The following is a 230686-nucleotide window of genomic DNA, read 5'->3' as shown; positions in this document are numbered from 1 at the left end:
GCCGCTGACCCGGCTCCGGCAATGGCGCCGGAACCGGCTCCGGAGCCCGGCGATATGCATTTCGCGCCAACCGCCGCTCCGGCACCCTTTGTCAGACGCCCCGTAGAAGGCGGCCGAATCTCCAGCCGCTTTGGCCCCCGTCCTTCGCAGCCTGCCGGTGCGCCGCCCATGCATTCCGGTACCGATATTGCCGCTCCGCAGGGCACGCCAATTGTCGCGCCGGCGTCCGGCCGGATCGTGCATGCCGATTTCGGATTTGCCGATAGCGAAGCCTGGGGCAATACCATCGCGATCGATCACGGCAATGGATGGCAGACGGTCTATGCTCACATGGAGGGGTTCGACGTGTCGCTTGGCGATCTTGTGAGCCCTGGTCAGCAAATCGGTCGCGTGGGATCGACTGGCAATTCCACCGGACCCCATGTCCATGTGGAAGTACGTCACAATGGTGAGCGCATTGACCCCGCTCAACATGTTCCGGGGCTGGACTGACCGATCAAAATCAACCGCAAACCAGAACGGCCGGGCAATCGCCCGGCCGTTTCAGTTTGAATCCGGTAACAACTAGATCCAGTCGACCTTCAAAATCTCGTAGGATTTCAGGCCGCCCGGCGCATTTACCTCGATCACGTCACCGACTTCCTTGTTGATCAGGGCGCGGGCAATGGGAGAGGTGATGGAAATCTTGCCATCCTTGACGCTGGCCTCGTCCTCACCGACGATTTTATAGACGGCTTCGGCGTCAGTGTCCTCGTCGACGACGGTGACGGTCGCGCCGAACATGATGGTATCTCCGCTCAGCTTGGTGACATCAATCACCTGAGAGCGGGCCAGCTTGTCCTCGATCTCGGCCAGACGGCCTTCAATCCAGCCCTGACGTTCCTTCGCCGCATGGTATTCGGCGTTCTCGGAGAGATCGCCGTGCTCGCGCGCCTCCGCAATCGCCTGAATCACCGCAGGGCGCTCAGTCGTTTTCAGGTGCTTCATTTCTTCGTCGAGGGCTTTGAAACCGTCGGCGGTCATAGGAATTTTTGACATGTTTGATTTTTGGCTGTTCTTGTCTGCATTGAGGAGAGATCAATTAGAGTAGGATTGCAAGGCGTGCGGTTCAAGCGCTCCTTCATCAATCTTCTCAAGTGAGCGCACAGCAGCGATCGCCGCCGAAGCCGTTGTATAGCACGGGACCTTCAATTCCAGAGCGGTTCGACGGATGGAATAGCTGTCTTTATGGGACAGTCGGCCTTCAGTTGTATTGACGATCAATTGCACACGGCCGTTCTTTATGTCGTCCACAATATGCGGACGGCCTTCATAGACTTTGTTCACGATGCGCACGTTTATCCCGGCATCTGTGAAGGTTTTGGCCGTGCCCTTGGTCGCCAGAATTTCAAATCCCAGGGCGGACAGAGCGCGGGTCGCTTCCACCATCAGGGGCTTGTCGCCTTCTTTCAGCGAAATGAAGACCGCCCCCTTTCGCGGCAGGTTGACGCCGGCTGCGATCTGCGATTTGGCAAACGCACTCTCGAAAGAGGAATCAATACCCATCACTTCGCCGGTGGACCGCATTTCCGGGCCAAGCACCGGATCCACACCCGGGAAGCGCGCGAACGGCATGACCGCTTCCTTTACGGCAACGTGCTTCGGGTTAGGGCGCTTCAGACCGAAGCTTGAAAGCTTGGCGCCCGCCATGACTTTCGCGGCAATCTTGGCGACCGGAATGCCAATCGCCTTGGCCACAAAGGGAACGGTGCGCGACGCCCGTGGATTGACCTCCAGCACGTATATCGTGCCGTCTTTTACGGCGAACTGGACATTCATCAGCCCGCGAACACCAATGGCCTTGGCCATGGCGGTTGCTTCCGCTTCCAGCTCGGCAATCATGTCTTTCGACAGGGAGAAGGGCGGCAGCGAGCAAGCGGAATCTCCAGAGTGCACACCCGCTTCTTCAATGTGTTCCATGACGCCAGCCACGAAAACATCGTCGCCATCACAGATCACATCGACGTCCACCTCGTCGGCATTTTCGAGATACCGATCAACGAGCAGCGGCGTTTTACCGGAAACGACGACCGCTTCGCGCAGATAACGCTCAAGACCTTCGCGATCGCGGACGATTTCCATCGCGCGCCCGCCCAGGACATAGGAGGGGCGCAACACCAGCGGGAAGCCGAGGATTTCAAGCGCCGCCATCGCCTCTTCTTCCGAATGCGCGATTTCATTGGGCGGCTGCTTCAGATCGAGCTTGTTGAGAAGCGCCTTGAAGCGCTCGCGGTCTTCAGCGAGGTCAATCGCATCCGGCGACGTGCCGAGAATGGGAATGCCTGCCGCCTGAAGATCGCTGGCCAGTTTCAGCGGTGTCTGTCCGCCATACTGCACCACAACGCCCAGAAGCTCGCCCGCCTGCATCTCCGTTTCGATCAGTTCTAGTACGTCCTCGGCGGTCAACGGCTCGAAATAGAGCCGGTCTGCCGTGTCATAGTCCGTTGAAACGGTCTCGGGGTTACAATTGACCATGATCGATTCGATGCCTTCTTCCTTGAAGGCAAACGCTGCATGGCAGCAGCAATAATCGAATTCTATGCCCTGACCAATCCTGTTGGGTCCGCCGCCCAGAATGATCGCTTTCTTCCGGCCGGTCGGCTGCGCTTCATCATCGGCCACACCGCCCATCGGTGCGGTTTCGTACGTCGAATACATATAGGGCGTCACGGCCTCGAATTCTGCCGCACACGTATCCACGCGCTTGTAGACGGGACGCACGCCCAGGGCCTTGCGGGCAGCTCTGACGTCGATTTCTTCTTTGCCGACCAGCTTGGCCAGCCGGGCATCCGAGAAGCCATCAGCTTTCAGCGCGGTGAAAGCCGCCGCATCGTCTGGCAGGCCGTTGGCTCGAATTTCGGCTTCGGTGGCAACGATTTCTTCGATCTGCCGCAGAAACCAGGGCTCGAACGCGCACGCAGCGTTGATTTCATCGACGGTGAAGCCCTCGCGAAAGGCCTGGGCAATGACACGCAGCCGATCCGGCGTTGGACGTGACAGCGCTGCAGAGACGGCTTCGCGCCGCGCCTGTGCGTCGGGCGCTTCGGCCAGACCGGCAATACCGATTTCGTCAAAACCGCTTAGGTCGGTCTCGAGTGAACGCAGCGCTTTCTGGACAGATTCCTTGAATGTCCGCCCCATGGCCATGGCTTCGCCAACGGACTTCATCGAGGTCGTCAGGATGTTTTCGGCACCGGGATATTTCTCGAACGCGAAACGCGGGATTTTGGTGACGACATAGTCAATCGTCGGTTCAAAACTCGCAGGGGTAGCACCACCGGTAATGTCATTCTCGATTTCATCGAGCGTATAGCCGACTGCCAGTTTCGCCGCGACGCGCGCAATCGGAAATCCGGTTGCCTTGGACGCGAGCGCCGAAGAACGCGAGACGCGCGGATTCATTTCAATGACCACCATACGGCCATCGGCCGGGTTCACCGCCCATTGCACATTCGATCCGCCGGTCTCGACACCGATTTCGCGCAGGACGGCGATGGAGGCCGTCCGCATACGCTGGTATTCCTTATCCGTCAGGGTAAGGGCAGGGGCGACGGTCACACTGTCGCCGGTATGCACGCCCATAGGATCGATATTCTCGATCGAGCAGACAATGATGCAATTGTCCGCATGATCGCGAACGACCTCCATCTCGTATTCTTTCCAGCCGAGGAGGCTTTCATCGATCAGAACCTGGCCGGTCGGTGAAGCCTCGATGCCGGCGCGGACAATCGTTTCGTATTCATCGAGATTATAAGCGACGCCGCCGCCTGTGCCGCCCATCGTGAAGGCCGGACGGATAATGGCGGGCAGGCCGATTTCTTCGATAGCCTGCATGGCCTTGATGGCACCTGCGGCCCGATCATAGCCAATGATGCGGCCATCTTCGTCCTTGATTTTGGGAGATGACACCACGATCGCGCGCGGATTCTCGAGCCCGATCTTGTCCATCGCCTCGCGAAAACGTTCCCGGTCCTCGGCCTTGTCGATGACGTCCGCTTTCGCACCGATCATCTCGACACCGAATTTCTCCAGAATGCCGCGCTCATCCAGTTGCAGGGCACAGTTCAATGCAGTCTGTCCGCCCATGGTGGGCAGCAAAGCATCGGGGCGCTCTTTTTCGATAATTTTTGCAACGATTTCCGGCGTGATGGGCTCGATATAGGTCGCATCCGCCAATTCGGGATCGGTCATGATCGTTGCGGGATTGGAATTTACCAGGATGACCCGGTAGCCCTCTTCCTTCAGCGCTTTCACCGCCTGAACGCCCGAATAATCGAACTCGCAAGCCTGGCCGATAATGATCGGTCCCGCGCCAATGATCAGAATGCTGTTGATGTCAGTCCGTTTTGGCATCCCGGCCCCGTAAAAATCTGCGCGCTTTTCGCCACCGCAATGCGCGCAAATCGCGCGCGGCGGTGCCAGAAGCGTTCGGTTGTCGTGCTAGGAGGCGGTCTTAGACCGGATTCGCAGGATTGGCGAGAGGCTTTACGCGCCGCTGACTGACAAGTTCCGCCAGATTTGTGGCTGAACATCAGGCGTAAGGCCGGACACTCGCTCGGAAATCAACCAGTGCGCCTGTTCATGAAGAAGCGGGATGATGACTTGCTGATCCAGCAGGATGGCTTCCGCCTGTTGGTAAAATCGCGTTCGTTCGGCGTCCCCTACCGCCTGCCGCGCCAGAGCAATGGCGGCATTGAAAGTGTCGGTTTCTGGTCCGCCGATTTCAAACCAGCCGGAATCATCTGCGAAACCGCCTTCCGTGAAGGGTTCCATCATGAAATTGGGATTGGCTTTCAGACCCCGATCAAAATGCGAGAGGGCAATATCGAAGTCGCCCCCATCAACTGCTGAATAGAGATCGACCGGAGCCGTTGCCAATATTTCGGTCTGGACACCCGCGCGGTTCCAGTCGTCCGCAATGGCAATGGCCAAACGCTCGCGATCACCTGACGTCGTGCGCAAGGTAATACGAATTGAATCGTCGATTCCCTCCAACTCGGGAGGTGTCCTCGAATGTGATGTCTCCGTGCTGCCGGGAATGATGCTATCCGTAGCGGAGGCGGTTTCATCCATGATCTGTGTTGCCAGAAAGGCCCGGTCCGTCATAGCGGATACAAAACGGCGCAGACCAACATTCTGCAGCGCTGGCCGCCTCAGATTGATCTTGAGATAGGTGAATTTGGGAGCCGGAAAGCTACGCACCTGATCTCCAACCTGTTGCCTCAGCAACTGAAGTTGCGTGGGCGGTGGCGCTTCGGCGAGATCAAAATCACCCGCTCTGAACATGCGTGTTCGCGTGGAAGCATCATCGACAATATCGACACGCGCGGCGGCCACTGATGCGGGTGCGTAGCTGAATTCATTTCGCACCAGATCAAAGGACAGCGCCCCTATACCGGCCAGTGTAAACGGCCCGGACCCGACAAAATTCTCAGGGCGCACCCAGTCATTGCCGTGAGCTTCGATGATGTGGCGAGGAAAGGGATAGAATTCCCGCATCAGCGTCGGGAATATCCCCAGCGGCTGCTCCAGGCGAAATTCCACAAGGCGCGGCCCGCGGGCCAGAACGCCCAATGCATCCACCGGCATGTCACCGGTCAGCACGGCACGCGCATTTTCGACGGCATAGAAATCACCGAGCACCCCGCCGGCTGTGGCGGGGTCGAGAATGCGTTTGACGGACCAGACTATATCTTCGGCCGTCAACGGCGCGCCATCGGACCAGCGGCGGTCATCCGGAATTGCAAACAGCCAGGTGTGGCCGCCATCGGGCGTCGTCCATTCTTCCGCCAGCCCCGGCCCGACGCCAAGATTAACGGAATAGTCCGTCAAAGGCGCAAAGAGTTGCTTGTAGAGCAGGGCCGAGGCCGCGAACTGTCCGATGGCCGGATCCAGCGAGTCCGGCATATTGCTGATGGCCACGCGCAAAAGACCGGGCGGCGCTTCTCGGCGTCCGCTGCACGCCGCAACGCCGAGCCCAGCCAGACTGGTCAGCATGGCGCCGCGTCGTGTCAGGCCGGATGATTGTGTCATACGGCCTGTCCCCGATTAAAGCGTTTCGACGACACGTGCCGGATCGGCGTCGCGTTTCTTGCTCTCGACGAAATAAAGCCCGCCCGTATCCCAGCGTTCGACGGCACCATAATGCTTCATCGCATCGAGCGCGGTGTAGTGAGAAATGATGGCCTTGCGCAGGCGATCCGGGTTCTTCGCCACTGTGCCGCGATGCAAAAGGCGCGCATGCCAGATCAGGACATCGCCTTTTTCGGCCGTAAACTCGACCTTCTCCAGGTTTTCGGCCGCAATCTTCTCTTCGAAGAAGGGCGTCAGGACACGCTCGGAATGGATCGGCCAGGCTCGCGTCTGGCGGACTTCTTCAGGCACGAAATTCAGGATCTTGCTTTTCTTGATATGCGGCCATTGGTGCGAGCCGGGCACAAACTGGAAGGGGCCCGAATCCGGCGTGATCGTGTCCAGAGCAAACCAGCAAGCGACATAACGCCCGCGCACTTCATCCGGATTGAGATAATCGTCCTGATGCCAGTCGCGTTGCGTCGTCTTCCAGCCGGTGAGGTTCAGATTCATCACCATTTCCTCGCCGATCAGCGAGTGCAGCGTATCGACCAGAGGCTTGTGGAGGCAGAGATCGCGGATCTCCTTGATCTCCATATAGGGGGTTTCATCATCCCAGCCACCGTCGGACGAGACGCGCTCGCGCACGCGGCAATAGGCATCCACGACGTCTTCCGGGATGAAGTTGCGCAGGATCAGATAGCCGTTTTCGCGCCAGTGCTTCTGCTGATCGTTGAGCAGGCTGGCATCGACTTGCCGCCGATCGAGTGGCGGTAACATGTTGTCGGACGGTGTTTCTTCGGAAATGTCCGACCAGCTGATCGAGGCCTTGTGCGGGTTTTGCGTATAAAACAGCAATTCCTCATCGCCGCCTTCACCGCCGGCGAGCTGAACCCGGCAAGCACCAAACCCGGCGGCGCGGGCGGCGCGCTCGAGGCTTTCCGGCGTGAAAAACCAGCGCCGCACATTGGCGGCGAGGCTGGGCCATTCCGGGCCCTTCTCCTTGCGGATTTCCGATCCATAGTTGGGCGTGGACACCATCAACAGGCCGCCCGGCTTCAATTTGGCGCGGCAGGCTTTCAGGAATGCGACCGGATCGTCGGTGAAGCTGATCACGTCCAGCGCCGTGACGACCTCATATGCGTTGCCCGGTAACTCACTGTCTTCGATACGGACGGGTTCAACCGGAATATTCAGGTGCTTTGTGCCCCATGCGGCGATCTCCTGCCAGGGGTCAACACCCTGCACTTTCCAGCCATGAGCGCGAGCATGAAAGAGGAAATATCCCGGGCCAGATCCGACATCCAGGACGTGCTTGTCCCACGGACCGGTCTTCACCACCCACGGTGTCAGGTCGCGGGCCGCATCCATCATGCGGTCGAACTTGAATGACAGGCCTGAAAGCTCCAGCGCTTTCCAGTCATCCAGATAATGTTCGGCGCCCAGATTCGTAAAATCGAAGGCAACGCCCGGATCCCGTTGGGCGAGGCCGCATGTGCCGCAGGCATTGATCGCCGCCTTCTGCCCCAGCGGTATGTCGAATGCCGGATAAGCGGTCTCGAATGTGCCCCCGCAAGCCGGACATTGTTGCGCCAGATCCATCAAGCGGTCTCTTTTTTCAAGGATGCGACGAAGCCGTCGAAGACAGCAAAACTGTCCTGCGGACCCGGGCTGGCCTCCGGATGGTGTTGCACGGACATGACAGGGCGCGAGGTCAGGCGAAAGCCGCAATTGGTGCCATCAAACAGGGACACATGGGTCTCCACCGCATCGTCCGGCAGGGAGGATGCATCCACGGCAAACCCGTGATTCATCGATACGATTTCAACCTGCCCGGTTTCATGATTTTTCACCGGATGGTTTGCCCCGTGATGACCCTGCGCCATTTTGACGGTCTTGCCGCCGAGCGCCAGCGCCAGCATCTGATGTCCGAGACAAATGCCCAGGACCGGTATGCCGGCATCAATGACACCGCGAATGGCGTCGAGAGCGTATTGCCCGGTCGCTGCCGGATCGCCAGGGCCGTTCGAGACCACGACACCATCGGGCTTCAGGGCCAGTATGTCGTCGGCTGATGACTTACCCGGCACGACAGTCACGCGCGCGCCAGCCGATACCAGCCGGCGGAGGATATTGGCTTTCACGCCATAATCGAGTGCGACCACAAGCGGGCCGTCGGCAGGCCCGACGCCATTGCCGGCTTCCCAGTCCCAGTCGCCTTCTGTCCAGTCGGCGGGATCGCCGGACATGACGTCGGCTGCGAGTTCGCGGCCTTCCATCGTCTTCGCGCTGCGCGCGGTTTCGCGCAAGGCATCGAGATCAAAGCTGTCGGTATCCGAGTGAGCGATCACGGCCATCGGCATGCCGCTCTCCCGGATCCGGCGGGTAATGGCGCGCGTATCGACGCCGGATATACCGATAATCCCGCGCTGAGCCATCCAGTCGGCGAAATGCGCCATGGAGCGATAATTGGCCGGCGAGGTCATGTCCGCTCGCATCACCATGCCCGTGGCGGCGCGCTTTGCGGCGTCGCAGCTGGCCTCTTCATCCGCATCATTCGTGCCCACATTTCCGACATGGGGGAAGGTGAAACAGACGATTTGTCCCGCATAGGACGGGTCAGCGAGGATTTCCTGTTGGCCGGTCATGGCCGTGTTGAAGCACAACTCGCCGACTGATTCGCCTGTCGCGCCAAGGCCTTCGCCCGTGAATACGGTGCCGTCAGCGAGGACCAGACGGGCATAACCTGTTGGCTTTTGGGCTTGATTTTTTTGCGTCGTCGTCATACGAGCGCGCTCCTTGCAAAAAGAGGGCGGGGATCGCTATCTTTTATATCTTGGTGGCGCGCGAAGCTAGGAGACGCGCCGCAAAGCGTCAAGAAACGACCTGAGCAGGAAAACGGTTTAAAAACAAAAGGCTTACGGATTGTCCGTCAGGCATTGAGGTTATCGGTGGCATGTCCATACGTGAAAGAATTACATCCGATCTGAAAACGGCGATGAAAAACAAGGATGCCGTGCGTCTCTCCACGCTCCGCCTTGTGTTCACCGCGATAAAGGATCGCGACATTGCAGCCCGCGCGGAAGATCGCTGCCAGGGCTGTGAGTCCGGCGAGATCATGGCCATCCTGCAGAAGCTGGCCAAGCAGCGGGACGAAAGCGCGGAAACTTATGAGAGCGCTGGCCGTCTGGATCTGGCGGAAAAGGAGCGCGCCGAGGCTGAAATCGTGCGCGAATACCTGCCCAAGCCCATGGATGAAGATGAAATCGAGGATGCGGCACGCGGCGTCGTCGATGAACTCGGTGCCACGGGCTTGAAAGACATGGGCAAGTGCATGGGCGCTCTGAAAGAGCGTTACACGGGCCGCATGGATTTCTCCCAGGCCGGCGCAAAGATCAAAAACCTTCTGACCAACGCAGCGTGAGCCGTCGCCATTTGGCGCGGCATGACGTAGTCTGCCGGTCTCCTCAGCGGCCGGATACACCATGCGTCTGACAGACGATTTCAAGGATGAAATTCGTGCCCGGGTCCGGATGTCCGACCTGGTCGGGCGAAAGATTCAATTGAAACGTCAGGGCCGCGAGTTTGCCGGCCTGTCGCCGTTCAAAAAGGAAAAGACCCCCTCCTTCTTCGTCAATGACGAGAAGAAGTTTTACCATTGCTTTGCCTCCGGCGAACATGGCGACGCGTTTGACTGGCTGATGAAGATGGAAGGCCTGTCTTTCATGGAGGCGGCCGAGCAACTCGCTTCGATCGCGGGCATTCCCTTGCCTAAAGCGGATCCCGAGGCGGCGAAAAAAGCCGAGGCTTCCAAATCCCTGATCGAATGGATGGAGCTGGCTCAGCGCTTTTATTCGCGGCAATTGCGCTCGAACGCCGGTGCTGATGCGCGCCATTATCTGGAACGGCGCGGCTATGGGCCGGCGGAATGGGAAACATACGAAATCGGGTATGCGCCCGATTCCCGCTCGGCTTTGAAAGACGAACTCATCGCCGCAGGCGCCAAGCCGGGAGAGTTGATCGATTGCGGCCTGCTGATCGCACCGGACGATGGCGGCACGCCCTATGACCGCTTCCGTGGACGCATCATGTTTGCCATCCGCGATCCGCGCGACCGGCTGGTGGCTTTCGGCGGACGGGCCATGTCGGCGAATGCCCGGGCGAAATATCTGAATTCGCCGGAAACCCCGATTTTTCACAAAGGGCATAACCTCTATCGCTATCCGCAAGCCCGCAAAGCCGCTGCCAATCCGAAATCCGGCGCGCGCGGACTGATTGTCGCCGAGGGCTATTTTGACGCGATTGCGCTCGCTCGTGCCGGTATCGAACATGCCGTGGCACCGTTGGGGACTGCGCTGGGCGAAGACCAGATGCAATTGCTCTGGCGCGCCGGAGGCGAGCCGACATTGTGCTTTGACGGCGATAACGCCGGCCGGATGGCGGCTAATCGCGCCGCAGAGCGCGCACTGCCTTTGCTGGAGCCGGAGCGGACCTTGCGCTTTGTCTTTCTTCCCGAGGGCAAGGATCCCGACGACATGCTGAGAGATGATGGAGCAAGCGCCCTGAAGGAGGCCCTGGCAAATTCGCGGCCTCTGGCATCCATCCTGTGGGATATCGAGGCAGAAAAAGAGCCGCTGGATGATCCGGACCGGCGAGCCGGTTTTCGAAAGCGGCTCCGCGCCTTGCTTTACCGAATCGAAAATGCAGATGTGCGCGCAGAATATCAGCGAGAATTCGATCAGAAGCTGGAACAGATTTTCGGATCGGCGCGACGCTCGGGCGGACGATACTTCAAGAAAGGCGCGGCGCTTGGCGCGACCGCCGAAACAAAACGCCTGGTCGAAACGGGGCCGGTGCCAACCCGCTTGCGGCATTTGCTTCTGGCTGCGGTCGAATATCCCGAAATTGCTGAAAACCAGGCTGAGATGCTATCTCTACTCAACTGTGTGCAGTTGAACGCACTTCGGGATGCTATTCTGGATGCGCTGGCGGGAGGGCATGTCGAGCATTCGGGTGGCTTGCGAAATCACCTTGCAGGACAGGGGTTTGCGAGTGCATTGAAGCGCCTCGATCTCGAGAGGCAGCCCATGCGGGCGGCTCTGGGTGGAGAGACCGCAACTGTTATCCAGCGAGAAGAGGCTTGGACACGCATCGCAAGCGATTATATGGAACAGACGGGGTATAATAAGCAACGGCAGGAAATGCGGTCTCGGCTTGCCGAGGAAATCGAGAATGATGATGCCGATACGTTGCGCGGCTTGATGGAAATTCATCGCCGCGGCAAGGCGCGTCGGCAGACTGACCAATAGGTCGGGCACAGTCAGGAATTACGAGCGGCGTCATGCCGCCGGACGGGAAAAACGGATAATGGCAACAAAAACGAAATCGACAGCACCAGCCAATTCCGGCGAAGCGCCACAGGATGGACCGCTGCTCGATCTCACGGATCAGTCCGTAAAGGCAATGATCAAGGCCGCGAAAAAACGCGGCTTCGTCACGCACGATGAAATCATCAAGGTTCTGCCCGAAGAAGAGTTCACTTCGGAACAGATCGAGGATGTGCTCGCGCAATTGTCGGAAGTTGGCGTCAATGTCATCGACAACGAGGATTCCCCCGACGACGAGGATGATAGCAAGACGAAGTCCGAAGACGGCGACGACGACAAGGACGATGACGACGACGAGGGCGGCAAGGCTGTTACCGCCAAGGGGTCTACGGCGGTTACGGGCCAGAACACTCCGTCTTCGGCGGATCGCACGGACGATCCGGTCCGCATGTATTTGCGGGAAATGGGCACCGTTGAGCTCCTGTCTCGCGAAGGCGAAATTGCCATCGCCAAGCGCATCGAGGCCGGCCGCAATGCGATGATCCGCGGCCTGTGCGAAAGTCCGCTGACGTTTGAAGCCATCATGGTCTGGCGCGAGGAAGTCGCGGAAGGCCGCGTGCTGTTGCGCGACGTCATCGATCTTGATGCGACCTATGGCGGCAAGAACCCGCAGCCGGACTATTCCGAGACCGGACGGCCGGACCAGCAGCCTGGCGGTAAGCCGGAAGACAAGCCCAAGCCGAAGATGCCGGAAGGGCATGAAGAGAAGAACAAGGACGACCAGACCGAAGACGAAGGCGGCGAAGACGATGATGATGACGAAGAGGAAGGCGTAAACCTTTCCCTCTCCGCCATGGAAGCCGAGCTGCGTGAAGAAGTGATGGTGACGCTCGATGCGATCGCCGCAGACTTCGCGGCCTTCCGAAAGCTTCAGGACAAGCTCGTCACCGCGCGCGCCGAAGGCAAGGACCTCACCAAGCAGAGCCGCGAAAAATACGAAGAGCTCGAAAACCGGATTGTCACGGAGCTTAACAGTCTCCACCTCAACAATGCCCGGATCGAAGCGCTGGTCGAACAGCTCTATGCGATCAACAAGGAATTGATGGCGCTGGAAGGCAAGCTTCTGCGTATGGCGGACGCCCATGGCGTTTCGCGCATCCAGTTCATGGAAGCTTATTTCGGAAACGAAACAAATCCGAACTGGCTTGACGAATATCAGGACAAGACCAAGGCGTGGAAGCGGTTTGTCGAGCGCGAGGCGGTTGAGGTCGAGAAAGTTCGCGAGGAAATCGCCGAGATCGCAACCCGGTCCGGCGTGCCGGTGGATGATTTCCGTCGCATCGTGAAGGCTGTCCAGAAAGGCGAACGCGAAGCACGCATTGCCAAGAAGGAAATGGTTGAAGCCAATCTCCGCCTCGTTATTTCGATTGCGAAGAAATACACCAATCGTGGGCTTCAATTCCTGGATCTGATCCAGGAAGGCAATATCGGCCTCATGAAAGCGGTCGATAAATTCGAGTATCGACGCGGTTATAAATTCTCGACCTATGCCACTTGGTGGATCCGTCAGGCGATCACGCGATCCATCGCGGATCAGGCCCGCACCATCCGGATTCCGGTGCATATGATCGAGACCATCAACAAGATCGTTCGCACGTCGCGGCAATTCCTGCACGAATGGGGCCGCGAGCCGACGCCGGAAGAGCTGGCCGAGAAACTCGCCATGCCGCTCGAAAAAGTGCGCAAGGTGATGAAGATCGCCAAGGAGCCGATCTCGCTCGAAACGCCGATCGGTGACGAGGAAGATTCGCATCTGGGCGATTTCATCGAGGACAAGAATGCGGTTCTGCCGATTGACGCTGCCATCCATGCGAATTTGCGCGAAACCACGACGCGCGTGCTCGCCTCGCTCACCCCGCGTGAGGAACGCGTTCTGCGGATGCGCTTTGGCATTGGCATGAATACCGACCACACGCTGGAAGAGGTCGGCCAGCAATTCTCGGTGACCCGCGAGCGCATTCGTCAGATTGAAGCCAAGGCGCTGCGCAAGCTCAAACACCCGAGCCGCTCTCGCAAGCTCCGCAGCTTCCTCGATAACTAGACGTTTCAATTTCCGGCGATCAGGTTTGGCCCATCGGTATCACCGGTGGGCCAATCCATTTGCAACTGGAGAAAGATATGACCGAACTCACTATTCGCGCCGCCCGCCCGAAAGATGCGCCGGCGATTGCGCGCCTGTCGCGCGAACTCAATGAAGTGGTCGGCGATTCAACCGAGCACTGCACGCCGGAAAACATCAAGACCACCCTGTTCGGTCATGACGCCAGCTTTCACGTGCTGGTTGCGGAAAAGGATGGGGCTGCCGTCGGATATGCGGTCTGGCATGCCTATTATGATAGCGGCCATGGCGGGGCCGGGGCCTGGCTGGCCGAAGTTTGCGTCGGCCGGGATGGCCGCGGCGAGGGCGTGGGACGGGCCCTGTTCGAGGCAGTTATTGAGGATGTCCGGGAAAGCCCGGCCACCTTCATGATGTGGACCTCATCAGAAACCGATGCCGCCGAAGGTCTCTATGAAAGCTCTGGCGGCAAGGCCAAGGCCGTTCGCCGCTGGGAGCTCAACGACCTTTAGCTTATGGCCCAGACGACGCTTCGCCTCTCCACGACGGGTCCCGGCCTCTATGATTTTACATCTGAGGCGGCCCGGTTTGTCAGCAGGAATTGCGCGGGCGAGGGGCTTTTGACCTGTTTTGTCCGCCATACCTCCTGTTCGCTGGTGATTCAGGAAAATGCCGACCCGGATGTGCGGCGGGATCTGGACGAATTCTTTCGCCGCCTTGTGCCGCATGGCGATGCCTCGTCCATGGCCTGGCTGCGGCATACAACAGAAGGCCCGGACGATATGCCGGCCCATATCAAGTCGGCACTCACGGCGACCTCGCTCTCCATTCCCGTCACGGATGGGCGGCTCGCGCTGGGCACCTGGCAAGGACTCTACCTGTTCGAGCACCGCGACCATCCGCACGAACGGCAGGTCGTTTTGCATCTGTCACGATAGCAGCTGGCGCCAGCGGACCATCTCAATCTTCGAAGAAAGCGTCTGTTCGCTTGGTGTCTATGCAATGGCGAATGGTCTGATGCGGATGTTTTTCCAGAATTCCATGGCGCGCGGAACTCTGCTCGGTGCGGCAGGCACGGGCTGAATAATCACGCCCGCCGCGCTACACTGACAAAACTGATTCGTATTCAAGAGGGCTTTTGCCATGTCGACTGACCGCACGCTGGGTTCCAAGTCCAACAAATCCAAATTCGATTGCTATGACGATCTCGCAGATGACGAGCCCTACTTCGTGATCCGCGCGGATGATCCCCTCTCCAATGCGCTGGTGGAGCTGCATGCCTATATCGGCGCCGGACAGTCCGGGGCGGCCCACAACAAGCTGGCGGAGATCATGGAGTTGACGCGCGATCGTGCCCCGCGTCCGTCCGACAGTCCCAAATACCGGGAGACCTTCGCTATTTCCTCCGCGATGGAGAAATGGCGGGAGGGTTAGGCTATTCCCGCAATCCCGGCTTGAGCCAGGGCTTGAGCTCTCCCAGCCAGCCATAGGCTTCTGCGATCTCCGCGCGCCGTGTGAGGTCATACTCCGCCGTTAAAACAGTCTCTGCGTTGCCAGCCTGTGCGAGGAGCGTGCCGTCCGGTCCCGCGATCACAGAGTGCCCGCCATAGCTGGTCTCGCCTTCTACGCCGCATCGATTGGCCAGAATGGAATAAACCGAATTCTGGAATGCCAGAGTCCGCATTTCCCAGGCAAAAAGGTCCAGAGGTTCTCCCGCCAGATTACAGGTCGGCGTCGCGATAATCTCCGCCCCCTGCAAGGCACAGGCGCGATAGCTTTCGGGAAAGTGTCGATCATAGCAGATGACAATACCCAGACGGCCCGCTGCGGTGTCATAGACATCAAAGCCGGACCCCGAGGCGTAATAATTTTTCTCCCAGAAATTCTCGAACTGGGCGATATGCACCATTTTCGAAATGCCCAGCAGCGACCCGTCGGCATCAAAAACGGGCGAGGCATCAAAACGCGTGCTGTCATGATCCTGAAAATAGATATTCGCGACGGTCACAATGCCATTGGCTTTTACCATTTCGCTTAACGCATTCATGGCGGGATGATCGACGGTCATGGCGTAGCGGCCGGCATCATTTCCGCGGCGCGCCGGGAAAAAGGGCGATAATTGCACTTCAGGAAAAACCGCCAGCTTCACACCTGCTTTCGCCGCCGCCTCCAGCATTCGCCGTGCGGTTTCAAGATTGCTTTCGATGTCGGGCGACATTGCATGTTGAAGGGCGGCAAGTCGGGCCATGGGCTTTCCCCGTTGCGGAAATGAACACAAACACTATATCCACGCGCGCCGATGCGTTATACGCGCCGCAACATTTGAACAGGTAGAGCCTGCCATGCGCCTTAAAATGATGAAATCCAAGCTGCACCGAGCTGCCGTGACCGAAGCTGATCTTCACTATGAAGGTTCGATCTCGGTGGATCTGGATTTTCTCGATGCGTCGGGAATCCTGCCCTATGAGCAGGTCGATGTGCTGAACATCAATAATGGCGCGCGGTTCACCACCTATACCATTCCGGCCCCGCGCGGCTCCCGTAAATTCGGTATCAATGGCGCTGCGGCGCGTCTCGCACAGGTGGGTGACCGTATTATCGTTGTCGCCTATGCCGAGATGGAAGCCGCAGAGGCCGAGCGCCACCAGCCGGGTGTGATCGTTTTTGACGAACACAACCGGCCGGTTGAAACGCCCGAGGCCGCCTAGTCCTCGATGGCGTAGACGCCGTTAATCGTCACAGAAATCGTTAGCTGACCGGCTGCGACCGGTGTGGCTGAATCAAGGCTTTCCATGCGGGCAAAGCTCGACACGGGCTGCGGACGGAAACCGCCGCTTTCGGAAAATTCCAGAAGACCGCCGAGTTCGACGCCCAGTGCGTCGGCATAGAGGTTCGCCGTTTCACGCAATTCTGCGACCGCATTGAGGCGAGCCTGACGGCGGGCCGCACTGTCATCCTCAACACCAAAGGTCACACCCTGGATCTGGTTGGCACCCGAACTCACCAGCGCATCGATTGTCGCGCCGAGCGAGTCGAGTTCGTCGACCCGGGCGGTCACCGTATTGGTGGCGCGATAACCGGTAATCCGGCGCTCCTCGCCATTGGAATAGTTCGACCAGACCGGGTTGATCTGGAGGTTGGATGTCTGGATGTCCTGACGGTCAATGCCGGCCCGGGAAAGAGCGGAAAACACGCCATTCATGGCTTGCGAATTGGCATTCAACGCCTCAGATGCACTCCGGGCCTCCGTTACGACGCCGGATTGTACGGTCGCCATGTCCGGGGTCACATTGACCTCGCCCGTGGCCGACAGGGACAACCGGCCCGGCTCGTCATCCTGTGCAAAGGCCGTAGCGGCCGGCAGGGTCAGCGCAGAGGCAAGAATAAGGGCACGAAACATGAAAGCTCTCCTGTTCAAACTGTGATGACGCCGTCCCTAGCGGCCCGATTTGGCATCAATAGGGCGGCCGCATTCATTTCGCAGTCATGGCGCTTGGCGGATCGGTTCGGGGGCAGTATGCCTTTTGCCGCTCCGCATATCGGGGGCCTGTAGCTCAACTGGTTAGAGCTGGCGGCTCATAACCGCTAGGTTGGGGGTTCGAGTCCCTCCGGGCCCACCATTCAGTGAACAAGCGTGTTGCGCAATTGAAACCCATAGTTCGCAATGGTGCCGATTGCCAACACTGCGGCACCCATTACCACCAGCCCACCGGCATCATGGCTTGTCCATTCGGGGAGCATTGCGAAGGCAGGTGCAATCAAAAATCCTAGCCCGAGAAACGATAGGACTATTTTGGGCAATTCCAGTTTTGATGGCCGAAATTCGGCGCCGGCGGGCAAGGCGCCGGACAACGTCGCAAACGCGAGGTCGCGCGCGACAAGAAGAATCAGGGCGCCACTTACCAAGATTGACTCAAGCCCGGAAATAACCAGTGCGGATACAGCGGCCAGTGTCAGAAATCGATCGCCCAGCAGGTCCAGCATGGCACCCAATCGGCTCGACTCGCCCAGATGTCTCGCCACCTTACCGTCGACAATGTCCAGAGCGCCTATCAGGAGAAATAGCGCCAGCGGCGTCCAGCCGGTCCCCTGACCGACCAACAGGACAAAAAAGGGCAGGATGAGCAGGGTTCTGAACAGAGTAATCAGGTTTGAAATCATCCGAAGCTCCGGATCATAACCAGCGAAGCGGCGGCGCATCCGCTCGCAAGATTTCTATGGTGGATTTTAGTCGGTCCATGAAGGTTTGCCGAGACCCGGTCCATGTGAAGGCTTCGCCAACAATCGCACTGCAAGTGTAGGGCACGGGTATCTTCGTTCCGCGAGGAAGGACGCGGCCGGCTCCTTGCAGGTAAACCGGAATGATCGGCGCGTTCGGAAATTCCTCGGCAAGCCGGGAAATTCCGGATTTGAAATCGCCAATTTCTTCGGCTGTGCCGCGCGTGCCCTCGGGAAACAATATCAGGATATCCCCTCGTGACAGGGCTGTGCGGCAGCCATCAAGTGCCTGCCGCGCATTCTTTCGGCCTCTGTCTATCGGAAGGATTCCAATAATATTCAGAAAAAACCAGCGCGAGAACGTCGACTTCAAGAAGTGGTCCGCGGCGGCGACCGGACGAATTTTGTCAAGTTGACGAACGGGAAACAGGCACGTCAGGAGCAATGTATCAACATGACTGTTGTGATTGGCAGCGATGATGGCCGGGCCGTCCAGCGGTAGATGATTTTTGCCCCTTGCGTCTATCCCGATGATGAGCACCGCAATCGGCCGGATAATTAGCAAGAACAGGAGCTGACGCAGCAAACGCAACATCAGAAACGCTCCAACGCGAAAATGGCCAGCATGTGGAAATACCAGGGAGCTGTGAACATAAGGCTGTCGAGACGGTCCAGCATGCCACCGTGACCGGGAAGGAGCTGGCTGGTGTCCTTTACCCCCAGATCGCGCTTGATGGCAGACATCGTGACATCGCCGAAAAAGCCGAGCACAGGCAGAACCGAGCCGATCAGAACGCTGGGCCAGAAGTCCAGTGGTGTAAAATACGGAGCTAGTAGGACAAAAAGCACCAGTGTCGACAGCACGCCGCCGATGGCACCTTCCCACGTCTTGTTCGGGCTGATTTTTGGACTGATCGGGTGTTGGCTGAATAGCTTGCCCCAGACATACTGCGCGATGTCGTTCAACTGGGTCATGAAAATCAGAAAGAAGACCAATCCGGCCGCGCCTGCTTGCGGCACTTCCGCGACCGGCGTTTGCATCAGGAAGGCGACGTGGCCCAGATTGAAGACGCACACGATCACGCCCCATTGCATGATCCCCGCTGTGGCCAGAAAGCCGTCGGTGCGGCCCGTCCAGACCATCATGATAGCGGTTGCCACAAAAATATATATCGGGGCGATGACCAGAAAGTAGGGATAATTCCCGATCCAGATCGACCAATAGCTGATCAAGACCGACACATAGACGAACAGGACGACCAGCCTGTCTTCACGTCGGGTGGGGGCGAGTGTCAGAAACTCTCGCAGTGCCACAAAGCTGATGAAAGCAAAGAGCAACGTGAAGACCTGCCAGCCGGCCACGAGCGCCAAGCCGAGCGAAAGGCAAATGATCCACCAGCTGAACATTCGCGCCGGTAAATCATCCCACTTGCCAGATTGAATGCGTGGCAGGACCACCGCAGCAATACTTCCAATCACGAGGAGGCAAAGCACACCGGAAAAGCCGGCAAGCAGTGGCATAGGTAGATTGATGACAGAAATGATCACGTTTCACCGCCAGACTTGTCCAATCTTAGAATGATCGCCAGTCATCTGGCTACGAAAACCGGATTCACAATGATGGCAACTTGCGGCGAGCAGGTAGAAGATGGCCGGAAATTGGAAACCGTTCACGACAGCTTCCCTGCGGCAATTCCAGATGTTCAAACCGCAATTTCGTGTTGATCTGGCTGCAATCACCGGTATCGTTTTCGAAAATTACTGGGGGATTTCATGAGACTGCTTGTTTTGCTTTTTGGCGCTTTGTCGCTTGCTGCCTGTGCGTCGCCATACGTTGCCACGCCATATGAAGCCGATTTGTATCCGGTTCGGACCATCGGCCTTGTCGAGGATGTCGGCGATTCCCAGGTGATCGCATACGAAGTTGCCTCAATGGGCTCGAATTTCGGGATTGTGGGCGCGCTGGTGGATGCCGGCGTTCAAAGCAGCCGCCGCGCGCGGGTCGAGGAAATTCTGGAAGGTGAAGGCTTCGATGCCCAGGCCTATTTCCGGGAGCGCATCATCATGGAGCTCGAAGCGCTCGGATATAATGTTGAAACCGTCAGCGTGGGTGAGCGGGACGGTGTTGCCCTGTTCGATAGCTATGAAGGTTTTGACCACGATGTCGATGCGCATCTGGATGTGGTCCTGCAGCAATATGGATTGTTGTCGTCCGGCACCGGCAAGCCGTTTCGCCCGCATGCGGCGGTGGAAGGCCGGATGGTGAACCGGGCAGACCAGGCCGTCATCATGGAAAATTCCATAATCTACGCCCCATTGGGATCGCCGGAAGGACGAATATTGTTGTCGCCGCCGCCCGACGCTTCTTTCCGCAATCGTGAGGAAATACTGGAGGACCCGGTGAGTCTGGTGGAGTCGATTCAGATGGCGCTGGATGAAACAGCGGCGACCTTTGCGCGGCTACTGGCTCAATGATGCGGGTTCGGTTCTCGATCGCATTGGGTCTTCCACTGGTGATTGCCGCGTGCGCGTCTACGCCGCCACCCGCAAATCTGTTGCCTCCGGCAGGGCCGTGCACCGCAGAGCTGGATCTGTCGACGGCTGTGATGCTCGCAGCCCCGCAGGGTAATCGGCAAAGGATAGAGGCTTACAATTTTGACGTGGAATCGCCTTGTTATGAAGCGCCCGGCAGCGGGGTCGCCACGCCGTTTTATCTGGCGCGGCTACCGGCCAATGACCAGCGGCGTTTGATGACAGTCGGCGCGGCATTCGAGGCCTATCGTGTTTTCGCACTGCATGTCAGCCTGCTCGACGAGGCCGGCGAAGTCGTCCGGTCCTTCGGAACGGAAGACTTCAACCATGTCGGCCCGCGTTATGCGATTCAGGTCACGCCGCGTGATGAATATCATTATGTTCTGATCACTGCGGACCCTGAATTGGTTGGCAAATCCGTTGACCGCCTGACGCTGGGTATAAATTCGTCCTATGTCAGCACCGGGGCCGGATATGGCACCACGGTCCAATCCGGAGCGGACAGCGCCGGCAGTCATCAGTTTTCCTATGACGGCAGCGTGATGATCGGTCTGCTCAACTCGGGCGATACGGAGTAAATCCGGAACAGCCGCGTCTAATGGCCAGCGTCAGACTGGCCAAGGCGAGCAAACGCGCTAATCTCCCCGAAGCAATTCCGGGGAGATTTTCGTATGCGCCACTGGCTCGTGACTGCCGCCGTCCTGACCACATCATCCATGGCGATGGCGCAAACTGCCCCGCCATCGGAAGTGCTCGCCATTCACGACATCGTTGCGGATGTGTCGGCCGAGCGAATTGGGTCAGATATCCAGACACTCGTTGATTTTGGAACCCGCCACACGCTTTCCGAAACGGAAAGTGACACTCGCGGTATCGGCGCAGCCCGGCGCTGGATATTCGAAGAGTTCGAACGCATTTCGGCCGAGTGCGGCGGTTGCCTGGAAGTGATCTATGTCTCCGACACGATCTCCGGTGAGACGCGTATTCCCGAACCGACCGAAGTTGTCTCCGTTCTTGCCATTCAACGCGGCACGCTGGATCCCGACCGCTATGTCATGATGGCGGGCGATATCGACAGCCGTGTCACCGATCCGCTCGACGGCACATCCGACAGTCCGGGCGCAAACGATAATGCCTCGGGTGTTGCGGGCGTCATGGAGGCGGCCCGCGTCCTCTCGCAGCGCGAATTTGCAGGCTCGATTATCTATGCGGCGCTGTCAGGCGAGGAGCAGGGCCTGTTCGGCGGACAGATCGTGGCCGCTCATGCGCTCGAACAGGGCTGGCGGATCAAGGCGGTCCTCAACAATGACATGATCGGCAATATCACCGGCATTGACGGCGTCACGGACAATTCAACGGCGCGTATCTTTTCCGAAGGCACGCGGGCCAACGAGACGCCGGAAGAAGCCCGTACGCGCCGCTTTCAGGGCGGTGAAGTTGACAGCCCGTCCCGCAATCTCGCGCGACTGATCGACCGTGTGGCTGATCAATATATTCCCAATCTCGATACAATGCTGGTCTACCGGCTCGACCGCTTTCGCCGGGGTGGACATCACCGGCCGTTCAACGAAGTTGGCATTCCCGGCGTCCGGATCATGGAAGTGCATGAGCACTATGACCGGCAACATCAGGACCTGCGCAATGAAGACGGTCGCCATTATGGCGATACGATCGAGTTCGTGGACTTCGACTATGCCGCAAAGCTGACCTCGCTGAATGCCGCCGCTCTGGCAATGATGGCGGGCGCCCCGCCATTCCCGGCCAATGTGGCGATTGAGGGCGCGGTGTCGCCGGACACAATATTGCGCTGGTCAGCTCCGGACCCGGCCGCCGCCGCCAATCTCGCCGGCTATCGGGTCTGGTGGCGCTACACCGACCAACCCCAATGGCAGTATTCCCGTTTTGTCGGCAATGTTACCGAATACACGCTCGAAAATGTCGTGATCGACAATTACTATTTCGGGGTGTCATCCGTTGCGGCGGACGGGTCCGAAAGCCCGGTCGTCTTCCCTGGTGTTATGGGTAGCTTCGGCGACTAGTCCGGAGCAGTGACCGCTGCACTTGTCACGCTGCGGATGACGCCATTGGCATCGCGAAAGCGCAGATAGACGCGCGCGCTGGCCGGGCTGAAGCCGATGCCGCTGCCGGCTTGCGCCCGGGCAAAAACGGCAAAGAATTTCGCCTCGTTGCCGAATACGGTGGTGACGGCGTCCGACCGGGGTGCGAGACAGCCCCCCTGCGGACCGGTTTCGCAGACCTGCAAGGTCAGCGGCAGACCGGCCCCGCCATCATCGGCAAACACGGTGATCGTGGCTTCGCCTTCACCTGCCGACCCGTCTCCGGCACCGATATTGATCGCGGATGCGCTCATGAAGCTGATCCCGCCACTGGTGCCGATCCGGATCACACCATCAGCAGAGGGTGTGGCCGAGATGGATAGAATGTCCGGCACTGGCACATTATCAATCGACAGGGACAGTGTGTTCACGCCCGGCACCGTGGCGAGCGTGGCATTCTCACACGTGATGACGGGGGCAAAACTGGTGCCGCTGGCCGCGGTCTCCGCGATCGGCTGCAGGGTCAGCACGAAGGACGCGCTGCCACCATTACCCAAGTCGAAGACCGGATCGGGTGGGCCTTCGGGCAGGTTCGAGGTATCGACCCGGCGATAGCTCAGATTGGCAGGTGCACCATCAGGCGCTGTGATGCGGCAGCCCTGGGCCGGGGTCGAGGCCCGGCTCAGAACCGTTGCGAAGACCGTGAGGTCGGGACCGCCGAGATAACCTGAACGCGCGCCGGGCAGGAGGGCGGCCACAATGCGTCCGTCCGGCACGGCATCCAGCGTGAAGCGCGCTACGGCTTCGGTGGCGTCGCTGATATTGAAGGCGCATTCGCCGCTCTGCCCGAAGCAGGGCCCATCGACCCATCCCGCGAACGTCGACCCGGAATCTGCATTGCCCGACAGCGTGACTGGCGCCTCCAGCGGGAAGGGCGCGCTGCACATGGCGGGCGGGTTGGCGCAATTGATACCGGTCGGCTGGCTGCTGACCTCGCCGGAACCGAGCCCGGCAAAGCTCACCGATGCGCTAAAAGTATTGATAGCCCGGAAATAGGACGCGTTGAACCAGGTACTCCAGCTGCCATTGTTCTGCTCCTCCATGAACTGGACCATCCAGCTCGGGGATTGCGGCGTCCAGGATGCCCGGAAAGGTGCGGTCCGGCCGTTGTGATAAAAGATCTGGCCCTGCATCCGCATGGCGGAACCGGGCGGTGAAACACCGCCGACCATGTCGATGAATATGCTCGGGCTGATCCAGACCTGCCGCCACTGGTTCGCGAACGGATCGAAGAAATTGTAGGACACGCCGGTATTGTTGCCTCCGGCCGCCCAGCGCTCGCGGATCAGGCAGCCCGACTGTAAGCTGGCGAGATAATTGTTTGCGGCGCCAACATTCCAGAGCCCGGCCGCGAAGGCGAAGTCCGCGCGTTGCGGCAGGCCCCAGCAATCCGGTTGGCCCGGAACGTAGTCCGACGTCACCGGCAGGTCGTGGCTTTCGGTGTCGGTGGTCACGTCCCGCGCCGTGAATGTCCGGTCGGCCATCCACGGATCGCCAGCGCCGGCCCGATTGTCGAGCTGATAGGTCAGCGTGCCATCGCCATTGGCGGTGATGGTCAGCCGTCTTTGCGTGGTGGCCTGCGTTTCCAGCGTGAAGAGATTGCCCGACAGAGTCATGGCTCCGCCGGAGAACGAGCCGCGCAGATCCGCGATTTCAAGGGGGCTCACCAAGAGCTGCCGCCAACTGCCCAGCAACGGGTCGAACACATTCATCGATTGTTGCGTGCTGCCGTCCGCGCCGGTCCAGACGGCTTCAATCAAACAGCCGGTTTCCCATTCTGTGACCACGTGACGTCCGGCAAACGCGCCGTCGCTGTCATAGACATTCCAGCTGCCGGTCCAGAAATCGAGCTGCTGGCGATTGGGTTGATTGGCACAGTTACCTGGTGATTGGGCGACCGCCGTCGATGACATTGGCCCAATGATGACGATCAGGATAATGAGAAACAGGAGTTTGCGAATTGAAAAACGAGCAGAATAAATCACGCCACCCTCCAGTGGTTGCGCCGATTTAAATGCCCCCGTCTATCAAGCACCGCAAAATGACAGACTCAATTCACGAGTTTGTCATTGCAGGTTTTTCGTCAGCGGCCTCCCACGACATAATCCCGGGTTGCTCCGTCCAGCACTTCATCCTGCGTCCAGGGGAAGTCTCGCAACTCCATGGCGACAAATTCATCTGCCTGATCGGCATAGTGAGGTGAATTTTCGTCAAGCGTGGCAGAACCAAACTGGTGAATGGCCTGGCTGTCCAGATTGCCGTCGGCATCCCATTCCACGGCCATGATATAGGTGTCCCCCGCCATGCCGACGAACTGCCCATTCTCGTTCAATTCCTCGCAGCCGCAATAAATGGCGCGCAGAATATCCGGCCCGCCATCCACCGGCGCATCGAAGTCGCCACGTACATGGCGATGGACCTCACCCCATGTCGGATCGAGCCGACCATGATGGGCCATGAGATCCTCTGCAGACTGACGCAAGGCCGCTTCAGGGTCACAGGTGAAGGGGCGCGAATCGTGACGATTGACGATGCATTTGATCGCGGTCAGCACACCCAGTGCAGCGGAACGGTTTTCGACATCCGTTGAGAAATCCCACTCGCCGAGAACGCCTTGCGCTTCAATCAGCAGGCTTTCATCGTCCAGATCCATGGCCAATAACTGACTGACCAGTCTCACGACGGGAGAATCCGGCGCGTAGATAAGGTCGAATTTGTATTCCAGCGTGTCTGCCGCGCTGATTGACGGATCATTGATCAGGAGAGGAAGCAGGCGCTGTCCGCGATTGGTCATTTCCGTCTCGATCCCGAACGTCGCAGAGAAATCTGAAGGATCAAGATCGTCGGCGGGGTCGGTTGCGCGGAACGGCGTGTTGTTCGCATTCGCGACAAAACCTGACTCCGGGTTCAACAGCAGGGGCAGGGCATCAAAGGGCTGATACTCGGTCCAGATCAGGTCCGAGCGATCCCCTGGCAGGTATTCCCGCCAGTCATACCCCTCCACCCGAACCGGCATGCGGGCATTGTAGAGATAGGCGATATTGCCCTCGCGGTCGGCATAGATCGTATTGAGGCTGGTGATCGCCCGCATTTCCATGGCGGAACGCCACTCTTCCCAGTTCTCGGCGCGGTTCATCCGGTACCATTGCTCGACGCCGCGTACCTCGTCATGACCGGAAAAGCGGATCGCATAGGTCCCGTGCGGCTGACGCAGAACGGGGCCATGCACAGACCACAATAATTCCCGATTGAAGACCCATGAAAACGGGCCGAACAAGCGTACGCGGAGCGCAGCATTTCCGGTTTCAAAGTCCACCCATTCGCCGTCGAGGCGGTATTGGTTCTCATTATCCGGATTGACCTCCAGCACATAGATGTCGGCGAGATCGGGATGATTGACGGTATGGGCCCAGCCAAGATTCGCATTATGGCCATGCAGCACCAGCGGCGCGCCGGGGAATGTCGCGCCCCCGGCATTCCAGCCTTCTTCGCTATGCAGGCCGATTTCATACCATGCGACAGGCCCGGTGAAGGGCTGGTGCGAATTGACGATCAGCCGTGTCGCGCCGTCATCGGAACGGCCGGGAGCGACGGCAAAGGCATTGGACCCCAATTCGGGATTGGGTCCGTCGATCAGATGAAAGGCGGTGTCGGTTTCGCCGATGGAAATTGTGCGCTGGCGTTCGTCTTCGAAGAGTTCGCCGATATCGGCATCCAGACCGTACATGAAGGGCGTCCGCAAGACGAAACCGGCCACAACATCCTGCCCGGTCATCGGAAGCACGCCGGATCTCACGCGGTCGCCGTTTTCCAGCGCCCAGGCATTCATCCCGTCGGCATAGGCTTCGACAATGGCGCGCGCTTGCGGTGACAGATCGCTTTCATAGCGGTCGGCGACGGTCTCCCGGATCCGGAGAAGCTGCACAATATAATCCGTAGGTGCAGCCGACTGTCCGTCATAGCGGGCCAGAGTCCCACGCGCGGCCAGCAATGTCGGTTCAATGGTTTCCCAGTCGTCCTCTGCATGGGCCCAGGCAAGCCCAAAGGCGACATCGGCATCCCGTTCGCCGTAAATGTGTGGCACACCATAAGAGTCGCGAATGATGCGCGCCGAGTATTGGGCAGAAGCGGCGCGAATGGCGTCTTCATCGGCAGGCGGCGGTGTGGGCGTCCAGGCCATGACGGCCAGAACCAGAAGGGCCAGCGCAAGAACGCCGCCCGCAATTGAAAACCATAATTTCATGCCATCCCCCAATGATCAGACCGAACCTGCCAGCCACATGATATAGCCCGCATAAAGCGCAAGAAGCAGGGCACCTTCGCGTCGGTCGACACGCTGCCCGGTAAAGGCAAAGACGAGCAATATTGCTGTTGCCGCCAGCATCACCCAGATATCTTCGCCGAGAATTCGCGCCGGCACATCCAGCGGGCGCACCAGTGCCGCCGCGCCCAGAATGCCGGCTGCATTGAATATGTTCGAGCCGATCACATTGCCGAAGGCAACATCGCCCTGCCGGCGCAATGCGGCAGCAATGGTGGCGGCTAATTCCGGCAAGGACGTTCCGACGGCGACAATCGTCAGGCCGATCACCGCTTCGGGAATTCCGAATGCGGTCGCGACATCGATGGCACCGTCCACTAACAGTCGTGCGCCAACAAGAACGCCAATCAGTCCGCCGAAAAAGAAAGCCGAAGAGATCCAGATGTTTTCCGGTGCGCCGGCGCTGACGGCTTCAGCCTCATGCAGGGCGCCCGCCTTGTTTCCGCGCTTGCGATCCAGAAAATAACTCAAGCCAATATAGGCGAGCAGCACGGCGATAAGGCCCGCACCCCATAGTGGCGGGGCCGGTGAGTACAAAAGCAAGGCTATGGCTGCAGCGGTTGCTATGGAAAGTGCCAGACCGTCTCTCAAAAGCGCCTCGCGTACAGCGAGAATGGGGCGTATGACCGCGCCGACGCCCAGGATCAGCAGAATGTTTGCCGTGTTGGAGCCCACCACATTCCCGACGGCGACATCAGGAGATCCCGCAAACTGGGCATGCAGACTGGTCGCAAGTTCAGGCGCGGACGTGCCAAAACCAACCAGGACAAGGCCGACAAACATCGGCGACAGTTTCAGCCGGTTTGCGATACCTACCGCGCCGCGGACCAGCCCGTCCCCGCCAAAGGCGAGCAATATCAGGCCGCCGAGGATCAGGAGGATAGATATCATCCGGACTTGGCCTTGGGAGGGTCCGGCTTCTTGTAGAATTCGCTGGATTTCCAGAATTCAACGGCATGCTTGGCAATCACACTGCCCACGGCCACCATGGGCAGAGCGAGGAGGGCGCCGAGAAATCCGAACAATGCCCCGCCAATCAGCAGGCCCGCCATCACCCAGAGCGGGTGGAGCTTGAGCTGACTGCCAACCAGATTGGGCGCGAGCCAGACGGTTTCCAGAATCTGCGCCGTTCCATACACGGCCATAACTCCGAGGATCGGCCAGATTGAATCGAATTGGCTGATCGCCACCAGCATGGCGAGCGAGAACATGACGAGATTGCCGACCACCGGAATGATCGCCGAAAGCCCGGTCAGAATTCCGATCGCCACGGAATAATTGAGGCCCAGCACCGCCAGCGCAGCGGCGTGATAGATAGCCTGTATGAGAATGACCAGTGATTGGCCGCGAACATATCGGGAGAGCTGGAGATTGATTTCCCGGACGAGGCGGCGCAATTCGTCGGAATAACGGCGGGGTGGCAGGTCGCTGACGGCCTTTGAAATTCCGGGCCAGTCTTTCAGGAAAAAGAAAAGCGCCACCGGTGTCAGGAAAGTCAGCAAAAGGGCGGAAAGTGCGCCCGAGACCGATCCCGCGATGCGGCTGCCGATGGCTTGGGCAGGGTTGCTTTCACCTGTCAGCTCCTCAAGCGTCAAATCGGGCAGTTCCAGCCCCATGGAGATGGCAATCTGGCCGGCCGCCGTGAGAGCATTGTCAACGAGACTCGGCAATCGTGAGACAAGATCGCGGCCTTCGATGATGACGATCGGCGTGATGGCTACGATGGGCCCCGCGATCACCAGAACCGCCAGCAGGGTGGACAGGAGCGCCGCCACATAGCGTGGCACGCCCCATTTGCAAAAACGAAGTGTCAGCGGCTCCAGTATGACAGCGAGAAAGCCGGCAATCAGGAAGGGCAAAACGACATCGCCCGCCGCCCGCAATGCCCATGCGAGTGCCAGCACAAGGAGTGCGAGCACCAAAAATCGCGCATCCAGCGTAAGTTTCATGCCCTATGGGCTACCGCTCAACAGCTTCTTCCGCAAGCCGGGCTTGTCGATTTTCTCGGTTCCGCCGCGGGGCAGTGGCTCGTTGTAATGCCAGAGGTGCTCGGGACGCTTGAACGCCGCCAGATCGCCCTCCAGGAAATCATTGAGTTCATCCAGCGTGATGTCGATACCCGGCTTGGTATAGATCGCTGCGCCAACCGCTTCACCCAGCCTTTCGTCCGGAACCGCAAAGACGGCCGCTTCCAGAATGCGCGGGTGTTTGACAAGCGCGGCCTCGACTTCGAGACAGGCAACGTTTTCGCCGCCCCGGACAATCATGTCTTTCAAGCGATCGACAATCGTCACCATTCCGTCTTCCGTCATGGTGCCAACATCGCCGGTTTTGAACCAGCCATCCGGCGTCAGGGCCTTGGCCGTTTCCTCTGGCAGATTGAGATATCCTGCGAAGATTCCCGGCGTCTTGATCCAGACTTCACCGGCTTCGTTCGGCGGCATGTCGGTACCATCCGGCCCGACAATACGGACATCGGTGACCGGCGGCACGGCGCGGCCACAGGATCCGGGGTGAGCCTGATAATCCGAAAGTCCATTGTAGGTGCCGAGCGCGCTCGTCTCCGACAGGCCATAACCGGTGGACGAATAGGCGCGCTTGAAGCTGTCCGCGAGCCGTTTCACGTGGGCAGCAGGACGCTTGGCACCGCCGGCTGACAAATCCGTCAGCGTATCGAGGCTCTCGCCCATGTTTTCCGCTGCCAGCATCAACTCGTGCGACATGGTCGGAACGCCGACAAAATTGGTGATTTTTTCCTGCTTGATCAGGCGGACGGCCTCTTCGGGTTTCCAAGCCCGCATCAGGACCATTTTCCGTCCCAGAATAAGCGACAGCATGAAGACCGGGTGAGACCCCGTCACATGGAAAAGCGGCACCGATACGAGAATGGCGAGGTCACCAGCCGCTTCTGCCATGGCCGCGCCCTTTGCGGTTTCCTTGGCGGCAGACATGACAAAGCCGAACGAAAGCAAGACCGACCAGGCACCGCGATGGGTCAGCATCACGCCCTTGGGATCGCCTGTGGATCCGGACGTATACATGATCGACATCAGATCATCGGCTTCGACCACTTCGGTCGGCGGTGTTTCGCCCGCGCCCGCATCGCGGATCGATGCCCAGGTGTGATCCTGACCCTCAAACTCGCCATGACCGGAAATCAGCGTCAGGCCCAGTTTGTCTTTCAGCGGCAGGAATTTGGGTGATTGCTCTCCATCCACCAGCAGGATTTTCGCACCGCAATCCTTCAGAGCGAATTCCATTTCGTGGGCCGTCCACCAGCCATTGAGTGGAACGATGACCGCGCCGATCTGGGTCACGCCGAGATAGGTCGCCATCCATTCCGGTGTATTGCGCGTCGCCGTGGCGACAAAGTCGCCTTTCTTGACGCCCATCTTTGTCAGGCCGGCCGCCACGGCGCGGCTTTCACGCGCCAGATCGGCAAAGGACCAGCGCACATCGCCCGACACAACGGCGGTCTTGTCGCCGTGCATGTCGCACATGAAGAGCAAGCCATCCGTATTGTTGGGCGCATTGGCAAAAACACGATAGGTCGCGCCGCGAATTTCCGCTTCGCCCACCGCGAAGAACGGGTTTTCCGCCATTATTTTAAGGCCGGCTTCTGTGATCTCTTCACGGGTAGGAGCAGGGAGGCGTTGGGTCATAATTTATTCCTCGACCGCAAAAATGGCACAAACAAAAGACGTCAGAGATTGCATGGTGGGGTCGGACGCCATTGAAAAGTCATCGGATGCGGCAACAACGGCATCGATCAGGTCCTGGGAGAACCCTTCATTTTCGATCTGCTCGCTACTAATGACGCTTATCGGAGAAATGCTGTCGAGCTCGCTCCGACCTACTCTGCTTCCCGTCACAACGATCCGGTCTTCACTGAAATCCTGTGCGAGTCCCGTCCCTGTGAGATCGCCAACGCATGGTTGATTTCCCTCGCGCAAACTCACGATGCCATCCAGTGTCGAATCGGATGCTCGAGCGACGATCTGCGCGCGCTCTGCTGCATCCTCCATCGCGGCAGCAAAAGCCTGCCGGTGATGGTCGGCGGTCGGCTGCAAGTGATAGTCGATTCTGCTACCGCTGCTTGGCCCAGCTGCTTGGGCTGCGCCGCGAATCTGCGGCGCCAGTTCAAGATCATTGGTTTCAACCGATAAGGTCACAGTGGCGATATAACCCAGAAGGGCATCGGGGTGCCGGTTCTGTCGAAGCGTCTGAGTAAATTCACCCGTCTGAACGGATATCTGCTCGTAGTATGGTTGGACGCTGAGGTCGGAGGAGATGAAAACGGCATCGCCGCCAATCTGTCGAATAGCGTCTGTTGCTATATTCGCACGGATGGTCGCGAGACCCGATGCCGTTTCGCTGCTATCGGCCCGCCCTTCATAGCTGATTTCAAAACTCGCCTGATTTGGAACAAATTCGACGATGGCTCGTCCGCGGGCCTCAATATACCGGTCGCGCGGCAATTCAGCGTCATCTTGCTGGGCCATTTCGCACCCGGCCATCATGCCCGTAATTCCAATCAATAAAATTGAACGCCACATCGACGATCTCCCCAGGCTGTTTTTATGTCACTTCAAACAAGCCCGCAGCGCCCATGCCGCCGCCGACGCACATGGTGCAGACCACGTATTTGGCAGGTGACCGATGGAAATCGCTCCGCCGTTGACGTTCAGAATGTCGTTGGGGATGCCCAGCACATCACGCGAATGCAGAACCTGCACGGCAAAGGCCTCGTTCAGCTCCCACAGGCCGATGTCGTCCATGGTCAGGCCATGGGCCTTCAGCAGCGGTGGCACGGCATAGATCGGACCAATGCCCATCTCATCGGGATCGAGACCAGCCACGGCAATACCGCGATAGATGCCGAGCGGTTCCAGGCCGCGTTTCTCGGCCTCCTTGGCTTCCATCAGCACCGAAGCGGAGGCACCATCGGACAGCTGCGAGGCATTGCCGGCGGTAATGTACTTGCCTTCCGCAATCTGCTGGCCATTGGCATGAACCGGTTTCAGCGATTGCAGGCCTTCCAGCGTGGTGGACGGCCGATTGCCTTCGTCTTTCTCCAGCATCACGTCCTGGATGGTGATTTCCTTGGTCTCCTTGTTGAAGACTCCCATCTTGGAGGCCATCGGCACGATTTCGTCGTCAAACTTGCCGGCTTCCTGTGCGGCCGCTGTGCGTTGCTGGCTTTGCAGAGAATATTCGTCCTGAACATCGCGCGAAACGCCATAGCGCTCGGCGACGATCTCGGCGGTTTCCAGCATCGACATGTAAAGCGAGGGCACATGCTCATTGATCCACGGATCAAAGGCGCGGTGCAAATTCATGTGCTCGTTCTGGACCAGCGAAATCGACTCCAGCCCACCCCCCACGGTGATCTGCATGCCGTCTGAAATGATCTGCTTGGCGGCTGTCGCAATCGCCATCATGCCGGACGCGCACTGTCGGTCCATCGTCTGGCCCGCAACCGAATTGGGCAGGCCCGCGCGGATCAGGCACTGGCGCGCCGTATTCTGGAAGGTCGAGCCTTGCTGCATGGCAGCGCCCATGACGACGTCATCAATTTCCGCAGGATCAATGCCGGAACGCTCAACGGCATGCTTGATGGCGTGGCCACCCAATTCCTGGGCCTGTGTGTTGTTGAACGCACCGCGATAGGCTTTGCCGATGGGCGTGCGGGCGGTGGATACGATGACAGCTTCGCGCATGATGAACTCCCCGGATTATCGTTGTCCGACATGCTGATTGAATTACCGGGTTTGTCCAGTCTGACGCTTACGTCAACTTACCGTTCCGCCACAGGCGGCGCGGCCGCCTGTGGCTTGTTTCGGCACTGCAAATCTCGCAAATATCAGGTGCGTTTACGGTGCGCCCAACGTTGCGACTGCACCTGCTTCACCATCTTGGCAAAGCCTCGCTGTTTGTTGCGCTGCTCATGAATGGAGGCTTCATTGCGCTCGATTTCGCGCTCCAGCTTGCGGTAACGGGCAAGGCGGGCCTCATCCAGATCACCACTCTCTATTGCCGCCCGGACAGCACAGCCCGGCTCCCGGTCGTGTTGGCAATCGGAAAACCGGCATTGATGCGTCAGCTCCAGCAGGTCGCCGAAAGTGGTTTCCAGGCCCTCCTGCGTTCCCGCAAGCGCCAGCTCTCGCATGCCCGGAAGGTCAATCGCCCAACCGCCAGCATTCAGCTTGTGCATGGACCGGCCGCGGGTCGTGTGCCGGCCCTTGGCGTCATCTTCGCGAATGCCGGAGACCGCTTCATCCTTGCCGGCAAGGGCGTTCAGAATGGTCGTCTTGCCGACACCCGACGACCCCAGAAGCGCCAATGTCTGGTTCTTGCCGACCCAGACCATCAGCTTTTCAAGTTCTGCCGGATCGCGTGCATTGACCGCTTCGACCGGGCAATCCCCGGCGATTTTCCGGGCGCGCGCTACATAGTCGGCCGCATCCTCCGCGAGATCGGCTTTGGTCAGAACAATAACGGGAAAGGCGCCAGCATCCCGCACGAGTGAGAGATAGCGCTCCAGCCGCGGCAGGTTGAAGTCGTCATTGCAGGACGACACGATGAAACCGGCATCGACATTGGCTGCGATCAGCTGAACGCTGTGATCATGGCCCGCGGCCTTGCGCGCGAACAGCGTTTGCCGATCCAGCACGCGAGCAGGCCGCTCCAGAGCGCGGTCCATCAACACCCAGTCGCCGACGGTGGGGCGGTCTTCGACCGGTGTCTCGATCGGCATCATATGCAGGCGCAACTCTCCGTCCGGCCCGATCGCCTCATAGGCATCACGATGAACCGCAGAGATTCTCACCACATCGCTGATGGCTTCGTGGTCGAGGTCAAGAGATTGAAGAAAAGCCGGACGCCAGCCCAGCTCATCAAGTGTGTAATTCGTCATTTCAGAAATTCCGTTCTGGCCGAAAGGCCAAGCGCACATGCGCTCCCGCGTGAGCGGCAGCGTGGACAAACATGAATGTGCGGAACGAAATGCGGGCGCAGCCCAAACGGTCTGCCCTGACGTAACACGTCAGCTCGCGCCGCCATTCAGGCGGGACATCACAATGGTCATAAACAGTCCTCCTGAGCCAATTCCTGATCTACTTATCAGTCGATGCCGCCAGAAACACAAGAGGGACAAGCGATCAGGCCTTTTCCGCCTTGAACCAGACCATCTGCTGCGTCGTCGCCAGGAGTTTTCCCGAACGCGACCAGATACGCGCATGTTGATCATAGAACCCGCCCCCGCCGCGCGCGGCGTTGACGTCAAGCAGAACAAAATCGTCCCCGGCTTCGGCATAGTCGTCAGCGCTGGCATGCAGATAAACCGTCAGGGAAATGGTCGAGAGCGGAACGAAAGATTTGGCGACAAAGAAAATGCGCGGGGTAGGGGTGTCCGCAAGGCAGACCAGTCCCGCCGGGTCGAGCGCTCTGGGCTCTGCAAACTTCGCCCAGAGCGTATTGGCCGTCGAATCTGTATTGAAAATGTCGGTATTGGTGGCGGGCCGGATATCGATCCGCTCACCCCATCCGCGCGGCGGTACAAAGCGCGTGCAATCATCCGGTGCCGGAACGACAGGCATCTCACCTTCGGTCCATTCCAGCGTCTCGCGCCGTTGACTGAAAACGCCCGTCGCGCGCAGGGCCGGGCTCGCGCTATCAGCCTGCTTGATAGAGGCGGCCCAGAATTCGGTCGACTTTCCGGCGCGATGACAAATCGCAGAAAGATCGAACGGCCCTTCCGTCATGCCGGTCATGAAATCGGTGGTAATCGACACCAGCTCCAGACCATCGCGTGACGCTTTTGCCATCCCTTCGGCCAACATGGCAGCGCTGACGCCGCCAAAAGGGCCAATCATATTCTGATAGGCATCCGTCACTGTACCAGAGAAACGCCCGCGCTGCCCGGTACGTTCCAGCTCGGTCAGGGCAATGGCGTCGTCAAAACTGTGCGCCATGACTAGCCCAGCGAAATGCCGAAATGCTTCGCGGCGGCGGCAACAAATTTCAGTGTCTGGCCCGATCCATCCGTCAGCATATCCTGGCCTGCCGGATCAAGGATGCGGTCAAAATTCTCGGCGATGGCTTCCGGCGTTTGCTGCTCTGGCGGCAGGTATATTCCCGGTGTTTCGTAAATTCGTGTCGCGGCATACCCGCCGGCCCCCGCACAAAGCACTGTGCGTTCAGGTCCGTCTTCCGAGACCAGATAGGCCAGACCCGCCGACACGCTTTCGACGGTCATCAGATCCAGAGCGGCTTGGGGCAGAAGGCCTTCCGTCATCCGCGTTGCCGCAGTGGGCGAGAGCGTATTGACCCGGATATTGTTCTTCTTGCCCTCGATGCTGAGGACATTCATCAGGCCGACGAGGCCCATCTTGGCCGCGCCGTAATTGGACTGGCCGAAATTGCCGTAGATTCCGGAAGAGGAACTGGTCATGGCAATGCGGCCATAATTGCGTTCCTTCATGTGATCCCAGACCGCCTTGGTGCAGGTCACAGACCCCATTAGATGGACCTTCAGGACCAGCTCGAAATCGGCCAGCTCCATCTTGGCGAAAGATTTGTCGCGCAAGATACCGGCATTGTTGACGAGGATATCCACGGCCCCGAAAGTTTTGATCGCCTGATCGACCATATCGGCGACCTGATCCGGGTTGGTAACGTCCGCTCCGTGGGCGATCGCTTTGCCACCCTTGTCGGTAATTTCTTTCACCACGGAATCAGCGGCGGACAGCGAGGCACCAGAGCCATCGACCGCGCCACCCAGATCGTTGACAACAACATTTGTGCCACGCTCGGCCAGTAACAAGGCATGGCTACGGCCAAGGCCGTTTCCGGCACCCGTGATAATCGCTGTGCGCCCATCAAAACGGATCATACCCGACTCCTATTCATGAATCCCGGATGCGGAAACTAGCGGGCCAGCGCCAGCGCGCCAGCCCTCGATTCCAGATGCCGCGGAAATAACAGGTGTTATCGATTGCTCCCGCGGGCCTCTTCCACGGAAAAGACGGCGCAGACATTGGCAGTGACGCGCTGCGGTTCCTGATCTGCCGCCAAAGCATAACGATCCAGATCGACCAGCAATTGCTCGGCTGTCATCTCGCTGCCCGGAGCCGACGGAGGCGGTGGTGGAGGAGGGGGCGGGGGAGGTGGCGCTGCGCCACGATACTGTTCGTAATCGTCGAACCCGGCTGCGGTCGATGGCGCCCCCAAACACGGCCCGCTGCCTTCCTGGAGTGTGGCAATCTCGCCGAGCGCAGAGCCGGCGGCCTCGGCGACAATCCGGGCGCGTTCGGTGGCGTCGTTCACCGCGGCAGCGAAGGCGGCCCGCTGATCTTCCGCGGTCGGCTCCAGAAAGAACTGAACCGTGCCCGAATTTACCGGGCCGGCAGCCAGCGCGGCACCCCGTGCCTGACTGGTCCGGCTGGGCTCGAGCACGGTGACATTCATGGATACGGTGGCGACATAGCCCAGAAGCGCATCCGGATGCCGGTTTTCGACCAAGCGCTCATTATTTTCGCCATAGCGCTGCACCACCTGCTCGTAATAGGGCTGAACGGACAGGTTGGAGGTAATGCGGACTTCACCATCTGTGGCCAGACGAACAGCCTGAGCGGCGAGATTGGCGCGGGTGACAGCTTGCTGGGACGCATCCGGGCTATTGTCCGCCCGGCCTTCAAATGACACCTGGAACCGTGCGCGGTTTGCGGGGACCTCGATAAAGGCGCGGCCCTGCGCTTCGATCACCGGCCCGCGCGCCCAGACCGGAACCGGGTCGCCTGCAAATTGATCACAGCCGGTCAGCGCGACAGCGCTGGCCCCGATCAGCAATAGGCCCAACTTATTCATGATATCCCCCTTGTATTCCTGTACCGGGATCACGATACACCATCCGGGTGATCTGGATAGAAGGCCAAGCGATGACCGGAGAAGAAAAACGCGCCCGCTATGCGGAGTTGCGCACGGAAATTGCCGCAGTTGTGGCAGGCGAGACCAGCCGGACGGCCCGGTTTGCCACCGCATCCTGCCTGTTGTCGGAGGCGTTCAAGCCGCGGTTTTTCTGGACCGGCTTCTATGAAGTCGATCCGCACAAGCCAAGCGAGCTCGTCGTCGGTCCTTATCAGGGCACGATGGGCTGTTTGCGCATTCCTTTCGGACGCGGTGTCTGCGGCGCCGCAGCGGCGTGGCTGGAGACCCAGCTTGTGGCGGATGTTCACGCCTTTGCCGATCATATTGCCTGCGATGCGCGGACCAATTCGGAAATTGTTGTCCCTGTGCTGGACGCCAGCGGAGCGCTGGCCGCAGTCCTCGACGTGGACAGCGAACAACACGATGCTTTCGACGAGATTGACCGTGAAGGACTGGAAGCGATTTGCCGGGACATTCTGACCGTCTGACAATCGAAATCGATGGCCGTTGCATCGACTGCGCCATTGTGCGCAGTCCGAGGCGACGAACCATTGCGCTTCAGATTGATCATGAGGGTTTGAGCATTCGCGCACCACAACGCGCCAGTGACCGGCGACTGCGCGCCGCGGTCAAGAGCCGAGCCGACTGGATATCCCTCAAGCTGGCCGAATGGTCGACGCGCCCCAAACCTGCGCAACGCCGCCTTGAATCCGGAGCAACCCTTCCGTTTCTTGGGGACGAGCTGCGTCTGGATATTATCGCGCATCCGACGCGGGCCCGGACACGGGTCGAGCGACAGGATGATCGCCTTATTGTCGAAATCGACCGTCACCTGACCGGCGAGATGCGCGCCAGCACGATCCGCAAGGGCATTGAGCGCTGGTATCGACGTGAAGCCGATACGCTTTTTCCCGGGCGCGTCCGGCACTATGCCGAACAACTCGGTCGGCCGGTCAAGGCTGTCCAGATCCGCGATCAGAAACGGCGCTGGGGCAGTTGTGATTCAAAAGGCATTATTCGACTGAACTGGCGCCTTGTGGGCGCAGACCCGGACCTGATCGATTATGTCTGCGCCCATGAGGTCGCGCATCTGATAGAGCCCAATCACTCGGCCGCTTTCTGGGCTGTCGTGGCCGGATTGATGCCCGACTGGAAAGCCCGGCGGCAGCGCCTGAATGCCACCGCCGGAGTTTTTGTGCCGTTCTGACTAGTCCGCTGGCTGCAAGTGGCGGTCGAAAAAGTCCAGAATCGTGCGGGTCCGATGCCGGCCGCGCATCTCACCGCGAATGCCGTGGCGTTGTCCCGGATATGTCATCATTTCAAACGGCAGGTCGTTTTCCTGAAGTAAGCTGAACAGGCGGGTCGAATTCTCGAAGACGACATTGTCATCGGCCATGCCATGCATGATCAGAATGGGTGTCTCCCACCCGTCAAGATGCCCAAAAACCGAGGATTGCATGTAACCGTCGGGATTATTCTGCGGCGTGCCCATATAGCGCTCGGTGTAATGCGTATCGTACAGCGCCCAGTCGGTAACCGGCGCGCCGGAGACTGCCGCCGCAAACTCGCCGGGTGCCTGCAGCGTGGTCATCAGGGACATGTACCCGCCATAGGACCATCCCCAGATACCGATCCGGTCATCAGCGACATAATCAAGGGACCGCAGGAATGCGAGGCCAGCCAGTTGATCCTCGACTTCAACGCCGCCCATGGCGCGGTGCAGCGCCGTTTCAAAGGCATGTCCCCGATCCGGCGTGCCGCGATTGTCCAGCTTGAAATAGATATAGCCATTCTGGGCAAAGAGCTGGTCTTCGAGCGAACCCCAGCTCATCCGGGTCCGGCGGCCGACGCCCGGCCCGCCATAGACGTTGATAATGGCAGGGTATTGCCGATCCGGATCGAAACCGGCGGGCAGATACATGATGTAGTGCAGTTCCGTTCCATCGGCGGCCGTAATCGTTCCGCGCTCGGGCACGATATGGTTGTCCAGATAAGGGAAATAGGGATGCTCGGCATCCAGAGCATTTTCCTCAATCCAGCGCAGGCGTTGGCCGGACGCATCATAGAGCGCCGTATTCGTCGGCGTTTGCGGATCCGAATAGCTGCCCAGGAAGGTTTGGGCGCCGGCGCTCATGGAAATGCCGGACCACCATCCCGCGCCGGATGTGATCCGGGTCGGAGCTTCACCGGACTGCACGTACGAAACAGAATAGAGCTGGCGCTGGCGCGGATCGGTCATCCAGCCGGAAAAATACACGCGCCCGGCATCCTGATCGACGCCTTCAATCGCATTGATCTGCCATTCACCCGATGTGACCTGGTCGATCAGGCCGCCGTCGGCCGCATAGTGATAGATGTGCCGGAAACCGGTGCGCTCGGACGTCCAGAGAAAGCTCCCATCGTCCAGAAAAGTGAGGTCGTTTGTGAGATTGACCCAGGCCGGATCGCGTTCGGTCAGAATGTCGACCGCGTCGCCGGTTTCGGGATCCACAGCGATCAGATCAAGCACGCTCTGCGCCCGGTTTTGCCGCTGAATATAAAGACGCCCGTCAACGCCCCAATTTGCCCGCGCGAGATAGATATCGCTGTCCTCGCCGAGATCGGCTTCAACGCGCTGGCCCGTCTCGATATGCTCGATGAAAAGCCGGATACCGACATTGGCTTCGCCCGCATAGGGGTAACGTTGCTCGGTGACAGTGGCCCCGTCGCCGGCAATGTCGACGCGATAGGATGCCGGAACCGGACTTTCATCCACGGCCGTAAAGGCGACATAGCGGTCATCGGACGAAAACCAGTAACCGGTCGAGCGATCCATCTCCTCCTGAGCCACGAATTCTGCGGTCGCATAGGTGAGGGTGCCGCCGCCATCTGAGGTGATCGCACGCGTTTCACCGCTTTCGAGATCCTGAACGAACAGGTTCTGCTCTCGGACGAAGCCGACATAGCGGCCCGACGGAGAGATCCGGCTGTCGGTTTCTGCGGCCTCGGTTTCCATCAGGCGGCGCGCTTCACCCGTTTCCAGCTCGTAATAGAAAACATCGCCATCCAGCGGAAAGAGGAGTGCCTCGCCGCGCGCATCCCAGTCATATGTCACAATCCCGGAGCCGCTGATACGCGCGCGTTCGCGCAACTGGATTTCGGCCTCGGACAGCGCGCGCTCTTCGGGTGCCAGCACACGGCTATCAACCAGAAGAAATGGCTCGCCGCCATCGACGTCGATCGCCCAAAGGTCCTGCACGCTGGCATCCTCTTCCTTGCCTTGCAGGAAAGTGATCAGGCCTCCGTCGGGAGAAAACCGTGTCGCCGTCGCGACCGGGCCATTAAGGCCGGGGCTGGCGTAAAGGCGCTCGATCGTCAGTTCGGCAGGCTGGGCGTCCTGAATCAGTGTCAGGCTCGCCAGCAACATCAGGGCAGGGCTCATCATCAATCCTCGTAGTGGTGGACCACATCCTTAAAACGGACGCAGCCCGCTGGAAAGCGGGCTGCGGTTTGGGACGGGCAGATGCCCGCTATGGTGAGCGGCCTAGAGCGGCGGTAGCATGCGCGTGGGCGTCCAGGGTGCCCCCGCTTCATCCAGTGCCGCTTCGAAGGCCGGGATACGTTCATGCATGAGCGCATCCAGACGCTGACGGATGTCATTGTACTCGGTTTCTGCCATGCCCAGTTGGCGTTCATGCGCCGGGTTCGGGCCATAGGTCGCATAGGCCGTACCGGTCTGAGCAAAGCCGATCCGGGACGTCACGGTCGAGGGTTCGGCGCCGTATTGACCATTGCTCGACTGATTGCCGGTCAGCTCTTCTTCAATTGCGAAAAGCTCCTGACGCAAGGCTTCGTACTGGGCATCCAATTCGCCCGGTGCGGTGCGCGACCGGTAGAGAGCCGATTCCAGCCGGTTCAGGCGCTCTCGCGTCACGCCAATCGCCGATGTCGAGGCATTGACGCTGCGCTGGAGCGTGGCGAGGCGTTCCCAGAAGGCCGCCACCTCGTCATCCGGCGACCCGGGCAGGGCGCCGTCATACATACGCTCTACCTCGAAGGACTGGGCTTCGCCAATCACTTCGGTTTCGCCCTGATATTGACGGACCAGAGTCACTGAATACGTCCCCGGTGCCACGAGGTAGCCTGATGGCGCATTTTCAGCATCTTCCTGCCGCATCACGGGAGAATAGCCCGGGAAGGACAGGTCCCAGTTGACCCTGTGGAAGCCGGCTGTAACCGGTCCCTGAAGGCGGCGGACGACACGGCCGTCACTGTCGCGAACCACCAGCCACATGCGGGGCGGAGCCTCACGGCGCTCGCCCTCGATAACGTCAAAGCCCGGGAAGGGTGTGTCTTCGCCTTCTTCCACGAGTGGCCGTTCGGCCTCCTGACGGATTTGCTCGGACGTCTGCAGCGCCTCACTCATATAATAGGTGAAGACGGCCCCGAAAGGCGGGTTCTCGGCTGTGAAATAGCCATGCCCCTGCCAGTGACCGCTATCAAAGCCCAGCGGGTGCTGTTCCTGATACCACCAGGCGCGGCGAACCGGGAAGAGTGCGGTGCCATCCTCCATCATTTCTGGCGTCACGTCGCGCAGCGGCGAGTAATCGTCGAGGATGTAGATGCCCCGACCGAAAGTCGCGACCACAAGGTCGTTCTCGCGACGCTGGATTTGCAGGTCGCGGGCCGAGATGGTCGGGATGCCGGCTTCCAGCTGTGTCCAGTTCTCGCCGCCATCAATGGTGAAATAGACGCCGAACTCCGTTCCCACGAAAACGAGATTCGGGTTCACGTGATCCTGTGCGATGCGCCAGACCTGTTCGTTATCAGGCAGGCCATTTGTGATGGACCGCCAGCTGCGACCATAATTGTCGGACCTCAGAAGGTAAGGCGCAAAGTCACCGTATTTGTGATTGTCCAGCGCCAGGAAGACGGTCCCGGCTTCGTGCAGGGAGGGCTCGAAATCATTCACATAGGCCCGGTCCGGCACGCCCGGCAGGCTGCCGACTTCCGTCCGCTGCCAGGTTTCGCCGCCATCTGTCGTGATCTGGATCAGACCATCATCAGTGCCGGCATAGATGACATTCTCGTCTACCGGGGATTCCGCCAGCGCGCTGATCGTATTGTAGTTGGACATCGCATAGATGTCCCAGGCGGCATCCCAGGACCATTGCCGGCCCATGATCGGCAATTGCATGCGGTCCTCATCCCGGGTCAGGTCCCCGGAAATCGCTGTCCAGGTGTCGCCGCGATTGTCCGAGCGCCAGACACGCTGGGAGGCATGGTAAAGCCGTGTGGGTTCATGGGAGGACACCACAATGGGCGCATCCCAGTTATAGCGTTCCGCCGGCTCACCGGGCTCAGGCTGGGCCCGGATATAGACGATCTCGCCAGTCGTCCGGTCAAAGCGGACCAGATTGCCCTGCTGCCAGCTGGAATAGGCGATATCGGGATTGCCCGGTTCGATATCCGGTTCGTGGCCGTCGCCGAATAGCGTGACTTCCCAGTCCGAATTTCGGATGCCATGGCGGTTATCGGTGCGGGACGGACCCACTTGGGTCGAATTGTCCTGTGTGCCGCCATAGATATTGTAGAATGGCTCGGCATCATCCACGGCAATGTCATAGAATTGCGTGATGGGCAGGTTGGAGATGAAGCGCCAGGTCCGCTCATCATCCACCGTCTCATAGAGACCGCCATCGGATCCGACCAGCATGTAGTCGGAATCGGTCGGGTGGAAGGCGATGGCATGGTCATCCACATGTTTGAATTCATTGTTGATATCGCGAAACGTCGCGCCGCCATCGTCGGAAATCTGTGTCGTATTGCTGACCAGAATGATCCGGTCGAAATGGTGCGGATGCGCGTAAAGCTCCATGTAGTAATGCGGCCCGGTGCCGCCGGAGACCGTGTCCGACATGCGGGTCCAGCTCTCGCCGCGATTGGATGAGCGATAGACGCCGCCTGATCGCCGGTTTTGCTCGATGGCGGCGTAGATGACGTCCGGGTCTTGCGGTGAGATGGCAAGGCCGATCTTCCCGAGATTGCCCGTGGGCAGGCCGGTTGTGACCTGACGCCAGGTCCGGCCACCATCGTCGGAGACATGAATGCCGGATTCCGGCCCGCCCCCCATATAGGCGGCAACCGTGCGGTGACGCTGCCAGGTGGCGGCATACAGCCGGTCCGGATTGCGTGGATCGATAAGCAGATCGGTCACGCCGGTCCATTCGCCCGCCGACAGCACATTCTCCCAGGTTTCGCCGCCATCGGTCGACATGAACAGGCCGCGATCGCCGCCGGATGACCAGAGAGGGCCTTGCGAGGCGACCCAGATCGTATCCGGATCGTCCGGGTGAACGATGATTTCGGAAATGTGCTCGGAATTCTCGAGCCCCAGATGCGTCCAGGTCTGACCGCCATCGCGCGACCGGTAAATGCCGTTGCCATAACCATTATGCCGGCCACCATGGTTTTCGCCGGTTCCGACCCAGATCGTGTGCGGGTTGGAGGGATCAATCGTCACCGTTCCGATCGAGAAGACGTCTTGATCGTCAAATATCGGCGTCCAGGTCGTGCCGGCGTTCTCCGTGCGCCAGACACCGCCCGAACCGACGCCGACGATCCATGTGGACGGATCGTCCTGCAGGATTTCGATATCGCCGATCCGGCCCGACATGAAAGCCGGTCCGATATTGCGGAATTCAAGCCCGTTGAAATTGGCAGAGGCCATCGGATCGGTGGCCGTCTCCTCTTCTGATTGGGCACAAGCAGTTTGCGGCAAAGCGCCGAGCAATACGGCACAGAGAATGGCGCGCATATAGTCCTCCCCAGGAAATGTCATACCGGAGACTATCATCCGAAAAGCGGATGGGAAGCGGCCCGGCGATTTTCCGGGGGATTATGATGTATTCGTAATCTTGACGCCCGGCCGAAGCTCAAGAGGATGCGCGCCATGACCGTGAACAAGCTCTTCCGCGACATCCACCACTGGGGCTCACTGGCCGTCATGATCCCCCTGGGTGTCATGATCGTCGCGGGCATTTTCCTGATGCTGAAAAAGGAATTCGACTGGATTCAACCGCCCAGTCAGCGCAGCGCTGTTGAAATCACGGGAGCGCCCGCGACGACATTGCTGGAACTATACGAGGTCGCAGCGTCAATTCCGGAACTCGACACCACGGACTGGACGCAGTTTGACCGGATCGATGTGCAACCCGACCGCGGCATCGTCAAGTTCATCTCGACCAATCGCTGGGAGGCCCAGATCGATCTGGTGACGCTGGAAGTCCTGCAACTGGAATACCGGCGCTCGGACCTGTTCGAGCAGATCCATGATGGCTCATTCTTTGCCGATTGGGTGAAGCTCTACGTTTTCCTGCCTGCCGGCGTCGTTCTGTTTGCGCTCTGGCTGACCGGCATCTGGCTCTTCTTCCTGCCGCATGTGAAGCGCTGGCAGCGGGACCGGAAGCGTGCGGCAAAGGCCGCTGCGCGCCAGGGCAGAACGTAAAGCCTGATTGCTCCTTTCGCGCGGCTCCGCTATACGCCGCGCAACAGATCAAATCCCCTACGCTTCAAGGATGACCCGCCCCATGGCCGCCTATCAATACGTCTATCATATGGACAAGCTCTCGAAGACCTATCCGGGGGCTGCCAAGCCGGTTTTTCAGGGAATTTCCCTGCACTTCCTGCCCGACGCCAAGATCGGTGTTGTTGGCTCCAACGGTGCCGGTAAATCTACCCTCCTGAAAATCATGGCGGGCATGGACACAGACTTCACCGGCGAAGCGTGGGCAGAAAAAGGCGTCCGCGTCGGCTATCTGCCGCAGGAGCCTCAGCTCGATCCGACCAAGACCGTCTGGGAGAATGTCATCGAAGGATCGGCCCACAAGAAGCTGGTCGACGATTTCAATGCCATCTCCATGAAGCTGGCGGAAGATTATTCCGACGAGCTGATGGAGGAAATGACCGAGCTTCAGGAAAAGATCGACGCCGCCGATGCATGGGATATCGATAGCAAGATCGAGATGGCCATGGACGCCTTGCGCTGCCCGCCGGCCGATTGGGATGTGACCAAATTGTCGGGCGGTGAAATCCGCCGCGTGGCTCTGTGCCGCCTTCTGCTCTCAGAGCCGCACATGTTGCTGCTCGATGAGCCGACCAACCACCTCGATGCCGAATCGGTCGACTGGCTCCAGCACCATCTGGAGAATTTCCCCGGCGCCATTCTGGTTGTGACCCACGACCGCTATTTCCTCGACTCCATCACCACATGGACGCTGGAGCTCGATCGCGGCCGCGGCGTGCCATATGAGGGCAATTATTCTGCCTGGCTGGAACAGAAGCAAAAACGCCTGGCCCAGGAAAGCCGCGAACAGGGCGCAAAGGAGCGCGCACTCGCCCGCGAGCTGGACTGGATTCGGTCGTCGCCCAAGGCGCGCCAGGCCAAGTCCAAGGCGCGGATCAAGTCCTATGAAGAATTGCGCGATCAGGCCGACCGCCAGGAAATCAATCACGCCCAGATCAATATTCCGCCGGGCCCGCGCCTCGGCGGTGTGGTGCTGGAGGTGGAGAATCTGAAAAAGGGCTTCGAAGACAAGCTGCTGATCGATGGTCTGTCTTTCAAACTGCCGCCAGGCGGCGTGGTCGGTGTGATCGGCCCGAATGGTGCCGGTAAATCGACCCTCTTCAAGATGATCACCGGACAGGAAAAGCCGGATGAAGGCACCTTCCGTGTCGGTGAGACCGTGAAACTGTCCTATGTCGATCAGTCCCGCGATACGCTGGATCCAAACAAGAATGTCTGGGAAGAAATCTCGGGCGGCAATGACATGATCAATCTTGGTGGCAAGGAAGTGCCGTCCCGGGCCTATGTCGGCGCCTTCAACTTCAAGGGCGGAGACCAGCAGAAAAAGGTCGGCCTGCTCTCGGGCGGTGAACGCAATCGCGTGCACCTTGCCAAGACGCTTCAGACCGGCGGCAATCTGCTCCTCCTCGATGAGCCGACCAACGATCTCGACGTGGAAACGCTCGCCGCGCTGGAGCAGGCGCTGGAAAACTATCCCGGTTGCGCAGTGGTCATCTCGCACGATCGTTTCTTCCTCGACCGTCTGGCCACCCACATTCTTGCCTTTGAAGGCGATAGCCATGTGGAATGGTTTGAAGGCAACTTCCACGACTATATCGAGGACAAGAAGCGTCGTCTGGGCGAGGATTCGGTTGTCCCGTCCCGGGTCCGGTTCAAGAAGTTCAGCCGCTAGGCGGAGCAGGGTGGCCTAGCGGTCACCCATTTCCGTCAGGCGGGCGTCCGCTTCGCTGCGTAATTCGCTCGCGCTCTGGAAGATATGGGCGGCCTCTTCGCGTTCGGACGCGTCCATATCCCTGCCATTGCGCATTCGGCCAGCGTTCTGGGCCACCAGATTGGCGTTCGCCCGCAGGTTCGAGAAGCATTGCTGTCCTTGTTGGGCTGCGGCACGGTCTGCCGTGTCCATGCCCCGGATCAGGCTGTCGCAGAAATCACGTTGCTCGAAGGCCCGGTCCCGAAATGTGCCGAGCTCCGACAGACTGGCAGAACCGACAGTCTCATAGCCAAAGCGTTCGTTTGCCAGGCTCATGTCTTCCGGCATCTGGACACCAGCGCCAGATCCGCCTCCGCCACCACCATCGCCGCCGCCCGGTCCGCCGCCGGGGGAGCCCGGTGCGCCCGGAGGAGAGGGCGGGATTTCGGTCGTTTCGTGGCGAGTGCACATGGCGGTGCGGGAATCGCCTTGCGGCGCAAAGTCTTCACCGCGCGCCCGGCATTCTGCCGGTGTGTAGGTGCCATCGAGCCAGACGCCCTCACTCACATGACAGCAGCGGCGATCATCCTGTGCGGATGCCTGAGGCATGAAAGCCAGAGCCAAACCGGCAACCCATAGTGATTTCCACATTCTTTCCTCCCCGATTTCCGCTTGAGCCTATCACAGGCGGCATGAGAAGCAGAAATCGGGAGGCAAGGGGGTATCAGTTTTCGTGGCCTGTCAGATGCTCGATCAATTGATTGATCTGCTCGTCCCGTGTGCCGGAAAGCGGAATATCCGGGATAACCGGGGCCGATGAGCGATCACCCGACGGGCGGATGAAAATATAGATCGGCGCGGCAACTTCGAGGTCGGAATGGATCAGTCGATGCAGCTGAACCTGCCCGGTTGAATTGGCCCGCCCTTCCGTGCCCGGCCCCGCAACAGGCGCAATATCGAAATCCTGCGCTGTCGCAGCCATGACAATGGCTTGTGAATAGGTTCCGGCCCCGACGAGTATGGCGACATTTCCGCCAAACCGGTTGGCAAGCTCTGCCGGCGGTTCGACCCATTGGGCAAAAGGCACTGAGACCACCTGGCCAATTTCCGAGCCGGGAATGAGGGCCTGGTTCTCGGCGACGATGCGCGCGGTCACAGCCGAAAGCGGCGTGTAGCGCTGGTCTGTAGTATAGGCGAACAGGCGGTCCGAAAGCTGATGCGCACCGCCGCCATTCCGGCTGACATCAATGATCAGGTTTTCCGCACCCTGCTCGGCAATCGCCGCGAAACTCGTCTCCAGAAACTCTGCGAACTCGCTTTCCAGATCGGGCATGAATGTATTGACGGTCAAGACCGCCGTTGTGCCCTGAAAATCCAGTGACCATTGGTCATGCGGCTCTACGGATGTATCGCGATCCGGATCCAGTCTTACGGTTCTTTGGCTTCCGCCGGGCGATGCCACAACGACGGTCCAGCTGTCAGCCCCGCCTGTCAGGGCCCAGAGATAGAGGGGGAAACGGGATTCGAGCACATAGGCGCGCAATCCGTCTGAATCGCCATTCATGCGGGCCATCAGGTGATTGGCCAGATCGGCCGCAGGATGACCGTTAATGGTCAGGATTTCTTCCCCGGCCTCGAAAACACTTTCCGGAGCAACGGTGTGCGCTATCTTCAAGCGCCCCGCGTCAAGCGAAACCGGCAAGGTGAATTCCGCCCCGCCGGCCGCAAGATAGGCATCATAGTCGTCTTGCGGCGCACGGATCGTGATGTGTCCGTCGTTGAAAACCGGATTGAGAACAGCCAGAGACAGCCACGCTTCGCGGCGTGAATACTCGCCCTCGAGCGCGTTCGAGACGGCATCAAACCGCGACTGAAGGTCATCGACATCAGCCGAAAATGACGGGTCGGGGTGGGTGGCAAAAAACCAGTCGCGCCACTCTTCGACATCCGCGCGCAGCGCATCAGCAGGGATTGTTTCGGTGGGGTCCTGTGCGCAAGCCTGCGTAAACACAAGGCTCGCGGCAAGAGAGAACAGGATGGCGGCGCTTCTGGGGAGGAGCTTGATCATGGTGTGTATTCCATATAATATGTAACAAGTAACGTAACCGGTAACATATAATTTCCCGGAGAACAAGATGTCGATGAATTCGCGGTCTGAAACGGCGCTTGATGATTATGCGCCGGCCTTTCTCGGCATGATTATGAGCCGGCTGGTCGACGAGATCGTAGCTGCGGGCAGCGAAACGGCCCGCGCGCTATCCATTGATCTGCCGCCGCGATCCATGTCGATCATCACGCTTCTGGCCGAGCGCGAACGGAGCGTCACCGAAATCGCGTTGGCGGTGGGCCAGACCCATGCCGGGGTCATCAAGAATATGAAACCACTCGCCGAAAGTGGCCTGGTGACGCGGTTTGATGACAACAGTGACGGACGACGAAAGCCCTATGGCCTTACCCCAAAAGGGCGAAACATCGCCGGCGAGCTGGATCATCTCCTGAAAGCCGGTGCAGCGGCCTATCGGGAGTTGTTCGAGGAAATCGGAATTGACCTCTATGATGCTGTTCTGCGAGCCGATGCGGCGCTAAAGCGGCAGTCCATGTCGCAGCGCATGCTCGCCAAGGCGATGCCAGCCAAAAGATAATCCTGCGAATTCTCATTCTTTCCATTGAAACTGCCGCAGAATGATATAAAGATATCTTTATACCTTTTTCAGGTGAGATATCGGCATGGAACATTTGATTGGTCAATTGAAAGCCCTCGCGGAGCCAACGCGACTGCGCGTTGCGACACTTCTGGCGCTGGGCGAGCTGACGGTTTCGGAACTGGTTCAGGTCCTCGGGCAAAGCCAGCCCCGCGTGAGCCGTCATCTGAAATTGCTGACCGATGCCGGATTGGTCGAGCGTCAACCGGAAGGTGCCTTCGTTTTCTATCGTTTGGTGTCGGCTGGTCCCGGTCAGCGCATCGCGAATGTTATTGGCGATCTGACCCCGCCGGATGATCCTGTTCTGAAGCGCGACCTGGATCGCCTGGCCTCTGTGAAAGCCGCCCGGGCCGCTGCTGCGGAATCATATTTCCAGCGTGCCAATGAAGACTGGGACCGGATCCGTGCGCTTCATCTGTCCGAGGACGAAGTCGAGGCCGCCATGCGCGATGCGGCGGGCAGCGGGCCCTTTCAGCTGATGATCGATGTCGGCGTCGGCACTGGCCGGATTCTGGAAGTCTTTGCCGACCGCGTTTCCGAGAGCGTCGGTATCGACGTCAATCATGCGATGTTGAATGTCGCACGGCTCAATCTCGAACGTGCCGGCCTGACGGGCGCATCCGTCCGCAAGGCCGATGTGTCTGCCCTTCCATTTGATGACGGCGTCGCCGACCTGGTGACGGTCCATCAGGTGCTCCATTATCTGGATGATCCCGCCGTCGCGATCACGGAATGCGCCCGCGTTCTGAAGCCGGGCGGCGTTCTGCTGATTGCGGATTTTGCACCGCACCAGCTGGAATTCCTGAAGACCGACCATGCTCATAGAAAACTCGGCTTCTCGGACGAAGAAATGACCGAGTGGGTCGAAAGTGCGGGGCTCGAAATGCGCCGCCGGTCCGCGCTTCACCCTGAAGAACCGGAAAACCGTCTGACCGTGAAGATTTGGTCGGCGCGGCGAACGCCTGTCCGGACGAGCCAGCCCTCGATTGCCGCCAAGGACGTGTCCGCATGACCCATCAACCCACACCATTCGCTTTTGGCCGCACTTCCGCGCCAACGGTCTCGTTTGAATTCTTCCCGCCGAAGACCGACGCGATGGAAGCCCGTCTTTGGGAGACCGTCGAGAAGCTGGAGCCTTACCAGCCCGACTTCGTCTCGGTCACCTATGGTGCGGGTGGCTCCACGCGGGAGCGCACCCGGAACACGGTCAAACGGATATTGAAGGAAACCCGTCTGAAAGCGGCCGCGCATCTGACCTGCGTTGGTGCGACCCGTAGCGAAACGATCGATATCATTCGCGATTACAAGGACGCCGGCGTGGATCACATTGTCGCCTTGCGCGGGGATGCGCCGGAAGGCGTGGGTGAAGCCTATACGACCCACCCCGGTGGATTTGAATGCACATCCGAACTGGTTCGGGCGGCCCGCGACGCCGGCGTCAGCGAGGTGTCGGTCGGCTGTTATCCGGAACGCCATCCGGACAGCCCTTCGGTCGAGCATGATCTCGATGTTCTGAAGCGCAAGATTGACGCCGGCGCCACCCGCGCGGTCACTCAGTTTTTCTTTGATCCGGATGTATTCTTCCGCTTTCGCGACCGTGCGGTCGCAGCGGGCGTGACCATTCCGATTATTCCCGGTCTGATGCTGCAGTCCAATTTCAAGGGCTTACAGCGCATGTCCGCGCTCTGCGGGGCATCGGTCCCCGACAGTCTGCCGCCGCTTTATGAAGGCCTGGACGAGGATCCCGAGACCCGGGATCTGGTGACGGCCAATGTTGTCGCCAAGCTGGCACGCAAGCTCGAAAAGGGCGGGGCCGAACATTTTCATTTCTACACGCTGAACCGGGCCAGCCTGGCCATCTGCCTGGTGCGTCTGCTGGGTGTTCGCGCTTTGGCGGAGGCCGCCTGAGCCATGTCGGATCCAAGTCAGCGTATGGAGGCGCTCAAAGACGCAGCCAGATCCCGTATCCTTATTCTGGATGGCCCGAAGGGAACGGAAATCCAGAATAAAGGTCTGACGGAAGCGGATTTCCGCGGTTCGAAATTTACCGCTCACAATCGCGACCTGAAAGGCAATAATGATATTCTCAATCTGACCCGCCCGGATGTCATCGAAGCGATCCATCGCGATTATGCCGAGGCGGGCGCGGAAATCATTTCCACGAACTCGTTCAATGCCAATGCGATCAGCCAGGGCGAATATGGCCTGGAAGGCGAGGCCTATGCGATCAATGTCGCGGCAGCACAGGCGGCCCGAAAGATCGCTGATGAATTCTCGACAGACGATCACGTGCGCTGGGTGGCCGGGGCGGTGGGCCCGACCAATGCCACCCTGTCGCTCTCACCGGACGTCAACAAACCGGAATTTCGGGCGACGGATTTCGACTCCATGGTTGCCGTCTATTCCGAGGCCGCTGCGGGTCTGATTGATGGCGGGGCCGATTATCTCCTGATTGAAACCGTCTTTGATACGCTGAACGCCAAGGCAGCGATTGCGGCCGTGCGGGATCTCGAGCAGGCCCGCGGTCAATCCATTTCGATGGCGCTCTCCATGACGGTGGTGGATCGTTCCGGGCGCAATTTGTCTGGCCAGACCGTCGAGGCGTTCTGGGAATCGATCCGTCATGCGAAGCCGATCAGCGTGGGGCTGAACTGTTCGCTCGGCGCCGATCAGATGCGGGCATATGCGGCCGCGCTGTCGCGTGTGGCCGACACCCTGATCCATGCTTATCCCAATGCCGGCTTGCCCAATGATCTCGGTGGCTATGACGAACCCCCGGAAACCACCTCTGCCCATCTGGGGGAATGGGCGCAAAGCGGACTGTTGAACATTGTCGGTGGCTGTTGTGGCACCACGCCCGCCCATACACGGGCGATCGCTGCTGCGGTGACGGGGGCCGCGCCGCGCAACCTTCCCGAACGCCCGGCCGCCATGCGCCTGTCCGGGCTCGAGCCATTCGCTCTGGCCGGATAAGGCATTGCAAGCAAGAGGAGCATCACCATGAAACTCGCAATCCGTTTGATTTTCGCCCTGCTGTTCGGGGCCATAGCCTATGTGATTTCCAGCATCGTCATCGGCACGCTGATGGGGGCTGGGCTTGTCAGTCAGATCATTGCTGGCGTGATCGGGCTTGGCTTCTTTCTGATCGCGTTATTCGGCAAACCCGGCGCGGGCCGCAGCAGCCAATTCCACGACAATAATTTCGGCGGTCCGGGCGGTCCCGGGCCGTCAGCTTTCAATTGATACGGCGGCGCTGAATGACCGGACAATCCCGAGCCAGTTTTGTTAATATCGGCGAGCGCACCAACGTCACGGGTTCGGCGCGGTTTCGCAAGCTGATCACCAACGGTGATTATGCCGAAGCGCTCTCTGTGGCGCGTCAGCAGGTCGAAAACGGCGCCCAGATCATCGACATCAACATGGATGAAGGCTTGCTGGATTCGCAGGCCGCCATGCGCACCTTCCTGCGGCTCATCGCCGGTGAACCGGATATCGCCCGCGTGCCGGTCATGATTGATAGCTCCAAGTGGGAGGTGATCGAGGAGGGACTGAAAAACGTCCAGGGCAAGGCGATTGTCAATTCGATCAGCCTCAAGGAAGGCGAGGACGCCTTCCTCGAGCAAGCGCGGCTGGTCCAGCGTTATGGCGCGGCCGTTGTGGTCATGGCCTTTGACGAGGACGGCCAGGCCGAAACCGCGGACCGGAAGTTCGAGATTTGCCAGCGCGCCTATCGTCTGCTGGTGGACACCGTCGGATTTGACCCCTGCGATATCATTTTTGACCCCAATATTTTCGCGGTCGCTACCGGTATCGCCGAACACGACAATTATGGCGTGGGCTTTATCGAGGCGACCCGCCGCATCCGGGCCGAACTGCCCCACGCTCATGTGTCAGGCGGCGTTTCAAATCTGTCCTTTTCTTTCCGGGGTAATGAGGCGGTGCGCCGCGCCATGCACTCCGTCTTCCTCTATCACGCCATTCAGGCGGGCCTCGATATGGCCATCGTCAATGCCGGTCAGCTCGACATTTATGATGATATCGAGCCCGAGCTTCGCGACGTGGTCGAGGACGTCATCCTCAACCGCGCCAAGGGCGCAGCGGACCGTCTTCTCGAAATCGCCGAACGATTCCGGGACACGGGCGAGGCTGAAAAAAAGGCCGCTGCCGAATGGCGCGGCTGGCCGGTCGCAAAGCGCCTCGAGCACGCCCTGGTGCATGGCATCACGGATTATATTGACGATGATACGGAGGAAGCCCGGCAAGCCTTCGACAAGCCGCTGGAGGTGATTGAAGGCCCGCTGATGGACGGCATGAATGTCGTTGGCGATCTGTTTGGCGCGGGGAAAATGTTCCTGCCGCAAGTGGTCAAATCCGCGCGCGTCATGAAGAAGGCCGTGGCCTGGCTTCTGCCCTATCTGGAAGAAGAAAAGCGCCGCTCCGGAAACGCCGGGAAATCCAATGGCAAAATCGTCCTCGCGACGGTGAAGGGAGATGTCCACGATATTGGCAAGAATATTGTCGGCGTCGTTCTGCAATGTAATGGCTATGAGATCGTCGATCTGGGCGTGATGGTGCCAGGCTCGGATATCCTCGAAGCGGCGAAACGCGAAGGCGCAGACATTGTCGGCCTTTCGGGGCTCATTACGCCTTCACTGGATGAAATGGTCGATGTCGCGAGTGAAATGCAGCGTCTGGGCTTTGATTTGCCGCTGCTGATTGGCGGGGCGACAACCAGCCCGGCACATACCGCCTTGCGGATTGAGCCCGCCTATTCGCGTGGCCCCGTCGTGCACGTCAATGATGCCAGCCGCGCGGTTGGTGTGGTCTCCAAGCTCCTGTCAGCGGATCGCGAAGCCTATGCGCAGGGCGTCAAGGACGAACTCGCGCGCATTCGGGACGTGCGGGCGCGCACCCAGTCAGCCCGTGACCGGCTGAGCCTCGATGCCGCCCGCGCCAATGCGCATTCTGTCGAATGCGTGGTGCCGAGACCGCGCCAGCCTGGCGTCACCGCAATTGATGACGTTACGGTCGCTGACCTGATACCGTATATCGACTGGACGCCTTTTTTCATGAGCTGGGACATGAAGGGCGTTTATCCGCAAATTCTGGACGATCCGAACCGCGGCGATGCGGCGCGTTCCCTTCTGGCCGATGGCCAGAAAATGCTGGCGCAGATGGCGGATGAAAACTGGATCAAGCCTCGCGGCGTGGTCGGGCTCTGGCCGGCCAACCGCAAGGGCGACGATATCACAATCTGGCAGGATGACCGCCGGGCGGACACGCGTGAAACCTTCTATGGATTGCGCCAGCAATCGGCCAAGTCCAATGATCGTCCGCATCTCTCGCAATCGGATTTCGTGGCAGAAACAGGCGACGACTGGGTCGGCGGATTTTGCGTCACAGCCGGAGACAACCCCGCCATTGCGCAAGCCTTCAGGGACGCCAATGACGACTATTCGGCCATCATGTTTGCGGCTCTGTCGGACCGGATTGCCGAGGCATTCGCCGAATATCTCCATCGCCGTGTCCGAACGGACATATGGGGCTATGCACCAGACGAAAATCTCACAAACGAGCAGCTGATCAAGGAAGCCTATCAGGGCATTCGCCCGGCGCCGGGCTACCCCTCACAGCCGGATCACACGGAGAAACTGACGCTATTCAAGTTGTTGGATGCGCCCGCCAATTGCGGCGTCGAACTGACCGAGACATTGGCGATGACACCGGCGTCCTCGGTGTCCGGCCTCTATATCGCCCACCCGGACAGCGAATATTTTGTGGTCGGGCGGATCGGTGAGGACCAGGTCGCCGACTATGCCCGCCGCAAGGGCTGGACGCCCGGACAGGCGGAAAAAGCGCTGGCCCCCATCCTCGGGTATGATCCGAAGACGGAGGCCGAACGCAACGCCGCCTAGAAACGGCCCATCTGGTAATCCAGCATGGCCTGACGGACTTCGCCTTCCGTATTCATGACGAAGGGACCACCCCGCGCGACCGGTTCACGCAGGGGCTTGGCGGCAATCAGAAGCAGGCGGGCGCCTTCCGGGCCGGCTTCCAGCCGGGTGATGTCTCCTTCGCCCAGCACGCCCAGCTCGCCGCGATTGACGCTCATTGATGCTTCGCTACCGGTCCGGGACAGCAGGACTGATCCGTCATGGACGGCGACAATGGCCGAGTGGTGAGACGGCAGGGCTTCTTCGAACACAGCCCCGGCTTCAAGCAAAACCTCGGCAAAGAAGGGCTGAACGGTGATATTCTTCACCGGACCTTCAATGCCGGCTGATGTCTTTCCCGCCACGATGCGGGCCGTCGCACCCGGACGCGTGTCCACAGGAATATCGGCCGCCTTGTACTCCTGATAGCTGGCCGGCTTCATCTTTTCGGCGCGCGGCAGATTGATCCACAGCTGGAAGCCGGACATCAGCCCGTCTTCCTGTTCGGGCATTTCGGAATGCTCGATACCGCCGGCCGCTGTCATCCATTGTACGCCGCCCGGCTCGATCACGCCTTCATGGCCCTTATTGTCCTTGTGCCGCATTCGGCCCGCAAACATGTAGGTGACGGTTTCAAAGCCGCGGTGGGGATGTGGTGGAAAGCCGGCCAGATAATCATCCGGGTTGTCCGAGTGGAAATTGTCCAGCATCAGGAAGGGATCAATCTGCGGCAGGCGCGGCGTGCCCAGAAGGCGGTTCAGCTTTACGCCGGCGCCGTCACTGGCAGCCATGCCGGGCTCGAGATGTACGAGAGGTCTGATAGAGGTCATGATGGGTCTCCTTTGGCCCGATATATGGGACAAAATGTCGTCGGCAGTAGGCGATCCGTCGAAAATCCCGTTTTTCCAGAATGTCAGTAATGGACGTTATTGGATTGTCTGGCCTAGAGTGTCGCGAAAGTCAGGGGGAATCACATGCACAGAACATTCGGCCTTTGCACACTGGCGGTATTGACGCTTTCGGCGTGCGACACAGCGGCAACGGAAGCACAACCCGCCCCCGGGTCCATGCAGACCGATATTTCCGTAGACCATGAGCCACCCGCTGTTTCAGGGCAGAGCTTTACGGCCACGCAGGTTGTGGCGGGCTACTACCTGCCGCAGGACGAGGTCGCGATTGGCAGTATCAGCCTCGATCACATTTCCGTCGGGCTCGATTGGGAATTCGAAGAATACCAGTCCGGATCGCCGGACGCCTTCACCCCGCTGGCCGTCATATTCGAGGATACATCCAGTCCGACGGGCGTTGGCGAGCTTGGCAATACCTATTATGAGGTCAACCACGTCCTTGTGCCGGATGAGTATGCCGTGAGTGATGACGGGCTGGCTTTTTCCGGAACCCACGATGTGATGGGAGATTTCCATTTCGATGGGCGCTGGAATATGGCCGATGTTGAGCAGATGCAGGCGGGTTATCCGGAGCAAGCGCAATCGGCCCTGACCGGCACGCTGACGCTCGGCGATGTGGTTTTCGAAGATATTGTTTTCCAGGGTTGGTTGGGGGATTAGACAATTTCCACGCCTCGAAAGTCCCAATTCACCATTGGCTGGCGCGAATGGATCATTCTTCCGGATTTTGCAGAAACGCGGATCAAGGCGAAGATCGACACCGGCGCGCGGACGTCCGCCATCCATGCCTGGGATATCAAGCCCTTCGAAAAGGACGGTGCGAAATGGGTGCGGTTCGAGCTGCACCCGCTTCAGAAAAACAATACCCAACGTATTGCCTGTGAAGCGCCCGTCGTGGACGAGCGCCTGATCCGGTCCTCCAATGGCCAGATTAGCAAACGATTCCTCATTCGGACGCGCCTGAAACTCGGCAATCGGATCTGGCCGATTGATCTGACATTGTCGCGGCGTGACGAGATGGGCTTTCGTATGCTACTGGGGCGAACAGCGCTCAGCGGGCGGACATTGATCGATCCTCTGGCGTCCTATCTTTGCGGGCGTTAGCCAGACAACATCCGCCTGAAATAACCAGAAGCCATTATTGGAAACCAAATGCGTCTTGCCCTTCTTTGCCGAAATCCGGACCTCTACTCGCACAAGCGTCTTGTCGAGGCGGCAGAGGCACGCGGCCATCAGATCGATGTCCTGGATACGCTGCGCATCTATATGAACATCACGTCGCACCGGCCGGAATTGCATTATCGCGGCGAAAAACTGCCCAAATATGATGCGGTGATCCCGCGTATCGGGACCTCTATCACGGCTTACGGCACGGCGGTTGTCCGCCAGTTTGAAATGACGGGGGCATGGACGCTGGCAGAGTCGGTCGCCATCACGCGCTCGCGGGACAAGCTGCGCTCGCTGCAATTGCTGTCACGCGAAGGCATCGGCCTGCCGGTCACGGCCTTTGCGCATGATACGCGCCAGCTGGACCACCTTCTGGAAATGGTCGGCGGTGCGCCGGTCGTGATCAAGCTTCTGGAAGGGACACAGGGCGTCGGCGTGGTTCTGGCGGAGACGCCGCGTTCGGCGAAATCGGTGATTGAGGCCTTCCGCGGTGCCAAGGTGAATATTCTGGTCCAGGAATTCATCAAGGAGGCCGGTGGCGCCGATATCCGGACGATCGTTGTCGGCGGCAAGGTCGTGGCGGCCATGAAACGTCAGGGCGGCGAAGGCGAGTTCCGCTCCAACCTTCACCGCGGCGGCGGCGCCTCCAAAATCAAGATCACGCCGGAAGAACGCGCGACTGCCGTTCGCGCGGCCAAAATCATGGGCCTCCATGTTTGCGGGGTCGATTTGCTCCGGTCCAATCACGGTCCCGTCGTGATGGAGGTAAACTCCTCGCCGGGTCTTGAAGGTATCGAGGGCGCAACCGGACTGGACGTGGCGGGGCAGATTATCGAGTTGATCGAGAAGACGGCCAAACCCGGCAAAACCAGAACGAAGGGAACAGGGTGAGCCAGCAACCACTCGAGTTTGCGGGGCACACGATTGCCCCGGGAACCCGCGCCAAAATAGAATTGCCGGTCGCTTTACTGTCGGATCACACACCGGTCTCGATGACAGTCATGATCATACACGGCAAGAAGCCGGGGCCGACCGTCTTCGTATCCGGTGCGATCCATGGTGATGAGATTATCGGCGTCGAGATCATCCGCCGGCTGGTGCGCGCCAAGCAGTTGAGCACCCTGGCCGGCGCGTTGATTTGCGTGCCAATCGTCAATGCCTTCGGCTTCATCAACCATACGCGCTACCTGCCCGACAGACGTGACCTCAACCGTTCCTTTCCGGGCGCCGCCAAAGGCTCGCTGGCGGCGCGGCTGGCAAAACTCTTCATGACGGAGATTGTCGCCCGCTGTGAGGTCGGCATCGATCTGCACTCGGCGGCCGAACACCGCGTGAACCTGCCCCAGATCCGGATCGATGGCGGATCGAAGAAAGCCATGGAATTGGCGAAAGTGTTCGCGCCCCCGGTCATCATGGTCTCAAAGCTGCGCGACGGATCTCTTCGCCACGCGGCGCGAGAGCAGGGCAAGGATGTGCTCGTATATGAATGTGGAGAAGCGCTACGCTTTGATGAAACGGCCCTTCGCATTGGCGTAACAGGTATACTGCGCGTGCTCCGGGAGATCGGAATGATCCGTCAGGCAAAAGGCATACGGTCGCCTCTGACCCCGGATATCAGCCAGTCGTCCGAATGGGTGCGCGCGCCGATGGGGGGCGTGTTGCGGGCCTACAAGACTATCGGCGCCTGGGTGGAAGAGGGCGAGGTCATCGCCGCCTTGTCGGATCCGTTGGGGGATGGCGAAGTCGAGGTGCAATCATCCGCCACAGGCATCATTATCGGGCGGACCATGTTGCCGATCGTGAATGAGGGCGATGCGCTTTTCCATATTGCCGAAATCATCAAGCCAAAAACCGAAGACGGCCATACCGAGCTGGAACAGGCTTTCGAGGGCCACCCGCTCTTTGACGAAGATGAAATTCTCTAACGCCGGATAAAAAAACGCCGCCCGCAGACGGGGCACGTCTGCGGGCGGTATCGAGAGCGGGCCTAAGGGACAGGGAAGGGGCGGCCGCGCTCTGTCTTTCTGCGATCAGCCTCTAGTGCATATCGGGCATGATCACTTCATTGATGACGTGAATGACGCCATTGGATGCATCGACGTCTGCAGAAATCACAGTCGCGCCATCAATCATGACCGAGCTGCCGGTTGCGTCGATGTCGATCGAGTCACCCTGGACGGATGCGACGGACAGTGATTGGCCGGCCAGATCGCCCGCAAAATACTCACCCGGTACGACGTGATAGGTCAGGATGGCGACCAGTTGGTCGCGGTTTTCCGGCTGCAGAAGCGAATTGATCGTGTCTTCGCCCAGGGCCGCAAAGGCCTCATCGGTCGGGGCAAAAACCGTGAACGGTCCTTCGCCTTGCAGCGTCTCTACGAGGCCAGCGGCCTGTACGGCGGCAACCAGAGTCGTGAAGGAACCGGCATTGATCGCGGTTTCAACGATATCGCCCTGCATTTCGGCATGATGATCCATTTTGACCGTGCCGGCGCTATCGCCTGCAAATGCGGGTGCGGCCAGAGCAGCGGTGGCGGCGAATGTGAGAAGGATATTACGCATAGTGTGTCACTCCTGAGTCGTGGGGGAACGGGGCGAAGGATGCCGCCCCTGTCTTGCGTCTATCGCGCAAGTCATCAGGGTTTACGGCGACCGGGTCGCACCGGTTCACCGCATTAAACATCTTTTATTTTATATATTTAGGCTGGAAATATGAGGCGTGCGCCCTAAGAGGCGCTTCCGTACCCGCCGCCGCCGGGCGTCTGTATCTCTATGCGGTCACCCGGCTGAACGGTAATCGCAAACAGGCCTTCAAGTGTTTCAACATCACCATTGGCCCGGATGACACGCTGGGCTCCGCAAAGAGCATCGCGCCCTCCGGCAAGGCCCATAGGCGCTTCGGTCCGGTGGGATGATAAAAGCGCGACGTCCATCGCCTCCAGGAATTCAAGACAGCGAACCGAGCCATTTCCTCCGCACAGAGCCCCGGTCCCACCCGATCCTTTGCGAATACGATGATGGATCACGCGCACAGGGAAACGGCGTTCCAGAACTTCCGGATCGGTCATGCGTGAGTTGGTCATATGGGTATGGATCGCGTCGGTGCCGGCAAAGGCCTCCCCGTCCGGTCCGATACCCGCGCCCGATCCGCCGCAGATCGTTTCATAGTATTGATGCCGCTCATTGCCGAAGGTCAGATTATTCATTGTCCCCTGCGCGGCCGCCATACGGCCGGTCGCGGCAAACAAAGCATCGACGACCATCTGGCTGGTCTCGACATTACCCGCCACAACAGCTGCCGGATAAGCCGGATTGAGCAGGCAGCCATCCGGGATGATCAATTCCAGCGGCTTCAGGCAGCCCTCATTCAAGGGAATCTGATCACCCACCAGACAACGGAAGACGTAGAGCACCGCGGCGCGTGCCACACTGGATGGCGCATTGAAATTATTGGCGAGCTGCGCACTCGTGCCAGTGAAATCAATCACGGCGGATCGACGGGACTTGTCCACGCGGATGGCGACGCAGATTTCCGCGCCATCATCCATTCGGATTGTGGCTTCGCCATCCTCGAGCGCATCGATCACGCGCCGAACAGCGCGTTCTGCATTGTCCTGCACATGGCCCATATACGCGGCGACAACACGTTCACCATGGTCGCTGATCATCCGCATCAATTCGGCAGCCCCCTTGGCACAGGCCGCGAGTTGCGCCTTGAGGTCAGCGATATTCTGATCCGGATTGCGGGCGGGCCAGCGGCCGCCGGATAAAATCGCGCGGACCTTGTCGGATTGGAATTGTCCGCCTCGCATAATAAATTCGTTTGCGAAAGAAATGCCTTCTTCCTCGATCGAGGTTGAGAAGGGCGGCATGGAACCCGGTGCGATGCCGCCGACATCGGCATGATGTCCGCGGGCCGCAACATAGAAAATCCGCTTGCCGCTTTCCGTATCATACACCGGCACGACGACCGTGATATCGGGCAGATGCGTGCCGCCTCCATAGGGCGCATTGACGGCCACCGCGTCGCCGGGGCCGAGGTCCGGGTTTGCCACTGCAGCGGCCTTCACACTTGCCGACATCGAGCCGAGATGCACCGGCATGTGCGGGGCGTTGGCAACCAGGCCGCCATCGGCATCAAAAACGGCACAGGAAAAATCCAGGCGCTCTTTCATGTTCACGGAGTGCGCAGTGCGTTCCAGCGCAACACCCATCTGTTCGGCGACCGACATGAAGCGTTTGTTGAACAGTTCGAGCCGGATCGGATCAAGCTCGGTGATTTCCGCTTCGGCATGGGCTCTACCGGTGTGGTCGAGAACGAGCATGCCATCGGCGAGCCGTTTGATATGCCAACCCGGATCCACAACAATCGTGGAATTCGGCTCGACGATCAAAGCCGGACCGGCAAGGTCAGTCCCGGGGTCCATCTCCGCCAGTCGGTATACCGGCCAATCCGTCCAGGCTCCGTTCTGGAAAACCGGCCGTGTTTCCGTTGCTTCAACCGGTCTATCGCGGTCCGGCAGATCCACCGTCCATCCGCGAGCCCCCGGAGGTTCGGCCTCGGCTTCAGCTGCGACCGATTCAATGACCAGATCGCCGTCCGGCACAAATCCGAACAACCGTTCATGCGCCGTCCGGAAATCATTCTGAACCGATTTGATGTCGGTCAACCGCACGGGAATGGCCGTATCAGAACCGGAAACCCGAAGGCGGATAAAGTGGTCGACCGCTATAGTGGCAATCTCCGCTCCTTGTGACGCAAGAACAGATTGGGCGTCTTCGCCCAGCTCGCGGGCCTTGTCAGCGGCCGCCGAGAATGCGGTTCTGAAGTCATCCTCGATCGCCGCCTCGCGCGTTTCGCGCAGTTCGGCCAGTCCGATTCCCAGAGCGGATAACAAACCGGCATAGGGATGGATCAGAACCGTTTTCATGCCGATGGCTTCCGCCACCTTGCAAGCATGCTGACCGCCAGCCCCCCCGAAAGCCGAGAGGGCATAGCGCGCCGGATCCACGCCTTCGCCGATGGAAATCTGTTTGATGGCCTGTGCCATATTCTCGACCGCGACCGCCAGAAAGCCTTCCGCGGCTTCTTCTGCAGAGCCCAGACCCATTTCTTCTGCCAGCTTGCCAAACGCGTCACGGCTGGCATTGGCATCAAGTGGAGCCGAGCTGTCCGCGCCGAAGGTCTGGGGGAAGTGATCGGGCTGGATACGCCCCAGAACGATGTTGGCATCGGTCACGGCTGGCGGGCCGTGGCGGCCATAGCCGGCAGGCCCAGGCATCGCGCCGGCGCTGTCGGGGCCGACCCGGGCGCGTTCCCCGTCAAAGCTCAGGACAGAACCGCCGCCGGCCGCAACCGTATGCACCGCCATCATGGGCGCGCGCAGGCGCTGCCCGGCGATCACCGCCTCGCCGACGCGGGCATACTGATCACCGTCATAACGCGACACATCCGTTGATGTGCCGCCCATATCAAAGCCGATAACACGTGGATATCCGGCGGCCTTCGCCGTTTTCGCCATGCCGACGACCCCGCCCGCCGGTCCGGACAGAACCGCATCTCGCGCAGCAAATTGTGCTGCGGACGTCAGACCGCCCGATGACTGCATGAAATAGAGCGGCGCGCTCTCCAGCCTGTCCGCAACGCGGCCGGCGTAATCACGCAAGACCGGTGTCAGATAGGCGTCCAGTACCGCCGTCGAGGACCGCGGGACGATCTTGACCAGCGGGCTGGCATCGCTTGAACAGATAATGGTTTCAAAGCCGCAATCTGCCGCCAGCTGCGCGATATATTTCTCATGTGAACTATTTGCATAGGCGTGCATCAGCGCGATGGCGCAAGTTTGGGCGCCTGTTGCTCTGGCTTCTGATAAAGCGGCCGCCAGTGTCGGAATATCGAGGGCCGCAATCTCTGTGCCGTCAGGATCCATTCGTGCGCTGACGGAGACGATTTGATTGTGCAGCGGAGCAGGCCGTTCAATCTTCATGGCGAAGATATCCGGCCGCGTCTGGTCGCCTATCACCAGCAGGTCTTCAAAGCCTTCCGTGACGACAAAACAGGTGTTTGCGCCCTTGCGTTCAAGCAGGGCATTGGTGGCCACAGTCGTCCCCATCTTGACCGCGTTGATCTGCCCGGCGGGAAGCGGATCGCTGGCGGACAAGCCCAGCATTCGGCGCACGCCTTCCGAGGCTGCATCGTCATAGTCCGGGCTTTCCGAGAGCAGCTTCATCGCCCGCAAACGGCCGTCCGGCTGGCGCGCAATCACATCCGTGAACGTGCCGCCGCGATCAATCCAGAATTCCCAGGTGCCGGACACGCCTTCTAATCCCCCGCCAGCGGCGTTACATGAAGGGTTGGAGACTAGACTCATGGGTTTTTGGCGCAAGCTGACAGACTTCATTTCCGGCCAGCCCGACCCTTATGATTGCGAGGGCGAGGATTGCGGCCCCGGCCATCGCGTTGATGACGCGGATTTCGCCATTGCTCTGATTGGTCTCGGGGCCAAGATGGCGAAAGCCGATGGCGTGGTAACCCGAAATGAGATCGCCGCTTTCCGGCAGGTGTTCAAGGCGCCGCCGGACGGCGAAGACATTCTGATCCGGGTGTTCAACCTCGCCAAGGAAACCACTTTGGGCTTTGACGGATATGCCAGCCGTCTCGCCCGCCGTTTCCGTCATCATCCGGCTGTGCTGGAAGATGTCATCGACGGGCTCTTTCATATTGCCAAGGCCGATGGGGTCGTGACTGGCGACGAGCTGGATTATCTTCAGGCGGTGTCCGATATTTTCGGTTTTTCGCCGCGAGAGTTCCGGCGCATGCGCATGTCGCACGGCCTGGTGGATGCCAGCGACCCCTATGTTATCCTGGATGTTGATCCGGATGCAGATGACGATGAATTGAAACGTGCCTATCGAAAAATGGCGGCGCGCAATCACCCGGATGCACTTATTGCGCGCGGCGTTCCGGTCGAATTGCAACGCCTTGCCGTGGAGAAAATGGCGGCGATCAATGCCGCCTATGCCGAGGTGAGGGACGAACGCGCCGCAGAATCCCCCTGACTAAATCGTCGCGGGTTATTGACGTGGGGGGCGATGGCACCGAAATTGTAATCAAGACGTTAACGCGTCGATCTGTGAGCTAAGCGTGCCGAAAGGGGCATTGATGACCCAGACCCACACATTCCGGTTCCCGCACACCGCCGGTAATTGGCTGCGGACGCTGGTGGCTGCCGTACTGGCGGTGGCATTTGCCGGGCTCATCCTGATGTTTGCGGCCATCTTTGCCGCAGCGGCGCTGGTGGTCATCGGTGCGGCCATGCTGGCCGGCGGAGCCTGGTGGCTCTGGCGCAAGGTTCGGGGCCGTGATCAGCAAACCGCTGATGATGATATCACGGTGCTGGTCGCCAAGCGCGGTCCCTCCGGCTGGACGGTCGACGGCGAAGCGGACAACCGCCGCTGATTTCGAAACATTCCGTCACTTGGTGAATTCATGAATGCGGTCTAATCCGCAACTCATGAATTTACGGGACTTCTCAGCCTTCTTCGCCGTTTGCCTCTTCTGGGGGCTGAACTTCGTTGTAGCCAAGTTTGCCATAACTGGCTTGCCCGGCTGGTCGCCGGGCTTTGGTGGTGTACCGCCGATCGCCTTTGCCTTCCTGCGCTTTCTCGCCCTCGCGCTGATCTTGATTCCGTTCCTGCGCCCGATCCCCAAACAATGGGGCACATTGGTTCTGGTCGCGATGGGGATGGGCTGCTTGCAATACGTTCTGATCTTCATCGGCCTTGAAACGGCGACACCCTCTGGCATGGCGCTGGTCCTGCAAAGCGGCGTGCCCTTTGTTACCCTGCTGTCCGTCGTCTGGCTGAAGGAAAAGATCGGCTGGGCGCGCGGCCTGGGAACGGCACTGGCGATCGCCGGCGTTGTGCTGGTCGTGGCCAATCCCGCAGAGCTGACGCTGGCTATCGGTCTCTTATACGGCCTTGGCGCAGCCTTCGTGGCGTCGGTGGCCATGATCCTCATCCGCCGGATCGATATGAAGCCCATGCGATTGCAGGCCTGGATCGGATTGATTTCTGCGCCGATCCTGTTTGTTGGCACCGCCGCTTTCGAGACCGGACAGGCCGAAGCCGTCCTGTCGGGCGGCTGGATGTTTGCTGCCGCACTGGCGTTCACCGTTATTCTGGTCAACGTTTATGGTCACGGCGTATTTTACTATGTGCTACAGAAGTACGAGACGACTCTGGTGGCGCCGCTGACGCTGCTCGCGCCGTTGATTGGCGTGGCGTCCGGCGTCCTGTTGACGGGCGACCCGTTCGGCTGGAGGCTGGCGGTCGGAGGTTTGTTGACCCTGATCGGTGCCGGCATTGTGGCCTCTCGCCCGAATAAGACCCTGCCGGATGCAGCTTTGGTTCGCGAGGAATCGCTTTGACTTTCATTGATGCGCCATCGCCGAATTTCAATGATCGGAAAAAGCCGATCAGCCTGATTGTGCTCCATTATACCGGCATGGAATCGGGACAGGCGGCTCTGGACCGTATGCGCGATACGGCCGCGCAAGTCAGTGCTCATTACATGGTCGAGGAGGATGGCCGCATTTTCCGGCTGGTCGACGAGGAAAAGCGCGCCTGGCATGCGGGCGTATCCGAATGGGCCGGCGAAACCGATATCAACTCCGTTTCCATTGGCATCGAGATCGTCAATGGCGGGCATGATTTCGGCCTGCCGGACTATCCCCAGGCACAAATGGATGCAGTCATTTCGCTTACGAAACAAATAATGGTCAGGCGCAATATTCCGGCGCACCGGATTGTCGGTCATTCGGATATTGCGCCGGGCCGCAAGCAGGATCCGGGCGAGAAATTTCCCTGGATCCAGATGTCAGAAGCGGGCTGTGCGATTCATCCCAAAGTCATGGTCGAGGCGGGCGACGCGCAGTCAGGGCTGGCGGCAATCGGTTATGGATTTTCGGCCGGTGAAACAGCTGTCATCGAGGCGTTCCAGCGCCGCTTTCGTCCTGCCAGAGTGGACGGCACTCTGGACGACGAAACGGCCAGCCTGATTTCGGCAGTGGCGGCACTTACGCCGAAATCTTGACCTTCCGCCCTAAAACAACGACATAGACCGCGATCAGGCGGCCGGGCGACCGCGCTTGCAGGCTCGAAAGGGCGCAAGGGAGGAAAGTCCGGGCTCCGGAAAGGCAAGGTGCCAGGTAACGCCTGGCGGGGGTGACCCCAGGGATAGCGCCACAGAGAACAGACCGCCTGCCATTGCGGCAGGTAAGGGTGAAACGGTGCGGTAAGAGCGCACCGCCCCGACCGTAAGGAAGGGGGCACGGCAAGCCCCACCTGGAGCAAGACCGAATAGAGATGGATGCGGGTCAAACCGCACGCACGCCTTGCTGCGCCATCCGGGTAGGTCGCGTCAGGCCCGTCGTGAGGCGGGTCGCAGAGGAATGGTCGTCGCGTTCTTTCCGTCATGGAAAGAATGGAACAGAACCCGGCTTACAGGCCGCCTGATCACACTTTTCCACACATTATCCACAAATATGTTCTTAATCTGTTCTTTTGCTGCGCCGCAGCAATGGCTGCGATTACTTGCCGGGCAACAGAAAAAATGGCGAAAAAGCGCCTTTCTCCATTGTTTCCCATGAAATCCCATGTTATCCCATTGTTAACCGCTAGGGGTCTGCGGGCAGGGGAGATCGTCGTGTTTGTGTCCACCGCCACCAATGGAATTGATGCTAAGGGCCGTGTTTCGGTCCCGGCCGGATTCCGGTCCAATGTGGCAGGCGGACCTTTCGATGGGATTTACGTCTGGCCGAGCTTTGACGGTCCGTGGCTGGAAGGCGGCGGGCAGGCCCTGATGGATGACTATCTCGACATGATCGAGGCCATGGACCCCTATGACGAGGCGCGTCAGGCACTGGAGCAATCGATCTTCGGTGAGGCCCGTACGCTGTCATTTGATGCCAATGGCCGGATCACCTTGCCAAAGGATCTGGCAGAGCATGCCGGCCTCGACGGGAAAGTGACCTTTGTGGGGCTGGGGCGCCGGTTTGAAATCTGGAATCCGGAAAGTCATGCCCGGCGCGCGACGACAGCGCGAGCCTTTGCCAAGGAAAACAAGTTGAAACTCCGCCGCCCGGCCCGGCTGAAGGCGGTGGATCAATGAGCCATATCCCCGTTCTTCTCGACGAAGTCCTGACTGCGCTCGCAGCCCGCGACGGGGCCATCTATATAGACGGCACTTTCGGCGCAGGCGGATATACGCGCGCCATTCTGTCTGCCGCAGATTGCCGGGTCATCGGTATTGATCGCGACCCTTCGGTTCGCCCGGTCGGTGAAGATTTGAAGCGGGCCTCTGGTGGCCGCTTTGTGCTGGTCGAAGCGCCATTCTCGGCCATGCGGGATGTCGTTGCGGATGCGGGCGGAAATCAGGTCGACGGCATTGTCCTTGATCTCGGCGTTTCTTCCATGCAGCTGGATCAGGCAGAGCGCGGCTTTTCCTTTTCCAAGCCCGGACCGCTGGATATGCGGATGAGCGACAAGGGCCCGAGCGCGGCGGATGCCATTGCGCAGCTGTCTGAAAAAGAACTGGCCGATATCTTCTATATCTATGGCGAAGAGAAAAAGTCCCGCCGGGTTGCGGCGGCCATCGTGCGTGAGCGCGCCGAAACGCCCTTTACCACGACGGATCATCTGGCGGCTGTTGTCGCCAAGGCGGTCGGCGGCAAGCACACCAAGACCCATCCCGCCACGCGCTCCTTCCAGGGGTTGCGGATTTTCGTGAATGACGAACTGGGTGAGCTCATTCGCGCGCTCAGCGCGGCGGAACAGCTTCTCTCTCCGCTCGGCCGCCTGGTGGTGGTCACCTTTCATTCTCTGGAAGACCGGATTGTCAAAACTTTCCTGCGCGCCCGGGCCGGCATGAATGCCGGCGGCTCCCGGCATATGCCGGAAGTGGAGCAGGGACCGGAACCTTCTTTCCGCCTTCTCACCCGAAAAGCCATCGAGCCTTCGGACGAGGAGGTTAACGTTAATCCCCGTGCCCGGTCCGCGAAACTGCGCGCCGCCATCCGCACCGAAGCGCCGTCCTGGCCGATCGATATCTCGCTTTTCCCCAATGCGCCGTCCCTGTCACGGCTGGAGGCTTCCTCATGATACGTGCTCTCAACGTGCTCGCATTCATCGTCGCGTCCGTTCTGGCCATTGCACTCTATATTGCGAAGACCGAAGCTCAGGAGGCGCGGCAGCGACTGGTGGAAATCCGGACGGATCTCGCCGAAGAGCGCCGCCAGATCAATGTGCTGAATGTGGATGTCGCGCATCTGGAAGACCCGGATCGTCTGCGCGCACTGGCGCGCCAGTATCTCGGCTTCGAGCCGCTCGACCCGCGCCGTGAAGTGGCGATGTCGGATTTGCCTCTGCTGATCGAGCAGCCGGCCCAACCCTATGCCGTCGCTGCAAATGAAGGCTCGTCCGAATCCGCCGTTCGCGAGGTCGGAGGCCAGCAATGATCGGCCGCTTCTGGCAGCGGAAGAAGGAAACGCCGCGCTTCAGTTCCTATTCGGACAGCGCGCCTTTGCCCGAAGCTGCGCCCGAGAACCTCACGCGCGTTTTGCGTATTGAAAACGAAGAAGCCTCCATCATCGAGGATGCCCGCCATCGCATGATGGTGATCGGTTTTACGCTGGTGATCGCGTTTGGGGCTCTGGGTATTCGTGCCGTCTCACTGGCCCTCAGCGGGGATGAGGCTGTTGCGGCCACGCCAGTTCTGGCCGAGACGCGACGCGGCGATCTTGTCGACCGGAATGGTCAGGTGCTGGCGACGACGTTGGAAACCTGGTCGCTCTTTGCCGATCCGCAACTCGTCTGGGATGCGCGCGAGGCCGCCGAAGCGCTGGTCACCGTGCTGCCGGATCTGAACGTGGACGAGCTGACGGCGGACCTGTCATCGCGGCGGCGGTTTGTCTGGATCCAGCGCAATCTGACACCCCGCCAGAGACAGGCGGTATTTTCACTGGGACAGCCGGGGCTCGAATTCCGGACGGAACCGCGCCGGGTCTATCCGCGCGGACGTCTGGCGGCCCATGCGATTGGTCATGCGGGACGGGATATGACCGGTCTGGCCGGCGCTGAGCAGGCGTTCAATTCCGCGCTCTCAAATGACGGGGGGCGTCCGGTCGCGCTCTCCATTGATATGGGCGTGCAATTCCACGTCGATGAGATCCTGCGCCGCTATATGGCTGAATTCCAGGCCATTGCGGCGACGGGCATCGTCATGGACGTCAATACGGGCGAGGTGCTGAGCCTGGTCTCCCTGCCGGACTTTGACCCCAACCAGGCCAGCACCGCCAGCGCCAATGATCTACTCGATCGGGCCCTGCAAGCCCGCTATGAAATGGGCTCCACCTTCAAAGCGTTCACGGTCGCGCTGGCGCTGGAAACCGGCATCGCGTCGCCGGGAGAAACCTTTGATGCAACCGCGCCCTTGCAGATTGGCGGCTATACCATTGAGGACTTCCACGCCGAAAACCGTGCTTTGACGCTCGAAGAAGTTTTCACCCATTCCTCGAATATCGGCTCCTCCCGGATCGCGCTGGAAGCGGGCGCGGACCGCCAGCGTGATCTTCTCCGGCGACTTCGTCTGCTGGAGCGTGCGCCGATCGAACTCGCCGAGAGCGCCACACCGCTCTTGCCACAGCGCTGGGGGCCAACCGAGACAGCAACGATATCCTATGGCCACGGCATTGCCGTCAGCCCCCTGGCTGTCGCGTCGGCCTTTGCGGCCATCGCCAATGGCGGCACCTATGTGCGTCCGACTCTGCGTCCTGTACGGCCCGATGAAACCGTCGCTGGCGAGCGGGTTCTGGCGCCAGAGGTGGCACAGAGCGTCCTCGATATGATGCGCCAGGTCGTCGAGAACGGCACAGGCGGCCGCGCGGATGCGCCGGGTTTCCGTGTGGCCGGCAAAACCGGCACAGCCGAAAAGCCCGGGCGCGGCGGATATGACGAAGACCGTCTGATCTCGTCTTTCTCCGCCGTCTTCCCGTATGACGATCCGCAATACGTGGTGCTGGTCATCCTCGACGAGCCGCAAGGCAATGCCTCGACATACGGGTATGCAACCGGCGGGTGGACGGCAGCCCCCGCAGCAGGCGAAATCATATCGCGCATCGCATCGATTCTGGGCGTCGAACAGGAAGACGATCCTTTGACCCGCTCTGCCATGGTGCGCGCTGCCCTGACGCCCGATCCCGAACCCGTAGTGAGACCCGATCAGTGAAACTTTCCGAACTGATATCACCGGACAGCCTTCAAGGGCCGGATGCCGAAATTACCGGGCTGACGCTGGATAGCCGGGCGGTCCAGCCCGGTTTTCTGTTTGCGGCTCTGCCGGGTCTGCATGTCAACGGCCGCGATTTTATCCCGCAGGCCATCAAGGCGGGCGCTTCGGCGATCCTGACCGAGCCGGGAGTCGATACAGGCGGCCTGCCGGCGATTTTTGACGAGGACCCCGCTGGCCGTTTTGCCGCCATCGCCGCGCGCTTCTATCCTCGGCAGCCGGAAGTGATCGCGGCGGTCACGGGCACGAACGGAAAAAGCTCGACCGTCGATTTCCTGCGCCAGATCTGGCGGGAGGCCGGTATTGATGGGGCCAGCCTCGGCACGTTGGGTGTCGCGCGAGGCGAAGGCTGGGTCGAGACCGGCTACACCACGCCCGATGCCGCCGCAGTCCACAAGGCGCTGGATGCGCTGACCGCTGACGAATGTACGCATCTGGCGATGGAGGCCTCCAGCCACGGGCTGAAGCAAAAACGTATGGATGGCGTGCGGGTGACGCTAACGGGATTTACCAATCTCACGCAGGACCATCTGGATTATCATCCGGACTTTGCCGATTATTTTTCAAGCAAGCTGAAACTCTTTCTCGAACTGGCACCAGCCGGGTCGCCGGCGATTATCAACGTCGATTCCGAGTGGGGCGGGCAGGTCGCGGAAAAATGCAGCGCGCGCGGACTGAACGTTATTCAGGTCGGTTGGCGCGGCCGCGATTGGCGTATCCGCGAGATTACGCCGAAGGCGGCGAGCCAGCTTGTTACCCTGGAAGTTGATGGAAAAACAAAGCGGATCGAGCTTCCGCTGGTGGGCGAATTCCAGGTGGCCAATGCGGTCGGTGCTGCAGCGATGGCGGTGCATTCCGGGGTATCGCAGGATGCCGCTCTGGCATCGATGGGCAAGCTGAAAGGCGTTCCGGGCCGGCTGGAGCTCGCCGCGCGGACATCTGACGGTTGTCCTGTGCTCGTCGATTTTGCGCACACGCCCGACGGACTCGACAAGCTGATCCGGGCTGTTCGCCCGCACACGCGAGGGCGTGTCGTGATTGTTTTCGGCTGCGGCGGGGACCGTGACCCGACCAAGCGCAAGCCGATGGGCGAGATTGCCGTGAAACTCGCCGACCTTGTCATCGTGACCGATGACAATCCCCGGTCGGAAGATGCCGCCACCATTCGCGCCAAAATCATGGAAGGCGCCATCGGGGCCAAGGAAGTCGGCGACCGGGCACAGGCCATCCGCATCGCACTTCACCAGTTGCAGCCGGGCGATACTTTGCTTCTCGCTGGCAAGGGGCATGAAACCGGCCAGAAGATCGGCGATGTGACGCATCCCTTCGATGACCGCGAGGAAGCCCGGAAGGCGGCCGCCGCGATGGAGGGCGGGCATGGCTGATAAGCTCTGGACCGCGCGAGAGGCAGCCGCCGCAACGTCCGGCCAGTTGGTGGATTCTCTGGACTGGTCCGCCGCCGGAATTTCCATTGATAGCCGCTCGATCAAGCCCGACGATCTGTTTGTCGCCCTGCAGGATCAGCGCGATGGCCATGATTTCGTGCCGGATGCCATGGCGCGCGGCGCTGCCGCAGCCCTCGTTGCCCGGCCTGATTGTGGTCCCGGTGCCAAGCTGGTTGTCGGTGACACGTTGGACGGGTTGCGCAGCCTGGCCCGCGCGGCAAGAGATCGGTCGGCCGCAATTCGCGTTGCGGTGACGGGAAGTGTCGGAAAGACCAGTGTAAAAGAGGCGCTGGCCGCCGTTTTCAGAAGCGTGGGTACAGCGCACGCTTCACAGAAATCCTATAATAATCATTGGGGTGTGCCGCTGACCCTGGCGATGACGCCTCAGGATTCCGAGCGCGCCGTCTATGAAATGGGCATGAACCATGCCGGTGAAATCCGCGAGCTCTCGACGCTGGTGCGTCCGCATGTTGCGCTGATCACCAAAATCGCCCCGGCTCATCTTGAAAATCTTGGTTCCATGGAGGCCATTGCCGATGCAAAGGCCGAGATATTCGAAGGCCTGAACCCTGACGGGGTGGCGGTCTTCCCGGCTGATGATGAATTTTCGCCGCGCCTTGCCAAGCATGCCGCAAAGAGCGCTGCAGCCTTCATGCTGGAATTCGGGCGCGAAAAATCGGCGGCCATCCGCATCCTCGATTTCGAAACCGGTCCGTCTGGTGGTAAGGGCCGGATCAGCGTGCTGGGCAAAGAGGTCAGTTTTTCGATCGCCGCACCGGGGGATCACTGGGCATGGAATGCCGCCGCGATTTTCGCCACCGCAATAGCCTCCGGCGTGGATGCCGAAGCGACGGCGGATGCGCTGGCCGGGCTTACCGCCGGGGCTGGACGCGGTGCGATGCGCCAGATTCCGGTCAAGGGCGGTCATTTCACGCTGATTGATGACAGCTATAATGCCAATCCGGCCTCCATGCGGTCGGGGCTTTCCATTCTGGGCGCGACGGAACCGGCAAGTGGCCGCCGGATCGCCATTCTCGGCGAAATGCTCGAACTGGGGCCGGATTCACCTGCGCTTCATGCTTCGCTGGCAGACCCGATTCAGGAGGCGCATGCCAATGCCGTTTTTCTGGCGGGCAAGGGGAATGTCCCGCTGCGGGATGCGCTGCAGATCGGCCGGCTGGCCGCTTACGCCGAAACCGCAGACGAGCTTTGCGACCTGGTTGCGGCGTATATCGGTCCGGGGGATGTGGTGTTCGTGAAGGGATCAAACGCATCGGGGGTTCACAAAATCGCCCGAATGCTCGCCGAAGACGATCTTGGCGCTCGGGGACAGGGATAGAAATTCACCATGCTGGAATGGTTGCTACTGCCGTATGCTGAAGACGTCGCGATCTTCAACCTCCTGAATTACATCACTTTCCGCACCGGCGGCGCACTGATGACAGCGCTGGTCATCGCCATTTTTGGCGGCGCGCCCTTTATTCGCTGGCTGAAGAAGAAACAGCGCGAAGGCCAGCCTATCCGTGATGACGGCCCGGAACGCCATGTCATTGAAAAGGCAGGCACGCCGACTATGGGCGGCTTTCTCATCCTTGTCGGAATCATTGTGGGAACCCTGCTCTGGGGCGATCTGACCAACCAGTATCTATGGGTGGTCCTGTTCGTCACCGTCGGATTTGGCGGCATTGGCTTCATCGACGACTATCGCAAGGTCACACAGCGTTCGACGGCAGGCCTTTCGGGCTGGATCAAGCTGGCGCTTCAGTTTGCCATAGGCGGCATTGCGGTCTGGTGGATGACGAATTTACTGGGCGAAGCGCCCGACGTGCCTGACGGCTTTGCGACCTCTGTCGCGCTTCCCTTCTTCAAGGATGTACTGATCCCGCTCGGCCCCTTTTTCCTGCTATTTGGAATGTTCGTCATTGCCGGATCGTCCAATGCGGTGAACCTGACCGATGGTCTCGATGGCCTTGCCATCGTGCCGGTCATGATTGCGGCGGCCAGCTTCGGTTTCATCGCCTACATCGTCGGGAACGCCATTTTTGCGGATTATCTACAGCTCAATTTCACGCCCGGAACCGGCGAGCTGGCCGTGTTCTGCGGCGCATTGCTGGGCGCGTCTCTGGGCTTTCTCTGGTATAATGCACCTCCCGCTATGGTGTTCATGGGCGATACCGGCTCGTTGTCCTTGGGCGGTGCGCTCGGCACGATCGCGATTGCTGTGAAGCACGAAATTGTGCTCGCCATTATTGGCGGCCTCTTCGTGCTCGAAATGGTGTCGGTGATGGTGCAGGTCACCAGTTTCAAACTCTTTGGCAAACGCGTCTTCAAGATGGCCCCGATCCACCACCACTTCGAGAAGATGGGCTGGCAGGAACCCACCATCGTTGTGCGGTTCTGGATCATTGCGGTCATCCTGGCGCTGATCGGTCTTTCGACCCTGAAACTGCGCTAGGCCGAGATGATTCCGGTTCCCGGATATGAAGACCAGCTCGTCGCCGTCTTCGGGCTGGGCCGAACCGGGATAACCGCTGCGCGGGCTCTGACCGCGGGCGGGGCCAGAATTCTCGCCTGGGACGATAATCCGGAAACCCGCCAGAAGGCGCAGGCCGCCGGAATTGAACTGACGGATCTGGACCGGGCTGACTGGACCGAGGTGAAGGCGCTGGTCCTGTCGCCGGGCGTGCCGCTGACCCACCCGCAACCGCATCGCTTGGTGAAAAAGGCGGCAGAGCACGATGTGCCCGTCATGGGCGATATGGAATTGTTTGCTTCGGCGATGACGGCCTTGCCAATTGATCGCCGCCCGGAAATCATCGGCATCACCGGCACGAACGGCAAATCCACCACGACGTCGCTCATCGGTCACATTCTGAAGAAGGCGGGCCGCGATGTCCGCGTTGGGGGAAATATCGGCAATGCTGTGCTGGGGCTGGAGCCGCCCCGGGCGCACACGATCTATGTGCTGGAGCTATCCTCCTATCAGCTGGATCTCGTGCAGTCGCTTCACTGCGATGTCGCCATCTGGCTGAATCTGACCGAAGATCATATCGACCGTCATGGCGATATGGCGGGATATAAAGCTGCCAAATTCCGGATTTTCGCGAACCAGACTGAAAGCGACCTGGCGGTCGTTGGTATCGACGACGATCATTCGGCCGGGGTTCTGAGCCGCTTGAAAGCGGGCGGAATCCAGCAGGTCACCGCCATCTCGTCAGGCCATGCACTTGGCCGCGGCGTCTATGCCATTGGCGGCAAGCTCTTCGATGCGACCGGCACTGCCAGTCATGAAGTGCTTGATCTGGCGTCTGCTCCCTCGCTTCCGGGGCGGCACAATGCGCAGAATATTGCAGCTGCCTATGCCGCATTGCGCCATATCGGACTGAGCGCGGATCAGATCGCCTCGGCGATCAGGAGCTTTCCCGGTCTGGCCCACCGTCTTGAATTCATCGGTACTCAGAAAAACGTGCGCTTCTTCAACGATTCCAAGGCCACCAATGCGGATGCGGCAGCCAAAGCGCTCGCCAGCTTCGACAACATCTACTGGATTGCCGGTGGCCGCAAAAAGGAAGGCGGGATAGGGTCTCTGGCAGAATATTTCCCGCGCATCGCCAAGGCTTATCTTATTGGTGAGGCTGCTGAGGAATTTGCGGCCACTCTGGCATCAGCTGTGCCCTTTGAAATGGCCGGAACGCTGGATAATGCCATCGACCTTGCGGCACGGGACGCCAGTTCCAGCGGACGGGCAGCGCCGGTCATTCTTCTTTCACCTGCATGCGCGAGTTTTGACCAATTCAGGGATTTTGAGCATCGCGGAGACGTTTTCCGCACGCTGGTGCAATCCGGGATCGGAAAACCGTAAGGGGCAAACATGGTCGCGATAGAGGCACGGCATTTCGGGGATTGGTGGAAGTCGATCGACCGGACGCTTCTGTTCGTTGTACTGGCCCTGATCAGCGTGGGTCTGATCCTGTCTCTGGCCGCCAGTCCGGCAGCTGCCGTCCGCGAACATTTCTCCGATCCGTTTCACTTCCTTTATCGCCACAGTTTTTTCGCGGCCTTGAGCCTCATCGTGCTGCTGGCCGTTTCGTCTCTGTCCCGGCGCAATATCAGGCGCCTGTGTGCACTCACGCTCGTCGGGTCGCTCGCCTTGATCGTTGTCACCGTGCTGATGGGTCATGAAGTAGGCGGCGCGTCCCGTTGGCTGCGCATCGCGGGCTTCTCGCTGCAACCGTCCGAATTCCTAAAACCGTCCCTGATCGTAATGTCCGCCTGGCTGTTTGCCGAAACCCGCAATGGCGCGCCCATTCCCGGCCGCGTGATCGCCTTCGGGCTCTATCTGTCCAGCGTTGTCCTGTTGATGATGCAGCCGGATTTCGGTCAGTCCATCCTGATCACGCTCTGCTTTGGCGGTGTTTTCTTTGTCTCCGGTCTCAACTGGCGCTGGATGGCCGGACTGGCCACCACAGCGACCGCAGGCGTGATTTCCGCCTGGATGTTCCTGCCCTATGTCGCCACGCGGGTGGAGCGCTTCCTCAATCCGGATTCCGGAGATCGCTATCAGACCGAGACCGCCATTGCCGCCATATCGCGCGGCGGACTGATGGGCGTGGGGCCAGGCGAGGGGATTATCAAGCGTTCCCTGCCGGATTCCCATTCCGACTTCATTTTCTCGGTTGCCGCAGAAGAATTCGGCCTCATGGCGTCGCTCGCCATTATCGGCCTGTTTGCCATTCTGGTCGCCCGGGCCTGGATGAATGCACTCAAGCTGACCGATCATTTCGCCCAGCTGGCGGTCACCGGACTGGCGCTTCAATTCGGCTTGCAGGCCGTCATAAATATCGGCGTCAATCTGGATATGATTCCGCCCAAGGGCATGACGCTGCCTTTCATCTCCTATGGCGGGTCTTCCATGCTGGCACTGGCGCTGGGCGCCGGGCTGATGCTGGCATTGACCCGGCGGCGTCCCGGCGCGTATCTGCGGGCATGACAACACCAAAACGGGCATTGATCGCGGCAGGCGGTACGGGCGGGCACATGTTTCCGGCGCGCGCCGCTGCGCAGGAACTGGTCGCGCGGGGCTGGGAAGTGCGGCTGGTCACAGACGCCCGCGGCATGAAACATACGGACGGCTTTCCGGCTGTCAGTGTCGATCAGATCCGCGCCGCCAGCCCCGTCACCAAAAACCCGGTCAAACTGGTCAAGGCGTGGATGGAATTGCTGGCCGGACTGATGACCTGCCGGAAAATCATCAAGGCCTGGAAGCCGGACGTGGTTGCCGGGTTTGGCGGCTATCCGGCGTTTCCGGCGCTGATGGCGGCGCAGCAAAAAAAAACTGCCCTTTGCCATTCACGAGCAGAATGCCGTTCTGGGCCGTGTCAATCGTGTCTTCGCCAAGGGCGCGGGCTTTATCGCCTCGGGCTTCGAGCGTTTGGACCGAGCGCCCAAAACGGCAAAGCGGCTCATCACCGGCAATCCGGTCCGATCCGAATTTGTTGCGGCGCGCGACAAGCCGTTCCCGGACGAGGCCGGACCGATCCGGATTTTTGTCCTCGGCGGCAGTCTGGGCGCCCGGATACTCTCCGAGACAGTGCCGCAGGCGATGGCAGAACTCCCGGAAAGGCTCAAATCCCGCCTTGAAGTCGCCCAACAAACCCGCGAGGAATCTCTCGCAATGGCTCAGGACATCTACCAACACGCCGGCATCCAGGCCGATTGCGCGCCCTTCTTCGGCGATGTCGCAGATCGTCTGGCCGCCTCGCATCTGGTGATCGCGCGGGCCGGGGCGTCCAGCGTGTCCGAAATCGCCTGTGTCGGCCGTTCCGCCATTTTTGTGCCGCTGGCGATTGCCGCCGATGATCACCAGACGGCGAATGCTGAAGGCCTGGTTGAAGCGGGGGCGGCCGATTCCATTCCCGAACATGAATTCAATGCCGAAGCCCTGACGGCCTTGCTGGATGTCCGGCTCTCCAATCATGCCGAACTCGCCGACCGCGCTGCAAAATCGGCGTCTCTGGGACGTCCGTCTGCAGCCGCATTGTTTGCAGATGCGCTGATCTCGCTCGAACAAGGAAACTGACCGCATGCCTCACAGAAGCCTGCCCGTTCGCGTTGGCCCCATCCACTTTGTCGGCATTGGCGGCATCGGGATGAGCGGCATTGCCGAGGTGATGCTCAATCTGGGCTATTCGGTGCAGGGCTCGGATATCAAGGAAAACCCGAATGTCGCGCGTTTACGCGATAAGGGCGCGGTCATCCATATCGGCCATGCGGCGGAGAATGTGAAAGGCGCGGGCGCGCTGGTCGTATCCACCGCCATCAAGCCCGGCAATCCGGAACTCATCGCCGCCCGGGAGAAGAAAATCCCGGTCGTTCGCCGCGCAGAAATGCTCGCCGAGCTGATGCGATTGAAATACTCGGTCGCGGTCGCGGGCACCCATGGCAAGACGACCACGACATCGCTGGTCTCAGCCCTGATGGACGCGGCGGGCCTGGACCCGACCGTCATCAATGGCGGCATCATTTCCGCCTATGGCTCCAATGCCAAGATGGGTGCGGGCGACTGGATGGCGGTCGAGGCCGATGAGAGCGATGGCTCCTTCCTGAAGCTGCGCGCCACGATCGGCATTGTCACCAATATCGACCCCGAGCATATGGAGCATTATGGCAGCGTCGAAAAACTCCACGATGCCTTCTACCGCTTTGTCGAGGGGCTGCCATTCTATGGTTTCGCCGTTTTGTGCACCGACCATCCCGACGTTCAGAGCCTTGCCTCCAAAGTCACGGATCGCCGCCTGATCACTTACGGGTTCAATCCGCAAGCCGATGTGCGGGCAGAAAACCTGGAAATGACGCCGGCCGGTTCGACCTTCGATGTGGTCTTCCGCGACAATGGCCATTCCGAGCGCTGGGGCGGTGTTTTCCTGCCGATGATGGGCGAGCACAACGTGCTCAACACCTTGTCGGCCATCGCGGTCGCGCGCGAACTCGGCGCGACAGAAGCCAACGCCAAGTCTGCGCTCAAAGCTTTCGGCGGCGTGAAGCGGCGCTTTACGAAAACCGGCGAATGGAAGGGCGCCGATATTATCGATGATTACGGCCACCATCCGGTCGAAATCTCTGCCGTTCTGAAAGCGGCACGTCAGGCCAGCAAGGGCAAGGTGATCGCCATCGCCCAGCCGCACCGCTATACGCGCCTGCACGATCTCTTCGATGACTTCTGTACCTGCTTTAACGACGCCGATACCGTCCTTATCGCACCGGTCTATGAGGCGGGCGAAACCCCCATTGAGGGGGCCAGCTCGGAGCATCTGGTGGAAGGCTTGCGCGCGCATGGCCATCGCGACGCCCACACCATTACACGCGAAACTGTGGCGGCTGCGGTCGCCGAACGAGCTAACGAGGGAGATGTGATCATCTGCCTCGGCGCCGGCGATATCACCGCCTGGGCTTATGCCATGCCGGATGAGTTGAAGGCGCTGGGGTGAGAGAATGGCTACAAGAAAGTCCGGTTTCCTCGCTCACGATTGGCAATTAATCGAAAACCGCATGAATGAGTTGGCAGGGGATACGACGCACAATGTGGTTGCACAATACCGCCAAGCGACCGCCGAACTGGTTCGGCACCTAAGAAAAAGTGGGGTCGCCGATTCTCTTTTCGGGCAAACCAGTTTGGATAGCCTCCGGCTATCAACAACCGATCCAGTTGCTATGGGCGGCGGAACTTTACTGATAGAGCGCGCGGAAACTGAGGGCATGATCCGGCTGGTTTTTGAAGAATATAGCTGGCCAAATCCCGCTTTAGGAAAAAAGAACTGGTCCCATGAGTACCGCTTAGGCGAAATAAAGCCAGCTTTGGCTAGGTTTTTTCTGCGAGCGGGATGGTTCGGTAAAAACCACCCTGCCGTGATCGCGCTGGTGGGTACGATGGATACATCGGTAGAGCGATATTGATGAGCCTGCCTGAAAAACTCCCGCCCGTTCGTGGCAAATACCTGCCCGCCGCGCCGCTGGCCGACATGACATGGCTGCGCGTCGGTGGTCCGGCAGAAGTGTTATTCCTGCCGGCCGATGAGGCCGATCTCGCCCGCTTTCTGGCGGAGACACCCGACGACATTCCGGTCCACATCCTCGGCGCGGGATCGAATACGCTGGTGCGCGATGGTGGCGTTCCCGGTGTGGTCATCCGCCTGACAGCGCCCTTTGGCAAAGTCGAAGCCATCAGCGAGACGCAGTTGAAGGCCGGAGCTGCGGCGCTGGACAAGAAAGTGGCACAAGTCGCGGCCAAAGCCGGCATTGCGGGAATGGAATTTTTCACCGGCGTGCCCGGTGCGATCGGCGGCGCGATCCGGATGAATGCCGGCTGCTATGGCACAGAGACAAAAGACATTCTGGTTGAGGCCGTGGCGCTGGACCGGGCCGGGCGCCGCCTGATCGTGACGCCGGACGAGCTGGGCTATGCCTATCGTCACTCAGACGCGCCAGAAGACTGGATTTTCGTGGAGGCGACCTTTGAAGGCACGCCCGATGATCCAGCGGCCATCACCGCCCGCATGGACGAGATCACGGCACGCCGGAAAACCACTCAGCCGATCCGCGAGAAAACCTCCGGTTCGACCTTCAAGAATCCCGATCCGCCCGGAACGCCGGATCAGCGCAAGGCCTGGCAATTGATTGACCAGACCGGCTGGCGCGGCAGGAAAATCGGCGGCGCCTGCTTTTCTGAACATCACGCCAATTTCCTGATCAATGACGGCACGGCCAGCGCCGCCGATCTGGAAGCAGTCGGTGAGGGGGCGCGCGCCGACATCAAAGCCGCCACCGGCATCGATCTGCACTGGGAAGTGCGCCGCATCGGCGTGGAGACAGCCAAATGACCAAACGCATCGCAGTTCTTCTGGGCGGCATGTCCGCCGAACGCCCTGTCTCGCTGGTTTCGGGCAAGGCTTGTGCCGATGCGCTGCGCCGCAAGGGCTGGGATGTGGTCGAGATCGATCCGACCCGCGAACTGGCGAAGCAATTGGCCGATGCCAAACCGGACGTCGTTTTCAATGCCTTGCATGGTGAATGGGGCGAGGACGGCAAGGTCCAGGGCATTCTCGAACATTACGGCAAACCCTATACGCATTCCGGCGTGCTCGCCTCGGCGCTCGCCATGGACAAGCAGCGGGCCAAGGCGGTTCTGGAAGTCTTCGGCGCGAAATGCCCGGAAGGCAAGCTGGTGGATCGCTATAAAGCGGCCAAGGACCACGCCATGGAACCGCCCTATGTCGCCAAGCCGAATGCGCAAGGCTCGTCTGTGGGTGTGTTTATCGTACTCGAAGGCACAAATCGCCCACCTGCGGAGCTGGCGGACCCAAGATGGGAGCTCGGTAGCGAAATCCTGATCGAGAAATTCATTCCCGGCCGCGAGCTGACCGTCGCTGTGCTCGGAGACAAGGCTCTCGCTGTCACGGAAATCATTCCGAAGACCCGCTTCTACGATTACGAGGCGAAATATGCGGCGGGCGGTTCGGTGCACGAGATTCCCGCAAGGATTCCAAAGGCAATCGAGGATGAAGCCAAGCGTCTCGCCCTGATCGCGCATCAGGCGATGGGCTGTCGCGGCCTGACTCGCTCTGATTTCCGCTACGATGAATCAGCGTCAGAGCCGCTATGGTTACTCGAAATTAACACCCAACCGGGCATGACTCCGACTTCCCTCGCCCCTGAACAGGCGGCGTGGAGCGGGATCGAATTTGACGATCTCGTTCAGTGGATGGCGGAGGATGCGTCATGTCCAAGGTGAAACGCGCTCCGGCTCGGCGAAAACCGACCCGGCGCAAATCACCCCGGAAGCAAACCGCCGCAGCGTCCGCGCCGCGGCGTTTTCGTAACTGGGTGGAAGCCCGGCTTCGTGGTGCGCGTTACAGCGCAGCCAATGCCGCACGCCTTGTTGCGGGGCTCGCCGCTGCATTGATCCTCCTCATTCTCGGCGGTTTTTTCATTTTTGGTGGTCTGGATGATCTGGGCGCCTCGGCAGAGCGCATGGCGGCCAATCGCACGGCCGCAATGGGGCTCGCCGTCGATGTCATTGAAGTCTCGGGCGTTGAACCCGAACAGGCTGCAGAAGTCGCGACAACAATCTCCGTTTTCCGGGGACAGCCCATGCTGAGTTTCAATCCGGACGCGGCCCGCGCCGAGGTCGAGGCCTTGCCCTGGGTAAGGGAGGCCAGCATTGTCCGGCTCTGGCCGGACCGGATCGCTGTTGTGATCGAGCCGCGCGCCGAATTCGCTCTGTGGCAGATCGAAGGCGATATCCACGTCATCGATCGCGACGGTGCCGTGCTGGGCGAGGCCGATGCCAATGACTGGCCCGACCTGCCGCTGGTCGTCGGTTTTGGTGCCAATGAAGAAGCCGAACTCCTGATCGAGACACTCGAGCACCACGAAGAGATTGCGAGCCGGGTTTCCGCCATGGTCCGTGTCGGCGATCGGCGCTGGAATCTGCGCCTGGTAAACGGGCTCGATATCAAATTGCCGGAAAGCGAAGTCGGCGCGGCGCTTGCCGTGCTGGCCGCCATGCATGCCGAACGCGGTGTCCTGCGTCTGGATGCTGAAAGCATTGATCTGCGCCAACCCGGCGAAATGATTGTCCGGGCGCGGCCTGAACGGGCGCGTGCGGCCGGTATGGAGGAACGGGAAGCGTGAGCCTTTTGTCCTTCCTCTCCGGCGAAAAGAACAAAACGACGGGTCAGGCCAAGCCGGGCATTTGCGCGGCGCTGGATCTCGGTTCATCAAAGACGGTCTGTTTCATCTCACGCACAGAACAGACCGCAGAAGGCGCGCGGCCGCGCATCATCGGGGTCGGGCACCAATCCTCTCGCGGGATGAAGGGCGGCGTGATTTCCGATCTCGAACTCGCCCGTGCCAATATTCGTGAAACTGTACAGCGCGCCGAGCGCATGGCCGGCGTCGCCATCAGCCAGGTCAGCGTCGCGCTAACCGCTGCGCGGGCAAGGGGCGAGGGTATTACACTGGAATCCGCCATCGCCCGGGGCGAGATCACCGAACGGGATATGCGCCGCCTGCAGGATGCCGCGATCGCCGAATTCCAGCGCCCTGACGAAGTCATTCTTCACGCCATCGCGGTCTCCTGGGTCGTCGACGGGCAGGACGAAGTCAGCGATCCGCGCGGCATGTATGGACGCAATCTGGCCGTCAACATGCACATTGTAACCGCGCCGGTCGGACCCTTGCGCAATCTGCTCAATTGTATCGAGGGCTGTCATCTCGACCTCAAGGCCGTCATCGCCTCGCCCTATGCGGCCGGGCTGGCAGCGCTGACCGATGACGAGATCGAACTGGGCGCAACGCTGATCGATATGGGCGCCGAGACCACATCTGCAGCCGTGTTCGCATCCGGCAGTCTGGCCCGCCTGACGGCCGTGCCCGTGGGTGGACGTCATGTTACCAGCGATCTCGCGCGCGGCCTGCAAACGCCGCTATCCTCTGCCGAGCGCATCAAGATCCTCTATGGATCGGCGCTGGAAAGCCCGAGCGATGATCGTCAGATGATCGAAGTGCCGCCGGTGGCCGGCGATGGCGATCGGATGAATGCCGCTCCGCGCTCCATGCTGAACTCCATCATTCGCCCGCGGCTGGATGAAACCTTCGAAATGCTACGCGACAAGCTCGATCTGAGCGGCCGCCTGGATCAGAACCACCGCGTCGTGCTGACAGGGGCTGCCGCTCAGCTTCCGGGCGCAAAGGAAATCGCGTCGCGCGTTTTCGGTCGGCCGGCGCATCTGGCGCAACCTCATAGCGTGTCGGGGCTCGGCGATGCCGTCAGCGGACCGGGCTTCTCGGTCGTCTCCGGCATCATTCTGCGTGAAACCCGCGGCGCGGCGGAAGCGATTTCCGGCCCGCCCAAGCTCAATGCGTCGCGCGCCAAACGGGGCGCAAATCGCGTTCAACCGCAACGAGAAACCGTCTGGCGGTGGCTGGCGGAAAGCTTTTAGACGAAATCCACAGAGAATCTTGTGGATTTAACCCGCAATTAATCGCTGCAGGACGACATTGTCCGCGAATCCTGCGTTAACCTTTAGGCTTCGTATACGGAGCGGCCATGGCCCTGAATATATCTGTTCCCGAGACTACCGAACTTCGCCCCCGCATCCTCGTATTCGGGGTCGGTGGAGCCGGTGGTAACGCCGTCAACAACATGATCGAATCCCAGCTTGAAGGGGTCGACTTCGCAGTTGCAAATACCGACGCGCAGGCGCTGGCCCGGTCCAAGACCGAGCGACGCGTCCAGATGGGGGCGGCGATCACCGAAGGTCTGGGCGCAGGCGCGCGGCCGGAAATCGGTGAGCAATCCGCTGAGGATTCACTGGCCGAGATCATGGAGCACCTGGCGGGTGCCCATATGGTGTTCATCGCCGCTGGCATGGGCGGCGGCACCGGCACCGGGGCGGCGCCTGTGATCGCCCGCGCTGCGCGCGAGCAAGGCATTCTGACCGTGGGCGTGGTCACCAAGCCGTTCCAGTTCGAAGGTTCGCGCCGTATGCGCATCGCCGATGCAGGCATCGAACAGCTTCAGGATCATGTCGACACGCTGATCGTCATTCCGAACCAGAACCTGTTCCGCATTGCGACCGAAAAAACCACGTTTGCCGAGGCCTTCCAGATGGCGGACGACGTCCTCCATTCAGGCGTTCGCGGTATCACCGACCTTATGGTCATGCCGGGTCTGATCAATCTCGACTTTGCCGATGTTCGTGCAGTGATGAACGAGATGGGCAAGGCCATGATGGGCACCGGTGAAGCTTCTGGCGAGAAGCGCGCGACCGAAGCGGCGCATGCTGCTATTGCCAATCCGCTGCTGGATGATGTCTCGCTGGAAGGCGCAACAGGCGTTCTGATCAATATCACCGGCGGCTATGATATGACCCTCTATGAGGTCGATGAAGCGGCCAATGAAATCCGCAATCAGGTCGACCCTGATGCCAATATCATCGTCGGCTCGACCTTCGATGAAGCGCTGGATGGCACAATCCGTGTGTCCGTTGTGGCGACCGGAATTGATGCTGAACAGCAAGTGGCCGTTGATCCGCGCCGCGCCCAGCCGCGCGCCAATGCAGCACCGGCGGTTGATCCGCATGCAGGCATTTTGCCCTGGAAACGGGAAGGCGTGGGCGAGCGCCCCGGCAAGGCGGCAACCGCCGCAACGGGCGAACGCCAGGGGCCGCTCGTGCGCCGTTTGCACGAGGAAAAAGCCGAATACCGCCCCGCGCCGCAGGCCGAAAAGCGCGAGCCGGAAATCGCACCTTATGCCGATCCGGTGGCCGAGGAGATCGAGGCCGATCCCTATATGGATCAGGATCCGCGTCCTCAAGTCATTCGCGATCAGGAGCGTGTGGCCGCCGAGGCTGAGCGTTTCCGTCCGGAAGCCGAGCCGCGCCGTGAACCGCGCCTTGAAGCCCGTGAGGACGAGATCGAGGAACCGGCAGAAGAGCGCAAATCGGCCTTCTCCCTCTTCGGACGCCGCAAGCGCCCCATGGCACCGCTGCCCAAGACGCCGCCGCGTCAATCCGAGGACGAGACCGTCCGCCCGCGCAGCGCGCGTCAGGCAACAGGTGACCTCTTCGGTGAGGACGGGGAAGATACGGATCTGGAGATTCCGGCCTTCCTGCGCCGTCAGGCCAACTGATCTGACGGTTTCAGGCGCGTAACAAACTGCAACAATGCTTTAATTGCGGCTGTTAGCTTCCGCCTCTAGGACAACCCTTGAAGAAATCTGCGCAGATTGCGCCGGGCCTTAATGGTCTGATTTACGGTTCGAAGGGTGTTGAGTGTGAGTAACCGGAAGACATTGGCAGCCGTATCGGTGTGTGCGGGGATTGGTCTGCACTCCGGCGAGCGTGTGCGCATGGTCTTGAAGCCGGCGGCTCCGGGATCCGGCATTCATTTCGTTCGCTCGGACCTGACGGGCGATAACCGTATCGCCGCGCACGTGGACAATGTCTCCACCGTACGTCTTGGCACGACCATCGCGAACGAGGCCGGGGCCAGTGTTGCGACGGTTGAGCATCTGATGTCGGCCTTCGCCGGTCTTGGCGTTGATGATGCGATTATCGAGATTGATGGTCCGGAAACGCCGGCCATGGACGGATCCGCCGCACCTTTCGTCGAGCTTATCCGGCAGGCGGGTTTGAAAGAAACGGCCGCGCCCTTGCGCGTTATCCGCATTCTGAAGCCGGTTTCGATTGAAATGCAGGGACGTACGGCAACCTTCCTGCCGTCCATCAAGCCCGCAATTGATGTCGAGATTTCATTCCCGCATCCGACCGTGGGCCGTCAGCGCTATGCGTTTGATGTGTCCGACCGGATTTTTGCCGACGATGTCGCCGCGGCGCGCACATTTGGCTTCCGCAAGGATGTCGAGGCGATGCATGCCGCCGGCCTCGCCCTGGGCGGGTCGATGGACAATGCCGTCGTGATTGATGATTCCGGTATCGCGAATCCGGAAGGCCTGCGCTTTGCCGACGAGTTTGCCCGCCACAAGGCACTGGACGCGCTCGGTGATCTGTCGCTGGCCGGGGCGCCGATCTTCGGGCGTTACTTTGCGCATCAGCCGGGGCATGCCCTTAATGTGGCGTCCGTGCGGGCGCTTCTGGCCGACAAGTCAGCCTGGAAAATGGTTTCCTATGCGGATGTAGATGCCCGTCCTGAGGTCGCCTCACTGGAAGGCTGAACCAGCGCTTTCAACGCCGCTTCGCTTGCGCTACAACACACATCGAATTGAGTGACCCTGCCGGGTCTGTTGGCCTTGCGCGGAGTAATTATGACCTTTCTGACGCGTTCCCTGATTGTAGTGATGGCAGCCGCGACCCTGACAGCCTGTCAGTCCCGCCGGATTTCAGAATCAAATGTCTATGTCGAACGCGAGGTCGAGGCGATTTATGCTGCGGCTGTCGAGCGGCTGGAAGCCCGGCGCTGGTCCGATGCCGCCGATCAGTTCGACGAGGTCGAGCGTCAGCACCCTTATTCGGAATGGGCGCGGCGCGCCATGCTGATGGCCGCTTATGCCAACTATCAGGCCGGGAATTACGAAGAGGCAATTTCCGATGCCGAACGCTTTATCGCACTCCACCCGGGTAATCGCAGCGCGCCTTACGCCTATTACCTCGTCGCCATCAGCCATTATGAGCAAATCATTGATGTCGGCCGTGACCAGCAGGCAACGGTGAGCGCGCTGAATGCGCTTCAGCAAGTGGTCCGCCGCTATCCGGAATCCCGCTATGCACAGGATGCGCGTCTGAAAATCGACATGACGCGGGACCACCTCGCCGGCAAGGAAATGGACATTGGCCGCTGGTATCTGCGCCGCGGATTCTATCTGGCGGCCATCAACCGTTTCCGGAATGTCCTCGAGAATTTCGAGACCACCACTCACACACCCGAAGCCCTGCACCGGATCGTGGAATCCTATGTCGCGCTCGGCGTTGATGAAGAAGCCACGCAAGTGGCCGCGGTTCTCGGACACAACTTCCCGGGCAGTGACTGGTATGAAGATACCTATCGCCTGCTGACCGAGGAAGGTATTGCCATCCCGAACCCCGATCTGCAGCCGGAAAACCCTTCCTATTGGCAGCGGGCCATGGACCGGCTGTTCGGCTAGGGCGTTTGCCGGATGCTGACAGCTCTTTCGGTCAGAAATATTGTTCTCATCGATGCGCTGGACGCAGAGTTTGACGCCGGTCTATGCGCACTGACGGGGGAAACCGGCGCAGGGAAATCCATTCTTCTGGGAGCGCTCGGGCTCGCTGCCGGCGAACGGGCCGACCGGGCGCAGGTCAGCGCAGGCCATGATGATGGCAGCGCATCGGCCACATTTGAGATTCAGGAAGGGCATGCCGTAGCCGATCTCCTCGCCGAAGCGGGCCTCGATATGGAAGCCGGAGAAGGTCTGGTATTGCGCCGGCGTGTGACCGCGGATGGACGCAGTCAGGCCTGGATCAATGATCAGCCCGCCAGCGTCAGCCTGCTAAGGCGGATCGGCGAAACACTGGTCGAGGTACATGGACAACATGACGGTCGTGGCCTGCTTGATCCGAAAACCCATCGCGGCCTGCTGGATGATTATGCTGGCAATGGAAGAGAACGCGCGGCGGTTTCCGATGCCTGGAAACAACTGAGTGAAGCCCGCGATCGGCTTCAAACGCTGGAGGAAAGCCGCAAGACAGCGGCCGATCAGGAAACCTTCCTCCGCCATGCTCTCGAAGAACTGGATGCTTTGGAACCGCAACGCGGCGAAGAAGCGGTGCTCGCCGAGGAACGAAAGTTTCTGCAGAACGCCGAACAGGCCCTTACCGAACTGGATGAAGCCCGAAGCGCGCTGGAGTCCGATGGCGGATTGTCATCGCGTTTGAACTCGGCTCTGCGGGGCATGGAAAAAGTCCGGTCGTCACTCGGTGAAGGCGATGCGGGTAGTGCCGGTGCGGCTCGGGCTGCGCTGGATCGCGCCACCGGTGCGCTGGACCGGGCATTGATCGAATTTACCGAGGCCGAAGATGCGCTCTCGGATGCTGCCGAGACGTTCGAAATTGAGCCCGGACGTCTGAACGAAGTCGAAGAACGCCTGTTCGGCCTTCGCGCTGCGGCGCGCAAGCATGACGTGGCCGTTGATGATCTGAGCGATGTCCGGACCGAGCTCGGCGAAAAACTTGACGCGATTGAAAATGCCGATGACCGGGTCAAGGAAGCCGAAAAGGCATTGAAAGCCGCGGAAGCCAGCTATGACACGGCCGCTGGAAAGCTCACCGCTGCGCGCGAAAAAGCGGGCAAGGCCTTGGCCAGGGCGGTCATTGCCGAGCTGCCACCGCTCAAGCTCGACAAGGCGCAATTCCGCGTCGGCATTGACACCGATCCGGACCGGGCCGGAGCCTCGGGCCGGGACCGTGTCGCGTTTGAAGTGATGACCAATCCCGGCACGCCTTTTGGGCCGCTGGACAAGATTGCCTCCGGAGGCGAGCTCGCGCGCTTTGCACTGGCGATCAAGGTCAGCCTTTCAGGCGGCGAGGAGGGGCTCACCCTGATCTTTGATGAAGTCGATCAGGGCGTCGGCGGCGCGGTCGCGGCTGCTGTCGGCAAGCGTTTGAAGCGGCTGGCCGAAACCGGCCAGACACTGGTGGTGACGCACTCGCCCCAGGTTGCTGCGATGGCGGATCATCACTGGAAGATCGAGAAAGCCGAAGATGGCAAGGGCCGCGTCCGCACGACCTTGCGGCCACTCTCTGGCGACGAACGCCGCGAGGAAATCGCCCGCATGCTGTCAGGCGAGAATGTCACCGATGCCGCCCGCGCGCAGGCCGATGAGTTGATGGGGGCGTCATGAGCGCGCTCAAGGATGTGGCGGATCTGACGACTGATGAGGCCGACGCCGAAGTCACCCGCCTGAGTTCTGAAATCCGCAAGCATGACCGCGCCTATTATCAGAATGATGCGCCGAAGATTTCCGACGCCGCCTATGATGCGCTGCGTTTGCGGCTGATCGCGATTGAAGATCGCTTCCCGTTGTTGGTGAGGCCGGACAGCCCGACGCAGAAAGTGGGTGCCACACCGTCGGGCAAGTTCGGCGAAGTGCGCCATGCCCGGCCCATGCTGTCGCTCGGCAATGCCTTCAATGACGAGGATGTCGCCGATTTTATCGGCCGTGTCCGCCGCTTTCTGGGACTCACCGAAGCCGATGATGTTCAATTCACCGCCGAGCCCAAGATTGATGGCCTGTCGGCCAGCCTGCGCTATGAGAAAGGCGAGCTGGTGCTCGGCGCGACGCGCGGCGATGGCGGGACCGGCGAGAATATCACGGCCAACCTGAAAACCCTGAATGATATCCCGCATCGTCTGGACGGCGATGCGCCAGACCTTCTGGAAGTGCGCGGCGAGGTCTATATGAGCCACGCTGATTTCGCGGCGCTGAACGCGCGCCAGCGCGAGATCGGCAAGCCGGAATACAAGAACCCGCGCAATGCGGCAGCGGGATCGCTGCGCCAGATTGATCCGTCGATCACAGCCTCGCGGTCCCTTCAATTCTTCGCCTATGCCTGGGGCGAGCTCAGTGGACCTCTGGCCGAAACCCAGTATGAATCGGTGCAGCGCCTTGGTGCGTTGGGCTTCACGATCAATCCGGAAATGATCGTCACCGGAAAACTGGAAACGCTGCTAGAGGCCTATCGCGGCATCGAGAAACGCCGCGCCACGCTGGATTATGATATCGACGGTGTCGTCTACAAGGTGGATCGGCTGGATTATCAGGCGCGCCTGGGACAGGTTGCGCGCGCGCCGCGTTGGGCCATTGCGCATAAATTCCCGGCCGAACGCGCGACGACCATTCTCAACGACATCGAGATCCAGGTGGGGCGCACGGGCGCGCTGACGCCCGTCGCCAAGCTCGAACCCGTCACGGTGGGCGGGGTCGTTGTCTCCAACGCCACCCTGCACAATGAAGACGAGATCGCCCGCAAGGACATTCGCATCGGCGATACAGTCGTCTTGCAGCGGGCCGGGGATGTCATCCCCCAAATCGTGGAAGTCATCACATCAGAACGCCCGGAAGGCGCACAGCCCTTCGAACCTTTGAAAACCTGTCCCTGCCCGCTGGAAACCCCGACGGCGCGGGAATTCAATGAGCGCACCGGCAAGATGGATGCGGTGCGCCGTTGCACGGGCGAGCTCGCCTGTCCCTTCCAGAAGAAGGAGCATTTGAAGCACTTCTCCTCCCGCAAGGCGTTCGACATTGAGGGGCTGGGCGAAAAGCAGATCGAGGCCTTCTTCGAGGAAGGTCTCGTTCGCGAGCCGGCCGATATCTTCACCCTCGCCATGCGCAACCGGGAAGGGGAGGTTCAACCACCCTTGCAGGAGCGCGAGGGCTGGGGCGAAACTTCGGTCGGCAATCTCTTTGCGGCCATTGAGGGCCGCCGGACCATCGGTCTCGCCCGCCTGCTCAACGCACTCGGCATACGCCATGTCGGCGAGGGGACGGCGCGACTGCTTGCCCGCGCCTATACCAGCTGGACCGCCTTCAAGACTGCCGCGACGGCGGCTGCTGAAGATGGCGAGGCGCGCGAGGGCTTGCTGGGCATTGATGGTGTAGGAGAGACGGCCACCGACGCGATTGGCCGCTATTTCGCCGAGCCGCATAACCTCGAACTGGTCCAGCGCCTCGAAGACCAGATCACGATCGAGGATGCCGAAGCGGTGGCTGCCGACAGTCCCGTTGCTGGCAAGACGATCGTCTTTACCGGCACGCTGGAGCGCGTGACACGTGATGAAGCCAAGGCCAAGGCCCAGTCCCTCGGTGCGAAAGTCTCCGGCTCGGTCTCGGCAAAAACCGACATTCTCGTCGCCGGCCCGGGGGCGGGCTCAAAGCTGAAGAAAGCTACAGAGCTGGGTGTCCAGACCCTCACCGAGGATGAATGGTTTGAGTTGATTGGGGGGTGAAGAGAAGCCGTTCCCTGTCCCCGCTTGCAGCGAGAAAGTAATTCATCCCGTCATCACCCGGTTTATCCGGGTGATCCCGATTGTCCTGAGATACCCCGGACAAGCCGGGGCATGACGTGGAAATCCGGGGCCTATTCCCCGACCCGACGATAGATCCCGTCAATGCGCATGTCCTCGCCTTCAAACTGGACAAGATAGGCGCTCATCGTCTGTTCGAGCACGCCCAGATCATCGACCTTGCACAGGCCTTCCTCGTCGGGCGCGAGGCCGATCTCCTCGCGTGTGGCTTCGGCCAGCTCTGAACAATCAGGGATGTGATAGGCAATCACGCCGTCTTCATAGACCCACATCAGCCCATAGGAAAAGGCGCGCGGGCCATCGCGCGCGGGAATCTGGGCCAGCCAGACATTGCCGCCCATGGAGCGGAAGCGCGCATTATTGTGCGGGAAATTGTCGGCGCGGGAATAATAGCGCATGCCGCGCCCGCGCCGGATTTCACCTTCCCAGGTCGCGCCCGCCCATTCCACGCCGTTTTCCGGATCGACCGGCGCATGCACGAAATAGCCCGCCTCCAGCGGTTCGCCCGCCAGACGCCGCGTGATCAGCTCGTCCTCGGAATAGAAGCATCCGGCCGCCAGCAGGGCGAGGCCGATGACGGCCAGAATACGCATCAGGGTGTCGCGCCGGACAAGGGTTCGCACGCCCGGATCAACCAGCTGGCGGCATCGCCATCCAGCAGGGGCAGGACGCGATCGCGCACACCAGCATGATAGGCATCCACCCACGCCACTTCCTGCGGAGTGAGCAAATGCGTATCGATCAGGGCCTTGTGCAGCGGCGCCCAGGTCAGGTTCTCAAATCCCATCATGTCGATCTCGCCGCCCTCGATCGGCGCGGGGTCGGTGACATAGATCAGGTTTTCGATCCGGATGCCGTATTCGCCTTCCTTGTAGTAGCCCGGCTCGTTCGAGCAGATCATGCCCGGCTGTAGCGGCTCGTCAGAGCCCGCCTTGGCGATCCGTTGCGGGCCCTCATGCACGCCGAGGAAACTGCCGACGCCGTGGCCGGTACCATGGCCATAATCCAGTCCCGCCATGTAAAGCGGCAGGCGCGCGAGGATATCCAGCTGGCCGCCGGTGGTGCCCTTCGGGAAGCGCACCATGGCCAGACCGATATGGCCCTTGAGGACTTGTGTAAAACGCGTGCGCATTTCTGCGGTCGGCTCGCCAATCGGGACGGTTCGGGTCACATCCGTGGTGCCGTCCGGATACTGACCGCCACTATCGACCAGATAGAGCGAGCCCGGGGCCAGCTTCAGATTGGAGGCTTCCGAGACGCGGTAATGCGGCAGCGCGCCATTCGCACCGTAGCCGGAAATCGTATCAAAGGAGAGATCACGCAGCTCGATCAGATCGCCGCGCAGGCTGGCCAGCTTCTGGGCCGCCGTGATCTCGTCGACCTCGCCGGATTGCGCTTCGGTATCGAGCCAGTGGAGAAAGCGGGTCAGGGCCGCGCCATCGCGCACATGCGCTGCGGCGGCGCCCTTCAGCTCCACCTCATTCTTCATGGCCTTGGGAAGAGCCACAGGTTCACGGCGGCGCACCGGCGTGGCACCGGCATCGCTCAGCGTGTCAAACACCCAGGCGGAGCAGGACGCCGGGTCGACGCTCACTTTTGATCCGGCCAGCTCTTTCAGCCCGGCTTCAAATTCACTTTCCGGGCGCAAGGCGACTTCATTGCCCAGATGCGAGCGCACTTCGTCCGTCACTTTTTCCGGCGCGACATAAAACGTGGCCGTACCATCCTTGCGGATGATCGCGGCGCCGAGTGGCAAGGGCGAGCGCATGACGTCGCCGCCGCGCAGATTGAACAGCCAGGCGATCGACGCCGGCGCCGTAATCGCCGCGGCATCGGCACCATCTTCGGCAATCGCTTCGCCAATGCGGGTGCGCTTGTCGGCATGGTCCTCGCCGGTGAATTCCGTCGGGTGCGCGACCAGCTTTGCCATCGGTGCGGCGGGACGATCTTCCCAGGCCGCATCAATCGGATTGGTCTCGACCGCCACCAGTTCGGCCCCGGCCTTGCGTGCTGCTGCCAGCAGGCGACCCAGCGCATCCGGGCTGTGCAGCTTCGCATCATAGCCGATCTTCGATCCGGAAACGGCATTCTTCGCCAGCCATGCGGCAACACCGCCGCCGGTCAGATCTTCCAGGCTGAACAGGTCCTGATCGACCTGCTCGCGCGATTGCACCGTATAGCGGCCATCCACGAAAACGGCGGCCTTGTCCGTCAGCACGACGGCGGCACCGGCAGAACCGGTAAATCCCGTCGCCCAGGCCAAACGCTCGGCGCAATCGGGCAGGTATTCGTTATTATACTCGTCCTCGTGCGGGATGATGAACCCGTCGAGCCCGGCCTCGGCCAGTTGCGAGCGGAGTAGCGGCAGGTGGTCCCGGCCCAGTTGAGGGCCGCCCTTCACCTCGAAAGATTGTGCGCGATAATGTGTCATGGCGCGGAAACTACGCCGCCGAGGGGCGGCTTTCAATGGAAGTCCTCGGCTATGCAAAACTAAATGGCAGGTTTGAATTTTTCGCACTTCTCCTGACCGGCGGCCGGGCGCATGTGGAGGCCAACAAAGGAGCCCCATCATGTCTTCCACAAACTGGCTTGCCGCGCTGAATGGCGGCGACGCAATGACCCACCACTTCGATCGCACCCGCAGCCGGTCCGGCATCCGCCGCCGCGCGGCCACAACCGACGTCAATGCTTTCCTCGACGCCGCCGGCATCAAGGGCCGCAAGCGCTAGCCGCAGCAGGCGGCCGAAGGCTTGGGGTTTTCCTCCAGCCGGGCGCGCTCGGGTGCCGTATCGTCACCATAATTCGTGGTCTGACCGGCGGTGTGGAAAGTTTCCCAGGCAACCCCGTCCGGATCGCGGATCCAGGCCTTTTTCGAGTCCGCATAGCAGCAATTAACGTCTTCCTGATCGAAGATCGGGCTGTCGGCCTTGGTCAGCCTTTCGCGGATATCGGCAAGTTCTTCGACGTCATTCGCCTGGATGCCGATGTGATCGATGCCGGCGTTTTCACCCTTGGTGGAAATCGAGAAATTGACGTAAGGATCGTCCAGCATCCACTTGGCATAATCGTCCTTCTGGACCGTGGGCTCGGTCGCAAATAGTTCATTGTAGAAGGCCACCGACTTTTCGATGTCCTTCACGGTCAGGTTGACGTGAAAGCGTTTCATATCGGCCTCCTTCAGGCACAGGATTTAGCGAGCGGTTGCACCACTTCCGGCGCGCCACGACAGCAATCCATCATCAGAAAATTGATCAATCCCCGCATGCCCTCGTAATTCGCGGCATAGCGCACTATGCGGCCATCGCGTTGCCGCGTGATCAGGCCTGCCCGGTTCAGAATAGCGAGATTTGTCGACATTGTATTTTGCCGCGCCTCCAGCCGTTCGGCGATGTCGCCAGCTGGCAGACCTTGCGGACCCGCCGTCACCAGCAGGCGAAACACATCCAGCCGGGTTTCCTGCGACAGGGCGGCGAGAGCGGTGAGGGAATCTTGCTTATCCATATATCGAGAAATATAGAAATAATGGAAAAGAGTCAAGGCGGGGGAAGGCCAGGGGTGTTCATGAGGGGGGATGGCCGAACCGCCTTTTCGGAACCCAATCGACTTCCCCTCTCCCCCCATGAGGGGAGAGGGTAGGGTGAGGAGTGAACAATCAATACCGCGGAAGGCGCGGGGAATGGGATATCTAATTTCGTCACTCCGGGGCGGGCGTCAGCCTGAACCCGGGACCCATTCCGAGACATTGAGGGCCCGGAATGGATCCCGGATCGCCACTGCGTGCCGTCCGGGATGACGGATACTGATCTTTCTCAATATGGCAGGTCTTTTCCCCTCCCCCTGTGTGGGGAGGGGTAGGGGTGGGGGCATTCAGACATCACCCCACCCTGACGGCTGCGCCGTCGTCCCTCCCCATCGAGGGGAGGGAAAGTGCCCGCGCTCTAACAGTCTATGCCTTCCGCACCACCAGCGTGGACCAGCCTTCCAGCGGATCCTTGCGCTCTATGTGCAGGCCGAGCGCCCGATAGGCGGCGCTGACCTCATCGGCCTGGCTTTCCAGCAGGCCGGAGAGGATGGCGATACTGCCCTCATGCATGGCACGGCCGATGGCCGGGGCGAGGTCGATCAACGGGCCGGCTAGGATGTTGGCAAAGACCAGATCAAAGTCGCGCTCGACCAGCTTGATATGTTCAAACCCGTCCGCGGCGAAAAAATCGATATCTGCCGCATTATTCTTCTCCGCATTGCGGATGCTCTCCTCGACCGCATCGGGGTCGATGTCCGTGGCAAGAATCTCCGCGTCCGGCAGCGCCAGCCGGGCGGCAATGGCCAGCGCGCCCGTCCCGGTGCCAACGTCCAGCACACTCGCGGGCGTGAAGCCCTCCTCCAGCAGCGCATCAAAGGCCAGCAGGCAGCCGCGCGTCGTGCCGTGATGGCCGGTTCCAAAGGCGGGGCCGGCCTCGATCAGAATGGCCAGCTTGCCCTCGGGCGCCGCATCATGACTGCCATGCAGGGCAAAGCGCCCGGCAATCACGGGCGGCAGGCCCGATTGCGACAGCTTCACCCAGTCTTCCTCGGGCAGAGGCGCGCATGTGGCGGGATAATCATCGGGCAGTCCGGCGGTCTGGCGCACAGCTTCGGCGTCGGGTTCGGCCTCGTAGAGCAATTCGATCCAGCCTTTGGTCTCATCCTCCTCGCGCTCGAACAGCGAGACGGACACAGGCCCATCCTCCAGCGCCATCATGGCTTCCGACGCGGCATAAAGCGGACCCATCGGCCCGGCGAAGACAAGTTTCCATAGGGTCATGGCTCGCCCCTCACAAAGCTATCAACCACTTTCTTCTCGCCGGCTTTGTCGAAGGAGACGGTGAGTTTGGCGCCATCGGCGCGCGAGACTGTGCCATAGCCGAATTTGTCATGGAAAACGCGGTCGCCGGCCTTCCATTTGCCCGAGCCGGCAGAGCTGGTCTCGACGAAATTGGCGCGGCCTTCGATCACGGCCGGGCCGCCTTTGCGGCCCGCGCCTGTGGCGGCCTGATAGCGCTTCCAACCGGGTGAGGAATAGGTCGAGATGAAAGGGTCGGCCTGTTCCTTCACGCCTTCAAAGCCCGGCCCTGAATCATAATAGCCGGTGTCGGAAACGGCCTCGACATAATCCGTCGGCATTTCATCAACGAAGCGCGACGGGATGACGGCCTGCCAGCGGCCAAAGATCATCCGGTTGGCGGTGAAGGAAATGACGGCGCGTTCGCGTGCCCGCGTAATGCCGACATAGGCGAGGCGGCGTTCTTCCTCCAGCGCGCTGGTGCCGCCCTCATCCAGGGAGCGTTGCGAAGGGAAGACCGTCTCTTCCCAGCCGGGCAGGAAAACGAGCGGGAATTCGAGCCCCTTGGCGGCGTGCAGCGTCATCAGGGAGACCTCGTCTCCACCCGATGTCGTATCCAGCTCGGCCACCAGAGAGACGTGTTCGAGATAGGCTTCCAGCGTATCAAATTCGCCCATCGAGCGGACGAGTTCCTTCAGATTGTCGAGCTTCCCGGCGGCTTGCGGGGATTTGTCCTCGCGCCACATGGCGGTGTAGCCGCTTTCATCGAGAATGATCTCGGCCAGCTCGTCATGGCGCATCGTGTCGGCCAGTTGCGCCCAGCGATCAATATCGCGCAGGAAGGTTTTCAGGCCCGTCTTCGCCCCGCCGCGAATTTCATCCGTCTCGGTCATCATGCGGGCGGCGGCCGCCATCGACAGGCCCGCCGACCGGGCCGCATGGGCGACTTTCTGCACCGAGGTCGCGCCAATGCCGCGCTTGGGCGTATTTACGATCCGCTCAAAGGCGAGATCGTCATCAATCGAGCGCACCAGCCGGAAATAGGCATGGGCATCGCGGATTTCGGCGCGCTCGAAGAAGCGTGGCCCGCCGATCACCTTGTAGGGAAGCCCCAGCATGATGAAGCGGTCTTCAAACGCCCGCATCTGCCACGACGCGCGCACCAGAACGGCACACTCTCCATGCTGCCGGCCATTGGAAACCCAGTTCTCGATCTCGTCGGCGACAAAGCGGGCTTCCGCCTCGCCATCCCAGATGCCGCGCACCTGAACCTTTTCGCCGGGTTCATCTTCGGTCCACAACGTCTTGCCGAGGCGCGACTTGTTCGCCGTGATCAGGCCGGCAGCAGCGCCCAGAATATGACCGGTCGAGCGGTAATTGCGCTCCAGTCGAATGACCTTGGCACCCGGAAAATCTTTCTCAAAACGCAGAATATTATCCACTTCAGCACCGCGCCAGCCATAAATGGACTGATCATCATCGCCCACACAGCACAGATTATGTGAGCCTTGGGCCAGCAGGCGCAGCCACAGATACTGGCAGACATTCGTGTCCTGATACTCGTCCACCAGAAGATAGCGGAATTTGCGGTGATACTCCTTCAGCACGTCCGGGTGCTGCATGAAGATCGTCAGATTGTGCAGCAGGAGATCGCCGAAATCGCAGGCATTCAGGATTCGCAGGCGAGCCTGATAGGCCTCGTACAGCTTCTGACCCGCCCCGTCGGCAAATTTGTATTTCGCATCTTCCGGCAGCTTGTCGGGCGTCAGTCCGCGATTTTTCCAACCATCAATCAGCGCACCCAGATAGCGCGGCGTCCAGCGCTTCTCATCAATGCCTTCGGCCTGGATGAGCTGTTTCATCAGGCGCAACTGGTCGTCCGTATCGAGAATGGTGAAGCTGGATTTCAGATCCACCAGCTCGGCATGCCGGCGCAATATCTGCGCAGCGATGGAGTGAAACGTGCCCAGCCAGGGCAGGCCTTCCACCGCTTCGCCAATCAGCTTGCCGACGCGTTCTTTCATTTCCCGGGCGGCCTTGTTGGTGAAGGTCACCGACAGGATTTCCCAGGGCTTCGCATGTCCGGTCGCCAGAATATGCGCCAGCCGCGTCGTCAGAACGCGCGTCTTGCCCGTGCCCGCACCGGCCAGCACCAGAACCGGCCCGTCAATGGCTTCTACGGCCTCACGCTGTTCGGGGTTCAGCCCGTCCATATAATCGGCATCGCGCCGGGGTGGTTGCGGACGGGCCTGCTGGGAAATGGGAAGTGAGCTCATGAAACCCATCTATCACGACGATTCGGGAAATGAGAACAAATATAGCACGCATGGCTCTTGGGATAGCCGTCCGGGCCCTGTAAGTCGCGCGTGATTTGACATCAATTAGATAGTTAGCTAAACGTCAACTTATGAACACCGTATTCAAGGCTCTTTCCGACCCGACACGCCGCGAGGTCCTCACCCTGTTGCGGGACGGCCCGAAGTCGGCCGGTGAAATATCGGCAGAATTTTCTGTGTCGAAGCCCACCATGTCGGCCCATTTCGCGGTTCTCCGCGAGGCCGGACTTGTGCGATCGGAAAAGCAGGGAAAGACCGTGATTTACCAACTCCAGATGTCGGTCCTTGAAGACGCGGTATTTGGTTTCACCAACATGTTAGGCTTATCGCCTGCCGAGGCGCAGCCCCATCCCGAAACACCTGGTCGAAAGGGCAGCTCAAATGACTGACTTCTCCCCCAATAAACCCGCGGCCCGAGCGCTCACGATTGCTGTTGTGCTCCTCATGGCTGCTTTTGCGGTCATTGTAATCGGCAAGGAAGGCAACTGGCTCGATCCGGAGTTCGCCAGACGAGGCGTTAGCGCCCTGTTGGGCGGGTTGTTGATGGTGTGTGGCAATTATCTACCCAAGCTGACGCGCAAGCCGGATTCCGATACCGCCCTTCTGGGTAAAGCCGATCGCGCAGCCGGCAGGATGCTGATTCTCACCGGTCTTGGCTTCAGTGGATTCTGGATATTCGCGCCCTTGGCAACAGCTACGGCGATCGCATCCATTGCGGGTCTCGTTGGGGCGGTCGCATCTTCCGGTATCTGGGCATGGACAGCGCGCCACGCTGTTGGAGGCTCCGCGCGTCTGGCCATTTCCGCGACAGATACGGCAGTACGCGCCAGCGTGGCGATGATTGTGATCTGCATCTTTTTCACATTCGGCATTTTCGAAATAGACAGGATCTGGGGCGATCAGGCGGCGCAATGGTCGGCGATCATATTTTCCCTGATGATCGTTTTCGCAGGCGGATCACCGGTATTGATGCGGCTCTTCCGGCGCGGTTAGAGGCTGAGGGCGAAATGTGCTAATCTGCGCGGAGATCGGCGGAGGCCAGCTGGAGCGGCATGACAAATCTGTTTGATGAACTGACCCGGTTGATCACGAAACAGGGCCTCAATGTTTACGCCGAGGGCGAAGCGACGATCATTCACCGTGCTGCGACCAAGGCGGTCATCCCCACCGGCAGCACGCCACCGGATGAGGCAACGCCGGAGCAATTGCTGGTGCGCGCCCTGATCGTCATGACCACCTATGAAGACAGCGAGGACTTCCTCGATTGGTGTGACGAGTTTGGTTATTCGGCCAGCGATCCGGGCCATCTGGCCGACTTCAAATCCATCGGTGAGGGGATTGCCAATTTTCAGGCCCTGATCGGCGCAGAGCGATTGTCCGAGTTGGGCATGCTGCTGCGGATCGGACAGGCGATCAGTCTGGCGCGCCCGCGCTAGCGAGGTCCAACCAGTCGCAGCAGGACGGCGGCACCTTACTCCACGCAGCTGTCCGCATCCGTTCATGTTGTGACGTGCATCGTATGTGGAAATGCGATCACGGGAGCAAGAATTGATGTCGAGTCGCCGCTATAAGCCAGCTACAGCCTTGCTTGATTTCGCCATCGTGCTGGTCACCATCATTTTAGTGAAATACGTCGCTGGGCTGCATGTCTGGAAATTTGCCGGCCCGATCTCGCTTCTGACGGGCGTTGTGCTCGCCACCATTCTTCTTGCCATACGCGGCCAAAGCTGGGCCGAACTCGGTTTGCGCTTGCCCAAAGGCGTGAAAGGGTGGGGCTGGTTGCCGCTGCAGGTAATCCTGGCGCTCGGCGCTTTTGTTTTTGCCAGCTTGGTGATCAGCCAGCTGATCGAGCCTTATTGGCCGCGGCTGGCATCCAACGAAGATCGCTTCGAGGGCATCTATCAAAACTTGCCCTATTTCCTTCTCTGGCTGGCTATTGCCGTGTTCCATGGTGGCGTATTCGAAGAGCTGATCTTCCGCGGCTTCTTCATTTCGAGGTTGGAAGCGGTGTTCGACTCGGTGGTTGGGCGAACGGCTATTGCCATTGTGATGGCTGGCGTCATTTTCGGCTTGCGGCATATGGACAATCAGGGTCTGCACGGCGTTATGGTGACCGGCGGCGGAGCGATTGTGCTCGGCGTGCTCTATGTCATGTTCAGGCGAAATCTCTTGCCCCTGATCATCGCCCATGCCCTGATCGGCATTCTGAACATGACTGTCCGCTATGCGGTCGAGCCTACGACCTAGCGGTGCTCTTCCTCATGCGCATCGGCCAGCGCCTTGGCGTAGGCGGCATGGGCATCGACGCGGGACAGATAGCCGACCACGACCTGATCGCCGGAGCGGGACCGGACGATGGTGCCGTCAATGGCTTCCGCCGACAGGAAGCCAATGGCGCGGCCCAGATAGTCATCTTCATAGAGACACGCCGCTTCGCTGTCTGAATCCGCTCCGGCCTCTTTTTCCTGCATGGGCGTCATGATATCCCGCACCCGGATGGTTTGCAGAAGCACGCGGGCCTGTCCGCGTGAAAGGTCGAAACCGCGGCGCAGGATTTGAAGGTGAAAAATGCTGCCCCCCGCCAGAGACTGGCTGAGCACCGTCGCCAGTGAAACCGCGATCAGAACGGCAACAGACGCCTCATAGCTGGCGGTCAGTTCAAAGACGATCAGCGTGGTCGAAAGCGGCGCGCCCAGAGCCGCACCGGCCACCGCGCCCATACCGACGACCGCATAGAAGGGAATGCCCGCCGTTTCTGCGCCGGTCATGGCCAAAAGCCCGCCAAAGGCCGCGCCGAGCATGGCCCCCAGATAGAGCGAGGGCGAGAACACTCCTCCACCGAAGCGGAAGCCAAGCGTGATCCCGACCGCCAGCAGCTTGAGGACAACGAGCATCAGCAGGGTAAGAATACCGTAAGAGCCGCCAAGCGCTGCTGCCGTGGCTTCATAGCCAACGCCCAGGATTTCCGGCGCAATTAGCGCCAGTGCGCCGATGCAAAGCCCCCCGATTGGTGGCAGGGCCCAGAGGGGCCAGCCGATCCGTTCGGACTGCTGCGCGATCAGGCGCGGCAAGTGAATACTGGTCAGGATAAAGGCGCTGGCGAGCACAGCGGCCGCGAGGCCCAGACCAATGACGCCCGGAAGGTCCCAGATACTGGCCGGAGAAAGTGCCGGCATCGCAAACGCCGGCGAGGCGCCGAGATGCAGGCGGGATATCAGCGCGCCGGTGACGCTGGCAATCGCCACGGGCGCAATCGAGCGCAGGGCGTAATGGCCCAGCACGATCTCGAATGCGAAGAGCGCGCCCGCAACCGGTGCATTGAAACTGGCGGCCACGGCGGCAGCAGCGCCGCACGCCAACAGGATTCGGGCTGAACGGGCCGGCAGGCCCAGCCGCCGGGCGATGAAGGAGGCGATGGCCGCACCGAGATGCACAACCGGGCCTTCGCGTCCCGCAGAGCCACCGGTTCCCAGCGAGATGGCCGCTATGCTTGCCGACAGCAAACCGTTGGGCAGTTCGATCCGGCCCTGGCGGGCGGCGCGTGCTTCCATGACGTCGGCGACCGCGCTGGCCTGACCGCGAGGCAGCCAGTTGCGCGTCTGGCCCAGCCACAACAGTCCGGCGACGAGCAGCCCCCCGGCGGTCGGGACCAGCAAGACCTGCCAGAAGGGAATATTCGCTGCTCCGGAAACCAGCGCGTCGTGATTTGCGCCGAACATCAGCAGGGAGATACCGTGAAGACTGAGGATGAAAGCAATGGCGGCATAGGCCGAGATTGCGCCCGTCATGACGCCCAGCAGCCAGAGCGCGGGCGAACGGCCTTCACGCCATTGGCGGGCCAGCCATGTCAGGGGTTGGAAGGAGGCAGCGCTTTCGGTCACGTTTTGGGTAAACGCCGCCCAGCGCTCCCCGTCAAGGCCGCCCGTCGAGATGGCGCGCTTTTCGAAGCTCCGGGAAGAGCTTGGCCCAGATCGCCGCGACGGCCAGCGTGCCGGCCCCGCCAATCATAACGGTCGCTTTTGCGCCGATGGCGGCGGCCACGACGCCGGCCCGGAATTCTCCCAATTCGTTGGAGGCGCCGATGAAGATCATGTTCACGGCATTGACACGGCCCCGCAGCCGGTCGGGCGTCCACAGCTGGATCAGCGTTTCGCGGATATAGACGCTGATCATGTCAGCCCCGCCCGCAAACATGAGCACAACGATGGAAAGCCAGGCCAGTTCGGAAACGCCGAACACGATGATCATCGCGCCGAACACGCCAACAAAAATGAAAAGGTAAAGCCCCGCATGATCCTTGATTGACCGCGTGGCGAGATAGATCGCGACGGCAATCGCGCCGATGCCGGGCGCGGCGCGCAAGAGGCCCAGGCCGACCGGGCCCACCTCCAGAATATCGCGCGCGAAGATTGGCAGCAGCGCGACCGCCCCGCCCAGCAGGACCGCAAAAAGGTCCAGCGAAATCGCGCCGAGCACGATTTTCTCGTTCCAGATATATTTGAAGCCGGCGAGAATGGTGTCCCAGCTGCGTGGTTCGGTTTCCTTGTGCTGCTCCGGCTTCGGGATGAAAAGCGTCAGTAAGGCGGCAGTCCCCATGAGGATCGTTGCTGCCGAATAGGCGGCGATGGGCGAAATACCATACAGCAAACCACCCGCGACGGGCCCGACAATCGTTGCCAATTGCCAGGCCGAGGAATTGAGCGCGATCGCATTCGAGAGCATGTGCGGCGGGACGATATTGGGAAGCAGGGCCTGCACGGCCGGACCCATGAAGGCGCGGGCCGTGCCGAACACAACGAGAAGCCCGAACAAAATCCAGACAATCTGGCTGCCCGAGACCGTGTAGATAAGGAAGCTGCCGGCCACGCCGGCCATCGACATCATGCAGACCGTCATGATCAGTCGGCGTGGCGCGCGGTCGGCGACTGCCCCCGTCACCAGAACCAGCAGCAAGGCCGGCAGAAACTGTGAGAGCCCGATCAGGCCCAAGAGAAATGCGCTCTCGGTGGCATCATAGACCTGCCAACCCAGAGCCGTGATCTGGATCTGGGCCGCAAAAACGGCGACCGACCGTGACAGCCAGTAGATCAGATAGGGCGTGTGGCGGAAGGCCGACAATTGCGGGGCGGGCGATATGTCAGAAGTCATAGGCGCTTAGAGCGCGGCGCATGAGTCCCGTCAAGCGGGGATTGACTTAAATGTAAGCATTAACTAACGTAAGTTATGGCTTACGAAAATAGTCTCGCAACCCTAGCGAATCCGACCCGTCGCGCCGTGTTTGAACGATTGCGTGACGGTCCGGCTGCGGCCGGCGATCTAGCGCGGCATTTTCCTGTAAGCCGTCCGGCGATCTCGCAGCACCTCAACGCACTGCTGGACGCCGGTCTGGTGGAAGTGGAGCGGCGAGGGACGAAGCGGATCTACTCGATCCGGCTGTTGGCACTGGAAGAGTTGCGCAGCTGGATCGAGGGTTTCTGGGGAACGGCCCTTGTCCGATACAAGGAGGCGCTGGAGCGCGATGAACACGACGACTGATGACAAGACCGCCCCGATAGAGAAATCGATTACGGTCGACCGGAATGCTGAAACGGCATTTCGCTTTTTCACGGAACAATTCGACGCCTGGTGGCCCAAGGAAACCCATTCAATGGGCGCCGACCGCGACGGGATCACGCCCGCACGCGTCGTCATGGAGAGCGGCGTCGGTGGTCGGCTATTCGAAGTTTCGGCAGACGGAACGGAACGCTTCTGGGGCCGCATCGGCATCTGGGAGCCGGGAAAACGCCTGGTCTTTTCCTGGGGCTTCGACAAGCCGGAAGAACAACGCACCGAGGTCGAGGTGAAATTTACCGATCTGGGCGATGGCCGCACACGCATTGATCTCACCCACCGCAATTGGGAAAATGACCCCAAGGGCGCTGAGCTTCGCGAGGGTTATAACAAGGGCTGGGAGCCTGTATTGGAGAGATTGCTGGAGCGTTGCAACGAAAGCTAGTGTGGCGACGGTGTTTGCGCTTCAGCGAGCGCAAACACCCGGCACGCTGACGATAGTGGTTGGTCTGGGTCAGCGGCGGCGCGCGCCTCGTCTATCCCGCGTATCAGCGCCGCAAAGGCCATGCCCCGTTGTTCGGCGGCGGCATCCAGCACCGCCCAGAACTCCGGCTCCAGCGCCAGGCTGGTCCGGTGGCCGGAAATCGAGATTGAGCGCTTCACGAGCATGGCGTTGGCCTTTTCTGCACACAGCCGGATCCGCAAACAGGAGAGCCGGACTGATCCTGTTTGAAGCCTGTATCGCCCGATCCGGTCAAGACCGGCCAATAAGCGCTTGGATTGCCCGGCAATCCGGTTCATCTTTTCCATGGCTTGGGACAAGGGGGAACCAATGAGCAGAATTCTTTTCGCCGTGGCCGTGGCTTGTTTCATGGCCGCGCCAGTGGCCGCACAAGAGTCGTTCAGTGCTTACACGCGCACGGATGGGGAAGACTGCCGCACGCTCGAAGAAATCGAGGAGCAGGGATATTATTTCTATGCGGTCTGTCCGGGCTATGACGGATGGGTGCTACACCTTGATGGCGGCGAACACGGCCAGCGTTCGACCTTCCGGACAAACGCCGCCCCGATTCCCGATGATCAGCGTTCGACCGTTTTCAACTATCCCTACACACGCGGGAATTTTGGCGAATTCCATACTGTTATCGAGTGGCGCGCCGAAGGCGAGGGTGGACAGGCCTATGCCGCCATTCATCGCTATTATGCCAACCTGCCCAGCGACAACGGCGTAAATTGGCGCCGGATCAGCACGTTGACAGTCTCCGCGCTGCGCGATGAACAGGCTGGCGGCACCTGCATGATCGCACACATCGAGGCGGATCAGGTGAGCCATGCCAACCGGATCGCGCAGGACGCCGCAGACCGGCTTGCGCGAACATTCGAATGCGGGGTGGAATCCGCCCTCCTGATCAATGCGGCCTATCCGGATGTGGGGGCGGCAATCCGGGGTGCGAGCTTTGTCCAATAGCGACCTGCGAATGTTTGAAGGCATCGAAGGCTCGGCGATCGACCATCACAGCAGCCACAAGGCTGGCGAGAAAGAGCTTGGCCGCCCGAGGTCCGCTGCAGAGCTGGCGCTGAGTGTGGGATAGAATGATGACGGATTACGAACTGGCCAGCCTGTTTTTCACGATTATGGAGGCCGCACAGGCCACATTCGCCAATTTCCTCGCCATAATCTCCGGCATGATCGCGGTCAGCTATTTCTTCGCCCACAAGCTGGACCGGACACTGTCAGCATTGTTGTTGATCATTTTCTCTCTGTTTTCGCTGGGCTTCATCAACGAGCTGTTTGCCGTCTATTCCGATTTTGCCCGACTGGGCGCCCAAATCAGCGCTCAGGGGCAATTGCCGGACACCGGTCTGGGATGGATGGGGCCGGTCATTGCAGGTGCCGGAGGGCTGGCCCCCGTGCCCTGGATCATCCTGACCATGACCGGTGCTTCCTATCTCGCGACGATCTGGTTCTTTTTCCATGCGCGCGGCATGAAGCGGGAATAATTCAGCCGCCTGCATCCATATCCGCAAAAGATGGCATCTTCATACCAACATGAAATAATAGGTTGGTTGATATGATTGCTGTCTGGCGCACGCTTACATTTCCATTTCGTTTGATCCCCTGGTGGGGGTATCTGTTGATCCTGGGTATTCTGGCCTGGCTCGGCCGGAACATTCTCCTGATTATCGTGACGATCATCGCCTTCCATCCGATACCAGTTCCGCCTCTGTTTCTGAGCGAGCCGGAGACGGTGCTGGAGGCGCGGCTTCAGGATCTCGATCACTTCGATCACGTCCGCCGAAATGAGCGGTCATTCACGCCCGAGCAGCGGCAAGCCTTTGGCGAAGCGATAGATGCGTTGGGCGAACGCGCAGGCCAACTCACCGAGGCCGGCTTCCAGCTGGAACTCGCGCGCCTGCAGGCCACGATCGACAATGGCCATTCCAATGCATCGGCGACCCGCATGGTGCAAACCTTCCCGCGCCTGCCCGTCCGCTCGGCCTGGATGGATGGCGAATTGCGTATCCTGCGCGCACTGCCGGGCCATGAGAACCTGCTCGGCGCGGAGATCACAGCCGTAAACGGCATTCCTGCGAGAGAGGCGCTCCGGCGTTTTCGCGATGCATTTGGCGGGAATGATCAGAATTTCCTGTCTTTTGCGCCGCTCCTGCTGGAAACCCCTGACTATCTCGCCGTGGCCGGGATGGGCTCAGGTGAAACAACAATGGAGGTCGTCCTTGCGGATGGCACGCCGCAGATTGTGCAGCTTTCAGCGGTCTCGCCAGAAGAGGACGCCGAGCGCGTCTATTCGGGCGAGCTGCCCATGCATTGGGTCCGGGAGACTGACGAATGGATTGCGTTCGAACCCGCACGCGATCCGCTTTTCCTGCAAAACCCGGGCAATGACTACTGGTTCGAAGCCCTGCCGGATGGCGAGACGGTCTACATATCGATCCGGTCCAATCTCGACGATGATAGCGGCGAACCGCTCAGCGCCTGGGTGGCGCGCGCCGAAGCGGAAATCCGCGCCCTGTCCCCGCGCCAGGTGATCGCCGATCAGCGCTTCAATGGCGGGGGCGACCTTACCCAGACGGAACCGCTGATGAGCGCGCTGGGCGACATTGTCGGCCCGGATGGCCATGTCTACCTGCTGGCCTCCGGCAATACTTTCTCGGCGGGGATCGTCAACATGGCGATGGCAAAAGAGGCCGCTCCGGACCGCACCATCATCATGGGCGAAGCCATCGGCGACCGGTTGCAATTCTGGGCCGAGGGCTGGTGGTATTCCCTGCCGAACTCCGGTTTCCGCGCGCGCTATTCAACCGGTTTTTATGATCTTCAGAATGGCTGCGAAGGGATATTCATCTGCCATTGGGGCAGTTTGCACATCTTCCCGGTCATCGTCGATGATCTCGATATCAACATCGCCGCGCCATTGACCTTCGAGGCCTATGCAGCAGGGCGCGACCCGGCGATGGAGGCTGTGCTGACGGCTATTCGGGAATAGTTTTTCTCCCTCGCGAGCGGGGGATATGGCCGCTCGCAGTCCCAAAAACGTCAGCATGCTGGCGCTGAGTTTGGGTTGATCTCATCCGGGGTGCCCGGGCTTGACCCGGGTATCCATCAAGCAAGAGAGGATGGTCCCTCGGGTCGAGCCCGAGGGACCCGGGAAATCAGGAGCCTATTTCGGCTTGAGCTTGCGAAGGTTTTCGCCCGCTTGGAAGCGAGACGTCATAAAATAAGTGCCCATTCCAGCGATGCGGGCAATTCGTCAGGGCTGAACTCGACATGCAATACGCGTCTGCGCGCCGGGCGGGTGGCGGACGGCGATGCGTGAATGATCGAGGTCCGAAGCACGAGGATGTCGCCTTCCAGAGCCGTGTGTTGCTTACCCTCACCATCGGCAACCGCCGCTTTCGTTCCAGCATCGTTCAACTTGCCCAGACGATGCGAGCCGGAGATCGTCTGCAGCGGACCGTTGTCTCGCTGACAATCGTCTAGATGTAGCCGCAAGGTAATCATTCGTTCAATGATTTCGAATGGCGGCTCAACGTGTTGTGTGCCGCGCTTCATTGTCCAGTTTTGAAAGCCGGCCACTTTTGCGCGTCCTGCAACCGCGATGGTCCGGTCCTGATGCCAGGGCACGGACCAGTTCGAACGCTCCGACTTGTCGAACACCAACACACGCACGGGCCGCGCAGCGTTAGCCAGAATGCTCGACGCCAGACGCCCCAGCGCGCCGCTCGGGCCAACAAGATTTGTAACCGCGTCGCCCGGACGGTTCAGGCGCGCGCCGGGCTGTCCTTCATACGGCGCAAGCTCCTCGCGGAGCACCGCAAGATCTACTACAGGTAAGCCGGACGGGACGCATACAGCGCCCGTGTCTTCAAGAAGTTTCCGGTGTTCAACCGTCCACACTATTTCGGCTTGATCATATCCGCCGGGATGACGGCCTTGTCGAACTCTTCCGCCGTCACAAAGCCCAGCTTCACCGCCTCTTCCTTTAGCGTCGTGCCGTTCTTGTGCGCGGTCTTGGCGACGGTGGTGGCATTGTCATAGCCGATCGTCGGGGCCAGCGCGGTCACCAGCATCAGGGATTTCTCCATCAGGTCCGTGATCCGGTCCTCATTGGCGACAATGCCGGTCACGCATTTATCGGTGAAGGAGACGCAGGCATCCGACATGATGCGGATGGATTGCAGCATATTGTAGGCCATCATCGGCTTGAAAACGTTGAGCTCGAAATGCCCCTGCGCGCCGCCGACCGTGATGGCGACATGATTGCCCATCACCTGGGCGCAGACCATGGTCATGGCTTCGCACTGGGTGGGATTCACCTTGCCGGGCATGATCGAGGAGCCCGGCTCGTTCTCCGGCAGGGAGATCTCGCCGATGCCGCAGCGCGGGCCCGAGCCCAGCAGGCGGATGTCATTGGCGATCTTGTTGAGCGAAGCGGCCAGCGTGTTCAGCGCGCCGTGCGCGGAGACATAGGCATCATGCGCGGCCAAAGCTTCGAACTTGTTCGGGGCCGTCTTGAAGGGCAGGCCGGTATAATTGGCCACATCCTCGGCAAACGCCTTGTCGAAGCCCGGCTTGGCATTGATGCCGGTGCCGACGGCGGTACCGCCTTGAGCAAGATAATAGAGATAGGCGAGGCCTTCATTGACCCGCTGCATGCCGAGATCGAGCTGCGCGACATAGGCGGAGAATTCCTGGCCCAGGGTCAGCGGCGTCGCGTCCATCAGGTGCGTGCGGCCGATCTTGATGATGTCCTTGAAGGCTTCGGACTTGTCATTCAACGCATTGCGCAGCGTTTGCAAAGCGGGCAGCAGGCGGTGATGCATCTCCTCGGCGGCAGCAATGTGCATGGCCGTCGGGAATGTGTCGTTGGACGATTGCGAGCGATTGACGTGGTCATTCGGGTGAACCGGGTCTTTTGATCCCACCACGCCGCCCAGAATCTGGATGGCCCGGTTGGCGACCACTTCATTCGTGTTCATGTTCGATTGCGTGCCCGAACCCGTCTGCCAGACCGACAGGGGGAAATGGTCATTCCACTTGCCTTCGGCGACCTCGCCCGCGGCCTGTTCGATGGCATCGGCCAGCTCCGGCTCCAGATTGCCGAGCGACTTGTTCACCCGCGCAGCCGAGCGCTTGATAATGCCAAGCGCGCGGATCATGGGCGCGGGCATTGTCTCCTCGCCAATGGCGAAATTGATCAGGGAGCGGGCCGATTGCGCGCCATAAAGCTTGTTATTGGGAACTTCCAGAGGACCAAAGCTGTCTGTTTCGGTGCGGGTTTCGCTCATGGCGCGAGGCTCCTTGCGCAACTGCCGGGAAGGGCAGAAGGTTAATATCGATTCGGATTAGCGTTTATCACCGGGGCGGCATGGATCAAGACGACGCACTGGTTTGGATTGGAAAAGGACGGGTACAGGCCGCGATGTCAGCCGATAGTCTACACTTGCGCGTCGACGCGCTCACCTCGCAATCAAAGCGGTTCAAAACCCTGATTGGCGAGTTTTTCCGTACGGAATTCAAACGGGTGCGTCCGAAATACGGCCCCTATGAAGTCGAGATCCGGATCGAGCGCACCGAAAACAGCCCCGTTCACGATGTCGATAATGTCGCAAAGGCCGTGCTGGACGCGCTGACCGGTTGTGTCTTTCATGATGACAGTCAGGTTGAAAAACTGATGGTCGAAAAAGTCCTGTCCGATCGCGCCCGGGTGAAGGTGAGGGCACGTCCGCTTAACCGGGACGCAGCCTAGCGCCGTCCGCCGGCCAGTTTCGCGGCCTCTGGTCTTCGCCTTAACCGCCCCATGGCCCAGACGCCAACGGCCGGACCGATCGCCAGCGGGATGAAGGCATAGGTCCACCCTGCATACGTGATCCAAAGCGGCAAAAGCTGCACGATGATGGCCGTCAGGGCAAATCCGGTGGCCGTCTGGATTGTCAGAAGCGTCCCGATCTTGTCGGGTGGGCCAAGCTCGGTGATGGCGGCTGAAAACTGGGCACTGTCGGCGATGACGCTCATCCCCCAGGCCAGCAGGACGGGCACCAGCAACCAGACCGGTGCCCCGAACAGAAATCCGGATATGAGGGCGCAGAAACCGCTGACGCTCATGGCTGCCATGGTAATGGTGGTGCGTCCGAACCGATCTGCAGCCCATCCGGCAAACAGACATCCGCCAGCACCAATCGCCACGACGCTGAATGCCGTCAGATCGGCCGCTGCGGCGTTCGAACCGAAATAGGCGTGCAGAAAGACGGGCACCCAGGCCCACATGGCATAGAGTTCCCACATATGGCCGAGATAGCCGAAATTGGCGAGCCTCAGGGCCGGGTCACGAAAGGCCAGGAAGGCCGCGCCGGGGTCAAAGTGCGCGCCGGTTTTGAAGGCCGGACCGGCCGTCGCAAAGCCAATCAAAAGCGCCGCGAGACCCGCAGCAATTGCGCTGAACAGGAAAGGCGTTTGCCAGCCCATGCCGGTATCAAACAGGTTGAAGGCGAAGGGCGTCGCAGAGCCCAGTGTTAGCGCCCCGACCAACAGCCCAACCAGCAGCCCGGCATCGCCCTTCGCCCAGCTGGCCGCCAGCTTCATGCCAACCGGATAGACCAGGGCAAGTGATGCGCCGACCACTGCGCGCGTTACGATCATGGCCACACTGCCGGGTTCGGTCAGCATTGCTATGGCATTGGCTGCGCCCGCAAGCAGCGCGCCGCCCATGAAGACCCGCCGGGGGTCAAACCGATCGGCAAGGCCGAGAATGGCGCTGGTCAGCGCCCCGATTACAAAGCCGATCTGGACCGAAGATGTGAGAGCGGCCTGAGCCGCGCTGTTGATATCTGCCGCAGCCTTCAGTGCGGGCAGGGCCGCCGTTCCCGCAAACCAGACCGACAGCGCCAGCACTTGCGCCAGTGTGATCAGGGCAATCGAGAGCGGTTTAGAGTCCACGCTCTTTCCGGATGCGTTTCACTTCCTCATGCGATTTGTGAAAGCAGGTCGCGCTGGACTTGGTGAGAAGCTTGCCGTCGGCATCCCACAGCCAGCCTTCGGTGAAGAAGAATTGCTTGCCCTTCTTGATGACCTGACCGCGGCACCGCAGCTTTCCCGGCCAGACCGGCGAAATGAAGCTGGTTTTCATTTCCAGCGTCGGCACGACGCCGTCAAATCCCGCCACGGTAACAGCGGCCAGCGACATGGTGTCGTCCAGCATGGCCGTAACCATGCCGCCCTGCACCGCGCCCGTCGGGCTGCAGACGCGCAAATCGGGCTCCCATTGGGCGTCGAACCACATTTCCTCGGAATTCAGATCTATGAATTTGAAGCCAAGAAGCTTGGAATACTCCAGCTGTGTAGGAACTTCGGTAAAGAAATGCCGGATGGTGGCCTCATCCCAGGGCGGTTTGGGATATTTCATTACTTCTTGCGGAAGCTGTCGAGGCTGACAACCTGGGCGCCATCGCCGTTGGCATCAGTGGCTTCTGCAGGAGGGGCGGTCTCGGCTTTTTTGGCTGGCGGCTTTTTCTTCGTCGCCGGTTTGAGCTTGGCAGGTTCCTTGGCCGGCTGGGCTTCCGCCGCATCTTCGGCCTCTCGCATCAGCGGCTCAAACTGCAGATGGAAGCCGACAGATGGATCGTGGAAACGGTTGACCGCCGAATAGGGTACTTTCATGTATTTCGGGACACCGCCGAATTTCAGCGTGACTTCGAAATAATCTTCCTCGGGATGAAGGTCCCAGAACTGGTGTTCCAGAACGATGGTCATCTCTTCCGGATAACGCTCGCGAAGGCTTTCATCGATATCGACGCCGGCACCTTCGGTTTTGAAACTGATGTAAAAGTGGTGAGCTCCCGGCAGACCTTTCGGTCCGGCGGCGCGAATTAAAGCTTCGCGGATGACGCCTCTCAATGCTTCTTGCGCCATCAGATCGTAGCGCATTAGATCAGTCGCCACGATGAACTCCCCCCTTGATCAACTGCGCCAAAAGTAGCCAAGCCGGGCGGGCCGTCAACGATGTCTGGATTGTCGCACTGCTATTTTTTCGCGATGCGCTAGATTGGGTCACACCGTAAAAAAGGCGCGATTTCCCGTGACAGCCGAAACCGATTTCATTCCGCCCATGCCCGAACGGCAACGACAACCTCTGGGTTTGCTTGGTACAGCAAGGGTTCTGCGCCATTCGCCTGTCGAGATTCTCCCCCAGGAGGCGTTTCAGTTCACGCGCATTTCCGCGCCTTTTCTGGGCCGAACGGTCCACACCCTTTCCGGGCCGGAAGAGATGAAGGCGGTTTTGCACGATGACCCGGATGCCTGGCGCAAGTCGCCCCTGATCCAGCGCATGCTGCGCCCCATTCTGGGCGAGGCGATTCTGACCGCGCATGGCGATTGGTGGAAAATGCAGCGCAAGGCCATGCAGCCGGGCTTTGTGCGCCAGCGCATCATGAATCTGGTGCCGGCCATGTCGGAGTCGGCAGCCTTTGCGGCCAAATCCATTGCTGATCAGCCGAAAGGGGAGGATATCACCCCGGCGCTGAACCGCGCGGCGCTGAGCGTGATCGAGCGGGCCCTGTTTACCGAGGCCAATGATTTTGATCGCGGTCAGATACGCTCTGCCATCGAACTGGTCTTTTCCGAAACCGGACGGACGCGGTTTTCCGATCTCCTGCCTTTGCCGGAGACCACGCCGCGCATTCTCGGGCCAAAGGCGCTCAAGGCGCGCAAGATTTTGCGAGAGGCTGTGGGCGCGGAAATCGCGGCCCGCCGCAAATCGGGCCAGACGCGCGAAGATTTGCTTCAGCTGATGCTTGATGCCCGGACCGAGGCCGGCGAGGCCGCCCTGACTGACACCGATATCCGCGACAATGTGCTCAGCCTTGTCATTGCCGGGCATGAAACCACGGCCATCGCCATCGGCTGGGCGCTGTACATTCTGGCCTGCCGCCCGGATTGGCAGGACAGGGTGCGCGCCGAAGCAAAAGCGGTGTCCAGCGGCAGCTTTGCCGCCGACGATGTCGCCAGCCTTGTCTTCACCCGGCAGATCATCGACGAGACCTTGCGGCTCTACCCGCCGGCACCACTGGTCGGCCGTCAGGCCATCCGCGACACACAGATTTGCGAGCGCTCGGTGAAGAAAGGCGATGTCGCCATCATCGCCTTTTATGCCCTGCACCGGCATCATCGCTATTGGGACAATGCCGATGCATTTGATCCCGAGCGGTTCAATCGTGACAACCGGCCTTCCGATCCCTGGCTCTTCAAACCCTTCGGCGGCGGGCCGCGCGCCTGTGTTGGCTCGGTCTTTGCCCTGACCGAGGCGGTCGTCATTCTCGCGACTCTGGTCCGCGATCTGAAATTCAGCGTTCCGGACGGATTTGTGCCGCGCCCCGTCATGACCGTGACTTTACGCCCGGAAGACGGCCTGCCTTTGCGGGTTGAAGCGGCGTAGCGGCAGGCGTCTGACGCCAGTCGGCTCTATCCTACTTCTTTCCGAGGCTTTCCGGATCGATCCCGATGGCCTGCATGCGATCACGCCACCGATTGCGGGCCAGCGCCTGCATGTCGTCGACGCGGTCCAGCTCGTCCGTGATCTCGAAGCCGATCAGGGTTTCAACCACATCTTCCAGTGTGACGAGGCCCTGCAGCGTCCCGAATTCGTCGATCACCAGGGCAATATGGCTCTTCTCATGCATCAAGCGGTCGAAGGTCGTCGACGCGCTGGTCGTGTCGGCCAGAACAACAAAGTCGCGCCGGAAATCGTTCAGTGTCGTGGCGAACTCGTCCCGCGCCTGCGCCACCAGCAGATCGGTTTTCAGCACATAGCCGGTTATATCGTCGAAATTCTTGTCAAAGACGGGAATGCGCGAAAACGGGTTGTCCGAATGCTTCGCGAAAAACTCCTGTACGGTCATATTCGCGCCGGCAGCGAAAACCACCGGACGCGGCGTCATGATGTCCCGCACCGACAGCTTGCGCAGATGCAGGAGGTTGGTGACGATGTTGAACTCCTTGCTTTCCAGCGCGCCTTCTTCGGCCCCGATTGCGGCCATTGCCGAGAGCTCGTCGCGGCTGAAGGTCTGGGCGTGTTTCCCCGACGACGACAACAGCCGGGTCAGCCGCTCCGACAGCCAGACAAAGGGGAAGAGCAGGCCGGTTAGCGCCCGGATGAGGATCGCCATCGTAGGCGCCAGTGCCTTCCAGTGGGTCGCGCCGAGCGTTTTGGGAATGATTTCGGACACCACGAGGATGAGCAGGGTCAGCACGGCGGACGTCACCCCCAGCGAATTGCTGCCGAAGACAACAGCCGCCTGCGCGCCGACACCGGCGGCGCCGACCGTGTGGGCAATCGTGTTGGCCGTCAGAATGGCGGCCAGCGGACGATCCAGATTCTCCCGGATTTGTGAGAGGGCCCGCGAACCCGTGCCGCCTTTTTTGGCCAGAGCGGCCACATAGGAAGGACGGACGGACAACAGCACGGCTTCGGCCATGGAACAGAAAAAGGAAACAACCAGTGCCAACAGAAGATAGAAAATCAGGAGTGTCATGGGCCTCGCCGGATCTACGGAAAAGATCCGGCGCTTTGCCGGACCGTTGAATGGAAGACAGATATAGCGGCGCTCCGGCCACATGTCTGCCCGGCCCGTTGGGGGTGCGCCATAAGGGGAAGGAAAGTGGGGGCTTCTGTTGCCAGGCGCCCCCGGACCCCGCCTGAGCTTGCTATGGGCTCAGGACTTTAAAGCGAGATACTCGCACCGCATTACGCGGCGAGAGCGACCTCTTCAGCATAGTTGTCGTTTGCAACTACTAAAACGGGCATTTAACGGTACCCATGCGAACGAAAGTTACGTCTTTAGCTGCCTGTCGATCCTGATCAGCCCCATAAATCCAGCACGTTAGCGAAGCGCCGGGGGAAATTGGTGGAGCTGCCGGGAATCGCACCCGGGTCCAGTTCAGTTATTACACGCACCATTTATCGTCATAGTCGGCGAACCGACAAAGCCAATATAGGCATGATTGGCGTGAATTTGAAGTGAAGAGGGCGGTGACGGGCTAGATTGTGGTAAAAAGGATCAGCCCGATGGCCACCAAGATGGCGCCGGAGGCATAGCCGAGCAATAGGGGAATGAGCCGCAAGACCCCGCCGAGCCAGCTGGAGCCGTAAAACCCGCGATCAAAAAGCAGGATCATGGCCGCCATCAGCAAAAGGGTTGCAATCGCCAGCCCTAAACTGGCCCAAAGCGGCAGCGGCAGGTAGATCGCGGAAATGATGATTGCCGCAAAGGGCAATAAAAGCGCCGCGTGGAAATAGAGGGCATGGACGGCGTGTTCTATCACGCGTCGCCGGGGATGAAGAATGGCGCTCAACAAAGCGAAGACGACAACCATCAGGATCATGGCCTGACTGGAGGCGGCGGCCGCTCTTTCCTCCACGACATCCGGATTGTTCATGGCCAACAGCACCAGTTCCTGAATTTGGCTGGAGACGTTGTTTGCTTCGGCCTGAGCCAGAACCTGCGCCTGCATGTCCTCGCTGAGCAAGACGGGAGCCTCCTCCCGAGGCGGCTGGAACATGGTGATGAACAGGCCGGCCTCGCCCGCCTCATCCGCTGTAATGTTAACCGCAACAATCCGTATTTGCGACACGGCCATCGCGGCGAAGAATAGAAGACTGACTATCAGATAGAGCCGTATGGGCGGCGTATAGCTGCGCCGGCGGCCGTCGACGAATTCCCGGGCCACCCGGCCGGGCCGGAAAAACAACTGCCGGAAGGTGGTGAGCAACCGGCCATCCCAGGTGAAAATGCCGTCCAGCGCCTCGGTAAAAAGGCCGATGATCGGACGCTTGAGCTCATCGCGAGATTGCCCGCAGTTCGCGCAAAAGTCGCCATTGAGCGCCGCGCCGCAATTGGCGCAGGCTTGATCCGCCGCGGGCATATCTGAATTGGTTTCCGTCATCCCGGCGGGCAGGATAGCCCGCCCGCCGGTCAATGACGAGAGACTTGTTCGACAGGCCTAGGACGGCGCGCCGGTCATGCAGAAAACATTCAATAGGCTAATCTTTTTCCCCCGGCGCAGAATTTGCCTTGTGGCGGAACAGCACGTCATTAATTCAGTGCAACAAGAAGGCGTGGGCAGGAAATTATATGAGAAACGTTTAGAGCTCGGCCTGAGCAAGAAGGCGCTCGCCAAGGCGCTTGAAGTTAGCAGTGAAGTCATAGGCTTATGGGAACGCGGAATACATCGACCGCGGGTAAGCCAAATGCCCGCCATAATTTCTTTCGTGGGTACGTCAGAGTGGTTGCCTAAAGGAGACCTTGCCAACCGCCTATATCGGGTACGGTGTGTATTGGGATGGCCACAAGAAAAACTGGCTTCGTATCTAGGAGTCTCAGCAAAGACCGTTGCTCTAATGGAAAAAGGTCAAAAATCAGCACCGCAACTTGTTCGCACGGTATCCGAAGGGCTCAAATTACTGGAAATGCGGGGCGTTGTCGGCTCCCAATAGCGTCCGATGACGCCAAGCCCATATTCCCCATTGGGCGGCGGAATTCAAAACGAGCTGCAGCAATCGACCCTGAAATATGGTATTTCAAGTTGAATAAGGCGTTCGCTTTCTCTGTGATTGACGTGATCGATAAGTACATTGTTTTCGTTTAAATAATAGTTCGCAACCGCCCACCTTGGCGATTGGTTTTCCACAAGACACGTAACCCTGACGCGAATATTTATCTTGAATTCCCCACCGAGTTGCACTGATCTGATTGCAATCTCTGTGGGAGGAGCGTTATGCGCTTATTGGTCATTTTGGCGATGGCTTTGGCTTGGCTTGCGAGCTCGTCATCGTCGGTAGTTGCCCAGGAATTGGTGTGTTACGATTATGATGGCACTGGGCGACTGGAACGCGCCACACGCGATGATGGATCGCGCCTTGATTATACAAACGACGATAATGACAACCGCACGCAGCTAGCGCGCACAACGGGTGCGTCCACAAGCTGTGCAACGCCCACGGGGGCCGGACAGGCTGAGTCGGGTGGCGGTGGGCAGAGCAATCAGGCGCCGACAGCCAACGATGATACCGGCTATTCAGTGTCCACGTGGGGAACGATTTTTATCGCGGTTCTTGGCAATGATAGCGATCCGGAAAGCGATCCTCTAACGATTACTGGCGTGACGCAGCCGGCCGGCGGATCAGCGTCAACTAATGGCTCGACCGTGACGTATTTTGCGCCGGGCACATCGGGCTTTTTCAATTTCACTTACACGATTTCTGACGGCAATGGCGGCACGGATACAGCGACCGTCTACGTCACTGTGATTGGCGGGGGAGGACCACCTCTATGATCATCTCGACACTGGCTGCCATGGCGCTGAGCTTTTCTGCGCATCAAGACGCCTCCGGGGCAGCGGAAATGCAAATGGAGTTACCGCCACCGCCTGAACCGCCCGTCATTCTGGATCGAAGCGAGCGCCGTGCCCGGCCTCTGCGCGACCATGTCATTGACCGGGCAACGAACCTGGAACGCGTGGTTGATCAGGATGGCAATCCGGTTGGCCGCTGGCGCCGGGAGGAAGGGTGTGTTGCGGAGCGATGCGCCAATGTCGTCCGGGATAGCGAGACTGGCGAGATTGCAGGGTTTGATGGTGAGCTACAGGGCGGTTTTGTGAGGACCGGCCGGGGTGACGAGATCGTCCGGTTTCGACTGACGCCTCAGGCGCGTGAGGCGCTTCTCCAGCAGCGCCGCGAAGCCCGAGAAAATCAAAGTGATGACAATCGCGGCCGGAATGGGCAAGGCGGGGAATGAAGATGATACATACTTTTTTGAAAGCCGCCGTCTTGACAGCCGTTCTCGCCGCAGGCGCCGCGAGTGCTCAAACGCCTGCATTGCCAAGTGGAACGCCTGTTTGGACAGGCTCGAATGGTGTTGCGCCGGCATTTTACTATGACGCGCCTCAACTAACACCGCTTACAGGGGCTTCATCAGCGCCAACATCATTTTCCTCTGGAACGGTTCTGACGCGCGATGCCGAACTGGATCGGCTCGCCGAGGCGCTCGATAATGATATCGACCGTATTTTTGAATATGTCCGCAATCATATCGAGACGACGCCAACCTTCGGCCTGTCAAAAGGGGCATATGGTGCCATGCTCGATGAAGCGGGAAATCCCTTTGATCAGGCACATTTATTCGTCGAACTGGCGCGGTCGGCAGGCTATACAGCAAACTATGTTATCGGCGACATCTCCCTGACGCCTGCAGAGTTTACAAGCTATTTTGGACCATCATCCATTCGAGGCGCATGCGAGCTTCTGGCTTCTGGCGGTATTCCGGCAACCGTGCCTGGCGTGTCAGGAAATAATTGTGCAACCGCTTCGACCGGAGCTTTGTCTGGCAATGTTGTCATGCGTCATATTTGGGCGCGCGTGAATGTTGGCGGAACAAACTACGATTTTGATCCCAGCCTTAAACCGCGAGCCTTTCACGCCCGCAATGATACGGTTTTGGCCTCGCTACCGTCGGGCAGCACGCTGCGCTCCAACTTTGGCGGAACTCGCTCTGTTACATCGACGGGGTCGAGCGTTTACGAGATTGATGGATATAGCTCTAGCGCTTCATCCAATATTCGCTCCAGCCTGACCGGGGCAGCCGCCAGCCTTAGAAGCGCGATTGAAACGGCCGAAGCTTCAAATGAAACCGCTTATGCGGGGACAGCTCATGCGATGAGTGTATCAACGCACACCCCGCTTTCGATTGAAGAGGTTGTCGGCGGGTTTGGCGATATCGAACCTGAAATTATCACTCATACCAATCAGGGCATTCGCAATACGGCCCATCCGGATCTATCAACAACTTACGGATCACCGTTGGCTGAAATTCCCGATGCTTTTCGAAGCTGGGTGCATATTCGCGTGTATATGTCGATGGGTGGATCTTCGCCTGAGATGACCGTCTCGCGTCAGGCCGCAGAGTTAGCAAGCCGCCGGATCATGTTATTTGCCGAAAACATGATCTGGGATGATCATGATGCCAACACAGTCACCTTGACGCTCGACGAACAGGTCATGACAAAAAATGGCGGCGGGAATGCTGCCATCACATTAAACCTTGCCTCCGGACAGATTGGCTTGGAAGTCCAGGCTTTTGTAAATGTCGCCGTCCACCACCCCTATTATGGTGGATCGTCTGGCGCGCAGCGATATTCGCGTCCGATCTATGATTTTATGGTCGATTCCATGGCGCCGAATTTTATCATGTTGGGCCTCGGGGATCGCGGAAATGGCGCTCAACTTCGCAATACCAGCGCGCTAGTGGGGGGTGGGCGGTTGACCTGGGCAGCAGCCAATTATTGCCCGCCAATAGGTGACTGTTCTCCGCCGCCAGAAGATATCATCAGCATTAGTGGCCGGGCTAATTCAGCCCTTGAAGCTGGCGAGGGATTCTTAACTGCCGCCTCACAAGCTACCGATATTTATGAAGGCCTTGCTGAGGGCCGAGCCATTGAACATCACCGTGTCGGGATTGCCGGTGTTTCGGTTGATGTGTCTTCTAATTCCACCGGAACTGTCAGCGTGTTGGCCGGTAGCCAGGCCTTTTTGAGTTTTGCCGGCCAGACGGGTTTTGCTCAGCGAGACGCAAATTCTAGAGGCCGAAGCACATTTGCGATTTCGAACGCTTCTGCGCTGGCGGCTCTTGAACAGACCCAGATCCGCTCTGTAACAGATGCGCCATCGGTCAATGGCACCGCTTCCATGTTTGACTGGTTTGTCAGCCGTTCATCGACAAGCGAGGTATATGGTGGGGCAACGGGCGATCTTCAGCTTCGTTTCATCGAGGCTCTGCCATCCAATCTTACGACGGCAGATAATTTTCTTTGGAATGGAAGCCTGGGCGTAGACCTCTCGACGTCCGAATATGCGGACTTCACCGTCGTTTATCCGCAATCCTTACGCATCGGTCCGGCGCGCGATTCTGTCCGGACGGGGCTCGAATATACGCCGACGGGAAATATTTATGGCACGATGTCTTGCGTGCCCAATTGCACAATCGAGGACTTTGATACCAGCCAAGCCTATGCGACGCGCGCACAGGGCTATATTGGTTATCGTATAGCGAGCGATGGATCTGTCGCTGTTGCGCCTATTGCGGACGGCCGCTTGAAAGGCTCTGGGGCTGCCAATTTTTCCGAGACGATTGCAACTCCGACCGCCGACCGTGAAGCGCTGGATGAAGCATATGAAAGCTGGGCATCCAGCTTTAGCGTGGATAATCGCACTGGCGGTGTGACGGTGACGCCGCCGCCGGACATTACAACGGGTGCGGGTGGTTATCCATATTCCCTTAATTTTCAACGCACTTATTCCTCAGACGGCGGCGGCTCGCCTTTAGGCACTGGTTGGACGCATAATTATGATGTCGAGCTGCGGACCGGTACAAATATGGACACGGCGCTTGGCGGCGACAGTCCACATCAAGCACTGGCCATGATCATTGCCGCTGAATCAACGATGCGGTTGATCGAGACTTCTTCAAATTACAGCGTCGATACGGTTGTTGCTCAGCTGGTTCAGCACTGGTTTTCAGATGAAACGTTCGACAATGAAGCCCGCATCCGCCGTGGCCATTCTCAGGAACGTTTTTTCCTTCAACCCGACGGGGTCTGGCAGGCCGAAGCCGGGTCAAACGCTGCTCTGACGCGCACGGGATCGATATTCACCGAAGCCAACCAGACAAACTGGCCTATTGGCATAGACGCTCAATGGGCAACGCTCGTGGCGGGTGGTGGGTATGGGCTTGAGGTTCAAGACCCTGGTTTTAGAGTTGTCCAGGAAGTTTATGACCGGCGAAACTGGGAATTTACTTACGTTTCTGCTAATGGGGTGATTGAAGAGTTTGAGGTTGTTTTCGGCGGCAACTTGCCCGCTGATCCATCGGTCACTCAGCCACTTGAGGCGACGCCCGGTGTGGCCCGCCGTTCTTCAACAACATTCCCTACCGGTATGGTGGTTTCCTATACCTATGGGGCCAGCGGCGATATGACGGTGTCATCCAATGCGCCGTTCAGCCGGCAATTGGATATCGATTACTCTGTCGGCGGCCTGGACGTTTGCGACGAGAACAACCGATGCGTTGATTTCACAATCGGGTCTGCCGGCTCCCTGGCATCTGGAAATCAAAATCAACCAATCCTGCTGACCGCGACGAACTTGATGGGCAATACAACCAGTTATGCCTATGACGTTATTTCTGCGAGCCCCAACAATAACGCCCCCTTTTACCTGGTAGGGGAATATATTCGTCTCACCGATATTTTCCTCCCGCATGCACCGAGCGCCGCTTTCGTGTCTTTTGACTATGATGAGGATGGCCGCATTCTCACCGCCACCAATGGCGAAAGTCAGACGACAGAGTATCATATCGGAGCCGGTGCCCGCGCCCTGACCCGAGATCCATTAAGCTGGGAAACATTTAACTTCTACAATCGCGATGGCCGTAATTTCATCACAACTGATCAGGCCCATGTGATGAACTACACCGAGTTTGACGCGGCAGGCCGTCCGGTCATGCAAGGTCGAAGCTATGACCTCTACGACCCGGATATTCATTACACCTATACGCGCACCTTTTATGATGAGTATGGCAATTCGGTACTCAGTCGTCAGCTCACACAGACAAATTCCAGCGGCAATCACATCGTTGATTATTCGCTTGTCGGGGCGGGTTATATCGACGCTGTCGCCGAATATGGATATTCAGCAACGATTGGCGGGCATTCGGTTTTCAACTCCTTGCCAACACGCGCCTATGACGGTGCGGGCAATATGTCCGAGACCTGTTACCACACCAGTCAGGGCGGCAATTGTAGCGGTTTCTCTGCGAGCCATGATGGTTTGCCGCGGTTGACGCTTGGGCCATCCGGCGAGCGCACCGACATAACCTACACAAGTTATGGCCGGGTCAACACGACGGTTACACGGGTCGATGGCTCGCATAACCGTCAGACTACACGCACCTATCATTCCGGTGATGGCCTTCCGCAATACATGATGGTGCAGGATGTGAGCTATGGCTCGGGCCAAACGCTTACCACGACATTTACCTGGGACAATGTCGGCAACCTTCTCACTGTCACTGACCCCACCAGCCGCCGGGCCCGCGGAACGTATCGCGCCGACCGGCGTTTAACCCAACTCACTGGCGCCGATCATGATGCGGCCACTGCTTCGGTCTCTCGCTTTCGCTATGACGCCTCTAGTCGTCTTCAGTATGCAGATATTGCCCGCACCGTTACTGGCTCGGCTGGTAATTTGAGCGGCTCTGACTGGAATACAACCGAGGTTCGATACCGCGCATCAGGGCGGATTGATCAGATCATCGACCCCGACGGCGATATCAGAAGCTTCCTTTATTATGCGAATGGTCTGCTCAACTCCGATTATGACGGCACCACGCATAACGGGACTGCGCGGCGCGATGTCTTCACCTATTATGGAAATGGGCAGCCTTTCTGCACGGTTGCCGGATATGGCACGGCAGACGAGCGCGAGCCTCGCGCGACCTGGCGAAATGAACTGGGCGAGACCTATCGCTGGTTTGGCGGAAACTATATCCGAGACCCCGCCCAGCCCAATGATGATATCGGCGATATCAATTGCCGCACAAACTATCTCGATCCTAACACCGTCATGTACACCGACGAATACCGGCGTCCCTACCGGATGGATTTTCCAATTCCCGATGGCTCAGGTGGGTGGATAGGTGACCCGTTAGAGTGGGATTATGATGCAGCCGGAAACCGCGCCTTTACCATCACGCGCGCCGGTCAGATGCATAATTTTGAATACGATGCGTCCAACCGCAATACACGCTCCGTCTATCCAGAAGGCGATATGAACTTTGCCTATGATGATACCGGCGCCCGGACCCGCGCAGAATGGGATGAAGGTAATGATGATCCTGGCAATGGTATCACCAACACCGAAAGCGCCACAGATTATGAGTATGATTTCGCTGGTCGTCTGACGCAGGAAACCCAGTCGCGGCCCGAGTTCAATCAGCATCTGAATGTTGGCTATGAATATGACAGTGCGGGCAATCGCACCGCCATCATCTGGCCTGATGGCTGGGTGGCGCGCTATGCCTATGATGGGGCGGGTCGCTTAACGTCCGTCTGTGAAGACGCGGACGCAAACGGCACCTGCGAGCTCACGCTGGCGGTCTATTCCTACGATACGCTTGGCCGGCGCACCCGCGTTGATTTCTTCGGCGGTGTCGGCACGGGTACGTCCTCGATTGATTATGCGTTTGAGGCCGATGGTGATCTGGTGCGTCTCGATCACGGTATGTCTATTGGCGGGACGGCGACCACCGTGACCTTCGCGCATGATTATGACGAGGCCGGGCGATTGACGGCCACCGGCGTCAACCAAAACGGATGGTTGTGGAGTGCCGGCGGATCTGCTTGGTCACGTAACTTCACCGTTGAGCCTATCAACGATCGAGTGCTGGGTTGGGCGGGTCATGATGGTCAGGGCGGCTTCCTTTATGATGGAAACGGCAATCTTTCCAATACGCCATACCGGGCCATGTTCCACGACTCGATGAACCGTATGACGGCCATCGCTGGAGCCGGATCACAGGGCAGCGGCACAGATGGTGGCTGGCGGCAGGCTATGGGCCCCGCAGCCTCTTCCGCCTTCCTCTATGACCCGGATGGGCGGCAGATCGTTCGCACCTCCAGCGTAAGAACCAATCTTCGCTATGCTTATGCGGGCGACATGGTGATTGCAGATATCGTCGATGAAGGCGCAAATGCGGGCCGGATCATCCGGCGCTATGTTCCGGGCGTCTCGGTGGATGAACGCGTGGTGATGATCACCACAAATATGACGACCTGCACCACGTTGAACGGATCAGCGACTTATGGAGGCTCGGTCTGCGCCAGTCTGATCTATGAGGCCTATCACGCTGATCGTCAGGGCAATGTTATCGCCATGGTCAACTCATCGGGCGCAATGGCGGCGCAATATGTCTACACGCCTTATGGTGTGGAGGAGCCGTTCAACGCCTCCGGTAATCCATACCGCTATACCGGGCGGCGTCTGGAGGCCGAATGGGGCATCTTCAACTATCGCGCTCGCTACTACGATCCGGCTCTCGGGCGCTTCTATCAGACCGATCCGGTGCTCTATGCGGATCAGTTCAACCTCTACGCCTATGTCGGGAATGATCCGTTGAATGCGACGGATCCGAGTGGGAAGTGTAGTACTGATGCGGATGGAAATCGTGTTGGCGTGTGTGGCACCGGTCCTATTGCAACAGTTATTCTAGAAATTACCAAACTATTATCACCAGAAACGGCTGCTGCGGACGCGTTGGCAGAATCTCAACGGGTACATGTCCCCTTTTCTTTTGATGCAACTCAAGTTGGAAGTGTTGTCCGCCCGATAGTGGATGGCGAAGGCAACACCGTTTATCAGAGTGTGCAAATTGGCGGCTCAAGCCCCCCGGTTGAAGCGGTAAACACCGAGACCGGCGAGACGATATCGTACTCGCTTGGACCGATTGAATCGACGGCCCATGAGGTAGGCGGTCATGTTCTTGACAATCTTTCGGGACCGCGCCAATCAGGTTATAGAGATCCAGATACACCTAACACTGAGGTGAACCCGCTGGACGCAGAAAATAATTTGCGAAATTTTCTCGGAGTTCCTGTAGAACGTCAAGTTTATGATGGTTCCCCACCCATGTCCGTGACCCCATCTGGCCCAGCGCCACCCAAAACCATCAATGATTTTCTGGGAGATTGACGATGAAATATGCACTTATTTCCGCATTTCTGTGGGTTCCTGTTTTTGGTTTGCCGACTTCTTCCGAACAGTCGATGAGAACATATGAGTTGGTTTCGCATTGCGATTTCTATCAATATCGAAGGTCTCTTTCTGACATGCTGAGGGCAGGTGATGACGCCTTTCTTGTTCGACAATCTTCGCGCGAAGTTTCGGCAGCTTTGGGAAGTGTAGGCTTTGATGTCATCGAAACCTATTTTGGGGAAACGCGCGGTGAAATTGACATCTTGCGGGCCAACCCAAGCGATCCAGCTGCAGCAATTGAATTCACATATTCGCGATATGATGCGCATGTTAGTCCCTCTTTTTTTTGGAATTATGCCAGCCGACCAAACACATACGGGTATTCCGGACGCAGCAGTTCAGATTGCAATTTGATCCCAGTAACTTTGCCGGATCAAGATTACATTGTAATAATGGAAGATGGGAAATTCACGGTTTTCGAGCCGGTTCCAGAGGGAGAGAGCCCACTGAAACGTTGGCTGGAATATTATTCCGAAGAAATTAGGGGCACCGTCAGAGGAGCATGGTCAGATTAAACGGCCTTGTCAGATAAAAGCCCGGTTGAGCAAGGAGTCGGGCTTTTGTAGCTTATTTGGATGAAAAACCCATTTCGCTACCTCAAGACATCGCCCGAGGTTATCCGCCTTGCAGTGATAGGTTTGTTCAGTTTCCTTTGTTGCTCACTGATACTCCGCGCTCATCCCCCACAATCACCTGTGCACAACGCCGCAGCCTGCAATTGAATAAATTTGGCGGTCGCGATTAGCTCTTACCTGGATGGGTTGCGCGTTTAGTGACGCAGTTTCGCAGGGTGGATGTGTATGCAAATTCGTGAACGAGCAGGTGTAAAGTATGCGGTAGCTAAGCGCCTCACCTCAGTTTCGATTGGCCTGGCATCGCTCAGCCTGCTGGCGGCTTGTTCCACGCCGTCAACGCGGACATCGCCCATGAGATCGCTTGGCTATGAGGCGACCGATACGAGCACCGAAACCACCACCCAAAGCCAGAACAATATCGATACTCGCCCCTCCCAATCCGATCTGTTCCGCGCTACCGGCAATGGCCGCTTTCTCGACACTCAGCGCGCGAGCCAAGCCTATACTGCGACTGGTCCGGATGGCATTACGCTGGCGTTTGAGAATGCGCCAATTGCCGAGATCGCATCGGCGGTCTTGGGCGATATTCTCGGTGCACAATATGTGATCGATCCACAGGTTTCCGGCAATGTCACTTTGCGTTCCGCGCGTCCGGTTGCACCGTCTGATATTCCCGCAGCTCTGGACCGCGCTCTACAGCTGTCCAATTTTCGCCTCGTTGAAACATCCGATGGCACATACTTCATCACGCAACGTAATCGCGCGCGAGAATTTACCAGCGGTCCACGACTTGTGGGTGAAGGCCTGCCGCCCGGCTTTGGTCATGTCATCGTTCCTCTGGAATATGTGCCGGTTGAGGAAATGCGCCGCTTGCTGCAACCCTTCACATCCAACGGCGGAACAGTTTCGCTCGCCGATGCGCAACGCCAAATCCTGATCCTGTCGGGCGATCCCTCCCAGCTGGAAGTGATGCTGGAAACCATCGCGCTCTTTGACGTTGATTGGTTGTCGGAGATGTCTTTTGCGCTGTTCCAGCTCGATCATACCGACCCGGTGGATCTGATTGACGAGCTGACCACGCTTTTTGGCGGGCCGGATGGCCCGATTGGCTCGCAGCTGGAATTTGTGCCTTTGCCGCGCCTTAACGCCGTGGTGGCCATCGCGCAGCGATCCTTCCGCATAGAACAGGCGGGGGCTTGGATTGAGCGTCTGGACGTGCGCGTTGATCGCGGTCGCCGGGTGCGGGTTTTGCAGCTGATGAATGCAGATGCAGAGCGCCTGGCCGAGCGTCTGTCCAGCCTGTTTTCCGATGGCGATGGCGCGAGCAACATCACCATTGATGCCGACCCCGATGCCAATGCACTTTTGATTATTGCCGATGAGGAGACGTTCAGCGCCATTGCCGAGGCGGCGGCCTCTCTCGATGAAGCGCCCGATCAAGTCTTGATCGAGGCGATGATTGCCGAGGTCGTGCTCAATGATGATCTTCGCTACGGGGTGCAATGGTTTCTGGATACGCGCGATGGGGGCCGCGCGACCAGTACGGATAATTCTGGCGGCGGGGTTGGCGCGCGCTTTCCCGGTTTTGCCTACACGTATAACTCCGATTATGTCCGGGTCGCGCTGAGTGCGATTGCTTCAGTCACCGATGTCGAGATCATCTCCTCTCCCCAAATCATGACGCTGGATAATCAGTCCGCCAGCCTGCAAGTGGGTGATCAGGTGCCCGTCGTCACCCAGAGTGCAGTGTCGATATCTGATCCAAATGCACCCATCGTCAATTCGGTCCAGTTTCGCGATACCGGCGTTGTCCTGAACGTCACACCCCGGATCAGCGCCAATGGCATGGTGCAGTTGCAGGTCTCCCAGGAAGTGTCTTCGGTCGCCGAAACCACAACATCGGGTATTGATTCCCCGACCATCCAGCAGCGCCAGTTTGAAAGCACGGTCTCGGTGCGCGATGGTCAGACGGTCGCGCTCGGCGGATTGATCTCTTCTACCCGGACGCTTTCTCAATCGGGCGTGCCGTATTTGCAGGACATGCCCGTGCTGGGAAATCTGTTCCGGGACAGAACCGACACGGTTCGGCGAACCGAATTGATTATCTTCCTCACCCCGCGCGTTATCCGCTCGAATGAAGATGCGGCAGAAGCCACGCGGGCCATGCGGGCGCGTCTGGAGCGCTTGCAGCTTTCCGGCTTTGGTGATGACGAAGCCAATTGATCCGATGGGCGACCCTCGGCGGGGTGCAGCGCTGATTTCTGCGCTCGGTATATCGCTGACCATTGCCGGCATTGCGATCATGATGATCCGCCTGTCCAGCGATACCGCTTATGAAGAACGACAAGCGACCGAGCGCCTATTGGCGCGAGCAGCGCTTGATACAGCCTTTGCTCAAACCGTGTTCGAGCTGGGCGGCGATCAGCCCCGGTCACAGCCGCGGATTCTGAGTGAACCTTTTATGGTCGAAACAGACCGGGGACCGGTGCAAATCATCCTGACATCGCCCATGGCGCGTATTGATCTCAATACTGCCTCACCTTTTGTGCTGGCGACCCTGCTGGAGGCTGCGGGGGCCGAGGGTGATGACGCCAATGCCATTGCAGATGCCATAGCCGACTGGCGCGATGCCGACGATCTGGTTCGCCTGAACGGGGCGGAGGAAAACGAGTATCGCAGCGCGGGTCTGGAAGGACCGGCCAATGCGGTTTTTCGCAATGTTGAAGAGATGCGCGATGTTCTGGGTGTTACGCCCGAGCTTGCCGATTGCCTGATCCAGCATTTGACCATCGCGTCCGGACAATCTGCGCCGCAATTGGACAGCGCCTCGCCCTGGCTCCAGGCCGCCTTCGGGTATACCGACCAGTCAGCCGAAAATTCAGCACCGCTCCAACTTTCCACCGGCGGCGTCTATGAAATGACCCTGATCGAACAGCGCGATACAGGTTGGGCATTCGAGATGTTTGTGATTTTCCGTTTGTCGGGCGACAACTCCGATCCAATCTGGATACATGAGCACGAATTTCGAGCCCATGCTGCCCCGATCGACGCCTGCCCTGCCATTGAAACCGATGAGCGTTCATATGGTTGAGGCCAGCAGCCATAATCTGGACAGCCTGTTGCTCGATAGCGGATTGTCGCCCGAGGCGTTGCGGCGCGCAAAAGACGCGGCCCGGCAATCAAAAAACAGCCTGCCCATCGTGATCAGCCGGTTGGGTCTCTGGCCGGACAGCAAGGTGGTTGCGGCGCTGGAAACGCTGTCTGGACTGTCAGCGGTGAAGGCCGATGATTTGCCGGCCGCACCCATTGGCGACGTGATCAATCCCGCATTCCTGAAATCTCGGCGAATATTGCCGCTGGCCGAAGATGATAACTCCATCGAGGTCGCGCTGGTTGATCCTGCAATCTCGGACGCGATACCAGGCATCGCATTCGCGAGGGGTAAGGCTGTCATCGCCCGTCTGATCGGTTTTGATGACTGGCGGCGCGCGTTTGAACGTCTCTATGGAGAAAAGGTCGAGATTGATGGCGGGGCAGGCCGAAAAGGCGCGCGCTGGACCGATGATCAGGCGGGCTTGAAGGATCTCAACACCGATGCACCAGCCGTTCGTCTGGTTGAAAGCCTTGCCGCAGAAGCGGTCGATGCCCGGGCGTCCGACATTCATATTGAGAAGAAAAGCAATGGCGGCCTTATCCGCTTTCGTGTGGATGGACGATTGCACGATCATGACCGTCTGTCGGGTGACCTCACGGATCGGGTTATTGCCCGTTTGAAGGTATTGAGTGATCTTGATGTATCAGACCATCGCCGCGCTCAGGATGGGCGGCTGACGATCTCGGCACGCGGACATCCGGTTGATGTGCGGCTCTCTATTATCCCGTCAGCCTGGGGTGAAGGGGCCGTCATCCGCCTGCTTCATCGCTCGGACATAGCGCTTGATTTTGCAGCATTGGGATTTGCACCCGAAGAGATTTCTCGCGTTCGGGCGGCTATCGACAGGCCCCAAGGGTTTTTCCTTGTTTCAGGCCCGACAGGCGGCGGTAAAACCACCACGCTGTATGCGGCATTGAACACGTTACGGTCGCCGGAAAAGAAAATCGTCACGGTTGAAGATCCGATCGAGTATTTCTTTGAGGATATTCATCAGACGACAATTGATGAAAAAGCCGGGCTGGGCTTTGCCCAATCGCTACGCGCTTTCCTGCGTCATGATCCCGATGTGATCCTGGTAGGAGAAGTTCGCGACGCGGACACCGCCAAAACGGCTGTGCAGGCTGCTCTTACCGGGCATCTGGTCTTATCCACCCTTCACGCCAATGACGCAGCCTCTGTGCCTGCGCGCCTGATCGAAATGGGCGTAGAACCCTATCTGATCGCCTCCACTCTGACAGCCGCGACCGCGCAAAGACTGGTTCGAAAACTATGTGCGGCCTGCAAAGAACCGGTCTCATCGGCTTCGTCCGAATTTAAACCCGTCGGGTGTGCAGCGTGTGGCGGAGCCGGATTTACGGGGCGCTTGGTGATTTCTGAAACGCTGGAGATATCTGAGGCGGTGCAGGCCCTGATCCGGGACCGTGCGCCTATCCCCGATTTTAGAAAACACATCATATCCGACATGAGGGCCGATGGGTTTGCCAAGGTCGCGCTTGGAAAGACGACACGTGAAGAAGTCTTGCGCGCGTTGGAGGCAAATTGATGGCGTGGCGCTACACGGCGCGTAGTCCGGAAGGGCGGCGCTTGTCCGGGCTTCTGGATTTGTCCGATCGTCAGCACGTGCTCGATGAATTGCTGGCGCGGGGTTTGACGCCCTTGTCGGTCAAGCCGGTCAAGAACGCGACGGCAGCCTTATCCTATGAACGGTCCGCGCGGCTGGCAGGAGAGTTGGCGCGGCTATCAGCCTCGGGTCTGCCGTTGGAAACGGCGCTCTCACTGGCTGCAGATATTGAACAGCACGGTCCGACCCGGGCGGCGCTCGATCAGGCCGCCCGAAAGCTGGGCGATGGTGCAGGTCCGGGTGCGGCTTTTGATGCGCTGGAGGGATCGGCAGGCAAAGTGCTGGCGGCAGCGATTCGAGCCGGCGAGCGCAGCGGTGACTTGTCAGAGGCGCTTCGCTCTGTGGCACCGGTGCTCGCTTCGACGGCCCAGTTCAGATCCCGGTTCGCCACGCTGATGCTTTATCCGGCGGCTGTGTCCGTCACATCCTTTGGCGTTCTGGCCATCTTTTTTCTGTATGTGCTGCCAACGCTTCGGCCTGTATTAGAGCAAGCAGGTGAATTCACCGGGAGTGCGCGTGTCCTGTTTGCGATTTCGGACGCCCTGCCGCTTATGATCACAATACTGACTATTTTAATGGCCGGCGGACTTGTTCTGTCGCGCTTTCCCGACGTGAAGGCTTTCTTGAGACATCTCCGGGACCGGATATCGCTATCGCCGATAGGCCTTGGACTTTCAAAGACCAGCGAGACGGCACTCTTTGCACGCCTTTATGGTGCGCTGATTGCCTCCGGGGCTCCCGCAGCGGAGGCGATATCAGAAGCGGCTGATGCGCTGTCAAACACCATTTTGAAAGCCCGCCTGAATGCAGCGGCCGAAGAAGTGCGTGCGGGTGGCACACAAGCTGATGCGCTGGCTGAAGCGCTAGGTGAAGACGATCTGATCGCCCGCGCCACCCGGATTGGTGATAAAGCCAGTCTTGCCGCCCCGCTGATACTCGAAGCTGGAAATGTACTCGTCGATCGCGCAGGCCAGAAGCTGGAGCGTGCCGCAGCGTTGGCTGCGCCATTGATCATCATCATTCTGGGCGGCGTCATAGGCGCTATTGTTGCGACCGTCTTTTCGACGTTGGCCTCATTGCCAAACACGTTGACTCAATGAGCGCAGCTAACTGCCAGCAGAGGGATACCAGGTCGGGCGTTACTCTCATTGAAGTGCTGGTGGCGCTGATGTTGTTATCGATTGCCATTGCGGGTGCATCGCCTGTGGTTTCATCCTCTTTGATCCGGATGGAAAACGCAAAGAATGAAAGTCTGGCTCGTCGCCTTCTCAATGAGCTTTTGATTGCCGGTGAGGCAGGAGAGGGACGTATTGACGCCGCAGAGGGGCTTGTCGGAGAGTGGCGGGTAGTACGTCAGGTATTAGATTCCGGGCGGGTGGCGTCAGCGCCTGTTCGTCTTGAAGAAGTCAGGGTTGAAATCCAATGGCAACGGGGAAATCGGACAAGACTGCTCAGCGCGAGGCGGCAGATCATCGTGCCGGATTCTCGCTAATGGAGGTACTGATTGCTTTGAGTTTGACCGGGCTCGTTTTCCTGCTGGCGACAGATCATATCGGCACGCTTGTCCGAGGATGGTTTCAGATGCGCGAGCTTCGCAGTGATCTGACTGCGATACGCGAAATCGAGGCTGTGCTGGCCGGTTTTGCCGATGAGGTTGATGGGCGCCTGCTTGAGCAGACGAATGGTACACAAACGTTGCTGACGACGTCTGATCAAGGTCTTCTCCTTGATCCGGATGCCCGGTCGCTCGTCTGGAACCGGCAAATTCCTGTGACGATCTCGCTGCCGGAACCAGCGTCCGGTTGGCGGCTGGACTATGATGAAGCGGCCGCGAGCATATTCCTGAAGGATGGTGATCATTCCATCGCGTCAGCCAGGCTGCAGGGGCGTATACCCTTGCCATGTTCCTATGATGCAATCTCTCGACGTTGTCTCGGGGCCGCCAATTGATGGACCAGTGGAACCCCATGACCGGAGGAGCAATCAGGGCGATTGATGCAGCGTTTGGTGTTCTTGAAGATGCTCTTGAATGGGCGCTGTCAATGGTCGGCCGGGCGCCGCTCCGCCGACATGTGCTAGACCTTGATCAAGGTGCAGCCTTCTTTGCAGATGTAAGCTTGCCTACAGATGATCCCGTTGAAGCAAAGGCCGCGATTGCATATCAGATCGACCGCCACGCTCCCGTCACTCCTGAACAATTGATACATGGATTGGTGACCGCCGAGGGCGACGGAAATTGGCATGTCGCGATGGCGCGAAAAAGCGAACTGGAAGCGCTTGTCTCAGGCAGGAAAGCCGAGGGCTTTCGCATTTCTTCGCCAAGTGGAAAGCACGTTTTGCTTCGCTTGCCGGAGCAGAGCGCCCGTTGGCGGCGCAACTGGGTTGCCCGTATCGGTATGTTGCTCATTCTGGCATCTTCGATCTTGCTGTTTCTTTTCAGCGTCGAGAACTGGCTCGACCGTCGGAATCAGGCGCTGCGAGCACAGGAAACAGCCTATATGTCTCAGGCTGTGACATTGAGAGAGCAACTGGATGCGGCTCAAAGCGCGGAGCCAGCTACTACGTCTATCTCAATTCCAGAGATTATTGACCTTCTTGGCAGGGTGCATAACGCCAAACCCGACAACTGGCACTTGCGTCAATATCAATGGTCATCGGACCGGTTGACGGTCGTTTTCGATGAGAACACACCTGTCTCTGGTGCCCCGGCAGAGTTTGCTTCTGCCTTTCGCTCTGCACTGGGCACGAACGAGCTTGCATTAACCCGCCAGACTGCTGGTGCAGGCCGGTCACAGATCCGGTTAGTGGCAATGCTGGATGGAGGTGCGCCATGACGCTCGCAACACTGCGCCGCGCGACTGTTATATTGGTGCTTGGCCTTCTTGTTTTGGCAGCGCTGTCGGCGGCGATCACAAGCATCGCCAGCAGCGTCTCCAGCTATTCCTCTTCATCTAGCGATGCTCAACGATTGGATGGCCTCACCACAATCGTTGCAACGCTGGAGCATCAGCGTCAGGAAATAAGCAACCAGCAAATTCGCCAATCGATTCCGGCAGAAAGCGCCTCAGTGGCTTCCAGTCATATGCAAACGACGCTGCAGGCAGCGGTCGATGAAGGCGGCGGTGCCCTTCTGAGCGTGCAGGGCAGTCCAGCAGGCGCGATAATTCGTTTGCAATGGCTTTGGCGGGGCGATGAGAGCGAGATGCGCGCAATGCTGACAGCGCTCAACGAAGCAATGCCAAACCTGGAATATGAACAGTTCCAACTTCGACGCGTGGAAATGGAAAACGAGCCGTTCTTTGAGATTGATGCCATCGGGTATCAGGGCTGGCGGCCGGAATGAATTATCGCGCGACTATGATCATCTCGTCAGCATTCGTTCTCGCAGCGGCTGGCATTTACGTGATGCCTGTCGGCGTAACAGAAGGTGACCTTCCCTTAAGTGAGAATGTCAGTGCTTCAGAGGTCGCGTTGGCAGTTCCGATTGTCTGGCCGACCGAAGAGCTAATTGGCCCCAATGCTGAGGTGCAGACACGTACCCAACAAGATGCCCCGCCGCCACCACCGCCGCCACGTGAGCCGCAGATTTCGCTTTTAGGCATAACCAGAGACGGTTCAATTGACCGCGCGTGGGTGCGTGTGGATCAGCAGCCCGCTACCGGATTGAGCGTGGGAGACGAAGTCGAGCGGTGGATGGTCGCCCAAATACAAACGACGAATATAGTGCTGGTCTCCGGCGAAGAGCGCCGGGAGCTACGCTTGTTTGAATAAGAAAGATGATTCCCTATTGTATGAGAAGTGTCGCCTAAAGCGGATTGTTCGTCTCCACCGCTGCAACGCGAAAACGTCAAATCCGGCAATGTACGAAATCGCAAACTAATCTTGTGAGCCAAGGGCGAAAGCTGAGATATCGCGATACTTTGAGACCCACCAAGGATAAAACTCAAAGGAACGGATTGGGTGAGGCGAGAACCACGATCAAAATTATGGCAACCACCACTATGAAATAAGCACACCCCGCCCATTCGCGGTTCGATTCACGGTCTGGCGGTCTGTTACGCATGAAGAATTGAGTTAGAAGGCATTTGCGAGGTTGTTTGTTTTCTTTGCGATCGTCACGGCGGTATTTCCCAGTTGGCGAATGCGATCAACGAGCTGAGCTTGAGAGAGATTGCGCTGGGTGGCCTCCTGAACGAGTGCCATGAGTTTCTCATATTCTTTCTGATCGCTTGTGTCGGGCGTAATGTCGTTGATGTCCTCCGGCGACAGGCCTCGCAATTCACGATAAATGCTCGCGAAACGGCCATTCAGTGTCGCCTCGGCGCGTTCGGCCGCCCGATCAATTTCGGCGAGCATGGCTTCGAATTCTTCGTCGCTGATTCCCGTCATTCGTTATCTCCATCACCATTTCCGAATGCCTCCGAAATAAGTTCGTCCAGCTCTTCGACCCGCTGGGTCACGTCATCAATTGTTGAATTGACTTCCTGACCGCGTCTGTTGAGACGCTCTGCGCGGTTTGAGACGTCGGCAATGCTGGCACCGATTAGTTCGCGAAGGTCAGGTAGCCCGGCGATCGCGAGTACTTCCGATTGTGCTTCGTGCACATCGCGGATTGAAGCGAGGTGGCCAGAGATGACCGCGTTCGCTGCTTGAACGCGCGAATGTGCGCCATCGATCTCGTCAAGCAATGCTAATTCCTGGGCGACAATTGGTTCAAGCAATTCCTGCCGCTTGGCTTCAACGCGCGGATCTACAGCCTGAAGAAATCGCGTCAGATAAGCGGGAAGGCGTCCGGGGTCATTGTCGATAATTGTTGAAATGCCCTCAACCAATCGAGCGTCGCGCGCAGTAAGCTCGATCAATGCTGGCCGATAGGTATTATCGATAAAGGCGTCCACTTCATTTCTGGCACCTCTAAAATGAAGCTCAACGAGCGCGCGATGCGATCTGTGGAGTTCTTCCAGGTCGCGTCCAATCGTATGCGATAGCTCGACCGTTTCTGGAGGGACGGTCACGCAGCCCGTCAAGACACTCATGGACATCGTGGCGGCAAGAACAAAATATCGGGCGCGGTTGTAGAGCCGGGTCATGTTTGACTGCTTTCATTTTCAGGCAAAGCTGACGGAGCGATCAGTGCAGCCCGCGGTGCGCGCTCTAAGGCACGGGAACGCAATTTGCGCCGGTAGGTTGACATATTGTGATAGATGTCGAGCCGCTTTAGCTGTTTGCTACGCATCAATTTCCATATCCGGGCGATGCGATCCATGACGCCAAATTGGGTATGAAATTTAACGGTCGGGTAGGTTCCATCAGGCGCCATCTCGCCCGCTGTCATATGCCTGAGATCGCCTGCGTGGCGAAATCCCTGAGCTTTGAGCAGCATATCAATGAGCCAGTCGAACAATCCCGCTCCAAAAAAACGCGAGAGAGCCCTTAGCGTGAATTTGATAACGACGATGGGGTATTCGGTTGGTGGAACCATCGGCACAGGATCGACAGCATTTACGACCCGGTAGATCGGGGTATGAAAGGCATCATTGAACACGTGATTGCCGACGCGCGGCGCACCGAACGTATAGCAAGCCGCCAGCGTATCGCGCTTGAAATACCAGGTTGCGACAACCGCAACGGCGCCGCCAAGAGAATGACCGGTCACAAAAAGTGGCAGATCCTGAATGGACTTTAGGTGGGCGTCGATTTGGTTTTCGGCATCCTTGAAAGCCTCGTGAAAACCCTTGTGCACTTTTCGATTCCCGCCGATATCGACAAGCGAGATTTTGGCATTTTTAATCCAGTCCTGCGGTGTCGTCGTGCCGCGCACGGCCAGGACGGCAAATTCGCGACCTTCACCGTCAACTTTCTTGGCAACAAAGCCTTCTGTGTTGGCAAACAGGTTCAGCGATTGATTGAAGAAAGTTCCCACGAGCTCGAATCCGCCAGCGGCGAGCGTTTGTCGAAGGCGATCCTCGCCGCCGGGATTGGGTGTTTTGAGCAGGTCACGAAAGGCCAGCAAGCGCTTGGTTATGTCCTCGACGCCCGAGGCTCGAGCCAACTCTTCGGCGAGCGAATTAAGCAATTGGGGTGTGGCTGTTTCAAATTCAACGTAGGCGAGTTCTGCCAGGACCGCCATTTGCCAGGCTGTCCGGTCACTATAAGCGGCTCTTTGCACGGGTGGTTTGAGCTTTGTCAGCTCCGGTCCGTCGCGCTCTTTAATCTCTGCCAGTTCAACCATCGTCTACCTATCGTTTTTGCATCGACGTCAACACGCCGGGACCGGGTCGACATAAGCAATCGAGATGGTTTGATTAGGATCAGCAGGGATAGAGATATCGAGCGTGTCATCGCCGCGGCTATCACTGCAGCCGGGGATGCGGCCAGTATCCCATTCGCCTGCACCTTCATCGTCACCGCGATCCATACGGTAGATGCGATCAACGTCGATACCGGCCGCGAGATAACGTTCGATTGTCGAAAGTCGCGGATGGCGATGTGCATGACCGGCAGAAATGATCACATCTTGCGGAGAGACTGCCTCGATAAAGCAGGCGGCATCACCATTATCTCCGCCATGATGAGCCGATAACAAAATGTCTGCGTCAAGGCTTATGGCCGGATGGCGGCCAACCATGACCGCTTGGGCATCCCGGCAGGCTCCGGGCACATCATCAAGCCGACGTCCAATTGTATCACCAGTCAAAAGAAGCCGTCGTCCGGCAAACTCGATGCGCATCACGATCGAGATGACGTTCCGGCGCTCGGCTGCTTCCGGTATAAATCCGGGATCAGAGTAGCTTTCGTCCCATTCAGGCCAGCCGGCGATAAAGACGGCCTGGGCTTGTCCCAGCCCGAACACCTCGCCGGGCACAAGCGGGGTGTCGGCCAGATTGATGATTGTGGCCCCGCGCGCCTCTTGAGCCTGTATGGCAGCTTCTGCATTTTGCCAGCTAGTGGTGTCGCGCTCATAGCCGGTGTGCAGGATCATCCCGGCATCAAATTCTGCAAGGATGTCGTCCAGCTCGCCAATATGGTCTGCATCACTGTGGCTGATGACGACCAGCTCGATCAAACCGTCAGTGACCAGCTCACGTACCGCAGCAAGGCAGTTGGAACCCACCCAGTGACCGGCATCGTATAAAAAATCATGCCCCCCGGGCAAACGGCCAACAACGCAAAGTCCCGGGCCGACATCGACAAACCGGATCGCGGCCCCGTCTGGGGAGGGGGCCATATCATCGCTTATCGTGGAGGGGAGCTCAGGTGCGTCATTGGCCGAACCCAGATAGATTGACCCGGCTTCACCGCGGCAGGCCGCGAGCGCGAGAACACAGATAATTGCGGCCAGCCGGATCTTGATCATTGGAGCGTACTCTGAACCTTGCGCTTGTTTAAGATGCGTCCAATTTGCCACGCTATTATAAGTGGTGTTTTGGCGCTCACGCAATAGCGTTTCAGGAGAATCGGCTAACCTCTGATAGAAACACACGTTTTAATCGTCTGCGATCACATCATCACCCCTTGATAGTTGCTTGCGAAGTCTCCTATGTTGGCCGCCGCAAACATGGCGCGGGCGGATTGATCGCTACGTGCCGCTGTGGGGGGATGCAGCGCTTGCCTGGAAATATTGACCAACTGGGCGAAACGCCGGGCAAGCGTATTGCGGACGTGATCCGGTTTCTCGTCCATCATCGCGGTATTGAGGGAGAACATGCGCTGATCAGCGCGTTTGGCCAACAACGCCTGGTCGAAATCTATTCAGGCGACGAGCCGCGTTTCAGCGAGCTTGAAGAAATCGCCAGCATATTATCCGTGCCGATCTCGGTATTCCAGATCATGGGGCCGGGTGATTTTGCAGAACTTGAAATAGCGTGGGCTGAAATCTCCTACAGTGCGTTGCGCATGAATCGAAGAGAGCGCGAAAGACTAGCCTCCTCGCTGCTTGATCTTATTCGCAGCGAAGATGATGACAGCCCGGACCTGCTCGCAAAGCTTCGCCAGAGAAAGGCGCGGCCATGAGCCTGACTTGCTTGCAACACAATGACGCACTGACAAATCGCGATTTTGTTGAGTATGTATACAACAACAACATAAAGGTGTGCTATGTAACTTGGGCAATAACCGGAAAACAGCACGGATATTCATGAACCAGCCGTCCATACATATCGCGTTTTCTCCCGAAGATCAGAGTGCTGCGCTCGCATTATGGCAGGCACTAAACGCGTTAGGCTACAGCGTAGAGCTTGGATTGCAACCCTCTGATCTAAATTCAGACCAAGCCGGTCCCACCATATCAAGAGATGCAACCCATCTTTTATTGGTCGCGTCCACGGCGTCCGCGACAAGTTTTTTCGTGAGCCGCTCGATTGATGCGTTTCTTAAACGCCGCGACATTTCGGATGTATTCACGGTTTGGGTTCAAGCGCCAAAAGGCGAGCAAGAAAGCCAGGCAGCGATCAATCCGCTCCTTGCCTATGAAAGACATGACAAAGATGGACTTCTTCAGCTTCGCCGCGAGGGTCCGTCAGCTATCGGATCGATAAGTGACGACGGCGCTGACACCGTGGCGCGCCGGATTGCATCATCTCTGGGTCAACCATCGCTAAGCTCAACCCGTCAGGCAGCCATTATTGCTGCTATGGCTAAGGTCCCGTCAGCCTGGGGTGCGGCGACTATAGCGGGCGTGGTTGCTATTACATTCGGAATCTGGGGGCTAAGCCAACAACACGCTGCCGATGAGGCTGCCCTTCAAGCTCATCTTGCCCGTCAAGCCTCGCGCCAGATGCTCGCCAATCTTGATGACACGCTCTCTTCGCAGGCTCGCAGAGAAGTGTTCTCGCGACTTAGCGATGACGTGATCGCGCTTACCGAACAAGATATTCACAATGTCGATTCCGCCGACCTCGCCCGGCAGGCACGGCTGCTTCAGGTGATTGGCGAGGTGCGTGCGAGGGACGGGGATCTCATTGGTGCAATAGACGCTTATCAAGACGCGTCCGACATCACAGAGTTTCTATTAAATGAGGCGCCAGGTGATCCCGCGCGAATATTTGACCATGCGCAATCGGTTTTCTGGATTGGAGATTCTGCTCTGATTGCCGGAGACTTTGATCAGGCATCTGCATATTTTGAAACCTATGCTGGCCTCGCCAATCAACTTGTTGAAATTGATGCCGAGAACCCGGTTTATCAAGCCGAGTGGGCTTACGCTCAATCGAATTTGGGCGCAGTTGCGATTGGCCGAAACGAGCGTCAGTTCGCATTGGAATATTTTGATCGCGCGATCGAAGGATATCAAGCCGGACCTATCGAGGCCGGTATTGTCAGTCGTCGTAGCTTGTCAAATGCATATGGATGGCGAGCAGGCCCTTTAAGAGGCTTGGGCCGAATAGAAGAGGCGATAGCCTCGCGGTCCTACGAAATTGAAATCCTGGAAGACCTCGTTCGCGAAAACCCTGACAGTCGCCATTTGCGCGAAGCCTGGGTCAATGCCTTTCAGGCGCGCATCGATATGCGCCTTGACCTTGGTGAGGTTGAAACAGCCCAATCTGATTTGGAACGGGTATCACCCATCATAGCGGCGCTCTTCGAAGAATTGCCGGAAAGCCGACTTATCCGCCGCAAATATCTCGAAAACGAATTGCTGCGGGCCCAAATTGCGCTCTACCAAGGCGATACTATACGAGCTCAGCTCATTCATAACGCTGCTAGCCGTGACTATACGTCGGGACAAGGTGCCGCTTTAGAAGATGGCCGCCGCATCGATCTCGGGCATCTTGACCTATTGCGTGCCAGAATTGCGCTTGCCTCTGGAGCTTACGAAGCGAGCTTGACGGCATCGATTGAAGCCGTAGCCGATTATGAAGCTGACCTGACAGACGAGGGCAGCCGGCTTCGCCATTTTGCGGCATTTGCGCATTTTTATGCTGGCGAAGCGCTGCTAGCTCTGGGCCGGCAGGGCGATGCGGAACGCGAATGGCGGCGCGGTCTTTCAGAGATCGAGCAAATCGATCCGCCGCGCGATCTGCGCGCTGATGATGTACTTGGGCGGCTTACATACCGGCTGGGCGATCGCGAGGAAGGCCGGCAAAGACAACAGGAGCTTATTGAAAGCGGCTATGCACGTCCCGATTTCGTCGCCTTTTGGGCCCAATCGGACGATCAACTAAACGCACAGAACATAAGCTCCCGCGAGGAAGATGATGGTTAATCAATCACAGGCAACCTTTACCAAACTAGGACATACGGGCCGTGACGTTCGGCATATCTGCGTGACAGTTTTTCCTTACACGTTTGATGAGGGCGGAGCGCTGCGCCAAGGTTGGAAGGCTTATGCCGGTACAAAAAAGGGCGATTTGGAAACGTGTGTGCCTACAGACTATATTTTTGCGATAGAAAGTTCGGATTGGGAATTCATGGAATTTGAGGTCGGAGGAAAAACTTGGCCAGGCTTGGCCATTTTCCCCGATGATGGCGACCATGAAGTCGAATTTGGTGACGATAACCGACAAAGTGTTGTTTTGCATAACTTGTGTGAACAGTTGTATGTTCACAGGTATCAGTTGGTTGTTCGAAACAAGCTGACAGGTGAGATCGCAGTGTGCGATCCGGATTCAAACAATGGTCAGGGGCCCACAGGTGGTGGATAAACATAAACCCAGAAGCGCAACGCCCTTGGATGCCGAAATTGGCGCACGGGTGAAACTCGCGCGAAAACTCATGGGCTTGAACCAGCAACAATTGGGCGATGCGGCAGGCATTACGTTTCAACAGATCCAAAAATATGAGCGCGGGCAAAACCGGATATCTGCATCGCGGCTGTTGCAGATCGCCAAAGCGCTCAACAAACCCATCACCTATTTTTATGGCGATGAAAACGTTGCCGTTGGCATGGATGAGCAACTTATGAAGCCGCTTAAAAACCTGTCGCCCAAGGATGCGGCCAGCCTGCTAGCAACGATTGACGCTGCGGATACCAAACAACGGCGAAGTCTCATTCAACTGATCGAGTCGTTGGGCAGTTAAAAGAACTTTTTCGGCCAATGGACGCCGGGCAGGCATCAATAGGCTTTAGACCAGATACCGGCCGCCAAAATCAGCCTTGGCGGCCGGTGCAAGCTTTTTTTGATTTGCTGGCCGAGTTTTGTGTCTCTGGCATACTTTTAGAGGCTGTTTATCAGTCAAACGCGGCTCGATATTCATCCCAACTGACTTCTTCGTTCCGGTCCAAATCGTAAAACCGCATCATTGTCTCTGCGGCTTGCTGAATCCTCGCGGGTTCCACCAATTCGCTTTGGGGCAATGGTTGCTCCCCAAAACACACTGTGATGTGGCTGGGATATTGATTGAAGGTTGATTGATTGTCGTCGCTTGGCACCATTTCGTCTTGGTCCAATGCGCCGCTAGCATTTCTATCCAAGCGGTCGAAACTCCGTCGCCTTTGCGTAATTTCGCGGTCCCGAAATTCAGCAAAACTTACCAAGGTGTCGGCATCGACGTCCATCGCGGTGAAGCGCCGGCCGATATGATTGCTCCAACTGGATTCAATTGAATTCCAGCACGCCTGATCTACCGCGTCGGGATTGCTGCGTGCCGCTAAAGTGAAGTCTTCCGGTATGACGTCACCATAAGGCGCAAACAGAGTGCCGATTGCTGCGCCAAAGGCTGCTGCGCCAGACTCAGGGCTTAAAGCATGGCGAGCTGTGTTCATGTATGTTCGAAATTCGTGCTCCGATAAAACGCGGTCGATATTAGTGTCAATGCGATTGAATTCCGATAGACCCGTCATGTCATCGCCGGAACTTTTTGCGGCCATTCCAAGAAAAATCATCCCCGCTGCTGTCGCGGCTAGTGTCGCGCTAACCATGATGTTTCGTCTCCTTAATCTGCCATTGGCGATAAAGAGAAGCATGGCTTCACGAACAACCGCACTTGCTGTGGTGCTACGGCGGTCAACTGCCTCCATGAAGGCTTGTTTCTCGTCATAGGAAACGCGGACTTCGACCGCCTCACTTTTTTTGACACGTGGTTTGCGAGCCATATCTCTTCCTTATCGCAGATTAAGGAAAGCACTGAGCCGTGCTGGGTCCATCAAAAGACCGTCGCGACACGGACTTTTTTGGTCCTTACGTTTCAAACGCAAGAATTTTTTTGTCCGGACACTTTTATAGCCTCATGAACTGAGCTTATTCTTGACCCCTCGCATATTTCAAACATTTGAGATTGAGCACGCCTTGGCCTAAGGAGTTCGAGTGCGCTGCAAGCGGGGTTTGAAAGAATTATTGGAAACTGACGGTTGGCATTCACACCCAAAACAACCTTGACAAGATGATGTGTCCATGGCGCTGTAAAGGTGGCATTTCTTATGTTTGCCAAATATAGCGGAGGCTAATATGCGCTTTGTCTTTGTAATCATGGGGATAGCATTTGCTTTAATTGGCTTTTCGCCAGTTTTTGGTCAGGCGCAGATATATACGGCGATGGGTCCGACGGTTCGAACACAAGTTCCCGGTGAACCACGCACTGCAGTTTTGGCAATGATCAACGATAGCCTCGTTGACGCCACCAATTGCCAAGTAACCGGGCCCAATAACGGCGCTTCCGTCTTTGAGTATTTCTTCGTCGAGATAGATGCCAATCAGCAATTCATCAATCAAGGCGTCGTGAATGCGCCTTTCTCTATACCGGCCGGCGCGACGCGTTATGCGGTTGTGTCTTGGAACTTGCTGGCCAATTTTGGGGCGGCTCCGGACATCATCGGAACCGCTATGCATGTGGTTTGCGACAACGCTGCAACCGCCGGGCGTAACTTCTTTAGTTCGCTGGGACTCGTTCAACTCCCCGGTACACCAGCCGATGTGATTTCCGTTATTGTAACGCCGACAATGAACGGCGTACTCGCAGTTACAACCGACGGCACAGCCCAACGCGCCGGTGTGGCCATGATCAATATTGGGTCTAATGGTGCTGCCGAGCCTATAACCGTTACGCCGACTTACCGTTTTGTTTCCAATCTCATCATGCCATTCGGGTCATTGGGTTCACCGTTTGAATTGCTGGTTTGCGAAACGGACCCGATCACTGGAATTTGTAATGCGCCCTTAGCGAGCAGCGTTACCACCAATATTGGTCCCAGCGACGCCACCTTCTCACTGGCGCTGAGAGATACACTTTCGCACGGTGCACGCCTGCTTCCTGATATGGCCAGAGTCGGGTTGGAATTTCGAGATGCCTCAGGAAACCGTGTCGGGGATGCCAATATCGCCTATTCAACGCCATCGCCCGACGCATCAGCGGCGACAATTTCAGAATTTGCGGGAATTTATACGCTGATATCTGGAAGTGATGACGGCCAGCTTTGGAATGGCACTTCGGACCGGGGGGATGGTTGGGCCATTATTGACCCGAACGGAGATTTCTGGATTTTCTGGTATATAAATAGTGCCCGTATCGATCCGGCATCCTCGGCGACAGCTTTCCAATTGAACCTCAGCATGGAGGGTAGTCTTGTCCTTGGGGCGGCGGGTAATAATCCGCGTCCCGTTTCTGCAAGTTTTACCGGGCAATCTCGCCACGTCGCAGGCATTACGGCCACTCATGCTCCATTTGAAGGTGCACTAAGTGGCAATGCTGCGCCGGGCGGGTTTTTCGTAGGCAATTTCACACGCACCGTGGGCGATACCAGCAACGTTGCGATTTCATCGTGGCCGGGGCCCACTCGTTTGCGCGCAAACTTTGACGCACAAAGCTTGCTGCCCTTGACGCTGTCAGACCTGGCAGGGGACTATCACACAACCCAGTTTCTCGTTGGCGGTCAAAGCGCGTCGGATACCGTTTTTGCGACCATTACGCCCGCAGGGGATGCCACTGGAGAATTCACATATAACCCCGCCGGAGATCTCACGAATGGCACCGAGACCTGCATTTTTGATCTTGATTTGGTGCAACCTGATCCGGCCCTAAACCTTTTGCGCACGACAGGCACGGTAACGGGGTGTTCGATCGCTGGCACTGTGCGTGGTTATTCGGCCGCCCACTTTTTCCGCAACATTTTTGCTGGTGGGCAACGAAACGATTATGAGGCGTTCACGGTTATGCTTCGAAGCGATGCGACAGGTGATTTTGCGACATTTACGACCTACCGTAATCCCTAACCAAGCCAAACCTTCAGGAGGCGTGAAAAAGCATTTTGATCGACTGCTGGATCTTAGCATCCCGAGCACGACGGAATGGTTTACAAGGATTGCTGTTGAGCTGGGCGTTATCGCAATTGCCATTTCAGCGCTCGCGCCATCGTACGCAATAATTAGGGTTGCAGACAACAAATTTAATAGGTCGGCCCTGGTATTGAGCGCGACGATAGGTGTCGCAGCATTTGTCGTGGCGCGGCGTTTAATCCCACGAAAGTTGTTTTAACGCCTCAACTCTGGCCAGAATTTGCCAGTCGTTCCGCGGTGTCAAAGTAAACGTATAATCTGGCGGCGGCCTCAAACAGTGCGGTTGAATAGTGTTCGCTCTCCCAGGGTTTGCGTGGTTTTGGCAGCCGGGCGCGAAGCGGCGGATGAAGCCTGCAAACGGCTTTTGCCAAATGATGCGTGGAACTGTCACCATATCTACAAAAGCGTTTGAGAACGTCGCGGCGCTTGATTCGAACGATAACAATTCCGACCCGTTCGGCATCCGATGCAATGTCGTCAATGAGCGCTCTGGTCTTTGCGCGTCGGCGCGAAGAGGGCGCATTGCAATCCTCCACCAACATGAAATTTGGACCATAGCCCTGCAAGAGCCTGCGGGCGCAAGACCGATAATAATTTTGTCGTCCAGGGCGCGCTCGATATCCGCCCCAGTCAATAAGTCGGCCATTCCCGTCACTTGCGACAAACCCCAGCCCCTTTGAACGAGGCTCGATGGAAAGGGCGGAACGCTCGCCCAGTGGGCCGCTCACGCAGCGCTGCCATCCAGGCGATGGCAGAGGTTTTCTAGAAATTCGACCTTGGAGCGCGTATGGCGTGACGGAGACGCCTTGCAGCGCTTTAGAAGCTTTTGAGCTCTCTCATACGTAATGCGACAGACATTGGCTCTGGTGTCGGGCAGAAGACTGGATGCGGGAATATCAAACAAGACCTCATAAGCAATCAGGCTTTGCGTGTCGGGCAAAAACCGCCCGGTCTCGATGCCGATAAAGGAATGGATATTGCGGCCGACTAGGTTGGCGAGTTCAGCTTGATCAAACCCGGCGCGTTTTCGACACGCCCTCAGACGAATTGAATTTGCATGGAACATAATTGAATGGCGCGCGCCGTTAGCGGAACACGCCACTTCATTTTGGCATTGCGCGAGCGCGCGTGAAGGCACGCTGTCCGTAGCGTGGCCAACGCTCCTTGGCCTAGTCGTGTATTTTAAGAATTTGGCGCTTTCCAAGCTGGAGAAACTCAGTTAATCATCAGCCCACAACTATAAGGTGGGTCATATGTTGAAATCTATTGCAGCGGGTATCGCACTTTTTCTGGCGACTGTTTATGTCGCGGGGGCTAATCCCGAGATTTTGTCTCAAGCCGGTGTTCCATTGGGCGCTGCAATTGTCGGAACATTCCTAATTATAATAGTTGGAAATCTGAGCGGTGTATTGCTGACCAGGTCAGCGCTTTTGATTGGGCCAGCGATTGGTATAAGCACGTTTTTTGCCTCATACGTTAATGCGTCAAGCGCAATTAATTGGCAGCAGGGTTATCTCGCACTTATAATAGCGTCCGTCTGTCTTCTTGCTATTGTAATTCAGAAGACAAATTGGCGGCACATTGTTGTCCATGAAGGAATTCCTCGTCCTCTTAAAGCCGCTTCAGGCGCGGCCATCGGAAGTCTGTTTGCTGCCCATTCGTTCAATACTTTAAACAGGCATTCCGTCGGAGATTCCGCCCTCTGGATAACGGCAATGGTGCTTCTAGCCAGCATACTTGTGGCGTTTACGTATTTACGCAGGAATATTGAGAAATCTGGCTGACCCAGCCCCCTGAATTCCGGCCACGGGATGGTAGAGTCCATCGAGAAGAGGATGGACGATGCGCAAGAGCCGTTATTCGGAAGAACAGATTATCGGGATGCTCCGCGAGCACGAAGCGGGTGTCACGACGAAGGAGCTATGCCGCAAGTACGGCATCTCGGACGCGACCTTTTACAAGTACAAGGCCAAGTTCGGCGGCATGACGGTGTCGGATGCTCAGCGTCTACGGACGCTGGAAGCAGAGAATGCCAAGCTGAAGCGGTTACTGGCCGAGCAGATGCTGGACAATGCGGCGCTGAAGGATCTCGCCTCAAAAAACTTCTAACGCCCGATGTGAAGCGGCGGGCCGCGCGTCACCTGGTGGAGGCGCACGGGCTGAGCGAGCGTCGGGCGTGCCGGTTGGTCCGGCTGGACCGCTCGACCTTCCAGTATCGCAAGCGCGATGCGGGCGATGAGCGTCTACGTGAGCGGTTGCGCGACCTGGCTGGCGAACGTCGCCGCTTCGGCTATCGCCGTCTGGGCATTCTTCTGGCCCGGGAGGGGCTGAATGCGAACCACAAGAAGCTTTACCGTATCTACCGCGAGGAAGGTCTGGCGGTACGCCGACGCCGGGGCCGCAAGCGGGCCACGGGAACGCGCCGTCCCATGCTGCTGCCGAGCGGCGCCAACCAGCGCTGGAGCCTGGACTTCGTGGCGGATGCGCTTACCGACGGGCGTCGCTTCCGCACCCTGTGCGTGGTGGACGACTTCACCCGTGAAGCACTGGCGATCACGGTCGACACCTCGCTCTCGGGCGTGCGCGTGGGCCGGGAACTGGACCGGATCATCGCCCGGCGCGGCAAGCCGGCCATGATCGTCTCGGACAATGGCACGGAGCTGACAAGCCACGCCATCCTACGCTGGCAGAAAGAGCGCGGTGTCGAATGGCATTACATCGCCCCGGGAAAGCCCCAGCAGAATGGCTTCGTGGAGAGCTTCAATGGCCGCCTGCGGGACGAGTGCCTGAACGAGCACCTGTTCTCGTCACTCTCCGAAGCGCGAACCCTGATCGAGGCTTGGCGGATCGACTACAATACCTGCCGGCCCCACACCTCGCTGGGAGGGCTGGCCCCGGTCATCTACGCCCAGCAAACCCGCAAACACCGGCCCGGTTCGCCTGAGCTACGCATGGGCTCCGCTCACCGGGCCTTGAACCTTGAACCAAAACCAGAAAGAAAGGCGAACAGACTCTACTAACGATCAGCCCGGATCAGGGGGCTGGGTCAGTGGCCCTCAACCTTGAGGATGGTGTGAGAAGCCACGTGGCTGGACACCTTGAGGGTGTCTCTGGGTTTGAACAGCCCGGGGATCTGATAGCAATTGAAGCTGGTTCCAATACTCTTGTGGCTCGAGTCGAGACACTTTCATTTGCCGAACCACGCGAACTTCATAACCGTGGCAAGCAGAGTGGAACTTCTCACCCTCTTCGCCAGCTGAGAGCTCAGGTTATTGGCCTCTTGTCGCGTATTGATGAAAAGCTTCGCTTTAGTCCGCAAACGACTCGATTGCCGGCCCTCGGTGCGCAGGTTTACCCTCTCTCAGGTTCGGAGCTAAAAGCCGCTCTGAATGCGAGTGATGATGATGCGGCTACAGTTTACGTTGGAAATGAAGCTAGAAACCCATCGCTTCGGGTCCGAGCAAACTTAGACGATTTGCTCACTCGCCACATGGTCGTTCTGGGAGCGACAGGTCAGGGAAAAACACACTTTGTTGCCGATGTGCTTCAGCAGATTGCTGAAGTTGGGAAGAAGGCACGTGTTGTTATTTTTGATGTAAATGGTGAATATTATAAGGCTTTTCGTCATTTAGGCGATCAGGCTCGGTACACTGCTCTCGGAAACACAAACGGGAGATGTGCGCCAGAAGGCTCGCGTCCTTTCAAAATTCCGTATTTTGCACTTGGGCGACAGGGAATATTTCGGCTATTGCTTCCAAGCGATAAGACACAGGCACCCGCACTCCGGTTTGCGTTAGAGCACTTGGCGTATATCGAAGGAGATGCAAACGGAGCACGGCCATTTGGTGCGGCACAAAACGTGCTGTTCGATGATGGGAGGTCTGGGGACGCCGGTCCAGCACATACAGCGATCGAGAGAGTGAAACAAAAGATCCAACCGGCGAACCGCTGGCCCCATATGAGAGGATTGGGCTGCCTTTGTGCAGAGTCATTCGCTATCAAACAGGCAAACAATCGTAGTTATGCCAGAGACGGCTTTTTATATGGCAACATTCAACCACTCATCACTCGAATTAATACGCTTATTCTGGATAGTCAGTTCCAAGCGGTGGTTGATGTCTCGGGTGGAACCTATGCGAACGATGTGGGTCGTGATTTAGGCGCAGAGTCTAAAGCCTTGATAGACGATTTATTTGGGGCGCCTAGTTTCCAGGAAAACGACTGGCGTGTTCATGTCATCGATCTAAGCCAGCTCGCACAAGACCTTATGCCGTTCATTCTTGGAGCGCTTTTGGAGCAGTTTTCTGAACAGCTTTTTAGGCGGGGCGCGAATGCGACTCACCCAACTCTTTTGGTTCTTGAAGAGGCGCATCACTATCTTCGCCAGCCACCAGGCGATAGCGAGACAGGATCTAACACGCTCGCGTATGAGCGGCTTGCCAAAGAAGGGCGGAAGTTTGGGTTGTCTTTACTAGTAAGCACCCAAAGACCCGCAGAATTATCTCCTACAGTGTTGCCCTGCCCCTGTTTAGTGGCCCATGTTTCAAGTTAGAGCCCGGCGGGTTATGTGCGGCTTATCTGTCGACACGGGTTGATCGTAAGGCGGCAGATAAGCCGCTGGCAAGATGGCTTTAGGCGCTGGCGGTTTATAGCCAAGTGACGAGTGAGGCCGGATGGTGTTGTAGTGCTGGCGCCACGCCTCGATGAGCACCTTCGCTTCCTTGAGGGTATAGAGCACCTCCCGGTTCAAGAACTCGTCGCGGAGCTTTGAGTTGAAGCTTTCGCAGTAACCGTTTTCCCAAGGTGATCCGGGCTCGATGTAGAGCGTCTTCACATCCAGCCGTGTTAGCCAGTCACGCAAGGCTGTCGCAATGAACTCAGGGCCGTTATCAGAACGGATATGCTCAGGTGCTCCATGTTCAACGAACAGATCCGCAAGAGTTTCCAGAACCCGTGTTGAGTTAAGCCTTCGCTCAACCCGGATGGCCAGACACTCCCGGCTATACTCATCGATCACACATAGCATGCGATAGATCTTACCGTCATGGGTGCGGTCCTGAACGAAGTCATAGGACCAGACATGGCCCTTATACTGCGGGCGTAGACGCACACACGATCCATCATTGAGCCAGAGCCGACCCCGTTTGGGTTGCTTGCTTGGCACTTTAAGCCCCTCACGTCGCCAGATGCGGTAAACCCGCTTGGTGTTCACCGACCAGCCGTCAGACCGCAAAAGCGCCGTAATCCGGCGATAGCCATAGCGGCCATACTGCTCAGCCAAGTCGATCACAGCCTGCGTCAGGGCCGCTTCATCCTGACGGCCCTGCGGAGGTTTTCTCTGGGTGGAGCGATGCTGACCGATCACGCGGCAGGCCCGGCGCACAGATACACGCAAGGCCTCTACCACGTGATCAACACATGCTCTGCGACGTGAAGGGCTTAGAAGTTTCCCTTGGCAGCCTCTGATAAGATCATCTTATCCAATGTCAGATCAGAGACCGCACGACGAAGCCGCGCATTCTCCTTCTCCAACGCCTTCAAACGCCGAGCCTGATCAACCTTCAAGCCCCCATACTCCCGCCGCCAGCGATAATAAGTCTGATCGGTAATCCCTATAGCCTTCACCGCCGAGGCAATACTCTCACCCCGGCTCTGGCGAACCTCAACCTCCCGCAAATGCGCGATAATCTCTTCGGCCTTGTAGACTCGACGGCCCATGTCAAAACTCCTCATCAAGAGCCAGACACTAACTCACAAAACGGACCACTTCTAAGGGAGCAAGCCATGCCTTGAACTTCTTCGCCCATTCCGAAGCCGCGAGCTGGCTCACGTCCTGTCCGGTTTGGCATTTGCCCCGCAGAATCGCGATATGAATGAACACGTGCTCTGTCCAGGCGAAGAAGGCTTCTACCGCTGAAATCCCAAGCCACTGAGCCTCACGCAGGAGTTCAAAGGCCGGGGATGTGTGCGTCCACGACCGTACCTCACCATCTTCACTCGGATGTTCAGTGACATGGTGTTCGTCCTTGCGCCTCTCAGCCTCATCCGCCTTTTCCTGATGGAGATGGCGGAGATACTCGAACCGCTTATAGAGTTCGCGAGAGTGGTTATGGACATTGAGCTTTGAGCCATCGCCAGCGGTTTGCGCCAGATGGTCAAAATAGGGCTGTGCAGCTTTAACCCCCTTACTTACGAGGCGCACGATCTCAGCAGCATCTGCCCCCTGGGTTTCCGGATCGGCAGCGAATACACCTAGCCCGAATTTTCGGTGTTCAATCAAATAGGCTGTGCCATTAAGATCAACCGGCAGCGAATAGGCCAGCTTTTCGAATTGCCCTAGATCTCTGAACCCGAGAAGGTCGTGCAATAGGAAATAGACAAGATAAGGCGGAGGTAGGTTGCGCCGTGCATCAGTGGGCTTCGCCGAGAATAACATGTCTTTCGGTGCCGACGTTTCGTCGTCAGCCGACTTTAGAGGCGCGACCGCTTTTCGTGCGCGTTCCCGTACGGCTTCGAGGTCAAAACCCGATTGTTTTTGTGCCACCGCTGACCTGAGCCCCTTGCCACCACACGCTCTACGGGAGCGCCACCAATAGATAGTTCATCTTCTCGTTTTGATCGTGTGGCCGCGAGCTAAGCTCGGCCGATTACCGCATTTTAACTCGCCCTGCCCAATGAGCGCAGGATTTAGTCGCACATTGTTGTAGCAGGTAGCTTACTCAAAACCCCACAGTTACCCCTCCCTAGGCTAGGCAACGAAGCGACACTAACGGAAGACCGCAGCTCACGAAACGGTTTCATCGTCCGCGTTATGGGAGCAGGCGGACGGCTCTGCGCATTTGAACACTTTCCCCCCAAAGTGTTCAACGCAGAGGTTTATCATGGTCCACACAATTCGCTCTTTTGTGCCTTTCAAAGTTATCATCGGAAGTTGTACCGGCCTTTTGCTCGCCGGATGCGCTACGCCCATTGAGACATCGATCGTGGCCACCACGGCGGACAGGGTGGAGCATTGTCAGGAGCTAGGGGCCGTGGCCGGTTCCAATGCCATGTTTGTCGGTCTGAGCGCCTCCATCGGACGGACGCGTGCTCAAAACGATGCGCTGGCTCAGGCCAGCACTATGGGTGCAACCCATGTCGTTTGGCGCGAAATGGGCACAAGCCTGACAAATGAATGGGTCGGTACGGCCTATCAGTGCGGCGACTAATCAAAACTCGCGCGGCGATTCAAAATTACCAGTTCCCATCGCCGTGTGAGCTATTTTGATTGTCGCAAATAGGGAGAATGCATCATGTCTCGCCTGGGGTTGCTAGTCACCTTTATAGTAGTAATTGCGGGCATTGGAGCCAGCTGCGCGCAGGCTCAAACTGAAAATGCATGGAGCGGCACGATCCGCGTTCAATACAGCGCAACGAGCGTCGAAGGGGACATGATAGCCAGCGTAGGGTTGCCAGACAGGGCAGGTCTGGCTGTTGCATGTTCTTCTTCCTCGAGAGATTTTTCGCCCTGTCAGGCGGAAGTGTGGGGTAATCTGGAACGACCACCGGACCATGCACGCTATATTGTGGTTCGTGTATTCAAGGATGGTGAGCGGATAATGTCGAATGTCGTTCGCCGCAATGATATATGGTCTCGGTCAAATTTGATCGGCTTCCGTTGGGACATGGCAGCGGGCGCCGCTGCCAATTATTGGCTCGTTCTGGCTGAGGGCGGCGAATTGACGGTTCAGTTTCTGGACGCCAATGGCTTGGGCGAACCAATCGCTTATGCTGACTATACATTTGATGTGGCGCCCTTGCCGACGCGTGCGATTGAAACCGTCCAGTTGATGCGCGCATCCAATTTGCGTCCTCGCCAATGGGCGATAGAGATACTTGGCCGTTGCGCGCGGGAAATCGAAAACGGCCCGGCGATCGTGGAAGTAGAGGTCACCGGGCGGAATTTTCAACGCGAAGAGTGCCGTCCTTAGGTAGATCGAGCAGGAAAAGGTGCTGACGGATATTCGCGAATAAGGCGACACATAAAGCATTCGCCTATTACAAGTAGAGAGCGTATATTGCGGGCCCACGATACTCTAAGAGGTTAAAATGAAGGAGCAGGCCGGGCGTCCCGTTGGCGTATGGATTCGTGTTTCGACCGAAGATCAGGCCAAAGGTGACAGCCCGGGCATTCACCGTGCGCGCGCCGAGCAATATGCGGCCTTCAAGGGCTGGGAGATTGTGGAATACTACGATCTCTCCGGTGTGTCGGGTAAGGGCATCATCAACCAGCCGGAAGCGCTTCGCATGCTGGAAGATGTCAAAAGCGGGCGCATTTCAGCTTTGCTTTTTTCCAAGCTTGCCCGCCTTGCCCGGAACACCAAGGAGCTTCTCGAATTCTCCGATATTTTCAGCAAGCACAATGCTGATCTTGTATCGCTGCATGAGAGTATCGATACCTCAACGCCCGCTGGCCGACTATTTTATACGATGATTGCGGCCATTGCCGAGTGGGAGCGCGAAGAGATTGTCGATCGGGTCAAGGCAGCAGCCCTTACCCGCGCAAAGCTTGGAAAGCGCGTCGCCGGATCTGCACCCTTTGGATACCATTGGCAGGATGGAAAATTTGTTCCCCATCCGGACGAAGCTCCGGTGCGAAAGCTCATCTATGAATTGTTCGCTGAATATCATCGCAAGAATGCGGTTGCGCGGGAGCTCAATGATCGGGGTTACCGGACGCGCCGTGGCAAGAAATTTGCCATCAATTCCATTCAGCTGCTTTTGCGCGACCCAACCGCCAAGGGGATTCGAAGGACAAATTATTCGCACAATGTGGACGGGTCGGTTGAACTCAAACCGGAGAGCGAATGGATCTGGCAGACTTGCGAGCCGATCGTAAGTGTCGAGCTTTGGGATCAGTGCAACGCCATCCTCGACAAACAGTCCAAGGGACGTGCGCCGGGACCTCGCGGCAAGTATCTGTTCGCCGGAAAAATAAAATGTGCGCACGATCATCACACCATGTATGTGCTCAATGAGACGCCCAAATTTGTATGCCGCAAATGTCGCAACAAGATCCCGCAGGATGATATCGAAGCCATCTTTCGCGATCAGTTGCGAAATTTTTTCGCGTCCGATGTCGAGCTCAAAAACCACATGGGCGAGACCCAAAAAGAGTTATCCGACAAAAAGGAACAAGTTGAGGTTCTCAAACGAGAAAAGGTCGGGCTTGTTCAAGACCGCGAGCAGCTATTGCGTGGCTATCTCGACAAGACGCTTAAGCCCGCGCGCTTTCGCGAGCTCGATACCAGGGCAGGGGAGAGGTTGGAACAGATCGATACAAGCATCGGAGGCCTGGAAGGCCAGATTGCCGCGTTGGAGGTTGCTGATGCATCAAGCGATGAAATCATTTCAGAGGCTCGCGACCTATATGGTCGATGGGACAAGCTAACCTTCGATCAAAAAAGAAGAATAATTGAATCGATCACCGACGAAATTATCGTCGGTGATCGAGACATTCAAATTCACCTGCACTATGTGCCGGATTCATTAGACTCCGGGGAAAGCATGCAGAAGACGTTCAGCTTGTTGCCATCCGGGTCGCGGAAATAACCGGCATAGAACCAGTCGCCGCGGGCCCCGGCCGGACCTTCATCTGTCGCGCCCAGCTCGATGGCCAGCTTGTAGATTTCATCGACTTGGGCCGGGCTCTCGGCCTGCAGAGCCGCCATGACGCCATTGCCCACCGTCGCCTGCTTGCCATCGAACGGCTTGGTGAGGCCGATGCCTGCGCCGCCATTCGGCTTGCCCCAGGCGATGAAGGTGTCGGATTCCATCATCCGGCCGACGCCCAGAGCGCCACACAGCTTGTCGTAGAACGCTGCGCCTTTTTCAAGGTCGTTGGTTCCCAGTGTTACATAACCCAGCATTTGAATGTTCCCTCTATGTTCTGACGGATTTACTCTACACAAGCCAGTCAGTTTGGCGAGTCTCATTTTCGTGAAAACTCGGCTAGGGTGACACGCCCGGCACGTTGGGACTCTAGCCGATCGCTATCGCGTATAGGTCGTTGATTGAAAAACGGGGTGAAAGATGACGAATGAGAAGGCTGCGGACCGCGAAGATGAGCCGGATTGGGAATTGGAGATTTGCTCATGTTAGATTTTTATTCGAGGTTTCTGAGCCGGTTCGGCATTTCGATAGCGCTGTACCTAACGGTCGCGATGGGCTCCATTTTTCTTAGACGATTCTTGGGCATGCCGCCGAGCGCTGTGCCTTGGATAATCGGTGGCGCATTCATCGTCCTTGTATTTTACCAATTGATCGTCGTGGCTGCGCGTTCTGGCCGACAAAATTGACCATGCGGCTGGGCTGAAAGGCTCGTACATCTTCTCGCAAGGAGACGGGGGCCGTCTCGGGAAGTCGAATCGAGCTTCGGTCGTAGGTCGCCTCCGAGCGTCCCCCTATGGGCCCAGCCCTCATCGCAGGTGTGTCTGCGGGTCCATGCGCACGAGCGTGTAGTTTGTTACACAAGATGCACGCTTGGCTAACTGGCTTTCCTGGGCATTTGAAACCGTGACACGATTTCAACGAGTACCACCGGCACAGCGTGGCCGGCCAGACCGACCGTCCACCAGATTGTTGCCCACTTCATCACGAAGGCGCCGACCGACAGATTGATGGCCAGAAATACCACCATGCCCATCAGATAGCCGACGAGGTGAACCAGGAAAGACAGGCGCAAACCGGACGCCAATTCTGAATTGCGCTGCTGTACAATTTCGTCGGCTTCGGTTTCGGGATCGATGCACAGCGCAATCGCTTCGACATTGAACGCCGCGGCGATGGCCATGATCGTGTCACGCGAGGCCTGTTCGCCATTCTCGATACGTTGCACCGTACGGATGCCGACACCGGCCAGCTCGGCCAGATGTTCCTGCGACCAGTGACGCTCCTCGCGCCAGCGTTTGATTTTTGCGGAGTCCGTTTTGAAAGCCATTTCTATTATCCTCTTCAGGCGTTGTAATCAGACCGCCGGAAAAAGCCAAAAACGGTCGGCACGCGCCACGCCAGAGGGGTGTCAGTGACACGCCAGAAGCACGCCAGCACCCCGCCACCAGGGCCGGATCACCCGCTATGGCAGGCGTCTGCGATAATCTGTGGATAGCCCGGCGATTCCGGGTGCGATCAATTCACGCGAATCGCTAGAGTATGGCCTCGAAAGGATCGCGCCATGGCCAATGCAGAAAGACTCGATGATTTCCGCCCCGACCGTTCCGGGGGATCGGACGTGGAATCGGCCTGCAGCTTTATCAACGCTCGGCGGATATGTTTCTCGGCGTGCCGTTCAACATCGCCTCCTATGCATTGCTGACCCATCTGATGGCGCAGGTCTGTGACCTGGAAGTCGGCGAATACATTCACACGTTCGGCGATGCCCACATCTATACCAACCATATAGATCAGGTGAGAGAGCAACTCTCGCGCCCGCCGCGCGCTTTGCCAAAGCTGACGATCAATCCGGACAAGAAAGACCTCTTCGATTTCGAATATGAGGATGTCGCCATCGAGAATTATGATCCGCATCCCCGGATCGCCGCGCCGGTGGCGGTGTGAGCGAGCCGGCGGAAACACCGCCGGAAAAGGCGCAGCTCAGCGACCGCGAGCTCGACCGGCTGTGGGAACTGGCCTTGCATGAAGAGCGCGTTCTGAACGAGCGCTCCGGCTATTTCCTGATCGCCCATGCCATGTTGCTGGTCTTTGCCGTCACCGCGATCGAGTATCTCCACATCTTCGCGGTCATGGCGTGCATCCTGATCGGGGCTGTCATGTCCATTCTCTGGCTGATCGTGAACGCCCGGCAATTGCAGGAGATGCGCACAGCCGCCGGTATCGTCCGCGACAAGCTGCCCGGCTATGTCGCTTATCGAGAAGCCATACCGTCCCAGGGAATTCGCAAATTCGGCCCCGGTGCTTTCGCCTTCGGCATTCCGCTTGCGGTCGCAGGCATCTGGTTGATGTTCGCCGCCGAACGCTTGTGGAGCCTGTTTTGGCCCGCATAAGCCTCGTCGTCGCCGCCGCGAAAAACGGCGTCATCGGGGTGGATGGCGATCTGCCCTGGCGACTGAAAACCGATCTCAAGCTGTTCAAGAAGAACACGCTGGGCAAGCCGGTCATCATGGGCCGCAAGACCTGGGAAAGCCTGCCGTTCAAGCCTCTGCCCAAGCGCCCCAATATCGTGGTGACCCGTACGTTGGGCTATGCCGCACGTGGTGCGATTGCCGTCAGCGATCTCGACCTGGCGTTTGAAATGGCCCACGGCCTGGCCGGGGAATTGGGCGTGGATGAGGTCTGCGTCATTGGCGGCGCACAGATCTACGCCGCCACCCGCGATCTGGCGGATCGCATCTATCTGACCGAGGTCCACGCCGAGCCCGAAGGCGATGCCGTCCTCGATCCCTTCGATCCGGACATCTGGCAGGAAGTCCACTCCGAAGCCTATCCAGCTGGCCCGGACGATGATCATGCTTTTGTTTATCGGGTATTGGACCGCCGGTAGAGATTGATCGTTCAGGAGATGCCCGCAGATACGCCACCACTTTCGTTCTATCGATGGCTTATTGAGGCGTTGGACGAAGTTGAAAAGCGCGGACTTAAAAACACCCGAGAATTGTCAGCAAAATTGCAGGCTGATGCCCGGCTCCGGCGCCAACTTTCAGACGAGAGGCACAAAACTTTTGATCGGCTAATGGGCATTCTTCCTCTACCGCCGTCGAGCGAGTGGGAAGATTCCTATCTAACTCTTGCCCTTCTGTATGAGTTGGCTCTTTATGAACACCTTCTCGGAGATTTCGAATACTGCGAACAAATCAGCCGCGAGTATCTGTTCGAGCACTTAAACATTCGTCGAAAAAACATGGGTGACATTGCGGCCCAGCTTAGACTGGAACGACTCTCAGATATTTCGCTCATCAGGGAAATTCTGGATCGCTTGAATTAACGCAGCCCCGCCAAGAGGGACGCGCAGCGCACCGGTTCCGCTTGAATCTGCGGGCAAAGGCGTCCACATACACGCGCAAGACTGATCTTAACGGAGGAATGCTCCTACATGCCCTGGAATGACAATGCAGGCGGAGGCGGCGGTGGCCCATGGGGTTCCGGCGATAATGGCGACAGAAACAGGAATAATCCCTGGGGTCAGAATGGCGGCGGCGGTGGTGGCCGTGGCGGTCAGGAACCCCCGGATCTCGACGAGCTGATCGGAAAGCTGCAGGCAGGCCTGAGCGGTCTGTTTGGCGGCGGCGGTTCCGGTGGATCATCCGGCGGCGGCAAGTCCGGCAAGGGTGGCGGCGTTTTCGGTGCCATCATCATTGCAGCAGCCGTGGGCTTTGGTGTGATCATCTGGCCGGGGCAGGCCGTTTATCAGGTCCAGCCGTCGGAAGTCGGCGTGGTCATGCGCTTTGGCGAATATGTGCGCACCGCACCGCCGGGCCTGAATCTGAAAATGCCGTGGCCGATTGAATCGGTCGAATTCCCGAACGTCACCGAAACCCGCACCATCTCCATCGGCAATAACAATATTGCCGAGAGCCAGATGCTGACGCGCGACGAGAATATCGTGGACATCGCCTTTGAAGTGCAATGGCGTGTGGATACGGCGAACATCGACAACTTCGTCTTCAATGTCCGTGACCCCGAAGCGGCTGTTCGCGCCGTTGCCGAAAGCGCCATGCGTGAAGTAGCCGGCACGTCGGACCTGGTGCCGATTATCACGACCGCGCGGGCCGAAGTGTCCCAGCGAACCCGTCAGGTGATGCAGGAAACACTCGACGAGTATGAAGCCGGCATCCAGATTCTCCAGGTCAACCTGGAACGGGCGCAGGCGCCTCAGTCGGTGATTGACGCCTTCCGGGACGTTGATTCTGCCGCTCAGGATGCAGAACGCGTTCGGCTGAACGCCACCGCTCACGCCAACCGGGTGATCCCGGAAGCGCGCGGTAATGCAGCTCAGTTGCGTCAGGAAGCCCAAGGTTATCGCGACTCGGTGATTGCCGAGGCCCAGGGTGATGCTGACCGCTTCGTGGCCATTTACAACGAATACGCACTAGCGCCGGATGTGACTCGCCGCCGGATGTATCTGGAAACCATGGAACGCGTGCTCGGCGGGTCCGAGCTCATCATTCTGGACGAGCAGGGCGGGGCGATACCATATCTCCCGCTGGATCAGCTTGGCCGTAACCGTACGCAGGGAGGTCAGTAAAATGGGACGCCTTATTTCCACTCTTCTGATCGTGATCGGCGTTGGCGCTGCGGTCGTCGTTTCTCAATCCATATTCGTCGTCAATGAGCGTCAGAGCGCCTTGATCCTGCAATTCGGCGATCCTGTTGGTGTGGTGAATGAAATGGGGGCGGATAATGCCGGTCTGCATTTCAAGATGCCGTTCGTGACCCAGGTCATTTATTTCGACAAGCGCAATATCGAGTTTGATATGCTGCCCGAGGAAATTCAGGCTGCAGACCAGGAACGCCTCGTGGTGGATGCCTTCCTGCGCTATAGGATTTCTGATCCGCTACGCTTCTATCAGACGGTGCGTGATGAGAATGGTGTCCGCACCCGCCTGCGTTCCATCATGAATGACAGCCTGCGCGGCGTGATCGCCTCCATCCCGTCCGAAGACGTGATCTCCGGTCAGCGGTCCGAACTCATGGACCGCGTTCAGGAAGCGGTTGAAGCACAAGTCCGCACTCAGGACCTCGGCATTGATGTGATCGATGTCCGTATCCTGCGCGCTGACCTGCCGCCGACGATTGCCGAACGTGTCTTCCAGCGCATGCGCTCGGAACGTGAGCAGCAAGCGGCCGGTATCCGGGCCCAGGGCGAACAGGTCGCTCAGGAAATCCGGGCCGAGGCAGACCGCGACGCCCGGATCATCGTCGCCGAAGCGCGGGCAGATGCCCAGCGTCTGCGTGGTGAAGGTGATGCCCAACGGAATGCCATCTATGCCGAAGCCTATAACCGGGACGCGGAGTTCTTCTCCTTTTACCGGTCAATGCTGGCGTATGAAGAAGCCATTCAGAGCGGAACACCGATCGTGATCCCGCCGAATTCGGAATTCTTCGAGTATTTCGGAGCTGAAAACGGCGACAATTAAGGCGCAGTCATGCTGATCTACATCCTTCTGGGTGTGGGACTGGCTCTGGCGGTGGAAGGCTTTGTCTACGCCGCCGCGCCAGGTGCGATGAAACGCATGATGGCTGAAATACAAAACAGCCCGGACGGAGCCTTGCGCTTCGCCGGGCTGTTCGCTTTGGCTCTCGGCGTGGCCATCGTCGCGCTCGCCCGGCAATTGGGCGCGGCGTGAAATCCCGCACATATTGTTGACGAAATCGTCAGTCACCTTGCCCCGTGCCGCGCTTCGCGGCATGTAGACACCAGAGTCGACCATTTGGGAGTTTTGTATGCGTATTCTTGCCGCTTTTCTGTCTTTCATTGTGCTTACCGGCGCAGCGGCAGCGCAACGAATTCCATCGGAGGGATTTGCCGACCTGAATGATCGGCTGGCCCCTGCCGTGGTCAACATTTCTTCCGCTCAGCGCCTCGGAGACGATGACGGCAACATGCCCGACTTTCCCGAAGGTTCGCCACTGGAGCGTTTCAACGAATTCTTCGGGGACGCACCGCGGATCGCCAACTCCCTCGGCTCCGGCTTTATCATCGACCCCAGCGGCACGGTGGTGACGAATAATCACGTCATCGAAAATGGCGATGAAATCGAAGTGACGCTGACCGACGGCCGGACATTGCCGACCACGCTGATCGGCCGCGACCCGGTGACCGATCTGGCCGTGCTGCAAATCCAGTCGGCGGATGAAGACTTTCCCTATGTCTCTTTTGGCGATTCCGATGCCGCCCGTGTCGGCGACTGGGTCATTGCCATCGGCAACCCGTTTGGTTTTGGCGGATCGTTGACGGCGGGCGTGGTATCAGCCCGCGGCCGGGATGTTGGCGGCCGCTATGACGACTATCTCCAGTCCGATGTGGCCATCAATACCGGTAATTCCGGCGGCCCGCTTTTCAATCTGGATGGTGACGTGATCGGCATCAATACGCTGATCTATTCGCCAACCGGAGCCAGTGTCGGCATCAGCTTTTCTGTTCCCTCGGCGATTGCCGAACGCGTTGTGGGACAGTTGATCGAATATGGCGAGACCCGTCGCGGCTGGCTCGGGGTCAGTGTCCAGAATGTTGATTCCGACCTTGCCGAGAGCCTCGGACTGAGCACGCCGCGTGGCGCGCTGGTTCGCCGGATAACGGCGGGTGGACCGGCGGCTGACGCCGGGCTTCAGGAAGGCGATCTCGTTCTCAGCTTTGACACCTTCGACATTGTCGATGACCGCATGTTCTCGCGTCTGGTTGCAGAGACCGAAATTGGCCGCAGGGTTCGGATAGAAGTCCAGCGCCGCGGAGAACCGGTGACATTGACCGCAACCGTCGAACGTTTGGCCGAGGAACGCCCGGAAAACCGGACGCTTCGGACCCGTCCCGAGGTCGAATCTGGCGAGACCGAAATGTTCGGCCTTACCCTGGCCGAGCTGGACGCCGCATCACGCCGCCGCTTCCGCGTTCATCCTGATGCTGAAGGCGTGCTCATCGTGGCCGTCGACCCACTCAGCGACGCGGCCGCGAAGGCGCGTCCGGGCGACGTCATTACCGAGATCGCCTATACGCCGGTCGAGACCCTCGCCGAAGCCGTCACGGTTCTGGGCGAGTATGAGGACGGGGATGTCGCGCTGTTCCAGCTGAATCGCGGCGGGCAATTCGTCTTCCAGTCCATTCGCCGGTGATCGCGAACACAGATCCCGTCATCCTGCTGGCCGGACCGACGGCGTCCGGCAAAACCGCCCTGTCGGTAGGCCTCGCCCGCTCTCTGAATGGCGAAATCATCAATGCCGATTCCATGCAGGTCTATCGCGATCTGCGCATTCTCTCGGCGCGGCCGGACGAGGGTGAGCAGGGCGGCATTCCCCACCATCTCTTTGGCGTGCTGGACGCATCCGAACGGGCCTCTGTCGGCTGGTGGGCGGATGCGGCCATGGACTGCATTGATAACATTCGGTCTCGCGGTAAGCGGCCCATCCTCGTGGGTGGAACCGGGTTGTATTTCAGCGCGCTGGTCAAGGGTCTGGCCGCCATGCCAGAGATTTCGGCGCGGACCCGCCAATCGGTCGAGGACATTGCCGCTCAGGGGCTGGAGGCTCTGCGCGAACAGGCGATGGCTTGTGATCCGGCCGCAACGGCCCGCATCAAGCCGGCCGACCGTCAACGCATGATGCGGGTTGTCGAAATCGGTCTCGAGACCGGCAAGGCGATTTCCGACTATCAGGCCGATACCCACCCGTTGCTGGCACCAGACGACTGGATCGGGCTTGTCATCGAACCGGAACGTGCCGCGCTTTACGCCCGCATTGAGCAACGCTTTGACCGCATGCTGGACGAAGGTGCATTGGGGGAGGTCGCCGCACTGGCCGAGCGCGGCCTCGATCCGGTTCTGCCGGCGATGAAGGCGCTGGGCGTTCCGCCGCTATTGGCCGTCCATGCCGGGCAGCTTGATCTTGCCGAGGCGGTGCATCAGGCTAAGCAGGACTCCCGCCGCTACGCCAAGCGGCAGCTGACCTGGCTTCGCAATCAGATGCCGGACTGGCAGCGGCTCCCCTGTCCGGATGGAAAGGTTTCTCTCGCAGACGTGATTTCACAGCTGGATCGTTCAGTCGGATAGTCGAAACATCAGTTCTGGAGATGATTATGCCAATGTCATTTATATTTGCGGGCGCGATGGCGCTGTCGATGATGCAGAATGCCGACGAGGCCGTCGCGCAGGCAATGCAGACCGATCGCGAATTTGCAGCCTACGCAGCGGAAAACGGAATTGCGGAAGGATTTCGGCTTTATGCGGCCGATGATGCGCGTCTGATCCAGCCGAATATCGATGATATTGTCGGTTCCGATGCCATCTATTCGTCGCGCGAAGGTGCGACCGGCCTTCTGCACTGGGAGCCGCGCGGCGGCTATGCGGGCGAAGCCGGCGATTTCGCCATCACTTACGGAGACTGGAGCTATCATCCGGACGGAGATCACGCATCAGCGCCGGTTGCGACCGGTAATTACGTATCTGCGTGGCGTCTCGGATCGGAGGGCTGGCAGTATGTGCTGGACACGGGCGTCACCAATTCCCGCGAGCAGCCAGCGGCGGAAGAATAGCCCTGATTGCTTGCCACTTTGAGTTATTTGGCTAGGTTTGCCGCGTTGCAGCATGAGCGGAGCGCGAGTCGATGGCATTCAAGCCGGTCAAGGAACGTCCTTATGGAGACCCGAAGTCGGTGGTTGCCGCGCTTTTTGAGGAAGCGGGCGGTGTTCCCGCGGTAATGCAATTGCTGGAGTTATCCCGCACCCGCGTGTATGCGCTGGCGGATCCGGATGCGACGAACGAAATCTCCTATTCTCGTGTGGCCAAGCTGACAGAAGCGACAGGCGCGACGGCCGCGGCGAAAGATCTGGCCTATCTGGCCGGCGGTATTTTCATGCCGCTGGATCAATCGGACGATGACAACTGGCTATCCCTGGCCGGAGAAGCCAGCCGCAAGCATGCGCGCAATATCACAGCACTCATGGATTCCCTGAGCGAAACCGAACGTTCGCCAGGCGAGATTGATGAACAGGAAGCCCGCGAAATCCTGAAGGTTCTCGATCAGCAGCTGGCTGTGCTGGCCCGCCAGCGTTCGAAACTGGCCCGCATCGCCAATGGCGAACGCGATCCATCTGCACGCCCGGTTGGCGATAAGGATTGATACAGCTTTTATGCGTGATATGGGGGGCGAGGCATTAACCGGACCCGCAACGCAATGAAGCGCTTTCTACATTTCATTCTGAATATGGATGCCCGGGCTCAGCGCGCGGTCATGGTATCCTTTGCGCTTCTAACATCCGTCGGCATGGTGTTTGTGTTTGGCCGGCTATTCCTCGATGCCAGCACGGACAATCTTGGCCAGGTCTTCGAGGCCGCCGCCAGCCAATGGTATGCCCTGCCGCTGACCATCGTGATCTACATCATCATGTCGCTATTTGGCGCTCCGCAATTCGTGCTGATGGCGGCAACCATGCTCGCTTTTGGCCCGATTTACGGTTTTGCCTATGCCTGGATCGCCACCGCCTGTTCGGCCTCGGTAAACTTCTGGATGGGAAGAAGTTTCGGCGCCGGACTGCTGGAGCGCTTCGGTGGCGAATGGATGAATCGCGCAGCGGAATTTGTCGGCCGCAACGGGCTGATCGCCAGCGCCCTGGTGCGCATTGTGCCGTCCGGTCCCTTCATCGTCGTCAACATGGCGTTCGGCGCATCGAAGACGCCCTATTGGGCCTTTATTCTCGGCGCGATGCTGGGAACCGCGCCCAAGATTCTGGTGGTCGGTTTGACCGGGCAAAGCCTGTTGACAGTTCTGTCAGGCGAAAACCTGCTTTATGCGGCGGTTTTGATGGTTGTGGCGCTGGCTGTCTGGCTTGTCATCATGCTCGCAGCGCGGCGCCGTCTGCCCGTTCCGGAAGAAACAGACGAAGAGACTTGACGTGTGGCTGCATTGTCGCGCTTGCATTCCGCGCTGCAGCATCGCACAAGGGTAATTCTTGAAAATTTGATCGCCTGACAGGTGATCGCAACATGAACGCGCGCCCATGTTCAATAGTCTTTTTGGTCTTCTCTCTGCCGATATCGCCATCGATCTCGGAACAGCCAACACGCTTGTCTACGTCAAGGGACGCGGCGTGGTGCTGAACGAGCCATCCGTGGTGGCTTACAAACTGGAGAAAGGCCGCAAGCACGTTCAGGCGGTTGGTGCCGAAGCCAAGATGATGCTGGGCAAGACCCCCGGCAATGTCGAAGCGATCCGTCCGATGCGGGATGGCGTTATTGCCGATTTCGACGTCGCCGAGGAGATGATCCGCTATTTTGTGCGCAAGGTGCACAACCGTCAGAGCTTTGTTTCGCCGCAGGTCGTCATCTGCGTCCCGTCAGGTGCAACGGCTGTTGAGCGCCGGGCCATCCATGAATCCGCGCGTCTGGCCGGCGCCCGCAAGGTCTTCCTGATCGACGAGCCCATGGCGGCCGCGGTTGGCGCAGGCCTGCCGATTGATGAACCGACCGGTTCGATGATTGTCGATATTGGCGGCGGCACGACGGAAGTCGCAGTGATGTCGCTGTCGGGTATCGTCTATTCGCGCTCGGTCCGCGTCGGCGGCGACAAGATGGACGAAGCCATCATCAATTATATCCGCCGTTCAGCCAATTTGCTGATTGGCGAGACGTCGGCAGAGCGGATCAAGAAAGAAATCGGATCAGCCATGCCGCCGCCGAAAGGCGAGGGGCTGACGCTGGAAATCAAGGGGCGCGACCTGATGAACGGCGTGCCGCGAGAGATTGCCGTGACTGAAGCCATGATTGCCGATGCCTTGTCCGAGCCCGTCGAGCAGATTGTCGAGGCGGTCAAGCAGGCGCTCGAAGCCACGCCGCCGGAACTGGCTGCCGATATTGTAGACAAGGGTATTGTGCTGACCGGTGGTGGTGCGCTGCTGCGTAATCTGGATACCGAATTGCGGGAGCGGACCGGCCTGCCGGTCAGTCTTGCAGACGAGCCTCTGTCCTGTGTTGTGATGGGCTGCGGCAAGGCGGTAGAAAACCTTAGGCTTTGGCGACCTATCCTGTCCGAGGCAGTTTAGCCCTGAGCCCAAACCAAAAGGAGTGTCGCCTTGGCGATCGGCGGATCTTCCAGGCGCAATGATGAAAGCGGAGTCCGCTTTTCGCGTACCTTTACGGTCGCGCTCTTTCTCATATCCATTGTTCTGATTGCGTTTGACCGGCCGCAAGCCCGGTCTCCGGCGCTGGCAGGTCTGCGGGCCGGGATCACGGATTTATCGGCTCCCTTGCTCGATCTGGCGGCAGCGCCCGTGCGCGGTATCAGCAATATCGGGCCCTATTGGCGCAATCAGGCCCGGCTGGCCGAGGAAAACGCCGAACTCCGCCAGCGCTTGAACGAGACTCGGTACTGGCGCGATCTCGCCTTGCAATTGCGGGATCAGCGCGAAATCTATGAAGAAGCCCTGAATGTCGAATCGCCGGCCACGCAAAACCGCATTGGGGCCTGGACGCTGGGCGATCCGGATGGCCCCTTCGTACAATCCCGGCTGATCGGGGCGGGAACACGGCAGGGCGTGGATACCGGCGACCCGGTGTTGAATGTCTACGGCCTGATTGGGCGCGTGGTGGAAACCGGGCGCGTTTCATCGCGGGTTTTGCTGCTGACGGATTTGAACAGCCGGATTCCCGTGATGGCGGACCGGTCCAACGCGCGGGCCGTTATGGTCGGCGATAACTCGGAATATCCGCGGCTCGATTTTCTCACCCGCAATGCTGATCTGCAAGATGGCGACCGCATCGTGACATCCGGGGATGACGGAATCATGCCGCGGGGGCTGCCGGTTGGTCAGGCCCAGCGGGATCGTCAGGGCCGCTGGCGGATTCGCCTCTATTCGGACCAGGCGCCAGTGGATTTCGTCTGGGTATTCCCCTTCGAGCCGATGGCGGCACCAGAAGCAGAATCAGACGCCGGGGACGCACCGTTGCTGACCGGGGACAGCGCGGGCGAAGCGGGTGTGGATCCCTCCGTAGCAGACGGCACCGAAACCTCTGTTGGAGGTGAGCCATGAGATCGCCGATCGATACGCGCCCGCCTTATGGCCTGATGGTCTGGGCCGTGCTCAGCCTGATCCTCGCACTCGCCTTCTATGCAGCGCCTCTCCGCATAGCCAACGGGCCGGACCTGATGCCGATGCTGCCGCTCATGACGCTCTTTATCTGGTCGACGGTGCGACCGCGATTTATTCCCCCCATTGTGATTTTCGTGATCGGGATATTGAATGATGTGCTGACCGGCGGCGTGCTGGGCGTCTGGGCGCTGGCCTATCTCACCTCGCTGACGATTGCCCGATCTCGCGATGAAGATGGTCCGACACGCGAATTCGGCCCGGTGTGGATCCGTTTTCTCGTTGTACTGGCCATTGCCATACCGGTGGCGTGGAGCGCGGGCAGTCTGGCGATCGGCCAGCCGGCTCCGGTGCGGCCCTTGCTGATCGAGGGTGTCGCCTCCGCGCTCATGTTCCCGCTTCTGGCCTTCATATTCATTCGCCGCCGCAATCTGCGCGGCACGTTCGGGTCTTGATGCGATGAAGTCGGATCGTCAGGAACAACAGCTTAAATTCACCCGCCGGGCGCTGATGATGGGCGCGGGCGGCGCCGCCGTATTCACCGCCCTTGGCGCGCGGCTGTATCAATTGCAGGTCATCCAGACCGAGCGCTACCGCGTCTTGTCGGAAGACAATCAGTTCAACTTCCTGCTGACCGCTCCGTCGCGGGGGCGCATTCTGGACCGCTTCGGCGTGCCGATTGCCGACAATCGCGACAGCTATCGCGTGGTCATGATTCCGGAACAGGCCGGAGATGCCGAGGAAGCGCTCGATCGTCTTGGCCGTGTGATCGAGATCACGCCGGAGCAACGCGACCGCATTCTGCGCAATGTCAGCCGCGCCCCGCGCTTTCGCCCCGTGACCATTCGCGATGACCTTGATTGGGGCAGTTTTGCCGCGATCAATCTTCAGACGCCGGATTTGCCGGGCATTATTCCCGAAGTCGCAGAAATCCGCGACTATCCGTCCGGCCCCGCCTTTGCCCATATTCTGGGCTATGTGCAACCGGCCTCCGAGGCCGATGCAGGCGATGACCCGCTTTTGCGCCATCCCGGTTTCCGCATCGGCCGGACAGGGGCGGAGTCCGCACGTGAGGAGACACTGCGCGGCGCGGCAGGCTCTCTCAAGGTGGAGGTCAATGCGTTCGGCCGCGTCATCCGTGAGCTGCCGGAACAGTCCAACCCTGCCACGCCGGGCGAGGATGTCCGCCTTACCATTGATGCGGATGTCCAGAGATTTGCCTTTGACCGGCTGGAAGGTGAAAGCGCGGCCGCTGTCGCCATGGATGTCGAGACCGGCGATTTGCTGGCACTGGCCTCCACGCCCGGATTTGATCCCAACCTGTTTGTGACCGGTATTTCGCAGACAGACTTCAACGCATTGAATCAGAACGAGTACCGCCCGCTTTATAACAAGGCGCTGCAGGGTACTTATCCGCCAGCCTCAACCTTCAAGGCGGTCGTCGCACTCGCTGCGCTCGAAGCCGGTGTGGTCGATACGCGAGAGCGCGTCACCTGCACGGGAAGTATTCCGTTCGGAAATCGCGAATTCCACTGTTGGCGCCGACAGGGGCATGGCCGGGTCAATCTCCGCGATGCTGTCAAAACCTCTTGCGATGTCTATTTTTACGAAATGGCGCAACGCCTCGGCATTGATCGTATTGCTGCGGCCGCGCGGGACTTCGGCCTGGGATCAGCACCGGACATCGGGCTGGCCGGCATTTCCCGCGGTATTGTGCCGGACGAGCAATGGAAGCTGTCCCGTTATGGTCAGCGCTGGGCGGAGGGTGAAACGCTCATCACCGCGATCGGGCAGGGCTTCATGCTCGCTTCACCGCTCCAGATGGCGATCATGACGGCGCGCCTTGCGTCAGGCCGATCTGTCAGCCCGCGCCTTTACCTCGACCGGCCGGCGGATCAGGGACAGGAACTCGTTCAGAATCCGGAGCATCTGGCTGTGGTCCGTGATGCCTTGCGCGCCGTGGTCCATGAACCGGGCGGGACGTCCTATTACACGCTCGGCGGACTGGGCGTGGAGGGCGTCGAGATGGCCGGCAAGACGGGTTCGGCACAGGTCTATTCGATTACCCAGGAAGAGCGCGATGCGGGCGTGCGCACGCAGGACGAATTGCCCTGGCGACTGCGCGATCACGGCATGTTCGTTTGTTATGCGCCAGCAGATCGTCCGCGATATGCGGTCGCGACGGTCGTGGAACATGGAGGGGGCGGTTCCCGTGCGGCTGCAAGGCCCGCCCGTGATGTTTTGCGTTTTCTTATCGAGCGCGATCCGTCAGGGGCCGGCCCCTTCGGTCCAAATTCGGGCGGGGGCCAACCGACCTGATGGCTGTTTTCAGAGAAACCGTTCCGCGCACCTTTCAGGAAAAGCTGTTCGAGCTGAACTGGAGCGTGGTCTTGCTCCTTCTCCTGCTCGGCGCTGTCGGCGTGGGCATGCTTTATTCGGCGGCTGAAGGCGCCTGGGATCCCTGGGCCAGCCGCCATCTGATCCGCTTTACGATGGGCATTGGCATCATGCTCGTCATTGCGCTTTTCCCGCCGCGCTTCTGGATGGGTATGTCCTATCCGATCTATCTTGGCGCATTGGCCTTATTGGTAGGCGTCGAGTTCTTTGGCGAGACCGTTAACGGGGCGCAGCGCTGGCTGGATATTGGTCCGGTCCGCATGCAGCCGTCGGAAATCATGAAGCTGGCCGTCGTGTTCGCTTTGGCACGGTTTTATCACGACCTGCCGCCGGAGAAGGTCAATTCCGCGTTCGGATTGTTGATGCCGGCCTTCCTGATCGGAGCGCCCGCCGCCTTGATCCTGCATCAGCCCGATCTCGGGACAGCGGTTCTGGTGCTGGTCTCAGGCGCCGCGCTGGTTTTTCTCGCCGGGCTCAGCTGGCGGATCATCATCGGCGGAGCCATAGCGGCCGCCTTTGCCATTCCGGCGTTCTTGCGTTTTGGTCTGGAAGAGTATCAGCGCCGGCGCATTTTCACCTTCCTCAACCCGGAAGAAGACCCGCTAGGCGCGGGCTATCATATTCTCCAGTCCAAGATTGCGCTCGGGTCCGGCGGGCTGACCGGACGGGGATTTATCGAGGGCACCCAGACCCAGCTCAACTTCCTGCCGGAAAAGCAGACCGACTTCATTTTTACCATCCTCGGTGAGGAGTTCGGCCTGATTGGCGGTCTGGTCGTGATCGGTCTTTATGCACTTGTTCTGGCCAATGCGCTGGCGATTGCGGCGTCTTGCAAATCCACCTTCCTCAGATTGCTGGTGATGGGCATAGCCACGACATTTGCCCTCTATGTTTTCATCAATATCGGCATGATCACCGGCATGTTGCCCGTGGTCGGTGTGCCCCTGCCGCTCGTCTCCTATGGCGGGACGGTGATGCTGGCCGTGCTCTTCGGATTCGGCCTGATTCTCGGCGCGCACATACATCGTAATGCCGAACCACCGCGCGGCGCAGGCCTCTTTGGATAACGGTTAGAATTCCTTGACCCTTGCGTCAGGATAGGGAAGGTTTCACGCCAGTTCAGGCGGGGGTTTCCGCTGCATTTCTGGGGAGAATTGCCATGGCCGCAGCGGCTCATGCACACTGGTCGTCACGTTTTGGATTTCTGATGGCGGCCATCGGCTCATCGGTGGGCCTGGGGAATTTCTGGCGGTTTCCGTACACAGCTGGAGAGAATGGCGGCGCAGCTTTCGTCATCATCTATCTGGCATGCATTCTCCTGATCGGTTTCCCGATCCTGATGGCAGAATTGTCTGTGGGCCGGTATGGCCAGAAAAGCGCCATCGGTTCGGTGCAGAAAGTCGCCATGGACAATGGCTCTTCGCGCCTCTGGGCCGTGACCGGCCTTGTCGGTCTGATCGGCGGCATTCTGGTACTCTGTTTCTATTCGGTCGTGGCCGGCTGGGTCGCAGCCTACATATTCAAGATGTTCTCCGGCGAGTTTGCCGGACAGGCACCGGAAGTCGTCGAGGCGGCCTTCGGCACCTTCTCTGCCGACAGCTATAACGTACTCGGATGGCATACAGCCTTTATGGTGCTGACCGTATTGGTCGTGGCACAGGGCGTGACCGGCGGGATTGAACGCGCCGCGTCCATTCTGATGCCGATCTTCTTTGCCATGTTGCTCGGCATGGTCGTTTATGCCGGTATTGCCGGCGATATGGGAGCCGCTATTGGCTACCTCTTCGCCGTCGATTTTTCTGAAGTGAATGGCCAGACCTTCCTCGAAGCAGTCGGGCAGGCCTTCTTCTCGATTGGTTTGGGTTCGGCCATCATGATCACCTATGGCTCCTATCTCGACAAGAACGCCAATATCGGCCAATCGGCAGGCATCATTTCAGCGGCGGACTCCGGCGTTGCGCTGATTGCGGGCCTCGCCATCTTCCCCTTCGTCTTCGCCTTCTCGATTGAGCCGACGGCGGGCCCCGGCCTCTTCTTCCAGGCGCTTCCGGCGGCGTTCTCGCAGATGCCGGGCGGCAATATCGTCGGCGGAGCTTTCTTCATCCTCGCGCTGATTGCGGCACTGACATCATCGATTTCGCTTCTGCAGGCCGTGGTCGCCTGGATTGAGGAAAACTCCAGCTTCCACAAAAGCACCATCGCCTGGACATTTGGCGGCTTTATCTGGCTGGTGGGCGCAGGTGTCGCTTTCTCATTCCCCTTCTTCGATCTGCTGGACTTCCTGTCGAGCTCCATCGCCCTGCCGCTGGCCGGCTTGTTGATGGCGGTCTTCATGGGTTGGGTGGTCGACCGGAAAATTGCACACGCTCAGTTGTCGCATGCTTCACCGCTGCTGTTCGGATTCTTCCGTTTCGTTCTGCGGTTCTTCGCGCCGGTGGCGCTGACCCTGATCCTGATCCTGGGGCTGGACGCAAAGTTCGGCTGGGGCCTGTCGGTTATGCTGTTCGGCAGCTAACCAAAGCGCCGGGCGATTTCATCGGTGGCGCGCACCAGCGCGTCCACCGTGCCCGGTTCACCGGCTGAATGCCCTGCATCGGAGATAAACTCCAGCCGGGCATTTCCATTCCAGGCCTTGGCGATATCCCAGGCCGCCGTCGGTGGCGTAATGACGTCATAGCGCCCCTGGGCGATATAGCCGGGGATGTGCCGGATCCGGTCCATGTTTTCGAGCAATTGGTTGTCGCGCTCGAAAAAGCCCTTATTGACGAAGTAATGCGTTTCAATCCGCGAGATCGCGTCGGCGCGGGCCGGATTGGAATTCGAGGATGGCTCGGGCGAGGCAAAGGAAATCAGTTCATTCTCCCAGTCCGCCCAGGCGACGGCATCGGCCTGCCGGGCTTTGACATCATCCTGCATCAGGCGGGCATGATAGCTGGCGAGGACATCGTCGCGTTCGGCCTCGCTGAGGCGCGAAACCAGTTTCTGCCAGGCATCCGGGAAAATCCGATTGGCACCGTCCTTGTAGAACCAGTCGAGCTCGGCCTGCGTGCACAGGAAGACGCCGCGCAAGACCAGCGCCAGCGCACGATCCGGATGGGTTTGCGCATAGGCCAGTGACAGGGTGGATCCCCAAGAGCCGCCAAATACCACCCATTTCTCGATTCCAAGCGCTTCACGAATGGCTTCAATGTCTTTCACCAGGTCCCAGGTCGTATTGTTTTCTAGCGAGGCGTGCGGCGTTGAGCGTCCGCATCCACGCTGGTCAAAAAGAATGATCCGGTACTTTTCCGGGTCAAAGAAGCGCCGCATCATCGGGCTGGCACCGCCGCCGGGACCGCCATGCAGGCCAATAACCGGCAGGCCGTCCTTTCGCCCGCATTCCTCGACATAAAGTTCATGGCCGCCGTCGACTTTCAGGCGGAAATGACGGAAAGGCTCCAGAGGCGGAAAGAGCGGCGTGCGGGATTGTGATTTTTGCAAAGGACTAACCTGTATGTTTTACCTTGAAAGACATGGTGTTCTTGCCCCAAAGTGAAAACGGGGCAAGGGCTGGCAAGGAATTGTTGGCCAAGGGGGCAAATAAATCTGCCACCGAAGCGATATGGGTTGGAAATATGATGTTTCGTGCCGGAGTGATGTGTGCCTGCCTGGTAGGCCTCTCAGCGTGCGTTGCCACCCCTTCAGGTCCAGCCGAATTTGTTTCCCGCGCCCAATCCCTTTCAGAGGCGCAACTCGAACTCCGCCAGAATGCAGCCGCTCTGGACTCCCGCTTCCACGAAGCCGGCTGGGTCGCGGAGGAGCATGGCGCCGTTGTTCAACGCCTGACCGGCATGTTGATGTTTGGCCGTGGCGATAATGACCGTCAGGGTCCCGTCGAAGTCTATCTCGAAGCATCAGGGCTGACCGGTGCCGATAGCGAACTCATCCGGGCAGCGGCCCGCCGTGATCTCGCAGAAGCAACCTCTCTGGTTCACGATCTGGCCGTGGATGGCGAGCAGGTGGCCGAGGCGCAAGGGCTGACGGCCAGCAGCCTCAATGACGATCTGGGTGCGCTGGAATATGCGATCAGTGATGTGCGGCAGGCGCTTTCGCTTTTCCGCGAGATCAATGACAGTCATGACGCTGGCGAAGATGATCTCTCGCCGCAAATCGGATCGCTGGAACTGGCCTCGGAGCGGCTGAGCGGAGCCGCTGATGCCCTGATGTCGCGCCGCCGCGAATTGCGCAATTCGATCGGCAGCTGATCCCCTGATGAATCCGGATTCTGTCAAAGGCTTTCTCGAGCCCGAAGAAGGGGCCGCGCTCGCCCGTTATGCGGTGGGCACCGCGCATCTCGGGCCGTTTCTGGAAATCGGCGGCTATTGTGGCAAGTCAGCGCTCTATCTGGGAACCGCTGCGCGTGAAGCCGGCACACTCCTGTTTTCCATCGACCACCACCGCGGATCCGAAGAACATCAGCCGGGCGAAGAATATTTTGATCCCGAACTCTACGACGAGATTGCAGGCGCGGTGGATTCGCTACCGGTTTTTCGGCGGACCATACACGCTGCCGGGCTGGAAGATTTCGTCGTGCCGCTGGTCGGAAAATCCGGTGCCATCGCCCGCTATTGGTCAACGCCGATGGGCTTTGTCTTTATCGACGGCGGACATTCCATGCCCGCCGCGCAGGCCGACTATGATGGCTGGGCGCCGCGCGTCGCGCCGGGCGGTCTGTTGGCGATCCATGACGTCTTTCCCGACCCGGCTGACGGTGGGCGCCCGCCTTATGAAATCTGGAAGCAGGCCGTGGAGTCCGGCGATTTCGAGCCGGTCGAGCGGGTCAGGACGCTGGAGGTTTTGCGTCGCGTGGCTTCGGACTGACCGCTTTCAGCGGCGTCACCAGCAGATCTGACCCCGGCGATAAATGCTCGATCGCATCAGCCGCCAGAATGACGGCGGCAGACGTCCAGGCCGGGCGCTCATATGGCCAGAGGATTTCTTCCTCGAACTGCCAGCCCATCCAGTATCCGCCGGAGCGGGCCGCCAGCGGTGCCAGGTCCATGATTAGTTTGCGTGCCTTCGCCGTCCAGCCCACGGCCTGGCAGGCGAGCGCGAGTTCAGCCGTCTCGGCTGCCGTGACCCAGGGCTCATCGGCCACGCATCGCGAGCCTAGCCCCTCGATCACATAGCGCGACCAGCCCGCTTCCAGCCGCCGCCTCGATTCTTCGCGTGAGTGCACCCCGGACAAAACCGGATAATACCAGTCCATCGCATAGCGGCGGCGGTCGGTAGACTTGCGATCAAAGCGCCAGTCCTTGTCATGCAGCGCGTCCGCGAGACGTGTCCGCGCTTCAATCAAGGGTGCAATGTCTCCCGATAACGCGGTCTCCAGCCGAATCGCGCATTCGAGGCTTTTGTAAAGGCAGGCATTGCCGGCCCGCAGCGAGTCGACATTGTTGAGTTTTTCACCGGCATCCGGCTTGCGCCAGACGATATCGCCCTCTGGCGTTTGACAGGAGAGCACAAACGCCATGGCGCGGCGCACCGGTTCGGCATAGCGATCAAGCCAGCCGGGTTCATTCAGGGCGAGGGCGCTGCGTAACACCGTCACGGCGGCATAGCCGGTAAAATTGGTATCCCGGGCGGTCGCCGGATTATCCACCACCAGCCGCCGGTTGGTGTCATCCAGTGGCACGCCAGCGCCCAGTTCGCCCGTCCAGCCGCCGTCGGATTCCTGCCGGTCAAACAGTGCATCCAGCGCCCGCTCGCAGGTTTCGGTTCGTCCCGCCACGGCCAGCGCCATGGCGCTTTCGCCGTGATTCCATGGGTCCCAAAGGCCCGCTTCGATCCACGGTATGGAGCCATCGGCGAGCTGCAGCGCTTCGATCCGCGATGCGGTGGCGGACAGGTTGATAAGATCGCTCATACCGGTTTCACGAAATACATGACGAGGCTCTTGCCCATGACCGGATTGAGCAGACGCTCCAGCGTTCGCGTAATCCACGGTGCCTGCAGCAAATCCCACTCCAGAAACCGGCGGTAAGCCTTCACCAGACCGTGCTCCTCGCGAATGTCCCAGACCGCGCATTGCAGCCACCAATAGGGGCTGTGCAGAGCATGCGCCCAGTGATGACCGGTCTTGCGAAGGCCGGTCCGGCGCGCACCCGCATGCAGCTCGTCCTGTCGGAAAATACGGACATGCCCGCCCGGCGTGTTCTGATAGCCTTTGGACAGCTTCCAGCAAATCCATTCCGGCCAGTAGCGCGGAACCGACAGAGCGACGCGTCCACCCGGTTTCGTGACGCGGGTGATCTCCGCCATGGCCGCGTCCGGATCATCGACATGTTCCAGCACTTCCGAGCAGATCACGGCATCGAACGTATTGTCAGGGAAAGGCAGGCGCTGCGCATTGCCCGCGGCCAGAGTTCCCACGCGCAGGGGAGATTCATCAGGCGGCGGCAGATCGGCGAAGCTTTCCCGCGTCGCCATTACATCGGCTTCGGACAGGTCCAGCCCGGTCACATGAACCGGGGCGTCATGCCAGTAGAGGGCGTGGGTGTGGCGGCCCCGGCCGCATCCAAGGTCCAGCACCCGGTCGCCATCGCGCAGATCGAGCCGTTTGAAATCAATGGTCAGCACGCGGCAATCGCCTTCTCGTAGAGGGCGCTGGCCGCCAGCGCATGATGACGCCAGCTGAAGACGTTGCGGGCGCGCTGTGCACCGGCCAGGCTCATCTCGCGGGCCATGTCCGGCTGGTTGAGGACGGCGCGGATAGCGATTTCCAGCGCGGTCGCATCGCCGGCAGGAACGATACTGCCGGCGTCGCCAACAACTTCCGGAAGGGCACCGCCATCACTGGCCACCACGGGGGCGCCGCAGGCCATGGCCTCGGCGGCAGGAAAGCCGAAGCCTTCAAAGCGGGCCGGGCAAACAACAACGCTGGCGCGGCGATACAGGTCGGCAATGTCTTCGCGGGTCACACCGGACCTGGAGCTGACACGATCCAGAAGGCCCGCCTCGCTCAAAATCTGTTTGGCGCGGCCATCGCTCAGCTGGCCAATCATTTCCAGCTTCAGAGCGGGGTTTTGCGCGGCCAGCGACACAAAGGCCCGCATCAGCACGTCCAGCCCCTTGATCGGGACATCTGCACTCGCGGTTGCGGCGATCAGGTCGGGCTGACGCGGTGTCTCGCTATCCGGACAGAAGACGGCATGGTCGATACCGTTGAAGCTGACGCTGGCTTGGGCAGGCTGCATGCCATAGTGCGCGGCATGGCTGTCGCGGGCGGCCTCGGAGACGGCCAGCATGTAGGGCAGGGCGCGCACCGTCTTCGCCTGCAGATCGGTGAAGCCATACCAACGCCGCGTCAGCGCCTTTTCCCACCATTTGGCCACACCATCGACGGCAAAGCCACGGTCGATGGCCACAGGATGATGGATGGTGGCGACAACCGGCACATCGCGCGAGATGTCGATAAAGGGCGGCATCAGCGTCTGATTGTCATGGACGACGTCAAAGCGGCTCGCATGCTGACGGAGCCATGTCTGAAGCCGGTAGCTGAAGGCCAGCAATTCGCCAAAAGCGCCGGTATTATGCGCCAGCCATTCCGAGCGATCCGCCTTGGACAACAGGTGTTTAGGACGCAGCGCCAGAAAGGCATTTTTCTCTTCGAAAAGGTTGAGCGCCGGGAATTCAATGAGCTCGACGCCCTCTGGAACATCAGGATAGGGCGGGCCGGACGCGATGGTGACCTGATGCCCCAGATCGCGAAGCCCGATGGCCAGTTCGCGCAGATAGACGCCTTGCCCGCCGACATGCGGATGGGAGCGATAACCCGTCAGCAATACGCGGCGCGGATGCAGCGCCAGCGTCTCGCTCTCGGGTGATCCGGACGCCGGAATGTCCGGCGCAATATCGGCAAGGGCTTGATCCATAAACAGTGTTCACCTTTTTGGATCGGCGAACCTAGCCGCGCTTTGCTGCACTGCAAAGGTGCGAATGCAACAGGCTTTCCATTTATGTGCAGACAGGCTATCGCGGCGCTCATGAACGGGCGGATTCTTCATCCGGCGGGGCTCCGCTTTGCCGCGCATTATGGCGCCTTTTATCTCGCCTTCGGCGCGTTTCTGCCTTACCTGCCGGTCTGGTTGGAAACGCGCGGCCTGTCGCCGGAACTGATCGGCATTGCCCTGGCAGGCGGCATGATTGGCCGCACCGTCCTGGCACCCGCAGGGGCGGCCTGGATGGATGGTGCCAGCCGCCGCCGGGATGCCATTGTCGGCTTTGCCTGGGCGGGCCTGGCAGGATTCCTGTTGGTCGCACCGTTCCGCGATGCCGTTTTGCTGACCATTGTCGCGGCGCTGGCCGGAGCCACGTTCAGCGGGCAGATCCCGCTGGTGGATGCCTTTGCGGCATGGTCCTCCCGCAAGGAGGGCTTTGCCTTCGGGCCGGCGCGCGCGGTCGGATCAGCGACCTTCATCATCGCCAACCTGTCTGCGGGCGCGCTCATAGGCCAATTCGGCGGTGAGGCGGCTCTGGTCTGGATGGCGGGCGGTGCCGCGCTCACCGTGGCGACGGCCCATTGGCTGCCGGTCGGCGATCGGCAGAAGCCTGCCAAGGGCACCGACCCCGTGCCGCTGCGCCTGCTGATTACGCGGCCTTTCGTTCTTGCGCTGCTGGCATCCGCGTTGATTCAGAGCAGCCACGCCTTCTATTATGTCTTCTCGGCCATCAGCTGGCAGGCCGATGGAATCCGTCCGCAAATGGTCGGCGCGCTCTGGTCGACCGGCGTCTTGGCAGAAATCGTCTTCCTGACCCTGTCCGGGCGATATCTGTCCCGCTTTCGCCCGGCACATCTCATGATGATCGCGGCCGGGGCCGCTGTGCTGCGATGGACGCTTACTGCGTTTTCGCCGCCATTGGCGGTGCTCTTTGTGTTGCAAATGACCCATGCCCTCAGCTTTGCGGCCGCCTATCTCGGCTTTCTGCGCTTCACGAGTGACTTTGCGCCAGATCGCTTGCAGGCCAGCACCCAGGCGGCCAATTCAGCGCTTTCCGGAGGCCTGGCTCTGGCAGCGATGAGCGCGGCCTCGGGCATCATATATGACTATGCGGGCGGGGCGGGTTTCGCTCTGATGGCAATTCCCGCTGCGATCGGCGGTATTTGCGCTTACCTACTGTTGCGGGTTCGCACTCCCTAAGTTGGAATGAATCGACTAAGACTGGCCATGAAGGGGTGAATGAGCATGGCGTCGGGTCACATCGCAGAGATCAATATCCGTCAGGAAGGTCAACACGTTATCGTGGAGGCCATCGGTGACTGGGTGATTGACGCCATTACACCCATCTATTCCGAAATCGAGCGGGTCGAGTCCGAATATGATGCCGGGCGGGTCGTCATTGATCTCTCCCGCCTTGATCAGATTGATACGACTGGCGCTTTTTTGCTTGGCCGGACCGTTTATCAGTGCTCCAGCCCCAATGCCGACTGGCATTTTCGGGGCGAGCATGCCTCGGCGCGCCGTCTGATCGGTGAAATTCTCGAGCGCGTGATTGATTGCGAGCCGGACGCGCCGGAAGCACGCTATGGCTTTGTCCGCGCATTCGAGCGCATCGGAGCAGGGCTCGACGCCTTCGTTCAGGAGACGATCGAGACGTTCGGCTTTTTCGGCCGCACGCTGACAACCGGTTTTTCGCTGTTATTGCGTCCGCATCGGTTTCGCTGGACGCCGACCGTCTATGTCATGGAGGAAGCCGGGGTTAACGCGCTCCCCATAGTGGTGGTGCTGACCTTCTTCATCGGGGCTGTCGTGGCCTTTATGGGCGCCAATTTGCTGGAAACCTTCGGGGCATCGGTCTTTACCGTCGAACTCGTCGGTATTGCGGTCCTGCGGGAATTTGGCGTCCTTATCACCGCGATCATGCTGGCCGGGCGTTCGGACTCCGCCTTCACGGCAGCGATCGGCTCGATGAAAATGCAGCAGGAAATCGATGCCATGCGCGTCCTTGGACTCGACCCGTATGAAGCGCTGGTTGTGCCGCGTGTCATCGCGTGCGTTTTCATGGCCCCGCTTTTGACCTTTGGCGCGATGATGGCCGGCATTTTCGGCGGGATGATGGTCAGCTGGGCGACACTGGATATTTCACCCGGCTTTTTCATAACGCGCATGCATGAAACCATCGACTGGAGCCACTTCTGGGTCGGCATGTCGAAAGCCCCGGTCTTTGGCCTCGTGATCGCCATCATTGGCTGCAAGCAGGGCATGCAGGTCGGCGGAGATGTGGAATCGCTCGGCCGCCGGGTGACGGCTTCCGTGGTGCAGTCGATTTTCATGGTCATCGTCATCGATGCTATTTTCGCCATGATGTATTTGGAGCTCGATATATGAGCGATGACACCATCATCGAGGTCCGGGGCATCAAGACGGCCTTTGGCTCCCACGTCATTCATGACGGGCTGGACCTGTCTGTCCGGCGCGGGGAGGTTCTGGGCCTCGTGGGCGGCTCGGGTACGGGCAAGTCGGTCCTGATGAATACGATTATCGGCCTCAAGCGCCCGGACGCCGGCGAAATTTTCTTTGACGGACAGCGGCTCAATTCGATGTCATCGGGGGAACGTCGCAAGCTGGAATCAAGCTGGGGCGTGCTTTTCCAGAACGGTGCCCTGTTTTCCTCTCTGACGGTGCGGGAAAACGTGATGGCACCGCTTCGCGAGCATATGAAAATGCCCAAGCGCCTGATGGTCGAGATCGCGGACATGAAGATCGCCCTGTCGGGGCTGGGCTCGGAAGCCGGACCCAAATATCCATCCGAATTGTCGGGCGGCATGAGAAAACGCGCCGGGCTGGCGCGGGCTCTCGCGCTGGACCCGGCCATTCTCTTTCTCGATGAGCCGACCGCCGGGCTGGATCCGATCGGTGCCGCGGCCTTTGACATGCTGATCAAGGACCTCAAGGAAACGCTGGGTCTGACGGTTTTCATGGTCACGCACGACCTCGACAGCCTGTATACAATCTGCGACCGCGTCGCCGTTCTGGCGGATAAGCGCGTGGCCGCGGTTGCACCCATCCGGGAGCTGGAACAGAATTCGCATCCCTGGATACAGCAATATTTTCACGGACCGCGCGGGCGTATGGCCGCCGGCGCACAAGGAGGCTAGGTCATGGAGACGAAAGCCCATCACGCACTCGTCGGCTTCTTTGCCGTCTTTCTCATTCTCGCGGGCGGATTTTTTGCGCTCTGGCTGGGACAGACGACTTTCGACCGCGATTACTCATTCTACGATGTTGTCTTCGACGGGCCGGTCCGTGGACTTCGCGAAGCCGGAGAGGTTCGTTTCAACGGCATCCAGGTGGGTGAGGTCACCGAGATTGGCCTCGATCCGCAAAACCCCAACCGCGTGATTGCCCGAATCCGCTTGCTGGCGGAAACCCCTGTGCGCGTCGATTCCAGCGCCCAGCTGGAGCCGCAAGGCCTGACCGGCCTGTCCTACATCCAGATTTCGGGCGGCACCGCCGAAGCGCAACGTCTGCAGGGCACGACGCGCGGGGATCCGCCGCGTATCTATGCCGAGCAGGCACAGATTGAATCGCTGGTCGCAGGTGGTGAAGATGCGCTCGAAGCTGCGCAACGCGCCCTGTATCAGGTCTCCTTGCTTTTGAGCGAGGAAAACCTCGATCGGATTGCCTCCACATTCGAGAATATCGATGAAATTACCGAGCGGCTGGCAGGCGAAGATGCGCTCGTGGAAGAATTGCGATCCGCCATCCGGAGTCTGGAGGCCACGTCGGTTGATGTCGGGGCTGCCGCCCGGTCGCTGGAAATCTTTGGACGCGACGCCACGACGCTCGCCAACAACGAACTGACACAGGCATCGATTGATGTGTCGCTCGCTGCCGAGCAGATCGATATCGCGGGCCGTCAGGCTCAGGAATTGATGACAACGCTGCAGCCGGCAATCGAACGCCTGTCGAACGAGGGCACGGACGAGCTGACGCGGACCATGGAAGATCTTCGCCGATTGATCGCCACGCTTGATCGAATTGCACTGGAAATCGAAGACAATCCGACTGGATTTATTTCAGGCGAACAACGCCGGACAGTTGAGGTACCACAATGATCCGTAAAACCCTGACCACGGCTGTTTTGGGCGCTGCCACTCTTCTGGCAGGCTGCATCAGTGTTCTGCCCGAAAACACACCGGCAACCGTCTATCGCCTGTCGACACCCGAACCGTCGAGCGAGTTGCGGACCGAAGCTGTGATCGTTGGGGTGCAGCGTCCCTTGACGCCGCGCGCCCTGTCGGGAGATCAGATTGCCCTGTCACAGAACCGGGGTCAGCTGGTCTTCGCTTCCGGGGCAGAGTGGATCACCCCCGTTCCGCGCCTGGTACAGGACCTTATCGTCGAGTCGATGGATGCTTTCGAGCCGTCGCTGATCGCATCGCGGCCTGAAGATGGTGTCCGTGCGGAGTTTGAACTCGCGACCGAATTGCGGTCCTTCGAGGCCAACTACATCAATGGTGAGAATTCAGCGCCCACCGTTGTGGTGCGTATGCGGGCGCGCCTGATCCGGATGAGCGACCGCCGTCTGGTGGCGGTCGAAGCCATTGGCGCTCAGGCTGAGGCGAGGTCCACAAGCCTGTCAGACATCGTGGCCGCCTTCGATGCCGCATCCCAGGAAGCCATGGCGGATGTCGCGCAGTGGACGGCTGAACAGGTCGCGGAATTCCACGACGCCGAACATCTGCACTAGTCGTCGCGGTCCCTGCGATCACGCGGATCATCTTCATTGCCGGGCATGTTGGATAACAGATCCTTCCAACGCCAGCCGGGTTCTCCCGTACGGCCTTTTTCGGGGAAGGCGATCGTATCCCGTTTGGGCGTGACGCTGGGGGTTTCCTCAGGCGCGTCAGCATCATCCTTCGCCGGCTTTGATTTCCGGCCGGACAATGGGTTCGGCAATTCATTTCCCGGCAGATCGATCGCGCGGCGCCCGCCCGCGACCGATCCCATCCGAAGCATGAAGTCACTCAGCAATTCGTAATTCTGGCGAATGCGGGACTGGAAGGCCGCATCAATTTCCTGCGCTTCCTCCGCGGCGGCGATCGCGGCTGCATTGAGGCCTTCAAGCCCGCTACGCAGCGCGTCGGACGCCTCCTTCGCGCGCATTTGCGCCGCTTCGGGCAATTCAGCCAGCTTGTCCGTCAGCTTCTCGATCTCGCGTTCAATGGCGGCCGATTCTTCCTGTGCCGTCTTCAGGACAGATGACAGGCGGCGTTTGACGGACTCGGCTGCTTCATCGGCCGCGAGCGCCGCTCGCGAGGTCAGCTTTTCAGCTTCCTTCATGCGCGCCTCAAAGCCCTCATCGGCCTTGCGCGCGGCTTCAAAGGCCTTCTCATTGACCTCTTCAATGCGCGAGGAAACCATGCGGGTCTGTTCGTCCAGCGCCTTTGCGGCCGCTTCGGACGCCTTGCCGGCGTTTTCGGCAGCCGCTTGCAGGGCTTCCATAGCCGTCTGGTGAGACTCGCCCGCCTTGTCGGTCTCGGCCCGAACCTGCTCGGCCATGTTCCGGGCGCGCTCCAGCGCAGCATCAATCGTTTCCTTGAAGGATCCGGAGCCCTGCGTTGCCGCCGCGTTAAGCGCGTCGGCCCCTTCACGTGCTGTCTTGGCCATCACGTCCAGCTCGGCGCGATGGAAATCCAGCGCGGCCGCGATTTTCTCCTGTTCCTTGCGCAGGCCTTCTCCGGCCTCGCCCAGACGGTCCTTGTGGCGGTGATAGGCGGCTTCCAGCTCGGTGGTCCGCGTATCAAGGAGAGTCGCCATTTCCCGCAATTCGGCCGATCGCGTATCGATCTTGCCGGCGGCAGACTGGGCAGAGTCAGAAATCAGATTGCCCGCGCCCGTGAGGGATTCAATGCTGTCGCGTAATTTCCTTTCCGCGTCATTGGCGGTGTCGCCCGCCAGCTCGGCAGCAGCGGCCACCATGCGCGACTGGTCGGAAATCGCCGCTGCAATGAGGGCGGCCTTGTCGTCCAGCGAGTCCGAGACGGCCTGCAGGCGCTCTCGCTCGCCGCGCAGATCCTGCAACAACCCCTCGGCGCGGTCCCGGGCATCGCCCGCTGATTGCTCCAGCGTATCGGCATGATGACGGATCACTTCTTCCATCGCGGCCAGCCGGGCGAGGGCGCTTTCCAGCGATGTATTGATCCGGTCGATTTCACCGGAGATGGCGCTCGACAGGCTGCGGACTTCGGACTCGGCTGCCTCGGCGGGCGCTGCGAGGCGGGAAAGCGCCGCTTCCACACCGCGTGTGCGGTCAACGGTCTGACGCAATTCGCGAATGATCAACGCGGCCATGATGAACAGCAGGGCCGGTCCGAGCGCGAAAATCGCCAGTCCTGCCAGTTGCGCCGGTGTGTGGGCCGCCAGCGGATTGGTGATATCCACCCCGGCATAGGCTGTCAGATACGCGGCCGTGCCGGCGGCCCAGATGAAAGCCGCCGTGAATCCGAAAAACAGATACCAGCCATGTTTGCGCTTCGGCGGCAGGTTGCGGGATGCCGCCGCGCGGCGATCCTGGTCAAGTTCACCCCGGCTATGAGGTTCGTTCAACGCTGCCATGAGTGCATCGCTGGACGTTTCGCGGTCGCGGGTTTTGGTATCGGCCATGGTGTGCGCCACTATCCTTGAATCGCATAATCAGCCCGCAATCCTTGCGGGGTCTGCCTTCTTACCGCAGCTTTCCGATTATTCGAAGGGTGGGAGTCGGTTGGCCGCAAATCAGATGCGGAAAACCTCGACCTCGTCGGCGTCCTCGGCCTCGTAGGATGCGCAGTCGACGGTCTGTGTTTCCGAAAGCTCAACGGATTCAACATAGTGGACAGGCACAATGTGGATGGCCGCAGCGCAGCTCTCCGGTGCGGAATAGCTCAGCCCGAGAAACATCATCGCCAGAGCGCCCAGCCAATCGATCAACATCGTCAAGAACTGCAGCATCCGTCCCTCGCGCACAGAAGTAATCTATAGTGTTGATAGACGACCTCTATGGCTTGAAACAGGGGGACAGTTCAATTCACAATCCCGTTTCCCCTCGCGATAATCATGTAGGATGACGGGCAGGGACAGGGAGAATGCCATGACAGATGCTGCGACGCCGCAAGCTCCACAGGCTGCGCCGAAACTGGAACGTTTCACATCCATTGACACGCTGCGCGGCATAGCCGTGCTCGGTATTCTGATGATGAATATCCAGGCTTTTGCCATGCACGCCAATGCCTACCAGTACCCGCCGGCGCATATGGATTTCACAGGCGCGAACCAGACGGTCTGGTGGATCGCCTTCACCTTCTTCGAGGTGAAATTCATCACTATCTTTTCGGCGCTGTTTGGAGCCGGTATCGCATTGATGCTTGGGGATGACCGCAGTCAGGGAACGCGCCAGCACTATCCACGCATGCTCTGGCTCCTGGCCTTCGGTCTGGTCCACGCTTACGTCTTCTGGTTCGGCGACATTCTCGTGACCTATGCCCTCATCGGCATGATTGCCGTGCTGTTGCGCGGGCTTTCGGTCGGCAAACTCCTTTTCTGGGGCCTGTTCGCCATCGCCATTAACGGCCTGCTGTTTCTGGGGATTTTCGCATCCTTCAATCTCATCCCGGGGGAGATCGACCCCGTCGAGCTCGGCATGATGCCCTCGGCCGAGGATTTGCAGGACACCGTAGCGCTCTACCAGTCGGGCTTCCTTGACCGCTTGCCGTACAATGCCGGCTTTGCCGCGCTGGGGCAGACCATGGGCATGATATTCTTCGGAGCGCGGACGTTCGGCCTGATGCTGATCGGCATGGCTTTGTTCAAATCCGGCTTTCTGACGGCGCGCTGGCCGTTGCTGTCCTATCTGGTCTGTGCGCTTGTCGCGCTGGGCATTGGGCTGCCAATTGCCGGTTGGGCCGGCAATGCGGCGATCGCGGACGGATTTGACCTGCGTCATATGTGGGAACATCAGGGCGCAAACTATTTTGCCAGCCTGCTGGTTTCGTTTGGCTATGCCTCGGTTGTCATGCTGCTCAGCAAGATCAGCGCGTTCAAACTCATCCTCTATCCGTTTACCGCCGCCGGGCGAATGGCCTTCACCAACTATCTCAGCCAGACGCTGATCATGACCTATCTGTTCGTCGGCCCGCCGGGGCTCGGCTGGTTCGGCACGCTGGAGCGTGTGGAGCAGGCACAGCTGGTGATCATCGTATGGATCGGGCAGCTGATTTTCTCGATGCTCTGGCTCAGCGTCTTCCGATTTGGTCCGTTCGAGTGGCTTTGGAGATCTTTGACGTACAAAAAATTGCAACCGATCAGGAAGGCGTAATAAAGACAGCCCTGATAGCGGGAAATATTGGTATATATTGCTGTATATTAATTATAATACGGCAATTAAAATCCTAGTGTGTGCCCGAAATTGAATTTTGGGGACAAGCATGAATTTATCCGCAATCGGGATCGCCGCCACATTGGTTCTATCGGGGTCGCTGGCCGCGCAAGACCCCCGTGTGGACGGCGAGCCGCGTATCGTCGAGATGGCCAATATCTTTGCGCGCGGCTTCTACGAGCTGGATCCGGCTGCCCCGCAATCGGTTATCCACCCGGAGATTTCGAAGATCGGGATCGAGGCCAATTACTGGAATACGGGCCGCGATGTGATCGAGGAATTATCCCCCGGTGACTTGTTGGTGATTGCCAGTGCACTGAACCGTAACGGCCATATCGATGCCGAAACGGCGGCGGTCGGGGTGGATTTCTTTGATCAGACAGAAACGGTTGGCGTCATCCAGCTGACGGCGGACCGGGCCTGGTATGATTTCTTCCTCGCGACCCGGATCAATGACGAATGGGTCTTCGTCAATTGCGCCTATGGCAATGTTCCGGATATCCCGAATCCGAATGCTGAAGCGGATTCAGACGCGATTGAGTCCCGGATGCGCGATTACATTGACGGTTATTATGCTGGCGATGTGGAGCGCGCCTTGAGCGGTTTCTACGTGGATGCCGACCGCCGCTATGTGGAGCGTGGCGAGGACACCGAATATCTGCAGCCACAGACCATGGAAATCCTGCGTCAACAGATTGCGCAGGCCGGCGAGACCGGACGATTTGCAAATTCGGATCCCGCCGATGTCCGCGTGATCGGTTTGACGCGGACAACCGGCGCCGTCCGCATTGATGCCGATGGCTGGACAGAGTGGCTCTTCCTGCAGCGGCTCAATGATGAGTGGCAGGTCGTCAATAGCTTCTGGGAAGCGACCTAGCTTTTAGTGCCCGTCTTCAGGGGCGTCGGGCTGGTTTTCCGGCTTCGCCGCCTCGAAGGCGGGGTGGGCGCGCGCAGCTTCATCCGCCGCAACCAGACGTGGGAAAGCCACCAGATCCACGCCAAAGCGCCGCGCATTATACATTTGCGGCACCAGATAGATGTCGGCGAGGGTGGGCTGTGCGCCCCAGAGATAGGGGCCGCCGCGGTCATCCGCTGCGACCATCGCCTCAAGCGCTGTAAAACCGTCCTTTATCCAGCGCTGGGCCCAGGCCGACACGCCATCCCCATCCTGTTCGTGCTCTGTCCGGATAAATTGCAGGACGCGGAGATTCTGCAGCGGATGGATGTCGCAGCCAATAACCGCCGCATAAGCCCGGATGCGGGCGCGATCGACCGGTGAACCGGGCAGGAGAGGGGGCTCGGGATGAGTCTCGTCGAGATATTCCAGCAGAGCCGGCGACTGGATCAGTTGTACATTGTCGATATCCAGAAGCGGCACCAGCCCTTGCGGGTTGAGGCGCTTGTAGTCGGCCTGGCGTTGTTCCCCGTCCTTCAGATTGACCGGCACCTGATCAAAGGCAATGCCCTTCAGATTGAGCGCAATGCGCAAGCGGTAGGACGTGCCGGACCGCCAGTATCCATGCAGTGTCGTCATCAGTTACGCCTTTCGGTCAGTCATGTGGAAGGATAGCGGGGGCAGGCCCGCAATCTCGGCTGAGACCTTGTCGCCGGGCAGAAGGGGCCCCACGCCGGACGGGGTTCCGGTAAACACCAGATCGCCGGGGCCAAGGGCAAAATACTTGCCGATCAGGGCGAGCAGTTCAGGCAGTTTGCGATTCATCTGGCCCAGATCGCCATCCTGTTTGACAACGCCATTGACGCTGAGCCGGATAGGCCCGCTTTCGGGCGGCGGCCCCAGCCGAAGCGCACCCATCACCGCGCCCTGATCAAAAGCCTTGCCGATTTCCCAGGGTCCTCCCCGCTTCTTGGCCATGCCCTGCAGGTCGCGGCGGGTGAGGTCAATGCCGATACCCGCCGCTATGACGCCATCCGGACCAATGGCCGCGACCATCTCCACTTCATGGTGCAGGTCGGTCGTGACCGGCGGATAGGCCACATCCGGGCCGAGGGTCAGCGCGCTGGCCGGTTTCATGAAAATGACCGGCTCAACAGACGTATCCGTGCCGCCCATCTCGCGGATATGCTCGGCATAATTCTGTCCGATGCAGAAAATCCGGTTCACCGGAAAGGCGTCCGTCCCCTCTACCGGGACAGTCACAGGCGGGACGGGCGCAAAAAGATAACTCATGGACACCCGCATACCGCCCCTTGAAGTTTGCGTCGAGCCGACAATTTAGTTGCAAATGTAACTAAATTCCGTCATGAGGGGGCAAGTTTTCGAGGTGCGGGCGATCCGCCCCCTCGCTGTCCGCCGACATCAAAGGAGCAAGGCCATGGCTGATCTGTTTGAAAATCCGATGGGAACCGACGGGTTCGAATTTGTGGAATACACCGGTCCGGATACCGAGGCGCTGGAAAAGCTCTTCCGGTCGCTGGGTTTTGCGGCGGTCTCAAAGCACAAGACCAAGGATATCACCCGTTTCAAACAGGGCGATATCAACTTCATCCTGAACCGTGAGAAGACCGGTCAGGCAGCCGAGTTCGCCAAGATCCACGGCCAGTCCGCCAATGCGATGGCCTTCCGCGTCAAGGATGCGAAATTTGCGTTCGAAGAAGCCCTGAAGCGCGGCGCCGAACCGTTCGGCGACGGCGTCTGGACCGACGAGATCCCGGCCATCAAGGGCATTGGCGGCTCGGTCCTCTATCTCGTTGACCAGTATGGCGATAAGGGCGACATCTATGGCGATTTCGAACCGACCGGCGAGGTCGACAATGGCGGCGTTGGCCTCGAAATCCTCGACCACCTGACCCACAATGTCGATCAGGGCCAGATGGCCGTCTGGGCACATTTCTACGAACGCGTCTTCAATTTCCGCGAAATCCGCTATTTCGACATCAAGGGCAAGAAGACCGGCCTGTTCTCGAAAGCGATGACCGGCCCGTGTGGCAAGCTTCGGATTCCGTTGAACGAGAGCCAGGACGACAAGTCCCAGATCGCGGAATTCCTCAATGAATATAATGGTGAAGGTATCCAGCACATCGCGCTGACCACGCCGGACATCTACAAGACCGTGGATACACTGCGCGCAAATGGCGTCATCTTCCAGGATACGCCGGACACGTATTACGAACTGATCGATGCCCGCGTTCCGGGCCATGGCGAACCGGTCGAGGAACTGGCCAAGCGCCGCATTCTGCTCGATGGCGATGTCGAGAACGAACAAGGCCTGCTCTTGCAGATTTTCACCCAGACCGTGATCGGTCCGGTCTTCTTCGAGATCATCCAGCGCAAGGGCAATGAAGGCTTCGGCGAGGGTAATTTCAAAGCCCTGTTCGAATCCATCGAGCTGGACCAGGAACGCCGCGGCGTTCTGGCTTAATCGATCCATGCCAAAGGACGCCGCACTCCGGCTTGAGGCCTATCTGCCTTACCGCCTGTCTGTGGCGTCCAATCGCGCCAGCCGCTGGGTGGCGCGCTCCTATGAAGCGAAATTCGGCCTGTCCATCTGGCAATGGCGCGTGATTGCCGTGCTGGGTGGGGCCGACCGTCTGACCGCGCAGGAGCTCACCGCCGCGACCGCCATGGACAAGGTCAATGTCTCTCGCGCCGTGCGGGCGCTGATCGAGCGCGGCCTGGTGAACCGGCAAAAGCATCAGAGCGATGGCCGCTCTGCCCTGCTTGAACTCACCTCCGCCGGGCGCAGCGTCTATGACGAGGTGGCCCCGGTCGCCCTGCGCCATGAGGCGGATTTGCTCGACGGATTCTCGCGCGCCGAGATCGAGCAGCTCAATGAGTTGCTGGTCCGGCTGGAACAGCGGGCCGAGGCATTGGCAGGGGACTAGGCCGGAACGACAGAACGGACCGAACGCGTTTCCCCTCCCCCTGTGGGGGGCGGGGAAGTGGTCCGGAAACCTAACCCGGCAGAATAAACAGCGTCAGCCAGTGCGCGCGGATGGCGGGCTGTTCCTGGCCCTCGACCTCCACCGTCACATCCCAATGGCTGAGCCACTGGCCCGGCTTGCGCTCTTCCACTTTCGACAGCTTGAAATGCGCGCGGATGCGCTTGCCCACCGGCACGGGCGCGGAAAACCGCACCTTGTCGAAGCCATAATTCATCGGAATGGCATTGGGTGGCATGGGCGGCAGGCAGGTTTCGCCCAGATGCGACAGCATGGACAGCGTGAAATAGCCATGCGCAATCGTGCCGCCAAAGGGCGTTTCCGCCTTGGTGCGCTCGACATCCACATGGATGAAATTGTGGTCAACGGTAAGGTCGGCAAACTGGTTCACGCGGTCCTGATTCATTTCGAACCAGTCGGAGACGAAGGTCTGGCCAGCTAGAGAGAGATAGTCCTGAACGGTCATGATGTAATCCTATACGTGGCGCAGCCAGTTGCGCGTATCTTTTGTCTTTCCGGAAAACAGGCCGAAAAACGCGTCCTGAACGGACTTGGTGATCGGGTAGTCACCCGTCCCGACATCGAGCCCATCCACTTTCTTGATCGGTGTGACTTCGGCGGCCGTGCCGGTGAAGAAGGCTTCGTCCGCTGTGTAGAGGGCTTCGCGCGGCAGGGCCTGCTCCTGCACGCCATGGCCCATATCCGCCAATAGCTTGATGACAGTATCGCGGGTAATGCCCTTAAGAATGGAGGCCGCTCCCGGCGGGGTGCGGATGACGCCGTCCTCGATGATGAACAGGTTTTCGCCCGAGCCTTCTGACAGAAGGCCGTCCGTGCCCAAGCCAATGCCTTCGGCGACGCCGCGATCCTTGGCCTCATAGCCGATCAGCATGGAGGAGAGGTAATTGCCGCCCGCCTTCATGCCCGGCGGGATGGTGTTGGGTGCCAGCCGGTTCCAGCTGGATACGGCGACATCGACGCCATTCTCCAAAGCATCCGCGCCCAGATACGTGCCCCAGGGAAAGGCCGCGATCATCAGATGGATCGGCATGTCGCGCGCGGTCACGCCCACCGAGCCCGCTCCGCGAAACGCCAGCGGCCGGATATAGCCCGCCGTCAGCTTGTTATCGCGCACGGCGGCGCAGCAGGCCTCGCAGACGGTCTCGAAATCATAGGGAATTTCGATGCGATACATGCGCGCGGAGCGATACAGCCGCTTGATATGGTCTTCCAGCCGGAAGATGGCCGGGCCGTCCGGCGTGTCATAGACGCGAATACCCTCGAAGACGGACGAGCCATAATGCAGGGCATGACTCATCACATGCACCGTGCAGTCTTCCCAGCGGCGCATCTCGCCATCCATCCAGATAAAGTCGGCTTTTTTCAACGCATTTCCTCCTGATGAATGGTGTTCACCGGAAGAGATACGACAATTTGTCTAAAAGTCGAAGGGGGCACATTGCTGTCGACTTTATAGAGCTGATATCAATCGGCCAGTCTGGCTTCGACGACGAAAATTTCACTCTCAATCTCTGCTATGACGGATTCAATTCGGGCAATTCTCTCTTGCTGCGAAGCGATGCGAGCTTCCATGCGTTCCTCTTCGGTCTCATCGCCAAAAAGGTAGTTATTCATGGGCCCGACCAGTCGCTCGCCATCGGGCCCCTCAATATCAAAAAGGGTTAATTCGAGGATGTGATCGTCGCTATCGGCCAACTCGCGAAGCCCCCACTCGCCAAACCGATTTGGCGCTAGGCGAAGGTCATCGGATTCGCCAGGTTCGAGACCACCTCTAATGACGTAACTCACGTTTTCGTCGATCCATGGGATGCTTCGGCCCGGCGTTTGCACCACACCGTGTAAGAAAATTCGACCGATTGCGATCTCAGAATTATTTTCTATCCGGAATGCGATAACGGGCTCTTCGCTATAACGTTGCCGCTGCCAGAAATACTCCGCATTCGAGATGACGATATCATTGAGTATTTCTTCCGCCGCCGATAAACGAAGCTGATATGCTTCTAGCTCAGCTTGCTGTTCACGAAACATGTCTTGAGCATCATTCAGCGCGATCCGCTGTCTCTCCAATCTGGAGTTAAGATTAAGCAACCGCATTTCATCGGCGAAGCGGATAACCTCTTCTGCCGTCATGCCGTCGATAGCGCTTCCAAGCGTTTCATTCTCGGATGGAAGATTGAAAATCAGGTAAGCGATAGCCGAACTGAATTCTTCAGAGCGCGTTTCGCTAAGCGAATTTGTAACGCTTTCAAGGCTCTGGCTCAGAGTTTCATCGTCGCGACCGTCAATAACGGGTTGGCTGCATGCCGCCAGAAAAATGGAGAATAACCCTATTAAAGCTAAGCTGCTGACCCAGCCCCCTGATCCGGGCTGATCGTTAGTAGAGTCTGTTCGCCTTTCTTTCTGGTTTTGGTTCAAGGTTCAAGGCCCGGTGAGCGGAGCCCATGCGTAGCTCAGGCGAACCGGGCCGGTGTTTGCGGGTTTGCTGGGCGTAGATGACCGGGGCCAGCCCTCCCAGCGAGGTGTGGGGCCGGCAGGTATTGTAGTCGATCCGCCAAGCCTCGATCAGGGTTCGCGCTTCGGAGAGTGACGAGAACAGGTGCTCGTTCAGGCACTCGTCCCGCAGGCGGCCATTGAAGCTCTCCACGAAGCCATTCTGCTGGGGCTTTCCCGGGGCGATGTAATGCCATTCGACACCGCGCTCTTTCTGCCAGCGTAGGATGGCGTGGCTTGTCAGCTCCGTGCCATTGTCCGAGACGATCATGGCCGGCTTGCCGCGCCGGGCGATGATCCGGTCCAGTTCCCGGCCCACGCGCACGCCCGAGAGCGAGGTGTCGACCGTGATCGCCAGTGCTTCACGGGTGAAGTCGTCCACCACGCACAGGGTGCGGAAGCGACGCCCGTCGGTAAGCGCATCCGCCACGAAGTCCAGGCTCCAGCGCTGGTTGGCGCCGCTCGGCAGCAGCATGGGACGGCGCGTTCCCGTGGCCCGCTTGCGGCCCCGGCGTCGGCGTACCGCCAGACCTTCCTCGCGGTAGATACGGTAAAGCTTCTTGTGGTTCGCATTCAGCCCCTCCCGGGCCAGAAGAATGCCCAGACGGCGATAGCCGAAGCGGCGACGTTCGCCAGCCAGGTCGCGCAACCGCTCACGTAGACGCTCATCGCCCGCATCGCGCTTGCGATACTGGAAGGTCGAGCGGTCCAGCCGGACCAACCGGCACGCCCGACGCTCGCTCAGCCCGTGCGCCTCCACCAGGTGACGCGCGGCCCGCCGCTTCACATCGGGCGTTAGAAGTTTTTTGAGGCGAGATCCTTCAGCGCCGCATTGTCCAGCATCTGCTCGGCCAGTAACCGCTTCAGCTTGGCATTCTCTGCTTCCAGCGTCCGTAGACGCTGAGCATCCGACACCGTCATGCCGCCGAACTTGGCCTTGTACTTGTAAAAGGTCGCGTCCGAGATGCCGTACTTGCGGCATAGCTCCTTCGTCGTGACACCCGCTTCGTGCTCGCGGAGCATCCCGATAATCTGTTCTTCCGAATAACGGCTCTTGCGCATCGTCCATCCTCTTCTCGATGGACTCTACCATCCCGTGGCCGGAATTCAGGGGGCTGGGTCACTGCGCATATCGCCCCCCCCTCACTCTGAGTGGGTAGATTGACCGCTGCAACACTCGAACGCAAGCACGTTGCCTACGATATTATGGCTTGGCCGCCAATCGGCTAGCCATTCCCCGCCTTGATCGCTTTCGTGATCAGGGCCCGCGCCGTGTCCGCGCCTTCCCAGCCCTGAACCTTCACCCATTTATTGGGCTCGAGATCCTTGTAGTGCTCAAAGAAGTGCGTGATGCGCGCCAGCTGGGCCGGCAACAGGTCGGAATAGTCGTTCACATCGTCATAATAGGGCGTCAGCTTGTGGTGCGGCGCGGCGAGGATTTTCTCATCCAGCCCGCTTTCATCTTCCATCAGCAGAACGCCGATCGGGCGCGCGCGCACGACGCAGCCGGGCATCAGCGTGGTCGAGCCGAGGAGCAGGACGTCAATCGGGTCCCCATCATCCGACAGTGTGTGCGGGATGAAGCCGTAATTGCACGGATAGCGCATCGGCGTGTGCAGGAAGCGGTCGACGATGACGGCGCCGGAGGCCTTGTCCATCTCGTACTTGATCGGATCGCCGCCGAGCGGCACTTCCACGATCATGTTGAAATCTTCAGGCGGGTTTTCACCGATGGAGATGGCGTCGATATTCATGATTTCGGTCCTGCATTCCGGGGAGGCGGGGCATAACCGCACAGGCCCGTCAGGGCAAGCTTTCAAACTCACGCAAATGGATGGTGTCGCCAAACTCCGACATGTCATCATTGGCGTCATTCACGGCCAGCCAGAAACGAACCGGCTCTGACGCCTCGTCCGCGATCCAGACAATGGGCCAGTCGCCTGCGGCACGCGTTGAACGCACGGCGTGGTCGCGCGCCTCGGTTGACGCATCAACGCTTGCGAAATAACCGGCACTGGCGACCAGCTGAAAGCCGTTGGCCGCCCCCGCATCGGACAGGCGAACGCTGATCTCGTATCGCGCCCCCGGCTCGAATTGTGCGGGCAGACCGTCCAGCGACAGGCGCGGAGAATCGGTTTCCGGCGCGCCATCCCAGTGGCAGCTAGAGCATGTGCCGGTATCCGGCGCGCCGGCATGGCCCCAGGGCGCGCCATCCGGATAGCCGGTGCTCGCCAGAATCAGCGCGAGCCAGATCACTCCTGCGGCATCACCACGGCGCGGCCAATCGTATTGGTATCGGCCCCGAACCATATCTCGCCTGTGGGCTCATAAAACTGCATGTGCCGGATCGTGCCGCCGCCCGAGGGCACATAGGTTTGCGAAAAGAAGGTTTCGCTGGCGGGATCAAAGCCGACGAAATTGTTGATCTCCGGCCCGGTCTCGACAAACCAGATGCGGTTTTGCGCATCGACCGCCATCGCATAGGGACGGCTCTCTGCGCCGTTTGGCGCGGGCCATTCTTCCACCCCGCCAGAGGCCGGATCGAACGCGCCGACATAGCCTTCCGCGTAATCCACATACCAGACATAGCCATTGTCCGTAATGCCGATACGGCGCGGCCGGGCACCGTCACGTGGCAGGGTGATTTCGGTGATCTGCAGCGTGTCCGGATTGATGGCGGCAATCTTGTTGGTGCCAAGCAGCACGACCCAGACCATGCCATTGGCCCCGATCTCGATGCCATAGGGCCGCGCACCTTCGGTCGGCACATCAATGATATCGACCTCATAGGTGGAGACATTCAACCGCCCGATACGGTTCGCGCCCTGCGCGGTAAACCACAGATATTGCCCGCCCTGATCCATGATCAGCGTGTGCGGGTCGCGCGGAATGCCATTGGGCATTTCAATCCGCATGAACTGGTTGGTCGCCGGCGAATAGCGGCCGATATAGGCATCGCGATTGCCGGCAATCCAGATATTGCCCTCGGCATCGACGATCTGGTTGTGCGGTCCGGTGCCTTCGGGCAGATCCAGCTTGCCGATCTCGCCGGTCGCCGGTTCCAGCCAGCCGAGATAATCGCCGCGCTGACCCACAAACCAGACGCGCTCGCCATCGGCGGTGAAGGGGTCGCGCGGGCGCGTATCTTCATAGGGCACCCACCATTCGTCGATCCGCACATCATCGCCGTCAAGTTGACCTGCATTGGTAAAATCTTGAGATGTGGCAGGCGCGGCCGTCAACAAAAAGGCGAAGGGCAAAAGAGCAGAGCGCATCTCCTCAAGGACTCGAACCTTGAACCCGCTGATTAAGAGTCAGCTGCTCTGCCAATTGAGCTAAGGAGGGCCGAAGATGCCCCGCAAGCCGCATGGCCGCTTATGGTGATCGAAGTGCGCCGCGCGGCCGATGCCGCCTTTGCCGAAATCGACAATGTTCTGGCGGCCTAAACCCGCGTCTTGTCCCAGACGGTAAATTCGTAGGCGATCGAGGCTTCTACCAGCGTTTCCCAGACCGGTTCGACAATGGCGCGTGGCACGCCGGCGGCGTCAGCGGCCCGGCCGACTTTCGTGAGCACATCCTGCTTGCGATCCTCGTCACGCACCGCGCCGCGATCCGGCTTGATCCGCGCGGCGGCCTCCATATAGCCGGTGCGGATTGCGATCAGCCGCACCAGCTCGCGATCTATCGCATCCACGCCCTCGCGGACCTCCGGCATGGTCTGACAGTCTTCGGGCGCTTTTACGTTAGGCAAGGTCACAATCTTGTTGCTCGCATTTGATCTGCTGTCCCTTCTATGTCGTTCGCACCCACGCGCCAAGTCAGTGGTGTGCGGCACGGGGCCGCGCTAGGCTGGGAAAACGAGATCAGGAGATTCGGGCATGTCGAACATTACGCTTTATGGTTCCTCCACCAGCGGCAATTGCCTGAAGACGCGCTGGATCGCGGACCTGATGGGCGTCGCTTATGATTGGCGCGAGATGGATGTTTTCGCGGGTGACACGCGAACCGAGGACTTCCTCGCGATCAATCCGGCGGGCCAGGTGCCCTGCATGGTGCGCGAGGATGGGCGCATCCTCGCCCAGTCGAACGCCATCATGCTCTATCTGGCCGAAGGCTCGGCCCTCATTCCCGAAGATCCGTTTGACCGCGCCAAGATGATGGAATGGATGTTCTGGGAGCAATATTCGCACGAGCCGGCGATCGCTGTGCGCCGCGCGCAGTTGAAATTCATGAATATGCCGGAAGCCGACATCGACCCGATGCTGATGCAGAAGGGCCGCCGCGCACTCGGCGTGATGGAATTACGCCTGATGGCGCGCGATTTCATTGTCGGAGAACAATTCACGCTCGCGGATGTTGCGCTCGTCGCCTATACGCGCGTCGCCCATGAAGGTGGATTCGATCTGGCGGATTTCCCGGCGGTGCGCTCCTGGGTCCACCGGGTGGAGCGGGAACTGGGGCTGGAACCGGCAGAATACGAAACCGTCGCCTAGCGCCCCAGCTCCTTCATCGCATTGTCGACGCCTTCCAGCGTTAGCGGGAACATGCGGTGCGGGCCGATAATGTCCTGCACCAGCCGGATGGAATAGGCGTGCTGCCACCATTTTTCCGGCTCGGGGTTGAGCCAGACGAGGTCGGTGTATTGTTCCACCAGCCGGTTGAGCCAGACCCCGCCGGCTTCCTCGTTCCAGTGCTCGACCGAGCCGCCGGGATGGGTGATTTCATAGGGTGCCATGGAAGCGTCACCGACGATAACGATCTTCCAGTCGCGGCCGTATTTGTGCAGCAGATCCATCGTCGGAATCGTCTCCGACCGGCGGCGATAATTGGATTTCCACACGCCTTCATAGATGCAGTTGTGGAAGTAATAATACTCCAGATTCTTGAAGGTCGAACGCGCCGCCGAGAACAATTCCTCGCAGGATTTCACATACGGATCCATCGAGCCGCCGACATCAAACAGCACCAGAACCTTGATCGCATTGCGCCGTTCCGGGCGCATCTTCACGTCCAGCCAGCCCTGCCGCGCCGTGGCATCAATCGTATGGTCGAGGTCAAATTCCTCGCGCGCACTATCGCGCGAGAATTTCCGCAAACGCCGCAGCGCGACCTTCAGATTGCGCGTGCCCAGTTCGCGCTCACCATCGAGATCTTTATAACGCCGCTGCTCCCAGACTTTCGCGCCCTTCTTGTGGGTGGACTTGCCGCCAATGCGCACGCCGGCCGGATTATAGCCGCCATGACCATAAGGCGAGGTGCCGCCCGTTCCGATCCATTTCGAGCCGCCCTCATGGCGCTCTTCCTGTTCTTCCAGCCGCTTCTTCAGCGTTTCCATCAACTCCTCGAAAGAGAGGGCTTCCAGCGCCTCCATCTCTTCCGGCGTCAGAAGCTTTTCCATGGCCTGGCGAAGCCATTCAGCCGGAATGTCCTCGGTTTCAAAGAGGATGGAGAGCGCTTCCACACCCTTGAAGACATGGCCGAAGACGGCATCGAACTTGTCGTAATTGCGCTCATCCTTCACTAGCGCGGCCCGGCTGACCGAATAGAAATGGTCGATCTCGGGGCGCACCGCGCCCTTATCCAGCGCTTCCAGCAGCGTCAGGTATTCCCGCGTGGTGACGGGAATTTTCGCGGCGCGCAGATGGGTGAAGAATTGATGCAGCATGGACATAAAGCTAGCGCGCCGAACGGGTCAGGGCAAAGGCCTAGTCTTCAAACAGCTGCGAGGCATCAATCACGGTATCGCCGTCCTCATCAATTCTGGCGCCGGATATATGCGGCAGCTCGCCGGACTCAATCCGCTGGACATGTTCGAGAAAGGCGTCTGGCGAGGGCGGACCATTGAACAAGCCGAAAATGCGGACCTGATCGGGCTGGTGCAGGGCCAGCACAAAGGGAACGCCGCTGCTGCGCTGCCCGGTCAGGTTTCGCTCGATATTGCGGATGTCCGGCTGCGCCGTCGCCGCGATGAAATTGGCGTCGCCGAATACGGTCCGCCAGACATAACGGGTGGGTTCCCCACTCCGGTCAACTTCGGCATACGCCACCTGATAACTGTCAGGGCGATGCGCGATGAGACAGTCGAGACGGCGATCATCCGGTCCGAAGCCACCGATCTGATGCGGCATCATCGATGCGATAAACGCCGTGTTCGCAAAGCCGGTCCGGTCATAGGCATCCCGCAGCTGACGCCGCCCGGACAAGCCCGCGCAATCCTGCAAATGCTCGGCTGAATCGTCCATCGATGCGAATGCCTCGGCGAGAACTGTGGCCGCAGCCGCGTCGCTGAGCCCAGTGCCCATAAGCGTGAACTCCCAGTCGAACCGGAGCGCTTGCCAGAGATGTATCGACACGCCGTCAATCACACCCTGCCGGAACAGCACGCTGTGATCTCCCCACGAAAGGGGCTGTTCTGCCGACAGGCCAGCGCGTGCGGCGACGGGAATTCGGTCCATGAACGGGCCGGAGGCCTCCGGTAAATACCGGACGTAAATCGAGATTTCCGGTCAAGAACCGGCCGCTGCGCGATAGAGACAATAACTGTCGGTTCCCGCCAGCTCATTTGAATGGCGGAGTGCGAAAGGCAGGCCGTCGATCTCTCGCGGGCATTGAAAGCCCGAAAGGCGGTGGCGAAATCCCCGTCTGTCCTCATTCCAGATCAGTGCCAGCCGTCCGGCGCTGAGAGACCGGATTTCCGCTTCCAGTTGTTGATGGCGATCCATGGCGCCCTGTTGACGCGCGGCTTCTGCCTGACGTTCCAGAAAGGGACGAAGCAGGTCGGGCTGACCACCGAGCTCTTCACGCACCAGCTGCGCACCGGCAAAGGCCTGATTTTCGGCGTCCAGCCAGCGGCCCGCCGCCATGGCGATATTCATGGCCAGATCGTAAGCGCGCAGACGTTCCTCATCCGTGTCGGCAATGTCCAGCAAGCCGGTTGCGGCGTCATAGCCTGCGGCAAGGTCGCCATCCTCTGCGATGAAAATGGCGTGGTTGATCGCATCGATATAGTCGTCGCTGATCTGGGCGAGCGCTGGGCTGGCGCCCAGAAGGCCGGCAATCAGGAGAAGGACAATCCGCATTCGTTTCGCGCTCCGGGAAAGAGGGTGAGGATCAATTGTCGCTCAACAGGTCGCTGCCATCGGTATGCAGGACGATATTCCTCCCGTCTTCACCGACTTCGACGCTGGAAATGATTTGCACTTCGCCCTGGTCGATACTGGCTGTTAGCCGCAGGAATTCCTCCGCTGAGGGTGGCCCGTCATAAACCCCGACAATGTGCGCCCCCGCCGGGTCCACGAAATAGCCGATGAACTCCGCTGAATCCCAGTCGCCGATTTCGCCCATGAAGTCGCCGCTTGGAATGGCGCGCACGGCCAGTCCGCGTCCGGTCGTCGATTCGGCATGAAGGCCGGCCACGCGGCCGCTGGAATCGGTTTCGAACCAGGCCGTGGATTCATCGCCCATCGGCGTACCTTCGATGAAACAGCGCAGGCGCGCCGGCGGCGCGAAGCCGCGATCGGCAGCGGCTGAAATGATCATCGCCGACCGCATTGCCGTTTCGAAACCGGTTTGCGGTGTGGTCGCCGTCAGCGTGGTCCGGCCGGTCTCGCAGGCGGCCAGATGATCCGCCATGGCGGCTGTATTGGCGAAGGTCTGTTCAGCCGCCGCCTGAAAATCGGCGCGCGTGCCATTGCCGAAATGCGTCATGCGCAACTTGATGCTCCAGTCCCCGATCTGCGATGTCCAGACACCGGTCTCCCGGTCCGCGTCCGTCAGAATGGCAAACCGCACCGGCAGTCCGGCCATCTCGGTTTCGCCGTCCTCGGTCACCCGCGCGGTCGGAAATACCTGTGCCAGTGGCGCGCGGGCATCCCGGTAGGTCTGGTCGTAATCGCTTCCCGGCGCGCGATAGACATGCATGGTGACAACAATATCCGGCCGTTCGCGGAATATGTATTTGCAACCGACATCCCGCCCGTCGAGTTCGAAGCTGAGCGGCTCGTAGAGGATGCCGAATTCAGTTGTCTGTGGACACTCATAGCCGGACAGCAAGTGTTGCATGCCGTCCTCGCCGATCAGCCATTGCCGCTCCAGCTCGGTTGCATTCAACAACTGGATTTCCTGCAAAAGGTCATACCAGCGGTCCCGATTGCCCTGCCGCAGGGCGGAATAGCTCTCGATTTGCAAAAGGCGTTCGAGGAATTCGACCGAACCGGGTGAGACGGCCTGCAGCCGCTCGAACGCGGCGCGGGCGAGACCTTCGCTTTCCACAAAGCGTTCCTGATCCAACGTGATTTCCGCCATCAGATAGAGCGAGCGGATTTCCTCTTCATCGGTATCCGCGAGCGCCATGGCCCGCTCGGCGGCTTCATAGGCAGCCTGTGGGTCGCCAGCAGAAAAAGCCCGATCCGCTTCGCGCAATTCGGCGGCGACATCCTCGCTCATATTCTGCGCATATGCCGTCGATGCCAGCCCCGCAACCAATGCAATCAATAGAGCAATCCGCATAACTCTCCCCTTTGTTGACGCTCAGTTCAGCACAACCACGCGTATCAGGCGAGCAGATTCAGGCAAAAGTATGCGGGCAAGGATTGCCGGCGGCCCGTCAGGGGATCAGTTCCGTTCCAGATCCGCACCAAAGGTCGCCAGCACGCCAAAGGGATCCAGCACGGCGAACTCGCGATAGCCCCAGGGCTTGGTATCGATATCGCCATTGGGGTGGACGCATCCGGCTGCTTTCGCCATGGCGTGAAACCCGTCCACATCCTCGACATCGATGCGGCAGGACGTCCACTCGCAGACCTCCTTCCTGTCGGTGAAGAAATAGTAGAATTCAAACCCGTCGCGCTGCACACCGCCGAACTTGCCGTCCTCATACAGCCAGGTTTTGCAGCCGAAAGCCTCTTCCCAGAATTTCAGACTGACCTTCACATCCAGCGATGGCAGGACGGGCCGCGTCGCCAGGATTTTTGTCATGGTGGATTCCCGATTGTCTATGCAGACCAACAGGACTGTCGGACTCCTGTTGTTGAACCGTGGTACAGAGGCGTTAGTCGGACTCTTGGTTGATCTGCCTGAACTTGTCTTTGATAGCCTTTATTTCCTGCGTTCGCGCCTTTTTGCTTTTCCAGCGCAGCCAGTAAGCAAAGGCCCCGGCAGCAAAAATCAGGAAGGTTATAAAAAAGTGGAGGTCCAGGAAGGCTGGAAGGTTGAATTGTCCTTCGGGGAGATCGCCCGACCCACTCCACGATACATTCGGGATCGATTTTATCAGGATGTCTCGTAAGACCCAGGCCGAACCGGCAAAGGCCAGGAGTTCGCCAACAGCTTGAATTTCAGACGTGATCTCATTCTGAATCTGGTTCATTCTTGAGACGTGCGAATTGATTTCGTGGAGCCCTTTCGATTCCTCCAGAACATCCTTTGTTGTCTGGAACAACTCGCCAAGATTCTGCTGAAGCTTCCGCAAGTCTCCGACACCATCATCGAGGCTGGTCGTGTGAAGAGCCAGCCGCGCGCTTAAAATCCGGCCATCTATCCGGCGCCGAGTTTCCTGGAGTGTATTGATCTGATCGAGGGTGGCGGCCAGCGACAGAAAACTCGAGCGCATGCGCGAGTAGATGAATTCATCGTAAGTCTGCCAGCCTTCAAACCGGACGGTCCTGAGCTGCTTGATGAAGTCCTCAAGCAGTTTGTAGTAGAATTTTGACCGGGTCGCCCTTTGGCGAATCCAGCCTAGCTTGTTGGGAGAAAGGTTATCCAGCTCCCGATCGAGTTCCTTGAGCTGGTCCGTCGAGCTCAAGGTCCCGTCGCCGGTTTCATTCATTAGGCTATTTTCGAGATCATCATACTGTTCGGCAAACCGCGAGATCTGTTTGCCGGCAACCCGGAGCTCCTGAAACTGACGCAATCCGATGACGCGCATTTCGCCGCAATAGAGGATATGCCGCAGAAGCCGCCCCAATTGCCCGCGTGACGGGCCACCATAAATGATAAAAAACCGGACCTGTTTATGGGGATAAGGCTCGCCGCCTTTGATTGTATGTGCGCCGAGATCCGAGCCATAGACCGCCAGACCGTCCAGCAGCCCTGACAGGACGGAATTGCCGGCACGGAGTTGTTCGGTATGGGGAAAGCCGTCATTCAGGCCGAAAAAGCGACCGAACAGGTGTCGGTGCCGGTTCACATGACTTCGCAGTCTTTGAAGGACCAGATTATGGGGCCCCTCCTGATCCAGTTGCCGATTATCGGATTCGCCATAGGGGCTCTCTGGAATTTCGCTGATGACGCTGAAATCGGCATCGCCGGACCGGTGGGCGTGGTTTTCGTCCTCGGGCGAGAATGGACGGTGCATAGTGGCATCATGCTGCTTTTCCGGCATGGCCGAGCGGATAACAAAGCTACGAAAATTCGCGCTGTGCAGACCGAGCGTTGCATCTTGAAATGCTTTCTCACCGGCTCCGGTACCAGGAGTCTTTGATAGAAAACATCCCAGAAGCCCTCATAGAGCGTATCCAGACGCTTGTCTGCGTCTTCAAATGGCGGCTCGTCCTCTCCGTTTCCGTAGCCACCATGATCGCGTCGATTAAGCACCGTCAGGATTTGAGCGGCCCGTTCGAGCGCGCACTCTTCTGAAAATTCGGGGCCCCCAAAATTTCTTTGCAAAAGCGGATAGGCGCGAACGGTAACTGTGTGATATTCGGCATGAATATCCACAATGATCTCAAAGCGGATATCATCGACCCGCCCGGACGCCGCTAGCGTGCGGTTGATGTACAGGCAATTGGGTGGAGACGTGTCCCGGCCGCTGGGTTCACCGAGACTATCTTGGCGACGAATTCTCTCACTTTCCTTACACATGCGCAGATTGTTCGTGAAGACGGGTCTGTAGCGGTCAAAACGCTCCGTCGTCCCGCCACTGGAAAAAGCCTCTATCCGCGAAAACAACTGGTTGACGGACGCCCCAACCAGCGAGCGCGCATCCGGCAGATCGATCTCATGACCTCGCCTGTCACCGGATGTCGAGGATTTCGACCTTTCCGGCCAGCGAAAAAGACTGTTTTGCTGGGTAGAAAACCCGAGTGATTTGAGCGCCTTTGGCGTCTCTGTCTTGCGCTTGTCTTCCGGTATGTCGCGGAGCTCTTTCCCTAGTTGGGCAAGGAAATGCCGGGCGTCATCAGCATGCCAGATGACGTGATGATCAATCAGCGCTGGCGTGTTCAACAGATGCGTCTGTCGCCTGTGCGGCATGTCAAACGCGGCTTCATCATGTTCGGATTTTAGAATTGACTCCAAGGAACACCACCTCCCCCAGCACGTGCCTATACCTAAGATAGCGAGGGCGGCACGAGTAGATCAAGGCGAGCCTGCCGTTCCGGGCCGACTTATCGAGGCACGTGTTGTTCAAGCGCCACCACATCCTGCTGCATCAGCGCGTTGGACGCCGCGGCAATTTTCTCCACCGGCCAGTCCCACCAGGCGAGCGCCAGCATCCGCTCGATATCGGCCTCGGGCAGGCGGTATTTCACGACCTTGGCCGGATTGCCGGCGACGATGGCATAGGGTGGCACATCGGAGGCGACGACCGCCTTGGTGGCGATGATCGCGCCATGGCCGACGGTGACGCCGGGCAGGATCGTCGCATCCCAGCCAATCCAGACATCATGGCCGATGCTGATCCCGCCCTTGTTGGGCCAGGCACCGGGATCGGGCGCGCCAAACGCTTCGCCGAAGATCGGGAAGGGGAAGGTGGAGAGCCGGTCGGCAAAATGATTGCCGCCATTGAGAACAAAGCTGGCCCCGTGCGCGATGGAGCAGAACTTGCCGATGGTCAGCTGGTCCTCGATGAAATCGAAGGCGTATTTGATGTTGTCCGAGAACGCTTCCGGATCATCAAAGGAGTGGAAGTAGGAATACTCCCCGGCGGACGCCTTGGGATGGTCCTTCAACAAAGGTTTCAGGAAAACGATGGAGGGCGCGGCCTCGACGGGCCGCAGGAGGTCAGGAGAAAGGGGCATGAAAAGCCTCGCAAGCTGTCAGTCTGTCAGAATGTCTGGCGCTTGCGGGTCGCCCCGGAAGCGCGATCTAGCCGCGCTGAAACATGTCACTCTCCGTTTGTATGAGGATTTTAGACAAGCCGGTCGCGAAAAGCAAAAAGGGCCGCAAAGCACAAGGGACAGGGGAGTGCTTTGCGGCCCGGCAGACCCCGACATCTTGGGGGAGGCGCGGGGGCTTTGAACTGGGCGGTATTTGCGAGGGTTCAGACGCCCAGTCCGGGGTATTCAAGGCCGCTATTGCGGCGGCGACGGCGGCGGCGGAGACGGTCCTCAGAACTGTCCCTGGCGAGCTGGAGCTCGTCTTTGACCTCCAGCTTCATCTTCTTCAGCGTCGCGATATCCAGGCTGTCGGGGAGGGGGCGCGACTGTTCTTCTGACAGTTTTTTCTCCAGCTCCGAATGGCGGGATTTCAGCGCGTTAAGACGGCCAATCATTGTTTTGTTTCCTTTGCGGTTTTCAAGTCTGTTTCAATCGACACGGCGAATATCGGCCCAATCACTGCATCAATCAAATCGAATTAAATTTGACATTGGATCGAAAAAACCGAATTAAAGATCATGGCCCAACCGACCCTGAAGCAACTCGCCGCACTGATCGCCATTGCCGACACCGGCATGTTCCGGACGGCGTCGGAAAAGCTGAATGTCAGCCAACCGGCGCTGAGCGAACAGATCACCCAGCTGGAATATCGCCTGGGCGCGCGTCTGCTGGAACGTGACCGGCGCGGTGCGCGCCTGACCCCGGTGGGTGAATTGATCGCCGCCCGGGCCCGCCGCATTCTTGCCGACGTCTCCGAGCTGGATGCCGTGGTGCGCTCCAGCGCAGAAAATCTCGGCGGCCTGATCCGCATGGGTGGGCTGCCGACGCTCGGCCCCTATCTGATGCCCTATGTCGTACCGGTGCTCCATGCGCGTTTTCCGGGCCTTCGGCTCTATGTACGGGAAGCCTCGGGGCACGCACTCGAAGAGGGCATCCAGTCCGGCCAGTTTGATGTGGCGCTGACGGCGCAACCAACCGCCGGCGGGCGCACTCGGGTCATGCCACTCTTTGATGAAGCCCTGATGCTGGGCCTCGCGCACGAGGACGACCTGCTACAGCAGGAACGGGTCGGCGCGGCGGCATTGAAGGGGCGCGATATTCTCACGCTTGAAGACGGTCACCGCCTGACCGAGCAGGTCAAGGAGATCGCCCGGCAATCCGGCGCCAACATCCTGGAGGATTATCAGGGCACCAGTCTCGACGGTCTTCGTCAGATGGTGGGGATGGGCATGGGCGTTGCCATCTTCCCGCACCTCTATGAGCGCAGTGAAATCCGCAATGATCGCGCCGTGATCGCCCGCCCGCTGAAGAGCGCAGAAGCCGTCCGCCAGGTCTGCCTGATCTGGCGCAAGGGCAGCCCGCGTGAAAAGGACTTTGAAACGCTGGGCACTCTTATTGCTGCACGGGCAGAGGAATTACTCGCGGAAGACTAGACCGCCCGTGGGCCGGACGGCCCCGACGGTCCGCTCGGGCCTGAAGGCCCACTCGGCCCGCGCTGCTGACGGCGATGCATGAAGGCCAGTTTTTCAAACAGCATCACGTCCTGCTCATTCTTGAGCAGAGCCCCATGAAGCGGCGGGATCAGCTTGTTCGGGTCTTTTTCGGTCAGCAGGTCCGGGTCGATATCCTCAACCAGCAGGAGTTTCAGCCAGTCGAGCAATTCGGACGTTGAGGGCTTCTTCTTCAGGCCCGGCACATCGCGGATTTCAAAGAAGGTCTTGAGCGCTTCCGACAACAGCCGGCTTTTTAGATCCGGAAAGTGGACCTGCACGATCTCACGCATCGTCGCCTCGTCCGGGAAAGCGATATAGTGGAAGAAACAGCGGCGCAAAAAGGCGTCCGGCAATTCCTTCTCATTATTCGAGGTGATGATGACGATGGGCCGCTTGTCCGCCTTGATGGTCTCGCCGGTCTCGTAGACATGGAATTCCATCCGGTCGAGCTCCAGGAGGAGGTCGTTGGGAAACTCGATATCCGCCTTGTCGATCTCGTCGATCAGGAGCACCGGGCGCTCCTCGGCGGTAAACGCCTCCCACAGCTTGCCCTTCTTGATATAGTTGGAAATATCGTTGAAGCGCTCATCGCCCAGCTGGCTGTCGCGCAGGCGGGAGACGGCGTCGTATTCATAGAGCCCCTGCTGGGCCTTGGTCGTGGACTTCACATGCCATTCGATCAGCTTTGCGCCGGTGGATTGCGCCACTTGCCGGGCCAGCTCGGTCTTGCCCGTGCCGGGTTCACCCTTCACCAGAAGCGGCCGCTCCAGCGCAATGGCGGCATTGACCGCTGCCTGCAATTCACCGTCTGCGACGTATTCGTCTGTGCCTTCAAACCGCATGAAATCCCGCTCCCTGTGTCTGCGCTGAAAGCATAGGGCGGTGAATGTGCGGGTAAAGCCGCCGGTGCCGTTGACGTCTACGGCAATCTGTCAGCAGGGTCAGTAAGGCTCGTGGGATTGCAGAACCAGCGTATAGGCCGCATCGCCCATGCCGTTCTGATTACGCTCGGCGAGCAATTCGCCCACCACCCACACAGGGTCCCACATGCTTTCGATCAATACGGGTTCTTCCGTCGTCACATAGACAATCTGATTGGGCGGCGGCGGCGGTGTGTGCACGCAGGCACCGAAATAGGGCACCAGCAGAAACTCGTTCACCGTACCGCCGACATCATAATGCAGGGGCAGGATGAATCCCGGCATGCGGATGGTCCGGCCAATCAGGCCCGCCTCGGTATTGAACGTGCCGATCTGTGGCATCTGGCCGCCGAAATGGCTCATGCCCATGATCGAGTCAGCGGCCCGGTACAACTCCTCGATCCGCTGCATCTCGCCGTCCGGCAGCAGATGGTCCCAGTTGATTGTGGTGATGCCGTTCTCGTCCGGTTCGGGCAAATCATCGCGCGGCGGTATCGGCTGGGCGGCGTGCGGCGCACCATCATCCTGCTTCAGCAGCGACACGGACAGGGCCGGCTTCGCCAGAGCCGTGGCGGGAAGGGCCAGAACCAGGGTTCCGGCAAAGGCGGCGCGCAGAAGAGATTTCATGACCCGGACAACTCCGTTATTGTTTACAGCCTGATCGACAACCCGTCAGACAAGGCATTTCTCAGCGCCCGCACAGCGGGCCAAACGCCCATGGTGGCACCGGCAAAGGGCATAATCACAAGTAACCAGGCTTCCAGCAGGCCAAGGCCGGCCGGCAGGCTGATCCCGTAACGTTGTGATATTATAACGCCAAGGCCGGCAAAAGCGAGATTGGCGATCACAATACCCAGCGCCGTTCCGATCAAAGCGACCATGGCGGCTTCGACGATCAGCAAAAGGAAAATGTCGCTGGGCCGGGCGCCGGTTGCACGAATGACGGCCATTTCCCGGCGCCGTTCATTGATGCTGGCGGACAGTGCGGTGAGAATGCCGGTCAGCCCGACCAGTACCACCAGAATGGAGATCGCCCAGAAGGCGCGCTCTGCGACGCCGATGACTTGCCAGAGCTGGCCGAGCGCCACTCCCGGCATGATCGCCGACAGGGCCTCGCCCTGATAGGTGTTGATGTCGCGCTGCAAACGCAGGATCTGCACCGGAGATGATACGCCGACAAAAATGGCCGTGACACTTTCCGGCGTCAGCTCGTCGTCACCGGCGACGCTGGCTGGCGCCGACGTGGGGGCCATGCCCGTCTGCCATCCACCATGAATGACTTCGATGCTGCCCAGTGAAACATGCACGGACCGGTCAACCGGTGTGCCGGTCGGCGCAAGAATGCCCACGACGCGGAACTCATGTCCGGTGTGCTCGGAAAAACTGACATCACCGATCCCGTGCGACAGCGTGATTTCGGTCTCGAGATCATAGTCCAGCTGGGCCGCAACCTCCGCGCCGAGAACGACTTCATAAATGCCGGCAAAAGGACCGCCTTGCGCAAAGGAAAGCGATTGGTCCTGACCATAGCCATAATGGTCAAAATAGGATGGTTGTGTGCCCACGACGCGATAGCCGCGATGGCTGTCACCGAGTGAGATCGGAACCGCCCACTCCACATTCGGCGCGGTCGCTATCAGCTCATAGGTTTCCCAGCTGACATTCGCCGTCGGGTCTCCCAGACGGAAAACCGAATACAACAGCAAATTCACCGAGCCGCCCCGCGCGCCCACAATCAGATCTGTTCCCGATATGGTGGAGTTGAAGCTTTCGCGTACGCCGTCGCGGATTTTCTCAACGCCCAGGAAAAGGGTGATGCTGAGACTGATGGAAAGCAGGGTCAGCAGGATCGACACCTTGCGATTGGCAAGGCTCTTCATCGCGAGCAGGAGCAGGGGAAATCTCATGCGGCCGCCTTCACCTGATTGATTTCGCGAAGGTCAATCGACCGGGAGAACCGGGCTTTCAGCGTCTGGTCATGGCTGACGAATAACAGCGCGGCATCGGCCTTCTCACATTCCTCGGAAAGCAGGTCGAGAAAGGCATCCCGCGCTTCGTGATCCAGCGCGGACGTCGGTTCATCCGCGATCACCAGACCGGGACTGCCGATCAGGGCGCGCGCCGCGGCGACGCGCTGTTGCTGGCCGACGCTCAATTCCAGTGTCGGCTTTCGCGCATGGTCGCCATCCAGTCCGAGACGGTCGAGGAGGCGCAGGGCTTCTTCGCGCAACGACCGCCCCGTCGCTTCGACGGTCTTTCGCCGCGCCGCCGAAAACAGGGTTGGCAGGGTCACATTCTCGATCGGACTGAGATAGGGCAGCAGGTTAAAGAGCTGGAAAATCACGCCCATATGATCCGCGCGGAAAGCATCGCGCCGGGAGGGTCCCAGCAAATCCATGCGCTCGCCGAATAGGCTGAACTCGCCGGTTTGAGGACGCGTCACGCCGGCAATCAGTCCCAGAAATGTGCTCTTGCCGGAGCCACTGGGGCCAATCAGCAATGCGTGTTCGCGGGCCGCAAGCTCGAACGACGGGATTGATAGCAATGGCGGGCGAGCCGGCCATGCAAATTCAAGATGGCTGACAGAAATGGCAGGTGCGGTCATCGCGGGAATGGGTAGCGGCTTCTTTCTTCTGTCAACTCAAACCCGATTTGCCGCGAGGAATCAACGAAAACGCTCTCCAGCTCTTCCAGACGGGCAAAGTGAGCAAACAGCGTGGTTGAGACTTCGTCTATCTCGGCGCTACCGGAACACTGGAAGACATAGTGCACCTCGACATCGTGATGGCCCGAATCGTCATGCCCGGATCCATGGTGGCCATCACTTTCATGTCCGTCATCGTCACCGATTTCTGCCGAGAGCAGCTGACAGTCAGCGCGCGCGGAGAAGGAGAAAACCTCACCGCCCAGAACATCTCGCGCATCCGAAATGGCCTGACGCTCGGCGTCGGTCCGCGGGCTGCGTTCGAAACCCCAGAGGGACTCGGCAGGGATCTCCAGAATGATCTCGACACGGCCATTATCCTCGGCAGCCATCATGGCGCTTCCGTGGCCATGGACGTGAACATCGCCCTGGAGGCCGGTCGTCGAAAGGGCTGTCGTCAGGAAAAAGGTAAGGCTCATCAAAGACACCATTGTGCGGGAATGAGGTTGATATCGTATATGTTATAACATAACAAAACACCCTGTCATCTTACAGGAATGCAATCCGTGACATCATCCCGCTCCGTGTCGCCTGTCGCAACGTCATTTTATGATCGCCTGGGTATCGGCGTGTCGGGCTTGTGTGTTCTGCACTGTCTGGCAACGCCGCTTCTGGTTGCTCTGGCGCCGGGCCTGTTCTGGTTCGAGAACGAATGGATCCATCTCGGCTTTGCAACAATGGCGGCGGGCTTTCTCCTGCTCGCCATGCGCCAGTGGCGGCGCGATCGCACGGGTATCATCGTGCGCCTGCTGGGAGTGACAGCGGTCGCAGGCCTGTTTGGCGCGGCGCTGGCGGACATCGCAGAAGCGATGGAACAGGCCGCAACGATCGCTTCTGCCCTGCTCCTGAGCATCTCCCACATTATCGGATCGCGCTGCCGGCACTGAACCGGGTGGTATCAAATCGCACCTGACGCGGCTTGCCGGGGTGGATCAACTTATTGTCATTGGCCTGAATGTGGAATGCGGTTCTAATTTGTTGGCGATAACGGGGTGAAATGTTCTATCTTCTGGCTGGCAGGCAAGAATTTGTCCGGGTCGACTTTTCGTACCCGTGCGCCAGACGAGCCATTCGTTTCTCCCTTTGAGATGACGCCTTGTTCGAAAGGAAGGATCTGATGAAAGCGCCAAGAAACATTATTTCAGCTCTAGCCATCTCCAGTTGCGTGGCGTTTTCAACGAATGCCCTAGCGGACGACATGCCACCCGAGCCGACCGCTCAATATGACTTCCTGCTGGGCGATTGGGATCTGGAAGCAGCCACCATGTTGCCGGATCAGACACTGTTGCCGGGTTCGGGCGTCATGAATGTCTATGTAGTTCACGAGGGTCACACGCTCCAGGCCGACATGCGGGTCGAGTTCGAGAATGGAACCGGTTTCATCGGCTCGACCATGCGGACCTATGACCCGGTGAACGAAAACTGGGCGGTCTCCTGGATACCTGCGGGCTCCCAGGCCTCCGCCGGGGCGACCGCCGTCTGGCAGGAGGACCGCATGGTTGAAACCTGGCCGACCGGTCAGGATCAATTCGGCCCGTTCGAAACCACGCTGACATTCTCGGACATTACCGAGGACCGTTTTGTCGTCTCGCAGGACTATCGCTACGTCAATGGCCCGGTGATCGAGGGTGTCTGGCAATATGTGGCGACGCGCCGAGATGTAACCGTTATCGAAGACTAAGCCGCCTTCGCGCGCTTCACCTGTCCGGTGAGGTCCGCCGCGATGGCGTTCATCGGGGTGGCCCAGTCGCCAAACGTCTTGCCGTGGAAGAGGCGGGCGGTGGGATACCAGGGCAGGCCGTCACTGCCGAGTTTTGACCAGCCTTGCGCGGTCGGGGTGGCAATGAGAGCCTCGCCGCCCACCGCACAGGTCAGGTTCGCCGTCGCATTCATCGGACCGACAATCACGTCCAGCGCCTTGCCGAGCGCGGCGACGCCATCAAGATCCATTTTGAGATCGATATCAGCAGGCTGGTGGATTTTGACGCCGAATTCCTTTTCCGCCCGGGCCAAATCATCCTCGACCTCGCCATATTGCAGATTGACGAGAGTGATGCCGGGCAGGTTCAACACCGGCTTCCAGGTTTCAAAAGCCGAGAAATATTTCTGGCGCTTCGCCGTCATTTTTAGTGATTTCCAGAGCAGGCCGACTTTCAGTCCGCCGCCGAGTTTTGACAGCTCGGCTTGCCAGTGGGCCACCTGTTCCGGATCGGCGGTCAGAAAGCCGGGCGTTTCCGGAAAGGCGTCCAGTGAAGACCGAAATGCCCGCGCGGCATTGCCCATCGGGAACCAGAGATCGGCCGCCGGCTTGTCCTTGATCACGCTTTCTGCCACGCGCCAGTCGCGGCCTTCGACGCGTGCCGAGGCATGGGCCTCGATCATCAGGCCGGGGAAGCTGCGCCGGAAGAGCGGCAGCAGGCGTTTCTCGCAGGCAATGCGCAATTCACCGTCCGGGCCGATGGCCTCGATGACATCGCGCGCCGTGTTCATGAACATGACTTCGTCGCCCAGTCCCTGCTCGCCGACCATGACGACGGTCTTGCCTTTCAGGGCTGCGGGGTCGGTCCCGTCCCAGCGCGGCAGGCTGATTTCAAACAGGGTGGCGTCCTTGTAATCCGGGTCCAGCCGCACGGCATATTCCGCCCAGCCGCGTTCCAGATCGCCCACGCCGAGATAGGAGAGCGAGCGGCCATGGCGCATGATCGCCTGGTCTTTCAGGCTGGTCGTGACCGCCAGCGCCTTGTCAAAAGCCTCGATCGAGGCGCGGGAATCGCCGACCAGATCGTGCGCATAGGCCAGATTGTTCCAGGCCCGCGCAAATTCCGGATTGATGCGCAGGCTTTCCTGATAAAAGGTCGCGGCCTGCACCGGATCACCGGATTCAATCAGCACCGTGCCCAGCGCATTCCAGAGATCGAAATGTTCGGGATTGGCATAGATGGTGGTCCGCAACAGCTCAACCGCGTCATCAAACTTGCCCTGATCGCGCAAAATGCCCGCGAGATTGATCGTGCCATCGACATTGCCCGGCTGCATGCGCAGGAAAATCCGCAGGAATTTCTCGGCCACGGGCAGCATGTCCAGCTTCCAGGCCGTCATCGCCAGTGACTGATAGATATCCGGCGAATTGGGGTCCTTGTTCAGGGCGCGTTCGTAGAAGGTGAGCGCCACGGAAAGCCGGCCCAGCTCTTCCAGTGCAACACCCATCACATGATTGGCGAGCGCGCTTTCCGGGTCCATGTCCAGCGCCCGCATAGCCAGCTTGGCGGCGGGCGCGCCATGGCCGGAATGCGCCAGCTTCACCGCGCGTTTCAGGATTTCCGCCATCTTGCGCAATTTCTTGCGCTCGGCCGGACTGGCGCGTTCGATCGCCCCCTTGAAGTCCGGCCCGGTATCGACTTTTGCCGCATCGGTCAGGTCGCGCTTGGCGGCTTCTTCGGGTTTGGCCAGCAAGTCATCAAGTTTCAGGTCGGACATCAAGCGCTCCGGAAATTACAGAATTCCTGCCCAGCAAGGCCTGCTTCGCTTGATGCCGGGTTAACGCGCGCTAGCTGCTGTCAGGACAGATCGAGGGATAAGCGAATGCTGGAAAATCTGCCGGAAAATTACCGCGCCGTTGTCTTCGGAGCGAGTGGCGGCATCGGCGCGGCTATGGTCGCCGCACTTGCCGATGATCCCCGCTGCGCCGGGCTTTGGGCCGGGGCGCGGAACGCTCCTGAAAATGATGATAAAATAACCGGTTTTGCCTTCGACCTGAGTGATGAAGCCTCCATAGAAGCAGCAGCCGAAGCTATCGGGCAGGACGGTCCGGTTCATCTTGTTCTGGTCACGACCGGCATATTGCACACCGACACCTTCGGCCCGGAGCGCAGCTGGCGCGAGCTGGATGCGGCCACTATGGCGGAGGTCTTCGCCCTCAACACCATTGGTCCGGCGCTGATTGCCAAACACCTGCTGGATCTGATGCCGCGCGATGAAGCGGCGATCTTTGCCGCGCTGTCGGCGCGGGTCGGGTCGATTGGCGATAATCGCCTCGGTGGCTGGCACAGCTACCGTTCCTCAAAGGCGGCGCTCAACATGCTGATCCGCAACTTCGCCATCGAGCTCGGCCGCAAGCGCAAGCAGGCCATTTGTGTGGGCCTCCACCCCGGCACGGTCGATACCGGCCTGTCGGAGCCCTTCCAACGCGGCGTGCCGGAGGGCAAGCTGTTCACGCCTGAATACTCTGCGGAAAAACTGCTGGGTGTGCTGTCCGGCCTGGAGGCGTCGGACAGCGGCCAGGCTTTCGCCTGGGACGGGCAGGTCATTGCATGGTGATGGCCGGCTAGAACTGAAACCGGGGAATACGTGACATCCGGATGTTTGTTTTTTCCGCGATCATCTCCTCGGCCAGCCGCTTGTAGAATGATGTGTTCGGTTCCGATGACCGCCAGTAGAGATAGACCGGGTGTATGGCGGCTGGATCATCAATCCGGCGCACCCGCAGCGAGGGATCGCGGATGGCTTCCCCGAGTGCATACAGGCTGGGCAGAATGGCAATGCCATCGCCACTCACCGCAAGCTGGCGGATCGCATCCAGGCTGGCCCCGCTATATTCCGGGCTGATCGTTGCGCCGGCTTTTGCCGCCAGATCGCGGACGATCCGGGCCAGGTGAAAGTCGAATGACAGGGTCAGAATCTGGCGCCCGCACAACTCGGAAAGCGGGCACGGGGCGTCGCTGGCCATCAGCGGATCGTCGGGATGGCTGCAAAACCACAGCGTTTCGTCAAAAAGCGGCAGGCGTTCCAGCCCGGCGGCGTCGCTGGCCGACGCGATAACGAAATCCAGATCCCCGGAATTCAGCCGGCTGGTCAGTTCCGTCGATGGGCCTTCGGTCAGGGAAATCCGGACATCCGGCAGGCGGGTCTGCAGACGCTCGCGAAAACTGGGCATGAAATACGCCCCGACCGAGGGCAGAACGCCAGCCTGCAATCGCACCCGCGCATCACCGGCCAGCAATTTTGCTTCAGCGCGAAAGGTCCGCGCCGCATCCAGTGTCTTGCGCGCCGCATCCAGCAGGCTGTCGCCTTCGCGGGTGAGTGCCACGCGGCGCGAGGTGCGCTGGAACAGCGCCAGTCCCAGCTCGGCTTCGAGCACGGCAATCTGTTTGGACAGGCTGGGCTGTGTGACATGCAGGGTCTTGGCCGCCGGCCCGAACGCACCGGCTTCGGCGACAGCGACAAAATATTGCAATTGCCTCAGCGTGGGGCGCATGGACCATCAGCCTCTCGATCAATGCCTTCAGGTTATCGATCGCGGGCATAAATTCCATTGGTAATGTCACAGACACCTTCCTATTTCGGCTCGCGGAAGTTCACAGCCAGCTAAGAAGGACTTGGCGCATGAAAAAAATGATCCTCTCCGCATTCGTTGCCAGCGCAGCCCTGGTGCCCGCCGCTTTTGCAAGCGATGCCATCACGGCCGAAGAAGTCGCCGCCGCCCAGCAAGCCTGGGGTGAAGGCATTGTTGCCATCGGGGCCGCTTACACGGCAGGAGAAGACTACACCGCCGCGGCAACCGCCCATATCGAGCGCTTCTACGCCTATGGCGAGCATGACGTACTGTTCAAGCCGACCCTGGCTGCTGAAGACCAGTTCCGCGGCGATTTTGACGAAGCGCTGTCCTACTTTGTCGGTGGCGATATCGCCGAAGATGGCGGTTTCGCGATTGCGCCCTACACGAATGTTCGTTGGGAAAACGAGGGCACCATCATCGATGAAGACAGCGCCATGTCCATGGGCAATTATTTCTTCACCACCACCGAAGGCAATGAAGTGAAAGTGGAATACAGCTTCGGCTATGTGCGCGGTGAAGACGGCGAGCTGCAGATCGTCCTGCACCACTCCTCGCTCCCCTTCAGCCCCAACTAGAACGCGGCATCTGCCGTACGTCTCGACGTGTGCCGGGCATCAGCCGATGCCCGGCACATTTCTTTTCGGGGCTTTGCACACTGGCGAAACGCTTTCTAAACCTTGCCCGGCTTAGCTTGCCCCAACGCACCGGTTTCAGGTGCGAGGAGGGGAAGGCGAATGCCGCTCAAATTGTCATTGAAACCCGGCGAGAAATTCGTGCTCAATGGCGCCGTCATGCAGAATGGCGACCGCCGCGCGACGCTGGTTTTGCAGAACAAGGCCTCGGTCCTGCGCGAAAAGGACATCATGCATGAGCGCGATGTCACCACGCCGGCGCGCCGCGTCTATTTCCCGATCATGGTCATGTATCTGTCCGACAAGCCGGACGACAAGGCGTATGACGAGTTCGTCCTGCGCATGACCGAATTCATGAATGCGATCTCGTCCCCGGAGGTGCTCCAGCAATGCGTCTCGGTTTCCCGCGATGTCATGGCCGGCGAGCATTACAAGGCGTTGATCCGCTGCCGCAAACTGATCGAATATGAAGACGAGAGGCTGAAATAGTGTCTCTGAATGCCTATCAGAACGCCGCGACGCGGGCCGAAGATCCGCGCTCGACAGAGTATCGTCTGTTTGCGCAGGTGACGCGCTCGCTCATCAATGCCAGCCAGGCTGATGTCCTCGACATGAAAACGCGCTCCGAAGCGCTCGACTGGAATCGCCGTGTCTGGAGCGCCTTTGCCATTGATTGCGCGGAATCCGACAACAAGCTGCCGGAGGGCCTGCGTGCCGCGATTATCTCGCTGTCGATATTTGTCTCGAAGCACTCCTCCGCCGTCATGCGCGAGGGCGCGGACATCGACATATTGATCGAGATCAACAAGACCATTATGCAGGGGCTTCAGCCCCAGACTCAAGCCGCGCCGGAACCTGTGGCGGGCTAGGGCGTGGCGGTAGTCTAGCCGTTCGTTGTCCGTCAGTGCGAGATCGCTTTGACCGGATCAGTGATTGCGCTGAGCCGTAATCCGTTGAAACATAACCACCATGTCCGACACATTCCTGACAATCGCCTACGCCATCGCATCCGGTTCCATCGCCTTTGCGTTTGTTCAGGCCTTGAGCCAATCAGGTCAGCGGCGGGACCGTATCTTTTTCTTCGGCGCAGTATTGATAACGCTTCTCATACACGTGCTCGGCCAGCTCCTCATCATTTCCGGAGCCTATGAGCTCGCGCCGCATCTTGTCGGTGTGGATTCCGTGATCAAGATGGCGCTGGGCCCGGCCGTCTTTTTCTATACCCGCGCTCTGGTTTCGCCGGAAAGACCACGTTTTGGCCGCCTTGATTGGCTATGGCTTCTCGGCCCGGCACTCATCATTCTGGTCTGGATTCCTTTCGGAGCATTAAGCGCCGAAGAGAAGCTGGCGCTGGTGGACCCCGCGACACGGAATCCCGTTCATTTCCGGATGGCGATATTCACCTGTACGGCATCTCTTGTCGTCTTTATCGGCTTTACGGCGATTTATCTTGTTGCGGCCTTGAGGCTCCAGATGCGTCATCGACGCACCATGATGGCGCAATTCGCGAATATCGAACGCAAATCCCTCGACTGGCTCCGCGCCATTCTTTTGGTCTTCGCGGTCGCGTGGTTGTTTTTCGCCATCAAGCAGGTGCTCTGGGTAACAGGAACCTCGATCCCCGCCTTCAATCTCGCCCTGGCCTATACAGAGACGTTTGCCATCGCGGCTTTCGCCTATCTCGGCCTGCAGCAACCCGATTTGCTTTTTGAGCAGATATCCAAAGCCCAGACACGGCAGCCCATCCTGTCCGACGAACGCATGAGCCGCACCGCCGCCAAGCTGATCAGCGCCCTGAATACAGACAGGCTCCATGCGGATAGCGAGCTGTCACTTCGCACGCTCTCTGATATCACCGGAGTCACCAAGAACCATATTTCCGAAACGCTCTCCCAGCATCTCGGCGTCAACTTTTTTGACTTTGTGAACAGTCATCGAGCCGACGAAGCCCGGCGTTTACTGGAGGAGACCGATCTCTCCATTCTCGAGATTGCTCTGGAGGTCGGTTTCAATTCCCGATCAACCTTCAATGCCGCCTTCAAGAAACATGTCGGCGCACCGCCGAGCACGTATCGCGAAAACGCCCGTCGCACGCATTCGCTCGACGCGGCATAGGCGATAGCCTGATCATTGCGATGTCCGAATGGCCCCATTCGGACGACAGCCAAGCTGACCTCCGTCACTTTCTGATCACCGGGATCAAACCCGGTCTGGATCATTGATTGTTCGAAGGAGGCGCAACGCCATGCTTACACAACACACCGAAAAAGCCGCCCGCCGAATGGCTCGGTTGGCCGGCTTGTCTTACGTCATCTATACATTGGCCGGCCTCTACATCACCTTCGGGCCTATTCCATCACTCAGCGCGCTTTCAGGTGAAAGTGCGGCGTCGCAGTCTCTCGAATTCCTGTTCCGGACAAGTTTTCTGGCCGAGGCAGTGATGTACACCTTCGTCTGTATTTCAGCGGCGGCGATGTATGTCGTCCTGAAACCATTGAGCCAGGGTGGGGCCATGACGGCAGCATTCTGTCGGCTGATCGAGGCCGCAATGGGCGCAGCTTTCATCATCTTTAAATATGCGGCTTTTGCGGCAGTGGTGAACCCGGAACTGAGTGCAGGTTTCTCAGGCGAGGAGCAAAACGCCCTCGTGATGTTCCTGCGCGATGTCTATGGCTCGGCGATCTACTTTCTGCTGATCCCGATGGCCGTTGGCGGCGTCATCTTCTTTGCCCTGTTCTTCCGCTCGCGCTTCATTCCGCGCTGGCTGTCCGCCTGGGGCATTCTGACCTATGCCGTGATCGGCACTTTGGCAGGGTCGATCGTATTGTATCCGGCTCTGGCAGAGCAGGTCATGCTCTTCTTCGTGCCGGGCGCTCTGTTCGAATGGGTGCTTGCGCTGTGGCTGCTCTTTGCGGGCATCAACACAAAACACTGTGTGCCAAAGCCATCAGCCAACGATTAGGCGTGATTGCCGGCGCGTCGTGCCTGCCACGATGCATTGCCCTGCCCACGTTCAGTGCCACTGAGCGTGGGCAATTTCGTGAACCAAGCTAGGCGAGACCTGCCTTATCGGCACAGATTGCCGCCTTCTGACGTGACACTTATTGCCGGGTGGGCAAGTTGAAGCCTACAAGGCGCTGAAAATAAAGATAAAAGAGCCGTGGGTCGCTGTTCGCCCGTGGCGCGTTTCTTGCGCCTTCGCTGGCAGGACAAAACGTCCTGGAGACTCCGCAAAAGGCGGGGTCATTTCACTTCCAGAACGGAGGAACCCCATAATGACTCTTTCAGTCAACACAAACCCAGGTGCGATGATCGCACTGCAGAATCTGAACAAGACCAATATGCAGCTTGAGCAGACCCAGTCGCGCATCAATACCGGCCTCGAAGTGGCCGGTGCAAAGGACAATGGCGGCATCTATGCCATTGCCCAGCGGATGCGTTCGCAGGTGAGCGGCTATGGTGCCGTCACCGACTCGCTGAACCGGGCGATATCCTCCGTGGATGTTGCGCTCGCGGCAGGCGAGGCGATCTCTGATCTCATCATCGAGATGAAAGAGAAGGCGCTGGCAGGGGCTGACACATCTCTGGATACGGCCTCGCGGACCGCCTTGAACGAAGACTTCACGGCCCTGCGCGACCAGATCAAGACGATTGTCGCCAATGCCGAATTCAACGGGACCAATTTGCTCAACAACTCGACAGCGCAGATCACCGCACTGGCGAATGCGGACGGGTCGAACACGATCACGGTGCAAGACGAGAACTTTGTTCTGGGAGCCGGAAGCGCGCTGATCACGATTGCGTCCAATGCGTCATATTCTACGGCGACGCAGGCCGACAATATCGCGAGCCAGCTCGAGACCTCGCTCGACAACGTCAATGCAGCCCTGGCACGGCTTGGTACGCAGTCGAAGGCGATTGGCATTCACAATACCTTCGTCAGCAAGCTGACCGATGCTCTGGAAACCGGGATCGGAAATCTTGTGGATGCAGATCTGGCAAAAGAAAGCGCCCGTCTTCAGTCGTTGCAGGTCAAGCAACAGCTGGGGATCCAGGCGCTGGGCATTGCCAATCAGCGGCCACAGGCGATTCTCTCCTTCTTCCAGTAAGAAGACCGGGGCCGCTCTCCACCACGGAGCGGCCCCGTTTTTTCTGAATCATTTGAATCGCTTATTGGGCGGAATCTTTGACCGCCCGGCAAAAATTTCCCCGTGAATCCGTCTTTGCCCGGCAGGTCTTGCCGACCTATATTTTGATTCGTTTTGAATGCAAGAATATTATTATCAATAATATCAATAACTAAAGCCATTCCCTAATTCGCTGGAAACTTTTTTGGCCCCGCCCTTGCTGATGAGGGGGTGGGACAGAAGTCCCTGCGGGCAAAACGCCGGCATCATGACCAGAATGGGAAGGGCCAAGAAATGGCTACAATCAACACCAATGCGGGTGCGATGATCGCCCTGCAGAACCTGAACAAGACCAATATGGAGCTTGAGCAGGTCCAGACCCGGATCAATACGGGTCTCGCAATCTCCTCCGCCAAGGATAATGGCGGCATCTATGCCATCGCTCAATCCATGCGCGCCGATGTGGCGGGTTATCGGGCTGTCGGTAATTCCATCGATCTCGCACAGTCGACGGTCGATGTGGCGCTCGCAGCGGGTGAAGCGATATCCGACATCCTCATCGAGATGAAGGAAAAGGCGCTCGCAGGGGGTGATTCATCCCTCGATGCGGCCTCGCGCACGGCGCTGAATGAAGACTTCAAGGCCTTGCGCGACCAGATTGGCACGATCGTCGCCAATGCCGAGTTCAATGGCACGAACATGATCTCCAATGGTGCGGGCAATATTTCCGCCCTCGCCAATGCAGACGGATCGAACACCATCACCGTTCAGGCCGAAGACCTGTCCTTGACAGGCACGCGTCTGACCATCTCCGCCACATCGTCTTTCGCCACGGCCACCCAGGCCGATGTGATCGCAGGACAGATCGCGACATCGCTGGACAATCTCAACGCCTCGCTGGCGCGGCTTGGAACCGGTTCAAAGTCTCTGGAGATCCACAACACATTTATCAGCAAGCTTTCCGATGCGCTTGAAAAGGGCATCGGCAATCTCGTGGACGCAGATCTCGCCAAGGAAAGTGCGCGTCTCCAGTCGCTGCAGGTCAAGCAGCAGCTGGGCATTCAGGCGCTGTCCATCGCAAACTCTGCGCCATCAGCGATCCTAGGATACTTCCGCTAAATCAGCGGGATAGCAGAATTCGATGAGGGGCAGAAGCCGCTTTTCGAATACATCGGCTGGCAAAAAGCCAGCTTAAAAACCAGAATGGAAAGGGCCAAGAAATGGCTACCATTAACACGAATGCAGGCGCGATGATCGCCCTGCAGAACCTGAACAAGACCAATATGGAATTGGAACAGGTTCAAACGCGTATCAATACCGGTCTGGCTGTCTCCTCTGCCAAGGACAATGGCGGCATTTATGCCATCGCTCAGTCCATGCGGGCAGATGTGGCTGGCTATTCGGCCGTCAGCAACTCCATCGACCTGGCCGTTTCGACGGTTGATGTCGCTCTGGCCGCTGGCGAAGCGATCTCGGATATCCTGATCGAAATGAAGGAAAAGGCCCTCGCAGGCGCCGATTCTTCGCTCGATACGGCATCCCGCACGGCTCTGAACGAAGACTTCAAGGCCCTGCGCGATCAGATCAGCACGATCGTTTCCAATGCCGAATTCAACGGCACGAATTTGATCAACAACTCGGTCGCCAGCATTTCGGCTCTGGCCAATGCGGATGGCTCCAACTCCATCACGGTGCTGGATGAAAACCTGTCGCTCGGCGGCGGTGTTGTCACCGTTGCAGCAACCGCATCCTTCGGGACGGCTGCAGCTGCCAGCACACAAGCCACTGCCATCGCCACGTCTCTGGACAATCTCAGCGCGTCCCTGGCGCGTCTGGGTACGGGCTCCAAGTCGCTCGAAATCCATAAGACTTTTGTTGGCAAGCTTTCGGACGCTCTCGAACGAGGCATCGGGAATCTCGTTGACGCGGACCTGGCAAAAGAAAGTGCCCGTCTCCAGTCGCTGCAGGTCAAGCAGCAGCTGGGCATTCAGGCGCTCTCGATCGCCAATTCGGCTCCGTCAGCGATCCTTGGATACTTCCGCTAATCCAGCGGAAGGGTGGGAATTCGGTGAACGGGAATACCCCGTGACCGGATAAATGGCCGGCAAAATGCCGGTGTCGTAACCAGAATGGGAAAGGCCAAGAAATGGCTACTATCAATACCAACGCAGGCGCAATGATCGCTCTGCAAAACCTGAACAAGACCAATATGGAATTGGAACAGGTCCAGACCCGGATCAACACTGGCCTCGCGGTCGGATCGGCAAAGGATAATGGCGGCGTGTACGCCATTGCCCAGTCGATGCGCGCTGACGTGGCAGGCTATTCGGCTGTCAGCAACTCGATCGACCTGGCCGTGTCCACAGTGGACGTGGCTCTGGCCGGTGGTGAGGCTCTGTCTGATATGCTCGTCGAGATGAAGGAAAAGGCGCTTGCTGCGGCTGACTCTTCGCTGGACGCTGCATCGCGGACCGCGCTGAACGCTGACTTCACGGCTATGCGGGATCAGCTGAAAACGATCATCGCCAACGCCGAGTTCAACGGTACCAACCTGATCGATGGTTCAACCACCGGCATTTCGGCTCTCGCCAATGCGGATGGCTCGAACAACATCACGGTTGCGGATGAAGATCTGTCGCTAGCCGGTTCGATCATCACGATCGCCACCAATGCGTCATTCACGACCGCAACCCAGGCTGACAACATTGCCAGCCAGATCGGGACGTCTCTGGATAATCTCAGCGCGTCTCTGGCGCGTCTGGGTACGGGCTCCAAGTCGCTCGAAATCCACCAGACGTTTGTTGGCAAGCTGTCGGATGCCCTGGAACGGGGTATCGGCAATCTCGTCGACGCGGATCTTGCCAAGGAAAGTGCCCGTCTCCAGTCGCTGCAGGTCAAGCAGCAGCTGGGTATTCAGGCGCTGTCCATCGCAAACTCTGCGCCGTCAGCGATCCTCGGATACTTCCGTTAATCGCGGGATTCGGGTGGCCGGAATTGAAGGGGTTCCGTTCCGGCCACCCACCCCTCGATGAAGGAGGATATCCGTTCAATCTAGGAGGTGCCGGCGGAGAACCCGTTGGCAACCCGACATGAACGAGCTGATAAAAAGTGTAACGGCGTCCACGCCAGCAGCCTTTTCAGGGCTTCCAATGGCGCAGACTCCGGTCCGCGAAACGTCGCGAAGCAGCGAACGCGAAGCCGATGGCCGGCCGGGTCCCGGCACGCCGTCCCTGAAGGAACTGGAAGCATCCATCGATCGCATGGCGGAAAAGGCGTTTGGCAATTCCCGCCTGGCCATCGAAAAACATGATGCTGCCGGTGTTTTCGTCTATCGCCTGATCGACAGCCGCAATGGCAGCGTCATGCGCCAATGGCCGAGTGAGGACTTCCTGGCCCTGCGTGAGTATTTGCGCTCGAAACAGGGCGGCCTGGTCGACGAACGCATCTGACCGTTTCCGCCCGGCAAAAGGCGGACCAGTAGGCGTAAAACAGCCCGGCAATTTTGGCCGATTGGCTGTACAGGCAAAATGCGCCCTGAATTACCCCTTGAAATATAACAGCTAATTTCTGGCCTGTTTCGGCATGCTGCTTGCGACCCCTGGTCCCGAACACCGGGTGAATTGTCTCCCGGCCCGTCCGAAGGACAATCCAAGGGGAACCGCATGACCCTCTCTATTCATACCAATGCCGCGGCCATGGTCGCGCTGCAAAACCTCAACAAGACCAATGACCAACTCGCCGATGTTCAGACCAAGCTGAATACCGGCCTTCGCGTGGGCGGCGCAAAGGACAATGCCGCCGTCTATGCCGTGGCGCAGGGGATGCGCTCGGACATTCGCGGCCTCTCGGCGGTCCAGACCAGCCTCGACCGCTCGGTTTCCATTGCCGATGTCGCGCTCGCGGCCGGAGAGGCCATCTCCGACCTTCTGGTTCAGATGCGCGAAAAAGCCACTGCCGCGATGGACCCCTCCATCGATACCTTCTCGCGGCAGGCGTATGACGCGGACTTCAAGGCGCTGATCGATCAGGTCTCGGTCATCCTTCAGAATGCAGAGTTTGACGGTGCCAATATTTTGAATGGTTCGATCACGGGCGGCATTGCCTTCCTGGCCGATGCGGACGCCTCGCGCTCCATCACCCTGCGGTCCCAGAATCTCAGCCTGTCCGGCTCGGTCATTACGATTTCGGCATCGGCAAGCCTCGGGACGGTGACGCTGTCCAGCACGGTCGTGTCGCAGATCCAGACCAGTCTCGACAATGTCAATCAGGCGCTGGCCAATCTCGGCTCCGACGCCAAGAAGATGGAAGCTCACCGGGGCTTTGTCGGCAAGCTGATGGACTCGCTCACCGAAGGCGTCGGCAATCTCGTGGATGCCGACCTCGCCAAGGAGAGCGCGCGATTACAGGCCTTGCAGGTCAAACAGCAGCTGGGCGTGCAGGCACTCTCCATCGCCAACTCCCAGCCCCAGATCATCCTCAACCTGCTTAACGGCTAGATTTGAGCAACCTCATGCGGAAAAGGGCGGCGGGCTTTTAGCTCGCCGCTTTTTCTTTTGCGCGACTCCCGTCACACATTTGATCCATGACCTCGCGCTTTTTGCCTTATGGCCGACAATGCATTGATCAGGCCGATATTGATGCGGTGACCCGCGTCCTGAAATCCGACTATCTGACCTCCGGCCCGGAAATCGAAAAATTCGAAGCTGCCATGTGCGCCGCAACCGGCGCAGCAGAAGTCGTGGCCTGTTCCAACGGCACGACCGCCCTGCACCTGGCGCTGGCGGCGCTGGGCGTGGGTGAGGGTGATATCTGCATCGTCCCGACCATCACCTTCATGGCGACCGCCAATGCCGTCCGCTATTGCGGCGGCGAGGTCGTCTTCGCCGATGTGGATCCCGATACCGGCCTGATGACGCGCGCGACGTTGGCCGATGCGATAGCGCGCCTTGAGGGTCCGGTGAAGGCCATCCTGCCGGTCCATCTGGCCGGGCAAAGCTGCGATATGGCGGCGATCGCTGATCTCGCGCGCGAAGCGAGCGCATTCATCGTCGAGGATAGTTGTCACGCCCTCGGCACGGCGCGCGGCGAGGGAATGGTCGGCGACGGGCGCTATAGCGATGCCGCGACCTTTTCTTTCCACCCGGTCAAGACGATTGCAGCGGGTGAGGGCGGGGCGGTCACCACCAATGATCCCGCGCTCGCCGAGAAAATGCGCCGCCTGCGCACCCATGGCGTTACCCGCAATCCGGACGAATTTCTTGGCGACCCATCCGAGCCCTGGCGGCAGGAATTCCATGACCTGGGCTGGAATTACCGCCTGCCGGATTTGTGCGCGGCGCTGGCCACGTCGCAATTGTCAAAGCTTGACGCCTTTGCCGCCCGCCGCCGCGCCATTGCCGACATCTATGATCGCGCCTTGCCGCGTCTGGGCGAGCATGTCCGCCCCTTCGCCCGCATGCCGGATCAGACACCGTGCTGGCATCTTTATGTCGCGCTCATTGATTTCGAGGCTCTGGGTACAAGCAGGCGCGACGTCATGAACGCCCTGCGCGAGCGCGGCGTGGGCACACAGGTGCACTACATTCCGGTCCATACACAGAAAATCTACGGCGATCACCGGCATTTCCCGGGCGCGGAGGGCTGGTATCAACGCTGCCTCACCCTGCCGATGTTTTACGACATGTCAGACGAGGACGTGCACCGCGTCGTCCGGGCGCTGGGGGATGTCCTCGGCATGAAGGCGTTATGATCTGGCTGCGCTGCAAGGCCGGGCTGAATATCGGCACCGGACATGCCGTGCGTTGCCTGTCGCTGGCGCGCGCCATTCAGGCCGAAGGCGGTGAAGCAGGCATTATCTTCGATCATGAGAATACGGCCTTTCTGACGCAGGCCGATGCCGCCAGAATTCCCGCTTTGACCGTATCACCCCGAACCACGCTTGCTGAAGAAGTGGCGGAGTTTCCGGCCGGGCCAGTCCTGGTGGACTTGTCCAACCCGCTCCTTCTGGCCCAGCTCTCCGACCTGATTGCGGCGCTTCAGGCGCAGGGACGCAAGACCGCGCTTATCGAGGGGCTCGACAAGGAAGCCTATATAGGCCCGGCCGAACCCGACCTGGTCATCACGCCCTATATCGGCGCGGAAGCCGAGACACCGCGCCCGGCAAAGCGCTGGATCGGCGGAGGACGATATGCCGTTCTGGGCCCGGAATATGAGGCGCGGCCATCGCCGCTTGATCAGCGCGATGGTGTGCTGGTCATGCTCTCCGGCTCCGACCCCTGGCACCTGACCGAGCGGGTGATCGGGGCACTGGCCGCGCGTGGCGGCGAATTGCGCATCGCCATCGGCAACAGCGTCCCACAAGACCGCGTGCGCAAACTCGCCGCCGCCATCGAGGCCATAGGGGCCATGCCCCTGATCTCGCCCGACGGTCTGTTTGATCATTTCAATGCCGCGAGAGCCTGTATTCTCGGACCGGGTCTGGCCAAATATGAAGCCGCCGCTACGGCGACACCGGCGGTCATTGTCTGCCCGGATGAACGCTATGCGGCGATGCAATCGGCCTTCATTCTTGAAGGTCTGGGCCAGCTGATCAATGGGGAAGATACCGATATGGACGCGCAATTGACCGCAGCGCTGGATCAGGCTCTGGCAGAGACGCCTGAATATCCCGGTCCCATTGACGGGCAGGGTGCCCGCCGCGTCGCCCGCGAACTCATCCGCACATTTGGCGAGTAATCGTTAAGACGAATCGCGGGAAGGTGACGACAAGCTATCGGACCCGTTTCATGTCGCCCCATCCGGCCTTACCCAGATCGTCTTTCGCCATTGCCGGCCGCGAGATTGGTGAAGGCTGCGCGCCCTATGTGATTGCCGAGGTTTCCGGCAATCATAACAGGGAGTTGGCGCGGGCGTTGAAGATGATCGAGGTCGCCGCCGAGTGCGGCGCTGATGCCGTCAAATTCCAGACCTATACCGCCGACAGCCTGACCCTGCCGAGCGACAAGCCGGAATTCCAGATTACGACCGGAACATGGGCGGGATGGAATTTGCACAAACTCTATCAGGAAGCCGCGACGCCCTATGAGTGGTTCCCGGCACTGTTCGATCACGGCAAGGCGCTCGGCATCACCGTCTTTTCCTCACCTTTCGACAATGAGGCGGTCGATCTCCTGGAAGGCTTGAACGCTCCGGCCTACAAGATCGCCTCCAACGAATTTACCGACTGGCCCCTGATCCGCCGCACAGCGCAGACCGGAAAGCCGGTCATTCTTTCCACCGGCACGGCCAGCCTTGAGGAAATCGACGATACGGTTCGCTTTCTGGAAGGCGAGGGCATCACCGACTACGCCCTGCTGCATTGCGTCAGCGCCTATCCCGCGCCCATCGACAGCGCCCACATGCGCAATATCACGGCATTGCGCGAGCGCTTTCCCGTGCCGATCGGTTTTTCCGATCACACGCTGGACATCACCGCGCCCATCGTGGCCACATCGCTCGGCGCGGCCATCATTGAAAAGCATTTTGTGCTGGACCGGTCAGAAGGCGGGCCGGATTCCTCCTTCGCCGTCGAGCCGCAGGAGTTGAAGCGCTTGTGCGAAACGGTGCGCGATGCCCACGCCGCGCTGGGCGGTCCGCAATTCGGCATGAAGGACGCGGAAACAAAATCCCCGATCTATCGGCGTCATTTCTATGCGACGCGCGATATCGCTGTGGGCGAAAAAATCGGCCCCGATAATGTGAAGGCCATTCGGGCCCGCCAGGGCATTGCGGCGCGGGAGTTTGAACGCCTGTTTGGTGCGACGGCCTCCACCGACATTGCCGCGCACGAGCCGGTCACATGGGAGGCGATCGATGGCTAAACCCCTCGTGATATTCGGTTCCGCAGAGATCGCGGAGCTGGCGCATTTCTACTTCTCCCATGACAGCGATTACGAGATCGCCGCCTTTACGGTGGACGATGCCTATGTCGAGGAAGATACATTCCGCAGGCTGCCGATGGTGCCGTGGAGCGAGGCGCAGACCCGCTTTGGTCCCGACACTCATGCCTGCCATGTCGCGCTCTCCTATATGAAGCTGAACCGCCTGCGGCAGGCCAAGTTCGAACAGGTCAAGGCCGCAGGTTACAGCCTGCCCAGCTACATCTGTTCAAAATCAGTGAGTTGGCCGGACCTGGAGATGGGCGAGAATTGCTTCATCCTTGAAAACCAGACCATCCAGCCGACGGTGAAGCTCGGGGACAATGTCATGCTCTGGTCGGGCAATCATATCGGCCACGGCACGCATATCGGCAGTCACACATATTTCGCCTCCCACGTGGTGGTTTCCGGTCATTGCCGGATTGGAGAACGCTGCTTCTTTGGCGTCAACGCCACGCTGCGAGACTTTCTGAAAGTCGGCGATGAAGCCTTCATCGCCATGGATGCCAGCCTGACCAAAGATGTCGAGGCCGGCTCTGTGGTTCTCGGTTCGCCCGGCACGGTCTTCGGTCCCGACGATCCCAAGGGCCGCAAGATCCGCAACAATTATTTTGGTCTCGATGACTGACTGGACAAAACTCGGCCCTGTTATCAAGCCCGACCCGGACCTGTCCTGGTGCCGGACGCACGCCATGTTGCCAACCCCGGAACGCGTCGGTGGATCGCTCGCGCGGATCTGGTGGGGCGGCCGCAATGATGCCAACCAGTCGCATATCGGCTGGTCGCTGATCGATCTGGAACGGCCGGACACGGTTCTCGAAACAGCGCTGGAACCGGAACTGACGCCCGGACGTCTGGGCACGTTCGATGATAATGGCGTCCTGCCGTCCTGCGTGATCCGCGCAGAAGGCGAAACGCGGCTCTATTACATAGGCTTCAAGCCCGGCGGAACGACGCGCATGGACCTTTATGGCGGTCTGGCAATCAAGCCCGATGGTGCGGCGGCATTTGAACGTTATTCCGAAGCCCCGATCATCGAGCGCTGCAAGGTCAATCCCTTCATCAATACCGCGCCATGGGTTGTGAAAACGCCCTTTGGCTGGCGCATGTATTACGTCGCCGGTGTGGAATGGGTGCACAAGGATTTGCCCCGCTACAACATCCAGATCGCCACCTCCAAAGACGGGCTGGACTGGCAGCGCGACGGTCGCGTGGCGATTGATTTCGAACCCGGCGAGAATGCTCTGGCGCGGCCCTTTGTCTGGCATGATGGCGAGATGTGGCGCATGTGGTTTGCCGCCAAAGGCGAGGCCTATCGCCAGAAGCAGGCCATTTCGCAGGACGGGCTGAACTGGACGCGCATCGAGGCGCCGGGGCTGGAACCGGGCGACGGCGAAGACAGCCAGATGATCGAATACGGCGTCGTGCTGACCCATAACGGCCAGCGCATCGTTTTCTATAATGGCAATGATTACGGGAAGGGCGGCGTGCTCGTCGCGATCGAGGAATGATGCAGCCTGCCGTAAATCCGGCCCGTAAGTCCGCGGCCATCATGCAGCCGACCTTCCTGCCCTGGATCGGCTATTTCGGCCTGATGGCCTCGGTCGACCTCTTTGTCTTTCTCGATGATGTCCAGTTCGACAAACGTTCCTGGCAACAGCGCAACCGGATCAAGACGCCCAATGGCGTGATCTGGCTGACCGTGCCCGTCCTTACCAAAGGCCGCCGCGAACAGACCATCGCCGAGGCAGAGATCCAGCCCGACGCGAAATTCCCCGACGCCATGTGGCGCACCATCGAGATGAATTTTGCGCGCGCGCCCTTCGCCGCGCGATACCTGCCCGCGCTGCACGACATCATGCAGACGCACCGTGACCGGATCGGTGAATTGAATATCGCCATCATCGAATGGATGGCGGGGGAGTTTGGTATCACCACCCCCACGGTGCGTGCGTCACAAACCCCCGTTGGCTCGGCCAAGGCGGATCGTCTGGTCGACCTCTGCCAGGCGCATGGCGTGACGGATTATCTCTCACCGCCCGGCTCGAAAGCCTATCTCGACGCCAGTGATGCGTTTGAAAAAGCCGGTATATCGCTGGACTATTTCACCTACGCCCATCCCGAATACGCCCAGCAGCACGGGCCTTTCGAGCCCTATATGTGCGCGCTCGACCTTCTGGTGAATGAAGGGCCGAAGGCGGGAGACATTCTCCGCTCGGGGCTCACTGCATGACGCGCCGCATCGCCATCATCCCGGCACGCGGCGGCTCGAAACGCATCCCGCGCAAGAATATCCGCCCCTTCGCCGGCCAGCCGGCCCTGACGCATATCCTGACGGCCGCCGCGGACAGCGGCCTGTTCGATGTCATCCATGTCTCGACCGATGATCCGGAGATTGCCGAGGTCGCCGCCGGGGCGGGGTATCGCCCGGACTTCCGGCGGGATGCCGCCATCGCCGATGATCACACGCCGATCCGCACCGTGATGAGCTGGACGCTGCACGAATATGAAAAGCGCGGTCAGCATTTCGAAACAGCTGCCTTGCTCTATGCAACCGCGGTCTTTGTCGAGCCGCAGGACATTGCGCGCGGCATTGCCGATTATGAAGCGCACCGCACCCATCCCGTGCTGGCCGTCGCCGAAATCGGCACGCCGTTCGAGAAGCTCTTCATCGAGGCTGACGGCATTCTGCAGACCGCCGATGCCGCCCGCTTCGGCGCGCGCACGCAGGACCTCACACCCGCCTATCAGGACGCCGGAGCTTTCGGCATTTTCTCCGCGCCCACCCTGCTGGCGGACGATGATGGTGGCGCGCCCCTGCATTTCCGGCCCTTCATCCTCGACCGGCTGAAGGCGATTGATATTGATACCGAAGAGGACTGGGCCTTTGCCGAGCGCCTCCATGCTGCAAGGACGATGACATGAGCTACAAGACCGAACAGGAAGCCTTCTGGGCCGGGGAATTCGGCGATGCCTATCGCGAGCGCTGCTCGCTGGAGCCCGAGCTCGTCGCTGCGCGCACCGCCTGCATGGCGCGCATGTTGCGCAAGGCCGCCCCTGTCAAAAGCGCCCTCGAGATCGGCTGCAATATTGGCCTGAACCTTCTGGCCATGAACCGCGTTTCACCGGGCACCGAGCTGGAGGCCATCGAGATCAATGCCGAGTCCGCCGCGCAGGCCAACAAGCTGGGCGTTGCAAAAGTCGAGACCGGCTCCATCCTCGAATATACCCCGCCGCGCACCTATGATCTGACGATGATTTGCGGCGTGCTGATCCACCTCAATCCGGATGTGCTGCCGCAAGTCTATGACGTGCTCTTCAACGCCTCGAACCGGCTCATACTGCTGTTCGAATATTACAATCCGACCCCGGTCGAAGTGACGTATCGCGGCCATGAAGGCCGCCTCTTCAAGCGCGATTTCGCCGGGGAAATGCTCGACCGTTTCGAGGGAAAGCTGAAGCTCAGGGATTACGGTTTCTTCTATCACCGCGACCCGATCTCCTGGTCCGATGACGGGACCTGGTTCCTGTTGGAGAAGGTTTGATCGTGCGTGGTTCGAGGCTGTCCTGCGGCCAGCACCTCACCATGAGGTAGGTCGGCGTAAATCATTCACCTCATCCTGAGGTGCGAACGAAGTGAGCCTCGAAGGGCGAGGTGAACTACAGACGCTCCCCCGTCACCGCATCAATCACCGCCAACGCGCCCCAGCCCGACGCAGCAATTTCCGCTGCGATCTGGGCATTCCAGTTGGGGGAGCAGAGGAGGAAGATGCGCGCTGTAGCGTCTGCCGCGACATCCGGATGCGCAATCGGGGCGGCAAGGCCCGGAAAGGGCGTGCCGATCTT

Annotated in this window: 225 protein-coding genes, 2 tRNA genes, 2 other RNA genes and 3 pseudogenes (2 of these 232 only partly in view); 143 read left to right on the top strand and 89 right to left on the bottom strand. The window is 59.2% G+C overall.

The features are described 5' to 3' along the window. A protein-coding gene (locus P0D52_RS09940; RefSeq protein WP_394692501.1) for a peptidoglycan DD-metalloendopeptidase family protein crosses the window boundary here: on the top strand, positions 1-492 show its 3' end. 1068 nt of this gene lie to the left of the window's left edge; only the last 492 of its 1560 coding nucleotides appear in the window; the start codon falls outside the window, past its left edge; the stop codon is at positions 490-492. Positions 493-564: 72 nt separating this feature from the next. Here the strand turns inward: P0D52_RS09940 and greA are convergent, their stop codons facing one another. From greA to carA, 5 genes are all read right to left on the bottom strand, one after another. Beyond that, complete coding sequence (gene greA / locus P0D52_RS09935) at positions 565-1038, bottom strand: transcription elongation factor GreA (protein ID WP_394692500.1); 474 nt, start codon at positions 1036-1038, stop codon at positions 565-567. A gap of 39 nt (positions 1039-1077) precedes the next feature. Further along, positions 1078-4392: a carbamoyl-phosphate synthase large subunit gene (gene carB / locus P0D52_RS09930; protein ID WP_394692499.1), complete on the bottom strand. Its 3315-nt coding sequence runs from the start codon at positions 4390-4392 to the stop codon at positions 1078-1080. 132 nt (positions 4393-4524) lie between these two features. Beyond that, positions 4525-6072, bottom strand: coding sequence for a peptide ABC transporter substrate-binding protein (locus P0D52_RS09925; RefSeq protein WP_394692498.1), 1548 nt, complete (start codon positions 6070-6072; stop codon positions 4525-4527). 15 nt (positions 6073-6087) lie between these two features. Beyond that, entirely contained in the window at positions 6088-7713 is a 1626-nt protein-coding gene (locus P0D52_RS09920) for a phytanoyl-CoA dioxygenase family protein (RefSeq protein WP_394692497.1), read from the bottom strand. Then, on the bottom strand, positions 7713-8897 hold the full coding sequence (gene carA, locus P0D52_RS09915; RefSeq protein WP_394692496.1) for a glutamine-hydrolyzing carbamoyl-phosphate synthase small subunit: 1185 nt from the start codon (positions 8895-8897) through the stop codon (positions 7713-7715). The genes P0D52_RS09920 and carA overlap by 1 nt, the downstream gene beginning before the upstream one ends. A 170-nt stretch (positions 8898-9067) precedes the next feature. Here carA and P0D52_RS09910 point away from each other — a divergent pair, with 170 nt between their 5' ends. The 6 genes from P0D52_RS09910 (at position 9068) to P0D52_RS09885 (ending at position 14988) form a co-directional block, all read left to right on the top strand. Beyond that, positions 9068-9535, top strand: coding sequence for a GatB/YqeY domain-containing protein (locus P0D52_RS09910; RefSeq protein ID WP_394692495.1), 468 nt, complete (start codon positions 9068-9070; stop codon positions 9533-9535). Positions 9536-9596: 61 nt separating this feature from the next. Further along, positions 9597-11420, top strand: a complete 1824-nt coding sequence (dnaG, locus tag P0D52_RS09905; RefSeq protein WP_394692494.1) for a DNA primase — start codon at positions 9597-9599, stop codon at positions 11418-11420. Positions 11421-11478: 58 nt separating this feature from the next. Continuing rightward, a complete protein-coding gene (rpoD, locus tag P0D52_RS09900) occupies positions 11479-13539 on the top strand; it encodes an RNA polymerase sigma factor RpoD (RefSeq protein ID WP_394692493.1) in 2061 nt (686 codons plus the stop codon). Positions 13540-13616: 77 nt separating this feature from the next. Further along, complete coding sequence (locus tag P0D52_RS09895) at positions 13617-14066, top strand: GNAT family N-acetyltransferase (RefSeq protein WP_394692492.1); 450 nt, start codon at positions 13617-13619, stop codon at positions 14064-14066. Positions 14067-14069: 3 nt separating this feature from the next. Continuing rightward, complete coding sequence (locus P0D52_RS09890; RefSeq protein ID WP_394692491.1) at positions 14070-14492, top strand: secondary thiamine-phosphate synthase enzyme YjbQ; 423 nt, start codon at positions 14070-14072, stop codon at positions 14490-14492. A gap of 205 nt (positions 14493-14697) precedes the next feature. Then, positions 14698-14988, top strand: a complete 291-nt coding sequence (locus tag P0D52_RS09885) for an aspartate decarboxylase (RefSeq protein WP_394692490.1) — start codon at positions 14698-14700, stop codon at positions 14986-14988. A gap of 1 nt (position 14989) precedes the next feature. Here the strand turns inward: P0D52_RS09885 and P0D52_RS09880 are convergent, their stop codons facing one another. Further along, positions 14990-15802, bottom strand: a complete 813-nt coding sequence (locus P0D52_RS09880) for a carbon-nitrogen hydrolase family protein (RefSeq protein WP_394692489.1) — start codon at positions 15800-15802, stop codon at positions 14990-14992. 94 nt (positions 15803-15896) lie between these two features. On the opposite strand from P0D52_RS09880, the gene panD reads away from it, so the two are divergent. Continuing rightward, on the top strand, positions 15897-16262 hold the full coding sequence (panD, locus tag P0D52_RS09875) for an aspartate 1-decarboxylase (RefSeq protein ID WP_394692488.1): 366 nt from the start codon (positions 15897-15899) through the stop codon (positions 16260-16262). On the opposite strand, the gene P0D52_RS09870 is transcribed toward panD, so the two are convergent. Then, positions 16259-16954: an SIMPL domain-containing protein gene (locus tag P0D52_RS09870; protein WP_394692487.1), complete on the bottom strand. Its 696-nt coding sequence runs from the start codon at positions 16952-16954 to the stop codon at positions 16259-16261. The genes panD and P0D52_RS09870 overlap by 4 nt on opposite strands. A gap of 143 nt (positions 16955-17097) precedes the next feature. Here P0D52_RS09870 and P0D52_RS09865 point away from each other — a divergent pair. Then, positions 17098-17174 (top strand) — tRNA-Ile (locus P0D52_RS09865). 1 nt (position 17175) lies between these two features. Here P0D52_RS09865 and P0D52_RS09860 read toward each other — a convergent pair. The 3 genes from P0D52_RS09860 to P0D52_RS09850 are packed head-to-tail and all read right to left on the bottom strand — an operon-like array spanning position 17176 to position 19293. Beyond that, positions 17176-17754, bottom strand: a complete 579-nt coding sequence (locus tag P0D52_RS09860; RefSeq protein ID WP_394692486.1) for a CDP-alcohol phosphatidyltransferase family protein — start codon at positions 17752-17754, stop codon at positions 17176-17178. Further along, on the bottom strand, positions 17729-18367 hold the full coding sequence (locus P0D52_RS09855) for a lysophospholipid acyltransferase family protein (protein WP_394692485.1): 639 nt from the start codon (positions 18365-18367) through the stop codon (positions 17729-17731). The genes P0D52_RS09860 and P0D52_RS09855 overlap by 26 nt, the downstream gene beginning before the upstream one ends. Beyond that, complete coding sequence (locus P0D52_RS09850) at positions 18367-19293, bottom strand: phosphatidate cytidylyltransferase (RefSeq protein WP_394692484.1); 927 nt, start codon at positions 19291-19293, stop codon at positions 18367-18369. Before P0D52_RS09850 ends, P0D52_RS09855 begins: the two co-directional genes overlap by 1 nt. 252 nt (positions 19294-19545) lie before the next feature. Between P0D52_RS09850 and P0D52_RS09845 the strand changes: the two genes are divergently transcribed. From P0D52_RS09845 to P0D52_RS09835, 3 genes are all read left to right on the top strand, one after another. Then, on the top strand, positions 19546-20247 hold the full coding sequence (locus tag P0D52_RS09845; RefSeq protein WP_394692483.1) for a hypothetical protein: 702 nt from the start codon (positions 19546-19548) through the stop codon (positions 20245-20247). Continuing rightward, positions 20244-20882 (top strand): hypothetical protein, encoded by a 639-nt coding sequence (locus P0D52_RS09840; protein ID WP_394692482.1) that lies wholly within the window; start codon positions 20244-20246, stop codon positions 20880-20882. The genes P0D52_RS09845 and P0D52_RS09840 overlap by 4 nt, the downstream gene beginning before the upstream one ends. A 93-nt stretch (positions 20883-20975) precedes the next feature. Next, on the top strand, positions 20976-22343 hold the full coding sequence (locus tag P0D52_RS09835; protein WP_394692481.1) for a M28 family metallopeptidase: 1368 nt from the start codon (positions 20976-20978) through the stop codon (positions 22341-22343). Here the strand turns inward: P0D52_RS09835 and P0D52_RS09830 are convergent. From P0D52_RS09830 to P0D52_RS09780, 11 genes and pseudogenes are all read right to left on the bottom strand, one after another. Continuing rightward, the gene (locus P0D52_RS09830; protein ID WP_394692480.1) at positions 22340-24406 is read right to left on the bottom strand and encodes a hypothetical protein; all 2067 of its coding nucleotides are present in this window, start codon (positions 24404-24406) and stop codon (positions 22340-22342) included. The genes P0D52_RS09835 and P0D52_RS09830 overlap by 4 nt on opposite strands. A gap of 98 nt (positions 24407-24504) precedes the next feature. After that, positions 24505-26664 (bottom strand): acylase, encoded by a 2160-nt coding sequence (locus P0D52_RS09825; protein WP_394692479.1) that lies wholly within the window; start codon positions 26662-26664, stop codon positions 24505-24507. 15 nt (positions 26665-26679) lie between these two features. Next, complete coding sequence (locus tag P0D52_RS09820) at positions 26680-27633, bottom strand: calcium/sodium antiporter (RefSeq protein WP_394692478.1); 954 nt, start codon at positions 27631-27633, stop codon at positions 26680-26682. Further along, positions 27630-28691, bottom strand: a complete 1062-nt coding sequence (locus tag P0D52_RS09815; protein ID WP_394692477.1) for an AI-2E family transporter — start codon at positions 28689-28691, stop codon at positions 27630-27632. The genes P0D52_RS09820 and P0D52_RS09815 overlap by 4 nt, the downstream gene beginning before the upstream one ends. Before the next feature lie 3 nt (positions 28692-28694). Then, positions 28695-30404, bottom strand: a complete 1710-nt coding sequence (locus P0D52_RS09810) for a class I adenylate-forming enzyme family protein (protein ID WP_394692476.1) — start codon at positions 30402-30404, stop codon at positions 28695-28697. 3 nt (positions 30405-30407) lie between these two features. After that, positions 30408-31298, bottom strand: a complete 891-nt coding sequence (locus P0D52_RS09805; RefSeq protein WP_394692475.1) for an SIMPL domain-containing protein — start codon at positions 31296-31298, stop codon at positions 30408-30410. 22 nt (positions 31299-31320) lie between these two features. Continuing rightward, positions 31321-32462 (bottom strand): annotated as a pseudogene (locus P0D52_RS09800) (acetyl-CoA C-acyltransferase). Between the two features lie 143 nt (positions 32463-32605). Continuing rightward, a complete protein-coding gene (rsgA, locus tag P0D52_RS09795) occupies positions 32606-33658 on the bottom strand; it encodes a ribosome small subunit-dependent GTPase A (protein WP_394692474.1) in 1053 nt (350 codons plus the stop codon). A 244-nt stretch (positions 33659-33902) separates the two neighbouring features. Then, positions 33903-34715, bottom strand: a complete 813-nt coding sequence (locus P0D52_RS09790; RefSeq protein WP_394692473.1) for an acyl-CoA thioesterase — start codon at positions 34713-34715, stop codon at positions 33903-33905. A gap of 2 nt (positions 34716-34717) precedes the next feature. Next, positions 34718-35635, bottom strand: coding sequence for an SDR family NAD(P)-dependent oxidoreductase (locus P0D52_RS09785; RefSeq protein WP_394692472.1), 918 nt, complete (start codon positions 35633-35635; stop codon positions 34718-34720). Positions 35636-35730: 95 nt separating this feature from the next. Continuing rightward, positions 35731-36609: an SIMPL domain-containing protein gene (locus P0D52_RS09780; protein WP_394692471.1), complete on the bottom strand. Its 879-nt coding sequence runs from the start codon at positions 36607-36609 to the stop codon at positions 35731-35733. 71 nt (positions 36610-36680) lie between these two features. Here P0D52_RS09780 and P0D52_RS09775 point away from each other — a divergent pair, with 71 nt between their 5' ends. Together P0D52_RS09775 and P0D52_RS09770 are read left to right on the top strand one after the other, a co-directional pair. Next, positions 36681-37157 carry a GAF domain-containing protein gene (locus P0D52_RS09775; protein WP_394692470.1) on the top strand — a complete coding sequence of 159 codons (477 nt, stop codon included), beginning with the start codon at positions 36681-36683 and terminating at the stop codon, positions 37155-37157. Next, the gene (locus P0D52_RS09770; RefSeq protein ID WP_394692469.1) at positions 37133-37876 is read left to right on the top strand and encodes a M48 family metallopeptidase; all 744 of its coding nucleotides are present in this window, start codon (positions 37133-37135) and stop codon (positions 37874-37876) included. The genes P0D52_RS09775 and P0D52_RS09770 overlap by 25 nt, the downstream gene beginning before the upstream one ends. Here P0D52_RS09770 and P0D52_RS09765 read toward each other — a convergent pair whose 3' ends face one another. Continuing rightward, positions 37877-40093, bottom strand: coding sequence for a DPP IV N-terminal domain-containing protein (locus P0D52_RS09765; protein ID WP_394692468.1), 2217 nt, complete (start codon positions 40091-40093; stop codon positions 37877-37879). It abuts the gene before it with no gap. Positions 40094-40192: 99 nt separating this feature from the next. Then, the gene (locus P0D52_RS09760) at positions 40193-43465 is read right to left on the bottom strand and encodes a glycosyl hydrolase (protein ID WP_394692467.1); all 3273 of its coding nucleotides are present in this window, start codon (positions 43463-43465) and stop codon (positions 40193-40195) included. Positions 43466-43600: 135 nt separating this feature from the next. On the opposite strand from P0D52_RS09760, the gene P0D52_RS09755 reads away from it, so the two are divergent. Beyond that, the gene (locus tag P0D52_RS09755; RefSeq protein ID WP_394692466.1) at positions 43601-44155 is read left to right on the top strand and encodes a PepSY domain-containing protein; all 555 of its coding nucleotides are present in this window, start codon (positions 43601-43603) and stop codon (positions 44153-44155) included. Positions 44156-44237: 82 nt separating this feature from the next. Beyond that, positions 44238-45905: an energy-dependent translational throttle protein EttA gene (gene ettA, locus P0D52_RS09750; RefSeq protein ID WP_394692465.1), complete on the top strand. Its 1668-nt coding sequence runs from the start codon at positions 44238-44240 to the stop codon at positions 45903-45905. A 15-nt stretch (positions 45906-45920) separates the two neighbouring features. Here the strand turns inward: ettA and P0D52_RS09745 are convergent, their stop codons facing one another. Together P0D52_RS09745 and P0D52_RS09740 are read right to left on the bottom strand one after the other, a co-directional pair. Continuing rightward, positions 45921-46574, bottom strand: coding sequence for a hypothetical protein (locus P0D52_RS09745; protein ID WP_394692464.1), 654 nt, complete (start codon positions 46572-46574; stop codon positions 45921-45923). A gap of 73 nt (positions 46575-46647) precedes the next feature. Continuing rightward, on the bottom strand, positions 46648-47991 hold the full coding sequence (locus P0D52_RS09740; protein WP_394692463.1) for a S41 family peptidase: 1344 nt from the start codon (positions 47989-47991) through the stop codon (positions 46648-46650). Positions 47992-48058: 67 nt separating this feature from the next. Between P0D52_RS09740 and P0D52_RS09735 the strand changes: the two genes are divergently transcribed. The 6 genes from P0D52_RS09735 to metH all read left to right on the top strand — a co-directional run bounded on the left by P0D52_RS09735 (position 48059) and on the right by metH (position 54540). Next, a complete protein-coding gene (locus tag P0D52_RS09735) occupies positions 48059-48565 on the top strand; it encodes a MarR family winged helix-turn-helix transcriptional regulator (protein ID WP_394692462.1) in 507 nt (168 codons plus the stop codon). Between the two features lie 85 nt (positions 48566-48650). Then, the gene (locus P0D52_RS09730) at positions 48651-49637 is read left to right on the top strand and encodes an ArsR/SmtB family transcription factor (protein ID WP_394692461.1); all 987 of its coding nucleotides are present in this window, start codon (positions 48651-48653) and stop codon (positions 49635-49637) included. Then, positions 49634-50533 carry a methylenetetrahydrofolate reductase [NAD(P)H] gene (gene metF, locus P0D52_RS09725; RefSeq protein WP_394692460.1) on the top strand — a complete coding sequence of 300 codons (900 nt, stop codon included), beginning with the start codon at positions 49634-49636 and terminating at the stop codon, positions 50531-50533. The genes P0D52_RS09730 and metF overlap by 4 nt, the downstream gene beginning before the upstream one ends. 3 nt (positions 50534-50536) lie before the next feature. After that, positions 50537-51598 carry a homocysteine S-methyltransferase family protein gene (locus P0D52_RS09720; protein ID WP_394692459.1) on the top strand — a complete coding sequence of 354 codons (1062 nt, stop codon included), beginning with the start codon at positions 50537-50539 and terminating at the stop codon, positions 51596-51598. A 27-nt stretch (positions 51599-51625) separates the two neighbouring features. Further along, on the top strand, positions 51626-51868 hold the full coding sequence (locus tag P0D52_RS09715; protein WP_394692458.1) for a hypothetical protein: 243 nt from the start codon (positions 51626-51628) through the stop codon (positions 51866-51868). 14 nt (positions 51869-51882) lie between these two features. Then, positions 51883-54540 (top strand): methionine synthase, encoded by a 2658-nt coding sequence (metH, locus tag P0D52_RS09710; RefSeq protein WP_394692457.1) that lies wholly within the window; start codon positions 51883-51885, stop codon positions 54538-54540. Here metH and P0D52_RS09705 read toward each other — a convergent pair. Next, complete coding sequence (locus tag P0D52_RS09705) at positions 54537-55388, bottom strand: pirin family protein (protein WP_394692456.1); 852 nt, start codon at positions 55386-55388, stop codon at positions 54537-54539. The genes metH and P0D52_RS09705 overlap by 4 nt on opposite strands. A 144-nt stretch (positions 55389-55532) precedes the next feature. On the opposite strand from P0D52_RS09705, the gene P0D52_RS09700 reads away from it, so the two are divergent. Genes P0D52_RS09700 through P0D52_RS09685 form a run of 4 tightly spaced genes read left to right on the top strand, consistent with a single transcriptional unit; the run spans position 55533 to position 58558 of the window. Continuing rightward, positions 55533-56126, top strand: a complete 594-nt coding sequence (locus P0D52_RS09700; protein ID WP_394692455.1) for a hypothetical protein — start codon at positions 55533-55535, stop codon at positions 56124-56126. Between the two features lie 3 nt (positions 56127-56129). After that, positions 56130-56570: an ATP-dependent zinc protease gene (locus P0D52_RS09695; protein ID WP_394694784.1), complete on the top strand. Its 441-nt coding sequence runs from the start codon at positions 56130-56132 to the stop codon at positions 56568-56570. Positions 56571-56618: 48 nt separating this feature from the next. Further along, entirely contained in the window at positions 56619-57524 is a 906-nt protein-coding gene (gene rimK, locus P0D52_RS09690; protein WP_394692454.1) for a 30S ribosomal protein S6--L-glutamate ligase, read from the top strand. Beyond that, on the top strand, positions 57521-58558 hold the full coding sequence (locus P0D52_RS09685; RefSeq protein ID WP_394692453.1) for a succinylglutamate desuccinylase/aspartoacylase family protein: 1038 nt from the start codon (positions 57521-57523) through the stop codon (positions 58556-58558). Before rimK ends, P0D52_RS09685 begins: the two co-directional genes overlap by 4 nt. 112 nt (positions 58559-58670) lie before the next feature. On the opposite strand, the gene P0D52_RS09680 is transcribed toward P0D52_RS09685, so the two are convergent. Then, positions 58671-59195: a fasciclin domain-containing protein gene (locus P0D52_RS09680; RefSeq protein WP_394692452.1), complete on the bottom strand. Its 525-nt coding sequence runs from the start codon at positions 59193-59195 to the stop codon at positions 58671-58673. 164 nt (positions 59196-59359) lie between these two features. After that, positions 59360-63004 (bottom strand): hydantoinase B/oxoprolinase family protein, encoded by a 3645-nt coding sequence (locus P0D52_RS09675; RefSeq protein ID WP_394692451.1) that lies wholly within the window; start codon positions 63002-63004, stop codon positions 59360-59362. Between P0D52_RS09675 and P0D52_RS09670 the strand changes: the two genes are divergently transcribed. The 27 genes and pseudogenes from P0D52_RS09670 (at position 63003) to ligA (ending at position 90905) form a co-directional block, all read left to right on the top strand. Continuing rightward, a complete protein-coding gene (locus P0D52_RS09670) occupies positions 63003-63692 on the top strand; it encodes a TerB family tellurite resistance protein (RefSeq protein WP_394692450.1) in 690 nt (229 codons plus the stop codon). The two genes, P0D52_RS09675 and P0D52_RS09670, sit on opposite strands and share 2 nt — an antisense overlap. Before the next feature lie 103 nt (positions 63693-63795). Further along, positions 63796-64092: a hypothetical protein gene (locus tag P0D52_RS09665; protein WP_394692449.1), complete on the top strand. Its 297-nt coding sequence runs from the start codon at positions 63796-63798 to the stop codon at positions 64090-64092. Between the two features lie 55 nt (positions 64093-64147). After that, complete coding sequence (locus P0D52_RS09660) at positions 64148-65062, top strand: DMT family transporter (RefSeq protein WP_394692448.1); 915 nt, start codon at positions 64148-64150, stop codon at positions 65060-65062. Continuing rightward, positions 65059-65727 (top strand): N-acetylmuramoyl-L-alanine amidase, encoded by a 669-nt coding sequence (locus tag P0D52_RS09655; protein WP_394692447.1) that lies wholly within the window; start codon positions 65059-65061, stop codon positions 65725-65727. The genes P0D52_RS09660 and P0D52_RS09655 overlap by 4 nt, the downstream gene beginning before the upstream one ends. Before the next feature lie 33 nt (positions 65728-65760). Then, an RNA gene (gene rnpB / locus P0D52_RS09650) (RNase P RNA component class A) lies at positions 65761-66153 on the top strand. Positions 66154-66339: 186 nt separating this feature from the next. Beyond that, on the top strand, positions 66340-66804 hold the full coding sequence (locus tag P0D52_RS09645; RefSeq protein WP_394692446.1) for a division/cell wall cluster transcriptional repressor MraZ: 465 nt from the start codon (positions 66340-66342) through the stop codon (positions 66802-66804). After that, positions 66801-67793, top strand: coding sequence for a 16S rRNA (cytosine(1402)-N(4))-methyltransferase RsmH (gene rsmH / locus P0D52_RS09640; protein WP_394692445.1), 993 nt, complete (start codon positions 66801-66803; stop codon positions 67791-67793). The genes P0D52_RS09645 and rsmH overlap by 4 nt, the downstream gene beginning before the upstream one ends. Beyond that, positions 67790-68149, top strand: coding sequence for a hypothetical protein (locus P0D52_RS09635; RefSeq protein WP_394692444.1), 360 nt, complete (start codon positions 67790-67792; stop codon positions 68147-68149). The genes rsmH and P0D52_RS09635 overlap by 4 nt, the downstream gene beginning before the upstream one ends. Continuing rightward, the gene (locus P0D52_RS09630; protein WP_394692443.1) at positions 68146-69918 is read left to right on the top strand and encodes a peptidoglycan D,D-transpeptidase FtsI family protein; all 1773 of its coding nucleotides are present in this window, start codon (positions 68146-68148) and stop codon (positions 69916-69918) included. Before P0D52_RS09635 ends, P0D52_RS09630 begins: the two co-directional genes overlap by 4 nt. Beyond that, positions 69915-71363 carry a UDP-N-acetylmuramoyl-L-alanyl-D-glutamate--2,6-diaminopimelate ligase gene (locus P0D52_RS09625; protein WP_394692442.1) on the top strand — a complete coding sequence of 483 codons (1449 nt, stop codon included), beginning with the start codon at positions 69915-69917 and terminating at the stop codon, positions 71361-71363. Before P0D52_RS09630 ends, P0D52_RS09625 begins: the two co-directional genes overlap by 4 nt. Then, entirely contained in the window at positions 71356-72762 is a 1407-nt protein-coding gene (gene murF / locus P0D52_RS09620) for a UDP-N-acetylmuramoyl-tripeptide--D-alanyl-D-alanine ligase (protein WP_394692441.1), read from the top strand. The genes P0D52_RS09625 and murF overlap by 8 nt, the downstream gene beginning before the upstream one ends. Positions 72763-72771: 9 nt before the next feature. Next, positions 72772-73878 carry a phospho-N-acetylmuramoyl-pentapeptide-transferase gene (gene mraY, locus P0D52_RS09615; RefSeq protein ID WP_394692440.1) on the top strand — a complete coding sequence of 369 codons (1107 nt, stop codon included), beginning with the start codon at positions 72772-72774 and terminating at the stop codon, positions 73876-73878. A gap of 6 nt (positions 73879-73884) precedes the next feature. Next, positions 73885-75285: a UDP-N-acetylmuramoyl-L-alanine--D-glutamate ligase gene (gene murD / locus P0D52_RS09610; protein ID WP_394692439.1), complete on the top strand. Its 1401-nt coding sequence runs from the start codon at positions 73885-73887 to the stop codon at positions 75283-75285. 9 nt (positions 75286-75294) lie between these two features. Continuing rightward, positions 75295-76413, top strand: a complete 1119-nt coding sequence (gene ftsW / locus P0D52_RS09605; RefSeq protein ID WP_394692438.1) for a putative lipid II flippase FtsW — start codon at positions 75295-75297, stop codon at positions 76411-76413. Then, positions 76410-76697: pseudogene (locus P0D52_RS09600) on the top strand (glycosyltransferase); the annotation flags it as partial. The gene ftsW and the pseudogene P0D52_RS09600, both read left to right, overlap by 4 nt. 157 nt (positions 76698-76854) lie before the next feature. After that, on the top strand, positions 76855-77502 hold the full coding sequence (locus P0D52_RS09595; RefSeq protein ID WP_394692437.1) for a glycosyltransferase: 648 nt from the start codon (positions 76855-76857) through the stop codon (positions 77500-77502). A 4-nt stretch (positions 77503-77506) separates the two neighbouring features. Continuing rightward, a complete protein-coding gene (murC, locus tag P0D52_RS09590) occupies positions 77507-78910 on the top strand; it encodes a UDP-N-acetylmuramate--L-alanine ligase (RefSeq protein ID WP_394692436.1) in 1404 nt (467 codons plus the stop codon). 4 nt (positions 78911-78914) lie between these two features. After that, the gene (locus P0D52_RS09585; protein WP_394692435.1) at positions 78915-79376 is read left to right on the top strand and encodes a hypothetical protein; all 462 of its coding nucleotides are present in this window, start codon (positions 78915-78917) and stop codon (positions 79374-79376) included. After that, on the top strand, positions 79376-80299 hold the full coding sequence (gene murB, locus P0D52_RS09580) for a UDP-N-acetylmuramate dehydrogenase (protein WP_394692434.1): 924 nt from the start codon (positions 79376-79378) through the stop codon (positions 80297-80299). Before P0D52_RS09585 ends, murB begins: the two co-directional genes overlap by 1 nt. Beyond that, complete coding sequence (locus tag P0D52_RS09575) at positions 80296-81210, top strand: D-alanine--D-alanine ligase (RefSeq protein ID WP_394692433.1); 915 nt, start codon at positions 80296-80298, stop codon at positions 81208-81210. The genes murB and P0D52_RS09575 overlap by 4 nt, the downstream gene beginning before the upstream one ends. Then, positions 81198-82112 (top strand): cell division protein FtsQ/DivIB, encoded by a 915-nt coding sequence (locus tag P0D52_RS09570; protein WP_394692432.1) that lies wholly within the window; start codon positions 81198-81200, stop codon positions 82110-82112. The genes P0D52_RS09575 and P0D52_RS09570 overlap by 13 nt, the downstream gene beginning before the upstream one ends. After that, complete coding sequence (ftsA, locus tag P0D52_RS09565) at positions 82109-83422, top strand: cell division protein FtsA (protein ID WP_394692431.1); 1314 nt, start codon at positions 82109-82111, stop codon at positions 83420-83422. The genes P0D52_RS09570 and ftsA overlap by 4 nt, the downstream gene beginning before the upstream one ends. Positions 83423-83529: 107 nt before the next feature. After that, positions 83530-85113 carry a cell division protein FtsZ gene (gene ftsZ / locus P0D52_RS09560; protein ID WP_394692430.1) on the top strand — a complete coding sequence of 528 codons (1584 nt, stop codon included), beginning with the start codon at positions 83530-83532 and terminating at the stop codon, positions 85111-85113. Positions 85114-85257: 144 nt separating this feature from the next. Further along, positions 85258-86157 carry a UDP-3-O-acyl-N-acetylglucosamine deacetylase gene (lpxC, locus tag P0D52_RS09555; RefSeq protein ID WP_394692429.1) on the top strand — a complete coding sequence of 300 codons (900 nt, stop codon included), beginning with the start codon at positions 85258-85260 and terminating at the stop codon, positions 86155-86157. Positions 86158-86247: 90 nt separating this feature from the next. Further along, positions 86248-87084, top strand: a complete 837-nt coding sequence (locus P0D52_RS09550) for an outer membrane protein assembly factor BamD (RefSeq protein ID WP_394692428.1) — start codon at positions 86248-86250, stop codon at positions 87082-87084. 12 nt (positions 87085-87096) lie between these two features. Beyond that, the gene (gene recN / locus P0D52_RS09545) at positions 87097-88800 is read left to right on the top strand and encodes a DNA repair protein RecN (RefSeq protein WP_394692427.1); all 1704 of its coding nucleotides are present in this window, start codon (positions 87097-87099) and stop codon (positions 88798-88800) included. Then, positions 88797-90905, top strand: a complete 2109-nt coding sequence (gene ligA / locus P0D52_RS09540) for an NAD-dependent DNA ligase LigA (RefSeq protein WP_394692426.1) — start codon at positions 88797-88799, stop codon at positions 90903-90905. Before recN ends, ligA begins: the two co-directional genes overlap by 4 nt. Positions 90906-91036: 131 nt before the next feature. Here ligA and P0D52_RS09535 read toward each other — a convergent pair whose 3' ends face one another. Both P0D52_RS09535 and P0D52_RS09530 read right to left on the bottom strand, forming a co-directional pair. Continuing rightward, positions 91037-91576 carry a hypothetical protein gene (locus P0D52_RS09535; protein ID WP_394692425.1) on the bottom strand — a complete coding sequence of 180 codons (540 nt, stop codon included), beginning with the start codon at positions 91574-91576 and terminating at the stop codon, positions 91037-91039. After that, a complete protein-coding gene (locus P0D52_RS09530; RefSeq protein ID WP_394692424.1) occupies positions 91576-93414 on the bottom strand; it encodes an aminopeptidase P family protein in 1839 nt (612 codons plus the stop codon). Before P0D52_RS09530 ends, P0D52_RS09535 begins: the two co-directional genes overlap by 1 nt. Positions 93415-93553: 139 nt before the next feature. Between P0D52_RS09530 and P0D52_RS09525 the strand changes: the two genes are divergently transcribed. After that, positions 93554-93712, top strand: coding sequence for a hypothetical protein (locus P0D52_RS09525; protein ID WP_394692423.1), 159 nt, complete (start codon positions 93554-93556; stop codon positions 93710-93712). Here the strand turns inward: P0D52_RS09525 and P0D52_RS09520 are convergent. The 4 genes from P0D52_RS09520 to P0D52_RS09505 form a co-directional block, all read right to left on the bottom strand. Continuing rightward, entirely contained in the window at positions 93709-94149 is a 441-nt protein-coding gene (locus P0D52_RS09520; protein WP_394692422.1) for an ArsI/CadI family heavy metal resistance metalloenzyme, read from the bottom strand. The genes P0D52_RS09525 and P0D52_RS09520 overlap by 4 nt on opposite strands. A gap of 11 nt (positions 94150-94160) precedes the next feature. After that, positions 94161-94484: an ArsR/SmtB family transcription factor gene (locus P0D52_RS09515; RefSeq protein ID WP_394692421.1), complete on the bottom strand. Its 324-nt coding sequence runs from the start codon at positions 94482-94484 to the stop codon at positions 94161-94163. A 445-nt stretch (positions 94485-94929) separates the two neighbouring features. After that, complete coding sequence (locus P0D52_RS09510) at positions 94930-95787, bottom strand: 50S ribosomal protein L11 methyltransferase (protein WP_394692420.1); 858 nt, start codon at positions 95785-95787, stop codon at positions 94930-94932. Beyond that, positions 95784-98081, bottom strand: coding sequence for an ATP-dependent helicase (locus P0D52_RS09505; protein ID WP_394692419.1), 2298 nt, complete (start codon positions 98079-98081; stop codon positions 95784-95786). Before P0D52_RS09505 ends, P0D52_RS09510 begins: the two co-directional genes overlap by 4 nt. 131 nt (positions 98082-98212) lie before the next feature. Here P0D52_RS09505 and P0D52_RS09500 point away from each other — a divergent pair, with 131 nt between their 5' ends. From P0D52_RS09500 to P0D52_RS09485, 4 genes are all read left to right on the top strand, one after another. Beyond that, the gene (locus P0D52_RS09500; RefSeq protein WP_394692418.1) at positions 98213-98530 is read left to right on the top strand and encodes an autorepressor SdpR family transcription factor; all 318 of its coding nucleotides are present in this window, start codon (positions 98213-98215) and stop codon (positions 98528-98530) included. Further along, a complete protein-coding gene (locus tag P0D52_RS09495; RefSeq protein WP_394692417.1) occupies positions 98523-99134 on the top strand; it encodes a hypothetical protein in 612 nt (203 codons plus the stop codon). The genes P0D52_RS09500 and P0D52_RS09495 overlap by 8 nt, the downstream gene beginning before the upstream one ends. Positions 99135-99193: 59 nt before the next feature. Continuing rightward, a complete protein-coding gene (locus P0D52_RS09490) occupies positions 99194-99577 on the top strand; it encodes a hypothetical protein (RefSeq protein WP_394692416.1) in 384 nt (127 codons plus the stop codon). Positions 99578-99692: 115 nt separating this feature from the next. Beyond that, positions 99693-100388, top strand: a complete 696-nt coding sequence (locus P0D52_RS09485; protein WP_394692415.1) for a CPBP family intramembrane glutamic endopeptidase — start codon at positions 99693-99695, stop codon at positions 100386-100388. Here the strand turns inward: P0D52_RS09485 and P0D52_RS09480 are convergent. Beyond that, complete coding sequence (locus P0D52_RS09480; RefSeq protein WP_394692414.1) at positions 100385-102022, bottom strand: chloride channel protein; 1638 nt, start codon at positions 102020-102022, stop codon at positions 100385-100387. The two genes, P0D52_RS09485 and P0D52_RS09480, sit on opposite strands and share 4 nt — an antisense overlap. 31 nt (positions 102023-102053) lie before the next feature. Beyond that, entirely contained in the window at positions 102054-103289 is a 1236-nt protein-coding gene (locus tag P0D52_RS09475; RefSeq protein WP_394692413.1) for an MFS transporter, read from the bottom strand. A gap of 75 nt (positions 103290-103364) precedes the next feature. Here P0D52_RS09475 and P0D52_RS09470 point away from each other — a divergent pair, with 75 nt between their 5' ends. Together P0D52_RS09470 and P0D52_RS09465 are read left to right on the top strand one after the other, a co-directional pair. Then, on the top strand, positions 103365-103676 hold the full coding sequence (locus P0D52_RS09470) for an ArsR/SmtB family transcription factor (RefSeq protein ID WP_394692412.1): 312 nt from the start codon (positions 103365-103367) through the stop codon (positions 103674-103676). Next, on the top strand, positions 103660-104136 hold the full coding sequence (locus tag P0D52_RS09465) for an SRPBCC domain-containing protein (RefSeq protein WP_394692411.1): 477 nt from the start codon (positions 103660-103662) through the stop codon (positions 104134-104136). The genes P0D52_RS09470 and P0D52_RS09465 overlap by 17 nt, the downstream gene beginning before the upstream one ends. Here P0D52_RS09465 and P0D52_RS09460 read toward each other — a convergent pair. Next, on the bottom strand, positions 104133-104360 hold the full coding sequence (locus tag P0D52_RS09460) for a ribbon-helix-helix domain-containing protein (RefSeq protein ID WP_394694783.1): 228 nt from the start codon (positions 104358-104360) through the stop codon (positions 104133-104135). The two genes, P0D52_RS09465 and P0D52_RS09460, sit on opposite strands and share 4 nt — an antisense overlap. Before the next feature lie 163 nt (positions 104361-104523). Between P0D52_RS09460 and P0D52_RS09455 the strand changes: the two genes are divergently transcribed. The 3 genes from P0D52_RS09455 (at position 104524) to P0D52_RS09445 (ending at position 107197) form a co-directional block, all read left to right on the top strand. Further along, entirely contained in the window at positions 104524-105159 is a 636-nt protein-coding gene (locus P0D52_RS09455; RefSeq protein WP_394692410.1) for a hypothetical protein, read from the top strand. Between the two features lie 125 nt (positions 105160-105284). Next, complete coding sequence (locus P0D52_RS09450; protein WP_394692409.1) at positions 105285-105692, top strand: hypothetical protein; 408 nt, start codon at positions 105285-105287, stop codon at positions 105690-105692. A 71-nt stretch (positions 105693-105763) separates the two neighbouring features. Continuing rightward, positions 105764-107197 (top strand): hypothetical protein, encoded by a 1434-nt coding sequence (locus P0D52_RS09445; RefSeq protein ID WP_394692408.1) that lies wholly within the window; start codon positions 105764-105766, stop codon positions 107195-107197. 224 nt (positions 107198-107421) lie between these two features. Here the strand turns inward: P0D52_RS09445 and P0D52_RS09440 are convergent, their stop codons facing one another. Both P0D52_RS09440 and fumC read right to left on the bottom strand, forming a co-directional pair. Then, positions 107422-108108, bottom strand: coding sequence for a phytanoyl-CoA dioxygenase family protein (locus P0D52_RS09440; protein WP_394692407.1), 687 nt, complete (start codon positions 108106-108108; stop codon positions 107422-107424). Continuing rightward, complete coding sequence (fumC, locus tag P0D52_RS09435) at positions 108108-109499, bottom strand: class II fumarate hydratase (RefSeq protein ID WP_394692406.1); 1392 nt, start codon at positions 109497-109499, stop codon at positions 108108-108110. Before fumC ends, P0D52_RS09440 begins: the two co-directional genes overlap by 1 nt. Before the next feature lie 80 nt (positions 109500-109579). Here fumC and P0D52_RS09430 point away from each other — a divergent pair, with 80 nt between their 5' ends. Beyond that, on the top strand, positions 109580-109960 hold the full coding sequence (locus tag P0D52_RS09430) for a RusA family crossover junction endodeoxyribonuclease (RefSeq protein WP_394692405.1): 381 nt from the start codon (positions 109580-109582) through the stop codon (positions 109958-109960). Here the strand turns inward: P0D52_RS09430 and P0D52_RS09425 are convergent. Genes P0D52_RS09425 through P0D52_RS09415 form a run of 3 tightly spaced genes read right to left on the bottom strand, consistent with a single transcriptional unit; the run spans position 109957 to position 112134 of the window. Further along, positions 109957-111147 (bottom strand): nitrate/nitrite transporter, encoded by a 1191-nt coding sequence (locus P0D52_RS09425; RefSeq protein WP_394692404.1) that lies wholly within the window; start codon positions 111145-111147, stop codon positions 109957-109959. The two genes, P0D52_RS09430 and P0D52_RS09425, sit on opposite strands and share 4 nt — an antisense overlap. Next, positions 111137-111613 carry a PaaI family thioesterase gene (locus tag P0D52_RS09420; protein ID WP_394692403.1) on the bottom strand — a complete coding sequence of 159 codons (477 nt, stop codon included), beginning with the start codon at positions 111611-111613 and terminating at the stop codon, positions 111137-111139. Before P0D52_RS09420 ends, P0D52_RS09425 begins: the two co-directional genes overlap by 11 nt. Continuing rightward, the gene (locus tag P0D52_RS09415) at positions 111613-112134 is read right to left on the bottom strand and encodes an SspB family protein (RefSeq protein WP_394694782.1); all 522 of its coding nucleotides are present in this window, start codon (positions 112132-112134) and stop codon (positions 111613-111615) included. Before P0D52_RS09415 ends, P0D52_RS09420 begins: the two co-directional genes overlap by 1 nt. 151 nt (positions 112135-112285) lie before the next feature. Between P0D52_RS09415 and P0D52_RS09410 the strand changes: the two genes are divergently transcribed. Further along, the gene (locus P0D52_RS09410; protein ID WP_394692402.1) at positions 112286-113641 is read left to right on the top strand and encodes a cytochrome P450; all 1356 of its coding nucleotides are present in this window, start codon (positions 112286-112288) and stop codon (positions 113639-113641) included. Positions 113642-113672: 31 nt separating this feature from the next. Here the strand turns inward: P0D52_RS09410 and P0D52_RS09405 are convergent, their stop codons facing one another. The 3 genes from P0D52_RS09405 to P0D52_RS09395 all read right to left on the bottom strand — a co-directional run bounded on the left by P0D52_RS09405 (position 113673) and on the right by P0D52_RS09395 (position 116127). After that, positions 113673-114737 carry a hemolysin family protein gene (locus tag P0D52_RS09405; protein WP_394692401.1) on the bottom strand — a complete coding sequence of 355 codons (1065 nt, stop codon included), beginning with the start codon at positions 114735-114737 and terminating at the stop codon, positions 113673-113675. Between the two features lie 125 nt (positions 114738-114862). Continuing rightward, positions 114863-115226, bottom strand: a transfer-messenger RNA (tmRNA) gene (ssrA, locus tag P0D52_RS09400). A gap of 16 nt (positions 115227-115242) precedes the next feature. Then, positions 115243-116127, bottom strand: coding sequence for a DUF3667 domain-containing protein (locus tag P0D52_RS09395; RefSeq protein WP_394692400.1), 885 nt, complete (start codon positions 116125-116127; stop codon positions 115243-115245). A gap of 97 nt (positions 116128-116224) precedes the next feature. Here P0D52_RS09395 and P0D52_RS09390 point away from each other — a divergent pair, with 97 nt between their 5' ends. From P0D52_RS09390 to P0D52_RS09325, 14 genes are all read left to right on the top strand, one after another. Beyond that, positions 116225-116698, top strand: a complete 474-nt coding sequence (locus tag P0D52_RS09390; RefSeq protein ID WP_394692399.1) for a helix-turn-helix domain-containing protein — start codon at positions 116225-116227, stop codon at positions 116696-116698. A gap of 281 nt (positions 116699-116979) precedes the next feature. Further along, complete coding sequence (locus tag P0D52_RS09385; protein ID WP_394692398.1) at positions 116980-117537, top strand: Ig-like domain-containing protein; 558 nt, start codon at positions 116980-116982, stop codon at positions 117535-117537. Beyond that, entirely contained in the window at positions 117534-117998 is a 465-nt protein-coding gene (locus P0D52_RS09380) for a hypothetical protein (RefSeq protein ID WP_394692397.1), read from the top strand. Before P0D52_RS09385 ends, P0D52_RS09380 begins: the two co-directional genes overlap by 4 nt. A 2-nt stretch (positions 117999-118000) precedes the next feature. After that, complete coding sequence (locus P0D52_RS09375) at positions 118001-125002, top strand: RHS repeat-associated core domain-containing protein (RefSeq protein ID WP_394692396.1); 7002 nt, start codon at positions 118001-118003, stop codon at positions 125000-125002. Positions 125003-125004: 2 nt separating this feature from the next. Continuing rightward, complete coding sequence (locus P0D52_RS09370; protein ID WP_394692395.1) at positions 125005-125580, top strand: hypothetical protein; 576 nt, start codon at positions 125005-125007, stop codon at positions 125578-125580. A gap of 411 nt (positions 125581-125991) precedes the next feature. Beyond that, the gene (locus tag P0D52_RS09365) at positions 125992-127863 is read left to right on the top strand and encodes a secretin N-terminal domain-containing protein (RefSeq protein ID WP_394692394.1); all 1872 of its coding nucleotides are present in this window, start codon (positions 125992-125994) and stop codon (positions 127861-127863) included. Further along, positions 127847-128731, top strand: a complete 885-nt coding sequence (locus P0D52_RS09360) for a general secretion pathway protein GspK (RefSeq protein WP_394692393.1) — start codon at positions 127847-127849, stop codon at positions 128729-128731. The genes P0D52_RS09365 and P0D52_RS09360 overlap by 17 nt, the downstream gene beginning before the upstream one ends. Further along, positions 128652-130337, top strand: coding sequence for a GspE/PulE family protein (locus P0D52_RS09355; RefSeq protein ID WP_394692392.1), 1686 nt, complete (start codon positions 128652-128654; stop codon positions 130335-130337). The genes P0D52_RS09360 and P0D52_RS09355 overlap by 80 nt, the downstream gene beginning before the upstream one ends. Beyond that, a complete protein-coding gene (locus P0D52_RS09350; RefSeq protein ID WP_394692391.1) occupies positions 130337-131515 on the top strand; it encodes a type II secretion system F family protein in 1179 nt (392 codons plus the stop codon). The genes P0D52_RS09355 and P0D52_RS09350 overlap by 1 nt, the downstream gene beginning before the upstream one ends. Further along, a complete protein-coding gene (locus P0D52_RS09345) occupies positions 131512-131907 on the top strand; it encodes a type II secretion system protein (RefSeq protein ID WP_394692390.1) in 396 nt (131 codons plus the stop codon). The genes P0D52_RS09350 and P0D52_RS09345 overlap by 4 nt, the downstream gene beginning before the upstream one ends. Beyond that, positions 131907-132365, top strand: a complete 459-nt coding sequence (locus P0D52_RS09340; protein ID WP_394692389.1) for a hypothetical protein — start codon at positions 131907-131909, stop codon at positions 132363-132365. The genes P0D52_RS09345 and P0D52_RS09340 overlap by 1 nt, the downstream gene beginning before the upstream one ends. Beyond that, on the top strand, positions 132365-133249 hold the full coding sequence (locus tag P0D52_RS09335; RefSeq protein ID WP_394692388.1) for a hypothetical protein: 885 nt from the start codon (positions 132365-132367) through the stop codon (positions 133247-133249). Before P0D52_RS09340 ends, P0D52_RS09335 begins: the two co-directional genes overlap by 1 nt. Next, entirely contained in the window at positions 133246-133758 is a 513-nt protein-coding gene (locus P0D52_RS09330) for a GspMb/PilO family protein (RefSeq protein WP_394692387.1), read from the top strand. Before P0D52_RS09335 ends, P0D52_RS09330 begins: the two co-directional genes overlap by 4 nt. Next, positions 133755-134186, top strand: a complete 432-nt coding sequence (locus tag P0D52_RS09325) for a hypothetical protein (RefSeq protein ID WP_394692386.1) — start codon at positions 133755-133757, stop codon at positions 134184-134186. Before P0D52_RS09330 ends, P0D52_RS09325 begins: the two co-directional genes overlap by 4 nt. A gap of 303 nt (positions 134187-134489) precedes the next feature. On the opposite strand, the gene P0D52_RS09320 is transcribed toward P0D52_RS09325, so the two are convergent. The 4 genes from P0D52_RS09320 to P0D52_RS09305 are packed head-to-tail and all read right to left on the bottom strand — an operon-like array spanning position 134490 to position 137772. Further along, positions 134490-134804, bottom strand: a complete 315-nt coding sequence (locus tag P0D52_RS09320; protein ID WP_394692385.1) for a hypothetical protein — start codon at positions 134802-134804, stop codon at positions 134490-134492. Continuing rightward, positions 134801-135505, bottom strand: a complete 705-nt coding sequence (locus tag P0D52_RS09315) for a hypothetical protein (protein ID WP_394692384.1) — start codon at positions 135503-135505, stop codon at positions 134801-134803. The genes P0D52_RS09320 and P0D52_RS09315 overlap by 4 nt, the downstream gene beginning before the upstream one ends. Then, the gene (locus P0D52_RS09310; protein WP_394692383.1) at positions 135502-136647 is read right to left on the bottom strand and encodes a lipase family protein; all 1146 of its coding nucleotides are present in this window, start codon (positions 136645-136647) and stop codon (positions 135502-135504) included. Before P0D52_RS09310 ends, P0D52_RS09315 begins: the two co-directional genes overlap by 4 nt. A 27-nt stretch (positions 136648-136674) precedes the next feature. After that, entirely contained in the window at positions 136675-137772 is a 1098-nt protein-coding gene (locus P0D52_RS09305; protein ID WP_394692382.1) for a ComEC/Rec2 family competence protein, read from the bottom strand. Positions 137773-138023: 251 nt separating this feature from the next. Here P0D52_RS09305 and P0D52_RS09300 point away from each other — a divergent pair, with 251 nt between their 5' ends. The 4 genes from P0D52_RS09300 (at position 138024) to P0D52_RS09285 (ending at position 141434) form a co-directional block, all read left to right on the top strand. Then, the gene (locus tag P0D52_RS09300; RefSeq protein ID WP_394692381.1) at positions 138024-138428 is read left to right on the top strand and encodes a hypothetical protein; all 405 of its coding nucleotides are present in this window, start codon (positions 138024-138026) and stop codon (positions 138426-138428) included. 124 nt (positions 138429-138552) lie between these two features. Continuing rightward, the gene (locus P0D52_RS09295; RefSeq protein ID WP_394692380.1) at positions 138553-140619 is read left to right on the top strand and encodes a hypothetical protein; all 2067 of its coding nucleotides are present in this window, start codon (positions 138553-138555) and stop codon (positions 140617-140619) included. Then, positions 140609-141058 carry a hypothetical protein gene (locus P0D52_RS09290; protein WP_394692379.1) on the top strand — a complete coding sequence of 150 codons (450 nt, stop codon included), beginning with the start codon at positions 140609-140611 and terminating at the stop codon, positions 141056-141058. Before P0D52_RS09295 ends, P0D52_RS09290 begins: the two co-directional genes overlap by 11 nt. Continuing rightward, positions 141048-141434, top strand: coding sequence for a helix-turn-helix domain-containing protein (locus P0D52_RS09285; protein WP_394692378.1), 387 nt, complete (start codon positions 141048-141050; stop codon positions 141432-141434). Before P0D52_RS09290 ends, P0D52_RS09285 begins: the two co-directional genes overlap by 11 nt. A gap of 151 nt (positions 141435-141585) precedes the next feature. On the opposite strand, the gene P0D52_RS09280 is transcribed toward P0D52_RS09285, so the two are convergent. Next, complete coding sequence (locus P0D52_RS09280) at positions 141586-142449, bottom strand: hypothetical protein (protein ID WP_394692377.1); 864 nt, start codon at positions 142447-142449, stop codon at positions 141586-141588. 352 nt (positions 142450-142801) lie between these two features. Between P0D52_RS09280 and P0D52_RS09275 the strand changes: the two genes are divergently transcribed. Beyond that, a complete protein-coding gene (locus P0D52_RS09275) occupies positions 142802-144562 on the top strand; it encodes a hypothetical protein (RefSeq protein ID WP_394692376.1) in 1761 nt (586 codons plus the stop codon). Positions 144563-145349: 787 nt separating this feature from the next. On the opposite strand, the gene P0D52_RS09270 is transcribed toward P0D52_RS09275, so the two are convergent. Beyond that, positions 145350-145691: a helix-turn-helix domain-containing protein gene (locus P0D52_RS09270; protein ID WP_394692375.1), complete on the bottom strand. Its 342-nt coding sequence runs from the start codon at positions 145689-145691 to the stop codon at positions 145350-145352. A 187-nt stretch (positions 145692-145878) separates the two neighbouring features. Between P0D52_RS09270 and P0D52_RS09265 the strand changes: the two genes are divergently transcribed. The 3 genes from P0D52_RS09265 (at position 145879) to P0D52_RS09255 (ending at position 149177) form a co-directional block, all read left to right on the top strand. Continuing rightward, positions 145879-146409, top strand: a complete 531-nt coding sequence (locus P0D52_RS09265) for a hypothetical protein (RefSeq protein ID WP_394692374.1) — start codon at positions 145879-145881, stop codon at positions 146407-146409. A gap of 58 nt (positions 146410-146467) precedes the next feature. Next, a protein-coding gene (locus P0D52_RS09260) for an IS3 family transposase (protein WP_394692203.1) occupies positions 146468-147645 on the top strand; the annotation gives its coding sequence in 2 pieces (ribosomal slippage) (positions 146468-146720 and positions 146720-147645; 1179 coding nt in all). Positions 147646-147710: 65 nt separating this feature from the next. Continuing rightward, complete coding sequence (locus tag P0D52_RS09255) at positions 147711-149177, top strand: ATP-binding protein (protein ID WP_394692373.1); 1467 nt, start codon at positions 147711-147713, stop codon at positions 149175-149177. On the opposite strand, the gene P0D52_RS09250 is transcribed toward P0D52_RS09255, so the two are convergent. Together P0D52_RS09250 and P0D52_RS09245 are read right to left on the bottom strand one after the other, a co-directional pair. After that, positions 149169-150343 (bottom strand): IS3 family transposase gene (locus P0D52_RS09250; protein WP_394692372.1). Its coding sequence is split into 2 segments (ribosomal slippage): positions 149169-150079 and positions 150079-150343, totalling 1176 coding nucleotides; the frame shifts between segments, so codons are not numbered across the junction. The genes P0D52_RS09255 and P0D52_RS09250 overlap by 9 nt on opposite strands. A 28-nt stretch (positions 150344-150371) precedes the next feature. Next, a complete protein-coding gene (locus tag P0D52_RS09245) occupies positions 150372-151169 on the bottom strand; it encodes a hypothetical protein (protein ID WP_394692371.1) in 798 nt (265 codons plus the stop codon). Positions 151170-151506: 337 nt separating this feature from the next. Between P0D52_RS09245 and P0D52_RS09240 the strand changes: the two genes are divergently transcribed. From P0D52_RS09240 to P0D52_RS09230, 3 genes are all read left to right on the top strand, one after another. Further along, positions 151507-151833, top strand: a complete 327-nt coding sequence (locus P0D52_RS09240) for a hypothetical protein (protein WP_394692370.1) — start codon at positions 151507-151509, stop codon at positions 151831-151833. An 84-nt stretch (positions 151834-151917) separates the two neighbouring features. Next, on the top strand, positions 151918-152595 hold the full coding sequence (locus tag P0D52_RS09235; RefSeq protein WP_394692369.1) for a hypothetical protein: 678 nt from the start codon (positions 151918-151920) through the stop codon (positions 152593-152595). A gap of 118 nt (positions 152596-152713) precedes the next feature. After that, positions 152714-154216 (top strand): recombinase family protein, encoded by a 1503-nt coding sequence (locus P0D52_RS09230; protein ID WP_394692368.1) that lies wholly within the window; start codon positions 152714-152716, stop codon positions 154214-154216. Here the strand turns inward: P0D52_RS09230 and P0D52_RS09225 are convergent. Both P0D52_RS09225 and P0D52_RS09220 read right to left on the bottom strand, forming a co-directional pair. Next, positions 154138-154533 (bottom strand): VOC family protein, encoded by a 396-nt coding sequence (locus P0D52_RS09225; RefSeq protein WP_394692367.1) that lies wholly within the window; start codon positions 154531-154533, stop codon positions 154138-154140. The genes P0D52_RS09230 and P0D52_RS09225 overlap by 79 nt on opposite strands. Positions 154534-155150: 617 nt before the next feature. Beyond that, complete coding sequence (locus P0D52_RS09220) at positions 155151-155603, bottom strand: helix-turn-helix domain-containing protein (RefSeq protein ID WP_394692366.1); 453 nt, start codon at positions 155601-155603, stop codon at positions 155151-155153. A gap of 296 nt (positions 155604-155899) precedes the next feature. Here P0D52_RS09220 and thyA point away from each other — a divergent pair. The 18 genes and pseudogenes from thyA to P0D52_RS09130 form a co-directional block, all read left to right on the top strand. Continuing rightward, positions 155900-156220: pseudogene (gene thyA, locus P0D52_RS09215) on the top strand (thymidylate synthase); the annotation flags it as partial. Continuing rightward, positions 156217-156666, top strand: coding sequence for a hypothetical protein (locus P0D52_RS09210; protein WP_394692365.1), 450 nt, complete (start codon positions 156217-156219; stop codon positions 156664-156666). The pseudogene thyA and the gene P0D52_RS09210, both read left to right, overlap by 4 nt. After that, the gene (locus tag P0D52_RS09205) at positions 156654-157163 is read left to right on the top strand and encodes a dihydrofolate reductase (protein WP_394692364.1); all 510 of its coding nucleotides are present in this window, start codon (positions 156654-156656) and stop codon (positions 157161-157163) included. The genes P0D52_RS09210 and P0D52_RS09205 overlap by 13 nt, the downstream gene beginning before the upstream one ends. A gap of 3 nt (positions 157164-157166) precedes the next feature. Next, entirely contained in the window at positions 157167-157604 is a 438-nt protein-coding gene (locus P0D52_RS09200; RefSeq protein WP_394692363.1) for a hypothetical protein, read from the top strand. A 108-nt stretch (positions 157605-157712) separates the two neighbouring features. Further along, a complete protein-coding gene (hflK, locus tag P0D52_RS09195; protein WP_394692362.1) occupies positions 157713-158864 on the top strand; it encodes an FtsH protease activity modulator HflK in 1152 nt (383 codons plus the stop codon). A 1-nt stretch (position 158865) separates the two neighbouring features. Further along, positions 158866-159756, top strand: coding sequence for a protease modulator HflC (gene hflC, locus P0D52_RS09190; RefSeq protein WP_394692361.1), 891 nt, complete (start codon positions 158866-158868; stop codon positions 159754-159756). A 9-nt stretch (positions 159757-159765) separates the two neighbouring features. Then, a complete protein-coding gene (locus tag P0D52_RS09185) occupies positions 159766-159966 on the top strand; it encodes a DUF2065 domain-containing protein (RefSeq protein WP_187166941.1) in 201 nt (66 codons plus the stop codon). Between the two features lie 97 nt (positions 159967-160063). After that, positions 160064-161449 carry a Do family serine endopeptidase gene (locus P0D52_RS09180; protein ID WP_394692360.1) on the top strand — a complete coding sequence of 462 codons (1386 nt, stop codon included), beginning with the start codon at positions 160064-160066 and terminating at the stop codon, positions 161447-161449. Next, a complete protein-coding gene (gene miaA, locus P0D52_RS09175; protein WP_394692359.1) occupies positions 161446-162381 on the top strand; it encodes a tRNA (adenosine(37)-N6)-dimethylallyltransferase MiaA in 936 nt (311 codons plus the stop codon). Before P0D52_RS09180 ends, miaA begins: the two co-directional genes overlap by 4 nt. A gap of 26 nt (positions 162382-162407) precedes the next feature. Continuing rightward, a complete protein-coding gene (locus tag P0D52_RS09170; RefSeq protein ID WP_394692358.1) occupies positions 162408-162863 on the top strand; it encodes a YybH family protein in 456 nt (151 codons plus the stop codon). A 71-nt stretch (positions 162864-162934) separates the two neighbouring features. Continuing rightward, positions 162935-163450: a hypothetical protein gene (locus P0D52_RS09165; protein ID WP_394692357.1), complete on the top strand. Its 516-nt coding sequence runs from the start codon at positions 162935-162937 to the stop codon at positions 163448-163450. A gap of 54 nt (positions 163451-163504) precedes the next feature. Beyond that, positions 163505-164221: a TVP38/TMEM64 family protein gene (locus tag P0D52_RS09160; protein ID WP_394692356.1), complete on the top strand. Its 717-nt coding sequence runs from the start codon at positions 163505-163507 to the stop codon at positions 164219-164221. Positions 164222-164327: 106 nt separating this feature from the next. After that, the gene (locus tag P0D52_RS09155; protein WP_394692355.1) at positions 164328-165368 is read left to right on the top strand and encodes a rod shape-determining protein; all 1041 of its coding nucleotides are present in this window, start codon (positions 164328-164330) and stop codon (positions 165366-165368) included. A gap of 30 nt (positions 165369-165398) precedes the next feature. Then, positions 165399-166355: a rod shape-determining protein MreC gene (gene mreC, locus P0D52_RS09150; protein ID WP_394692354.1), complete on the top strand. Its 957-nt coding sequence runs from the start codon at positions 165399-165401 to the stop codon at positions 166353-166355. Beyond that, on the top strand, positions 166352-166867 hold the full coding sequence (gene mreD / locus P0D52_RS09145; protein WP_394692353.1) for a rod shape-determining protein MreD: 516 nt from the start codon (positions 166352-166354) through the stop codon (positions 166865-166867). Before mreC ends, mreD begins: the two co-directional genes overlap by 4 nt. 4 nt (positions 166868-166871) lie before the next feature. Further along, positions 166872-168731, top strand: a complete 1860-nt coding sequence (gene mrdA, locus P0D52_RS09140; RefSeq protein ID WP_394692352.1) for a penicillin-binding protein 2 — start codon at positions 166872-166874, stop codon at positions 168729-168731. Beyond that, entirely contained in the window at positions 168731-169876 is a 1146-nt protein-coding gene (gene rodA, locus P0D52_RS09135; RefSeq protein WP_394692351.1) for a rod shape-determining protein RodA, read from the top strand. The genes mrdA and rodA overlap by 1 nt, the downstream gene beginning before the upstream one ends. Before the next feature lie 92 nt (positions 169877-169968). Then, positions 169969-171324, top strand: coding sequence for a sodium-dependent transporter (locus P0D52_RS09130; RefSeq protein WP_394692350.1), 1356 nt, complete (start codon positions 169969-169971; stop codon positions 171322-171324). Here P0D52_RS09130 and pip read toward each other — a convergent pair. Then, positions 171321-172289, bottom strand: coding sequence for a prolyl aminopeptidase (gene pip, locus P0D52_RS09125; RefSeq protein ID WP_394692349.1), 969 nt, complete (start codon positions 172287-172289; stop codon positions 171321-171323). The genes P0D52_RS09130 and pip overlap by 4 nt on opposite strands. Before the next feature lie 134 nt (positions 172290-172423). On the opposite strand from pip, the gene P0D52_RS09120 reads away from it, so the two are divergent. Both P0D52_RS09120 and P0D52_RS09115 read left to right on the top strand, forming a co-directional pair. Then, positions 172424-173053 (top strand): hypothetical protein, encoded by a 630-nt coding sequence (locus P0D52_RS09120; protein WP_394692348.1) that lies wholly within the window; start codon positions 172424-172426, stop codon positions 173051-173053. A 7-nt stretch (positions 173054-173060) separates the two neighbouring features. Then, on the top strand, positions 173061-173669 hold the full coding sequence (locus tag P0D52_RS09115; protein ID WP_394692347.1) for a class I SAM-dependent methyltransferase: 609 nt from the start codon (positions 173061-173063) through the stop codon (positions 173667-173669). Here P0D52_RS09115 and P0D52_RS09110 read toward each other — a convergent pair. Genes P0D52_RS09110 through P0D52_RS09100 form a run of 3 tightly spaced genes read right to left on the bottom strand, consistent with a single transcriptional unit; the run spans position 173629 to position 176722 of the window. Beyond that, a complete protein-coding gene (locus tag P0D52_RS09110; RefSeq protein ID WP_394692346.1) occupies positions 173629-174714 on the bottom strand; it encodes a hypothetical protein in 1086 nt (361 codons plus the stop codon). The genes P0D52_RS09115 and P0D52_RS09110 overlap by 41 nt on opposite strands. Further along, positions 174711-175427: a class I SAM-dependent methyltransferase gene (locus tag P0D52_RS09105; protein WP_394692345.1), complete on the bottom strand. Its 717-nt coding sequence runs from the start codon at positions 175425-175427 to the stop codon at positions 174711-174713. Before P0D52_RS09105 ends, P0D52_RS09110 begins: the two co-directional genes overlap by 4 nt. Beyond that, positions 175421-176722 (bottom strand): glycosyltransferase family 4 protein, encoded by a 1302-nt coding sequence (locus P0D52_RS09100; RefSeq protein WP_394692344.1) that lies wholly within the window; start codon positions 176720-176722, stop codon positions 175421-175423. Before P0D52_RS09100 ends, P0D52_RS09105 begins: the two co-directional genes overlap by 7 nt. A gap of 111 nt (positions 176723-176833) precedes the next feature. On the opposite strand from P0D52_RS09100, the gene P0D52_RS09095 reads away from it, so the two are divergent. Genes P0D52_RS09095 through P0D52_RS09075 form a run of 5 tightly spaced genes read left to right on the top strand, consistent with a single transcriptional unit; the run spans position 176834 to position 181541 of the window. Beyond that, complete coding sequence (locus P0D52_RS09095) at positions 176834-177988, top strand: MFS transporter (protein WP_394692343.1); 1155 nt, start codon at positions 176834-176836, stop codon at positions 177986-177988. Positions 177989-178033: 45 nt separating this feature from the next. Then, positions 178034-179176, top strand: a complete 1143-nt coding sequence (locus P0D52_RS09090; protein WP_394692342.1) for an ABC transporter permease — start codon at positions 178034-178036, stop codon at positions 179174-179176. Continuing rightward, positions 179173-179946: an ABC transporter ATP-binding protein gene (locus P0D52_RS09085; RefSeq protein WP_394692341.1), complete on the top strand. Its 774-nt coding sequence runs from the start codon at positions 179173-179175 to the stop codon at positions 179944-179946. Before P0D52_RS09090 ends, P0D52_RS09085 begins: the two co-directional genes overlap by 4 nt. Before the next feature lie 3 nt (positions 179947-179949). Next, positions 179950-180906 carry an MlaD family protein gene (locus P0D52_RS09080; protein ID WP_394692340.1) on the top strand — a complete coding sequence of 319 codons (957 nt, stop codon included), beginning with the start codon at positions 179950-179952 and terminating at the stop codon, positions 180904-180906. Next, a complete protein-coding gene (locus tag P0D52_RS09075) occupies positions 180903-181541 on the top strand; it encodes an ABC-type transport auxiliary lipoprotein family protein (RefSeq protein ID WP_394692339.1) in 639 nt (212 codons plus the stop codon). The genes P0D52_RS09080 and P0D52_RS09075 overlap by 4 nt, the downstream gene beginning before the upstream one ends. On the opposite strand, the gene P0D52_RS09070 is transcribed toward P0D52_RS09075, so the two are convergent. After that, positions 181538-183457, bottom strand: coding sequence for a hypothetical protein (locus P0D52_RS09070; protein ID WP_394692338.1), 1920 nt, complete (start codon positions 183455-183457; stop codon positions 181538-181540). The two genes, P0D52_RS09075 and P0D52_RS09070, sit on opposite strands and share 4 nt — an antisense overlap. A gap of 111 nt (positions 183458-183568) precedes the next feature. Continuing rightward, positions 183569-183784 (bottom strand): hypothetical protein, encoded by a 216-nt coding sequence (locus tag P0D52_RS09065; RefSeq protein WP_394692337.1) that lies wholly within the window; start codon positions 183782-183784, stop codon positions 183569-183571. Between the two features lie 139 nt (positions 183785-183923). On the opposite strand from P0D52_RS09065, the gene P0D52_RS09060 reads away from it, so the two are divergent. Together P0D52_RS09060 and P0D52_RS09055 are read left to right on the top strand one after the other, a co-directional pair. Next, positions 183924-185147, top strand: coding sequence for a DUF418 domain-containing protein (locus tag P0D52_RS09060; protein WP_394692336.1), 1224 nt, complete (start codon positions 183924-183926; stop codon positions 185145-185147). A 109-nt stretch (positions 185148-185256) separates the two neighbouring features. After that, a complete protein-coding gene (locus tag P0D52_RS09055; RefSeq protein ID WP_394692335.1) occupies positions 185257-186084 on the top strand; it encodes a nuclear transport factor 2 family protein in 828 nt (275 codons plus the stop codon). A gap of 3 nt (positions 186085-186087) precedes the next feature. Here the strand turns inward: P0D52_RS09055 and maiA are convergent, their stop codons facing one another. Together maiA and P0D52_RS09045 are read right to left on the bottom strand one after the other, a co-directional pair. Continuing rightward, a complete protein-coding gene (gene maiA, locus P0D52_RS09050; RefSeq protein WP_394692334.1) occupies positions 186088-186741 on the bottom strand; it encodes a maleylacetoacetate isomerase in 654 nt (217 codons plus the stop codon). 3 nt (positions 186742-186744) lie between these two features. Further along, positions 186745-187395, bottom strand: a complete 651-nt coding sequence (locus P0D52_RS09045; protein WP_394692333.1) for a fumarylacetoacetate hydrolase family protein — start codon at positions 187393-187395, stop codon at positions 186745-186747. Between the two features lie 145 nt (positions 187396-187540). On the opposite strand from P0D52_RS09045, the gene hppD reads away from it, so the two are divergent. After that, positions 187541-188587, top strand: a complete 1047-nt coding sequence (gene hppD / locus P0D52_RS09040) for a 4-hydroxyphenylpyruvate dioxygenase (RefSeq protein WP_394692332.1) — start codon at positions 187541-187543, stop codon at positions 188585-188587. Between the two features lie 7 nt (positions 188588-188594). Then, positions 188595-189050: a MarR family winged helix-turn-helix transcriptional regulator gene (locus P0D52_RS09035; RefSeq protein WP_394692331.1), complete on the top strand. Its 456-nt coding sequence runs from the start codon at positions 188595-188597 to the stop codon at positions 189048-189050. A gap of 70 nt (positions 189051-189120) precedes the next feature. Here the strand turns inward: P0D52_RS09035 and P0D52_RS09030 are convergent, their stop codons facing one another. The 9 genes from P0D52_RS09030 to P0D52_RS08990 form a co-directional block, all read right to left on the bottom strand. Continuing rightward, positions 189121-189573, bottom strand: a complete 453-nt coding sequence (locus P0D52_RS09030; RefSeq protein WP_394692330.1) for a MaoC family dehydratase — start codon at positions 189571-189573, stop codon at positions 189121-189123. Between the two features lie 9 nt (positions 189574-189582). Next, on the bottom strand, positions 189583-190494 hold the full coding sequence (locus P0D52_RS09025; RefSeq protein ID WP_394692329.1) for a branched-chain amino acid transaminase: 912 nt from the start codon (positions 190492-190494) through the stop codon (positions 189583-189585). 98 nt (positions 190495-190592) lie between these two features. Then, positions 190593-191543, bottom strand: coding sequence for a DUF6694 family lipoprotein (locus P0D52_RS09020; RefSeq protein WP_394692328.1), 951 nt, complete (start codon positions 191541-191543; stop codon positions 190593-190595). After that, a protein-coding gene (locus P0D52_RS09015; RefSeq protein WP_394692203.1) for an IS3 family transposase occupies positions 191503-192680 on the bottom strand; the annotation gives its coding sequence in 2 pieces (ribosomal slippage) (positions 191503-192428 and positions 192428-192680; 1179 coding nt in all). The genes P0D52_RS09020 and P0D52_RS09015 overlap by 41 nt, the downstream gene beginning before the upstream one ends. 164 nt (positions 192681-192844) lie before the next feature. Continuing rightward, the gene (gene ppa / locus P0D52_RS09010; RefSeq protein WP_394692327.1) at positions 192845-193372 is read right to left on the bottom strand and encodes an inorganic diphosphatase; all 528 of its coding nucleotides are present in this window, start codon (positions 193370-193372) and stop codon (positions 192845-192847) included. 49 nt (positions 193373-193421) lie between these two features. Continuing rightward, complete coding sequence (locus P0D52_RS09005; RefSeq protein ID WP_394692326.1) at positions 193422-193874, bottom strand: choice-of-anchor V domain-containing protein; 453 nt, start codon at positions 193872-193874, stop codon at positions 193422-193424. Continuing rightward, positions 193871-194893: a lyase gene (locus P0D52_RS09000; RefSeq protein ID WP_394692325.1), complete on the bottom strand. Its 1023-nt coding sequence runs from the start codon at positions 194891-194893 to the stop codon at positions 193871-193873. The genes P0D52_RS09005 and P0D52_RS09000 overlap by 4 nt, the downstream gene beginning before the upstream one ends. Then, positions 194891-194963, bottom strand: a tRNA-Lys gene (locus tag P0D52_RS08995). The genes P0D52_RS09000 and P0D52_RS08995 overlap by 3 nt, the downstream gene beginning before the upstream one ends. 97 nt (positions 194964-195060) lie before the next feature. Further along, the gene (locus tag P0D52_RS08990; RefSeq protein WP_394694781.1) at positions 195061-195333 is read right to left on the bottom strand and encodes a chorismate mutase; all 273 of its coding nucleotides are present in this window, start codon (positions 195331-195333) and stop codon (positions 195061-195063) included. A 163-nt stretch (positions 195334-195496) separates the two neighbouring features. On the opposite strand from P0D52_RS08990, the gene P0D52_RS08985 reads away from it, so the two are divergent. Continuing rightward, entirely contained in the window at positions 195497-196111 is a 615-nt protein-coding gene (locus P0D52_RS08985) for a glutathione S-transferase family protein (RefSeq protein WP_394692324.1), read from the top strand. Here P0D52_RS08985 and P0D52_RS08980 read toward each other — a convergent pair. The 9 genes from P0D52_RS08980 to P0D52_RS08940 form a co-directional block, all read right to left on the bottom strand. Further along, positions 196108-197283 carry a VWA domain-containing protein gene (locus P0D52_RS08980; protein WP_394692323.1) on the bottom strand — a complete coding sequence of 392 codons (1176 nt, stop codon included), beginning with the start codon at positions 197281-197283 and terminating at the stop codon, positions 196108-196110. The two genes, P0D52_RS08985 and P0D52_RS08980, sit on opposite strands and share 4 nt — an antisense overlap. A gap of 40 nt (positions 197284-197323) precedes the next feature. Then, positions 197324-198073, bottom strand: a complete 750-nt coding sequence (locus tag P0D52_RS08975; protein WP_394692322.1) for a hypothetical protein — start codon at positions 198071-198073, stop codon at positions 197324-197326. 51 nt (positions 198074-198124) lie between these two features. Continuing rightward, positions 198125-198697, bottom strand: a complete 573-nt coding sequence (locus tag P0D52_RS08970) for a hypothetical protein (protein WP_394692321.1) — start codon at positions 198695-198697, stop codon at positions 198125-198127. A 31-nt stretch (positions 198698-198728) separates the two neighbouring features. Further along, positions 198729-200126 carry a tetratricopeptide repeat protein gene (locus P0D52_RS08965; RefSeq protein WP_394692320.1) on the bottom strand — a complete coding sequence of 466 codons (1398 nt, stop codon included), beginning with the start codon at positions 200124-200126 and terminating at the stop codon, positions 198729-198731. Positions 200127-200231: 105 nt separating this feature from the next. Beyond that, on the bottom strand, positions 200232-200594 hold the full coding sequence (locus P0D52_RS08960) for a VOC family protein (protein WP_394692319.1): 363 nt from the start codon (positions 200592-200594) through the stop codon (positions 200232-200234). Between the two features lie 73 nt (positions 200595-200667). Beyond that, positions 200668-201804 carry a DUF3422 family protein gene (locus P0D52_RS08955; RefSeq protein WP_394694780.1) on the bottom strand — a complete coding sequence of 379 codons (1137 nt, stop codon included), beginning with the start codon at positions 201802-201804 and terminating at the stop codon, positions 200668-200670. After that, positions 201801-202913 carry a hypothetical protein gene (locus tag P0D52_RS08950; RefSeq protein ID WP_394692318.1) on the bottom strand — a complete coding sequence of 371 codons (1113 nt, stop codon included), beginning with the start codon at positions 202911-202913 and terminating at the stop codon, positions 201801-201803. Before P0D52_RS08950 ends, P0D52_RS08955 begins: the two co-directional genes overlap by 4 nt. 89 nt (positions 202914-203002) lie before the next feature. After that, a complete protein-coding gene (locus P0D52_RS08945) occupies positions 203003-203635 on the bottom strand; it encodes a CatB-related O-acetyltransferase (protein WP_394692317.1) in 633 nt (210 codons plus the stop codon). Between the two features lie 242 nt (positions 203636-203877). Next, the gene (locus P0D52_RS08940) at positions 203878-204108 is read right to left on the bottom strand and encodes a YdcH family protein (protein ID WP_394692316.1); all 231 of its coding nucleotides are present in this window, start codon (positions 204106-204108) and stop codon (positions 203878-203880) included. 123 nt (positions 204109-204231) lie between these two features. On the opposite strand from P0D52_RS08940, the gene P0D52_RS08935 reads away from it, so the two are divergent. Beyond that, on the top strand, positions 204232-205146 hold the full coding sequence (locus tag P0D52_RS08935) for a LysR substrate-binding domain-containing protein (protein WP_394692315.1): 915 nt from the start codon (positions 204232-204234) through the stop codon (positions 205144-205146). Here P0D52_RS08935 and P0D52_RS08930 read toward each other — a convergent pair. From P0D52_RS08930 to P0D52_RS08910, 5 genes are all read right to left on the bottom strand, one after another. Continuing rightward, positions 205143-206048, bottom strand: a complete 906-nt coding sequence (locus P0D52_RS08930; protein ID WP_394692314.1) for an AAA family ATPase — start codon at positions 206046-206048, stop codon at positions 205143-205145. The genes P0D52_RS08935 and P0D52_RS08930 overlap by 4 nt on opposite strands. A gap of 99 nt (positions 206049-206147) precedes the next feature. Beyond that, on the bottom strand, positions 206148-206753 hold the full coding sequence (locus P0D52_RS08925) for a DUF3299 domain-containing protein (RefSeq protein ID WP_394692313.1): 606 nt from the start codon (positions 206751-206753) through the stop codon (positions 206148-206150). 23 nt (positions 206754-206776) lie between these two features. Next, positions 206777-208033: an ABC transporter permease gene (locus P0D52_RS08920; RefSeq protein ID WP_394692312.1), complete on the bottom strand. Its 1257-nt coding sequence runs from the start codon at positions 208031-208033 to the stop codon at positions 206777-206779. Next, positions 208030-208731: an ATP-binding cassette domain-containing protein gene (locus P0D52_RS08915; RefSeq protein WP_394692311.1), complete on the bottom strand. Its 702-nt coding sequence runs from the start codon at positions 208729-208731 to the stop codon at positions 208030-208032. Before P0D52_RS08915 ends, P0D52_RS08920 begins: the two co-directional genes overlap by 4 nt. Further along, a complete protein-coding gene (locus tag P0D52_RS08910; RefSeq protein ID WP_394692310.1) occupies positions 208728-209249 on the bottom strand; it encodes a DUF2796 domain-containing protein in 522 nt (173 codons plus the stop codon). The genes P0D52_RS08915 and P0D52_RS08910 overlap by 4 nt, the downstream gene beginning before the upstream one ends. A gap of 87 nt (positions 209250-209336) precedes the next feature. Between P0D52_RS08910 and P0D52_RS08905 the strand changes: the two genes are divergently transcribed. Next, positions 209337-209717: a MerC domain-containing protein gene (locus P0D52_RS08905; protein ID WP_394692309.1), complete on the top strand. Its 381-nt coding sequence runs from the start codon at positions 209337-209339 to the stop codon at positions 209715-209717. Positions 209718-209947: 230 nt separating this feature from the next. Further along, positions 209948-210511 (top strand): hypothetical protein, encoded by a 564-nt coding sequence (locus P0D52_RS08900; RefSeq protein WP_394692308.1) that lies wholly within the window; start codon positions 209948-209950, stop codon positions 210509-210511. Here the strand turns inward: P0D52_RS08900 and P0D52_RS08895 are convergent. Then, a complete protein-coding gene (locus P0D52_RS08895) occupies positions 210508-212307 on the bottom strand; it encodes a tetratricopeptide repeat protein (RefSeq protein ID WP_394692307.1) in 1800 nt (599 codons plus the stop codon). The genes P0D52_RS08900 and P0D52_RS08895 overlap by 4 nt on opposite strands. A 105-nt stretch (positions 212308-212412) precedes the next feature. On the opposite strand from P0D52_RS08895, the gene P0D52_RS08890 reads away from it, so the two are divergent. After that, on the top strand, positions 212413-213147 hold the full coding sequence (locus tag P0D52_RS08890; protein WP_394692306.1) for an SDR family NAD(P)-dependent oxidoreductase: 735 nt from the start codon (positions 212413-212415) through the stop codon (positions 213145-213147). 7 nt (positions 213148-213154) lie between these two features. Here P0D52_RS08890 and P0D52_RS08885 read toward each other — a convergent pair whose 3' ends face one another. Then, positions 213155-214084 (bottom strand): LysR family transcriptional regulator, encoded by a 930-nt coding sequence (locus tag P0D52_RS08885; protein ID WP_394692305.1) that lies wholly within the window; start codon positions 214082-214084, stop codon positions 213155-213157. A 128-nt stretch (positions 214085-214212) separates the two neighbouring features. On the opposite strand from P0D52_RS08885, the gene P0D52_RS08880 reads away from it, so the two are divergent. From P0D52_RS08880 to P0D52_RS08790, 19 genes are all read left to right on the top strand, one after another. Continuing rightward, positions 214213-214740: a phosphoribosyl-AMP cyclohydrolase gene (locus P0D52_RS08880; protein WP_394692304.1), complete on the top strand. Its 528-nt coding sequence runs from the start codon at positions 214213-214215 to the stop codon at positions 214738-214740. 159 nt (positions 214741-214899) lie between these two features. Continuing rightward, positions 214900-215286: a flagellar biosynthesis repressor FlbT gene (gene flbT / locus P0D52_RS08875; protein WP_394692303.1), complete on the top strand. Its 387-nt coding sequence runs from the start codon at positions 214900-214902 to the stop codon at positions 215284-215286. Continuing rightward, positions 215286-215666, top strand: coding sequence for a flagellar biosynthesis regulator FlaF (gene flaF / locus P0D52_RS08870; RefSeq protein WP_394692302.1), 381 nt, complete (start codon positions 215286-215288; stop codon positions 215664-215666). Before flbT ends, flaF begins: the two co-directional genes overlap by 1 nt. Positions 215667-215766: 100 nt before the next feature. After that, positions 215767-216912, top strand: a complete 1146-nt coding sequence (locus P0D52_RS08865) for a helix-turn-helix transcriptional regulator (protein WP_394692301.1) — start codon at positions 215767-215769, stop codon at positions 216910-216912. Positions 216913-217042: 130 nt separating this feature from the next. Further along, positions 217043-217759: a DUF4386 domain-containing protein gene (locus P0D52_RS08860; protein WP_394692300.1), complete on the top strand. Its 717-nt coding sequence runs from the start codon at positions 217043-217045 to the stop codon at positions 217757-217759. Positions 217760-218072: 313 nt separating this feature from the next. Continuing rightward, positions 218073-218906 carry a flagellin gene (locus P0D52_RS08855; RefSeq protein WP_394692299.1) on the top strand — a complete coding sequence of 278 codons (834 nt, stop codon included), beginning with the start codon at positions 218073-218075 and terminating at the stop codon, positions 218904-218906. Between the two features lie 312 nt (positions 218907-219218). After that, positions 219219-220043 carry a flagellin gene (locus P0D52_RS08850; RefSeq protein WP_394692298.1) on the top strand — a complete coding sequence of 275 codons (825 nt, stop codon included), beginning with the start codon at positions 219219-219221 and terminating at the stop codon, positions 220041-220043. 101 nt (positions 220044-220144) lie between these two features. After that, entirely contained in the window at positions 220145-220969 is an 825-nt protein-coding gene (locus tag P0D52_RS08845; protein ID WP_394692297.1) for a flagellin, read from the top strand. A 101-nt stretch (positions 220970-221070) separates the two neighbouring features. Then, complete coding sequence (locus tag P0D52_RS08840; protein ID WP_394692296.1) at positions 221071-221895, top strand: flagellin; 825 nt, start codon at positions 221071-221073, stop codon at positions 221893-221895. 118 nt (positions 221896-222013) lie between these two features. Continuing rightward, positions 222014-222373 (top strand): flagellar protein FlaG, encoded by a 360-nt coding sequence (locus tag P0D52_RS08835; protein WP_394692295.1) that lies wholly within the window; start codon positions 222014-222016, stop codon positions 222371-222373. A 213-nt stretch (positions 222374-222586) separates the two neighbouring features. Beyond that, complete coding sequence (locus P0D52_RS08830) at positions 222587-223420, top strand: flagellin (RefSeq protein ID WP_394692294.1); 834 nt, start codon at positions 222587-222589, stop codon at positions 223418-223420. 86 nt (positions 223421-223506) lie between these two features. Continuing rightward, entirely contained in the window at positions 223507-224673 is a 1167-nt protein-coding gene (pseC, locus tag P0D52_RS08825) for a UDP-4-amino-4,6-dideoxy-N-acetyl-beta-L-altrosamine transaminase (RefSeq protein ID WP_394692293.1), read from the top strand. Then, positions 224670-225659 carry a hypothetical protein gene (locus tag P0D52_RS08820; RefSeq protein WP_394692292.1) on the top strand — a complete coding sequence of 330 codons (990 nt, stop codon included), beginning with the start codon at positions 224670-224672 and terminating at the stop codon, positions 225657-225659. Before pseC ends, P0D52_RS08820 begins: the two co-directional genes overlap by 4 nt. Before the next feature lie 50 nt (positions 225660-225709). Further along, entirely contained in the window at positions 225710-226783 is a 1074-nt protein-coding gene (gene pseI / locus P0D52_RS08815) for a pseudaminic acid synthase (protein ID WP_394692291.1), read from the top strand. Then, positions 226776-227468 (top strand): acetyltransferase, encoded by a 693-nt coding sequence (locus P0D52_RS08810; protein ID WP_394692290.1) that lies wholly within the window; start codon positions 226776-226778, stop codon positions 227466-227468. Before pseI ends, P0D52_RS08810 begins: the two co-directional genes overlap by 8 nt. Further along, positions 227461-228351, top strand: coding sequence for a hypothetical protein (locus P0D52_RS08805; RefSeq protein ID WP_394692289.1), 891 nt, complete (start codon positions 227461-227463; stop codon positions 228349-228351). Before P0D52_RS08810 ends, P0D52_RS08805 begins: the two co-directional genes overlap by 8 nt. Then, complete coding sequence (locus P0D52_RS08800) at positions 228348-229073, top strand: WbqC family protein (protein ID WP_394692288.1); 726 nt, start codon at positions 228348-228350, stop codon at positions 229071-229073. The genes P0D52_RS08805 and P0D52_RS08800 overlap by 4 nt, the downstream gene beginning before the upstream one ends. Then, positions 229070-229765, top strand: coding sequence for a cytidylyltransferase domain-containing protein (locus P0D52_RS08795; protein WP_394692287.1), 696 nt, complete (start codon positions 229070-229072; stop codon positions 229763-229765). The genes P0D52_RS08800 and P0D52_RS08795 overlap by 4 nt, the downstream gene beginning before the upstream one ends. Beyond that, on the top strand, positions 229762-230385 hold the full coding sequence (locus P0D52_RS08790) for a pseudaminic acid biosynthesis-associated methylase (protein WP_394692286.1): 624 nt from the start codon (positions 229762-229764) through the stop codon (positions 230383-230385). Before P0D52_RS08795 ends, P0D52_RS08790 begins: the two co-directional genes overlap by 4 nt. Positions 230386-230500: 115 nt before the next feature. Here the strand turns inward: P0D52_RS08790 and P0D52_RS08785 are convergent, their stop codons facing one another. Beyond that, positions 230501-230686 carry the 3' end of a class I SAM-dependent methyltransferase gene (locus P0D52_RS08785; RefSeq protein WP_394692285.1) on the bottom strand. 1026 nt of this gene lie beyond the right edge of the window, so 186 of the gene's 1212 nt are visible here — the last part of the coding sequence; its start codon lies off the right edge, out of view; its stop codon occupies positions 230501-230503.

It is taken from the genome of Hyphobacterium sp., from assembly GCF_043584775.1.
Lineage (GTDB): Bacteria > Pseudomonadota > Alphaproteobacteria > Caulobacterales > Maricaulaceae > Hyphobacterium.
The sequence above is the reverse complement of the archived record's forward strand: the minus strand, read 5'-3'. Positions and strand labels throughout refer to the sequence as shown.

Coding starts and splice junctions, on each gene's coding strand:
- greA (WP_394692500.1), bottom strand. CDS start 1,038: ATGTCAAAAATTCCTATGACCGCCGACGGTTTCAAAGCCCTCGACGAA.
- carB (WP_394692499.1), bottom strand. CDS start 4,392: ATGCCAAAACGGACTGACATCAACAGCATTCTGATCATTGGCGCGGGA.
- P0D52_RS09925 (WP_394692498.1), bottom strand. CDS start 6,072: ATGACACAATCATCCGGCCTGACACGACGCGGCGCCATGCTGACCAGT.
- P0D52_RS09920 (WP_394692497.1), bottom strand. CDS start 7,713: ATGGATCTGGCGCAACAATGTCCGGCTTGCGGGGGCACATTCGAGACC.
- carA (WP_394692496.1), bottom strand. CDS start 8,897: ATGACGACGACGCAAAAAAATCAAGCCCAAAAGCCAACAGGTTATGCC.
- P0D52_RS09910 (WP_394692495.1), top strand. CDS start 9,068: ATGTCCATACGTGAAAGAATTACATCCGATCTGAAAACGGCGATGAAA.
- dnaG (WP_394692494.1), top strand. CDS start 9,597: ATGCGTCTGACAGACGATTTCAAGGATGAAATTCGTGCCCGGGTCCGG.
- rpoD (WP_394692493.1), top strand. CDS start 11,479: ATGGCAACAAAAACGAAATCGACAGCACCAGCCAATTCCGGCGAAGCG.
- P0D52_RS09895 (WP_394692492.1), top strand. CDS start 13,617: ATGACCGAACTCACTATTCGCGCCGCCCGCCCGAAAGATGCGCCGGCG.
- P0D52_RS09890 (WP_394692491.1), top strand. CDS start 14,070: ATGGCCCAGACGACGCTTCGCCTCTCCACGACGGGTCCCGGCCTCTAT.
- P0D52_RS09885 (WP_394692490.1), top strand. CDS start 14,698: ATGTCGACTGACCGCACGCTGGGTTCCAAGTCCAACAAATCCAAATTC.
- P0D52_RS09880 (WP_394692489.1), bottom strand. CDS start 15,802: ATGGCCCGACTTGCCGCCCTTCAACATGCAATGTCGCCCGACATCGAA.
- panD (WP_394692488.1), top strand. CDS start 15,897: ATGCGCCTTAAAATGATGAAATCCAAGCTGCACCGAGCTGCCGTGACC.
- P0D52_RS09870 (WP_394692487.1), bottom strand. CDS start 16,954: ATGTTTCGTGCCCTTATTCTTGCCTCTGCGCTGACCCTGCCGGCCGCT.
- P0D52_RS09860 (WP_394692486.1), bottom strand. CDS start 17,754: ATGCGCCGCCGCTTCGCTGGTTATGATCCGGAGCTTCGGATGATTTCA.
- P0D52_RS09855 (WP_394692485.1), bottom strand. CDS start 18,367: ATGTTGCGTTTGCTGCGTCAGCTCCTGTTCTTGCTAATTATCCGGCCG.
- P0D52_RS09850 (WP_394692484.1), bottom strand. CDS start 19,293: ATGCCACTGCTTGCCGGCTTTTCCGGTGTGCTTTGCCTCCTCGTGATT.
- P0D52_RS09845 (WP_394692483.1), top strand. CDS start 19,546: ATGAGACTGCTTGTTTTGCTTTTTGGCGCTTTGTCGCTTGCTGCCTGT.
- P0D52_RS09840 (WP_394692482.1), top strand. CDS start 20,244: ATGATGCGGGTTCGGTTCTCGATCGCATTGGGTCTTCCACTGGTGATT.
- P0D52_RS09835 (WP_394692481.1), top strand. CDS start 20,976: ATGCGCCACTGGCTCGTGACTGCCGCCGTCCTGACCACATCATCCATG.
- P0D52_RS09825 (WP_394692479.1), bottom strand. CDS start 26,664: ATGAAATTATGGTTTTCAATTGCGGGCGGCGTTCTTGCGCTGGCCCTT.
- P0D52_RS09820 (WP_394692478.1), bottom strand. CDS start 27,633: ATGATATCTATCCTCCTGATCCTCGGCGGCCTGATATTGCTCGCCTTT.
- P0D52_RS09815 (WP_394692477.1), bottom strand. CDS start 28,691: ATGAAACTTACGCTGGATGCGCGATTTTTGGTGCTCGCACTCCTTGTG.
- P0D52_RS09810 (WP_394692476.1), bottom strand. CDS start 30,404: ATGACCCAACGCCTCCCTGCTCCTACCCGTGAAGAGATCACAGAAGCC.
- P0D52_RS09805 (WP_394692475.1), bottom strand. CDS start 31,298: ATGTGGCGTTCAATTTTATTGATTGGAATTACGGGCATGATGGCCGGG.
- rsgA (WP_394692474.1), bottom strand. CDS start 33,658: ATGACGAATTACACACTTGATGAGCTGGGCTGGCGTCCGGCTTTTCTT.
- P0D52_RS09790 (WP_394692473.1), bottom strand. CDS start 34,715: ATGGCGCACAGTTTTGACGACGCCATTGCCCTGACCGAGCTGGAACGT.
- P0D52_RS09785 (WP_394692472.1), bottom strand. CDS start 35,635: ATGATCCGTTTTGATGGGCGCACAGCGATTATCACGGGTGCCGGAAAC.
- P0D52_RS09780 (WP_394692471.1), bottom strand. CDS start 36,609: ATGAATAAGTTGGGCCTATTGCTGATCGGGGCCAGCGCTGTCGCGCTG.
- P0D52_RS09775 (WP_394692470.1), top strand. CDS start 36,681: ATGACCGGAGAAGAAAAACGCGCCCGCTATGCGGAGTTGCGCACGGAA.
- P0D52_RS09765 (WP_394692468.1), bottom strand. CDS start 40,093: ATGATGAGCCCTGCCCTGATGTTGCTGGCGAGCCTGACACTGATTCAG.
- P0D52_RS09760 (WP_394692467.1), bottom strand. CDS start 43,465: ATGCGCGCCATTCTCTGTGCCGTATTGCTCGGCGCTTTGCCGCAAACT.
- P0D52_RS09755 (WP_394692466.1), top strand. CDS start 43,601: ATGACCGTGAACAAGCTCTTCCGCGACATCCACCACTGGGGCTCACTG.
- ettA (WP_394692465.1), top strand. CDS start 44,238: ATGGCCGCCTATCAATACGTCTATCATATGGACAAGCTCTCGAAGACC.
- P0D52_RS09745 (WP_394692464.1), bottom strand. CDS start 46,574: ATGTGGAAATCACTATGGGTTGCCGGTTTGGCTCTGGCTTTCATGCCT.
- P0D52_RS09740 (WP_394692463.1), bottom strand. CDS start 47,991: ATGATCAAGCTCCTCCCCAGAAGCGCCGCCATCCTGTTCTCTCTTGCC.
- P0D52_RS09735 (WP_394692462.1), top strand. CDS start 48,059: ATGTCGATGAATTCGCGGTCTGAAACGGCGCTTGATGATTATGCGCCG.
- P0D52_RS09730 (WP_394692461.1), top strand. CDS start 48,651: ATGGAACATTTGATTGGTCAATTGAAAGCCCTCGCGGAGCCAACGCGA.
- metF (WP_394692460.1), top strand. CDS start 49,634: ATGACCCATCAACCCACACCATTCGCTTTTGGCCGCACTTCCGCGCCA.
- P0D52_RS09720 (WP_394692459.1), top strand. CDS start 50,537: ATGTCGGATCCAAGTCAGCGTATGGAGGCGCTCAAAGACGCAGCCAGA.
- P0D52_RS09715 (WP_394692458.1), top strand. CDS start 51,626: ATGAAACTCGCAATCCGTTTGATTTTCGCCCTGCTGTTCGGGGCCATA.
- metH (WP_394692457.1), top strand. CDS start 51,883: ATGACCGGACAATCCCGAGCCAGTTTTGTTAATATCGGCGAGCGCACC.
- P0D52_RS09705 (WP_394692456.1), bottom strand. CDS start 55,388: ATGACCTCTATCAGACCTCTCGTACATCTCGAGCCCGGCATGGCTGCC.
- P0D52_RS09700 (WP_394692455.1), top strand. CDS start 55,533: ATGCACAGAACATTCGGCCTTTGCACACTGGCGGTATTGACGCTTTCG.
- rimK (WP_394692454.1), top strand. CDS start 56,619: ATGCGTCTTGCCCTTCTTTGCCGAAATCCGGACCTCTACTCGCACAAG.
- P0D52_RS09680 (WP_394692452.1), bottom strand. CDS start 59,195: ATGCGTAATATCCTTCTCACATTCGCCGCCACCGCTGCTCTGGCCGCA.
- P0D52_RS09670 (WP_394692450.1), top strand. CDS start 63,003: ATGGGTTTTTGGCGCAAGCTGACAGACTTCATTTCCGGCCAGCCCGAC.
- P0D52_RS09675 (WP_394692451.1), bottom strand. CDS start 63,004: ATGAGTCTAGTCTCCAACCCTTCATGTAACGCCGCTGGCGGGGGATTA.
- P0D52_RS09665 (WP_394692449.1), top strand. CDS start 63,796: ATGACCCAGACCCACACATTCCGGTTCCCGCACACCGCCGGTAATTGG.
- P0D52_RS09660 (WP_394692448.1), top strand. CDS start 64,148: ATGAATTTACGGGACTTCTCAGCCTTCTTCGCCGTTTGCCTCTTCTGG.
- rsmH (WP_394692445.1), top strand. CDS start 66,801: ATGAGCCATATCCCCGTTCTTCTCGACGAAGTCCTGACTGCGCTCGCA.
- P0D52_RS09635 (WP_394692444.1), top strand. CDS start 67,790: ATGATACGTGCTCTCAACGTGCTCGCATTCATCGTCGCGTCCGTTCTG.
- P0D52_RS09630 (WP_394692443.1), top strand. CDS start 68,146: ATGATCGGCCGCTTCTGGCAGCGGAAGAAGGAAACGCCGCGCTTCAGT.
- murF (WP_394692441.1), top strand. CDS start 71,356: ATGGCTGATAAGCTCTGGACCGCGCGAGAGGCAGCCGCCGCAACGTCC.
- mraY (WP_394692440.1), top strand. CDS start 72,772: ATGCTGGAATGGTTGCTACTGCCGTATGCTGAAGACGTCGCGATCTTC.
- murD (WP_394692439.1), top strand. CDS start 73,885: ATGATTCCGGTTCCCGGATATGAAGACCAGCTCGTCGCCGTCTTCGGG.
- ftsW (WP_394692438.1), top strand. CDS start 75,295: ATGGTCGCGATAGAGGCACGGCATTTCGGGGATTGGTGGAAGTCGATC.
- murC (WP_394692436.1), top strand. CDS start 77,507: ATGCCTCACAGAAGCCTGCCCGTTCGCGTTGGCCCCATCCACTTTGTC.
- P0D52_RS09585 (WP_394692435.1), top strand. CDS start 78,915: ATGGCTACAAGAAAGTCCGGTTTCCTCGCTCACGATTGGCAATTAATC.
- murB (WP_394692434.1), top strand. CDS start 79,376: ATGAGCCTGCCTGAAAAACTCCCGCCCGTTCGTGGCAAATACCTGCCC.
- P0D52_RS09575 (WP_394692433.1), top strand. CDS start 80,296: ATGACCAAACGCATCGCAGTTCTTCTGGGCGGCATGTCCGCCGAACGC.
- P0D52_RS09570 (WP_394692432.1), top strand. CDS start 81,198: ATGTCCAAGGTGAAACGCGCTCCGGCTCGGCGAAAACCGACCCGGCGC.
- ftsZ (WP_394692430.1), top strand. CDS start 83,530: ATGGCCCTGAATATATCTGTTCCCGAGACTACCGAACTTCGCCCCCGC.
- P0D52_RS09550 (WP_394692428.1), top strand. CDS start 86,248: ATGACCTTTCTGACGCGTTCCCTGATTGTAGTGATGGCAGCCGCGACC.
- recN (WP_394692427.1), top strand. CDS start 87,097: ATGCTGACAGCTCTTTCGGTCAGAAATATTGTTCTCATCGATGCGCTG.
- ligA (WP_394692426.1), top strand. CDS start 88,797: ATGAGCGCGCTCAAGGATGTGGCGGATCTGACGACTGATGAGGCCGAC.
- P0D52_RS09535 (WP_394692425.1), bottom strand. CDS start 91,576: ATGCGTATTCTGGCCGTCATCGGCCTCGCCCTGCTGGCGGCCGGATGC.
- P0D52_RS09530 (WP_394692424.1), bottom strand. CDS start 93,414: ATGACACATTATCGCGCACAATCTTTCGAGGTGAAGGGCGGCCCTCAA.
- P0D52_RS09525 (WP_394692423.1), top strand. CDS start 93,554: ATGTCTTCCACAAACTGGCTTGCCGCGCTGAATGGCGGCGACGCAATG.
- P0D52_RS09520 (WP_394692422.1), bottom strand. CDS start 94,149: ATGAAACGCTTTCACGTCAACCTGACCGTGAAGGACATCGAAAAGTCG.
- P0D52_RS09515 (WP_394692421.1), bottom strand. CDS start 94,484: ATGGATAAGCAAGATTCCCTCACCGCTCTCGCCGCCCTGTCGCAGGAA.
- P0D52_RS09510 (WP_394692420.1), bottom strand. CDS start 95,787: ATGACCCTATGGAAACTTGTCTTCGCCGGGCCGATGGGTCCGCTTTAT.
- P0D52_RS09505 (WP_394692419.1), bottom strand. CDS start 98,081: ATGAGCTCACTTCCCATTTCCCAGCAGGCCCGTCCGCAACCACCCCGG.
- P0D52_RS09500 (WP_394692418.1), top strand. CDS start 98,213: ATGAACACCGTATTCAAGGCTCTTTCCGACCCGACACGCCGCGAGGTC.
- P0D52_RS09495 (WP_394692417.1), top strand. CDS start 98,523: ATGACTGACTTCTCCCCCAATAAACCCGCGGCCCGAGCGCTCACGATT.
- P0D52_RS09490 (WP_394692416.1), top strand. CDS start 99,194: ATGACAAATCTGTTTGATGAACTGACCCGGTTGATCACGAAACAGGGC.
- P0D52_RS09485 (WP_394692415.1), top strand. CDS start 99,693: ATGTCGAGTCGCCGCTATAAGCCAGCTACAGCCTTGCTTGATTTCGCC.
- P0D52_RS09475 (WP_394692413.1), bottom strand. CDS start 103,289: ATGACTTCTGACATATCGCCCGCCCCGCAATTGTCGGCCTTCCGCCAC.
- P0D52_RS09470 (WP_394692412.1), top strand. CDS start 103,365: ATGGCTTACGAAAATAGTCTCGCAACCCTAGCGAATCCGACCCGTCGC.
- P0D52_RS09465 (WP_394692411.1), top strand. CDS start 103,660: ATGAACACGACGACTGATGACAAGACCGCCCCGATAGAGAAATCGATT.
- P0D52_RS09460 (WP_394694783.1), bottom strand. CDS start 104,360: ATGCTCGTGAAGCGCTCAATCTCGATTTCCGGCCACCGGACCAGCCTG.
- P0D52_RS09455 (WP_394692410.1), top strand. CDS start 104,524: ATGAGCAGAATTCTTTTCGCCGTGGCCGTGGCTTGTTTCATGGCCGCG.
- P0D52_RS09450 (WP_394692409.1), top strand. CDS start 105,285: ATGATGACGGATTACGAACTGGCCAGCCTGTTTTTCACGATTATGGAG.
- P0D52_RS09445 (WP_394692408.1), top strand. CDS start 105,764: ATGATTGCTGTCTGGCGCACGCTTACATTTCCATTTCGTTTGATCCCC.
- fumC (WP_394692406.1), bottom strand. CDS start 109,499: ATGAGCGAAACCCGCACCGAAACAGACAGCTTTGGTCCTCTGGAAGTT.
- P0D52_RS09430 (WP_394692405.1), top strand. CDS start 109,580: ATGGATCAAGACGACGCACTGGTTTGGATTGGAAAAGGACGGGTACAG.
- P0D52_RS09420 (WP_394692403.1), bottom strand. CDS start 111,613: ATGAAATATCCCAAACCGCCCTGGGATGAGGCCACCATCCGGCATTTC.
- P0D52_RS09415 (WP_394694782.1), bottom strand. CDS start 112,134: ATGCGCTACGATCTGATGGCGCAAGAAGCATTGAGAGGCGTCATCCGC.
- P0D52_RS09405 (WP_394692401.1), bottom strand. CDS start 114,737: ATGACACTCCTGATTTTCTATCTTCTGTTGGCACTGGTTGTTTCCTTT.
- P0D52_RS09395 (WP_394692400.1), bottom strand. CDS start 116,127: ATGCCCGCGGCGGATCAAGCCTGCGCCAATTGCGGCGCGGCGCTCAAT.
- P0D52_RS09390 (WP_394692399.1), top strand. CDS start 116,225: ATGCAGAAAACATTCAATAGGCTAATCTTTTTCCCCCGGCGCAGAATT.
- P0D52_RS09385 (WP_394692398.1), top strand. CDS start 116,980: ATGCGCTTATTGGTCATTTTGGCGATGGCTTTGGCTTGGCTTGCGAGC.
- P0D52_RS09380 (WP_394692397.1), top strand. CDS start 117,534: ATGATCATCTCGACACTGGCTGCCATGGCGCTGAGCTTTTCTGCGCAT.
- P0D52_RS09375 (WP_394692396.1), top strand. CDS start 118,001: ATGATACATACTTTTTTGAAAGCCGCCGTCTTGACAGCCGTTCTCGCC.
- P0D52_RS09370 (WP_394692395.1), top strand. CDS start 125,005: ATGAAATATGCACTTATTTCCGCATTTCTGTGGGTTCCTGTTTTTGGT.
- P0D52_RS09365 (WP_394692394.1), top strand. CDS start 125,992: ATGAGATCGCTTGGCTATGAGGCGACCGATACGAGCACCGAAACCACC.
- P0D52_RS09360 (WP_394692393.1), top strand. CDS start 127,847: ATGACGAAGCCAATTGATCCGATGGGCGACCCTCGGCGGGGTGCAGCG.
- P0D52_RS09355 (WP_394692392.1), top strand. CDS start 128,652: ATGAGCACGAATTTCGAGCCCATGCTGCCCCGATCGACGCCTGCCCTG.
- P0D52_RS09350 (WP_394692391.1), top strand. CDS start 130,337: ATGGCGTGGCGCTACACGGCGCGTAGTCCGGAAGGGCGGCGCTTGTCC.
- P0D52_RS09345 (WP_394692390.1), top strand. CDS start 131,512: ATGAGCGCAGCTAACTGCCAGCAGAGGGATACCAGGTCGGGCGTTACT.
- P0D52_RS09340 (WP_394692389.1), top strand. CDS start 131,907: ATGGAGGTACTGATTGCTTTGAGTTTGACCGGGCTCGTTTTCCTGCTG.
- P0D52_RS09335 (WP_394692388.1), top strand. CDS start 132,365: ATGGACCAGTGGAACCCCATGACCGGAGGAGCAATCAGGGCGATTGAT.
- P0D52_RS09330 (WP_394692387.1), top strand. CDS start 133,246: ATGACGCTCGCAACACTGCGCCGCGCGACTGTTATATTGGTGCTTGGC.
- P0D52_RS09325 (WP_394692386.1), top strand. CDS start 133,755: ATGAATTATCGCGCGACTATGATCATCTCGTCAGCATTCGTTCTCGCA.
- P0D52_RS09320 (WP_394692385.1), bottom strand. CDS start 134,804: ATGACGGGAATCAGCGACGAAGAATTCGAAGCCATGCTCGCCGAAATT.
- P0D52_RS09315 (WP_394692384.1), bottom strand. CDS start 135,505: ATGACCCGGCTCTACAACCGCGCCCGATATTTTGTTCTTGCCGCCACG.
- P0D52_RS09310 (WP_394692383.1), bottom strand. CDS start 136,647: ATGGTTGAACTGGCAGAGATTAAAGAGCGCGACGGACCGGAGCTGACA.
- P0D52_RS09305 (WP_394692382.1), bottom strand. CDS start 137,772: ATGATCAAGATCCGGCTGGCCGCAATTATCTGTGTTCTCGCGCTCGCG.
- P0D52_RS09295 (WP_394692380.1), top strand. CDS start 138,553: ATGAACCAGCCGTCCATACATATCGCGTTTTCTCCCGAAGATCAGAGT.
- P0D52_RS09290 (WP_394692379.1), top strand. CDS start 140,609: ATGATGGTTAATCAATCACAGGCAACCTTTACCAAACTAGGACATACG.
- P0D52_RS09280 (WP_394692377.1), bottom strand. CDS start 142,449: ATGGCTCGCAAACCACGTGTCAAAAAAAGTGAGGCGGTCGAAGTCCGC.
- P0D52_RS09275 (WP_394692376.1), top strand. CDS start 142,802: ATGCGCTTTGTCTTTGTAATCATGGGGATAGCATTTGCTTTAATTGGC.
- P0D52_RS09270 (WP_394692375.1), bottom strand. CDS start 145,691: ATGTTCCATGCAAATTCAATTCGTCTGAGGGCGTGTCGAAAACGCGCC.
- P0D52_RS09265 (WP_394692374.1), top strand. CDS start 145,879: ATGTTGAAATCTATTGCAGCGGGTATCGCACTTTTTCTGGCGACTGTT.
- P0D52_RS09240 (WP_394692370.1), top strand. CDS start 151,507: ATGGTCCACACAATTCGCTCTTTTGTGCCTTTCAAAGTTATCATCGGA.
- P0D52_RS09235 (WP_394692369.1), top strand. CDS start 151,918: ATGTCTCGCCTGGGGTTGCTAGTCACCTTTATAGTAGTAATTGCGGGC.
- P0D52_RS09230 (WP_394692368.1), top strand. CDS start 152,714: ATGAAGGAGCAGGCCGGGCGTCCCGTTGGCGTATGGATTCGTGTTTCG.
- P0D52_RS09225 (WP_394692367.1), bottom strand. CDS start 154,533: ATGCTGGGTTATGTAACACTGGGAACCAACGACCTTGAAAAAGGCGCA.
- P0D52_RS09220 (WP_394692366.1), bottom strand. CDS start 155,603: ATGGCTTTCAAAACGGACTCCGCAAAAATCAAACGCTGGCGCGAGGAG.
- hflK (WP_394692362.1), top strand. CDS start 157,713: ATGCCCTGGAATGACAATGCAGGCGGAGGCGGCGGTGGCCCATGGGGT.
- hflC (WP_394692361.1), top strand. CDS start 158,866: ATGGGACGCCTTATTTCCACTCTTCTGATCGTGATCGGCGTTGGCGCT.
- P0D52_RS09185 (WP_187166941.1), top strand. CDS start 159,766: ATGCTGATCTACATCCTTCTGGGTGTGGGACTGGCTCTGGCGGTGGAA.
- P0D52_RS09180 (WP_394692360.1), top strand. CDS start 160,064: ATGCGTATTCTTGCCGCTTTTCTGTCTTTCATTGTGCTTACCGGCGCA.
- P0D52_RS09170 (WP_394692358.1), top strand. CDS start 162,408: ATGCCAATGTCATTTATATTTGCGGGCGCGATGGCGCTGTCGATGATG.
- P0D52_RS09165 (WP_394692357.1), top strand. CDS start 162,935: ATGGCATTCAAGCCGGTCAAGGAACGTCCTTATGGAGACCCGAAGTCG.
- P0D52_RS09160 (WP_394692356.1), top strand. CDS start 163,505: ATGAAGCGCTTTCTACATTTCATTCTGAATATGGATGCCCGGGCTCAG.
- P0D52_RS09155 (WP_394692355.1), top strand. CDS start 164,328: ATGTTCAATAGTCTTTTTGGTCTTCTCTCTGCCGATATCGCCATCGAT.
- mreD (WP_394692353.1), top strand. CDS start 166,352: ATGAGATCGCCGATCGATACGCGCCCGCCTTATGGCCTGATGGTCTGG.
- mrdA (WP_394692352.1), top strand. CDS start 166,872: ATGAAGTCGGATCGTCAGGAACAACAGCTTAAATTCACCCGCCGGGCG.
- rodA (WP_394692351.1), top strand. CDS start 168,731: ATGGCTGTTTTCAGAGAAACCGTTCCGCGCACCTTTCAGGAAAAGCTG.
- P0D52_RS09130 (WP_394692350.1), top strand. CDS start 169,969: ATGGCCGCAGCGGCTCATGCACACTGGTCGTCACGTTTTGGATTTCTG.
- P0D52_RS09120 (WP_394692348.1), top strand. CDS start 172,424: ATGATGTTTCGTGCCGGAGTGATGTGTGCCTGCCTGGTAGGCCTCTCA.
- P0D52_RS09115 (WP_394692347.1), top strand. CDS start 173,061: ATGAATCCGGATTCTGTCAAAGGCTTTCTCGAGCCCGAAGAAGGGGCC.
- P0D52_RS09110 (WP_394692346.1), bottom strand. CDS start 174,714: ATGAGCGATCTTATCAACCTGTCCGCCACCGCATCGCGGATCGAAGCG.
- P0D52_RS09100 (WP_394692344.1), bottom strand. CDS start 176,722: ATGGATCAAGCCCTTGCCGATATTGCGCCGGACATTCCGGCGTCCGGA.
- P0D52_RS09095 (WP_394692343.1), top strand. CDS start 176,834: ATGAACGGGCGGATTCTTCATCCGGCGGGGCTCCGCTTTGCCGCGCAT.
- P0D52_RS09090 (WP_394692342.1), top strand. CDS start 178,034: ATGGCGTCGGGTCACATCGCAGAGATCAATATCCGTCAGGAAGGTCAA.
- P0D52_RS09085 (WP_394692341.1), top strand. CDS start 179,173: ATGAGCGATGACACCATCATCGAGGTCCGGGGCATCAAGACGGCCTTT.
- P0D52_RS09080 (WP_394692340.1), top strand. CDS start 179,950: ATGGAGACGAAAGCCCATCACGCACTCGTCGGCTTCTTTGCCGTCTTT.
- P0D52_RS09075 (WP_394692339.1), top strand. CDS start 180,903: ATGATCCGTAAAACCCTGACCACGGCTGTTTTGGGCGCTGCCACTCTT.
- P0D52_RS09070 (WP_394692338.1), bottom strand. CDS start 183,457: ATGGCCGATACCAAAACCCGCGACCGCGAAACGTCCAGCGATGCACTC.
- P0D52_RS09065 (WP_394692337.1), bottom strand. CDS start 183,784: ATGCTGCAGTTCTTGACGATGTTGATCGATTGGCTGGGCGCTCTGGCG.
- P0D52_RS09060 (WP_394692336.1), top strand. CDS start 183,924: ATGACAGATGCTGCGACGCCGCAAGCTCCACAGGCTGCGCCGAAACTG.
- P0D52_RS09055 (WP_394692335.1), top strand. CDS start 185,257: ATGAATTTATCCGCAATCGGGATCGCCGCCACATTGGTTCTATCGGGG.
- maiA (WP_394692334.1), bottom strand. CDS start 186,741: ATGACGACACTGCATGGATACTGGCGGTCCGGCACGTCCTACCGCTTG.
- P0D52_RS09045 (WP_394692333.1), bottom strand. CDS start 187,395: ATGAGTTATCTTTTTGCGCCCGTCCCGCCTGTGACTGTCCCGGTAGAG.
- hppD (WP_394692332.1), top strand. CDS start 187,541: ATGGCTGATCTGTTTGAAAATCCGATGGGAACCGACGGGTTCGAATTT.
- P0D52_RS09035 (WP_394692331.1), top strand. CDS start 188,595: ATGCCAAAGGACGCCGCACTCCGGCTTGAGGCCTATCTGCCTTACCGC.
- P0D52_RS09030 (WP_394692330.1), bottom strand. CDS start 189,573: ATGACCGTTCAGGACTATCTCTCTCTAGCTGGCCAGACCTTCGTCTCC.
- ppa (WP_394692327.1), bottom strand. CDS start 193,372: ATGAATATCGACGCCATCTCCATCGGTGAAAACCCGCCTGAAGATTTC.
- P0D52_RS09000 (WP_394692325.1), bottom strand. CDS start 194,893: ATGCGCTCTGCTCTTTTGCCCTTCGCCTTTTTGTTGACGGCCGCGCCT.
- P0D52_RS08990 (WP_394694781.1), bottom strand. CDS start 195,333: ATGCCGGAGGTCCGCGAGGGCGTGGATGCGATAGATCGCGAGCTGGTG.
- P0D52_RS08985 (WP_394692324.1), top strand. CDS start 195,497: ATGTCGAACATTACGCTTTATGGTTCCTCCACCAGCGGCAATTGCCTG.
- P0D52_RS08980 (WP_394692323.1), bottom strand. CDS start 197,283: ATGCTGCATCAATTCTTCACCCATCTGCGCGCCGCGAAAATTCCCGTC.
- P0D52_RS08975 (WP_394692322.1), bottom strand. CDS start 198,073: ATGGACCGAATTCCCGTCGCCGCACGCGCTGGCCTGTCGGCAGAACAG.
- P0D52_RS08970 (WP_394692321.1), bottom strand. CDS start 198,697: ATGCGGATTGTCCTTCTCCTGATTGCCGGCCTTCTGGGCGCCAGCCCA.
- P0D52_RS08965 (WP_394692320.1), bottom strand. CDS start 200,126: ATGCGGATTGCTCTATTGATTGCATTGGTTGCGGGGCTGGCATCGACG.
- P0D52_RS08960 (WP_394692319.1), bottom strand. CDS start 200,594: ATGACAAAAATCCTGGCGACGCGGCCCGTCCTGCCATCGCTGGATGTG.
- P0D52_RS08945 (WP_394692317.1), bottom strand. CDS start 203,635: ATGCCCCTTTCTCCTGACCTCCTGCGGCCCGTCGAGGCCGCGCCCTCC.
- P0D52_RS08940 (WP_394692316.1), bottom strand. CDS start 204,108: ATGATTGGCCGTCTTAACGCGCTGAAATCCCGCCATTCGGAGCTGGAG.
- P0D52_RS08935 (WP_394692315.1), top strand. CDS start 204,232: ATGGCCCAACCGACCCTGAAGCAACTCGCCGCACTGATCGCCATTGCC.
- P0D52_RS08930 (WP_394692314.1), bottom strand. CDS start 206,048: ATGCGGTTTGAAGGCACAGACGAATACGTCGCAGACGGTGAATTGCAG.
- P0D52_RS08925 (WP_394692313.1), bottom strand. CDS start 206,753: ATGAAATCTCTTCTGCGCGCCGCCTTTGCCGGAACCCTGGTTCTGGCC.
- P0D52_RS08920 (WP_394692312.1), bottom strand. CDS start 208,033: ATGAGATTTCCCCTGCTCCTGCTCGCGATGAAGAGCCTTGCCAATCGC.
- P0D52_RS08915 (WP_394692311.1), bottom strand. CDS start 208,731: ATGACCGCACCTGCCATTTCTGTCAGCCATCTTGAATTTGCATGGCCG.
- P0D52_RS08910 (WP_394692310.1), bottom strand. CDS start 209,249: ATGAGCCTTACCTTTTTCCTGACGACAGCCCTTTCGACGACCGGCCTC.
- P0D52_RS08900 (WP_394692308.1), top strand. CDS start 209,948: ATGAAAGCGCCAAGAAACATTATTTCAGCTCTAGCCATCTCCAGTTGC.
- P0D52_RS08895 (WP_394692307.1), bottom strand. CDS start 212,307: ATGTCCGACCTGAAACTTGATGACTTGCTGGCCAAACCCGAAGAAGCC.
- P0D52_RS08890 (WP_394692306.1), top strand. CDS start 212,413: ATGCTGGAAAATCTGCCGGAAAATTACCGCGCCGTTGTCTTCGGAGCG.
- P0D52_RS08885 (WP_394692305.1), bottom strand. CDS start 214,084: ATGCGCCCCACGCTGAGGCAATTGCAATATTTTGTCGCTGTCGCCGAA.
- P0D52_RS08880 (WP_394692304.1), top strand. CDS start 214,213: ATGAAAAAAATGATCCTCTCCGCATTCGTTGCCAGCGCAGCCCTGGTG.
- flbT (WP_394692303.1), top strand. CDS start 214,900: ATGCCGCTCAAATTGTCATTGAAACCCGGCGAGAAATTCGTGCTCAAT.
- P0D52_RS08865 (WP_394692301.1), top strand. CDS start 215,767: ATGTCCGACACATTCCTGACAATCGCCTACGCCATCGCATCCGGTTCC.
- P0D52_RS08860 (WP_394692300.1), top strand. CDS start 217,043: ATGCTTACACAACACACCGAAAAAGCCGCCCGCCGAATGGCTCGGTTG.
- P0D52_RS08855 (WP_394692299.1), top strand. CDS start 218,073: ATGACTCTTTCAGTCAACACAAACCCAGGTGCGATGATCGCACTGCAG.
- P0D52_RS08850 (WP_394692298.1), top strand. CDS start 219,219: ATGGCTACAATCAACACCAATGCGGGTGCGATGATCGCCCTGCAGAAC.
- P0D52_RS08845 (WP_394692297.1), top strand. CDS start 220,145: ATGGCTACCATTAACACGAATGCAGGCGCGATGATCGCCCTGCAGAAC.
- P0D52_RS08840 (WP_394692296.1), top strand. CDS start 221,071: ATGGCTACTATCAATACCAACGCAGGCGCAATGATCGCTCTGCAAAAC.
- P0D52_RS08835 (WP_394692295.1), top strand. CDS start 222,014: ATGAACGAGCTGATAAAAAGTGTAACGGCGTCCACGCCAGCAGCCTTT.
- P0D52_RS08830 (WP_394692294.1), top strand. CDS start 222,587: ATGACCCTCTCTATTCATACCAATGCCGCGGCCATGGTCGCGCTGCAA.
- pseC (WP_394692293.1), top strand. CDS start 223,507: ATGACCTCGCGCTTTTTGCCTTATGGCCGACAATGCATTGATCAGGCC.
- P0D52_RS08820 (WP_394692292.1), top strand. CDS start 224,670: ATGATCTGGCTGCGCTGCAAGGCCGGGCTGAATATCGGCACCGGACAT.
- pseI (WP_394692291.1), top strand. CDS start 225,710: ATGTCGCCCCATCCGGCCTTACCCAGATCGTCTTTCGCCATTGCCGGC.
- P0D52_RS08810 (WP_394692290.1), top strand. CDS start 226,776: ATGGCTAAACCCCTCGTGATATTCGGTTCCGCAGAGATCGCGGAGCTG.
- P0D52_RS08805 (WP_394692289.1), top strand. CDS start 227,461: ATGACTGACTGGACAAAACTCGGCCCTGTTATCAAGCCCGACCCGGAC.
- P0D52_RS08800 (WP_394692288.1), top strand. CDS start 228,348: ATGATGCAGCCTGCCGTAAATCCGGCCCGTAAGTCCGCGGCCATCATG.
- P0D52_RS08795 (WP_394692287.1), top strand. CDS start 229,070: ATGACGCGCCGCATCGCCATCATCCCGGCACGCGGCGGCTCGAAACGC.
- P0D52_RS08790 (WP_394692286.1), top strand. CDS start 229,762: ATGAGCTACAAGACCGAACAGGAAGCCTTCTGGGCCGGGGAATTCGGC.